This window comes from Austwickia chelonae (assembly GCF_003391095.1).
Classification (GTDB): Bacteria; Actinomycetota; Actinomycetes; order Actinomycetales; family Dermatophilaceae; genus Austwickia; species Austwickia chelonae_A.
Window position 1 is genome coordinate 1,324,241 of sequence record NZ_CP031447.1, and the last position, 230,686, is coordinate 1,554,926.

Consider the following 230,686-nt stretch of genomic DNA (forward strand, 5'->3'; position numbering starts at 1 on the left):
GAGGACGCTTTTCTGCCGTCGATCCTGTGGAACCTGGCGCAGGGAACGGGTTTCCTGCTCTCGGTATTGATCCGTTGGCCGGTGATGGGTTTCATGGTTGCCGCAGCCGATCCGCGGCTCACCGAGGACCCGGAGGACGTTGATCTGAGCGTTTTCACCAGGTGGCGCAAGCACGCTGGAATGGTCCGGGTCTGCTCCCGGATCACGTTGTTGCTCGCTGCGCTCATGCTGGGCCGGGCGGCCATCATGTTGCCCTTGTACGCGGCTGAGCAGGTGGCTCTGCTCGGAACAGCCAAGCTGATCCTGGGCTGGCCGACCTACCTACTGGTCGTCGGGGTGATCGCTGCGATGCTTCTACGTGGCAATACACCCTTGGACGACTCTGAGGTTGAAGCCTGGCCAGGCCCGGACGAGAGCAGTTCTCGTCGGGCCTGACCAGGAGGCCTGTTCAATCTTCGGGATGCTTGCTGACCCGAGGGTTGAGCAAGCATTCCAAGGCGATCTCCGACTCGGGGTTGGTGACGATCATCAGCTCGTCGCCGGCCTCGAGGAGATCGTCAGGGGAGGGCGCGATAGCGCGCTGCTCCCGCACGATGCAGGTCAGGACGGTGTTATCCGGCCAAAGGACGTCTCCGACGAGCCTGCCTGCCCAGGGTGAGTCCTCGGGGAGCGTGAGCTCGACGAGGGTCGATCCGCTCTGTTGGAACTCGAAGATCCTCACCAGGTTCCCGATGCTGACGGCTTCTTCGACCAGGGCGGTCATCAGCCGGGGCGTGGAGACGGCGACGTCGACTCCCCACCCTTCGTCGAAGAGCCACTCATTTTTGGGGTTGTTGACCCGAGCGACAGTACGCGGTACTCCGAACTCGGTCTTGGCCAGGAGCGAGACGACGAGATTGGCCTTGTCGTCCCCGGTGGCGGCCACGACGACCTCGCAGCTCTCCAGGCCGGCTTCGTGCAGGGCCGAGATCTCGCAGGCATCAGCGAGGAGCCATGAGGCGTCAACCACCCGGCTGGGCTGGACTTCGGCCGAATTGTGGTCGATGAGCAGGACCTCATGACCGTTGTTGATGAGTTCCTGGGCGATGGAGCGTCCGACGCTACCGGCACCGGCGATAACCACGCGCATGCTGTTTTCCTTCTTCTGTGGCTCAGTCGGTGGGCGGAACGCGATCGAGGATCTGCTCGACATCGGAGAGACGTTTCGCCTCACACAGGATGTTGAGCAGGTCGCCGTCCTGGAGTAGGGTTTCCGAGGTGGGGATGAGGCCCTCTCCCAGGCGCAACAGGTAGGCGATCCGAGTCCTGGTGATTTCTTCGATCCGGGTCAGCGGTTTTCCGATCCATCCCGGATTGGCGCGAACCTCAGCGATGACGACATTGCCGCTGGGATCGGTGAACTGAGGAACAGCCCCATCGGGAAGCAGCTGGCGCAGCATTCGGTCTGCGGTCCAGCGAACGGTGGCGACGGTGGGGATGCCGAGACGCTGGTAGATCTCGGCTCGCCCCGGATCGTAGATACGCGCGACGACGTTTTCCACGCCGTAGGTTTCGCGTGCTACTCGCGCTGCGAGGATGTTGGAGTTGTCGCCGCTACTGACGGCGGCGAAGGCGTAGGCATTCTCGATGCCAGCCTGTTCGAGGGTGTCCCGGTCGAAGCCCATCCCGGTGATCCGTCGTCCTTCGAAGTCCGGCCCTAACCGTCTGAAAGCAGTGGCATCCCGGTCGACGACGGCCACGTCGTGGCCTTGTTGTTCGAGGGCCAGCGCCAAAGCGGAACCGACGCGGCCGCAGCCCATGATCACGAAGTGCACGGCCTGACGGTACACCTCCGACCGGGGGATATCACCTGGGCATCGGGGCAGCGCGCTGGAAGGGCCGATTATCGGCCCAAAGTAGGGATTTTATCAGGGAGGGAGATCTCGGATAGGTGTCTGACGATGTGAGTCCTACAGTAAAGCCGTGTCGAAAGCCAGTCGTGCCCTCAAACGGGTTCTTGTCGGTCGCGCCATGCGCAGCGATCGTTTGGGAGAGACCCTGCTGCCGAAGCGGATCGCTCTCCCGGTCTTTGCCAGTGACGCCTTGTCCTCGGTGGCCTATGCCCCGGACGAGATTTTCCTGACTCTGGCCGCAGCTGGTGGTGCCTTCGCTGCCACCCATTCCTGGCAGATTGCCCTGACCGTGGCCTTCGTCATGGTCATCGTGGTCATGTCCTACCGACAGAATGTGCACGCCTACCCGTCCGGTGGCGGTGACTATGAGGTGGCCACGGTCAACATCGGTCCGCAGGCCGGGGTCGTGGTGGCCAGCGCCTTGCTGGTCGATTACGTACTGACCGTGGCGGTGTCCATCTCCTCGGGGGTGCAGAATGCGGCAGCGGCCTTGCCTCAGCTGCGTGGTAACGAGACGTTGGTCGGGGTGGGCCTGGTCGTCCTGCTGACTGCGATGAACCTGCGGGGGGTGCGTGAGTCGGGGTCACTGTTCGCCGTTCCTACGTACGCCTTCATGTTCGGCGTCATCGGTATGGCGCTCTACGGTTATTACCGGGCAGCGATGGGTGATCTGCCGCAAGCGGCTTCAGCCAAGTACGAGCTGGTCCCGGAGTCGGGTATGGAGTCCTTGGCCGGATTGGCTATGTTCTTCCTGCTGCTGCGAGCTTTCTCCTCGGGGTGTGCAGCGCTCACGGGTGTGGAGGCGATCAGCAATGGTGTGCCTGCTTTCAAAAAACCTAAGAGCCAGAACGCTGCGACGACTCTGTTGTTGATGGGGTCGATCTCGGTGGCCATGCTCATGTCGATCGTTCTCCTGGCGAACAAGGTGGGTCTGAAATTCGCAGAATTTCCGGCAGAACAGATTCTGTTGGACGGGAAACCTGTGGGGTCCTCCTATGTGCAGGAGACTGTGCTGGCTCAGCTCGCGGGTGCGGTCTTCAGCGATTTCCGGCCCGGTCTCTATTTCATTGCGACAGTCACCGGAATTTTGCTGGTGCTGGCCGCCAACACTGCATTCAATGGTTTCCCGGTCTTGGCATCTGTTCTGGCGAAGGACGGATACCTGCCGAGGCAGTTGCATACTCGCGGTGACCGGTTGGCGTTCAGCAATGGGATCATCATCCTGGCCGGCGCGGCTTGTGTGTTGATCGTCATCTACGAAGCGAAGGTCACCGAGCTCATTCAGCTCTACATCGTCGGTGTCTTCGTTTCCTTCACCTTGAGTCAGGTCGGCATGATCCGGCACTGGAACCGGCATCTGCTCACCGCAGTGGCTGAAGAACGTCGCCATATGCAGATCAGCAGGATCATCAACATCATCGGTGCCTCCATGTCGGGGCTTGTCCTGTTGATCGTCTTGGTGACGAAGTTCCAACGTGGCGCGAAGTGGGCGATCGCGGCAATGATCGTCACGTACTTCCTCATGCAGGCCATCAACCGTCATTACCGGTCGGTGAGCCGAGAGCTGGCGTTGGGTGATGACCCTCGGGAAGAGCGAGCACTGCCCAGCAGGGTGCATGCTGTCGTGTTGATCAGCAAGATCCACAAGCCGACCATGCGGGCACTGGCCTACGCCCGGGCCTCGAGGCCGTCTCAGCTCGATGCGATCACCGTGAATGTGGAGTCCGAAGCGACCAAGGAATTGTCTCGTGAATGGGACCGCCGCAATATACCGGTTCCGCTGACCATTCTGGACAGCCCTTATCGAGAGATCACCCGGCCTGTTCTCAACTATGTCAAGGACGTGCGGGCTCGTCATCCTGAAGACGTGGTGACGGTCTACATTCCCGAATATGTCGTCGGACATTGGTGGGAACAGGTCTTGCACAACCAGAGCGCCTTGCGCCTGAAGACAGCCCTTTTGTTCACGCCGGGTGTCATGATGGTGAGTGTGCCTTGGCAGCTTCAGTCTTCGGCGAATGCCGAAGCCCGTCTGGAGGCGGCGACGACCGCTCCGACGGCAGGCGCAGTTCGGAGGGGCGAGTGAGTACTAACCGGGTCTCGGCGGTGGGCGCCGAGTATGTGGTCGATGTGGGCCCGGTGGCACACGGCGGGCACTGCGTGGCCCGTCATGAAGGGCTGGTCCTCTTCGTGCGGCACAGCCTGCCCGGCGAACGGGTGCGGGCTCGGGTCATCGCGGGGCGCACCGGGGATCGTTTCCTGTTGGCCGAGGCCATTGAGGTCCTGGAGGCTTCGGCGAAGCGAGTGGACGCACCCTGTCGTTATGCAGGCCCGTCCGGGTGCGGCGGTTGCGACTTCCAGCATGTCGATCTGGCGTATCAGCGGGAGATGAAGGCCGCTGTGGTCCAGGAGCAGCTCTCGCGGTTGGCCGGTGTGGAGCGCTCGGTCACCGTGGAGCCGCTTCCTGGCCACGAGGACGGTCTTGGATGGCGTACCCGGGTGAATCTGGCGGTCGACCGTCGTGGCCGGACGGGCTTTCACCCGCATCGCAGTCGTGAGGTGTTGTCGATCGACGAGTGTCTGCTGGCTGCGCCTGGTATCGCAGACAGCGAGATCTTCTCGTCGGTGTATCCGCGCGCCAAGGCTGTGCACGCAGCGGTCTCCTCGACGGGGGAACGCGCCGTGGTCGCAGCACCCCAAGGGCTGAAACGCACCCCTTCCCTTCACGAACGGGTCCTGGTGGGGGGCGAGGAGTCGTTCTTCCGGCTGAACGCCTTGGGCTTCTGGCAGGTTCATCCGGCTGCGGCGCAGACCTTCGTGGACCGGGTGTTGACGGGATTGGCTCCTGAGCCGGGTGAGCGTTGTCTTGACCTGTACTCGGGGGTCGGGCTCTTCGCCCGAGGATTGGCGCAGGCCGTGGGCGGGTCCGGCGAGGTGGTGGCGGTGGAGTCCGATTCCCGGGCTGCCCATGCTGCGGCTGATCATTTCGCCGGAGACGGTCAGGTGTCGGTCTTGCACGGACGGGTGGATCATGCGCTGCCCGAGTTGGTGGAGCAGGGCGAGGGCTTCGATCTGGTGGTCTTGGATCCACCACGAACGGGCGCTGGCCGTGACGTGATCACGGGTGTGGCTGCTTTGCGTCCGCGGGCCGTGGCCTATGTGGCTTGCGACCCGGCGGCGCTGTCCAGAGATATCGCCTATGCGGCTGAGTTGGGTTATGTCCTGCGGGAGTTGTCCGCCTATGACGCCTTCCCGATGACTCATCACGTGGAGTGCATCGCGATCTTGTGTCCGGAGGCGACGACGGGGTGAGCAGGTGGCGGCGCGCTCGATCGGTTCCGGAGGGAGCCGATCGGGGCAGCCGTCTCTGCTCAGGGGGTTCTGCAGGTCTGAGCGCTGGCTCTGGGGGTTTCGACTGGGCAGGCATGGAGCGCTGCGGTTCTCGCGGGGCGTTCGGTGCACATGCCAGCAATGGACTGATCCCGCACTGTTGTTCTGGTTCGGGTATCAATATGGTTAGATATCTTGATATCGAGAGAACTTGTGAAGGAGCCCGACATGAGCTGTGACAGCTTCCAGGCCAAAGGCACCCTGCATGTGGGTGATGCCTCCTACGAGATCTTCCGGCTGGCCGCCGTCGACGGCAGCCAGACACTCCCGTACAGCCTGAAAGTGCTACTGGAGAACCTGCTGCGCACCGAGGACGGCGCGAATATCACCGAAGCACACATCCGTGCCCTCGGTGGCTGGGACGAGAATGCGCAGCCCGACACGGAGATCCAGTTCACCCCGGCTCGTGTCGTCATGCAGGACTTCACCGGTGTGCCCTGCGTCGTGGACCTGGCCACCATGCGGGAGGCCGTTGCTGAGCTCGGCGGTGATCCCAGCAGGATCAACCCCTTGGCTCCTGCCGAGATGGTCATCGACCACTCGGTGCAGATCGACGTCGCCGGAAGTCGTGACGCCTTCTCGATCAACCAGGACTTCGAGTACCAGCGCAACAAGGAGCGTTACCAGTTCCTCCGCTGGGGCCAGACCGCCTTCGACGAGTTCGCCGTCGTCCCCCCGGGCACTGGAATCGTCCACCAGGTCAACATCGAACGACTTGCCCGCGTGGTCATGTCCCGCGGTGGACAGGCCTACCCGGACACCTGCGTCGGCACCGACTCCCACACCACCATGGTCAACGGGTTGGGCGTGCTCGGCTGGGGTGTCGGCGGGATCGAGGCCGAAGCAGCCATGCTCGGACAGCCCGTCTCCATGCTCATCCCGCGGGTCGTCGGCTTCAAACTGACCGGGTCGATGAACGCCGGTGTCACTGCGACCGATGTGGTGCTCACCATCACCGAGATGCTGCGCAAGCACGGCGTGGTGGGCAAGTTCGTCGAGTTCTACGGTGCGGGTGTGGCAGCGCTGCCCCTGGCGAACCGGGCGACCATCGGCAACATGAGCCCTGAATTCGGTTCAACCTGCGCGATCTTCCCCATCGACGAGGTGACCGTCGACTACCTGCGGTTGACCGGACGCGACGATGCGCAGATCGCTCTCGTCGAGGCCTACGCGAAGGAACAGGGGCTCTGGCTCGATCCCGAAGCCGAAGCCCGCTACTCCGAGAAGCTCGAACTAGACCTGTCCACGGTGGTGCCCAGCATCGCGGGTCCGAAGCGCCCCCAGGACCGGATCGAGCTCACCAAAGCCCAGAAAGCTTTCCGCCAAGCTCTGCCCGCCTACGTGAAAGGCCGCGAGGGCGATGTGGAACTCGACGATGTCCATGAGGACATCGCCTCTGACGCGCCTGCCCAGATGAGCGACCTTCCCAGCAGCGAAGCCGGTGCGCTCCGGACCCGGCCGTTCGACGGGCTGCGTCGCACCTCTCGCAAGGTCTCGGTGACCACCGACAAGGGCACCTTCGAGGTCGACCACGGACATGTCGCAATTGCTTCCATCACCTCCTGCACCAACACTTCCAACCCCTCGGTGATGATGGCTGCCGGGCTACTCGCCCAGAAAGCCGTGGACAAAGGCCTGCAGGCCAAGCCATGGGTCAAGACTTCGATGGCGCCTGGCAGCCAGGTCGTCACCGGTTACTACGAGAGGGCCGGGCTGTGGCCTGCCCTGGAAGCACTCGGCTTTCACCTGGTCGGCTACGGCTGCGCGACCTGCATCGGCAACTCGGGCCCGCTGCACGAAGCGGTCAGCAAAGCCATCAATGACAACGACCTCGCCGTCACTGCGGTGCTCTCCGGTAACCGTAACTTCGAAGGCCGGATCAGCCCCGATGTCAAGATGAACTACCTGGCCTCCCCGCCGCTGGTCATCGCCTATGCCATCGCCGGGACGATGGACTTCGACTTCGACGCTCAGCCCCTGGGCCGGGACCGGGACGGTCATGACGTTTACCTCACCGACATCTGGCCGAGCGCGGCCGAGGTCGAGAATGCCATCGCTTCCGCCATATCCCGTGACATCTTCGTGGAGGACTACAAGGACGTCTTCGCGGGTGATTCCCGTTGGCAGGGGCTGAACACCCCTGAAGGCAAAACCTTCAGCTGGGACGGCGAGTCGACCTACGTCCGTAAACCCACGTACTTCGACGGCATGAGGATGGACCTCACTCCGGTGCAGGACATCACTGGGGCCAGGGTGCTCGCCAAGCTGGGTGACTCGGTCACCACCGACCACATCAGCCCTGCTGGCGCCATCAAACCGGACAGCCCGGCCGGCCGGTACCTCGCTGAGCACGGCGTCGAACGCAAGGACTTCAACAGCTACGGCTCCCGCCGCGGGAACCACGAAGTGATGGTGCGCGGCACCTTCGCCAACATCCGGTTGAAGAACCTGCTGCTGGACGGGGTCGAAGGCGGATACACCCGAAACTTCCTCAACGGTGGTGGACAGACCACCATCTACGAAGCCAGCGAGGCCTACCAGGCAGCCAAGATCCCCCTGATCGTCCTGGGCGGTAAGGAATACGGCTCGGGAAGCTCTCGCGACTGGGCGGCCAAAGGCACCCGACTGCTCGGCGTCAAAGCCGTGATCGCCGAAAGCTACGAACGTATCCATCGCTCCAACCTGATCGGGATGGGCGTTCTGCCACTGCAGTTCCCCGAGGGTCAGAACGCTGACAGCCTCGGTCTGGACGGCACCGAGACCTTCGACATCGCCGGGGTGAGCGAACTGAACGAAGGACGTACCCCTAAGACGGTGAAGGTCACCGCCACCGGATCCGATGGTACGAAGACCGAGTTCGACGCGGTCCTGCGGATCGACACTCCTGGAGAACGCGACTACTACCGCAATGACGGCATCCTGCAGTACGTCCTGCGGGGCCTGGTGAAGGCCTGACCTTCCCGACCTGTGATCGGTGGGGCGGAGGACGGAGAGACCTTTCCGTCTTCCGCCCCACCGACAGGGGCTCATCGCGCCAAGACCCTCTGCGAAACTGAATTCATGCTGGCGACAGTACTTTTCTGGCTGCTCCGGCGGGAGGGAGCGAAGACTGACCGGCTCAGGACCTTCGGGCCGCTTCTCCTGCAAGGCGAGAGTTCACCGTCCTTCAGCCCCGTTCGCCGACCCGGGGTGGCAGGCTGTCCACGAGGGCGCCCACCGGGGTGCTGGATCCGGGAGGGTGCACGTGGCTGAGGTGGTGATTTTCCACTCGGCGCTGGGAAGGCGTCCGGGTGTCTTCGATGCGGCCCGACGCCTACGTGACCAGGGGCATACCGTTCACACTCCGGACCTCTACGAAGGAGTCAGCTTCGGAGGGGGGGCCGAGGGATACGACGCCGGAGTCCTACGCATGGAGGAGATCGGCTGGACCACCATCGTGGACCGAGCCTGGGCCTGCGTAGAAGAGCTCCCTGGAGAACTCGTCTACCTGGGTTTCTCCATGGGTGCAGGGATCGCCCAAGAGCTGGCCATCCACCGACCCGGAGCACGCGGAGCCGTACTGATCGGCGGCGGCGGCGCCTACGACGACGAACCCTGGCCCTTGGGTGTCCCGGTCGATGCACATCACATGGTGGACGACCCCTGGGTGGACGAATTCGCCCCCGTCCGGCTGGCCCGCCTCGCAGCCCGTGCAGGCTCGTGCAGCAGCGTCTACCTTTACCCCGGGGACCAGCACCTGTTCACCGACCCCGAACTCGTAGAGGAATACGATCACGGTCTGACCGAATTGGTATGGCGACGCGTGATGCGTTTCTTGATTCGACTGGAAGCTGGGTACATCCCCAGCCGAGGCTAGGGCGAGAGGTATCCCGGTGACAGACCGGTTATTCGGTGGACGAGGAGTCCACCGCTGGTGGAAATCTGCACGGCAGGTGTCCCCCCGACGGATGTGGCGCAAGGCACGACAGGGAATCGACGGGTTCCACGAGGCGTTGAACGACATGAACGCGCCCACGGCGCGCGCAGACCGTGACGAGAGGAGGAGAATCCAAATGCGTGATCCTCGCGAGCTGTACCACTTCGAGACCGACACCGACATCAGCAGCTTGCATGCCACGGTGATGTTGGTGGCCTTCTCCGGATACCTGGACGCCGGCGGGACCCAGCGGATCCTGGTGAACCACCTGTTGTCGACCCTCGAACACCGGGTCGCTGCGACCTTCGACGTCGATCAGCTCTTCGACTACCGAGGACGTCGACCCTCGATGACTTTCGAGGAGAACCGGTGGACGGCCTATGACGACCCCACCCTGGTTCTCTACGAGGTCGTCGATGACGAAGGCACCCCTTTTCTGCTGCTGACCGGCCGGGAACCGGATTATCAGTGGGAAAGAATGGTCGAAGCCGTCCGCGGAATCATCGATCGATTCGGGGTCGAGCTGGTCACCACCGTCTACGGCATCCCGATGGCGGTGCCGCACTCCCGGCCGCTGTGGGTCACCGCGCACGCCACAGACGAGCATCTCGTTGCTGGAAAAGAATCGGTCTTCGGCAAGGTCAAAGTTCCTGCCGGGCTCTCCAGCCTCCTGGAGCTGAGGCTCGGGGAAGCGGGACGACAGGCCATGGGGTTCGCGGTCCATGTTCCCCACTACCTGGCACAGGCTGATTTTCCTTCGGCAGCGCTCGCCGGGCTGGAAAATCTGGTGTCCTCTACGGGCTTGAATCTGCCGGATGCTGCTCTGCAGATCGCCTCTGCGGACAATCAGCGGGCGATCGCGGCAGAGGTGGCGGGGACGGAGGACGCTCCTGCGGTGATCGATGCCTTGGAGGAGCAGTACGACACCTTCGTCTCCGGGCGGCAACGTAAGGCGTTGTTGGCCGGAGACGATTCCTTGATCCCGACTGCAGAGGAATTGGGGGAGGAGTTCGAGGCCTTCCTGCGTAGTCAGGACGAGGACCGGGGCGGAAGTTCCACCTCCTGACTGCAGTGGTCGGCCCGTGGACAGCAGGTTTGCTCAGGTGTTCGTGGGGCATGGAGCGCAGGAAGCGGTCTCGGAAGTCCCGAGATCTCAGGCTGGCTGACATTTCAGGAGGAGAAGCGTGGGCGTCTTCGACAAGCAGGGTGGCTCTCGTCCGACTCAGGACGTGGCGGCACCGGAGGGGGTCACGGGGTCGGCGGCCAAGCTCGTGGAGCGCCTTCTGACGATGGGGATCGAGGGCAAGGGACACTTCGAGTCGGCCGAGGCGGTGGCCCGGGCGGCCCAGGCGAAGAAAGGCTCCGCGGAGGCAGCTGTGGACGCGGTCGTGCGCGATCACCTCAAAATTTGTGCTGCCAGTGGTTTCGTCACCGGGCTCGGCGGTTTTATCACTCTGCCGGTGGCTCTGCCGGCGAATGTTCTGGGTTTCTACATCGTCGTGACCAGGATGTCGGCTGCCGTGGCCTATCTACGTGGCTACGATCTGGCTCGCCCTGAGGTGAGGTCGGCGGTCCTGCTTTCCTTGGTGGGCGCTGATGCAGATGATGTCTTGCGTAAAGCCGGATATGCCAGTTCCGGGAGGGTTGCCACAATGGCTGCCGAGCGGCTGCCTGGCCCGGTGCTGATGGCGGTGAACAAAGGCGTCGGATTCCGCTTGGTGACTCAGTTCGGGAAGAAGAGCCTGACCAAGTTGGGCCGCGGGGTTCCTTTGGCTGGAGGACTGTTGGGTGCTGGGCTCGACGGTTTCATGTGTAGGCGTATCGCAAGCCATGTTCGTACGGAGTTTCCTCGTCGTGATCGGCCGATGACTCCCTGACCTGGCATCCGGGTTCCGCTGCGATCCACAAGGACAGCGCGAGAGGGGCTCCGTCCACATGTTTTGTCCGGGGAGGGCATAGGGGAGCGTCGGCTGTCGAGGATGTCGTTCATGACATCTGTGGTGCACGTCAATCGGCCGGAGGAGCTCGCGGTCGCTCTGCCCTACCTTCTGGGCTATCGCCCTACCGATTCCGTGGTGGTGGTCGCCATGCGTGGTCACCGGGTCGGAGTGATCCAGCGGCTTGACCTGCTTCCGCCGGGGGAGTGCTATCCCGTTCAAGCCTTCGACGTGCTGTGCGCCGTGTTGTTGAGCGACGGCTGTGACGGCGCAGTGCTCGTGGAGTTCGCGGACGAAGGGCCGTCGGCGGATCACCTGTTGACGCAGGTGGCGGCGGCTTTGGAAGACGGAGGTATTCCGGTCAGGGAGAGCATCGTGGTCCGGCGGGGAATGTGGAGCGCGGGTGAGATGGTCGGAAAGGACAGGTCTTTCCGGCCGCTCCCCGCGGCGGAGGATGTTCCTGCGGTGGCCACGTGTGTGTTGTGGGGCGTCTCACCGTGGCCGAGCCGAGCAGCGATGGCGGATTCTTTGGAGCCAGCGCTGGACTCCCCACGTTATGCGCCGGTCGATTTCTCGGTCTTGGGTGAGATGGATGTCCGCGATGTCTACGAGGCCTGGGCCTGTCTGCTGGGCGTGGCAGGTGATCTGCAGCCGGAGCATCTTCCACTGGATAGCGTTTGGCGAATAGTGCTCTCCACACATCGCATTGCGATGCGGGACGAGCTGTTGGCCTGGTTGTGCCCGGAGTTCTTGGGCGGGGAAGAGGATGGATTGGGGCGGGATCCGCGCATGGCCGTCCTGGGCGCGCCGCCAGATCTGTCTACGGCTGAGGGGCAGGAAAATGCACGGGGAATGACGCATCGAATGATCCGTTTCGCTCGTTGTCTGCCGGAGCAGGACCGAGCCGGTCTGCTGGTGATGATGGCGGCTTACTCCTGGCAGCAGGGCCAGGGTGCCTTGGCTCGGATCTGTGTGGATCGAGCGCTGTCCATCGATGCGACCCATTCGCTGGCCAGGTTGCTCGGCGCGGTGATCGCCCACGGGGTGAAACCGTCGGAGTCGCACTGCTGAGGATGCTTGGACCGGTATGCGCTGCTCAACGAAATCAGTGACACACCAGAGTGTTTCAGGGGGAGCTGTTTTTCTCCCGTCTACAATCGGCTGATTGTTGCTCCTCCAGGTCGGTTCGGTCGGCCGGAGCCAGTAGAAGGAGGCCTGGTGACCGTCCTCGTCGGAGTGTCGAGTGCCCCTGAAGGGCTGGCTGCCTTACGGGCTGCCGTGGACGAGTGCCTGGCCCGTCGGTCGGGGCTGGACGTGCTGTCAACCACACCGCGGAGCCCGTCTGCTTCCTCGCAACAGCAGGCTGCGGCTGAAATCCGCCAGGATCCGGTGTGGGCCGAGGAGCTGGAGAAGGGCCGTCGGCGGTTGTCCGACGCCGGACTGGAGCTGATCGTTCACGAGGTCTCGGCCACGGATCGGACATCGGCGATGCTCGACTTAGCTGACCAGCTCGTCACAGACCTCGTCGTGATCGGTGTCAGACAGCGGACTCCAGTGGGGAAACTGCTGGTCGGATCCCATGCGCAGAGACTTCTCCTGGAAGCCTCTTGCCCGGTCCTGGTGGTCAAAGCACCCGGCCGGGATCGCCCCGAGTAGGCGGTATTGACATCTCGGCCTTTATAATGTTCAGCAGATGGTCGGCCGGAGACCTTTCGCCAGAGAGCGACCTATCCATAAACGCCGGCGACCGCCCCGATCCCAGCGACTACGAACACGTGCGTGTCCTTCATGATGCGCTCTGGACCTGCACGCTCAGGGGCGATACAGGTTCTGTGATGACGAAAGGTGTCGGTGTAAACACGTGCCGAACGGATCCGCCACGACGTCCCGGTCACGCTCCAGCAATCTAGGGGGTGCCGAGCCCGCCGTTGCCAAGGTAGTGAAAACAGCTGCCCGCAGCCGGGTGGTCTCGGCCGAAGTCCTCAACGAAGCGTTGGACGCAGACGGGGTCAAAGGGCCGCGACGACGTCAGATCGTCACCGCTCTCACCGGCAATGGGGTGACGATCGAAGGCGAGGTGCGACTGACTGCACCTCGTGCGCCGCGCGCCAGTGCTGCTAAGGCCAAGGCCGCCGTCGACAGTGAGGAAGCTGCGCCGAAGAAACGAGCGGCACGCAAGACCACGGCGAAGAAGACGACGGCGAAGAAAGCCACGGCCAAGAAGACAGCGGCGAAGAAAACCGCAGCCAAGAACGGCGAACCTTCCGAGGAGATCGACGTCGAGATCGGCGACGAGGTCGACCTCGAGAACGAGGCCCACGACATCGACGGTGTCGAGATCGGCGGGGAAGGCGCCGAGGACCAGGAAGAGGAGTCCGAGGACGAACCGTCGCGTCGTCGTACCGGTGCTCGGGGGGCTCGTGGACGTAACACTCAGGACTCCGAGGACGAGCCTGAGGAACGGGGCTTCGTCCTGCGTGATGGGGACGACGACGACGCCCCCGCGCAGCAGGTCGTCACCGCTGGAGCGACAGCTGACCCGGTCAAGGACTACCTGAAGCAGATCGGAAAGGTCGCCCTCCTCAACGCCGAGCAGGAGGTCGAGCTCGCCAAACGGATCGAAGCCGGTCTGTTCGCCGAGGAGAAGCTCAACTCCGGTGAGGAGTTCGACAACAAGTTCAAGCGTGAGCTGTGGTGGATCGCTCAGGACGGCCGTAACGCCAAGAACCACCTCCTCGAAGCCAACCTTCGTCTCGTGGTCTCCCTGGCCAAGCGGTACACCGGCCGGGGCATGCTCTTCCTGGACCTGATCCAGGAAGGAAACCTGGGACTCATCCGCGCTGTCGAGAAATTCGACTACACCAAAGGATTCAAGTTCTCGACGTATGCGACCTGGTGGATCCGTCAGGCCATCACCCGGGCCATGGCCGATCAGGCCCGCACCATCCGTATCCCGGTGCACATGGTCGAGGTCATCAACAAGCTGGCCCGTGTCCAGCGCCAGATGCTGCAGGACCTGGGCCGCGAGCCCACTCCGGAGGAGCTGGCCAAAGAGCTCGACATGACTCCTGAGAAGGTCGTCGAGGTCCAGAAGTACGGTCGCGAGCCGATCTCCTTGCACACCCCGCTGGGCGAGGACGGCGATTCCGAGTTCGGTGACCTCATCGAGGACTCCGAGGCCGTCGTGCCCGCCGACGCCGTGAGCTTCACCCTCCTGCAGGAGCAGCTGCACTCGGTGCTGGACACCTTGTCCGAGCGTGAAGCCGGAGTGGTGTCCATGCGTTTCGGACTCACCGACGGTCAGCCGAAGACCCTCGACGAGATCGGCAAGGTCTACGGTGTGACCCGCGAGCGGATTCGTCAGATCGAGTCGAAGACGATGAGCAAGCTGCGTCACCCGTCGCGCTCCCAGGTGCTGCGCGACTACCTGGACTGACCTTTCGGTCTACGACATGGTTCCGCCCGCGGCCTGAGACCGCGGGCGGAACCGGTTCCTCGTGCAGGGCTCTCGGGAACCACGGGGAGCGTCTTCTGTCACGGATTTTCCCGGTCTGAATGCGTTTCCCCAGGTGGGAAGCGAATTAACGTCGGCGCGACATCTCCGCGCAGACCTTGTCGAAACGTGCGCGATCGAGCTTGGCACCGATACGTCGTACGGAGGACGGCGCCAATCTGACCACCCGGTTCACCCTGACCTCGGAGGGTCTGCCCCGGGAGTCCCAGTCCCCGGTTCCGATGTCGGTCCAGTAGCGACCGACCGAAGCTTCCTGCCGGGCATCACGGTCATGATTTTTACTGGTCACCGGCAGAGCCAACAGCCAGTCCTTGTCCCGGCCGATGATCAAGGCAGGACGGTCCTTTCCCTGGGAATGGTCTTCCTCGTAGGGCACCCAGGCCCAGACGATCTCTCCGGGATCGGGCTGGTCGTCGTCGACCGGGGCGTAGCGGGGTCGTAAAGGGCCGGTGAAATCACCCGGGTAGATGCGCGGAATCCCGCTGTTGGCCTTCAAGCTGTCCGGACCAGCTGGTTCTCCCGATGGAGAGCCGACACGACCGGCACCGAGCAGAGTCCGTGCGAGGGAGCGGAGCACAGCTTTGATGTTCATCACGACCCAGTGTGCCCTGCCTGGTCCGTGCACGGCCCCTCCCGTCTTTCGGGGGCCATGGATGGGTGCGGGGAGAACCTGTCAGGCATGGGATGATGAAGAATGATCCGCCGGGATTCGTGACCTGATCTGGTCCGTCCTGGCCGCGCCGCACCCCTGACGCCCGAAGGGAACCCAACACGTGTCACCGATGGCCCGCACCGCGCTGCAGCCGCACGCGACGCCGCCCGAGCTGATCCGCAATTTCTGCATCATCGCTCATATCGACCACGGGAAATCCACCTTGGCCGATCGGATGCTGCAGATCACGGGCATCGTTGAGGAACGCGCTATGCGGGCGCAGTATCTCGACCGGATGGACATCGAACGTGAGCGCGGCATCACGATTAAGTCCCAGGCGGTGCGCATGCCCTGGGCCATGGACGAAGCGACCTACTGCCTCAACATGATCGATACCCCTGGTCACGTCGACTTCACCTACGAGGTCTCCCGGAGCCTGGCAGCCTGCGAGGGGGCCATCCTCCTGGTCGACGCGGCTCAGGGCATCGAGGCCCAGACCTTGGCCAATCTCTATCTGGCGATGGAGAACGACCTGGAGATCATCCCGGTTCTGAACAAGATCGACCTTCCTGCAGCGCAGCCCGAGAAATACGCCGAGGAGCTGGCAGGCCTGATCGGTTGCGACCCCGACGACGTACTCCACGTGTCAGGAAAGACCGGCCAGGGGGTCGAGGAGCTTCTCGACCGGATCGTGTCCCGGATCCCTGCACCGACAGGCGATCCGGATGCGCCGGCCCGGGCCATGATCTTCGACTCCGTCTACGACACCTACCGGGGTGTGGTGACTTACGTCCGGGTCGTGGACGGCAATCTCAACCCGCGCGAACGCATCCTGATGATGAGCACGAAGGCGACGCACGAGCTGCTGGAGATCGGAGTCTCCAGCCCCGAGCCCGAGCCGTGCAAAGGCCTGGGCGTCGGTGAGGTCGGCTATCTGATCACCGGTGTGAAAGACGTACGCCAGTCTCGGGTCGGTGACACCGTGACCAACCTGTCAGGGGCCTCTCTCCAGCCGCTGAGCGGATACCGGGATCCCAAGCCGATGGTGTTCTCCGGGCTGTACCCGATCGACGGTACCGACTATCCGTTGCTGCGGGACGCCCTGGACAAACTGAAACTCAACGATGCCGCGCTGGTCTACGAACCGGAGACCTCCGCCGCGCTCGGTTTCGGTTTCCGCGTGGGATTCCTGGGTCTGCTCCACCTGGAGATCGTCCGGGAACGTCTGGAGCGCGAATTCGGATTGGATCTGATCTCCACTCTCCCGAACGTGGAGTACGACGTGACGTTGGAGGACAAACACGTCGTCGAGGTCACCAACCCCAGCGAGTTTCCCGACGGCAAGATCGCGGAGGTGCGGGAACCTGTGGTTCGGGCCACGATCCTGGCCCCCAGCGAATACATCGGGGCGATCATGGAGCTGTGCCAGCAGCGCCGAGGCACCCTCCGTGGCATGGACTACCTCAGCCCGGAGCGGGTTGAGATGCGGTACACCCTGCCGTTGGCTGAGATCGTCTTCGACTTCTTCGACCAACTCAAGTCGCGTACTCGGGGCTATGCCAGCCTGGACTACGAACCCGACGGCGACCAGGTGGCCGACCTGGTGAAGGTCGACATCCTGCTGCAAGGCGAGCAGGTCGACGCCTTCTCCTCCATCGTGCACAAGGACAAGGCCTATGCCTACGGCGTCTCGATGGCGACCAAACTGCGCAAACTGATTCCGCGGCAGCAGTTCGAAGTGCCCATCCAGGCGGCCATCGGCAGCCGCATCATCGCCCGGGAGAACATCAGAGCGATCCGTAAGGACGTCCTCGCCAAGTGTTACGGCGGTGACATCTCCCGGAAGCGCAAACTGCTGGAGAAGCAGAAGGAGGGCAAGAAGCGTATGAAGATGGTGGGCCGTGTCGAGGTCCCCCAGGAAGCCTTCATCGCGGCGCTGTCTTCCGAAGAGGTGGAGACGAAGAAGTGAACGATGCCCTGTCACCCGGGGTGTCTTCCGGATCCGGCGGAGTGCCCGGTGAGTCCGTTCGGCTTCCCTACGGTCTCCGCCGTGAAGTGGTCTCTTTCGCGCGCCGCGACGGGCGGGTTCATCCGAAGATCGCCAAGGCCTGGAGCACAGAACACGAGGCATTGCTGGTCCCGGCGCCGCGGATGGACCGGGATGCTTCCTTGGACCCCGCATGGAAGCTGGACGCACCTTCCGTCTTCGGCAGGCAGGCCCCGCTCGTAGTGGAGATCGGTTCAGGTACCGGAGAGGCCATCCTGGCTGCGGCCGCCGCACACCCTGAACTGGACCATCTCGCTGTGGAGGTCTATCGGCCCGGCGCGGCCAAGACGGCGATCCGGGCTCACCGTCGTGGTCTGACGAATGTGCGGATCCTGCAGGCCGATGCGGCAGCTCTGCTGCGTACAGGCCTGGATGAAGCCGCAGTCTCCGAGATACGAATTTTCTTTCCCGACCCCTGGCGTAAGGTCAAACACCATAAACGTCGTCTGGTGAACGAGAGCACCATCGACGGTATCGTTCGGGTCCTGGTCGACGGCGGATGCCTACGTCTGGCCACCGATTGGGCCGAGTACGCCGACCAGATGTTCCAGGTCGTGTCCGGAAATGCCGAGCTGAACAATCCGTACGAGGGCTTCGCGCCACGATGGCCCGGTCGACCGGTCACCCGTTTCGAACGTAAGGGGACCGAAGCCGGACGTTCCGTATATGACTTGGAATTGATTCGTCGACAACGGGATTGACGAGAAAGGTTGGCATCTCTCACCAGTTTTGCCCATCGCCATATTGGTACATGATGGGCCCATGACTGTTGCTGGTGAGGCACCCACACCACACCCCGGTGCGGGCACCGTGAGCGGAAGCGTGCACGAGACACTCACCCTGCTGGCCCAGGCGCAGGAACTCGCGGACACCCTGCGAGCCGACGCCGAATCACAGGCCGCGCAGGTTCGTGAAGAAGCTCGACGCAGCCGACGAGCGATCAGCGCCGCCGCCGGCGAACTCCAGGAACTCCAGGAACGCATAGCCCAGGCGAGGGTCAACGAACACAGCATCATGGCGCGAGCACGTGAGGACGTCGACGCGCTGATCCGCGACGCCGTCGATCAGGCTGCGCTCGTCCAGACCAGAGCCGCTCGAGCTGCGGAGGACGCCATCCAAGCAGCACAGATCACCTCTCGTCGGCAGCGTGGCGAAGCCGAAGCCGAAGCCGAAGCGATGATCTCCCGGGCGCGACGTGAGGCTGAGGAACGCCACTCCCTGCTGATGGCGCTCGCCGCAGAACAGACCCGGGTTCTCACCGCAGGACGAGCCGCCACCGAGATAGACATCGCCGAGTCGCTCCACCAAGCCGAGAAGAGCAGCAAACAGATGCTCGACGAGGCCGCTGCCGAGTGTCTCCGGCTCACCACGTCGACCGAAGAAGAAACCAATCGGCGGCGGGAAGAAGCCGACCAATACAGCTCCCGGACGCGCGCCGAAATCGAAGAAACGCTCAGAGACGCTCAGAGCAAGGCTGATCGGATGATCGAAAAAACCCGGCGAGAATCAGCGGAATTGCTGGCTCAGGCAGAAGAACAACTGGTCTGGGCTACCCGGACCGCTCAAGCACTGGTCGAACGGACCGAGGAAGAGCTCGCCGCACGTACACGCAAAGAACACCGAAAACTGAGTACGCATGTACACGTGATCCGGGACGAAGTGACTTTACTGCTCACCAATGCGCGTACCCGATCTGCCGAGCGGATGGCCCAGGCGGAGTCCGAGGCCGTGCGGCGCCGGGCCGAGGCCGAAGACGCCCAGGGCGCGGCCCAGAGCGAAGCCGAGGAAACCATCGCTGCGGCACAACGACAGGCCGAGGAGATCCTTGCCGCAGCTCGTTCCAGAGGCGAGGAGATCGAACGACGAGCTCAACGACGTACCGACGAAGCTGAGCGTGCTGCTGCGGCAGTGCGTGAGCGCATCGGACGCGAAGCCGAACGTCTGCACCGTGAAGCGTACGAATATCATCGGACAGCCCGGTCGGACATCCTGCAGATGAGCAGAGAAGCCCAGGAGCGGTCCGAACGACTCCGTGAGGAAGCGGAGATGGCTGTCAAGCGGGCACGTGGCGAGGTCCAGTCCTTGGCCACGCAACGCGAGGACATCTCTCGTCAGCTCGGAGAGTTGTCTGCAGTGATCGAGGCCCTGAGTGTGCCCGAAAAAGGCGGGGGCGTAATGTCATCTGACCGGGTGGGTGATACGGAGGTTCCCAGCGACCACGTCCCCGACGGTCAGACCCCTTTGGACACTTCCCGGCGAAGTGGCCGGTGAAAGTGCCTCCCATACTTGATTCGACTACGTCCGACAAGGAGCTTCGATGAGCACCGATGGAGCAACCCAGCATTTTGCGACTGTCTTCCGCGGGTTCGATCCTGGGCAGGTCGAAGCCGCACTGACGGCAGCGCACGAGAACTTTGCAGCCGCACGCGAGGAATGCTCGCGGGTCCACCTGCAATTGACTTCCGTCCAGGGAGAACGTGACGACCTCAAGCGTCGGCTCACCGATGCTCAGGTCCGCCTGGACGCACGCGCCTCAGAAGCGGCCTCGGCCCATGACGATCTGCAGCGACAGATCGAAGAACTGCAGGCCAAGAACGAGAACCTGCAGAACATGCTCAGCGACCGCGACGAAAATGTCGCCAAGCAGAACAACTTCGAGCACCTCGGTAAGCGGGTCGGCCAGATCCTGACCTTGGCCGAGCTCGAGGCTGAATCACTGACCGCGAATGCCCACGCAGAAGCGGAGAAGCTGCGCGAGGATGCCGTCGCTGAAGCCGAACTGACCCGGCGGTCCGCCGAGCAGTACGGTACGGAGATCCGTGAGCGTGCCGAGACCGAGGCTGAGCAGGTAGTGCTCGAGGCACGGGAGAATGCTGCGGCCATCGTCGACGAGGCCGTGCGTGACGCCGCCGCCCGCCGTGAAGAAGCCGAGGCCTACTACGAGCGCCAGCGTGCAGTGGCCTCCGAAGCAGCCGCCGAGTTCGAGCGGACACTGAGTCAGCGTCGTGAGCGGGCGACCCACGAGTTCCAGGTGGAGATCTCAGCCCGGGAAGAAGAGCTGCGTCGGGTCGTCGAGCACACCGAGGCGCTCCGCGACGAAGCCGAGCAGGAGCGTCAGGAGGCCGCTGCCGAGGCGACACACCGACTCCAGGAAGCTCGCGAGCAGGCCCAGGAACTGCTCGACACCGCTCGTGCGCAGGCCGAACGCGTTCGCCGCGAGTCCGAGCGTGAACTGGCCGCAGCGATGGCACGTCGTGACTCGATCACTTCGCAGCTCAGCAACGTTCGTAGCATGCTGGCCACCTTCGGGCTGGGCGCAGGAATGGGCGAGGAACAGCTGGCTGCGATGACCCAGGCCACCGAGCAGAAGATAGCTGCGGAGGCGGGCGAGAACGGGGAGAAAGCCGAGCCGGAGAAGGATGCCGTGGCCGAGGGCGAGCAGGATGCTCAGGACGTCTCGGTTGAGGTCGAGAAGCCTGCTGAGCAGGCAGGTAAGCCGGAGGCGGTCAAGAATTGAGATCCTGGTCAGGTGACGGCGGCACGATCACGGAAGAAGCGTGACACGTGCCGTCGCCACCGTCGGGTGAACCCCTGCCCGCGAATGGCGCGCTCTCCGAGGAAGCCCTGGGCAGGGGGCAAGAAGGCCCCTTGGGGATCTATGTCCATGTGCCTTTCTGTCGAGTGCGCTGTGGTTACTGCGATTTCAACACGTACGTACCTGCTGATCTGGTCTCTGCGCCCGCAGATGGTGCCCTTGCAGAGCAACGTGACCACTCCGGTACGAACCCCGCCACATATGTCGATGTCCTGAGCAGGGAGATCGAACTCGCGGCCGGTGTTCTCGGGCAGACCACACGTTCGCTGTCGACGATCTTCGTCGGCGGTGGGACACCGACGTTGCTCCCGGCGCGTGATCTGGTGCGCGTCGTGGAGCTTCTCCGGTCGACCTTCGGGTTCGTGGACGGGATCGAGATCACCACGGAAGCGAACCCCGACACCGTGGACAGCGCCTACCTGGGCGCGCTTGCCGAAGGTGGGTTCACCAGAGTCAGCCTGGGTATGCAGTCCGCGGTCCCCCATGTGCTGCACACCTTGGAGCGGACCCACCGACCGGAGAATGTCGCCAAGGCAGTGAGTGCTGCTGCAGCGGTAGGTTTGGCGACCAGCGTCGATCTGATCTACGGCGCACCCGGTGAATCGCTGGACGACTGGCGACGGAGCCTGGAAGCGGCCATCTCCCTGGAACCCGACCATGTCTCGGCCTACGCGCTCGTCGTGGAAAAAGGGACCCGGATGGCGACACAGGTCCGCAGGGGAGAGCTTTCCGCGCCCGATGACGACGACGAAGCAGACAAGTACGAAATTGCTGATGACTTGCTCCGCGAAGCCGGATACGACTGGTACGAAGTGAGCAATTGGGCGCGGACCGCAGCCGGGGTCTGCCGCCACAATCTCGGCTACTGGCGGGGCGGGCACTGGTGGGGTTTCGGACCAGGTGCGCACAGTCACATCGGCGGGACGCGGTGGTGGAATGTCCGTCACCCGCGGAGCTATGCCCAGCGGGTGAATCGGGGGCTGTCGCCGGCGGAGGCCGGAGAGACCCTCACCGAGGAACAACGGTATGACGAGATGGTGCTCTTACGATCGCGGCTGGCCGAAGGACTGCCCGTGCGCATGCTTCGCCAGGATGAACGTAGCTCAGTCAGGGCTTTGGCTGAGGACGGTCTGATCGAGCACGCTCCGCTCTCAGAGCCGCAGGACGAACCTCGTGTGGTGTTGACCCGGCGGGGACGGCTGCTGGCGGACACCGTGGTACATCGGTTGTTGTGACTCCGAGGTGAGCGAATGCATCGGGGGTCGGACGGGTTTCGTACTCGTCCGACCCCCTGTGCATCCGGATCCGTGACGTGTTGCATCGTCGATGCCGACTTCGACGTGCGCCGACCGATCGGATACTGACCGACGGAGATGCTCTCCGTCGGTCACATTCATGATGGCCTGCTACAACAAGGGATGTTGACGGAGGCCTGACCGCTCTCAGTCCGCAGGAAAAATTGTTCTCACGGCCTTCTGAGCGAACATTCGATCTTTCAGTGAAGGTAGTCCAGTCCGATGTCGAGCACCGGCGCGCTGTGCGTCAGCCAGCCGACGGAGATCAGGTCGACGCCGGTCTCGGCGATATCGCGTACCGTCTGCGGAGTCACCCGACCGGAGGCCTCGGTGACGATCTGCCCGTCGACCAGTTCCACAGCTTGTCGCACCTGAGCGGGGGACATGTTGTCGAGCAGAACGGCATCGGCCCCGGCATCGAGTACTTCCTCGATCTGGTCGAGGCTGTCGACCTCCACCTCGATCTTGACCAGGTGGCCCACCCCCGACCGGGCATCGCGCACTGCGCGCGTGATCGACCCGGCGAAGGCCAGATGGTTGTCCTTGATCAGCACTGCATCGTCGAGCCCGTACCGATGATTTGCCCCTCCTCCGGCACGGACCGCCGCTTTTTCCAGGGCTCGCAGGCCAGGAGTGGTCTTACGGGTGCAGCAGATCTGCGTTCTGGTTCCTGCGACTGCCTCGACGAAAGAGGCCGTGGTGGTGGCGATCCCGGAGAGATGCCCGAGGAAGTTCAGGGCGACGCGTTCTCCGGTCAGCAGAGCGCGCACTGGGCCGGTGGCCACGCCGATCACCGAGCCAGGTTGTAAGCGAGCTGAATCCGGAAGATCCGCTTGGAAGTCGACCTGGGGGTCGACCAGTTGCCAGGCCAGCCGAGCACACGCGAGACCGGAGAGAATCCCCTGGTCGCGGGAGACGAGTGCGACGCTGCCGACCAGGTCGGCCGGGATGATCGAGTCGGTGGTCAGATCGCCGGCTCGGCCGAGGTCTTCCAGGAGTGCGGTACGTACGGTTGGTTCGAGCATGAGATCCAGCATCAAGCGCTCCTGTTCTGCGCAGCCGAAGAGTCGATCTGGGCCAGGGCCTCGGGGACGGTGAGAATGGTGTGGGTGGGGGTCTTCCCTCCAGGATGATCGGTGCGGCTGTGCCCACCCCGGGATTCGTTGCGTAGCAATGCTGACCAGGCAATCATCAGGGCAACCAGGTGTGTGTCATCGTGCTGTGCCTCTGGCCGCAAAGCAGCCAATACAGTACGGAGTCCTTGCTCGTCACGGAGCACCCCGCAGTGCTGTTCCATGAGTTGTCGTAGTTCCTTGGCCGGTGCCGCTCGTGCCCGGCGGAAGCTGTCCGGGAGTCTGTTCTCGCGGAGGTGGAGCCCCCACCCGGCGGACAAGACCGACGAGGACGCATCTTGGGGAGTCTTCTCCGCTCGGACGCGCAGGTCGTCAGCTGCTGCTTGAGCGGTGACCACGGCCTCGAGGAGCGAGTTGCTGGCCAGCCGGTTCGCGCCGTGCAGACCGGTGGAGGCGACCTCCCCGACAGCCCACAGGCCGGGGACTGTCGTTCGCCCGTTCGTATCCACGACGAGTCCGCCCATGTGGTAATGCGCGGCAGGACGAACCGGCAGCGGATCGACGGACGGGTCGAGCCCGACGTCGAGACACCGGGCCGCGACGGTGGGAAATCGTCGGCCGAAATGTCCCCCCTGCAAGGACTGGGTGTCCAGGTAGACCCGCCCGCCGTGGTCGATCCGGTCTGCGACGGCTCGAGAGACGACGTCCCGAGGAGCGAGGTCACTGCTCAACAGGTGTCGTCCCCGTTCATCGACCAGCCTGGCCCCTTCGCCGCGGACGGCCTCGCTGACCAGCGGCATCGGGTCTGTTCCGGCGACCAGCGCGGTGGGGTGGAACTGGACCATCTCCAGGTCACGGGCGAGAGCGCCGGCCCGTAACCCCAGCGCGAGGCCACTTCCCCAGGAACCGCGGGGATTGGTGGTGTGGGCGAAGAGCCCGCCGAGGCCTCCGGTGGCGAGGACGACGTATTCGGTGGGGATGACTCCCGTGGTGGCCCCGTCGACGACGATCCCTTCGACGGCGCCGCCAGAGTTCAGCAGGAGCTGACAGGCCCGGGTCTTTTCCACCACGGTGACCCAGGGGCTGTCGCGCACTGCTTCGGCGGCAGCCTTCGTGATGGCGTGCCCGGTGGAGTCACCATCTACGTGCACGATGCGACGGCGATGGTGGGCCCCTTCCAGCCCGAGCGTCAGAACGCCGTGTGCGCGGTCGAAGGGGACGCCCAGTCCCTGCAGGTACTCCACGACTCGGGGCCCGCGGGAAATGATGTGGCGTACCGCTTCCGGTTCGCACAACCCGGCCCCGGCTGCGATGGTGTCCTGGATGTGGAGTTCGATGTCGTCGTCGGGGCCGACCGCTGCTGCGAGGCCTCCCTGGGCGAGATCGCTGGAACAGTCCGCGGCGAATGGCCCTGCGGTGATGAGCAGGCAGGGGTGGCCGAGTTCGAGGGCGGTGACGAGTCCGGCCAGCCCGGAACCGATGATGACCGGTATCGGTGATGTCGAGGACATGGGTGGCTCTTCTCAGGAGAGGGCGAGCATTCGGGAGACAGCTCGGTAGGCGCCCTCGGAGACGTCGGGGTCCAGGTGGATCTCGTGGGTGTCGGTCTCCAACGCGCGGCGGATGGCGGTGAGGGTGTTGCGTTTCATGTGGGGGCACAGATTGCAGGGGCGGATGAGCTGGATGTCTGGGTTTGCTGCGGCGAGGTTGTCGCTCATGGAGCATTCGGTGATGAGGGCGACCAGCGAAGGACGCTGTTTCTCGACGTAGCTCTGCATCTGTGCGGTCGACCCGGCAAGGTCGGCCGCCGCGATCACGTCGGGAGGACATTCGGGGTGTGCGAGGATCCGGACCCCGGGGTGTTCTTCGCGAAGGCGGTGCAGGTCTGCGGGGGTGAAGCGTTCGTGGACTTCGCAGCTGCCTTCGTAGGTGAGGATCTCGATGCCGGTCTGAGTGGCGATATTGCGGGCGAGATAGCGGTCGGGGATCAGCAGCGCACGGGGGCGGGCCATTCCCGCAGTGACGGATTCGACGATACGAGCGGCATTTCCACTGGTACAGCAGATGTCGGAGGCGGCTTTGACCGCAGCTGAGGTGTTGACATAGGTGACGATCGGCGTGTCGGGGTGCTGCTCACGCAGTGCCTGGACGTCTTGGGCGGTGATCCCGTCGGCCAGTGAGCATCCGGCTGAGGGGTCGGGGATGAGGACAGTTGTGTTCGGGTTGAGCAGTTTGGCGGTCTCTGCCATGAAGTGGACCCCGGCAACAACGATGACGTCAGCGTCGACATGTTGCGCTTCTCGGGCCAGCGCCAGGGAGTCTCCGACGATGTCCGCGACGGTGTGGAAGATCTCCGGGGTCATGTAGTTGTGGGCCAGGACGGTGGCCTTTTTCTCTGCCTTGAGCTGCCAGATCGCTTGGACGTCGTCGATCATGGTGGCCCATTCGACGGGCGGTATCACGTGGCTGACTCGCGTGTACAGGTCGTCCGCACGGGGAATGGTGAGGCTGGCAGACATGGTCCCTCCCGGGGTGGGCCGTGGCAGCGATCGGGTTCGTTAATGCTGAATATGAGCATAAGCACTCGGCGCCTGCTGTCAAGGCCATATGTCCGTGGTGCCCGACGCCGTCAGGCTCTCAACGTTGGCGTACCTGCGGCAGGCGAAGCCCTACCCCAGGCCGCTCAGAAAGGACATCGGCACGGAAGCGCACCAGTTTCGCCGGCCGACCCCCAGTGGCAGCCATCCGTCCACCGGTCTCCTCCACCAACTCCTCGGACTCGACCAGGCGTCGGAAATTCTGCTTGTGCAGCAAAGTCCCCGAGAACGCCTCCACCACCGTCTGCAACTGCCCCAGGGTGAAAGTCGGCGGCATCACCTCGAAGACCACCGGTCGGTACTGGATCGTCGACCTCAGCCGACTCATCGCCGTCGCCACCATCCGGCGATGATCCGAACGCATCGACCGCCCGGTCATCTCCCTCGCCTTCGCGAGATCTGTCGAGCCGCTCTCCGAGGTGCCGGCGCGCGCGGCACCGAGGGACTCCGGTAAAAGTCCTGCTTCCCAGAGCAGTTCGTAGCGGGCAAGGCAGTCCTCCGCATGCCAGGCCCGCTCCCCGTCGCCGAAAGCAAGTCGTAGCCGGGTCGACCGGTCAGCCACCACCTCGGCACGAGCCGCTGATCGAGCCCAGGTGGACAATCGGCCCCGCAGCTCGGCCAGGATCGTCTCCGTGCGAGCTCTGCGCCGGTCCTCCCAGGGGAAGAGCTCGTACCAGGGACACCAGCGTGCCGCACCGTCGGTCGGCGCGGTCGGGCGGGACAGTCCGATGTAGGACACCGAGATGACTCGTTCGTGCGCACCGATACGTTCCCGGTCCGCGAAGGTGTAGAGCTGTTCCACGAACCCCAACCGAAGCCCGGTCTGTTGTTCCACCCACGTCCGCAGCCCCGCTTGCAAGGAGCGGTGATCGGCCAACAGCGGGCCACTGGGCAAGGCGAGGACCCCGTCAGAGGCGCCGACGGTGAGAACCTGGGGGACGCCGGAATCGACCGTGGCGATGACGGCGACGACTTCGGTGGTCAGTAACTGGAGAGCCACAGGGTCAGCTTGGCACTCCAGTGCCTCAGTCGGGAATCCCGGAGGGGTCGACCGTCACGAAGTCGATCAGCTCTTCCACCGGTGCCAGGAGCTCGGGTTCCAGGTCGGTGTAACCGCGGACGCAGCTCAGGATCCGTCGCCATCCCTGAGCCACATCGGCCTGGGTCTGGTGCTCCCACCCCAGATGCGCCAGTATGCCGTGCTTCCAAGGGATCTCTCGAGGGACCTGGGGCCATGAACTCAGGCCCAGACGGGAGGGGCGGACCGCCTGCCAGATGTCCACATAGGGGTGGCCCAGGATCTTGATGTGCGCTCCCTGCGGACGCATCTCCTCGACCGCGGCGACCAGCCGCGACTCCTTGCTGCCAGGAACGAGATGGTCGACCAGCACGCCAAGTCGGCGTCGTGAGGTGGGGGCGAACTCCTGCACGTAGTCCGCCAGATGGTCGACCCCCTCGATGTACTCCACAGCCACGCCCTCGATCCGTAGATCGTCGCCCCAGATCTTCTCCACCAGCTCGGCGTCGTGGCGGCCCTCGACGAGGATCCGAGAGGCTCGGGCCACTCGGGCCGGGGCATCAGCGACGGCTCTCGAGCCGCTGGCCGTTCGAGAGGCTGCGTGTCGGCGTTCGGCCAGTTCGGCTACTTGCGGGGAGGCCGGCGGAGTCAGAGTGACCGGGAGCCCGTCGAGCAGGAAACCAGGCCCCAAGGGGAAGGCCCGGACGTGTCCTCGCCGGTCTTCCAGGTGCACCACGTACATGCCACCGGCTTTCTCCACGGTGACCACTGCGCCGCACCAACCTGTGGTGGCTTCCTCGACGACCAACCCCGGCTCGGCCTGCTGGTCGGTGGATCGGCCTCTCTTCGGCGTTCGCCAGTCACCGGTGAGCGGATCGATGTCATATCGAGAGTTCACGATCGGCATCGTAGACTGGCACTCGGTCGGTGCGAGTGCCAACGGTTGCGGGGGAGGTCACCTCGGCGGGTCCCATTGCGGGGCTCCATGTCGGGCAGTTCGCCGGTCAGGCGCCGGACCAGGGACGGTGTCAGGAGACGGTGGAAAGGAGGCCGCCATGAGTGAGGAACGCCGGATGGCAGTGCTGCGAGCCATCGTGCAGGACTATGTGCGTACCTCTGAGCCGGTGGGCAGCAAAGCTCTTTTGGACCGGCATGCGCTCGGGGTCTCTGCCGCGACGGTGCGCAATGACATGGCCGCACTCGAGGAGGAAGGGTTGATCACTGCACCGCACACGAGTGCAGGACGGATCCCCACCGACGCCGGTTACCGTCTTTTCGTCGATCAGCTTTCCGAGGTCAAACCACTGTCGGTGGCCGAACGGGCAGCGATCGCCGACTTCCTCTCCGGAGCCATCGACCTCGATGACGTGGTGGAGCGGACGGTTCGACTGCTCGCCTCGCTCACCCATCAGGTCGCGGTCATGCAGTATCCGTCGCTGACTCGCAGCTCGGTGCGACACATCGAACTGGTCGCGATCGGGCACGACCGGCTGATGGTGGTCCTCATCCTCACCACTGGACGGGTGGAACAACGGATCATCGAGTCGGACTGCGACCTGCGGACCGTGGCAGGCGAGGAACAACTCGCTGATCTGCGCTCCAGGTTCAACACCGAAGCTTGCGGACGAACCCTGCCCGACGCAGCGACCCGGCTGTCCATGTTGCCCGACGACCTGCAACCTCAATACCGCGATTTGGCCAGAGCGGTCGTGCGAGCCCTGGACGACGCACTCGTCGAGGAACGGGAGGAACGCGTGGTGATGGCGGGCACGGCCAATCTGGCACGCTTCTCACCGGATTTCCCATTGACCATCGGCCCTGTGCTGGAGGCGCTGGAGGAACATGTCGTCCTCCTGAAGCTCTTCGGTACGCTCGCCGCCGACGGACCTTCGTCAGGCGTTGCGGTGAGCATCGGGCGGGAGAATGATCATCTGGGGTTGTTGGGCACCTCTGTGGTGACCACCGGGTACGGTACGGGACGCGATGTGGTTGCCGGATTGGGCGTTCTCGGACCGACCCGCATGGACTATCCCACGACGATGGCCTGTGTCCGGAGCGTGGCGACCTATGTCAGCAAGATCCTTGCGTCCTGAGCGGACGTCATCCATGAACGACATCTTCGATATCGGCTGTCGGTCCGGCCCCTTGCCCGGCCCGTCGCCACAAGCCTTCAGGAAGGCCCTTTCGTGAACGACTACTACGCCGATCTGGGCGTCGGGCGGGAAGCCAGCCCGGAGGAGATCAAGCGCGCCTATCGCCGTCTGGCTCGCAAGCTCCACCCCGATGTCAACCCCGGAGCCGAGGCAGAGGCGCAGTTCAAGAAGATCAGCCAGGCCTATGACGTCCTGGGTGATGCCGAGAAGAAGCGGGCCTACGACATGGGCTCAGACCCCTACGGCGGTGCTGCCGGTGGCTTCGGTCAGGGTTTCAGCTTCAGCGACATCATGGATGCCTTCTTCGGGGGCGCGGCTACCGCACAACGAGGGCCACGGCCACGCCGTCAGCGTGGACAGGACGCGCTGGTGCCCCTCGAGGTCGACCTACAGACCGCTGTCTTCGGCGGGGAGAAGGATCTCACGGTGGACACCGCCGTGGAGTGCAACACCTGTCATGGGGAAGGAACCCAGACCGGTACCTCTGTGCGTCAGTGTGATGTCTGCCAGGGCCGAGGTGAGGTCCAGCAGGTGCAGCGGAGCTTCCTGGGACAGGTCATGACCAGCAGGCCGTGTACCGCCTGCCAGGGGTACGGCACGGTCATCCCCAGTCCCTGTTTCGAATGCTCGGGTCACGGCAGGGTCCGCACCCGGCGCACGCTGACCCTGCGGGTTCCTGCAGGGGTCGACTCCGGCACCCGCATCCAGCTCTCCGGTGAGGGCGAGATCGGCCCCGGTGCCGGACCAGCCGGTGACCTGTACGTCGAGGTACGGGTCGCAGCCCATGACGTCTTCACCCGTCGGGGAGACGACCTGCACTGCACTGCCGAGCTGCCGATGACTGCTGCCGCATTGGGCACCACGGTCACCCTGGAGACCTTCGACGGTCCGCAGGAGATCAGCATCCAAGCGGGCGCGCAGCCGGCCGAGGTGTTGACCCTCAAGGGAAAGGGTGTCACACATCTGCGAGGGACCGGCCGCGGTGATCTGCTCATCCACCTGGACGTCCGTACCCCGACTCGTTTGAACGCCGAGCAGGAAGAGCTGCTGCGTCAGTTGGCCCGTTTGCGCGGCGAAGAGAAGCCGGAAGCGCGTCTAGGCGTGGTCAACAAGGACGACGGTGGATTCTTCGGGCGGGTCAGGGACGCCTTCCGGGGCAAATGACCGCCGCACTGTTCCGGGTGGCCGAGGGGTGTCTGAACGGCTCCTCAGTCGGCGGTGTCCTGTCCTTGGACGGCGCTGAAGCCCATCATGCTGCGGTACGCCGGATCCGGGTCGGTGAACAGATCCTGCTCGCCGACGGGTCCGGCCTCGTGGCCGAGTCCACTGTGGTCGAGGTCGGGCAGGGGCAGCTCAGCGCTCGGATCGACCTCATTCGGGACGACGGACCTCCGCCGCCGCGTCTGGTGCTGGTCCAGGCCTTGGCCAAGAACGACCGCGACGAAGCAGCGATCGAGGCGGCGACCGAGCTGGGCGTCGATGAGGTCCTGGCGTGGCAGGCCGGGCGCAGCGTCGTCGTCTGGCGGGGGGAACGCGGGCAACGTTCGCTGCGTAAATGGGGGTCGGTAGTGGCTGCTGCGGCGAAACAGTCACGTCGGTCGACCGTTCCTCAGGTCGACGGCCCACTCACCACGACTCGACTGGCCGAACGGATCGCTGCGGCCGATGCCGCCTTCGTCCTGCATGAACGGGCTGAACAGCGGATCGCCGCCACCGAGATCCCCCTTGAGGGCGAGGTGCTGCTCGTGGTCGGGCCGGAGGGCGGCATCAGCGATGAAGAACTGGAGATCTTCGTGAAGGCCGGTGCCCTCCCGGTCGTGCTGGGCGACACCGTGCTGAGGTCCTCCAGTGCAGGACCAGCCGGGTTGGCCGTCATCCTGGCGGCAACCCGGTGGCGTCGCACGTAGACTGGACATCCTCATGAGTGATCAGTTCAGTGCACCCGGTTCGTCCGGGGAGTCCTCTTTCGACCAGCCGTCCGCTGCCGCTGCAGCCCGGGTGATAGCGGTCCCGCCTGGCATCCCCATGGTGTCCTTGCTCGGGCCGCACGACCAGCTGCTGACCACGATGGAACGTCAGCTTCCCGCTCTGGAGATCTTCGTTCGGGGTAACGAGATCCACTTGCAGGGGCCGGAGCCCGAGCTGGACCTGGCACAGAGCCTCATCGACGAGTTGCTCGTGATCGCGAGCACCGGCCAACCGCTCAACCGGGACGCGGTCGAGCGGTCGCTGCGTATGTTGCGTGAACAGGTTCGAGAACGCCCTGCGGACGTTCTGACCGCGAACATCGTCTCCAGCCGTGGGCGCACCATCCGCCCGAAGACCTTGAACCAGAAACGGTATGTCGACGCCATCGACGAGCACACCGTCGTGTTCGGGATCGGCCCAGCAGGTACCGGTAAGACCTATCTGGCGATGGCCAAGGCGGTGGCTGCGCTCCAGTCCAAACAGGTCACCCGGATCATCTTGACCAGGCCTGCAGTCGAAGCCGGCGAACGGTTGGGCTTCCTGCCCGGCACCCTGAACGACAAGATCGACCCTTATCTGCGGCCGCTCTACGACGCGCTGCACGACATGATCGATCCTGAGTCGATTCCTCGTCTGATGGCAGCAGGCACCATTGAGGTCGCTCCGTTGGCCTACATGCGTGGACGAACCCTGAACGATGCTTTCATCATCCTCGACGAGGCGCAGAACACCTCGCCGGAGCAGATGAAGATGTTCCTCACCCGCCTTGGCTTCGGGTCGAAGATTGTGGTCACCGGGGACGTCACCCAGGTCGACCTTCCCGGTGGGACCCAATCCGGGCTACGGGTGGTCAGGGAGATCCTCGCAGGAGTCGAGGACATCCACTTCTCCGAGCTCACCCCGCTGGACGTGGTCCGGCACCGACTCGTCGGCGACATCGTCGATGCCTACGGACGTTGGGACGACAGCCAACGTGCCCCGAAGGAGCGCAGGTCGACGGCACGGGGCCGTCGCCCGGTGGCTGCCCGGCGGGCGCACGCCATCGGCGCCACCGAAACCGACAACGTCCGCGGGGAAGACTCCGCCCAGAAAGCACCGACACCGGGAGCCGAACGATGAGCATCGAGGTCCTCAACGAGACCGAACACCAGGTCGACGTCGACGAACTCGTCGAACTGGCCAAGTACGTTCTGGAGCAGATGCATGTTCACCCCCGGGCTGAGCTCTGCATCACCTGTGTGGACGTCGAAGCCATGACGAATCTGCATGTCCAGTGGATGGATCTTCCCGGTCCGACCGATGTGATGAGTTTCCCGATGGACGAGCTTCGTCCTGGGAGAGACGGAGAGGCCAGCCAAGAGGGTGTCCTCGGCGACATCGTCATCTGCCCGGAGGTCGCGGAGAAGCAGGCTGCCGAGGCGGGCCACACCCCTGCCGAGGAAGAGCTCCTGTTGGTGACCCATGGCATCCTGCACCTGCTTGGTTACGACCATGCCGAGCCGGACGAGGAGAAGGAGATGTTCGAGTTGCAGCGCACACTGCTGCTCACCTATCTGGCAGGACGTGGGAAGCGGTAGGCACCGACTGCCATGACGGCCCAGCTGTTGGCCGCCTGTCTCGGCTGTCTCGTACTGACTTTCGTGTTGGTCGCGGCGGAGGCGGCTTTGCAGCGGGTGAGCCGCCACAGCGCCGAGGAATTCGTCGCAGCGGGCCGGCGAGGGGCGCTTTCCTTGGCTGCGATCCTCTCCGACAGCGCCGGATTCCTCTCGACCTTGGCTTTCGTCCGGATCATGACCGAGACGACAGTTGCCGTCTTGGCGACCCTGGCCATGAGTGAACTGTTGGACGGGGTCTGGTCGATCATGCTGACTTCGATCCTGGTCATGAGCGTGGCTTCTTTCGTGATCGTCGGGGTCAGCCCGCGTACCTTGGGCAGGCAGCACGCCGATACGGTCTCCTTGGCGCTCGCGCCGATGGTGGTCTGGCTTCGCCGGTTGTTGGGGCCGCTCTCCCGGTTGTTGGTGACGGTGGGTAACGCGGTGACCCCGGGACGGGGATATCGGGATGGGCCGTTCGAGAGCGAGGCTGAACTGCGTGATCTGGTGGATCTGGCGGGGGATGCTCAGCTGATCGAGGCAGAGGAACGCCAGATGATCCACTCGGTCTTCGAATTGGGGGACACCCTGGTGCGTGAGGTGATGGTTCCCCGGACGGACATGATCACGATCGAGTCGTCCAAGAACCTGCGGCAGGCCACGTCGCTCTTCCTGCGTTCCGGGTTCAGCCGGGTTCCGGTGATCGGCGAGGACGCTGATGATCCGGTGGGTCTGCTCTATTTCAAGGATGTGGCCCGACGCACCTACGATGTGGCGGGGTCGACGACGCAGTTGGTCACCGAGGTGATGCGTCCGGCTTCGTACGTTCCGGAGAGCAAAGCGGCCGATGTGCTGCTCCGGGAGATGCAGGGCGACCAGATCCACATGGCGATCGTCGTCGACGAATACGGCGGAACAGCAGGTCTGGTCACCATCGAGGACATCTTGGAGGAGATCGTGGGGGAGATCGCCGACGAGTACGACCGGGAAAGTCCGTCCGTCGAGCAGCTCGAGGACGGCATGATGCGGGTCCCCGCGTCGATGCACATCGACGACGTGGCCGAGCTCTTCGACGTCGAACTCGATGACGACGACGTGGACACTGTCGCAGGACTGTTGGCGAAGGTGATCGGTCGGGTGCCGATCTTGGGATCGACTGGGCGAGTCGCCGGATTGGAACTGGTGGCGGACCGGATGTCGGGGCGACGGCATCGCATCGCCACCGTGGTGGTCCGCAAGTTGGCGCCCACCGAGCTGGAGGAGGAAACATGAATGAGGACGAGACGGACTACCGGGCCGGTTTCGCCTGCTTGGTAGGACGGCCCAATGCTGGCAAGTCGACGCTGACCAATGCTCTGGTGGGTCAGAAGGTGGCGATCACGTCGAGTAAACCGCAGACGACTCGGCACACGATCAGGGGGATCTCAACCACGGACGAGAGCCAACTCATCCTGGTCGACACGCCTGGCTTGCACCGGCCGCGCACTTTGCTGGGGGAGCGGTTGAACGATCTGGTGCGAGAGACCTTGCTGGATGTCGACGTCGTCGGTTTCTGCCTGCCGGCTGATTCCCGCCCTGGACCGGGCGACCAGTACATCGCTCGTGAACTGGCGGAGTTGCAGCGCGCCCGGCGTACTCCGGTGGTGGCGCTCGTCACGAAGGTCGATCTGGTCGACCGGGAACGCTTGGCGACCCATCTGATGGCCGTGGACCAGCTCGGTTCGTGGGATGCGATCGTGCCTTGTTCTGCCGTGCAGAGCACTCAGGTCGATGTGGCGCGTGGGGAGCTGGCAGCCCGGCTGCCTCGGAGCCCGAAGCTGTACCCGGACGATGTCCTGACCGATGAGCCCGAGGTCGTGATGATCGCCGAGCTGGTGCGTGAAGCTGCGCTGGAAGGTGTACGCGACGAATTGCCACATAGTTTGGCCGTGGTCGTCGAGGAGATCCTTCCGCGGGAGGGTCGTTCGGAGAAAGACCCGTTGACCGACGTCCGGGTGAATGTTTTCGTGGAACGGTCGAGCCAGAAAGCGATCATCATCGGACGGGGCGGATCCAGGTTGAAGCAGGTGGGGACGACGGCCCGGGCCGGTATCGAGGAGCTCCTCGGGCATCGTGTGCATCTGGACCTGCATGTGAAGGTCGCCAAGGATTGGCAGCGTGACCCTCGTCAGCTGCGTCGACTCGGTTTCTGACCGGACCGGTGGCCCTGCCCCGGGGTGAGGGAATCTGTTCTGTCGGGACAGGGCGGTCTCGGGGCCAGACCGGAATGGCCAAGGTCTGACCGGCGTAGATCATGTCGGGGTTGACGATCTGGTTGCTCTCGGCGATCCGCATGTACTGGTTGCCGTCGCCGTAGTAACGCTCAGCGATGTCCAGATCTGGCCTGCACGTGTCCACCGAGAAGCAGCTGCACGCCACTGCCCAAGGCAGTACATCTGAGTCTCCCTGAAGAATCAAGGGCCGAATTGTGCGGTCGAGGGGTAGATCTCGGCTGCAGTGCTGTGATGCGACACATGGCCCGGACGGAACTTAACACCCGTCCAGCCGCTGTGACGAGTTTGGGGCGAGCTTGATCGCAGGTTCGGTTCGGGATCGAGGAGTGCTCGAAATCGGCGGCCGAAGCGGCATGTGGCACAGGCCTTCTCCGATAGTGCCGGATGGCGAGACGAGTGACCGAACCGTGGACGCACAGCGGTTTCTCTGGTTACCCTGACGGACATGATCTTCCCCGACATGCCGGGTATCGCACCCGGTAGGCGTCTTCTTCCTCGCCGCGACGAGGCCTGACCGGCCAGGCCGCCCTCGTCGCGGAGATGCCGCTGCCCGCCAGCAGGCCTGGACATTTTCGACGAGGAAGAGAGCGTCATGCGTAACCAACAGCGTCCTTCGGGGATGCCGATCGCGAAATACCGTCCGTTCGACGACGTCATCGCGACGAAGCTCCCTGACCGGATCTGGCCGACCCGCACCATCACCCGGGCACCACGGTGGTGTGCTGTCGACTTGAGGGACGGCAACCAGGCGCTGATCGACCCGATGAATGCCGAACGCAAACTGCGGATGTTCCAGCTCCTGGTGCGCATGGGCTACAAGGAGATCGAGATCGGTTTCCCCAGTGCCAGCCAGACCGACTACGACTTCGCGCGCCTGCTCATCGAGGAAGGTCACGTCCCCGACGATGTCACCATCCAGGTTCTCACCCAAGCGCGTGACCACCTTGTCGAACGCACCTATGACGCCATCGCCGGTGCGCGCTCGGCCGTCGTCCACTTCTACAACTCGACCTCCATCCTGCAACGGCAGGTCGTCTTCCACGCCGATGTCGACGGAGTGACCGATATCGCCGTTCAGGCAGCGCGGTTGTGCCGCAAACTCGAACAGCAGATCCCCGACACGGCAATCACCTACGAGTACAGTCCGGAGTCCTTCACCGGAACTGAGCTCGACGCGGCGGTCCACGTCTGTAACGCCGTCATCGAAGAGATCGACCCCGGCCCGGAACGACCGATGATCATCAACCTGCCGGCCACCGTCGAAATGGCTACGCCGAATGTCTACGCCGATTCGATCGAGTACATGCACCGGAACCTGGCCCGTCGGGACAGCATCATCCTCTCGTTGCATCCGCACAACGACCGGGGCACAGGGGTCGCTGCTGCTGAGCTGGGTTACCTGGCCGGTGCCGACCGCATCGAGGGTTGCCTGTTCGGTAACGGCGAACGGACCGGGAACGTCTGCCTGGTCACTCTCGGACTGAACTTGTTCAGCCAGGGCATCGACCCCCAGATCGACTTCTCCGACATCGACGAGATCCGCCGGACCGTCGAGCACTGCAACCAGCTTCCCGTCCACGAACGCCACCCCTACGGTGGCGACCTCGTCTACACCGCTTTCTCCGGTTCGCACCAGGACGCCATCAAGAAAGGCTTCGAGGAGATGGCGCGGCAGGCCAAGGATGCGGGCAAGAGCATCGACGAGCTCGTGTGGGGAGTGCCGTACCTGCCGATCGATCCGCATGACGTCGGTCGTTCCTATGAGGCTGTCGTCCGGGTGAACAGTCAGTCCGGTAAGGGCGGAATCGCCTATCTGCTCAAGTCCGAATATGGTCTCGACCTGCCGCGACGGTTGCAGATCGAGATGAGTGCGGTCGTCCAGCGCAAGACGGACGTCGAGGGCGGCGAGGTCGGCGCGTCCCAGCTGTGGGAGATCTTCTCCGACGAGTATCTGCCCGGTACTGGTGAAGGAGAACGTGCCTGGGGACGTTTTGCGCCGGTGTCCTCCCGAACTGCTTCTGAGGAGGACGGGCGGGACTACGTCAAGGCCGTGGTCACGGACCAGGGCCGTAAAGTCACTCTCGACGGGCATGGCAACGGGCCCATCGCGGCGTTCATCGACGGCCTGCGCGGCTATGGCATCGACGTTCGTGTCCTGGACTATTCCGAGCATGCGCTGAGCTCTGGCGGGGACGCGCGGGCGGCGTCCTACGTCGAGTGCGCCGTCGGCGACCGGGTGCTCTGGGGGGTAGGACTGCACAACTCCATCGTCAATGCCTCCTTCATGGCGATCCTGTCTGCGGTGAACCGGGCGCAGCGGGAGATGAGCGACACCGGGCGTGACGGAGCCGGGGTCGGACAGGAAGGGACGGCGATCAGCCGCCCAGGTGGCGGCCCTTAACGGTTCGGCGGGGCAGGTGCAGCTGTGTCGTGGGCGTGTCGGAGCTCATGACGCAGCTGTATTCCCACAGGGTCCGAGACCTTGTGTGTCGGGCCGTGTACCACCCGGCGACGGACGGGGTGAAGGCGTATCCGGCGATGAAGACACCGCGGTGGGAGAAGTCATCGGTGGTCAAAGGGACCTCTGTGGTGGACAGGTCGTAGAAATGGTGCCGCTGCAGGTCGGGCCGTGCTTCCCCGGGCAGTCGGGAAAATAGGACGGTACGGTCGAAGACACCGGGTCGACCACCCGCGCGGTTCCTCCGCACCCGTCTGAAAGACGTTGGAGAACAGCTATGGCCGAGAAAGAGCATGCCACCACCGAAGCCCGCGACATCCCCACTTCGCAGCTGAGGACACGCGGCCGCACCGGTGGAGACCTCCTCGTGTCGATGATGCGGGACGCCGGTGTCGAAGTCGCCTTCGGAGTCATCAGCATCCACAACATCCCCCTCGTCGAAGCCGTCGACCGAGACCTGCGCTTCGTCCCGGTTCGCCACGAAGCAGCTGCGATCAATGCTGCGGACGGCTACGCCCGCGCCACCGGACGGATCGGAGTCGCTTTGACCTCCACCGGTACCGGCGCAGGCAATGCTGCTGGGGCCATGTTGGAAGCCTTGACCGCCCAGAGCCGGGTACTACACATCACCGGAAATGTCGCCTCCACCGTCCTGGGCGACGACCGCGGCATCTACCACGAAGTGCCTCGGCAACTCGAGATGCTCGACGCCGTCTCCGGAATGGCGCTGCGGATCGACCGCGCCGACCATGCCCGCAGGGTACTCGCCGAAGCGCTTCAACGGTTGTCCACGCCGCCACATCTTCCGGTCAGCATCGACTGGCCGATCGACCTGCAATACACCGCAGATCCCACCGATCAGGAAACGATCCAGCAGAGCCCCGCCCGCCCCGATCCGCCCACCGCGCAGGAGATCACTGCCGCCGCCGAACTTCTCCGCACCGCACAACGGCCACTGATCTGGGCCGGTGGGGGTGCACGACGGGTCGGTCCGGCGCTGACCGAGCTGGCCCGTGTCTGGGGCGCCGGCGTCCTGACCGGAGCCAACGGTCGAGGAAGCATCTCGGAGGACCACCCGTCGTATATCGGCAACTTCGCCGCCACTGAAGCCGTGCGACCGTTGGTCGAAGAGGCGGACTGTCTGCTCACCGTCGGCAGCCACCTACGCGGTCACGAGACCGACGACTTCGGTCTTCCCCTGCCGAGCACGCATGTCCAGATCGACCTCGACACCGACGCGATCGGCCGGAACTACCCGGTCATCCGGGGGATCGTCGCCGACGCGAACAGCGTGATCCCTTCTTTGCTGGATGACATGGGTCGTCCGAACACTCAGGAAAGCTGGATCGGGAAGATCCGTAACGCAGCCGAGGCCGCTCGGGCTGCCCACCGCGAGGACATCGGAGCCTACGCGGCGATCTGCGACGCGATGTCCTCCAAACTGCCTCGGGAATCACCCCGAGTGCGTGATGTCACCATCCCAGGAAGCACCTGGGGAAACCGGCTACTGCCGATCTACGACCCCACCACCAATGTCTTCGCTGCCGGCGGCGGCATCGGACAAGGGCTCGCCATGGCGATCGGCGCCGCCGTGGCCTGCCCGCAGCTTCCCGTCCTGGCGATGATCGGCGACGGAGGGCTCGCCGTCCACCTGGGTGAGCTGTGCACCCTCGCCGGAGAACGACCCCAGGTGATCCTGGTGCTCTTCAACGACTCCGGATACGGGGTCCTGCGCCATATGCAGACAGCGCAGGACGCGCCACCCCGCGGAGTAGATCTGTACACCCCGGACTTCGCGAAACTGTCCGCATCACTGGACCTTCCGCATGTCAGAGTCGGCGACCCCGCGGCCTTCGATGCGGCCCTGACCGTCGCCCTGGCCCGGACTGGACCGTCGATCATCGAGATCGACGTCCCGGCGCTACGCCCCAGGCCGAAACCCTTCGTTCCCCCGGTCGACGTGCCCTGAAGTGTGCGTCGGGTCTCGCCGACCAGAACACTCGACGCAAAGTCTGTTTCAGGAGGGCTGGCCGTCCCAGACCGTTCGGCCGTTCGCGTCTAGACGGGCGCCGGGTGCGAGGACGTGGGGGTACGGGTCCATGAGGCATAGGCGCGAAAGGCCGGGACCTGCCACCAGCTGTCAGGTGAGGTCGTGAGCTCGACCGCGGTGAGATGGCGACGCCCACCCAGACGTTCTTCCCAGAGATAGTCAATGTTGGCTCTGTCCAGGATCTGCGGGATCATTCCGCGTGCGGCGGCGCCGTTGACCCGGCTGCCGGGGAACCGACGGATGTCGAGGACAAGCCCTATCCCAGTTGTCTTCAGCAAGGACACCAGAGTTGTGGCGTCAAGGCGCCCGTGCCCGAAGGTCACCAGACTGGGGGGCCCGGTGTGATGGAGGCCTTGGAGGACGTTTTCCTCGACATGGACGGAGCCTAGAACGTCAGCCGGTTCGCCGCAGGTCGACAGGGTGAGTTCCGAGGAGCGGATGTCTGGGGCCGGAGACGGGGCACAATGACCGGGTGCCCTTGTACCGTGAAGCAGCCGTGGTGCTGCGGACGCAGAAACTGGGGGAGGCCGACCGCATCGTCACCCTCCTCACGCGGGAGCGTGGACAGGTCCGGGCCGTGGCCAAGGGGGTCCGGAAGACGAAGTCCCGGTTCGGTGCCCGCCTGGAGCCGGGGATGGTCGTCGATGTGCAGTGCCATGAAGGGCGCAGCCTGGACACGGTGACCCAGGTCGAGATGGTGGCTTCCTACGGTGAGGTCATCGCCCGGGATTACACGTCGTGGACGGCGGGGGCGGCGATCCTCGAGACTGCTCAGCGACTCACCGACGACCATGAGCCCAGCCCGCAACAGTTCCGTCTGTTGGCCGGTGCCTTGGCGAGCTTGGCGGGCAAGGAGCACGATCCGGGGCTGGTGCTGGACGCTTATCTGTTGCGGGCTGTGGCGGTGGCCGGGTGGGCACCGAGCTTCCGGGACTGTGTCCGGTGCGGGGCATCGGGCCCGCACCGGGCTTTCCATCTGGCCTCGGGGGGGTGCCTGTGCCCGAGTTGTCGCCTGCCGGGGTCGAGTGCTCCGGCGTTGGAGACCCTGGCCTTGTTGGGTGCCCTGTTGGAGGGCGATTGGGCCTGGGCCGATGCGAGCGCACCGGTGCATCGTCGTGAGGGCAGTGGGTTGGTCTCCGCTTTCCTGCAGTGGCACCTGGAACGGGGTGTGCGTTCGTTGCGCCTCGTGGAAAGATCCTGACGTCCGTTCGAGGGAGAGGCCTTGAGATGCCTGTAGTACCACCATTTCCGCATCCGACCGGTGCCCGGCCGCCGGTGATTCCGCCGGAGCTGGTTCCGAACCACGTGGCCATCGTCATGGACGGGAACGGTCGCTGGGCGAACCAACGTGGTTTGCCGCGGACCGAGGGGCATCGGGCTGGTGAAGCGGCGCTGATGGATGTGTTGGCGGGGTGCATCGAGATCGGGGTGAAGCACATCTCGGCGTATGCCTTCTCTACGGAGAACTGGAATCGGTCCACCGATGAGGTGCGTTTCCTGATGGGGTTCAACCGGGAGGTGATCCGTCGGCGGCGTGACGAGATGTCGGCGATGGGTGTTCGGGTGAAGTGGGTGGGGAGACGGCCGAGGCTGTGGCAGTCGGTGATCGACGAGTTGACGGCGGCGGAGGAGTTGAGCCATCGCAATACGACGTTGACCTTGCATTTCTGTGTGAACTACGGCGGCCGGGCGGAGATCGTCGATGCGGTGCGTCGGATCGCGGAGCAGTCCCGCAAGGGGCGTCTGCGGGGGCGCAAGATCGACGAGGCGGAGTTCGTGCGTCATCTGTACGACCCGGAGATGCCGGATGTGGATCTGTTCGTGCGGAGTTCGGGGGAGCAGCGCACCAGCAACTTCTTGTTGTGGCAGAGCGCGTATGCGGAGATGGTCTTTCTGGACACCTTGTGGCCGGATTTTGACCGTCGTCATCTGTGGGAGGCCGTCGAGATCTATGCGAAGCGTGACCGCCGTTACGGGGGAGCGGTGGACAAGATCGCTGAGGCCGATGGCGGGGAGGGGGAAGGCTGATGCGCAGGGTGGGGCGTGTGGTGGTGGCCTTCCTTGCTGCGGTTGGCGCTTTGTCGTTGGTGGTGGTGGTCGGCGGCCTGGTCTGGTTGCAGACGGTGGGTGTGCCGGTGCGTGCTGGTGAGCCGCGTAAGCCTGTAGCGGGCTCGACGAAGGTGGAGAAGGTGTCGGTGGACGCCTTGTTGTCCTTCGCGTCCTTGGAGGCCAGGGCCGGCCGGGAGCTGAAGTTGTCCCATGCCGGTGAGGGGCGGATAGCGGTGTCGACGCCGGTGGCGGTGTTGGGCCGGAAGATGGATGTGCGGGTGGTGGGGGAGTTGACGCCGGGTGGTTCGTCGGTGTCGGTGAAGCCGTCGTCGGTGGAGGTCCCGGGGTCGTCGTTCGTGAGTGGTCTGGTGTCGGCCGCGGCTCGGTCGGCTGCTTCGGTGCGGATTCCGTTGGAGGGACTTCCGCCGGGGGTGTCGTTGACCGGGGTGCGGGTGACCGATGAAGGTGTGCAGGTTCATCTGGAGGGGAGCGGGGTTTCGGTGTCGAGGTGAGCCGATACGGGGAGTTTTGGGCGGATAAAGAACCAATGGCTTGCATAGTCATGCAGGGGCCTGAATAATCATTAGCATGTCCAAGGTCCTCACCGCGCTCCCCGTCGGCGACAAGGTCGGCATCGCCTTCTCCGGCGGACTCGACACCTCCGTGGCCGTCGCCTGGATGCGGGAAAAGGGAGCCATCCCCTTCACCTACACCGCCGACATCGGCCAGTACGACGAACCCGATATCGCCTCCGTCCCAGGGAGGGCCCTCATCTACGGAGCCGAGGCCAGCCGCCTCGTCGACTGCCGACACGCCCTCGTCGAAGAAGGACTCGTCGCCCTGTCCTGCGGGGCTTTCCACATCCGATCCGGCGGACGAAGCTACTTCAACACCACGCCCCTCGGCCGAGCAGTCACCGGCACCCTGCTCATCCGCGCCATGATGGAGGACGACGTCCAGATCTGGGGCGACGGATCCACCTTCAAAGGCAACGACATCGAACGGTTCTACCGCTACGGACTGCTCGCCAACCCGCACCTGCGCATCTACAAACCCTGGCTCGACACCGACTTCGTCCACGAACTCGGCGGCCGCCACGAGATGAGCCAATGGCTCACCCAACGCGACCTGCCCTACCGCGACAGCCAGGAGAAGGCCTATTCCACCGACGCCAACATCTGGGGGGCCACCCACGAGGCCAAACGCCTCGAACACCTCGACATCAGCCTCGAAGACGTCGTCGAACCGATCATGGGCGTGCCCTTCTGGCGAGAAGACGTCCCCATCGCCACCGAAGAAGTCACCCTCGGTTTCGAACAAGGCCGACCCACCACCATCAACGGCATGCGATACGACGATCCCGTCGCCCTCGTCACCGAAGCCAATGCCATCGGCGGACGCCACGGACTGGGTATGTCCGATCAGATCGAGAACCGCATCATCGAAGCAAAATCCCGCGGCATCTACGAAGCACCCGGCATGGCACTCCTCTTCATCGCCTACGAACGCCTCGTCAACGCCATCCACAACGAGGACACCATCGCCACCTACCACGCCGAAGGACGCAGGCTCGGCCGCCTCATGTACGAAGGCCGCTGGCTCGATCCGCAATCCCTCATGCTGCGCGAATCCCTGCAACGCTGGGTCGGCTCAGCGATCACCGGAACCGTGACCCTACGGCTACGCCGCGGCGAGGACTACTCCATCGTCGACACCAGCGGCTCCACCTTCAGCTACCACCCCGACAAGCTCTCCATGGAACGCACCGAAGGCGCAGCCTTCGGCCCCACCGACCGCATCGGGCAACTCACCATGCGCAACCTGGACATCGCCGACAGCCGATCCCGCCTGGAACAGTACGTCGGTCTCGGACTGCTCGGCACCTCTGGCGTCGGCACGAAAGCCCTCGGCCTGGCCACCACCGACCTGGTCGGCCGACTGGAACCCGGCGGCGGCGAAGCCATCGCCGCCCCGGCGAACAGCGGGTCGCAGGAGGACGAGGCACTCGACGACGCCGCCATGGAATTCGGCGCCGACTGACCGAACCCTCCGGCGATCAACGAGGAAAGGCCCGCACCACAGCCAAGGCCGCCAACAAAGCCACGACAGCTATCCGGATCAACTTGTCGTTCAGGCCGATCCAACGCCACGAACGCACCAGATGAACCAGGAGCCCAGTGATGAAGAGCCCGACGACCACCGCGCCGGGCCAACCACCCACCACCAGACCGACCACCACCACCGCCAGACCGGACGCGCCCGCCACAGCGACCAGACGCTGTGCGCGGGCTCGCCGCCGGACACTCTCCGAAGGGTCACTGCAACAGGAAGCCTGCCCGGCACGGGACGAATCAGTCATGGTGACCTCAGCGTAGGTCCTCCGCGCCGCCGACAACGTCAGCGCGCACCACCGATCTTCCCGAAGCCGGAACAGGCCGGGCCCGTCTCCGGACGTCTGCCAGACTTGGAACACCATGACTCTTCCCACACCCATGCCTGCCCTTCGGATCGGCCCGCTGACCATCCCCACCCCGGTCGTCCTCGCGCCCATGGCCGGGATCACCAACCGGGCCTTCCGGAGACTGTGCCGGGAAGCCGTGTCCGCCGTCCCCGGCCTGGACGCGGCAGGCTGTCTTTACGTCAGCGAGATGATCACGTCGCGCGCGCTGGTCGAGCGGACCCCGATGTCCTTGCGGATGATCACCCATGACCCGGAGGAGTCACCCCGGTCGGTACAGCTCTACGGGGTCGACCCGGCGACGGTGCGTACTGCGGTGCGGATGTTGGTGGAAGAGAACCGTGCCGATCACGTCGATCTGAACTTCGGTTGCCCGGTGCCGAAGGTGACTCGTAAAGGTGGGGGTTCTGCTCTGCCGTGGAAGACGACGCTGTTTCGGCAGATCGTGTCGGCGGCGGTGGAAGAGGGTGCCAAGGGCGGGATCCCGGTGACGGTGAAGATGCGTAAGGGCATCGACGCCGACCATCTGACCTATCTGGAGGCGGCCAAGGTCGCGGAGGACGAAGGGGTCGCTGCGATCGCCCTGCACGGTCGGACGGCTGCGGAACTGTACTCGGGGCGTGCCGATTGGTCGGCGATCGCCAGGTTGAAGGAGACGGTGCAGAGCATCCCGGTGCTGGGAAACGGTGACATCTGGTCGGCCGAGGACGCCGTGGAGATGATCGCCGGCACGGGGTGCGACGGCGTGGTCGTGGGGCGTGGATGTCTGGGAAGGCCTTGGCTCTTCGCCGATCTGGCTGCGGCATTGTCCGGTTCCCCGGTGCGGACGCGGCCGACCCTGGGGCAGGTGGGGCAGACCCTTCGGCGGCATGCCCACTATCTGGTCGATTTCCACGAGGGCGATGAGCGGCGCGCCTGCCGGGATATTCGTAAGCACATCGCGTGGTATTTGAAGGGTTTTCCTGCAGGCCATGACGTCCGACACCGGTTGGCGCTGGTGGAGGACCTGGCGGCGCTGGACGACCTGCTCTCGACCTTGGATGCTGATCAGCCGTGGCCGGGGGCCGATGCGGAGGGGCAACGGGGCAGGGCCGGGTCGGCGAAGCAGGTGGCTCTGCCGGACGGTTGGCTGCTCAGTCAGGAGCTCTCGGAGGAGCATCGGGGCACTCTGGCACAGGCCGAGCTGTCCATCTCGGGAGGGTGACCCCGGGCGCGCTCATCCTGTCAACATCTGCGTGCTGACCATGTGTTGGTACAGAGGGCACCGCGAGAGCAGCTCGTCATGGGTGCCCTTGTCGACCACTTGTCCTGCTTCGAGGACGATCACCTGGTCGGCACGCCGTACCGTGGACAGCCGGTGGGCGACCAGGACGACCGACCGTGAGCGAGCGAGTTCGTCGACGGTGCGCAGGATCGACTCCTCGTTGAGGGCGTCGACCTGCGAGGTGACCTCGTCGAGCAGCAGGATGTCCGGTGCGCGGAGCAGCCCCCGAGCCAGAGCGACGCGCTGGCGCTGACCTCCTGACAGGTTCGCGCCCGATTCACCGATTGCCAGGTCGAGGAGCGACCCCGGGGAACGGGTCAGGTCTTCGAGTTCCACCAGATCCATGACCCGCAGGATCGTGGAGTCCTTCGGTGGCTCGGCGAGTCCGTAGGTGAGGTTCTCGCGGAGCGTGCCGGCCAGCACCGGTGATTCCTGCTCCACGTAGGCGATCCGTGAGCGCAGACTCTTCATGCTCAGCTCTCGGACGTCCTGGCCACCCACGCGCACGGTGCCCCCGGTGGCGGTGTACAGGCCTGCCACCAACGCCAGGACGGTGGACTTCCCACCGCCGGACGGCCCGACGACGGCGGTCACCCCTCGCTCCGCGCACTGGAAGTGGACCTCGTCCAGGACGCGGCGACCGTCGGGGTAGGAGAACGAGACCTCGTCGAACTCGACCGTTGCCGGACCCACGCAGGTGCGACCACCGATCGGTTCCACTTCCTCGGAAAGGATCTCCATCGAGCGGTGCAAGGAGGCGCGACCCGCCTGGATGTCCGTCACCGCCATGAAGACCGACGTGATCGGCACGGCGATGTAGAGCAGGTACAGGACGAAGGCAGTCAGGGTGCCCAGCGTCATCCGGCCGTCGGCGACACGAAGGCCTCCGAGGGTGATCACGGCTACCATCGCACCCTGGACGGCGATCGAGGTGACGGGCTGCAGCAAGGCCTCCAGCCGGGCCATGGCGTAGCCCCGCCTCCTGACCTCGTCGATCGCCGATGTTGCGATCGTTTCCTCGAAGTCCTCCGCCTGGTTCAGCTTGACGGTCCGAGGGTTGCGCAGTGCCCGCTCAAGACCCGCGTTGAGTTGCCCGAGGGTTCGCTGAGCTCCGTAGGAGGCCGCCATCACATGGATGGACAGCACCCCGACGACCAGCCCCGCTCCAGCGACACAGACCACGGTGACCAGGGTCAACAGAGGCGTCAAGCTCATCATCACGACCAGGGCTCCGATCAGCAGGATCGTGCCGGAGGACAGTTCGACCAAGGATGTCGACAGTGCGCTGCGTACCGCGGAGGTGTCTGCTGCTACCCGCGAGAGGAGGTCGCCAGTGCGATATCTGGCGTATCCGGACATGGGCAGACGGAAGATGCGCTGCACCATCCGGGTCCGCAGCCCCGAGACGAAATTCTCTCCGGCGCGGCCGAGTACCCAGCTCTGCCAGGCGCCGAGGAGTGCCTCGACGAGCATGGCCGCTACCAGGAGAAGCGTGGCGACCCTGGTGCTGTCCTGCGAGTTGCTGGCGGTGAAGCCGTCGACGAGCCGACGTACCAGCAACGGCTGCGCAAGGGCGATACCGGAGGAGACGAAGCCCAGAGCGATGGCCAGTGCCAGACCCCGCTGTTCGGGGCGCACCAGGGCAAGCAGGTCGCGGAGCGGTACTTTGGGCACGTCATCGGCTTGCCTCGCATCCGAACGATCAGGCGACGACGATGGTGATGCGTTTCCGGGACCCGTCATGGCCGTTCTCCCCGTTCCTTCCGATGTGCCCTGCTCGCAGCGGCACGAGCTCCTGCGGAGAGAACACACGAAATCACACAGAACGCAGTGACTCGGGCGCGGCCCCATTCCTTGCCTCGGACAGCTCAGAAGCCTTGGGGCAGGTCTGTCGCCGCATCGTCGGCCCCCCGACATCAGATCAGAAAGGTGACGATCTCCCCGGCCTGCGCCATCCCAGCGTGCTACGTCCTGGCACCTCGAGCATATTGAGTGAACGCCCATTATGAATGGTTAACCAGTGCTGATGCACCTCACGACACTCCGATTCCCTGCCCATGCTGCGCCGGGTGGAGAGAGGCTGCGTCTACTGTGACCGTATGGACCAAAGCCCGCTCATCTCGCCCGATGAGCTCGCCGAATTGATGCACGGCGGACCTGGATCGGCTCCACTGATCCTCGACGTCCGTTGGTCGGCCGATTCCGACAACGGGTGGGAGGAATATCTGCAAGGCCACCTGCCCGGAGCGATCTACGTCGACCTCGAGCACGATCTTGCCGGCGTCCCGGAAGAGAGTGGCCGCGGTGGGCGTCATCCGATGCCAGCCCCGGACGACTTCGAACTCGACCTGGCCGGATGCGGTGTGGACAACGGACGTCGCATCGTCGTCTACGACGACCAGTCCGGGTTGGCAGCTGCTCGTTGCTGGTGGTTGTTGAGGCACTTCGGCAAGGTCGACGTCTGTGTTCTCGATGGGGGGTTGCAGGCCTGGCGCGCCCATCGTCTCCCCGTGGAATCCGGGGAGAGAAACATCGAAGAGGGAGATTTCTCCTTGGGACGTGGAATCGGCCTGGTTCTGGAAGCGGACCAGGCCGCGCTCTACGCCTCGGAGGGAGTCCTGATCGATGCGCGTTCTCCTGAACGCTTCCGAGGTGAGAACGATCCGATGGACGCAGTCCTAGGACATATTCCGGGGGCGGTCAATGTTCCTGGGCGTTCCTTGATCACCAGTGAAGGCGTGCTGTTGCCGGTTGAGGACCTGCTCCAGATCTTCACCGAGGCCGGCGTCGACGGATCCTGCCCGGTGGCGGTCTACTGCGGTTCGGGGATCTCCAGCGGCCTGGTTGCTTTGGCCCTAGCAGTCGCCGACATCGATGACGAACCTGCTCTGTACGTTGGTAGCTGGTCCGATTGGATCAGTGACAGGCACCGGCCGGTCGCCGCCGGTGGGTGAGCCCCCGAACTCGATGGATGACGCGCTACGAAGTGCGAACTTGAACCATGTGTTGGTGCTCCAGAGGGCGATCCGGAGACGTCTTCGAGTGCATGATCCACCTTCTGCGCGTTCTGCTCACGGTGCTTATCGTGTTGTTACTGGGTTTCATCATTCCGTCGCCGACGATGCTGACCCACGGCCATGTGACCTGGCTCCAGACGTACTGATTCGGAAGGAGCGCGAAGACACGATGAAAAACCACGTACGCACTCTCGTGGGCCTTGGCCTCGCCGCGCTGACCTGCGTGATCGCCGGCTGTACCCGGGCCGAACAGTCGGCGTCCGATATCGCCGGCGGCGTCTCGCACGAGGGGGCGTACGTCGTACTCCAGGGAGAACCCGTCATCGCGCCCAGCAACGGGTCCGCGAAGGGGGCGGTCACCGATGTGCGGGCCGACGGATCGATGGTCACCGGCCAGCGGGCCCCGCTGGCCGGCATCGACCTGCGGGCGTTCTCCCCCGGACGCCTCGACATGGGGAACTCCCGCGGGACCGAGACATGGGCGTTGACCTCCTCGGGTGAGTTCACGACCCGCCCCAACGGTGACGGCGCGGCCTGTGCTCTGGCCCGCCTCGAGGACGGGACCCTCATGCGGATCGCGAACATCGGGGGCACCGACCGGGGATACCTCACGTTGTTGCAACAGCTCGACAGCGATGGGAAAGTCACCCGGACGTTGGAACTGCCGGGCTACATGACGTCGCTGGTCCAGTCGGGGCACACGCTGATCGCGTCAGGCTCGAGCACCGACACCACCGGGCAGGTCAACGCGATCAACCTCGACACCTGGGCCATCACCGCGACCCGCATCTACTCCGACGCTCAGAGCATCACCCGCTGTCGCGACCTCGGCGTTGCGGGCTCAATCATGTGCGTGGAGCAGCACCTCGACGGGCAACCGACCCGGTCCACCGAGGGCACCAACCGCTACATCTCGATCATCCGGACCGACACCTTGGAGCGCACGCCGGTCGCGACCTCGGACTACGAGGTGCACTCTCTCTTCTCCGACTCGGGGCGCACGCTGGCGCTGACCACCGAAGGCGTCGGCATCGTTACGGGGGGAAGGGTGGGTATCCGTCTGCGCGTGGGATCGGTCGAGCGCCAAGCCGTACAGATCGTGCGCAACGGCAAGATCGCGGACATCCTCATCACCCCGATCTCCTCGGGTAAACCGACGGGGGACACGATGGATGCCGGCGCGACGCGATCCGCGTCGACCTGGCGACTCTCACGGAGACCCGACGCACCCCCCTACGCGTACCGAACCGCCCCAGCGCCCGATCCATGATCCTGCCGACGGAATTCTTCGATGGAGCCCACATGGAAAGCTGAACGACTCCGCCTCAAGAAGGGGGAACTGGGGGAAAAGCACATCAGGTGAGGTTGGCCGTGACAGGTCAGATGGCGACGACTTCATCACTGTTCGGAGGTACGACTCCTCGGGCGCTGTCCCAGTCTGAGAAGCGTACGAATCCGGTTTGCATATCGAGGGCGATGAGCTGGTTCTTGCCATCTGCGGAGATGATGGCAATTCCTTTTCCACCCCCAGACGGATTGGTCACTTTCCAGACCTTTTTCCCCTCGTGGTCAGCTGACTCGATCTTGAATTTATCCCTCTGGGATGCATAGACGGGAAAGGCTTCGATCGCGTTGGTCAGGACAGCCTTCGTGCTCAATGTGCGGACGTGCCTGGTTGCGGCGGATGAAATTTTGATCCATTTCCCGATTTGCTCTGTGCGCACATCCATCGCAGAGGCTGCGGCCTGATTTTCGGGCTTGACCCAGGATGATCCCGAGACGCTGATGACGTGGAAATGTCCTTCAGATCTGCTCTTGATCATGCTGTCGAACTGACTGTCGTCGAGTTTGCCTCGACTGTCGACCTTGGAGTCGGAGAAGGCGCCGGGTTGATCGCCCTCGATGCGCACAGAAGTGGCTGATTTTGCTTTGGAAAATGCCGCCTCGACCAGCTCAGCTGCTTGAGGTGTTGGAGCTGTTGCGTGGGAGCTTCTTGCGTCGTTACCGGTTTTCGGTGGTACAAGGATGCTGGCCGGAACGCAGCCTGCGAGAGCGAAACCCGCCGTGATTGTTGCGACTGTCGAAGCCACTGAGCGACGCACGGCCGTCTCCTTTTTCTAAAAATCATCGAAGGGTTTTACTCTGGATCGGGACAGAATTCTATCCACATAGGCCATGGGCTGTGTATTCGACTGAAGAGAATCGTAATTCGATTGACTGGCCAAGGAGGCAGTGCGAACCCAAGCTGTGGCTGAGGCTGGAACTGACTACTTTTTCTGTCGGTACCCGATGAGTCCCTTGACTGTCCCGACAACTACCACATCATCGAAATGGGCTCCAATATGCGTGGGGATGGGGAGTTTAACCGGGGCCTCTTTGTCGTTGAGTGAGTAGGTGCGAGCTGGCGGGTTTCGTTTTTTCACAACTTCGCCATTGGCGTGCTTCCAGGTGAGTTCTGGCTCAAAAGGCACCCCTTCCCACTCCCATGATCCTTCTTTCTCGGTGTTTGTCTGCTTGTCTTCTGGAGTTGACCTTTTCCCGTCGGGCATGGATACGAAGATCTGGCCTTCTTGAGTTGTGAAGTGAACGCCTCGATCTCCTTCGAGGGAATGGCTGGGAAGGAGGATGTCATCCTTCGTCTTGCCTAACTTGACTCGCCACATATCTTTGCCGGTTTGTGGATCTATTCGAACAAAATCCGTCTCGATGTCCTTGTACGTGCTGTCTTTTCCTTGGAAGGAGGCGAGCCCGGAAGTGATCTCTATGGCGTAGATATCGGCATCTTTACGTCCCGTGCTCAAAGGGGGAGCGACTCCTGGTCGTTGCCATAGTACTGAGCCATCTTTTTCAGATAGTCCTACCAAGGTATGCATTTCTGAAGCGGGATAGATGGCGTTAAGCGGCTCCCACGTCCGGTCAAGTCTCAGGCCCTGATGCTTCCCGGACAGGATGACGACACCGTGCTCTTCAGGATCTCCATGAGCCTTGATGGAGTACGGGGCCGTACTCCGAGGGAACACCGCTGATTTCTCCACCTCCCAGAGGGGATTGTCACGAACATCCTTGACGCTTTGGCCTGGTGTCTTGATGATCGTTCCCCGGGTGTGCCAGATGCCCCTCCAAATCCAGTCAGCCCCTGGACGCGGTGACACATTGCTGACTTTTCCATCGGCCCCTAACCGCAAGACTCCTTGATCGTTGGCTAACTCGATGCAGGCTGCCTTGCCTCCGCCGCATTCCCAGGGCAGGGAGGCGAAGACCATCGGCTCGGACGCCGCCACCTCCGTCCCCGTTCCTCTCGGATCGAGGAGCACCAGCCTCCCCTGCCAACTCGACGAACCTGCGGACTCTCGGTCGACGAAGGCGACCAGTCGATCATCGATCGTGGTGACCTTGACGAGAAACTCGGATGGAGGTGAATAAGGGGGAGTGACCAGCCTCCGCCATTGACGCTTGCCTGTGGCCGGTTCGACCCCGTACAGCACAACTTCTTTGTTCTCTTTCCCCTGGACCACCGCGACTCCGGCAACCGCAGAAGCGTCATTGAGCGGCTCGATTCCCTGAGCTACCCAGGTCGCCCTCGCACCGCCATATGGTTGGTCGGGCCCTGGCGACTCGGCGTCCGCCCCCTCGTCTGACGGCGAATCGAGCATGCTGGGAAGAAAGCTCGTAGGAGTGCACGATGACAGGGTGAGTGCCAGGCAGACACACAGGGCAAAACGGCGCATCTGTTCACGATAAACGCCGTTTGGACGTTCGTCCCGCTCTGTGCTCGACCAGCGGCCGGATCGTTACCGACCTGCGCTTCTCCGCCATCTCGGCGGCGCCGCCGACATCCCCGACCGAAGACACCTAGAGTGCATGAGATGACCCTCCACGACGCCTACGACACCGCAGACCGCGAACGTTGGGTGGCTGAGGACCCCGCGCAGAAACGCTCCGACCGTGATGATTTCGCACGGGATCGAGCCCGCTTGGTGCACTCGGCCGCCTTGCGCAGACTCGGCGCGAAGACCCAGGTCATGCGCCCCGACGCCGACGACTTCATCCGCAACCGCCTGACCCACTCCCTGGAAGTCGCTCAGATCGGCAGAGAATTCGGCGCCGTGCTGGGATGCTCGGCCGACGTCGTCGACACCGCCTGCCTGGCCCACGACCTAGGACACCCACCCTTCGGCCACTACGGCGAACAGGTCCTCGACGAACTGTCCGCAGACATCGGCGGCTTCGAAGGGAATGCCCAGACGCTCCGCCTGCTCACCCGCCTCGAAGCCAAACGTTTCCACGCCGACGGAACCTCGGCCGGCCTCAACCTCACCCGGGCCAGCCTGGACGCTGCCACCAAATACCCTTGGCCGAGAGGGCAACATCCCACCGGAGGACGTAAGTACGGCGTCTACCAGGAAGACGAAGACGCCTTCACCTGGCTGCGACGAGACGCGCCCGTCGACGGGAAGTACACGCCCCGACGCTGTCTGGAAGCCCAGGTCATGGACTGGTCGGACGACGTGGCCTACTCGGTCCACGACGTCGAGGACGGCGTCGCCGCCGGGCTGATCGACCTGCGAGTGCTCACCTCGGCCGAAGAGATGACACCGGTCTACCAGGCAGCACGCTCCTGGTACGCCGCGGATCTCGACGAGGAGGAACTGGCCGCAGCCACTGCACGCATCCGCGACTCCGGAGCAGCCCCGACCCAGGCCTACGACGGCTCACGTCGCGCGCTGTCCGCCCTGAAAGACATGACCAGCAGGTTCATCGGTCACTTCGTCGCCGAGGTCGAACAGGCCACGCTCGACGTCCACGGACCAGGGCCACATGTTCGTTATGCCGCCGACCTCGTCATCCCCCGAGAGGTCCGCGCCGAATGCACCGTCCTGAAAGCATTGGCCGTGCACTTCATGATGCTCACCCCCGAAAGACACCGGACGATGGACGAACAGCGCACGATCATCGAAGAACTCCACGCCGCGTACACCAGCGCGCCGGAGGAACGACTGGACCCGGTCTTCCTGGCCGACTTCCACGCCGCTCCCGACGACACCCGACGTCGGCGGGTCGTGATCGACCAGATCGCCTCGTTGACCGACATGCGGGCGGTAGCCCTGGCCACCGGCTGGCGGCCTGCGCGGGCCTAGACTCGGCGCACATCGGCACGGGAGGTGGGAGAGAGATGGCTGGGCTCATCAAGGACGAGGACGTCCAAGCCGTCAAGGAGCGCGCGAACCTCGAAGAGATCGTCGGGGAACATGTCACCCTGCGTCGCGCCGGGATCGGCTCGCTGAAAGGGCTGTGCCCTTTCCACGACGAGAAGACCCCGTCGTTCACCGTTCGGCCCTCAGTCGGCTCCTGGCACTGCTTCGGGTGCGGTGAAGGCGGCGACGTCATCACCTTCGTGCAGAAGATCGACCATCTGTCCTTCGTGGAAGCAGTCGAACGACTCGCCGAGAAGAGCGGGATCGTGCTCCGTTACGAGGACGGTGAACGACCGCGGGAAGAGGCCCCCGGACGGCGAACCCGGCTGGTGGAAGCCCACCGGGTCGCTGAAGAGTTCTACGCCGCAACATTGATGAACAGCAAAGAGGCCCGTGCCGGGCGGGACTTCCTCCGAGGCCGGGATTTCGACTCCCAGGCGGCAGCTCGCTTCGGGGTCGGCTACGCGCCCAGACAAGGCGAAGCCCTGGTCGCACACCTGCGCGGCAAGGGCTTCGCCGAGGAAGAACTGGTCGTCTCCGGGCTGGTCGGGCGCGGCACACGCGGGCTGTACGACCGTTTCCGCGGGCGCCTGGTCTGGCCCATCCGGGAGATCACCGGCGACACTGTCGGCTTCGGCGCGCGAAGGTTGTTCGACGACGACCGTATTCAGGCGAAGTACCTGAACACCTCCGAGACGCCGATCTACAAGAAGACCTCTGTGTTGTACGGCTTGGACCTGGCGAAGAAAGCGATCTCCCGGGAGCGTACGGCGGTCATCGTCGAGGGGTACACCGATGTGATGGCCTGCCACCTGGCCGGGGTGGAAACAGCCGTGGCGACCTGTGGCACCTCTTTCGGGGTCGACCACATCAAGATGTTGCGGCGGATCATGCGTGACGAAGCCGGGGGAGTCCCCGCCCGGGCCGTGTTCACCTTCGACGGTGACGAAGCCGGACAGAAAGCCGCGATGCGGGCTTTCGACGAGGACCAACGCTGGACCAGCCAGTGCTACGTGGCTGTCGCCGACGCCGGCCAGGACCCGTGCGAATTGCGGATGCGTGGCGGAGAACTGGCGGTACGCGGCTTGATCGAGGACGCGGTGCCGATGTTCGAATTCGCGATCCGTACCGTCTTGGCCCGACATGATCTGAGCACTGTCGAGGGGCGGGTGGCCGGCATGCGGGCGGTGTCGCCGGTGATCGCCGGGATCCGTGACCGGTCGCTGCACCACGAGTACATCCGCACGGTCTCCGGCAGGATCGGAGTGGATATCGAACAGCTCGCGAGGGAAGTCGCCCGGGCTGATCGACATCGGTCTGCAGGAGGGCGGGGGCGCGCACATCCGGTCGTCGCAGCGCCCCAGGAGGCCTCTGCGGCGGCTGCCACGGGCTCTCCGGAGGGGGGAATGCTGCCATCGCCGGACATGAGCGTGCCGTCGGTCTTCCTGGCCGCGCAGTTCCTGCAGTTGCTCTTGCAGTATCCGCGGTTGCTGCCGGCCGAGGACGTCGCCCGGATCGAAGAGAGTTCGTTCGCGGCGTCGGCTCACCGGGTGATCTTCGAATCGGCTTCCCGGGCCGGTTTGGAGGTCGCGCATCGGCAGTCTGCCGCTGCCTGGGTGGAGCAACTCACCGCCGGTTGTCCTCCGGAAGTCCACCAGCTCGTGGTCGCGCTTTCGGTCGCAGAGATCCATGCCCGCCGAGACCCGGGATCGGGGGATCCCGATCAGCGCTACGTGGACGAGATCGTTTTCCGGATGCGTGAGCTGGGGCTGCGCCGAGCGATCGACGATGCGACGGTGGGGCTGCGTCGTCTGGAGAACGCCGACCCTGAGGGCGCTCGTGCGCAGGCGATCGAGTTGACTCGTCGACAACAGGAACTGGCTCGACTACGGGAGAGATATTCATGAGGTGGCCGGGGCGCGGACGTGAGGAACAGCTTCCGGAGGAGATCGCCGGACAGGTGGCTCTTCCCTCGGGGGACCGGCTGCTGGCGTGGTCGCGTGACGCAGCCTCCGGGGCCTACCTGGTGGCTTCCTTGTACGCGCTTCACCATGTGCCGGTCGCGGCGGGGGATGATCCGGTGGCGGCGATACGGCGAGGGGAGCCGTGGTCCCGTCCGTGGCGGGACATTGCCGCCGGGGCGTGGGATCCAGGGACGAAGACGCTCACGGTGACATGGTCGGACGGTGCACGGCCGGTCATGTGGACCTTGGCGGACGACAGCGTCCGTCTCCCCGCTGTCCTGCACGACCGGGTGCGGTCGAGCGTGTACGTGATGGCCCCGGTGCGGATGGGGGAGTCCGACCTGGGGCGGGTGGCTCTGCGTCGCGATTTCGAGAAGGGCACCTTGGTCGAGCAGGTGACCTTGAAGAGGGGACGGGCCTCGCAGGATCCGGAGGTCGCGGAATATGCCCAACTTCTCTTGCGTGACCTGCGGGAACAGGCTGGACTCCCAGTCGCTGAGTGATGTCAGCGCTGTGGCTGTCCACGTCCGGTTTCGCTCTGAGGGCATTCTTTTGCTAGAGTCCTGATCGCTGCGATCCCCCATAGCTCAACTGGCAGAGCATTCGACTGTTAATCGAAGGGTTATTGGTTCGAGTCCAATTGGGGGAGCCAGACCTTCGAAGGGGCGCCTCATCATCCGTGATGAGGCGCCCCTTCGCTATGTCCGTACTCCGTCGTGCATGAGCGGCCGCGCCGGGGCCCGATCCGCGGACAGAGGGTCGGTGTCGCCGCAGCGATCAGCTGAGTGGAGTTGTCGGGGCGAACTTCAGCCGCACTCAGGGGCAGCGGACAGACAAGCAGAGGCCCTGATGTATGACGAAGCCGTTACGCTCGTGTGGATGGACGCCCGGCCAAGGCAAGGGAAGTGGACCAGCAGCGAAAACCGCAGAGGTGGACGGTGTTCCTCTGTGAGCATCCCCACGGGATCACCATCTTCCGGTGGCTTCAGTGGAATCTGTAAATTGAGTTGAATGTCGGTATGTCATCAAGAGAAAATCCGGAGGGTACTCCCTCTTCGAATTCCTGTCTTGCTTTTCTGATACTTGCTTTTGGGTTGGCATGTGATATTCACGGTGAGCTCACCCTGGTGAGGGACGGAACGATTCTCCTGGCGGTTGGAATCTCTACATACTCCCTGCAATTGGGTCTTAAGAAAAGGGATCCAACTGGGGCTGTAATTTCTGCAGCTGTTTTGATTCTCTGTCTGGTTGTAGTGGCATCCCTGGTGTTAAGAATATTTTAGAGTTTTCTGCAGGGGTGGGGTGAGAGCCAGGATGGGGGAGTAACTTTCACCAGAACTTATGCAGGAATCTGCATGGCTAATCTGCTGGCTCACGGCAAGGTGCATGAGGCGCAGAAGGCTTAAATGCTGCAAAAAGTTCAATCTAGAAATGCGAAAGAGAGAGCCGATGTTCAGCCTTGTTGCTGTCGCGTATATCGCGAAGAGTGTCGCTAGTCGTTGATTCGTTGGCAGTAGCAGGCCGGGGTTTCGAGGATCTGCTCGGCGGTCTTGGTCCATGCGAAGGGCTTGGGGGCGTGATTTCTACCCCAGGTGTCATCCTGGTTGTTTCTGTGAGGAAAGCTGGGTTTGATTATTCAGCAAGTTCGCAGCAAGCGGCTTTCTTTCTTTCAGTGGTCGACTGAATGATAGCCCCGAGCAGGATCAGCTGAGGGGGCAGGATGGCATGTATCGACCCAGATGTGGCAGCGGCCACCTGCCAGTCCCACAGCATGAAAAACGCAAGGGACAGAGCTAATGCGACACTATTGAACCCTGTCGAAATTCTATCGGGCCAGCCATTCAAGGTAAAGGCCAGTCCTGCCGACGCCCACATGATCAAAGAAAAGCATCCAAGCGGGACCCAGCTTCCTGGGAATTCATTAACTCCCAGGAAGAAATCTGTCAAGCAGATTAAAAAAGTAGCAACTGGAATGATTTTCATTCGTATGCAATGGGGTTGACTAGCCATCTCTCGGGATGCCCATTTTTAGTCGTTGACTTCCTGGTGGAACGATACGGATTTCGTTGTCTCGACGAATACCTCCGGGCCGGGTTTAGTTGCTTGACCCACGCCCCAATCCTATGCGACAAGCGCAAAAATTAGCTGCATAAGTTCATGAAGACATGGACTTATGCGGCAGATGTGTCTGACGTGCGTGATGACGACAGCGGTGGCGACTATCTCAGGCAGAACCTGCACTCAGGGCAGCGTTGATGTCGCTCTTCAGCGCATCGGCCTGGGAGTTCGCAGCTTCTTTGCCCGTTGACGTCTGCTCGGTGCTCTTGCGTTCCTCATCGGCCTGCTGCCCATCCGCCAGCGGTGCTGATCATCCGACTCCCGACCCGGTGAACGCAGATCCCACCGTTGGGTGGTTGACGTCGACCACGGCGACGTCGCGCGGAGGGCGCTGTCGAACCGGTTGCTGCCCAACGCCGTGGTGGAGAATCGGGCACGCCCACGCCGCCCGCCGTGCCTCGACGCCGCTCCACGGGCCGTTACCGGCTCATCCCACGGTCTCGGGCTCGATTTGGATCGAGGTCGCGACGAGTTCGTTCCAGGTGGCTCAAGCTCTGCACGACGGCTCCCGGATCGATTCCCCAGGGGGCGCAAAAGGCTGCTGCCTTACTTGACTCTAAAATTTTTCAACTTACTTCTTAGAGCTATGCGATCCGAACAACGTAAACAACATCCCAATAATCGCCGGAGCAGCTGCTATAACCCAAGCGTCAACATCCGCCGCGAGAATCGCTAACGAGACCGCATATGCCACGGCTGCGGCAGCGAAGAACTTTCGACTCTTCGGGGAGTGGCGCTCCACAAAAGGATGATCGGGGTGAAACTCACCTGCCGCTCTCAATGCAGTCAAGTTCAGGACTATGCACGCAAGGAGGATCAGGGCAGGGAACCAGAGCTGACTCATCTTAAGAGGAGAGTCGAATGATCATGGCCAAGACAGCAGCAATGAACTTCGTCCTCATCCATTGCGATGTAAGGGCGCCGATCACAGGTCCACCCGCACAGCCGAAGATCGCGTTCGAAACCCACGTGGGAGGGGGGATATTCTGGTTCGCCCGGCTGGCAAGATCCTGGATGGCGGAGGCAGGCAAGGAGCTGAGTGCACCCTTGGCGCACCAAGCAACGGCAGCTACAGCAATGGCGGCGACGACAGGAAGTGCACGAGGCGCTGGCCCGATCAATTCATATTGAACCTCAACGCCATCCAGAGCTCTGATGATCTCATCAGAGAGATACCCCGAGTCGATAAGAGACTGGGCCTCCTGAATGTCTTGATAGGTCAACTGTGCAACAGGGGCGACAGGGCACTGGCGTCGTCGACCATGAGCCGGAGCATGCTCAGGCAGCCGCCTTTCCTTTACTGCGGCCTGCGCAGACCGTGAAGGAACAGATGCAATTGGTACGGTCAGGGCCACAATACCCAGGGTCAGGGCGTTGCGCCGTGGGAGATCCATCTCGTTTCCTCCCTGATGTCCAATATAATTGTTTTAGGTTATCAGGCCTGACCTGGGCGTGGGGTCGAAACGGTCCTCGATTTCACTGTTGCCGAGCCGTTCGTCAGCGCTGGCGGGTCAGGTCTCATGCTCACCCACATTCCGCCTGGTCAACGGTCCCGTTATCTAGCCGTGTTTAATCTTGGCTTCGGGGGAGCAACCATCCTTGGGCCCCCGCTGATCGGGGCTGCCGTAGCTCATATACAGGTGAGTGGCTATGCACTCGCAGGGGGATTCGTAGCCCTAGCCCGGATGTTTCATCAGGGCGCGGCGTCGGTGTAGTCGGCGCCGTTGCCGTTGTTGTGGGGTGAATTCTGGCAGGTGGGTACGACAGTGGCCGGGATGTCGCTGCCGGTGGGCGTCGTTTTCCACGAACGAGGGTGTCTCGGGGTTGGTAGGGGTTGGTTGAGTGCGCTGGTCAAGGCGGTGACAGTGCGCTCAGGTTGGTCCACGCGGTGGTGAACAGCCCGGCCCATGGGGCGGTGTTCTTGATGTGGAGGACCCGTTGCCGGGCGGTGCGCGCGAGGGTGGCGGCGATGGTGAACAGGCGGTGGCGCAGGGTCTTGGGTTCCCACCGGCGCGCGTCGTGCCCGGTCAGGGCGAGCATGGCCATCCACGCCAGGAGATCGTTCGCGAGCTGCACGATCAGGAGCCAGACGCGGTTCTGCGCGAAGCCTTGCAGGGGCAGGTTGGTCAAGCCGGTGTCTTTGGCGATCCGGATGCGGTCTTCGCAGCGGGCCCGGCGGCGGTGGCGCAGCTCCAGGTCAGCCAGTTGCCCGCGGGTGGTGTTGGTGACGAACGCGGTCAACCGGTAGCCGGCGACGTCATCGAAGCGCAGTTGCGCGCCGGGGTGGGGCCGTTCCCGGCGCACGATGATCCGCATCCCCGGTGGGTAGCCTTTCAGCTTGCCGGCGCCGGTGAGCAGGTCGGTGAACTCGGCTACGTCAGCACCCTCGCGTACGGCGCCGTCGGCGTTGTACGCGCCCTGCCACACCTGCTCGGGAATCAGGTTGTACAACTCGGGGGTGTTCGCGGGCAGGGTCCAGCCGATGGAGTACGACAGGCCGCGGCGGTGCAGGAACCCCAACAGCTTCCGAGTGCCCCCGGCGCCGTCAGTGCGGATCAACACCTTCCTGCCAGGCCGGGACGCATCGGTGTCGGGCAGTGCGGCCAGGACCGCCTTGATGACATGTTCATGGTCGGCGGCCGTGTTCGAGCCGGCGTTCCCCGGGCGCAGCAACATCGCCAACGCCTCCCCGCTCCCCTTGGGACCGTGGTCGACGAAGGCGCACAGTGGGTGGAACCCGTAGCCACGTTTAAAGGTTGGCGCGGCCTGCTCCTTCTCGGAGTGGGCCCTCACCAACGTGGCGTCCAGGTCGATGACCAGCGGATTCGCGGCGTCGATGCCGTGGTTCGGGGCGTGCCGCCCGGCCAGCGCCCACACATGGGCGCGAGCTACCGCCCGCGCACCTGCAACGGCCTTCTCGACCCTAGCCACGTCGGCGGCCAGCGCGGCGATGGTGCGGCAGATCGTGGCGTCTGAGGCGACCGGCCCGTACACCCCCGGTTCGGCCCGCAACAGGGCCGCGTCCCGGCAGGTGTCCCCACCCAACGCCAGTGACATCCCCAGATCCAGCAGGACCTTAGCCGGGTCGTGCCTGGCCAACGGCTTCCGCCACGGAAGCAGTGCCTGACTCAACGCCCGGTCCAGACCCGATACGCGCGCCGTCTTTGTCAACAGGACCCCACCGGCCTGAGCGACCGCTGGCACCGCCGCGGTGTCGACCCGGACATGGGGGTAGAGCCCGCTACGCTTACTCACCTGGGAAGTGCCCTTCTGATCCTGCGGATACTGACGTCGAAATCAACATCCTTGCAGGTCAAGGGCACTTCTCATGTCACGGCACGCTCAACACCACGAAATCTCCGGGCTAGCGCTCATGTCCGCCCGGCTGACCCCGGGGCCGTACTACCGGTTTTCACAGTGACCCCTCAAAGAGAAGCGAGGAAAACAAGCTATGAAACATGGATACGAAGTATTCCATCAGGATGTCCGGGTCCCTGCGAAGTTTTACGTAACCGTTTTGGGGTTTACTCTAAGCGAAGAGCCTTGTCCCGCGGATGCGGAGGATACGACCGTCCATCGTGGGGAACTGCGAGTCGGATGTAGCAGAGACCCTCAGGCCGACACACGTTCACGTAAACCGCCCGTGGGTAGCGAGATCGTACTGCAGATGGATGACGTCCACGCGGAATACGAGCGGGCCCAGTCCGCTGGATGGCCGATCGAGGATGCTCTACAAGACCGTCCCTGGGGTATGACAGATTTCCGAATCTTCGATCCCACGGGTCAGTACATCCGCATCACGAGCCCGTCGACGACCCAACCATCAGCATCACAGGCATCTAACTGAACGGTATTGGGGCTAGCGCTATGTGACAAGCACGAAAATTAGCTGCATAAGTTCATGAAGACATGAACTTATGCAGCAGACCCATGTGTCTGACGTGCGTGATGACGACAGCGGTGGCGACTATCTCAGGCAGAACCCGCACTCAGGGCAGCGTTGATATCGCTCTTCAGCGCATCGGCCTGGACCCCGAAAACAGCTTGGACGTTGTTGCCGACCTCGATGACCCCCGCCGCGCCCAGAACCTTCAGCCGGGCTTTGTCGACCTTCTTCTTGTCAACGACCTCGACCCGGAGCCGGGTGATGCAGGCATCGACATCGATCAGGTTCGACCGGCCGCCAAAGGCCGCGATCAGCTCCTCAGCCTGGGAGTTCGCGGTTTCTCCGCCCGCCGGCGCCTGCTCGGTGCCCTTGCGCTCCTCATCGGTCTGCTGCCCATCCGCCGGCGGCGCCTCTGCAGGCTGATCATCCGACTCCCGACCCGGTGAACGCAGATCCCACCGCTGGATCGCGAACCGGAAGATCCCGTAGTACAGGAAGAAGAAGACGACTCCCATGCCGATCAGCAAAGGGATGTTCTTCGCCGCGGGTGCCGTCCCGAAGAGCAACAGGTCGATGAGCCCCGCCGAGAAGGAGAAGCCCAGATGGATGTCCAGGGCATAGGCCACGGCCAAGGAGACACCGGTGAGGACGGCGTGGATGAGGTAGAGCGGGAAAGCGGCGAACATGAAGGCGAACTCCAGCGGTTCGGTCACACCGGTGAGGAAAGCGGTCGCGGCTGCCGCGGAGAGGATTCCGGTGGCGAGCTTCTTCTGCCCAGGCCTGGCCGCGTGGATCATGGCCAATGCGGCTCCGGCCAACCCGAACATCAGGATCGGGTAGAACCCGGCGGTGAGACGGCCGGCAGTGGGGTCATTGGCGGCGAAGCGAGTGAGTTCGCCGGTGACGACACCACCGGCAGCGGGGTACTCGCCGTAAATGAACCAGACATAGGTGTTCAGGATGTGGTGCAGGCCCAGGGGGATGAGTAACCGGTTGACCACTCCGTAGACGAAAGCCCCGATCACGCCGGTGCCGCCGATGAACTGCCCCGTCCCGGTCAGCGCTGAGTTGAACAGCGGGTAGCAGTAGCTCATCAGGAAACCGACGAACAAGGTCGTCAAGGAGACCACGATGGGGACGAAACGGCGCCCGCCGAAGAAGCCGAGATAGGCAGGCAGCTGAATGGTGTGATAGCGGTCGAAGAGCCGCGCAGTGATCAGGCCGACGACGATGCCCGCGAAGATGTGGTAGTTGATCAGCACGGGTTTGCCTGCGGCGTCGACCTGCCCGGCCAGTACGACCGGGGACATCGAGGTGAAGACGGCGTCGATGACCAGGTATCCGGCCACTGCGGACAAAGCGGTCGAACCGTCGGCCTTCTTGGAGAAACCGATGGCGACCCCGACAGCGAAAAGCAAGGGAAGGTTCTTGAAGACCGCGCCGCCGGCCGCGCTCATCGCGGCGAAGAAGGGTGCGACCACCGGGATGTCTATCGATCCCAGCACATCGGGCTGCCCCAGACGGAGCAGGATCCCCGCTGCCGGGAGCAAGGCGATGGGGAGCATCAGGCTCTTGCCGAGACGTTGCAGCTGGGCGAACCCAGGTGCGCGTAGTCGTGGACGGGGTGTGGCGATGGTAGACATGCGGGTCTTCCTGGGCGTGATCCTGCGCGAACGACGGTGTTCGACCAGTCGGTGGTGACCGACCAGGGATGTGACGCCTTGACAGTACAACTCAGAGTGGTGCTCAATCCGTCGACCCGTGGATCGACGCCGTGGTCCGGCTGAGGGGGAGCCCGCTGCCACCGCGGTGCAGGGCCACGATTTCCGCAGCGATGGACACCGCGGTCTCCTCAGGGGAGAGACCTCGCAGGTCCAACCCGATGGGGGAGCGTAACCGGGTGAGTTCCTGCTCGCTGAGCCCTTCGTGGCGGAGCCGGATGGCGCGGTCCTCGTGGGTGCGCCGACTGCCCAGGGCTCCGATGTACCGGGCGGGTCTGCGAAGCGCACGCACCAGGAGAGGGACATCGAACTTGGGGTCGTGGGTGAGTACGCAGATCACGGTGTGATCGTCGGTCTCGGTGCGGTCGAGATAGCGGTGGGGCCAGTCGACGACGATCTCGTCGGCCGCGGGGAAGCGTTCTGCCGTGGCGAAGGGGGCACGGGCGTCACAGACGGTGACGTGGTACCCGAGGAAGGTGCCCATACGGCTGAGTGCGACGGCGAAGTCGACTGCACCGAAGATCAGCATGCGGGGTGACGGACGGTGCGCCTCCACCAGGAAGGTCTTCTCGAGTGCACCGGAGAGCCGGACCAGTTCGGTGCCGCCGTCGGAGATGAGGGCCAGCGCCTGATCGCGCAGGTTCGCGTCGAGGAACGGACTTCCGGTGAGGGATCGATCGGTTGCGGCGGACGGGTCGATGAAGAGGTGGTGGGGGCCAGGCTCGTCGTCGGTGTCTGCGATGGGGATGCGGGTGGCCAAGGCGCAGGTGCGGTGACCTCGGACGGCGGCGTGCAGATCCTCCAGAAGTCCTCTCAGGTGGTCGTCGGCGCGGTGGACGACCACCTGGATGCTGCCGCCGCAGGCCAGGCCGACGGAGAAATCGGTCTCTTCCGTCCCGTATCGGGCGGTGCGGCTGCGTCCATCGGCGAGGACCTCTCGGCTGAGTTCGATCAGGGCTCCTTCGACGCAGCCGCCGGAGACACTGCCGATGATCGCTCCGGTCTCGGACAGCGCCATGCTGGAGCCGGCGGGGCGTGGCGAGGAGTCCCAGGTACGAGTGACGGTGGCGATGGTGAATTCGACACCGGTGGAACTCCATCGGTGGAGTTCGTCGATGATGTCCCGCACGTGGGCTCCTCCGTGAGAGGCGGGCGCCGCTGCTCGCCGTGGAAAAGTCAGGGCGATGGTCCTCCCACGTCCCTGACCGGTCCGAGAAACTTTAGCCAAAGTATAGGGATAGGTGTCCGGGTGAGGGGAGGGGTTCGCTGATGTTCCTCGGTGGTGATGAGAGGGGGCGGAACGTGGTCGGTCCGGTGGTCGGGGTACTGCTCGCTGCCGGCGGCGGCCGTCGTTTCGGGATGCCGAAGGTGATGGCGCAGGACGGTGGCTGGCTTCGGCTGGCCGTGGAAGCTCTGGCCGAGGGCGGATGCGACCACGTACTTGTGGTGCTCGGAGCGGCGGTGGTGGAGGTTCCTCCGCCGGGTGTCGCCGTGGTCAACCCGGACTGGGGCAGTGGTCTGTCCTCTTCGGTTCGAAGCGGTATCGCCGCAGCTCAGAGGCTAGGTGCGAGTCGGCTGGTGATTCATCTGGTGGATCTGCCAGGTGTCGGTCCAGAGGTGGTCCGTCGGGTGCTGGCGGCTTCGGTCGATGCGTCTGTGGTGCGGGCCGGGTACCACGGTGAGCCGGGGCATCCGGTGTCCTTGCCCGGTGACTGCCTGCCGGAGTTGTCGGCGGCTTTGGTCGGTGATCGGGGTGCGGGTGCGTGGCTGTCGAGTCGTCCGGAGATGCGGCTCGTTGCCTGCGAGGACCTGACGGATGGGGTGGATCAGGATACGCCGGGCATTTCGAAGTCAAAACCCTATCGGGAGTAGTGAACTGAATCACATTCGCGGATCCGTACGAACGTCCCGGTCGACTTCGGCGCAGAATGACTATGAGCAATGTCTAGCATCCATTGGCAAATGTTAGGTAGTCCTTAGTTTTAGTTTGGGCAGTCTCCGCGGAGGAACGTTCATGTCGATCAAGGCCACCGAAAGCCCCGACGAAACCACACCCCGCCCGCCCACGGACAGACCCGAAGACGAAACCATGAGCTGGGGAGGACTCCTCGGCTACGGCATGCAACACATCATGTCGATGTTCGGCGGCATCATCAGCGTGCCCATCCTCATCGGCGGCGCCGCAGGGCTCGACCACGCCGGAAAAGCCTTCCTGCTCTCCTGCGCGCTCTTCGTCAGCGGCATCGCCACCATCCTCCAGTCCTACGGACTGCCCTACCTCGGCTCCCGGCTCCCCCTCGTCCAAGGCATCTCCTTCGCCTCGGTCTCCACCCTGCTGACCATCATCAGCTCCCACCACGACAAGACCGACGGTCTACGCTCCGCCTTCGGCGCCTGCATCGTCGCCGGCCTCATCTCCTTCCTCGCCGTCCCCCTCTTCGCCCAGATCATCAGATTCTTCCCCCCGGTCGTCACCGGCTCCATCATCACCGTCATCGGCATCTCCCTCATGCCCGTCGGCGCCAAATGGATCACCGGACAACCCATGCTCAACGGGACACCCAACCCCCGATTCGCCAATACCGCCGACCTCGCACTCGGTCTGAGCGCGCTGGCGATCGTCCTCGTCCTCAGCCGCATCAAATGCGTTGCCCGGCTCTCCGTCCTCCTCGGGCTCCTCCTGGGCACCCTCGTGGCCATCCCCTTCGGAAAAGTAGCCGTTCCCGACCTGACCGCAGCGAAACCCCTCGCAGTTCCCACCCCGATGCATTTCGGCCTGCCGCTCTTCGAAAGCGCCGCCATCATCAGCATGCTGATCGTCTTCATCGTCGTCATGGTCGAGACCACCGCCGACATCGTCGCCGTCGCCGAAGTCGTCGGCACCGAATGCCCCAGCAAACGCGTCGCCGACGGACTCCGCGCCGACATGCTCAGCTCCACCCTCGCCCCCGTCTTCAACACCTTCCCCGCCACCGCCTTCGCCCAGAACGTCGGACTGGTCGCCCTCACCGGCGTCAAGAGCCGCTACGTCGTCACCGCCGGCGGCGTCATCCTCGCGCTCCTCGGACTCTCCCCCTGGCTCGCCGCAGTCATCGGCATGATCCCCCTACCCGTACTCGGCGGCGCCGGACTCGCCCTTTTCGGCTCCGTCGCCGCCTCCGGTATCCGCACCCTCTCCAAAGTCGACTTCGACGGCAACAACAACCTGCTCATCGTCGCCGTGTCCATCGCCTTCGGCGTCATCCCCAGCGTCGTCCCCGGCTTCTGGAACCAGCTCCCCTCCGGCATCCACCTCGTCCTCGAATCCGGGATCAGCGCCTGCGCGCTCGTCGCCTTCCTGTTGAACATCTTCTTCAACATGCTCGGCAAAGGCGCCGACTCACCCGTCGCCCACCTGCGCGCGCACGCACCGGCCCGCGCCGTCGACCACCACAGTCTTGCCGCGCTACCCGCCGGCCAGGCCAGGCCCCGTACGATCCGGAGAACTCCGGCCAAGAACCCCGAACACACATCCTGACCGTCACGAACACGCCGCCACCACAGCACAACCCCGGAGGACCATCGACATGGGTGACCTGATGCGACCACTCTCCTTCGACCACCTGATGAGGTGGGCCCAGGAGGAACTACGAACCGACCGGTCGATCTTCGGGGTGCGCCGCGACCACTTCTGGAAAGCCACCGAACCGAGGCTGATCACCAATGCCTTCGGGGACCGGCTCGCGCTCCCGCTGGGCCCCGCCGCTGGGCCGAACACCCAGATGGCCCACAACATCCTGGCCTCCTATCTCGCCGGGGCCCGCTTCATGGAGCTCAAGACCGTGCAGAAGATGGACGGCGAAGAGATCCGACAGGCCGTTCCCAAACCCTGCATCGACGTGCAGGACGAGGGATACAACTGCGAATGGTCCACCGAGCTGACCGTTCCCCAGGCCTTCGACGAGTACGTCCGCGCCTACTTCGCCATCGCAGTGTTCTCCCGCGAATGTGAACTGGGGAGCCTGGACGACGTCGCCTTCAACATCAGTGTCGGCTACGACCTCGAGGGCATCCGAGGCGAGAAGATCGACACCTATCTCGACCGGATCACCGATGCCTCGAACACCCCGGTGTGGCACGAATGCTTTTCCTGGGTCGAGGAGCACCTTTCCGAGTTCACCCATTTCACCCGCGAAGACCTCGATCGGATCGACCCCCGCCTCAGCAGATCCGTCACCTTGTCCACCCTGCACGGGTGCCCTGCCGACGAGATCGAACGGATCGCCGTCCACCTGTTGGTGGAGAAGGGGTTCAACACCTTCGTCAAAGGCAATCCGACGATGCTCGGATACGACTATGCGCGCAGCTCACTGGACCGGCTCGGATACGAATACCTCACCTTCGACGACCACCATTTCGTCGCCGACCTCCAGTTCGAGGATGCGGTCCCGATGTTCCACAGGCTGACTGCGGTCGCGCAGGAGAACGGTCTGCGTTTCGGGGTGAAGCTCACCAACACCTTCCCGGTCCAGGTCGCCGCGGACGAGCTTCCCTCCGAAGAGATGTACATGTCGGGGCGGAGCCTGTACGTCCTGTCCCTCTCTCTGGCGCAGAAACTTTCGCACGCCTTCGAAGGAAAGCTGCCGATCTCCTTCTCCGGAGGGATCGACGCCTTCAACATCGCCCAGGTCCTGCGCACCGGCATCCAACCGGTCACTGTGGCCACCACCATCCTGAAACCCGGTGGGGTCACCCGGTTCAACCAGCTCGCCGATGAGGCCGCCGGAGCCATGTCGGACTACAGCGGCATCGACGTCGACGCGCTCGACCAGGCGGTGGAAGACCTTTTCGCCGGTGAGCGGTACCACAAACGGTGGCGGGAGAAGATCCGCTCGCGGAAGACCTCGACGGCGCTCCCGCTCACCGACTGCTTCAAAGCGCCCTGCGAACACGGAGGATGCCCGGTCGAACAACAGATCCCCGAATACCTGGCGTTGACGGCAGCAGGCCGGTTCACCGAGGCCTTCTCCGTGATCGCCCTCGACAACACCTCACCGACCGTGACCGGGGTGCTCTGTTCCGAACAGTGCCGGGAACACTGCACCCGCCTCGACTACGACATCTCCATCGACATGCGCGGGGTCAAGCTGACCGCTGCCGACGGCGCCCAGGAGGAGTACATCGCGCGCACCGTGAGCCCGGACCTGCGCACCACGGCGAGAACGGCCGTCATCGGTGCCGGACCGGCCGGAATCGCAGCGGCGATCTTCCTGCGTCGCAACGGGATGGAGGTCGAGGTCTTCGAGAAACTCAGTCACCCGTACGGCATCGTCAGCCACATCATTCCCGGCTTCCGTATCGACCGGGAACAGATCGACCGCGACTACCGCCTAGCCACATCCCTGGGAGTGCAGTTCCATTTCGAGGCAGACCCCGACTTCGACGTCGTCGAGCTGAAGAAGGAGTACAGCCACGTCGTCGTGGCCATCGGCGCCTGGGGGAAGGGGCAGAGCCCCGTCCGAGAAGGACAAGAACATGTCCTGGACGCACTCGACTTCCTGTGGCAGACCCAGAACGAGGACGGACACGACTACGGCCGCAGGGTCGCCGTCATCGGCGCCGGTGATGTCGCCATGGACTGCGTACGCACGGCTGCTCGTTGGCCCGGAGTCGAGGCGGCCGAGCTGGTCTACCGGCGTACCGAACCTTTCATGCCGGCCACCCAGCACGAGGTCAACACGGTGCGCGCCGAAGGCCTCACCATGCACGAACTCATCGCTCCGGTCTCCTACGACGGCAACACCTTGCGCGTCGAGAAGATGACACTCGGGCCGGTCGACGCCAGCGGACGACGCTCGGCCACCGGCACCGGCGAACACCTCGACATGCCCTTCGACACCGTCATCGGTGCGACCGGCGCCACCGTTCGCAGCGGTGACTACACCCGCAACGGAATCGAACTCGACGCCCGCCGACACCCCGTCGTCGACGACCACCTCGCATGCACCGTGCCCGGGGTCCACGTGATCGGCGACGGACGACGTGGTCCGGCCACCATCGTGCAGGCCATCGCCGACGCGAAGGTCGCCTGCCGGGCCATCCTCGAATCAGAGGGCATCGTGCCCGACTACGCCCGTCCGCATCTCACCGTGCACCGCCCCGCCGCGGACGTCTACGCCCGCCGTGGGCTGATGATCGCCGAGATCAACGGACGCAAGGAAGGAGAACGCTGCCTGACCTGCCAGGACATCTGCGAGATCTGCACCGAGGTCTGCCCTAACCGGGCGAATGTCGCCATAGCCGTACCCGGTTTCGCGGACTCCCGCCAGATCGTCCACCTCGACGGGCTGTGCAACGAATGCCACACCTGCGGCACCTTCTGCCCGCACGCCGGACTGCCCTACAAGGACAAGCTCACCGTCTTCTGGAATCAGTCCGACTTCGAGGAATCCACCAACCCCGGCTTCCTGCACACCGGTGGACGCGCCTACCTGGTCAGGCTGCCCGGCGGCGACGTCACCCGGTACGACCGGGAACAGGACACCGGCACGGCAGACCCGTTGACCGTCGAGATGGCGGCTGTTCTCGACCAACTCGAGAGCCGCTACTCCTACCTGCTGGCCCCCACCGTGAAGGCGTGACGACATGATCATCGGAAATGGCCCGGTCATCACCCACGACCCGGACAACCCCTTCATCGAGAACGGCGCGATCCGCATCGAGGGCGACACCATCGTCGATGTCGCCCCGGACACCGAACTGCGAGCTGCTCACCCCGAGGAGAAATACGTCGACGTGGCCGGGCGAGTCATCATGCCCGGCCTGATCAATGCACACACCCACGCCTACAGCCATTACGCGCGAGGCATGGCGGCCAGCGAACAGGGCACCACCTTCACCGGGGTGCTCGAGAAACTCTGGTGGAAACTCGACCGACTGCTCGAACTCGAGGACGTCGAGCTCAACACGTCCACGACCTTCGTCGAATCGATCCGCAATGGCGTGACCACCGTCGTCGATCACCACTCCAGCCCGTACGCCGTCACCGGGTCGTTGACGACCCAAGCCGAAGCAGCCCGAGCGCTCGGCATCCGCGCCAGCCTCTGCTACGAAACCTCGGACCGGGACGGACCGGAGATCCTCGCCCGACAGATCGCGGAGAACATCTCCTTCATGAAGGAGGCCGCAGCATCCTCCGACGACCTGGTCAAAGGGCTTTTCGGTCTCCACGCCTCGTTCACCGTCTCCCCGGAGACCCTGGAACGTTGCGTGACCGCCGTCCGTGACGCGGGTGTCGACGGCTTCCACGTCCACACCGCCGAAGGCCCCGAGGACGAACCGGCCTGTGAAGGACTCACCGGACAGCGCATCGTCCGACGTTTCCACGACGCCGGGATCCTCGGCCCCCGGACGATCCTGGTGCACTGCGTCCACATCGACGAGTCCGAACGGGAACTCATCAAGGAGACCGACACCTCCGTCGTCACCAACCCCCACTCCAACATGGGCAATGCCGTCGGCGTGACCAAGGTCGTCGAACTGCTCCGGGCCGGTATCCGCTGCGGCCTGGGCACCGACGCCTACCTGTCCGACATGTTGGCCTCGGCCTCCGTGGCGAAGATCGCCCAGAGCCACCGACTCGGCGACCCGACCGTAGGCTTCATGGAAGCGGCCACCCTGCTCTTCCAGAACAACCCGGCCATCGCCGCCCAGTACTGGAAGAAACCTCTCGGAGTCTTCGCCCCGGGCGCCTATGCGGATGTCATCACCCAGGACTACCTGCCGCAAACGCCCCTGAACGGCGACAACGCCCTGGGACACCTGCTCTTCGGGATGGCCGGCGCGCTCACCCACGACACGATGGTCGCCGGGAAATGGATCATGCGGAACCGACAGATCCTCACCGTCGACGAGGCAGAACTTTTCGCCCGCTCCCGCGCTCGCGCCCCCAGGATCTGGGCCCGCATGTAACTCACGACGCCGGGGGTCTTTTCCAGAGCGACATCGGCCTGGAAAAGACCCCGGCGTTGATTCGCATGTTTGACTGAACCTCATGACTCAGGCCTTGGAACTTGCAGGATTAGGGAAGTCCTTCGGTAACAAGGCTGCTGTCGACCAGCTCTACTTGGCCGTCCCCAAGGGGGTGCTCTTCGGGCTGGTCGGTCCGAACGGCGCAGGCAAGACGACGACCTTGTCCATGGCGACCGGGCTGTTACGCCCGGATGTGGGGACCGCCCATGTCCTCGGGCACGACGTCTGGGCCGAACCGGCCAAGGCCAAGGCCTTGATGGGGGTGATGGCTGACGGGATGCGACTCTTCGACCGGCTTTCCGGGCGTGAACTCCTGCGCTACACGGGCCTGTTGCGGAGCATGGACCCTGCCGAGATCGACCGGCGCAGTGCCGATCTCCTGGACGCTCTGGGGCTGTCCGGTGATGCGGACACCGTCGTCGCGGACTATTCCGCCGGGATGACCAAGAAGATCTCTCTGGCCTGCGCACTCCTCCACGCCCCAGGTCTGCTCGTCCTGGACGAACCTTTCGAATCGGTCGACCCGGTCTCCGGGGAGGTGATCCGGACGATCCTGCGCAGCTACGTCCGTTCAGGAGGGACCGTGGTGCTCTCCAGTCATGTCATGGAGCTGGTCGAACATCTCTGTGACGGTGTCGGAGTCATCGCCAACGGGCAGGTACTGGCCGTCGGTGCCACTCAGGACGTCTGCCAAGGCGTGTCGTTGCAGGAGCGTTTCCTGGCCCTGGTCGGTGTTTCGTCCGGCGATGAAGAAAGCGGTCTGACATGGTTGCAGTCCTCGTCCGACTGAAACTGGCCCTGCTGGGCCGGTCGTTCCGGCGTAGCGGGTGGTCCGCCTTCGGGATGGTGCTGGCCTATCTGTGGGCCGGATCGATCGTGCTTCCGCTCGGTCTGCTTCTCGTCTTCGCTCGTGGCGTGGACAGCGCTGCACTGGGGACGGTGGTCGTCCCGGCGTTCGCTCTGGTCACTTTCGGCTGGCTTTTCCTTCCTCTGCTCTTCTTCGGTGTGGACGAGACCCTCGATCCGGCGCGGTTCGCGTTGTTCCCGTTGACTGCCCGCCGGTTGCTGCCGGGCCTGGTCGTCGCCTCCTTCATCGGTGCGCCTGGGGCTGCGCTGCTGGTGCTCTCGCTGTGCCTGGTCATGGTCTGGAGTACAAGCCTGGTGACCACGGTGGCTGCTGTGGTCGCGGTGCCTCTCGGCGCGGTGACCTGCATTCTGATGAGCCGAATGTTGACCACCGCGCTCTTCGGGTCGTTGAGTTCTCGGCGTACCAAGGAGAAAGCAGCGGCGGTGGTGGCTTTGGGTGCGATGTTCCTCGGGATAGGGATGCAGCTCGCGGTGAAAGCAGTGCCCTTGCTCTTCCAGGGAGGGCAGCCGTCGGATTCGGCGCGGGTGATCGTGGGATTCGCGTCGTGGTCGCCCTTCGGGTGGGCGTGGTCGGTGCCTTACGACCTGGCGACGGGCCGTCCTGTCCTCGCCCTGGTGCATCTGGGGTTGGCCTGTGCTTTGGCTTTCCTGCTGTTCCGATGGTGGGAGCATTCTTTGGACCGTGCGCTCCTGGCTCCAGGGGCCGGTGAGGGCCGGGCCGAGATCATCCGGGACAAGGGACGCCTGGAACAGCTTTTCGGGCTGACACCGCGGGGTGCCGTCGCAGCCCGGGTGGTACGTACTTTCCTGCGAGACACCAGGATGAAGGTGCAGCTGATCAGCACGGCGGCCTTGCCGCTGATCATGATGGCTCCCACGTGGGTGGCCGGGTCGTTCTCGGAGGGTGATGCTTCCTTCGCCGCGGCGATGTCGGGGCCCGTGGTGGCGGCGATGGCGGGGGTGCTGCTGCTCAGCAGCTTGGCGATGGATGGGACTGCGGCCCACATCCATGTCTTGTCCGCACTGCCCGGAAGCGACGACCGGTGGGGGCGGGTCTGGGCGCATCTGTTGTTGACCAGCCCGCTGGTCCTGCTCGCGCTAGTGGCCACGGTGTTCTTCGCGTCGGATATGGGGCAGTTCTTCGTCGTGACCGGTGTGACCTTCTGTGTGTTGTTCACCGGGTTGGGGGTGTCTGCTTGGGCGAGTTCGTTCGCACAATGGCAGGTGCCGCCTTCGGGTGGGAATGTTTTCCAGTCGGGCAGCGGGGAGAAGACCAGCTCGTTGGTGGTGACCTTGATGTATTTCCTCGGAGCCGTCGTGTGTTTGTTGCCGGTGATGCTTCTGGTGTTCGTTGTCCTGCAGGGTTCTTCAGGGGTAGGGCTGGTGTCACTGTTTGTCGGCCCGCTCTGGGGGACGGGGGTCCTTTGGGTCGGATGCCGTTGGGGTGGCGCGGTGCTGGACAGGCGGTGGCCAGAGGCTTTGGCGTCGATGCAATCCAGGTGAGCGGTCAGTCCTGTTCGTCAGGGGAGTCTTCCGGCTTGGTCAACGGCATTTCGGCGACGATCGTGGATCGTTTCATTGTGATGAGAAATGCCATCCTTGATGGCGAGGGTCAGCCAGGCGATGGATATCATGAAGGCAATAATGAAAGAGATTGCGTACTTACCAGTGCTTTTTATCTGCGTGACTTTTACGGGATTAGGTCTGTCCAACGGTTTCCGCCACAGCGACAATCCGTCCCTGAGCGGGGTCTCCAGGCCCGCGGACGCCTGGTGCGTGTCAACAGTATCTCGCCCTCATGGCCGGCCACAGGCGCGGCGGTGGCCTCGACTCGGACTTGGAGCAAGGGCCAGCACGCTGAACCACCTGAGAAGCACCCTTGAACTGAACTGATGCCGGTCATAGCTGCAATGGTAGGTGGCACCTGAGCGGGCCGGTCCACGATGACCTGGTGCAATGCATCTTCACCGCCGAGCGACTCAATGAGCTGTGGCTCACCGACATGACGGAACAATCCACCGCTGAGGACAAGCTTCATCTGTGTGCGGTCAAGGATGCCTGCTCAGGCTGGATCGTGGGCTACTCGGCGGAATCGCGGATGAATGCGCGGCTGGCGGGGAATGCGGTCGAGAAGGCTGTGGTCCATCACAGTGATGTGGCCGACTGCATCGTTCACTCGGACAGAGGATCGCGATTTCGGATGAGGAAGCTGGTCCACACCTTGAACCGGCACGGCCTGGCCGAGTCGATGGGGCACGTAGGCACTGCCGGGGGTAACGCCGGAAACCCTCCTACATGCGACGAGGACTGCTATGGCCATAATCTTTCGCAGTACGGTCAGCGCCAGCTGACCCCCGCTATACCAATCGCAGGGCCGGAGCTACGGACAGCCGCCGTACGGACAGTATGACCCCCGACCTGCAGGCGAGCCGCCGCCTCGGCTTGACCGCGACGCTCATCTGCGAGGACGGCTGCGAGTCCGAAGTCTTCTCCCTCATCGGGCAATATCTCGACCAGCTGCGCACCATGGCCGAGCAGCTCGGGGCTGGCCTCATCGCCGGGGAAACTCACGTCGTCCAGCGCCAGAAAACTCTTCGACTCCTTCAGCCACGGTGAGGTCGCCACTCTGGTCGTGTCCAAGGTGCGAACTTCTCCGTCGACCTGCCTGAAGCTTCCGCGGCGATCCAGGTCAGTGGGCGCCGAGTTCGCAGCTCACAGGCAGCGCTTCCTCGCGGAACAGGACTGCACCTACCGCATCGTCGACGTCGATGGCCTACCTCATCTCGACCCGGCGAGCGACTGACAGGCTCGACAACGACCGGATGTCACCGTCGTGTCGACGGCTCACGCTCAGTCAGAATTGCTCCGCTTTCACGGCGCCCTTGTCAGTGCCCCTCTTCCACTCAATTAACGCGCCCAGAGCGGCACCGAGGAGGGCGCCGCCCAACGGGCCGATGGAGAGCGTCGAACCGACGGCCACCCCGAAGATCAGACCCCAACCGACGAACATGGATCTGTTGTAACGCCTGAGGGTTTCCCGCGTACTCTTTTCCATGTCTACCTCTGAGACATCTGATGCGGTGGTGGATGGTCTTATCTGTCTGCTGCACAGACTGGGAACTCCCAGTTCAAGAAGCACTGATACCCCTTCGCCCCTCCCGGCGAGCTGCGCGGCGCAGCCCAATTGCCAGAAAAAGGACGGCGTAGGCGGCCAACCCGCTCCACCCTGCACCTGGCTACCCCCAGGTGCGTTCCAGGGCAGCGTTCGTCATGGCCCACACCTTGAGAAGCTCTGACTCGAGCTGAGTCCCCTATTGCATCAAGGACCTTGCCACCTGCAGGGAAATTTCGTGTCGACTTCTACGGCGCACCACCCAAAGGCAAATTATTCTATGCGAACTCGCATTATCTATTAGTGATCGTGGGCTACTTCATTGTGATAAGAAATGCCATCCTTGATGGCGAGGCCCAGCCAGGCGATGGATATCATGAAGGCAATAATGAAAGAGATTGCCCCCACTGTAGGATTGGATTTTCCAGCCACTTGAGAAATAGCCATCATCGCCGCCAGCGTGATTGCGAAAAAGATTGCGCACCTGCCTGTGCTTTTTATCTCCATGACTGTTTGGCTCCAGTTCCACTTCCAGTAGGTCCGGATCGCTGCCGTCGTGAGCCCGTGCGCCTCCGTGGCTTGCGGCTGACATGTAGAGTATACGCATGAAATGAATCAGATGGAAATTTACTTTTTTTACTATATAAAATTATAGAAGTATTAGATGTGGCGTATATTTCATGTTTAAACGATTTATGATGATATGCTTGATTCAGCATGATTTTTGCGGGATCAGGCCTGTCCAACGGTTTCCGCCACAGCGACAATGCGTCCCTGAGCGGGGTATCCAGGCCCGCGAACGCCCGGTGCGTGTCAGCAGCACCCCGCCCGAATGGGTGAGCAACAGGAGCGGCGACGGCCTCGACTCGGATGGGGCAAGGGTCGGCACGCTGAACCACCTGAGAAACGCCCGTCGAACTGTGACCCTAGCCGCCTCAATAACCGGTACCCGCGCAGCTCAAGAGCATTTCTCGCGGTGTCGTCTACATCGCGGATGAAATCTCTGGACTAGCGTCGAACCCCGGAGAAGACGACGACGACCCGCTCACCCGGTGTGATGCCGCTGCCCGCTCCCGCCCCGGGGAGGAGCGCCGCCAGACCTGCCGTCCCGGTCGGGGAGATCCGCTCGTCCAAGGCCTGGACCAGGGCGAAGGCCTCCTGTACCTGTTCCTCGGCGGCGACGATCGGCCGACCGCCTGAGGCGCGCATGACGTCGATATCGGCCTGCCAGTCGTAGGTCTCGTCGTCGAGGATGCCGTCGGCCAGTGATCCCGGGCTCTCCCAGGGCGTCATGAACTCCGGCCACCGGCTGCCGAGCAGCTCCGTGGGCACACCCTCGGCCAGCCGCCACGCCCGGTCCAGCGGGGCCCCGCCCTCGGTCTGTGCACAGTCGATGCGGTGCTGCGGGCCCAGGCCCCACGCAGCACAGGCAGCGAAAGCGCCTCCACCGACCTGGATCACGACACGGGCAGGGGCAGCCAAGGCTGCGCCCATCTCCCAGCCGATGGTCCGTCCACCATCCAGGCACAAACCGTTCTCCGGGCCCTGGACACTGAACGGAATCGCACCTTCGGCCACCGCGGCACGGAAAGCCGCCACTGCAGGATCACCGGGCACCCCAGGCATACGTGGGCAGGCGTTGACCACCGCGCCGAGGTCGGTGAGAGCCTGCATGACCGTCGACGAAGCGGCCTGCGGTACGTACACCTGGATCGGCCATCGGGCTGCCTTCGCCAAAGTGGCGGCAGCTATCGCCGCATTCCCGCAGGATGCGATCGCCAACGGTGGACGGGGCCCCTCTACCAACCCCAACTCTTCGGCTGCCCGCAGGTGCAACAGAATCCCGACCAGATGGCGAGCCTTGTGCGAGCCGCCCACATTCCCGGTCTCGTCCTTCACCCACAGCTCGACGCCGAGCCGCTCCGACAACACCGGGTGCGGGCCGAAAGGAGTCACACGAAAACCCGAGGCCACCTCCCTGGTCAGTGAGAGACAGGTCTCCTCGGACATGCCGCGGGCGCGGGCGAAAGCCCACCACGCCAGCGAACGGCCGTACCGGACGAAGGGGTTCGGATCGTCGATCTCCTCGGGGTCCGGCCCCGACACCACCGGATGCAGGACGTGGTGACAGTCTCCGGCCGCTGCAGACGGGCAGCGCCACGGATGGATCCGGTCGACGGCGACCGTCGCACCGCACGTGGCACACCGGTAACCGGCGACCACACCGCGACGTACCGTGCCATCGGTCGCCGTCGCCGACATCAGATCACGCCCCGGGGGTCGGCCTCGCCCCGCAGGCCTTCGACCAGTTCGTCGACAGCGGTGTCGAGAGCATGACCGCCCCAGGAGACGGGGATGCAGGACATGGCAGACGGTTCCTTCCGGTGGAGAGGCGTGTCGAAGGCAAGCAGGATGCCGGGGTCGGCCTTCCCCCGCCCGAAGCCGACCCCGACGGTGTGCTCTCAGAGCTGGGAGACGACCGTCTTCTCCTCGCCGGCCTGCTCGCAGTAGATCGTCGGCAGGATGCTGTACAAGGCGGCGCAGCGCACCAGGTCGTCCTTCCACTGCAGTTCGTTGGGGGCGTGGGCCTGGGCCTCCTTGCCGGGACCGAAGCCGATCGTGGGGATCTGGTGACGCCCGGCGGTCGCGACGCCATTGGTCGAGAAGGTCCACTTGTCGACGCGGGGCTCGCCGAACAGGCCGCGGTGGGCTTCGACGGCCGACTGGATCTCCGGGGAGTCCTCGGGGATGACCCAGGTCGGGAAGTAGCACTGCTGGCCGTACTCCTTGCCGGTCCACGCGGTGCTCTTGTAGTCGTAGCAGAAGACGCGAGCTTCCCACTTCTGCACGCTGGGTAGCGCTTTGATCTCCTCGATGGCGCCCTGCCAGGTCTCACCGTCGGTCAGGCGTCGGTCCAGGGAGATGGCGCAGGAGTCGGCCACCGCGCAGCGTGAGGGGCTGGTGAAGAAGATCTCCGAGGTGGTGACCGTGCCCTTGCCGAGGAAGTCGTCGACGTGAAGTTTGTCGTTCAGGTCGCGGACCTCTAGCAGGATCTCGGCCATCTTGTAGATGGCATTGTCACCGCGTTCAGGAGCAGAACCGTGACAGGAGACGCCGTCGACCTCGACGCGGATCTCCATGCGGCCGCGGTGTCCGCGGTAGATGCCGTGATCGGTGGGTTCGGTGGAGACGACCAGGTCAGGGCGTTCGTTCTCTTCCTCGATGAGGTAGAGCCAGCACATGCCGTCGCAGTCCTCTTCCTGCACGGTCCCGGTGACCATGTAGGTGTACTTGTCGGAGAGCAACCCGAGATCCTTGGCGATCTTGCCGCCGTAGACGGAGGCGACCACTCCGCCGAGCTGGTCGGTTCCGCCGCGCCCACCGACGAGTTCGTCGTCCTCGAAGCCGTCGAAGGGATCGAAGTCCCAGTTGTCGATATTGCCGACGCCGACAGTGTCGATGTGCCCGTCGAAGCAGACCACCTTCGGCCCGGAGCCCAGGTAGCCGACGGCGCTGCCCAGCCCGTCGATGCGGGTGCGGTCGTAGCCGAGCTTCTCCATCTCGGCGATGATCAGCCGTGCTTTGGCTTCTTCTTCGCAGCTGACGCCTTTGTTCTTGATCAGGGCGCGCAGGAAGGCCACCATGTCGGTGCGGTAGGACTCCGCGACCTCGTTGACCTTGTCGTAGTCGATCTGGGCCATGTCTTTCTCTCCTCGTCGGGTGGTGCGCCCGGTGTGCGCCCGGCGGTGGGCGTGGGACGTGCCGGGTCGTGGTCGTTGCGGGTGTACGTCGTCCGTCGGACGGTGCCGGGTACGGACGAGGTGGTGTCGGGGCGGGCGCCGGGCGGCGTCGGGGATCCTGCGCCCGCCCCGGGTCTCAGCGCTGCCAGCGCGGGGCTGCCTGGCCGGCGGCGAGGTCGTTGAGTTTGGCGATCGGGTCCTTGACCTTCTGCAGGAAGATCATTGCGGCGATGGCGTAGGGCTTGTTGCTGGCCTGCTGGTACATGGGGACGCGGTACTGGTCGAAGACCGAGGCGTCGACTTCTCCCTGGGTGCAGGACACTCCGCTGATGTCGGCCGGCAGCGGGTGCAGGTAGAGGCCCTGACCACCCTTGGTGCTCTTCATGAGCTCCTTGGTGGTGGTCCAGTCCTGGTGCTCGGCGTTCTGGGCCAGGAGGCGCTTCTCCAAGGTCTTGATGCCCTCGGTGTCACCGTCGCCGTACAGGTCGGTCCGCTCCTGCATGGCGGCAAAGGGTGCCCACGACTTCGGGCAGACGATGTCGGCTCCCTCGAAAGCATCGGCCATGTCGTGGGTGACGCGGAAGGAGCCGCCGGTCTTGCCGGCGTACTTGGTGGCGACGTCCATCGGCTCCTGCATGACGTCATAGCCCTCGGGGTGCGCCAGGACGATGTCCATACCGAAGCGGGACATCAGGCCGATCATGCCCTGGGGGACCGACAGCGGTTTGCCGTAGCTGGGGGAGTAGGCCCAGGTCATGGCAAGTTTTTTGCCCTTGAGGTTCTCCAGCCCACCGAAGGTGTGGACGAGGTGGAGGAGGTCGGCGGTCGACTGGGTGGGGTGGTCGATATCGCACTGGAGGGAGACCAGGGTCGGCCGTTGCTCGAGTACGCCCTGCTCATAACCCATCTGAACGTATTTAGAAAAGTCCTTCATGTAGGTGTGACCTTTGCCAATGTACATGTCATCGCGGATCCCGATGACATCGGCCATGAAGGAGATCATGTTCGCGGTCTCCATGACGGTTTCACCGTGTGCGACCTGCGACTTCCCCTCGTCGAAGACCTGCTCCTCCAAACCCAGGAAGTTGCAGGCCGAGGCATAGGAGAACCGGGTGCGGGTGGAGTTGTCCCGGAAGAGGGAGATGCCCAGGCCGGAGTCGAAGATCCGGCAGCTGGTGTTCTGCTCGCGCAGCGCGCGCAGGGCGTCGGCGACAGCGAGGACGGCACGGAGCTCGTCCTCGGTCTTGTCCCAGGTCAGAAGGAAGTCATCCTGGTGGAGGCCCGAGAAGTCGAGGCCGGAGAGCTTGTCGATCTGCTCGCGTACGTCCATGGGTGTCTGGTCAACTCCTTCGTGGCTGGCGCGGGGCGGGCGGCCAGCTGGTGGCGCCGGGTCCGACACTCGGGCGAGTGTGGCCACCAGGTTTCCCATACATAATCTGAGAATTAGCCAACTCAGTAAGGTGTCGGTATGACTATGGCAAGAGTCTAGTCTTCTTCTGGTGGCCCGGCAAGGAAGTAGCTAACATCGGCTCTATGGATTCCCCCCTCTCCCAGGCTCGTGAGGACGCAGCAGCGATCCTGGCCAGCGCACCATCGGTCCTGGCGAAAGCAGCCGCCTTCGTGACGGGAGAAGGCTCAGGCCGTCACATCGACTGGGCGAAGATCGCCTACCTTGCAGGTCAGAACGTCCTCTCCAGCGGAGACCGCGCCTTCCTCGGCATCTGCGCTGAAATCGCCGGGCACACCCCCGACGGCAAACATCCCGAACAGACCTTCGGGGCCCGCTGGGACTCCCTGGACGGACAACACCAGTCGGTGATCGCCAGCGTCCTCACCCAGTCCTCCCAGTCCAAACAAGCCCGGGAACGTGAAGTCCTCGAACAACTCGGAGTTCCCTCGGCCTACCCCTCCGTGCCCAGGCCGCAACTCGTCCGGGTACGGCTCGGGCCGGATCAGCCCGCCGTCACCAATGACGCGCTCGGCCGCGAACGCGTCGGCTATCGCGAGGGCTCGTCCCCCCACGAGACCTGGCTACGGGGCCGCGGCGTCTGGCGGATGCAGGCCGACCGGGTGATCGCCTCCCAATGGCTGATCGTCGCGCACGGAGGCATCGTGCAGATGGTGGGCACCATCGACGGCCTCACCATCCACGGTGACCGCATCGCGATCATCGGCCAGCCGCTGCCAGACCACCCCTTCATCGGCAAAGCGGACCCGCTCGACAACAACAGCCAGAACCCGGTCGCCTACGGCGACATGAGCGACGTCGACCTCTGACCCGACACCCACGCACACAAGCCGCCCCGGTCGACGGATTCCTCCGTCGACCGGGGCGACGTGCTTGTGGCTCAGCGGTCGGGGGTCCAGGTGGTGATGGCCTGGACGTACTGGGCGCGCTCGAACTCCCCCGGGTTGTCGACCGAGCTGCTGCTCATGGACCCGCAGAGCTGCTCGACCGAGGCGTAGTCACGCTCCACCATCCACGCGCGCAGACCGTCGACGAGCTGGGTCAGCACGTGCGGGCCCTGCTGGAGCAGCACCGACGCGACGCAGGCCACATTGGCGCCGACCAGGAGCGTCTTGAGGACGTCGGTCGGGCTGTGCACGCCACCGGTGGCCGCCAGGCTGAGCTCCGGCATCTGGCTGCGCAGGATCGCGATCCACCGCATCCGCAGCCGCAGCTCGGCCGAGCTGGACAGCGCCACCCGCGGCACGACCTTGAACTCCTCCAGGTCGATGTCCGGACCGAGGAACCGGTTGAACAGCACCAAGCCGTCGGCGCCGGCGTCCTTGGCCCGCTGGGCGAAGTTGGACAGCGACTGGTAGTTCTGCGACAGCTTGACCGCGAGCGGCACGTCGATCGCCGACTTCACCGACTCGATGATCGTCAGGTAGTTGTGCTCGACGGCGTTCGCGTCCAGGCGGGGGTCGGTGTTGACGCCGTAGAGGTTAAGTTCCATGGCGTCCGCGCCGGCGTCGGCGAGGATCTTGCCGTAGCGCGCCCACCCGCCGGGCTGGCTGCCGTTGACGCTGGCGATCACCGGGATCTTCAGTGCGGCCTTCGCCTCGGCGACCAGCCGGACGTGCCGGTCGGTGCCCAGGCCCGACGCGTCGACCTCGGCCAACGGCGCCGAGTCGAACTCGGCGAAACCGTCACCCACGTCCATGAGGCGCATGGCCTCGAGTTCCTCGGCCTCGACCTCCTCCTGGAAGAGGCTGGGCAGGACGACGGCGCCCGCCCCGGCCCGCTCGAGCTCCGCCAAGGAGTCGACGTGCTGGGTCAGCGGGTTGGCCGAGACCACGACGGGACTGGTGAGCTTCAGTCCGAGATAGGTGGTGCCAAGCTGGGGGTCGGCGACGGTGGTCGGGGTGCTCATGACTCATCCTTGGCGGTGTGTGCTGCGCCCGTGGTCGCCGGGACATTCTGTGCGGAGGATTCGGGTTCCTCTGAGTTCTCTGCGTGTTCGGAGGGCAGAGCCCGTTCGACTCCGGCGAGTTGGCTGTAGTAGCGCCACCGTTCGTCGACATCCTGCTGGGCAAGCGCGAAGAGCTCTTCGGCGCGTTCGGGATGGCTGCGGCGCAGCATCGCGAACCTGGCCTCCTGCCCCATGAAGTCGGACACCGGCGAACTGGGGGCCTTCGAGTCCAGCCGCAGGGGCTGGGCGTGGTCGTCCTCACTGGGGCGGAAGCGGTAGAGCGGCCAGTACCCGCTGGACACCGCCTCGGCCTGATGGCTCATGGAGGTCTCCATGTCGATGCCGTGGGCGATGCAGGTCGAGTAGGCGATGATCAGGCTCGGGCCGTTCCAGGCCTGGGCCTCCCGCAGCGCACGAATCGTTTGCGGCTGATTGGCACCCAAGCTCACCTGGGCGACGTAGACATCGCCGTAGGCCTGAGCGATCATGCCCAGATCCTTCTTGGCGGTGCCCTTTCCGGAGGCGGCGAACTTGGCGGCCGCGCCTCGCGGGGTCGCCTTGGAGGCCTGGCCGCCGGTGTTGGAGTACACCTGGGTGTCCAGGACGAGGACGTTGACATTGCGTCCAGAAGCCAGGACGTGGTCCAGGCCGCCGTACCCGATGTCGTAGGCCCAGCCGTCACCGCCGATGATCCACACCGACTTCTCGACGAGTTCGTCGGCCAAGGTCGACAGCGTGTGGGCGACAGGGCCGTCGATGGAGATCAAGGCTTCCTTGAGCGCCTCGACCCGCTCACGCTGCGCCTGGATGCCGGCCTCTTCGCTCTGATCGGCGCCGAGCAGACCCTCGACCAGGTCGGCGGGGAGCCGATCGCGTAGCTCTCCGACATGGCGTCGGGCTTCGGAGTGCTGATGTTCCCAGGCCAGACGCATGCCGAGACCGAATTCGGCGTTGTCCTCGAAGAGACTGTTGCTCCATGCGGGCCCGCGCCCGGCCGCATTCTTGCTGTACGGCGCAGTCGGCAGGTTCCCGCCGTAGATGGAGGAGCAACCGGTGGCATTGGCCACGACCATCCGGTCGCCGAACAGCTGGGTGAGGGTGCGGATGTATCCGGTCTCACCGCAGCCGGAACAGGCCAGGGAGTACTCGAAGAGCGGCTGGAGCTGAGCCACTCCTTTGACCTGGTCGTGTCGTACAGCGGTGCGGTCGATCTCGGGGATGCCGAGGAAGAAGTCGTAGTTGGCGCGTTCGGCGTCGAGATGCGCCCGCCGTTCACGCATGTTGATCGACTTGTGCTTGACCTCGGTCTTGCTGCGGGCCGGGCAGATGTCCACGCAGACCCCGCAGCCGGTGCAGTCGTCCGGGGCGACCTGGACGACCAGTTTGTGGTCCTTCAGCGTGCGATCACGGTAGTTCTTGGACTGCAGGCTGTCGGGGGCTTCGGCGAATTCCTGTTCGGGGGCGATCTTGATGCGGATAGCGGCGTGCGGGCAGACGATCGCGCACTTCCCGCAGTCGGTGCACAGACTGGGATCCCAGATCGGGATCTCCTCGGCGATGCCCCGTTTCTCGTACTTGCTGGTGCCCGTCGGCCAGGTGCCGTCGACCGGGAGCGCACTGACCGGGAGCAGGTCTCCCTCGCCGCGCAGCATGGTGGCGGTGACCGTCTTGACGAAATCGGGGGTCGAGTCGGGCATCGCCGGCATCCGGTGGAGGTCTCCGCAGGACGTCGCGGGCACGGGGAGTTCCTCGAGGGCATCGATGGCCATGTCGATGGCGGCCCAGTTGCGTTCGACGATCGTGCGGCCGCGTTTACCGTAGGTCTTCTCGACGGAGGTCTTGATCCGCGGCACCGCGTCCTGCTGGGCGACGACGCCCGAGAGGTAGAAGAAACAGGGCTGCATGACCGTGTTGATGCGCTTGCCGAGGCCGGCCTTCTGCGCCACCTCGAGGGCGTTGATCACGTACGGCTTGAGCTGCTTGTCGATGATGACCTGTTGCACTTCGACGGGCAGCTTCGCCCAGGTTCCTTCAGCTCCGTAGGGGGAGTTGATCAGGACCGGTGCACCGGCCTTGGCGATGTCGAGGGTGCGCATCTGACTCATCAGGTCGAACTGGTGCACGGCGACGAAGTCGGCTTCGTCCACCAGGTAGGCGGAGTCGATCGGGGCGTCACCGAAACGTAGATGGGAGACGGTGGTGGCGCCGGACTTGCGGGAGTCGTAGACGAAGTATCCCTGCGCGTAACGTCCCTCGTCTTCACCGATGATCTTGACGGAGTTCTTGGAGGCGCCCACGGTGCCGTCCGATCCGAGCCCGTAGAACACCGCGGACAGGGAATCCGTGCCGGGGCGGAAACCGGGGTCGACGTCCAGGGAGAGCAGGGTGACGTCGTCGTTGATGCCGACGGTGAACCGGGGTCGGGGCGTGTCCTGTGCCAGTTCGTCGAAGACGGCCTTGGCCATCGCCGGGGTGTATTCCTTGCTGGACAGGCCGTAGCGTCCGCCGATGATCAGCGGCATTCCGGCGGTGAAGTGGGTGTTGTTCTCCGCTGTGGCGACAAGGACGTCCTGGAAGAGTGGTTCTCCGGTCGCTCCGGGTTCCTTGGTCCGGTCCAGGACAGCGATACGTCGGGTGCTCGCCGGGAGCGCCTCGATGAATTCTGCGGTGGGGAAGGGGCGGTAGAGCCGGACGACGAGGACACCGACCTTTTCGCCGTTGTCGAGGAGGGCGTCGACGCACTGCTTGGTCGTGCCATGACCCGAGCCCATGATGACGACGACCTTGTCGGCGTCAGGCGCTCCGTGATAGTCGACGAGGTGGTAGCGACGCCCGGTGCGTTCGGCGAGTTCGTCGAAACATTCGGCAACGATCTGGGGTGCGGCGTCGTAGAAGGGATTGCAGGCTTCTCGGGCCTGGAAGAAGACGTCCGGGTTCTGGGCGGTGCCGCGGAGGACCGGGGCATCGGGGGTCAGCCCGCGGGCGCGGTGCAGGTGGACATCTTCTTCTCGGACGAGTGCGCGCAGATCCTCGTCGTCGAGCAGCTGGATCTTGTTGACCTCGTGGCTAGTACGGAAACCGTCGAAGAAGTGCACGGCCGGTACCCGGGAGCGCAGGGTGGCGGCGTGGGCGATCAGAGCCATGTCCTGGGCCTCTTGGACGGAGGCCGAGCAGAGCATGAGCCATCCGGTCATCCGGGCGCTCATGACGTCCTGATGGTCGCCGAAGATGCTCAAGGCATGGGTGGCCAGGGTGCGGGCGGCCACGTGGATGACGGCCGGGGTGAGTTCTCCGGCGATCTTGTACATATTGGGCAGCATGAGGAGCAGGCCCTGGGACGCGGTGAAGGTCGTGGCCAGGACGCCTTTGGTGACTGCGCCGTGCAGGGCGCCGGAGGCTCCGCCTTCGGACTGCATCTCGACGACGTCGGGGACCGCTCCCCAGATGTTGGTGCGTCCGGCTGCGCTCCAGGCGTCGGCGGATTCGCCCATGGCCGAGCTGGGGGTGATCGGGTAGACCGCGATGACTTCGCTGAGTGCGTGGGCGATGCGTGCGGCGGCGTCGTTGCCGTCCAGGGTCGCCCATCGCTGGGGTGATGTCTGCATGGGACCGTCTCCTCCTGTGAGCTGACGGCAGTATCCCATCGGCATTGTCTGCCTGTCACTCGTTTGTGTATATCTATCTTTCGGTAAAGTATCGCCGTTTTTGGGGGAGGCTCTCATCCGGGAGATTCGCTGCCCGCCGTCCGGTAGACCCCCACCACCACATCGCAGGTCACCTCAGTCACCGAAGGTAGACCAGCCACCCGATCAGCCATCTCCCCGGCCGAGACGTGGAAAGCCGAAGGGCCCATCAGCGCCAGATGCTCGACGTCCGCCCGCCCCAACGACATCTCGTAGGACACCGAGACCTGGTCGATCATCGACAGACCCGATAACGAAGAGGCCAGCCGGGTCTCCTTGTCCGGCGCGATGTCCAACAGGCCGAGCACGCCACGCACCTGGGCCAGATGCTCGGACGTCGGAGTCACGGTCAACAACACCCCGCCGGGAGCCAGCACCCGACAGATCTGTTCTCCCTGCCTCGGCGCGAAGACCGACAGCGCCACCGCCGTAGAACCGTCACCGACGGGGAAGGCCGACCAGCCGTCGGCCACCACCGATGCCAACCGGGGATGAGCCCGGGCCGCGCGTCGAGCTGCCGCAGTGGACGCATCAAAAGTCACCCCCCGACGGTCGGGAAGCTCTTCCAACAGGCGAGCCGAATACCACCCAGGTCCGCCCCCGATGTCCAGCACGATGCCGGGAACGGCAACTTCAGCGGCAGCCAGGGACAGCCGACGTGCGATCGGCAGATAATGTCCGGCCTCGAGGAAAGCCACCCGGTGACCCACCATGGTCGCGTCGTCGCCGGGATGACGGTGAGCACCGTGCAATAACGTCAGATGCCCCTGCCTGGCCAGGTCAAAACGATGCTCCGAAGGACAGCGGGCCGTGCGACCCGATGGATTCCCCTCGTCCTCACGCAGAGACGCAGAACACACCGGGCAGATCAGGAGAGAAACGAGACCGGCCAGCACAACGCCACTGTAATCCCCGGTCTACCGGCGGATTTTGTGAGCCGAACCTTCCTCGGGCCGGAGCCTAGGAGAAGACTCGTCCCACAGGCCCGGTCTTGGATCCGGAACATGGACGATGCTTCTCGGCTTCCAGCGCTGAAAGCCGTTCGAACACCGACGGGGAGCCCCGCTACTCTTGAGCGGTACGCCCATCCGGGCGCCGCATCCCACATGACCGAGGAGACCCGTCGTGTCCAGCCAGATCACCGTGAGAATCGCCGGAGCCGAGCGAGCGGTGGACCAGGGCACGACCGCCGCCGACCTCTTCGCCGCCGACCGCCGCATCGTCGTGGCCCGCGTCGGTGGCGAACTGAAAGACCTGGCCTACGAACTGCGCGACGGCGACGAGGTCGAAGGCGTGGACATCGCTTCCGAGGACGGCCTCTACGTCCTCCGGCACTCCTGCGCCCACGTCATGGCGCAGGCCGTGCAGGAGGTCAACCCGAAGGCCAAACTGGGCATCGGCCCACCCGTCCGGGACGGCTTCTACTACGACTTCGACGTCGAGGAGCCCTTCACCCCCGAAGACCTGAAAGCCCTCGAGAAGGTGATGCAGCGCATCATCAACGAAGGACAGACCTTCCAGCGCCGCGTCATCGACGACGGGGACGCCCTGGCCGAACTGGCTCACGAGCCCTACAAATGCGAACTCGTCGGCCTCAAGGGCGGTATGAGCCACGACGACGCCGAAGCCGGCGCCGGGGTCGAGGTCGGCTCCGGAGAGCTCACCATCTACGACAACATCCGCCGCGACGGCACCCGCGCCTGGGGCGACCTGTGCCGCGGACCGCACATCCCCCACACCAAGATCATCGGCAATGCCTTCAAACTGATGCGCTCCGCAGCGGCCTACTGGCGCGGCGACCAGAAGAACGCCCAGCTCCAGCGCGTCTACGGCACCGCCTGGCCCAGCAAGAACGAACTCAAGGCCTACCTCGACCGGCTCGCCGAAGCCGAGAAACGCGACCACCGCAAACTCGGCGTCGAACTCGACCTCTTCTCCTTCCCCGACGAGATCGGCTCCGGCCTGGCCGTCTTCCACCCCAACGGCGGCATCATCCGCATGGAGATGGAGGAGTACTCCCGCCGCCGGCACGTCGAAGAGGGCTACCAGTTCGTCAACACCCCCCACCTGACCAAGGGGCAGCTCTTCCAGACCTCCGGCCACCTCGACTGGTACGCCGACGGCATGTACCCGCCCATGCACATGGACGAGGAACGCGACGCCGAGGGCAACATCCGCAAACAGGGCCAGGACTACTACCTCAAGCCCATGAACTGCCCGATGCACAACCTGATCTTCGGGTCACGCGGACGCAGCTACCGCGAACTGCCCCTGCGGCTCTTCGAATTCGGCACCGTCTACCGCAACGAGAAGTCCGGCGTGGTGCACGGCCTGACCCGTGCCCGCGGGTTCACCCAGGACGACGCCCACATCTACTGCACCCGCGAACAGATGAAGGACGAGCTGACCTCGCTGCTCACCTTCGTGCTCGGTCTGCTCAAGGACTACGGCCTCGACGACTTCTACCTGGAGTTGTCCACCAAGAACCCGGAGAAATCCGTCGGCGACGACGCCATCTGGGAGGAAGCCACCGAGACGCTTCGTCAGGTGGCCGCCGACTCCGGGCTGGAGCTGGTCCCGGATCCGGGCGGTGCCGCTTTCTACGGTCCGAAGATCTCGGTGCAGGCCAAGGACGCCATCGGGCGCACCTGGCAGATGTCGACCATCCAGCTCGACTTCAACCTGCCTGAACGGTTCGACCTGGAGTACCAGGCATCCGATGGCACCCGTCAGCGACCGGTGATGATCCACCGTGCGCTCTTCGGCTCGATCGAACGCTTCTTCGGCGTCCTCGTCGAGCACTACGCGGGAGCTTTCCCGGTGTGGCTCTCCCCGGTGCAGGTCACCGCGATTCCGGTCGCCGACGAGTACCGGCCCTACTTGGAGGAGATCGCTGCGAAGCTGCGAGCGCAGGGGGTCCGTGTGGAGGTCGACGCCAGCGACGACCGCTTCCCCAAGAAGATCCGTAATGCCTCCAAGTCGAAGGTGCCCTACGTGCTGATCGCCGGCGAGGAGGACCGAGCCGCTGGCGCCGTGTCCTTCCGTTACCGCGACGGTTCGCAGGAGAACGGGGTTCCGGTGTACGCCGCGATCGCGAAGATCCTGGAAGCGATCCGGACCCGCGCACAGGTGTGATCCGGCGGGCGTCCGCTCGGCATCGACAGTTTTCCTGCTGTCCGATGCCGAGTGGACTCCTGAGTACTTCGATGCTCTGACCAGCTGAAATCTTGGGGATTTTGGCTGCTGCTCAGCTGTTTTCCGTCCCGAGGCAGGGGCGACAATGCCGTGACGTGCGCTTTTGTGCTTTCATGCAGGAATGAAGGCTGATCAGGCGCATTCGACGCATGTGGCGCAGGTGAGGCGAGCAGAGCCGTCCGATGCATTCGTGTTGGCCGCTCTGGAACTTCAGTCGAACCGGGAACAAGGGCGGGAGGGAGAGTCGGGCTTCCTCGAACGGTTCGCCGACGCATGGCTGGCCGAGCGGAACCGCCGTCCGGCCTGGGTGGCCATGACCGGCGGAGGGCAGCCGCTGGGAGCCATGACGCTCTACGTGGTCGACGACCTGCCGCGTCCAGGACGGCTCTCTCGTCCGTGGATGCACATTTCCAGCTTGTACGTCGCTCAGCGGGCCCGCCGAACCGGTGTGGGGGAGCGGCTGCTCTCCACCGGGGTGGCGTGGTGTCGCCAGAACGGGGCCGCGTGGATACAGCTCTCCTCCGACCCGACCCGGACCAGTCTTTTCCGTCGTGCAGGCTTCACCACCGCTGATCCAGACCTCTTTCGGCTCCGCCTGAAGTGAACAGCACGGACCCGGACCGGGATACCCCAGAGGACTCGATGCCGAGGCGGGTCTGCTGTTCTAGGATCGCCCCATGACCTCGGCACGTGACCTCCAGAGCGGACCTCCGTGCGAGCCGGAGGAAACCTTTCCCCGGGTGGACGACGGTTTCGAACGGTTGTGGACTCCTCACCGGATGGCCTACATCAAAGGGGAACGCCCTGGTGCGGAGGGTGGGCAGGACTGTCCGTTCTGCGCGGCACCGGGCAAGGAAGACGCCCAGGGCCTGCTGGTCCACCGAGGCACCTTCTGCTTCGTGGTGATGAACCTGTTCCCGTACAACCCGGGACATGTGCTGATCTGCCCTTATCGCCATGTGGCGTCCTATATCGACCTGATGGACGAGGAGATCGCTGAGTTCACCGAACTCACCCGCCGCGCGATCCGCACCCTCAAAGCGGTGTCCCGCCCGCAGGGGTTCAACATCGGGATGAACCAGGGCTCGGTCGCCGGAGCCGGAGTGGCAGCACACCTGCATCAGCACGTGGTGCCTCGGTGGGGTGGGGACGCCAATTTCCTGCCGATCATTGCGCAGACAAAAGCACTGCCGACGCTTCTGGAGGACGCCCGCGCAGCGCTGGTCGACGGATGGATCTGACCGAGATCCCCTGGAGCACAGAACCGGTGGGCCCCTCCTCAGAGAGGAGGGGCCCACCGATGGTCGGTTCTCCCCAAAGGTCAGGACGACGTGACCCGTTCCTTCACCAGATTGCCGGGCATCTGTTCGTAGCCGACCATCTGACGGGTGAACGTTCCCGCTCCGTGGGCAAGCGAACGTAGGTCGATCGCGTAGCGGCACAGCTCCACCTGGGGGACTTCCGCCTTGATGACCGAGGTGCCCTCCTGAGAGCCTGGTTCGCTGCCCTGCAGACGCCCACGCCGCCCTTGCAGGTCGGTCATCACCGCGCCGACGTAGTCGTCAGCGACGGTCACTGTCAGCAGGTCGATCGGCTCCAACAAGGTCGTCGCGCCTGATTGAGCGGCTGCTTCCTTCAGAGCCAGGGCTCCTGCCATTTGGAAAGCGGCATCGGAGGAGTCGACCGAATGGGCTTTACCGTCGAAAAGGGTCACTTTCACATCCACCATCGGATAGCCGGCGACGCAGCCCTTCTCCAATTGCGCGCGTACCCCTTTCTCCACCGACGGGATGAACTGACGAGGTACTGCGCCACCGACGACCTTGTCGATGAACTCGAAACCGGCGCCGCGTTCATTGGGCTCGACCTTGATGTTGCACACAGCGAACTGTCCGTGCCCGCCGGACTGCTTCACATGACGCCCGTGACCGCTCGATCCGGCGACGAAGGTCTCTCGCAGGGCGATCCGCAGCGGCTCGACGGTGACATCGACGTTGAGTTTGTTCTTCAACCGGTCCATCACCATGTCGGCATGTGTTTGCCCCATCGTCCACAGGACCACTTGCGAAGTCTCGGCGTTGTGCTCCACCCGCAACGAGGGATCGCCCGCCGAGAGTCGCTGTAGCGCTGCGGGGAGTTTGTCCTCGTCAGCCCGGGTAGCAGCCCGTACGGCGATGGGTAGCAAGGCATCGGGCATATCCCAGGGCTCCATGACCAGAGGCTGGTCCTTGTCGGAGATCGTGTCCGAGGTCTGTGCCGTCGGTAGTTTCGCCACGATGGCCAGATCGCCGGCGATGGCTGACTCCTTGGGGCGCAGCATCTCACCCAAGGGTGAACTCAACGGCCCGACCTTCACGTCCTCGTCGTGGTCGTGGTGCCCTTCGATCGACCGGCCGGACAGGGACTCCAAATGGCCGGAGACGTGCACCGAGGACTCCGGGTACAGAGTGCCGCTGAACACCCGGACCAGGGCGACCGCGCCGACATAGGCATCAGAGGTCGTCTTGACGACCTCGGCGACCAGCGGACCGTTCGGGTCTGCGGTCAAGACGGGGCCGTCTGCGCCCTGGGTGGTGAACACTCGGGGCAGCGGGTGCAGCGAAGGTGGCGGGAAAGCATGCTCGATCAGATGGAGGAGCACGTCGATGCCGGCGCCGGTGGCGACCGACAGGGGGAGCACCGGGAAGAAGGTTCCGTGGGCGACAGCCTTCAACAGGGCGGTTTCGACGATCTCGAAACCGATTTCTTCGCCTTCCAGATAACGGTCCAGGAGGGTGTCGTCCTCGGCTTCCTGGATGATGCCCTCCATCAAAGGCCCCTGATAGGTCTCGAACAGGTCGGCATGTTCGGGCCCGGTGGCGCGGACGACCCGATCGTCACCGGTGTAGTCGTGGACTTCACCCAGCACCAGGTCGATGGTGGCGTCCAGGGAGCCACCTGTACCCAGCTGGGGAATCGCCAGCGGGAGGACACCGTCGCCGAAGGCTTCCTGGCACTCGGCCAGCACCGATTCGAAGTCTCCACGGCCGGCGTCCAGTTTGGTGATGGCCACCGCACGGGGCATCCCCACATTCGCGCATTCGTGCCACAGCCGGCGGGTGCCGGCATCCACGCCGTCAGCTGCGGAGACGACGAAGAGTGCCGCATCCGCGGCTCGTAGCCCGGCTCGTAGGTCTCCGACGAAATCGCTGTAGCCGGGAGTATCGATCAGATTGATGATCACGTCTCCGGAGTCGACTGCGGCCACTGACAGCTGCGTCGACCGTTCGTCACCACGTGCCGCAGGACGGTATCCGGGGGTGGTGGTGGCGAGCAGATGGTCGAAAAGTCGTGTCTTCCCCGATCCACTGGGGCCGACGAGGACGACATTGCGCAGCGCGTCCGAGGACGAGGCGACGGGGGACGACGTGATGGTGGATTGTCTGCCGCTCATGCAGACACCCTGCTATGTGTCTCCAATCAGGACAAGCACTTTCGATAGAAAATCGATGACCGGTGAGCCAGAGCACGAAAGAATCGTCTTAGCGGCGGGTCTCTTTGTCACACAGTGGAACTTGTGTTCTTTTCGGGATGTGTGTGCGGAATCGGTCTCGAGCAACCTGCGTGGGTGTACGTGACGAACGGCCTTACGTCAGTACTCTGGGGGCACCATGTTGAACCGATTCGCACGTGCCTTCATCACCCGTCTGCTCACCCCCGTGGCGCGGGTAGCGCTACGGCTGGGACTGTCTCCGGACATGGTCACCGTCATCGGGACCATCGGGGTGTGCGTGGGTGCTTTGGCCTTCTACCCCCGTCACGAATTCCTCGTCGGAACGCTCGTCATCGTGGCTTTTGTCTTTTCCGACACCCTGGACGGCACGATGGCCCGGATCTCGGGGCGCACGAGTACCTGGGGGGCCTTCCTCGACTCGACGTTGGACCGCATCGGCGACGGAGCTGTCTTCGGCGGGCTCCTTCTGTGCTTCGCAAGTCGGCCGGGGGGCCAGCTCACTGCTTGGTTCGCGCTCGCTTGTCTGGTTTTTGGCTTCGTGACCAGCTATGCGCGGGCTCGAGCCGAAAGCTTGGGCGTGGAGGCTGCGAACGTCGGCATCGCCGAGCGTGCAGATCGGCTTGTGGTGGCGCTCGTAGCTACCGGGCTGACCGGTCTCTTCTCCTGGCCGGACATGGTACTGACGGTGACTTTGGGCATTTTGTCCGTAGCGAGTGCGATCACGGTGCTCCAGCGGATGATGGCCGTGCGTCGTCACATCCTCGCCAGTTCGTCGTGAACTGAGCTGACCGGTCTGCTGTGCTGCTGTCTCCAGTAGGCCGACCGGAATCTTCCTGACGGGAAACTGTGCCGCACTGGTTCGGCTCTCTCGGCGATCTGCTGGGGGTGGTTACGCCCGTGTGGCACTTGGCGTGCTCAGGGGGCTTGGTCTGACTCTGTCGATCGTCTGGACGGTTCAGTTCCCCTCTTCGTCGAAGACGATCTCGATCTCGCCGGTGGAGGCTGAGTTTTCTTCTGCTGCTAGCGGTCCCGTGTGGATCCAGGGGTGCTTCCCGGGCGGGACTAGGCTAAGCAACTGCCACACCTACTTGAACACCCGTTATGCTCGCGCACGACATCGACGAGATATGCCCATCCACGGGACAACGGGTGAGGCTCCCGCACAGCTGAGAAAGGCGACTCGACGTGAGCGATGCAATGACTTCCACCACCGGTACCTCGCGGGTGAAGCGCGGTATGGCCGAAATGCTCAAGGGCGGCGTGATCATGGACGTGGTCACCCCGGAGCAGGCCAAGATCGCCGAGGATGCCGGCGCCGTCGCCGTGATGGCTCTTGAGCGGGTCCCGGCCGACATCCGTGCCCAGGGCGGGGTCTCCCGCATGTCCGACCCGGACATGATCGCCGGCATCATCGAGGCCGTCTCCATCCCGGTGATGGCCAAGGCCCGCATCGGGCATTTCGTGGAAGCCCAAGTGCTGCAGAGCCTCGGCGTCGACTACATCGATGAGTCGGAGGTCCTGACTCCCGCCGACTACGAGAACCACATCGACAAATGGGCCTTCACGGTTCCTTTCGTCTGTGGCGCCACGAACCTCGGAGAAGCGCTGCGTCGGATCACCGAAGGTGCGGCCATGATCCGCTCCAAGGGCGAAGCCGGCACAGGCGATGTGTCCAATGCGACGACGCACATGCGGATGCTGCGCAAGGAGATCCGTCGGCTTCAGAACATGGCCGAGGACGAGTTGTACGTCGCGGCGAAAGAGCTGCAAGCTCCGTACGAGCTGGTCAAGGAAGTCGCCCAGGCCGGCAAGCTTCCGGTGGTCCTCTTCACCGCAGGTGGCATCGCCACCCCCGCCGACGCCGCGATGATGATGCAGCTCGGTGCCGAGGGTGTCTTCGTGGGCTCGGGCATCTTCAAGTCCGGGAACCCGGCGCAACGGGCTGCCGCCATCGTCAAGGCGACGACCTTCTACGACGACCCGTCGACGATCGCGGAGGTCTCCCGCGGTCTCGGCGAGGCGATGGTCGGCATCAATGTCGACGACATCCCTGTCCCGCACCGCCTTGCAGAACGGGGATGGTGAAAGTCCGAGCAGGGCAGACGACACATCGTGGTGTCGTCCAGGTCGCGGGGGCGATGACCCCCTCGACCGGAAAGCCCGCTCATGAGCAGGAGGGAAGCTCCTCACGATGAGCAGTCAAGAGAAGCCGTCCGGGGTGAAGAGCCCTGGAAGTACGGAGTTGACCGCCCCTGAGGGGGCAACGACTGCGGGGGCCGCGGCACCCGTTCATGACGCCGGCGATGTCGGTTACCACAAGACGTTGACCAGCCGTCAAGTACAGATGATCGCCATTGGTGGCGCGATCGGAGTGGGGCTCTTCCTCGGGGCAGGAGGCAGGCTGGCGAAAGCCGGCCCCTCGCTGATCCTCTCCTATGCGCTCTGTGGAATCGTCGCCTTCCTGCTGATGCGGGCGCTGGGTGAGCTGGTCATGTACCGCCGATCCAGCGGCTCCTTCGTCTCCTACAGCCGCGAGTTCTTCGGCGATCGTTGGGCCTATGCCTCCGGCTGGATGTACATGCTGAACTGGATGACTTCCGGCATTGCTGAGATCACCGCTGTAGCAACCTATTTCGCTAAATGGACGACGATGCCGCAGTGGATAGTCGCATTGTTGTCCCTCATCATCGTGCTCACGATCAACCTGCTCAGCGCGAAGGCCTTCGCCGAGCTGGAGTTCTGGGCTGCTCTGTTGAAGGTTGCCGCCTTGGTGACCTTCCTCATCGTGGGTACCTTCCTGGTCGTGACCCAAGCCCAGGTCGGGGGATACACGGCTGGACTGCACAACCTCAGCAGCCCGGACGGTTTCTTCCCCGACGGGAAGACGACGGCCTTCATCCTGGTCATGCAGGGCGTCATCTTCGCCTATGCCACCATCGAATTGGTCGGTACGGCGGCTGGGGAGACCCAGAATGCGGAGAAGGTCATCCCCAAGGCCGTCAAAGCCGTCATCTACCGGATCGCGCTCTTCTACGTCGGGTCGGTCTTCCTACTGGCCTGCCTGCTGCCGTACACCTCGTACAAGGCGGGGGAGAGTCCTTTCGTGACCGCCTTCGGTTCCATGGGCTACTCCTGGATGGGTGATCTGATGAATGTCATCGTCATCACCGCGGCACTGTCCTCCTGCAATTCGGGCCTGTACTCCACCGGCCGAATCCTTCGGTCGCTGTCCGCTGCGGGCGAAGCACCGAAGTTCACCAGCTACATGAACAAGCGCGGAGTACCTGCCGGCGGGATCCTGTTCACCGCTTCCGTGTACCTGTTGGGAGTTGCCCTGAACTACGTGGTACCCGCTCAGGCCTTCGAGATCGCCCTGGAGACAGCAGCGGTCGGCATCGTCTGGACGTGGATCACGATCTTCGCCTGTCAGCTCAGGCTGCGGAAGAAGATCAACGCGGGGGAGATCCCCGCCACCAATTTCCCGATGCCAGGGGCCCCGTACACCTCCTGGATCGGCATCATCGCGCTGATCGGCATCATCGGAATCATGGTCATCGACCCGGGGAAGGACTTCTACCAGTACAAGGTGCTGAGCGTCGCCGTGGTCTTCATCATCGGGATGTTCGCCGCCTGGCCCCTGGTCAGACGCAACAAGGAACGCAAACTGGTCGGGAAATCTGAGGAAGAACTCAGCTTCAACTGATGCTCGTGCTAGTAGGGAGCCTGGTCGTTCAGCGGCCGGGCTCCCTGCTGTCTCCGGACGGTGACCTCGACCGCTGTAGCAGGAGTGGACGACGAGATGTTGTGGGAAGCAGTAGTCTCACCGCTCGTGAACATTCCTACGATTGGCGTCCTGGCTGTCCAAGGCGATGTGCGGGAACACGCAGCTGCTCTGGAACGGTGCGGGAGCCGACCTGTTCTCGTACGCAGGACTTCAGAACTGGAGTCTTTGCACGGCCTGGTGATCCCCGGCGGTGAGTCCACGGTGATGGACAAGCTGGTCCGTGCCTTCGGTCTGCAGCAGCAGTTGAGGGAGTTGATCTCCCGGGGAACACCGGTCTACGGATCCTGCGCGGGCATGATCATGTTGGCCGACGAGGTGTTGGACGGACATCCTGAGCAGGAGACCCTGGGAGGTTTGGACGTGGTCGTACGTCGCAATGCCTTCGGTCGGCAGGTGGACAGTTTTGAAGAAGACCTGATCGTCAGAGGAATCGCCGACGCGGAGGCCCCCCTCAGGGCGGTGTTCATCCGGGCTCCCTGGGTCGAAGCGGTCGGGCCGCAGGTCGAAGTCCTGGCCGAGGTCGGCACCGAAGGCGCAGGGCGACGAGCAGTCGCCATCCGACAGGGGGGTCTGTTAGCCACCTCATTCCATCCGGAGATCGGTGGGGACGATCGGATCCACGCCGCATTCGTCGCGATGGTGCGTGACCGGTAAGATCGTCCAGGCCTTGTCGGATGTATTTTTTCCACACGGCCCGAGACCGGACCTGGTCCGCCGGCGGACCAGCGAGCCATGGCGTTGGCAGGCGCAGCTCAGCCTGCAGGTCAACGTGACGTCCAGCCGGCGCCAGCGATGAGAAAGAGCAGCAGCGATGAGTGGTCACTCCAAGTGGGCGACGACCAAGCACAAGAAGGCCGCGATCGACGCCAAGCGGGGCAAGCTCTTCGCGAAGCTGATCAAGAACATCGAGGTGGCCGCTCGTACCGGCGGTGGAGACCCCGCAGGCAACCCGACCCTTTACGACGCCGTCCAGAAGGCCAAGAAGGCGTCTGTCCCCAATGACAACATCGACCGCGCCGTCAAGCGCGGCTCGGGCGCTGAAGCAGGCGGCGCCGACTACCAGAACATCACCTACGAAGGCTACGCGCCTGGTGGAGTTGCTGTGCTCATCGAGTGCCTCACGGACAACCGCAACCGTGCGGCTTCAGAGGTACGCGTTGCGCTGACCCGTAACGGCGGGTCGTTGGCCGACCCCGGTTCGGTCTCCTACCTCTTCACCCGCAAGGGCGTCGTCATGGTGCCCAAGGCGCAGAAGGACGGCGAGACCACGGAGGACGCGCTGCTCGAGGTCGTGCTCGATGCAGGAGCCGAAGAGGTCGAGGACTACGGCGACAGCTTCCGGATCCTTTCCGAGGCCACGGACTTCGTCGGTGTGCGTACCGCTCTGCAGCAGGCCGGCATCGACTACGACTCGGCCGAGGCCGAGTTCGTCCCCAGCGTTGAGGTTCCTCTGGACGTCGACGGGGCACGCCGGATGATGCGTCTGGTCGATGCCCTCGAAGACAGCGACGACGTGCAGAACGTCTGGGTGAACGGTGACGTGTCCGATGAGGTCGCAGCTCAGCTCGACGACGAATGATCGGCCATTCAGGATGTGCCGCGCCGGAGGATTTCGGTGCGGCGCGCCCGATTCTGAGGAGTCAACGACCTGGGTAGGCTCCGATCAGGACGGATGTACGATCTGTACCTCGTGACTGCGGCGTCAGGGACCGGAGGAAAGGGTGATCCATGCGGGTGCTCGGCGTCGATCCCGGTCTGACTCGATGTGGGCTGGGTGTCGTCGAGGGCGGCGCAGGGAAGCCGTTACGCATGGTCGACGTCGGTGTGGTGCGTACTCCCAGCACTGACGACATCCCACAGCGGCTGCTCGCCGTGCAGATCGAGATCGAACGATGGATCGACCTGCACCGGCCCGACGCCATCGCGGTGGAACGGGTCTTCGCCCGCCATGACGTGTCGACCATCATGGGTACCGCTCAAGCCAGCGCGATCCCGATGCTGGCGGCTGCGCGCTTGCAGATACCGTTGGCATTGCACACTCCGAGCGAGATGAAGGCTGCGGTCACCGGGAACGGTCGGGCGGACAAGGCCCAGGTGACATCGATGATCACTCGTATTCTCCGGTTGAAGGAAGCACCACGTCCGGCCGACGCCGCCGATGCACTGGCCTTGGCTGTCTGTCATATCTGGCGAGGTGGGGCACATGATCGCATCGCAGAGGCCATGGCGAGACAACGTGCCACGATCAACCGGGTGCCCCGACGTGCCCCTCGGACAGGAAAGGTGACCTGATGATCGCTTCGGTGCAGGGAACGGTGTCCCACGTGGGGCTCGACCACGTCGTGGTCCAGGTCGGCGGGTTCGGGATGGTGACCCAGGTCACGCCGCGCACGGCGATGCAACTCCGACACGGTGAGGAAACCCTCCTGCACACGTCGATGATCGTGCGTGAAGACTCCATGACTCTTTACGGATTCGGGAACTACGAAGAAAGGGTGCTCTTCGACGTGGTGCAGACCGTTTCCGGTGTGGGGCCGCGTCTGGCTCTGGCCATGCTGTCGGTGCACTCCCCGGACGACCTGCGCCGCGCGATCTCCGGGGGAGAGATCACCACCCTGATGAAGGTCCCGGGCATAGGCAAGAAGGGCGCCGAGCGTCTGTTGTTGGAGCTTCGTGACAAGGTCACGGCTCTGCCGACCAAAGATGCACAGGAAGACGCCCCTGTTGAGCAGGACGACTCCTGGCGTGACCAGGTGAGAGAAGCCCTGACCGGGCTGGGCTGGTCGACGAAGCAGGCCGACACCGCACTGGAGAAGGTGTCAGCGGATCTGACCGGGACTCCTCGGGTTCCCGAAGTCCTCCGGGCTGCCTTGCGGGAGCTAGGCCGGTGACCGCCCCCGAGGCTGGAGGGCTCCACGAGGATCTGCGCTACGAAGATGGGTCTCACGACGTCACGGCGCGAGTGGTCGACCCCGTTCTCCGCCCGGAGGAGGACGAAGAGATTGTCGAAGCCGCCTTACGTCCTCGGCGGCTGGCCGAGTTCCCCGGGCAGACCAGGGTGTGCGATCAACTGGGGCTGGTTCTGGAAGCAGCTCGCAGACGTGGCACTCCGCCGGATCACGTGTTGCTCTCCGGCCCTCCCGGGCTCGGCAAGACCACCTTGGCGATGATCGTCGCAGCTGAGATGGGTGCCCAGATCCGGGTGACCAGCGGACCTGCGATCCAACATGCCGGAGACCTGGCGGCCATCCTGTCCAGCTTGGAAGAGGGCGAGGTGCTCTTCCTCGACGAGATCCACCGGATGTCCCGGCCAGCCGAGGAGATGCTCTACCTGGCGATGGAGGACTTCAGGGTCGACATCATCGTCGGTAAAGGAGCAGGAGCCACCGCCATTCCTCTGGAGCTACCGACCTTCACGGTGGTCGGTGCTACGACGAGAGCCGGGTTGCTGCCTGCTCCGCTGCGTGACCGTTTCGGTTTCACCGCACATCTCGACTACTACGACGAGGCGGACCTGCTCAAGATCGTCCGTCGTTCGGCCCGGTTGCTCGGCGTCGACTCCGATGATGCCGGAGTCGCTGAGATCGCCCGGCGTTCGAGGGGGACCCCCCGGATCGCGAACCGCTTGCTCCGACGGGTCCGGGACTGGGCGCAGGTGCACGGCGGTCATGTGGTGAACCATGAGGCGGCCACTGCGGCTCTTTCACTGTTCGATGTCGACCCTCGAGGACTGGACCGCCTGGATCGGGCTGTTCTTTCTGCCTTGTGTCTTCGCTTCGGCGGTGGACCGGTCGGTCTGACGACCTTGGCCGTCGCGGTCGGCGAGGAACCGGATACCGTCGAGACGGTCGCCGAACCGTACCTGGTGCGTGAAGGATTCATGATCCGGACGCCTCGCGGTCGGGCGGCATCGGGGCTCGCATGGTCCCACCTGGGGCTCACTCCGCCGCCCGAGACGGTGGGACGGATACCAGGCACCGCCACAGGGCAGGGGATGCCCGGGAAGCCAGGGGATACCGGGGGACGGCTGGGCAGTGGTCAGGAGGTCCTGTGACCCTATAGGTGGCGCGGCGTGTTGGCTTACTTGACAAGAACTCACCTAGACTCGCTCGGGTGCCGGCGGAGGCTTGACGAGCATGATGCCCGTCACCAAGCGCGGGCCCTGGCGTAATCGAGGACTCACACTGATGGCGAAGAATCCACATCGGCGCACGCCGATACGCACGCTTTTAGCGATGCTGTTGATCACGGTCGGGCTGGCCGGTTTCCTCGGCGCGGCACACATATGGGGAGGTGCGCAGCTCACCCCCAAACTGGGCCTCGACCTCGAGGGCGGAACCCAGATGATCCTGAAACCACAGGTTCGTCAGGGCGAGGACGTGAACACCGAGCAGCTCTCACGCGCCGTGGACATCATCCGCAAGCGTGTCGACGGGCAAGGTGTGGCCGAAGCAGAGGTCAGCACCCTGGGCACCAATATCGTGGTGACCGTTCCGGGCAAGATCTCCCAGGAGCAGCAACGGGCTTTGGAGCAATCCAGCCAGATGCGTTTCCGGCCGGTGCTGGCGGTGCTCCCCATAGGGAACCCAGGACAGGAACCGGGCGGCAACCCGACGAGCTTGCCTGGTGCTCCCTCGACCCTGCCCGGAGGTCCCTCGAGCAGCGCGCCGGCGACGTCGAGCGGCGCACCGAAGCCTTCCACCTCGGCTGCCCCAGGTGCATCACCGGCCGGGAAAGCCACCACCAGTGCTGCCCGTGGCGGTGTTCCCCAGGTGCTTCAGCGGCCTGACCTTTCTCAGCACGAAGCTCCCGTGGCCAAGGCCAGCACGACCCCGCCGCCGTCCGGCAGCGCCACCACGCCGCCCAAGACCCCGGCTGCGCCGCCGCCGGCGCCGTCGAAGACCGGAGGCAACCCCTTCACGAGCGCACCGCCGGCGCCCCCCGGCACCGGGACCCCTCCGAAGTGGTCCGACGCGGTGAAGGACGACCCCAAGCGACTGACCGAATACGCGACGCATGTCGGTTGGCTCACCCCTGAGCTCCAGCAGCAGGCGACCGCCTTGCAGTGCCCGCAGAAGGATCATGACCCGACCAAAGAAGACCTGACCAAACCCCTTGTGGTGTGCGGCAGCCCGAATGAGAAGGCCGGCGGCCAAGTCACCGAGAAGTACGTCCTGGGCCCGTCGGTGCTGACCGGCGACAGCCTTGCCGATGCAGCCAGTGGCATGCAGACCACCCAGCAGGGTGCGACGACCGGTCAGTGGATGGTCACCCTGCGTATGCAGAGCGGACATGCCACCGACGTGTACGCCGCGGTCAGCCAGGCGATGGTTCCTCTCCAGCAGCCTCGGAACCAGCTGGCCGTCGTGCTGGACAACAAGGTCATCTCCGCGCCGTACTTCCAGAATGCGATCAACAACGGGGAAGCCCAGATTTCGGGCAATTTCACCTCCGAGTCGGCCAAGCTGCTTGCCGACCAGTTGAAGTTCGGTGCGCTGCCCATTTCCTTCCAGGCACAGGAACTCCAGGACATCAGCCCGACGATCGGTGGTGACCAGCTCAGCAAAGGTCTGATCGCCGGTGGCATCGGTCTGCTCCTCGTGATCGTCTACTCGCTCTTCCAGTACCGGGCCCTGGGCCTGGTTACGGTGGCCTCGATCGTCGTGGTCGCCATCCTGACCTACCTGACCATCACCTTGTTCGGTTGGAGTCAGAACCTGCGACTGACCATGGCCGGTGTCACCGGTGCCATCGTGGCGATCGGTACGACAGCGGACAGCTTCATCGTCTACTTCGAACGTGTCCGTGACGAGATCCGGGAAGGCCGTGCGTTGCAGGCAGCGGTCCAGACCGGCTGGGCCCGGGCCAAGCGCACCATCCTGGTCTCCGACGGTGTGAACTTCCTCGCAGCGGCGGTGCTCTACGTCCTCGCCGCGAGCAACGTCCGAGGCTTCGCGTTCATGTTGATGTGGACGACGATCCTGGACATCCTGGTGACCTTCCTGTTCACTCACCCGCTGCTCGCCTGGCTGTCGACGACCCGCTTCTTCGGCGGAGGGCACCCGTGGTCGGGCCTGTCGCCTGATCGGCTGGGTGCGGTTCCTCGCTACCGTGGTCGTGGACGGGTGCGGACCACCCCGAGCAGCGGTCGGCGCACTACTGGAACCGAAGAGGTGACCGCGTGAATATCGCAGCTTTCGGTAATGACCTCTATACGGGTAAGCGTTCGATCGATTTCATCGGTCGGCGTCGGACCTGGTATCTGGTCTCCGTGATCCTCTTCGTGATTGCGATGCTGGGATTGGGCGTTCGCCAGCTGAATCTCGGTATCGAGTTCACCGGCGGTTCCGATTTCCGGATCACCAAGGTCAATAACTTCGACAGCTTTGAGCAACGGGCCCGTTCGGTCATCTCATCGACCGGTCAGGTCGAGGGAGCCAAGGTCACCAAGGTCGGTGGCTCCGACGTCCGGGTCGAGACCGAACGTTTCGACCCGGACAAGGCGAAGACTGTCTCGGACGCCCTGGCGAAGGAGTTCGGGGTCACTCCCGAGAATGTCACCACCAGTGTCATCGGCCCGTCCTGGGGAGCCTCGGTCAGCAAACAGGCTCTGCAGGCCTTGGCCTGGTTCCTCTTGCTGGTTTCCGTGGTGCTCGCGATCTACTTCCGGACCTGGAAGATGTCACTGGCCGCACTGGTCGCGCTCTTCCACGACATCTTCATCACCGTGGGTATCTATTCGTTGGCAGGCTTCGAAGTCACCCCAGCCTCCATGATCGGTTTCCTCACCATCCTCGGGTACTCGCTCTACGACACGGTCGTCGTGTTCGACAAGGTGCGGGAGAACACCGATGAGGCGATCAGCAGTGGTCGGAAGAACTTCACCGAAGCCGCGAACCTGGCCATCAACCAGACGCTGGTGCGCTCGATCAACACCACTGTGGTGGCGTTGCTCCCGGTGGGCGCGATCCTCGTGATGGGGCTTGCCGTGATCGGTCCGGGAACATTGACCGACCTGTCATTGGCACTCTTCGTCGGTATCGCCGTCGGTGCTTATTCCTCGATCTTCATCGCGACGCCGCTCTACGCCCACCTGCGGGACCACGAACCCGAGATGCAGAAGCTGGCTCATCAGGTGGAACGGCGTAAGGAGAAAGAAGCAGCTCGTGCGCTCAAAGCGGGTACTGCTGATGTCTCCGACGGCGACGAGTCGGCCGAAGAGCGATCTGCGCGTCGTAGGGCGTTGACGGAGACGGCAAGCCTCCCGGCCGTCGACGACGACTCCGATGGCGACCGGACAGCCACCGGGCGGGCCATCCACCCGTCCTTGCAGAACGGCCCGCGTAATCAGCCTCGACGCCTGCCGAGGTCGAAACGATGACCGCCTCTGCGCTCTCACTCGAAGAGATCGTGCTGGCCCGGTTGCGGGAGGTCCCCGATTTCCCGCAACCGGGGGTGCTTTTCCGGGACTTCACCCCCTTGCTGCGTGACGGGGCTGCGCTGCAGACCGTGGTCGACGATGTCGCCCGCAGGTATCGCGGACGGGTGGATGCAGTGGTCGGGTTGGAGGCCCGGGGCTTCATCATCGGCTCTGCCGTGGCCTATACCCTGGGAGTGGGTTTCGTTCCGGTGCGTAAAGAGGGAAAGCTCCCAGCTGCCAAGGTCAGCGCCGAATACGGTTTGGAGTACGGTCGTGCGACGGCTGAGATGCACTCCGACGCGCTGATCGGTGCCCGGCGGGTCCTCATCGTCGACGATGTGCTGGCCACCGGCGGGACAGCGGCTGCGGCCTGTTCGCTGGTGGAACAGGCCGGTGGTGAAGTGGTCGGCATCGACGTCCTGATCGAGCTCTCCAGTCTCAACGGTCGAGAGGTCTTGGAGAACTACGAGGTCCACACGATCGTCTCTCTCTGAGGGCAACTATCATCTGTGCATGGATGCAGCCGACGGCTCACAGGCACGTACAGGCTCTTCGGTGGCTGGCACGACGGTCGATCCCGATCGTGAACAGCCACCGAAGCCTGGTGCGTCGGCACCTGCTTCACCCCAGCCGGAAGCCCCTGGCCCGGTAGGAGTTCTTCCTCCGACGGCGCCGGTAGCTGCGTCGTCCTCCTCGAGGGTCCGAGCCAGGCTTGCTCGGTTCGGGGGGCCGCGGCACCACGCCCATCCTGCTCTGGAACCCATCCTCCGAGTGGTGAAGCAGACCCACCCGAAGGCTGACACCGGGGTGATCGAGCGGGCCTACGAAGTTGCTGAGCGGGCCCACGAAAGCCAGGTACGCAAGAGCGGCGACCCGTACATCACCCACCCGCTCGCGGTGACCCTGATCCTGGCCGAGCTGGGGATGACCCCGCCGACCTTGGCCGCTGCGCTTCTGCACGACACCGTTGAGGACACTTCCTATTCGCTGGACGAGCTCCGTCGTGACTTCGGTGACGAGATCGCCATGCTGGTCGACGGGGTCACCAAGCTCGACAAGGTCAGGTACGGGGAAGCCGCGCAGGCCGAGACCGTGCGGAAGATGGTCGTCGCGATGGCCCGGGACATCCGGGTTCTCATGATCAAACTGTCAGACCGATTGCACAATGCGCGCACCTGGAAGTACGTCCCGCCACGGTCGGCGGAGAAGAAGGCCAAGGAGACGCTGGAGATCTACGCTCCGCTGGCGCACCGGCTGGGCATGAACACGATCAAGTGGGAGCTCGAAGACCTGTCGTTCGCCACGTTGTACCCGCGGGTCTACGAGGAGATCGTGCGGATGGTCGCCGAGCGGGCACCAGCACGTGACGAATATCTGACGCAGGTCAAGCAGCAGGTGTCGGACGACCTGAAGACCTCGAGGATCACAGCCGTGGTCTCTGGGCGTCCGAAGCACTACTACTCGGTCTATCAGAAGATGATCGTGCGGGGGCGCGACTTCGAGGACATCTACGACCTGGTCGCGGTGCGGGTGTTGGTGGACTCGGTGCGAGACTGTTACGCCGCGTTGGGGGCGATGCACGCCCGGTGGAAGCCCATGCCGGGGCGTTTCAAGGACTACATCGCGATGCCGAAGTTCAACATGTACCAGTCGTTGCATACGACGGTACTGGGGCCGGAGGGTAAGCCGGTCGAGATCCAGATCCGGACACACACCATGCACCGGCGGGCCGAGTACGGTATCGCGGCGCACTGGAAGTACAAGGAGACCGGCTCGAAAGCGGCCGAAGCTCCTCAGGACGACACGACGGACATGGCCTGGCTGCGTCAGTTGCTGGATTGGCAGCGGGAGACGGCCGATCCCGGAGAATTCTTGGAATCCCTGAGATTCGAGATCAATACCCGTGAGGTGTATGTCTTCACGCCCAAGGGCGGGGTGGTGGCACTTCCGGCCGGGGCGACTCCGGTCGATTTCGCGTACTCGGTGCACACCGAGGTCGGACATCACTGCATCGGGGCCAGGGTGAACGGTCGCCTGGTCCCTTTGGAGAGCACCCTCGACAATGGCGACATCATCGAGGTGCTCACCAGCAAGGCCGATGGCGCGGGACCGTCACGAGACTGGCTGACTTTTGTGAAGAGCCCTCGGGCACGGAACAAGATCCGTCAGTGGTTCAGCAAGGAGCGCAGGGAAGAAGCCATCGAGTCCGGCCGGGACGCCATCGCCAAGGCGATGCGGAAACAGAATCTGCCGATGCAGCGGCTCATGGGCGGAGAAACCATGGCTGCAGTGGTGCAGCAGCTGCGCTACGTCGATATCGACAGTTTGTATGCGGCGGTCGGTGAGGGACACGTCTCTGCGCACAGCATCGTGGAGAAGGTGGTCTCAGCGCATGGTGGTGCCGAGGGCGCCACTGAAGACATGGCTGAGGCAACGGTTCCCGGTCGCGGGCGAAGCCGGAAACCCACCGACCCGGGGGTCGTGGTTGTCGGGGCGTCTGACGTGTGGGTCAAGTTGGCCAAGTGTTGTATGCCGGTGCCGGGGGACCAGATCATCGGTTTCGTCACCCGAGGCCACGGGGTATCGGTGCACCGGAAGGACTGCCCCAATGCCTCGACGTTGAACGACCAGCCGGATCGGTTGATCGATGTCGAGTGGGCGCCCTCCTCGGGGAGCATGTTCTTGGTGGCCATTCAGGTGGAGACCTTGGACCGGAGCGGGCTCTTGGCCGATGTCACCAGGGTTTTGGCCGACCACCATGTCAACATCCTGTCGGCGACCGCGCAGACGGCGCGCGATCGAGTGGCGAGCCTAAGGCTGACCTTCGAGATGGGGGACCCGAGCCATCTCGACCACGTGATTCGGGCCGTGCGCCGGATCGATGGAGTCTTCGACGTCTTCCGGATCAAGGGCGGACGGCCCGAACACCGAGGGTGACGCTCGATCGGGTGTCGGATTGTTCGGCGCTTTGACGAGGGCGGGCCCGGCGAAGAAGAACTTCTCCGCCGGGCCCGCCCCGGTGTCGTAGAGCGTCGACGTTTTCTCGTCAGCCGCCGAATTCGGCCAGGCCGCTGCGTGCCTGTTCCAGCCAGGCCTCGCGGGCCTCGAGGGCCTCCTTGGCCTTGCTGATCTTGCGAGCATCGCCGCTGGCTTCAGCTTTGGCGAGGTCGGCGCGCAGACCGTCGCAGGCTGCTTCGAGCTGGGTGACCAGGCTCTGGGCGCGTGCGGCGACCTCGGGGTTGGTGCGCTGCCACTTGCGATCTTCCGCTTCGCGGACAGCAGCTTCGACACGCCGCATGCCCTTCTCGATGCGGTCGAGATCCGCCCGGGGTACCTTCCCGGCAGCATCCCACTTCTCCTGCAGCTGGCGCAGGGAGGACTTGGTCGCGTCGAGGTCCTTGACCGGTAGCAGTGCCTGGGCCTGCTTGAGCAGCTCTTCCTTGACCTTGAGGTTCGCCGTGAATTCTTCGTTCTCGGCGGCGACGACCTGGTCCTTGGCGGCGAAGAAGCTGTCCTGAGCGGCTTTGAACCGGGCCCAGAGCGCATCGTCGTCGGTCCGGGAGGCGCGTCCGGCCTGGCGCCACCGGTCCATCAGACGTTTGAAGGCGCCTGCGGTCGATCCCCAGTCGGTGCTCTGAGCGAGTTTCTCGGCTTCGGTGACGAGTTCCTCTTTGGCCGTCTTCGCAGCAGCCTGGGCATTGCCCAGCTGCGCGAAGTGGACGCGACGGACCTTGTCGAAGCTGTTGCGGGCCCCGGAGAGCCGGTGCCACAGCGCCTGCTCGGTCTCCCGGTCGAGCTTGGGCCCCTCGCGTTGCGCGGTTTTCCAGTCGTCGAGCAGCTGACGCATCTGGGCGCTGCTGGCCTTCCACTGGATGCGTTCCTCGGGCTGAGCCGCGATCTTCTCGGCCGCCTCGACGATCTCGACACGGCGTGCCGTGGCGGCTTCACGGGCTTGGGCGCGTTCGGCGGCTTCCACCTGCTTGCGGGCTTCGACCGCGGTGGCGACATGTTCCACCTTGGCAGCCAGAGCGACGAGGTCGCCGACAGCGCGGAGGTCCTGGACGGTTTCGCGCAGTTTGGCCAAGCCGTCGGTCGCTTCTTTGGTGGACAGCTCGGTCTGGGTGACCCGCTGGAGGAGGAGATCGGCCTGGGCGTTGACCTCGTCGTACTTCCGGGTGAAGTACGCCAGTGCTTCCTCGGGTGTGGCGCCGGGGTAGGAGCCCACGTCCTTCTCGCCGTCAGGGGTGATCACGTAGACGGTGCCATCGTCGGCCACACGACCGAACTCGGAGGATCGCACTCCAGGGGTGGTGGGGTGCAGACGTCCGGCCACCTGCGCGGGGCTCGGAGGGGGAGTCTTCGCCAGGGATGCGGGCGAAGGGTTCGCGGTTTCGGCTGCGGGCGAGGTCTCGCCAGCGGCCGTGGACTCCACCGTCGGGGTGGAGTCGGGTGAGGCGTTCGGCGCGGTCGGCTCGGACACGGCAGGGGCCTTCCTGAGTGGACACCGACCGGCGCCGGGAGGCGTCCGTCGGTTCGAAAAAGTAACGTGCCTGACACGATAGCCGCATGTGGGGGAAGGAGGGAGGGTCGAGTCCATCAGTCGGTGACGGCGCGTCGCTCTGCGCCGGTAGGCTGGGCAGGTGTTGGTCATCGGTTTTCCTGCTGCGGCTTTCGGGACGAACTGTTTTGTCGTGGCCCAGGCCGCGCATGAGGAGTGCCTCGTCATCGACCCTGGTATCGGCGTTGTCGACCGTCTGGAGTCGGTGCTCAGCGAGCATGCGCTGAAACCTGCGGCGGTCCTGCTGACGCATGGACACATCGACCACACCTACTCGGTGACTCCGGTGTGTGATTCTCACGCAGTGGCCGCCCATGTCCACAGCGCGGACCGTTACCGGCTTCAGGACGCTCTGGCCCAGTTGGACCCGCAGCTGACGGCGATGTTGGGACCCCAGTGCAACAGGGTCGCGACCTGGCGTGATCCGGAGGAGATCGTCGAACTTGCCGACGGGGTCGAGCTCTCCTTGGCCGGTCTGACGGTGCGGGTGGTGCATGCGCCGGGTCATACGGAAGGGTCGGTCATGTTCGGGATCGACGGTCTTCCCGAGGGGGTGGACCCGGAGGCGGGTCTGTCCCGCACCTTGTTCTCCGGGGACGTGCTCTTCGCCGGGAGTGTCGGGCGGACCGACCTGCCCGGTGGGTCGGACCAGGTGATGCGCTCGACCCTGCGCGACGTGGTTCTTGCGCAACCGGACGACACCTTGGTGCTGCCCGGCCACGGCCCCGCGACCACGATCGGTCATGAACGGTCGGACAACCCTTTCCTTCAGTCTTTGTGAGATGCGGTGGCCATGCACGGTCACCATGATTTGAGGATCCCCAATACCTATGAACTCGCAGAAGATCACACCGTTGTCGGGCTTCCCGGAGTGGCTGCCGGAGCAGCGGATCGTCGAGCAGTACTTCCTGGACGTCATCCGGTCCACGTTCGAGAGCCACGGTTTCGTGGGGATCGAGACGCGTGCCGTGGAACCGGTGTCCCGTCTGTTGGGGAAAGGCGGTGACGCGGACAAGGAGATCTACGGTGTGAACCGGTTGGCGGCCAAGGAGGTCGACCAGTCACGTGAGGACTCGCTGGGGTTGCATTTCGATCTGACGGTGCCCTTCGCCCGGTACGTGTTGGAGAACTCCGGTCGTCTGGTCTTCCCCTTCCGTCGCTACCAGATCCAGAAGGTGTGGCGAGGGGAACGTCCTCAGGACGGGCGTTTCCGGGAGTTCACTCAGGCAGATATCGACATCGTCGACGCGGGCTCCTTGCCCTTCCACTACGAGGTGGAGCTTCCGCTGGTCATCGCGGATGCCTTCTCCAAGCTCCCGATCGGCCCCTTCCGGATCCAGGTCAACAACCGGCGTATCCCGGAGGGCTTCTACCTGGGCCTGGGGATTCCGGAGAGCGAGATCGTGACGGTCCTGCGGATCGTGGACAAATTGGACAAGGTCGGTCCGGAGGTGTGCTCCACGATGCTGGTGGAGGCCGGTCGTACCCCGGAGCAAGCGGCTCACTGTCTGGCGTTGGCAGCGATCTCTTCCTCGGATTCCTCGTTCGTGGATCGTGTGCGCGACTTGGGTGTCGTCCACCCGCTGCTGGAGGAGGGTCTCGAACAGCTGAGCACGGTGATGGAAGCTGCGGCCGAGCACGCGCCAGGGTTGTTGGTCGCCGACCTGAAGGTCGCTCGCGGTCTGGACTATTACACCGGAACGGTCTACGAGACTCAGCTGATCGGTCAGGAGTCTTACGGGTCGGTGTGTTCCGGTGGTCGTTATGACGCCTTGGCCGCCGACGGCCGGACGACCTATCCGGGTGTCGGGATCTCGATCGGGGTCTCCAGGTTGGTGGCGAAGTTGATGCCGACCCTGGTGGCTACCCGGCGTACTCCGTCGGCCGTTCTGGTCTCTTTGGCCACGGAGGAGGGGCGCGCACCCGCGATGCGGATTGCCGCGAGGCTGCGGGAGCGGGGGATCGCCTGCGAAGTGGCGCCGAGTGCGGCGAAGTTCGGGAAGCAGATCAAGTTCGCTGACCGCCGCGGTATCCCGTTCGTCTGGTTTCCCGAATGGACGGATGCTGAGGGCATCTGTCGTCCCGCTTCGGTGAAGGACATTCGTAGTGGCGAGCAGGTGGAGGCCGACCCGGAGACCTGGACGCCTCCGACGGAGGATCTTTTCCCTCAGGTGGTCTCGGTGATCTGAGTCGCTCGTCGGTTCTCGTCTCTGCGGGCGCTGGGCTCTTCCTCTGTTCGAAGCGAGGCACGCGCCCGCAGTGGCCGGATAATGACACGCCTTACCCCTCTATGTGATGGAGATCACAGGCTGGGGTCCTCGGATGTGGTCGTCAGTCGGCGTTGCGGGGCATCCCGGTCGGGAACCAGCTGTAAACCGCTGGGAATGCAACCTTTTCGGTCCTCGGAGGGCTCGTTCCGATCCTGCTTGCGAGCGGTCGTGATCAGGTAACTCGTCCTGAAATGGACGGATCTGGACAAGGCGGTGTCACTCTCCGGGAACTGACATGACATATTCAGGCGTGAGTAGGACGATCGACTCAGTAGCCGGGGGGCTGAACAACACAAGGGGGACTCGACCGTGACCACAGACCGAGCCACGGCCCTCGAGGCAAGCATGCGTACTTGGCTCGACCACCTGCGCGTGGAAAAAGGCGTCGCACGGAACACCATGCTCTCCTACGGTCGCGACTTGCGCCGATATCAGGAGTTCTTGACCCGCAGAGAGATCACCCAGATCGACAAGGTCACCCGGCGAGATGTCACCGACTTCCTGGTGGACCTCCGTGAAGGTGGACCCGGAAGGGTTCCGCTCTCTGCCGCGTCCGCCGCCCGCTCCTTGGTGGCCGTCCGGGGATTGCACCGCTTCCTCTACCTGGAAGGTGCCACCCCGACCAACCCCGGAGCCGATGTCACTCCGCCGCGACCGGCCCAACGCCTCCCCAAATCGATGTCCACCACAGACATCGAACGCCTCCTCGCCGCCGCCAGCCTTGGCGACACGCCGGTGTCCTTGCGCGATCGGGCGCTCCTGGAGCTTCTCTACGGATCGGGTGCGCGCATCAGCGAGGCCATCGGGCTCGATGTCGACGACATCGACATCGATGCCGGAACGGTCCGGTTGCGCGGCAAAGGCGGCAAGGAACGTGTCCTTCCCGTCGGGCAGTACGCACGTGACGCCGTCGGTGCCTATCTCGTCCGCGGACGACCGAGCCTGATCCGGGGAAAGATTCCTGGTCCGGCCGTTTTCCTCAACCAAAGAGGAGGGCGTCTCTCCCGGCAGAGCGCCTGGGCACTTCTTCAAGGAGCTGCAGAACGTGCAGGCCTGAAGAATGCGGTCAGTCCCCATACTCTCCGGCATTCGTTTGCCACCCATATGCTCGAAGGAGGTGCGGATGTGCGAGTAGTCCAAGAGTTGCTCGGACATGCCTCGGTAGCCACCACACAGATCTATACCTTGGTCACCGTGCAACATCTGCGTGAGGTTTATGCGCAGACGCATCCACGTGCTAGGTGATGGCGTTGATAGAGTCGTCAGACGATTGGCGTGACGCCGAACGCAAGCACGACTGGAGGGCATTCATGAGCTCGAAGGTGGGCAGTCGCACTACTGGTCATGAATCCGTGATTCTTCATGACCATTTACCGGGAAGCGACGCCGAAGACCTCGGACTCGTCGGACCTACAGGTCGCCCGATGCCGAGTTTCTCTGAACCGCAACCATTGTCAGCACATGGCCCGGCAAGGGTCATCGCCATGTGCAATCAAAAAGGCGGGGTCGGTAAAACCACGACCACGATTAATCTCGGGGCAGCGCTCGCCGAACTCGGCCGCAAGGTCCTGCTGATCGATTTCGACCCCCAAGGTGCCCTGTCGGTGGGTTTGGGAATTCGCGCCAATGAATTAGACCTGACCATTTACAATCTGCTGGTGGAGCGATCCCACGATATTCACGACGTGATCGTCCATACGCGAACATCAGGGCTCGATGTGGTCCCGGCGAATATCGACCTTTCCGCAGCGGAAGTACAACTCGTCGGCGAGGTCGCCCGCGAAATGGTGCTGGCCCGAGCCATCAGACCTGTCCTCGACGAATACGACGTCGTGCTGATCGACTGCCAACCGTCCTTGGGTTTACTCACGGTCAACGCCCTCACCGCCGCACACGGGGTGATGATCCCCCTCGAATGCGAATTCTTCGCCATGCGTGGTGTCGCATTGCTGGTGGAGACCATCGAGAAAGTCTGCGACCGCCTCAACCCCCGGCTGGAGATCGACGGCATCCTCGCCACCATGTACGACGGACGCACCCTGCACAGCCGCGAAGTGGTCCGCAGCGTCGTGGATCACTTCCAGGAACAGGTCTTCCACACGGTGATCACCCGGACGGTCAAATTCCCGGACGCCACCCTCGCCGCTGAGCCCATCACCAGCTATGCACCGGGAACCAGCGCGGCCGAGTCCTACCGGCAGCTCGCCTGGGAACTCATCGCACGAGGGGGTGCAGCCTGAGCTCTCAGGCCGCAGCAACACCGACCATCCCCTCCACGGAGGACATGAGGAGACCTTCCTCCTCAGCCCGGGAAGAGCTCGTCCCCGGAGGTGTGCTGACCAAACGTGGAACGAGTACGCCCTTCGAAGTACACCTGGACCAGTTCGACGGGCCCTTCGACCTGCTCCTGGGGCTGATCGGCAAGAGACGCCTGGATGTCACCGAGATCGCCCTGGCCGCAGTGACCGACGACTTCATCGCGCACCTGCGGGCCCAGCAGCAATGCGGTGACGACTGGGACCTGTCCGAGACCACGGAATTCCTCCTGGTCGCCTCGACCCTGCTCGATCTCAAAGCCGCCCGGCTGCTGCCGCGACTGAGCGACGAGGAAGAAGACCTGGAACTCATCGAAGCCAGGGACCTCCTCTTCGCCCGGCTGCTCCAATACCGGGCCTTCAAGGAGATCTCGGTGATCTTCGCCGATCGGATGGACACCGTGGGTCGTGCCATGCCTCGACAAGCCGGGTTGGAAGCACGCTTCGCGACGCTGCTCCCGGAACTGAGGCTAGGCGTGGATCCGGACCGGTTGGCGCGGATCGCTGCCGGAGCGATCACCCCGAAAGCGCCCCCGGCCGTCGCCGTGGAACATCTGCACGCCGCGAAGGTGAACGTGCGCGAACAGGCTCTCCTCGTGATGCAACGGCTCCGGGTCCACGGGCCGCTCTCCTTCGCCGATCTGGTCGCCGACGCGGAGACCGTCCTGGTCGTCGTCGCGCGTTTTCTGGTCCTGCTGGAACTCTTCCGGGACGCTGTGGTGACCTTCGACCAGTCGGACCCGCTCGGCCCGTTGACGGTGCACTGGAGCGGGCCTGCCGAGGGCGACGGCGAGCATGTCGTCCGCTGGGACGAAGACGAATATCCGGCTTCGGTCGAGGCGCCGGGCCGAGAACGACAAGGGGACGGCAGGCAGTGAGACAGGAACGTAACGGCAGCCTTGAGCAGGTCGGCGGGCAAGCGGCAGGAGTCGGCGCCACAGATGCCGACGTCCACAGCCTTCCTGGCGGTGCCCGCAGCGCCCTTGAAGCCGTGCTGATGGTGGTGGAAGAACCGGTCTGCGAGGAAGATCTGGCCAGAGCGCTCCGCCTGCCCGAAGCCGAGGTGCATGTTCTGGTCACCGGCCTGGCCCAGGAATACGACGACGAAGGGCGCGGCTTCGCGCTCCGTTATGTCAACGGGGGGTGGCGCTATTACGCTCGTCACGAGCACGCCTCGGTCGTGGAACGTTTCGTCCTGGACGGTCAACGAGCCCGGCTGTCCCAGGCAGCGCTGGAAACACTTGCGGTGATCGCCTATCGGCAACCGGTCTCCCGCGCCAGGATCAGCGCGGTCAGAGGGGTCAACGTCGACGGTGTCGTCCGCACACTGCAAACTCGAGGGTTGATCCATGAAGTCGGCACTGACCCCGAACGCGGTGCCGTGCTCTACGGGACGACCGAGTACTTCCTCGACAGGTTGGGCATCTCCTCCCTGGACGAGCTGCCCGCACTCGCACCGTATCTGCCTGAGGCCGACATGGTCGAGGACATCGCATTGGAAGGTGGCGCATGAACACACAGGGAAACAGGGGAGACCGCGCACGACGCGGTTCCGGCGGCGGACAGGGGGCCCGGCGGGGTTCTTCCGGGAAACCGGCCCACGGCTCGTCCGGCCAGGGCAAGAAGGCTCGTCAGTCTTCCGGCGGTGCCTCCGCAGGCCGAGGTAGGCCCGCTCGCGCCGGAGGCGGCCAGACCGGTGGCAAGGGGCGCCCGGTCAGCGGTCGTCGCCGTACCCCGATGAAGACCGCGCCGACGCCTCGCACCCCGGTCGTGGACGTCCACGACCCCGATGGCGTGCGCCTGCAGAAACTGCTCGCCGGAGCCGGGGTGGGCAGCCGCCGCACCTGCGAGCTCCTCATCGCTGCCGGACGTGTCGACGTCGACGGTCAGACCGTGACCGAACTGGGGGTGCGGGTCGACCCATTGCGGCAGGTGGTGCGCGTCGACGGCGAACGGATCCAACTCGACCCCTCCCGGGTCTACCTGGCGCTGAACAAGCCACTCGGCGTGGTCTCTACGATGAGCGACGAACTGGGCCGTCCCTGCGTCGGCGACCTCGTCCAAGGACGCAGCGAACGACTGTTCCACGTCGGCCGACTCGACTCGGACACTGACGGTCTGCTGCTGCTCACCAACGACGGCGAACTGGCCAACCGGTTGCAACACCCGTCCTACGGGGTGCCGAAGACCTATATCGCGACCGTTCCCGGCCCGGTCGGCCGCGACGTCGGCCGCACCCTGCGCGCCGGAGTGGAACTGGAGGACGGCGTGGTCGCCGTCGACAGCTTCCGACTCATCGACTCCCTGCCGGGGAAGGCCATCGTCGAGGTCGTCCTCCACGAGGGCAAGAAACACATCGTGCGGCGACTGCTGGAAGCCGTCGGCCACCCCGTGCTCACCCTGACCCGCACCAATGTCGGCCCGGTGCGGATCGGCGACCTGAAGACGGGCCGGATGCGTCCCCTGAACGGCAAGGAGATCGCCGCGCTGTACACGGCGGCCGGGCTGTGAACCACGCCGATCTCCGACACATCAGAGTCGTCGGAACCGGACTGATCGGCGCCAGCGTCGGTCTGGCCTTGCGCCGGGCCGGCGCCCAGGTCACCCTGGACGATCCGTCGCCCACTGCGGCAGCCCTGGCCCGTGATCTCGGCGCGGGCAGGCTCCCCGCCGCCGATGACCACGAGCCCGACCTCGTCGTCGTCGCCGCTCCGCCGGATGTCGTCGCCACCGTGGTCGTCCACGCCCTGCGGCAGTGGCCCCGAGCGGTGGTCACCGATGTGGCTTCGGTGAAGGCCACCGTCCTGCGGACGGCCTCCCGGCTGCTTCGTGACCAGGAAGCCGACCCTGGAGCGCTTTCCCGCTATGTCGGGGGGCACCCCATGGCCGGACGGGAACGCAGCGGAGCCGTCGCAGCCCGTGAAGACCTCTTCGAGGGGCGTCCTTGGGTGGTCTGTGCCCACCCCGGCGCCGCCCCGGAGGCCGTCGACGCCGTCGCTTGGATGGCCACCCGAGCCGGGGGCTCGGTCGTGCACATGTCGGCGGAGGACCATGACGCAGCCGTCGCTGCGGTCTCCCACACTCCGCAGCTGGCCGCCAGTCTCGTCGCCGCTCGGCTGCGCGACCTGCCCTCCGACGCGGTGGGACTCTCCGGCCAAGGGGTCCGCGATGTCACTCGTATCGCCGAGAGCGACCCTGCCCTGTGGACGCAGATCCTCGCCGGAAACGCCCGCCCAGTAGCCGATGTCGTCACCGCGCTCCGCGACGACCTGAACATCGTCCTCGACGCCTTGACTGCGCTCGCCGACGATCCAGATGAAGCTCCTGGCGCCCGGGCAGCGCTGGCCCGGGCGGTGGCTACCGGACAGTCTGGACGTGCCCGTATCCCTGGCAAGCATGGTGCGGCCTCGGCCCGCTACGGCGTGGTCACCGTCGTCGTCCCGGACACCCCGGGCACCATCGGTCGGCTGCTCACCGAGGTCGGCGACGCCGGCGTGAACCTGGAGGACCTGCGAATCGAACACGGAGTGGGGCGTCCCGTCGGCACCGTCGAGTTGGTCGTTCTACCGGCCGCTGTCGATCCGCTCGCCCGTGAGCTGACCGCGCTGGGATGGTCCGTCCACGTCTGAGCGGAACCGCCGGATAGGCTCGCTCCGTGAGCGACCTTCCTGCAGCAGACACCACCACTCCGACCGAGACATCAGGATCCGCGCTGGTCATCGCGATCGATGGACCTTCCGGTAGCGGAAAGTCCAGCGTCTCCCGGCAGGTGGCCCACCGGCTGGGTCTGGACTACCTGGACACCGGAGCCATGTACCGGGCCCTGGCCTGGTGGTGCCTCGACCGGAAGGTCGATGTCGCCGACCATGGTGCAGTCTGGTCGGTGGCCCGCACGCTGCCCCTCGTCATGGGGACCGACCCACAAGCCCCGACGGTGCTGGTCGATGGTCAGGACATCGGGGAGGCCATCCGGGAGAGTGTCATCTCCACGGTGGTCTCGCGGGTCGCGACCAACCTGGAAGTGCGCTCCCAGATGGTGGCGATGCAGCGGCAGTACGTGGCGCAGGGCCGCCTCGGCCGGGGGATCGTGGCGGAGGGCCGGGATATCACCACGGTGGTGGCTCCGGATGCCGACGTACGGGTGTTGCTGACCGCCAGTGAGGAGGCCCGGTTGCGTCGCCGTGCCCGGCAGCTGCACGGTGATGCCGGTGCCGCGGCTGTCGAGTCGACTCGCGACCAGGTGGTCCGCCGGGACCGGGACGACTCCGCGGTGGCGCGTTTCATGGAGGCCGCGCCAGGGGTCACCTTGTTGGACACCTCCGACCTGACTTTCGAGGAGTCGGTCGCGGCAGTTCTGGCCATGGTGCCGGGCCGGGCACAATAGAGGGTGTCGCCCGACCGTTCGGACCCGGGCGTACCCCGATGAGTGAGGACGTAGCGTGACCAGCGACACCACCCCAGCCCCTGACGACGCGACGGTGACTGCCGCACTGCTGGCCGGACTGGAGGAATTCGAACTCGAGGAGGACGACCGTACGCTGCTCGCCGGTGGTGAAGCCTCAGACGGCTCCGACGACGAGGACGGCTCCGTCCCCGTGGTGGCGATCATCGGGCGACCCAATGTCGGCAAGTCGACCTTGGTGAACCGGATCATCGGGCGACGGGAGGCCGTCGTGGAGGACGTCCCGGGGGTCACCCGGGACCGGGTCGCCTATGACGCGGAGTGGACGGGGCGGAAGTTCACCCTGGTCGACACCGGCGGTTGGGAGGTCGACGCGAGCGGCATCCACCTGCGGGTCGCCGAACAGGCCGAGGTGGCCATCGAACTGGCCGATGCGGTGCTTTTCGTGGTGGATGCCACGGTCGGCGCGACCGACACCGACGAGGCCGTGGTGCGGCTGCTGCGCATGTCGGGCAAGCCGGTGGTCCTCCTGGCGAACAAGGTCGACGACCAGCGTGGCGAAGCCGATGCGGCGATGCTGTGGAACCTGGGCCTGGGGGAGCCGTGGCCGGTGTCGGCCCTGCACGGGCGGGGTACCGGTGACGCCCTGGACGCGCTCTTGGAGGTGCTCCCGGAGAAGTCGGCGGTGGCCGGCGCCTACCAGCGGGGCGGGCCCCGCAGGGTCGCTCTGGTGGGACGGCCCAATGTCGGTAAGTCGAGCCTGTTGAACAAACTTGCCGACGAGGAGCGGGTCGTCGTCGACGACATGGCCGGCACGACCCGTGACCCGGTCGACGAGTACATCGAACTGGGTGGGAAGACCTGGCGCTTCGTGGACACCGCCGGTATCCGCAGGCGGGTGCACCAGACTCGCGGGGCTGATTTCTACGCCTCGTTGCGGACTCAGACCGCACTGGAGAAGGCGGAGGTCGCCGTCGTCCTCATCGATGCGGGGCAGTCCATCGCCGAGCAGGACGTCCGCGTCGTGCAGCAGGTCATCGACGCCGGCCGGGCGCTGGTCATCGCCTACAACAAGTGGGACAACCTCGACGAGGAACGCCGCTACTACTTGGAGCGCGAGATCGAACGAGATTTCGTGCAGGTGCCCTGGGCGCCCCGGGTGAACATCTCAGCGCGCACCGGGAGGCACACCGACAAGCTTGTCCCGGCCCTGGAGACGGCCTTGGAGTCCTGGGACACCCGGATCCCCACGGGGCGGCTGAACGCCTTCCTGGGGGAGATCGTGGCCGGGCACCCGCACCCGGTGCGGGGCGGGAAGCAGCCGCGGATCCTGTTCGCCACGCAGGCGTCCACCCGTCCGCCGCGCTTCGTGGTCTTCGCGAGCGGCTTCATCGAGGCGGGCTACCGGCGCTTCCTGGAGCGGCGCCTCCGGGAGGAGTTCGGATTCGAGGGCACCCCGATCGAGATCTCCGTGCGCGTGCGGGAGAAGCGCCGCCGCAAGTAGACATGGCAGGGCGCTCTGCCTGGTCAAACCACATCCGGCGGGGGGATTCGTCTCCGCGTGCTGTTGTGCGGTAGGCTCTCTCTCGCTCAAGCATGAGTAGACCGGGACGTGGCGCAGCTTGGTAGCGCACTTGACTGGGGGTCAAGGGGTCGCAGGTTCAAATCCTGTCGTCCCGACGGTCTGAAGCCCTGGCGAGGAGAAATCCTTGCCAGGGCTTTTTCGTTATCCTGTGTGACGCGTCCTATGCCATGGGAGATGGCCCATCAGATGTGGGGTATCTCTTTCGGTAAAGAGATCGTTGCTGTAAAGGGTAGCGACCTCCATCCGGTCGGGGCAGCGGACACCGGCGATCAGTGATCGCCTCGCTCGCGGCGACATATGCCGGGGTCACCGGTGATGGCCACGCGACGTATGGCATGTTCCGTAGGCCGTCGGTCATCCAGATGGGCTAGTTGGCGCAGATTCCGCTTTCTGTGGTTTTACAGTGTCATCTGACGCTGGGGTCTCGCTGGGTGAAATAGTCGCGTAGTGCGGCAGCCTGGGAGATGAGTTGTTTATCGTAGTAACTTCCCGCGAACACCCCCACCGCCTTGGAAAGTAAGCTGTCCATGCTGAGCGTGAAGGAGGCTGTTTGGGTGCCATCACCATTAGCGCTCAGCGTAATGGTTTGAGTCATGGCGCCGTCCGAGTTCTCTGCCTTCCAGGAAATGCAGTCGGGCGAGTGATGTTCAGTAATAGTGATGTTGTTGCTCGCAAAAATTCCAGCCTTCACGGCGTATTCGCTCCCGTAATCTGCGCGGGCACCACTCTTGTATTCGACGGAATCGACGTCAGGCATCCACTCGGTCCACCGCTCAGGGTCTGAGATCACTTCCCATGCTGTCATCCGATCAACGGAAATGGTGACTGAGGTGCTGTGAACCATGATGCCTCCAATTCAGTGGAACAGTGATCCCGCGCGACATTGACATGGAGATCTCACACAACCCTAGCTCAGATGTTTCATCGGATGGCCTTCTGGGCATAGGGGCTCTTCCCAATTGATGGTGTAGGTCGGGCGGCCATCATGCGGCAGTAGGGGGTGGGCGCGTCGGTGCCGGGGTAGGCGTCGAGGCCTTCCGAGGATGAAGGTTCCTACACCAGCCATCCAAGAAGACCTCGACGTGCGCGACGCTACCTTCACCTGCCCTGATCTGGCCATGTTCACCGGCGTGAGCGACCTCGGCCTGATCATCACCGGCCAACGCCTTCTGCCCGACAAAGCGGTCCTGGACGAGGGCCGCCGGGTCCTGATCAGCGACCCCGCGCGGTTCGACGGGGTGCGGGTGATCGGCGTCGATGAGCACGTGTGGCGCCACACCCGCCGCGGGGACAAGTACGTCACCGTCGTCATCGACCTGACCCCGGTGCGCGAGGGCACCGGCCCGGCCCGGTTGCTGGACATGATCGAGGGCCGCTCCAAAGCGGTCTTCAAGACCTGGCTGACCGGCCGCGACCAGACGTGGCGCGACGGACTCGAGGTCGTCGCGATGGACGGGTTCACCGGGTTCAAGGCCGCCGCCGAAGAGATCCCGCAGGTGGTCGCGGTGATGGACCCCTTCCACGTCGTCCGCCTGGCCAGGGACGCACTGGACCGGTGCCGCCGCCGAGTCCAGCTGGACCTGCACGGCCATCGCGGATTCAAGGGCGACCCGCTCTACCAGGCCCGACAGACCCTGCACACGGGCGCTGACCTGCTCACCGAGAAACAGCAGACCCGCCTGGTCGCCCTGTTCGACAGGCCCGAGCATGTCGAGGTCGAAGCGACCTGGGGCATCTACCAGCGGATGATCGCCGCCTACCGCGACCCCGACCGCGCCAACGGGAAGAAACAGATACGAGCCGTCATCGACGCCCTCGAGGGCGGCGTTCCCCGCGCGCTCACCGAGCTCATCACGCTCGGGCGGACACTGAAGAAACACGCCGACGACGTCCTGGCCTTCTTCGACCGCCCCGGCACCAGCAACGGCCCCACCGAGGCCATCAACGGCCGCCTCGAACACCTGCGCGGGTCCGCCCTCGGCTTCCGCAACCTCACCCACTACATCGCCCGCAGCCTCCTCGAAGCCGGCGGGTTCAGACCCCGACTACACCCTCAATTCGGATGAGCCGGCATAGGGAGTAGGGCATGCGAGCGGCTTGCCCCCATCTCGGTCTGCACGCCATCGATGTCGGCCGCCAGGCCAGCCGACCATGCGACATCTACCTGGAGGAGTCAGGTTGTGCGCATCTTCCGGTAATACCGGCTTCGAGATACCTTGATTCCCGTGCTCTCTTCCACTAGGCCGCAGGCCTGATCTACTGGAATCTTTTCGTTATTTACTAGCTCAATCACCTGTTGAAGTGCATCGTCGATGTCCATCGGCTGAGGCTCGATCTTCGTCGCAGGATCGATTGATTCCATATGCATTTCATCCGTATCTGTGGCGACTCCAGAGATCCATTGTCCGGCAGCAAAAGCTGCTACCAAAGAAGGGTGACCTTCTCGGGATTCTCCAGTGTGAACGAGTAGATAACCGTCATCTACTACAAGGCGCGACCCTTTCTTGATGTCAAGAGTGCGTCCGTCTTTTAAAGAAACTCTCGTAGGCATCTGATTCTTTTCCTTGAGAGGCCGCAGGCTCAAAGCCCGTTGTTCCGGAATGCTGAAGCCCTGGCGAGGGGAAATCCTTGCCAGGGCTTTTTCGTGGGGCGTGGGACAGTGGCTGCGGTGACGGAGCGCCACCGCAGCCACTGCTCACGCCCGGTTGGTCAGATATCCACCCATGGAGGTGAAGTACTCTGCTGCTGGCAGCTCCCGTCCGTCCTCGGTGCGGACCCGGGTCACTGCCAGGCCGTGGTTGCGGCCGGTGCGGGCGTCGGCTCCGGCGACGATCACCACGCCGTCGCCTTCGCGGTAGAAGATGCGGCCGGGGGTGCCGCCGTAACGTCCCTCGGAGACGACGGCGGAGACGATCTCCAGGCGGGCGCCCCGGTGGAAGGTGAAAGCCGACGGGTACGGGGCGGATTGCGCCCGGACGAGACGTTCCAGCGCGTCGGCGGGCCAGGCCCAGTCGATGCGGATGTCCTCCTCGGCGCGTTTGTGGAAGAAGGTCGCCTGGGAGCGGTCCTGCGGGGTGAACTCGGTCTGCCCGGCAGCGATGATCTCGAGCGCGTCGAGGGTGGTCGGGGCGATCAGGTCGACTGTCTTGTGGAACAGGTCGGTGGCGGTGTCGGTGGGGCCGACGGCGACGGCGTGCTGGCTGACGATGTCGCCGGCGTCGAGCCCTTCGTTCATCATGTGTGCGGTGACTCCGACTTCGGATTCTCCGTTGATCAGAGCCCAGATCAGCGGAGAGAACCCGGCGTACTTGGGGAGCAGGGAGTCGTGGATGTTCAGCGTGCCGTGCCGCGGGAGGGTGTAGATGCGTGGGGGGATCCAGGTGCGCCAGTTGTTGGCGACGATGATGTCAGGGGAGACCTCGGCGAGTTGGTGGAACAGTCCGTCGTCGTCGGGGCGTTGTCGGATGACGACCGGGACGCCGTGTTCGGTGGCGAGATCGGCGACGGAGTCGCTCCAGATCCTCTCGTAGGCGTGATCGCTCTGGGGGTGGGTCACGACCATGACGACGTCGTGCTCCGAATCCAGCAGGGCCTTCAGGGTGCGATGACCCCAGGTTTGATAGCCGAACATGACGACCCGCATCGGGTTCCTCCTCGGAAGGGCAGCATGGCCAGGCGCCAGTAAAGCAAGGCTTACCTAACTTGCGCAATGGTCCGGGTGCCCTCTCGCGGGTCGTGCCGGGATAGTCTGCCTCCCCATGGGCGCAACACATCTCGACCGCCCGACGCGTCCCACGGCACTGGCTGCCCGACGGCGTCGGATCGTCGGACTGATCCTTCTCGTCGTCGGCCTCCTGGCCGTCACCGTGCTGTCCGTCATCACCGGCGCGCGCGCCCTGACTCTCGACGAAGTCCGCCAAGGGCTCTTCGCGCCACCGGATCCCGACCAGCGGGCCACCGAGATCAGGCTCATCGTCCAGAACGTCCGCGTGCCCCGGACCGTGCTCGCGATCGTCGCGGGGATCGCGCTGGGCGTCGGTGGCGCCCTGGTCCAGGGCTATACCCGCAATCCGATCGCCGATACCGGCCTGCTCGGGCTGAACAGCGGAGCCTCCTTCGCCGTGGTGTCCGCGATCTCCTTCCTCGGCTTCGCCAATCCTTTCCAGTACGTCTGGTTCGCGCTCCTGGGGGCGGCTGTCACCGGAGCGCTCGTCTTCGGTCTGTCCAGCATCGGGCGAGGGGCGGGCGACCCGTTGACCCTTGCGCTCACCGGTCAGGGCGTCGCCGTTTTCTTCGCTGCGATGACGACCGTGATCGCCCTGTCCGACCGGGAAGCCCTCAACGCTCTCCGGTTCTGGAATGCCGGATCGGTGGCCGGGGTCCCGTTCGACGTCATCTGGCCCCTGTCGTTGTTCATCCTGGCCGGTCTGGTGTTGGCGCTGGTCACCCTACCGGCGGTGAACCTGCTCACCATGGGCGACGACGTGGCCCTCGCGCTGGGGGTGAATCTCGCCCTCGTCCGGGCCGTCGGGATCCTCGCGATCACCTTGCTGGCCGGGGCGGCCACCGCTGCCTGCGGGCCCATCGCCTTCCTCGGGCTGATGGTCGCCCATCTCGCCCGTTATCTCGCCGGCCCCGACTACCGGTGGCTGGTGCCCTACGCGGGGCTGCTCGGCGGGTTGATCCTGCTGGTCTGCGACATCGTCGGGCGGCTGGTGGTGCAACCCGCCGAATTGGAAGCAGGGGTGCTCGTCGCCCTGATCGGGGCGCCCTTCTTCGCCGTGCTGGTCCGACGTGGAAAGTTCACGAACGCATGAATCCGACAACGAGATCGGCCGTGATGCCCGGCGTACGACTCGGCCGGCTGTCCTTCGTGTGGCGACCCCGGATGGTCCTGGTCACGGCGCTCTTGGCCGCGGCGACCTTCCCGGTGTTCTGCCTGTCCATCACCCTGGGGGACTTCTCGCTGACCTTCTCCCAGGTGGTCTCCGTGCTCCTCGGTGAGGGCGAGCGGGTCGACCGTTTCGTGGTCATGGACCTGCGGATGCCTCGGGCGCTGGCCGGGCTCGTCGTCGGTGCTGCGCTCGGCCTCTCCGGCGCCTTGACCCAGTCACTCGCCCGTAACCCACTGGCCAGCCCGGACATCCTGGGGGTGACCGGCGGTGCCAGCATGGTCGCAGTCTTCCTGGTGACCGTCTCCGGGGGAGCCTCCACCGTGATCGCCGGGGCCATCGGCCTGTCGGCAGCGGCGCTCGTCGGCGGTCTGGGGACCGGTCTGCTGGTGTACCTCCTGGCTTGGCGGAAGGGTATCGACGGTTTTCGGCTCATCCTCATCGGGATCTCGGTGAGTGCGGTGACCCAGGCGATCACCACCTGGCTGCTGACCACCGCCGACATCCGGGATGTGGCGCGCGCCCAGGCCTGGCTGGTGGGGTCGCTGGACAACCGGTCCTGGGACGAGGTCTCGCTGGCCGCTTGGGGAGCCCTCGGGCTGACGGTCGTCGTCGCCGTGGTGTCCTTCGAGCTGAAGCCCTTGCACCTGGGTGATGACGTGGCGGCCGGGCTCGGGGTACGTCATGGGATGGTGCGGGCTGTTCTCCTGCTGTGTGCGGTGCTCTTGGCCGGTGTCGCGGTGAGTGCGGCCGGGCCGGTGCCCTTCGTGGCACTGGTCGCGCCGCATGTGGCGCGGCGTCTGACACGATCTCCGGTCCCGCCGCTCGTCGCCTCCTGCGCGGTGGGTTCGTTGTTGCTGATCGGGGCGGATCTGGTGGCTCGTACGGCTCTGCCGATCGTGCCCCCGGTGGGTGTGGTCACCGCCGCGGTCGGTGGCCCTTTCCTCGTATACCTGCTGGTGCGGGCGAACCGCCGATAGATGCTAAGTTTTAGGTAAGCCTAAGCATATTTCACTGTCGTTGCAGAGGGGTGGACGTGGTCGTTCAGTTCTCCGTCGGGACCCCGCCCCGGACAGGTGGTGACCCACGCCTGGCGGCCAGGGGGATCACCGTCGGTTACGGCGAACGGGCCGTCATCGACGACCTGGAGGTGTCGATCCCCTCGGGGGTGGTGACGACCATCATCGGGCCCAACGGGTGTGGCAAGTCCACCCTGTTGCGCACCTTGGCGCGGCTGCTGAAACCGACGAGTGGTTCGGTCGTGCTCGACGGGGAGGACATCGGCCGGCTCAAGACCAGGGATGTGGCGAAGAAGCTCGGGCTGCTTCCCCAGTCGCCGACCGCGCCGGAAGGCCTCACCGTGGCAGATCTCGTGGCGCGGGGCAGACACCCTCATCAGAGTTGGCTGCGGCAGTGGTCGGCGGATGATGCCGTCGTCGTGGAGCGGGCACTGGAGATGACCGGGATCTCCGACCTGGGGGGCCGGGCCGTGGACACGCTCTCCGGGGGGCAACGGCAGCGAGCCTGGATCTCGATGACCCTCGCGCAGGGCACCGACCTGTTGCTGCTCGACGAACCCACCACTTACCTGGACCTGGCGCACGCCGTCGATGTCCTCGATCTGGTCGACGACCTGCGTGCCTCGGGTCGGACTGTCGTCATGGTGCTGCACGACCTGAACCTGGCCGCCCGGTACAGCGACAACTTGATCGTGATGAAGGCGGGTTCGATTCTGGCCCAGGGCCACCCGGCGGATGTGGTGACTGTCGAGCTGCTCCGTGAGGCCTTCGGCCTGCACGCCGAGGTGATTGCCGACCCGGTGGGGGGGCGTCCGCTCGTCGTGCCGATCGGGCGAGCCCACGTAGGACTCCCGAAGGAGAACGCCCTTATTTAGGTGAGCCTAACCTTAGTTGAACAAGGTAGGATCGTCCTGCTCTTCCCACAGGGCACCATCGGCCAGCACGAAAGCAAGGTACTTCGGATGCGTCACGACAGCACGACACCCCGCAAGCCATGGCGCCGCCTAGCGGCGACCGCCTCCGCTCTGGCCCTCGGCATGGGCCTCCTCGTCGGATGCGGCACCGCAGCCAAGGACAAGAAGGACGACGGGGCGAAGTCCTCCGCCGCAGGCACCTTCCCCGTCACGGTGGAACACACCTTCGGCTCCACCACGGTCTCCAAAGCCCCCCAGCGCGTCGTCACCGTCGGCTACACCGACGACCAAGCCGTCCTCGCCCTGGGTATCAAACCGGTCGGCATGGTCGACCAGTACAAGAACCCGGCAGGCAAGAGCCCGGACATCAACACCCAATGGCCCTGGGTGAAAGACAAGTGGGGAGACACCAAACCCGAGGTCGTCATGACCAACGGAGACCCCGGCCCCAACTTCGAGAAGATCGCCTCCCTACGACCCGACCTGATCATCGCGGTTTACTCCGAGATCGACGACGCCGCCTACGGCAAGCTCTCCCAGATCGCCCCCACCGTCGGCCGGACCAAAGCCGAGAAGAAACCCTTCAGCGCGCCCTGGCAGGACAATGCCGTCCACATCGCCAAAGCGCTCGGTCAGGAGAACGAAGGCAAGAAACTGATCCAAGGCATCCAGGACAAACTCGACACAGCCAAGAAGAAGCACCCCGAGTTCGCCAACCAGACCGCGGTCGCCCTGTCCTGGTACAAGGGAGCAGCCGCACCCTTCACCACCACCGACGTCCGCAGCCAGCTCCTGACCGGGATGGGCTTCAAAGGACAGACCGAGATCGACAAGATCGCCGGAGAGAAATTCTTCACCCCGCTCTCCCCGGAACGGATGGACCTCATCGACGTCGACCGCGTCTTCGTCATCAACGACCAAGAGGACACCGACGCGCTGAAGAAGTACGACCTCTTCGCCAACCTCAAGGTCACCAAGAACAACAAGGTCGCCTACCTGCTCGACAGCGAAGGACCCGCCGTCGGCGCCGCGATGTCCCAATCCACGCTGCTCTCCCTGCCGTACGCCATCGACCAGGTCGTCGCAGCAGCAGCCAAGTAAGAAGCGAGTACCCCAGGACATGAGCGTCGCCCCGGACGTCCTACGCACGACCACCGGCCGGGAAGCGACCCGTTGGGTCCTCGACCACTGCCGCAGCAGACCGTGGCTGAGCACCGCGACCGTGCTCACCACAGTGACCGGGGCGACACTCCAGATCCTCCCGGTACTACTGCTCAGCAGAGTGATCGACATCGTGACCAGGGGCGAGCCGAGCTCGGCCCTGGTCACGGTCGGCATCGTGATGTTCTCCGCCGTCCTGCTCGGCGCGCTGGCCACAGCGGCCTCCACCTACCTGATCGGCAAACTCGGCGCCGACCTGCTCGCCGACCTCCGCGAAGGAGCCGTCCGGACCGTCCTGGGACTGCCCAGCTCCCGGATCGAACAAGCCGGGCACGGCGACGTCCTCTCCCGGGTCGGCGACGACGTCGCCATCCTCTCCAAAGGCATCCGCACCGCCGTCCCCACCGTGCTCTCCGCGGGTGTCCTGGTCACCGTCGCCACCATCGGCATGTTCGGGCTGGACTGGCGACTCGGCCTCGCCGGATCCTGTGCCCTGTTCGCCTACGCCTCGGCGCTGCGCTGGTACCTGCCCCGATCCGCACCCCTCTACCGGGAACAACGAATCGCGCAGGCCGACCGGGCCCAAACACTGATCAGCGCACTCAACGGCATCCACACCGTACGGGCCTACCAGCTGGAGAACACCTTCCAGGACAAGGTCGCCCACGACTCCTCCCGCGTGAAAGACCTCGGGATCGAAGTCTTCCGCTTCTTCGGACGATTCGTCGGCCGGGAGAACCGCGCAGAGTTCGTCGGACTGACCGCGATCCTCGTCACCGGACACCTCCTCGTGAGCGCCGAGGCAACCAGCATCGGCGCGGTCGCCGCCGCACTCCTGGCCTTCCACCGGCTCTTCACCCCGCTGGGATCGATCATGTTCACCTTCGACGAGGCCCAGAAATCGGGGGCAAGCCTGACCCGGCTCGTCGGAGTGCTTGCAGAATCTCGCGGGGAACGCCTGGTCGGCGCACCGGACGGTGACGCTGCGCAGCCGTCATCGTGCCCGGTCACCGTCGACGCAGTGAGCTTCACCTACCCCGGGACCGACCATCCGGTGCTCCACGAGATCACGTTGACGATCCCGGCCGGGGGGTCACTGGCACTGGTGGGAGCGACCGGAGCCGGTAAAACCACGCTGGCCGCACTCGTCGCCGGCATCGGCACCCCCGACACCGGAAGCGTGCACATCGGCTCCACCGACCTGTCCGAGGTGGACGAGGCCACCGCCAGATCCCTGGTGAGCGTCCTGACACAGGAGACGCATCTCTTCTCCGGGACCCTGGCCGACGACCTGCGCCTGGCGGCACCGGAAGCCGACGACTCGACCCTGCTCAGCGCTCTGCAACTCGTCGGAGCCGACGACTGGGTCGAGACACTGCCCGACGGGCTGTCCACCCTGATCGGCGAAGGCGGGGAACACCTGGACGGAACCAAGACGGCCCACATCGCCCTGGCCCGGCTGGTCCTGGCGCGCACCCCCGTCGTCGTGCTCGACGAATCCACCGCCGAGGCCGGCAGCGAAGGGGCCTCCGCCTTGGAGCGGGCCGCGCTCGCAGCCTGCGCCGGGCGGACCTCGCTGTTCGTGGCCCATCGGTTGACCCAGGCGGCTACCGCCGACCGGATCGCCGTCCTGGACGCGGGACGGATCGTCGAAGAGGGGACACATGACGAACTCGTCGCAGCGGGCGGACGTTACGCCGAGCTTTGGCAGGCCTGGCAAGGCCGAACTTAGGTAACCCTAAGTTAGGGTGGCTCTGAATTGACGCCGCGGAAGGATGTCGCCTTCATGATGGAACCGAGCATTCACCCCCTCGAGATCTCAGCCACCCACCTCAGCGCCGTCAGACGCCGCACCGGTGACTACGCGGATCGCACCATCGCCGAAGCCTGTCGCATCGGCCTGACCTACTGGGCGACCGGGCACAGCCCACAAGGACTCGAACTCACCCCCGCCACCCCGTTCACCGACCTCCTCGGCTGGACCGACACCAGGCCCGCGCAGAACGGGAACCTCAACGGCGATGCTTCGAACAGCTTCCAGATCGACGTCCCCCACGGCGTTCACCACCGCGACGCCCAACTCGCCCTCGACGACCTCGCCGACTTCCCGAACCGCCCCCTCGGCACCATCAGCCCCACCACCCCGGCCGAACGGCTCCACACCTTGGCCACCTGGAATGACACCACGACAGACCGGAAGCGACCGACCATCGTCGACATGTTCCGGGCCCAAGCGGAACGACGCCCCGAGGCCGTCGCCGTCACCGACGAACACCGCTCCCTGACCTACCGCGAAACCGCAGACCTGTCCGCCCAACTCGCCCACCACATCGTCGAACACGGACTCACTGCCGAAGACACCGTCGGGGTCTCACTCACCCGCTCCGCCGACATGGTCATCGGGCTGCTCGCCATCCTGCAAGCCGGCTGCGCCTTCGTCCCCCTCGACCCCCACTGGCCCGCCACCCGCCGAGCCGATGTCATCGCCGACGCAGGCATCACCCTGCAACTCAACGACACCGGCGAACATCACCCCGCCGAACCCTCCGCACTCGCCGTCGACCTCGACGACTGGCAGTACGGGCACCACCCCACCAGCCATGTCGACACCACCATCCACGGCAACTCCCTGGCCTACGTGATCTTCACCTCCGGATCCACCGGCCGCCCCAAAGGGGCGATGATCCGCCACGAAGCGATCAGCGAACGGCTGCTCTGGCAGATCGACGAGATCCTCGGCTTCGGCGACGACGACGCCTCCCTGTTCAAAGCACCGCTCTCCTTCGACATCTCCATCAACGAGATCTTCCTGCCCCTGGTGAGCGGCGGCCGACTCGTCGTCCTACGACCCGGCGGAGAACGCGACCCCCACCACCTGCTCGACGTCATCGACACACACCGGGTCACCTTCACCTACCTCGTCTCCTCCATGCTGGACATCCTCCTGGAGATCTGCGGAGACTCGACGAAACTCGACAGCCTCAGACACGTGTGGTGTGGCGGCGAAGTCCTCACCCCGGAGCTCTACGAACGCTTCCGCACCCGACTCGACATCCCCATGTACCACGGCTACGGACCCGCCGAAGCAACCATCGGTGTCTCCCACGTCATCTACCGCGGAACAGCTGAACGCCGCTCGACCTCCATCGGCCGGGCCAACCCCAACACCCAGCTGTACGTCCTCGACGACGAACTCCGCCCGGTCCCCACCGGCGTCTGCGGCGAACTGTACGCCGGAGGATTCCTCCTCGGCCGCGGGTACGTCGGCGCCCCCGCCCTGACCGCCACCCGATTCGTGGCCAACCCTTTCGCCGACGACGGAAGCCGCCTGTACCGCACCGGTGACCTCGCCCGCTACCGCGCAGACGGCTCCCTCGACTTCCTCGGCCGAGCCGACAACCAGGTCAAGATCCGCGGCATGCGACTCGAACTCGAAGACGTCGAAGCCGGTCTCGCCGCACACCCCGGAATACGACACACCTGCGTCGTCACCCGGCAGAACAGCGCCGGCGGTACCTACCTCGTCGGATACGTGATCCCCGCCGCAGGACACGAGCAGACGACCCCCGAGGAGATCAAGGCCTGGGCCGAACAACACCTGGTCGAATACATGGTGCCCGCTCACCTCGTCGTCCTCCCGGAGTTCCCCCTCACCGCCAACGGCAAGATCGACCGGAACGCGCTGCCCGACCCCGCCCCCACGACGCACACCCACATCAAGGCCGCCACCGACCACGAACGTGCCGTCTGCGCCGCTGCCGCAGCCGTCCTACGCCTCGAGGACACCGGCCCCGAACAGGACTTCTTCCGACTCGGCGGCGACAGCATCCTCGCCATCTCCCTGCTGAGCACCCTCCGCGAGGCCGGACTCCACACCACCGTCGGCCAGATCTTCGCCAGCCCCACCCTCGGCGCACTCGCCGCCACGGTCAGCAGCGAAGCCCGAACCCGGACAGACCCCGACGACATCGCCACCGGCACAGTCACCGGATCACCCATCCTGCGATGGCTCGGCCACACCACCGACGCGGTCGACGGCTTCGTGCAGTCGATCGTCCTCAACACCCCGGACGAACTGACTGCCGAAGGCCTCGACACCGTCCTGCGCGCCGTCCTCACCCGACACCACATGCTGCGTGCCCGACTCGTCCGCGGCAACCACTGGGCCTTCGAGATCCCCACCGACGACCAGGTGCTCACCTGCTGGGAGGAGAGCGACCGGCCCCTCGACGAATGCGTCAGCCTCGCCACCGCAGCGCTCGACCCCGACCACGGCGTGATGCTCCGCGCCGTCTGGCGGCGTGCCGCCCGCCAACTGGTCGTCGTCATCCATCACGTCGTGATCGACGGAGTGTCCTGGCGGATCCTCACCGACGACCTCGCCGCCGCCTGGCGGCAGTACCGCAACGACTCGACGATCGAACTGCCTGCCACCGGCACCTCGTTCAGACGCTGGACCCAACTCCTGGCGGCCGCCGACTTCGACGAAGACCGCGCCTACTACGAACGACCCCTGCCTCACCCCGACCAGCCCCTGGGGCGGCGCGCCCTGTCCGACACCGACACCGTGGCGAACGAAAAACAACGGGCCGTAGCCCTCGCCGCCGAGGCCACCACCACGCTGTTGACCCGGACCCCCGCCCTCTTCCACACCGGCGTCAATGACGTCCTGCTGACCGGGCTCGCCGTAGCCCTCGCCCGCTGGCGTCGTGACCGAGGCCAGGCGCAGACCTTCGCGCACATCGAGTTGGAAGGACATGGCCGGGAAGAACGCCATGTCGCCGGTGCCGGCGGTGTCGAGACCGACCTGTCACGTACGGTCGGTTGGTTCACGACGCTCTTCCCGGTGGTCGTGGATCCGGGCCGGGCAAGCGACTTCACCTCCGCCGGATATCTCGCCTCCGCACTGGTCGCCGTGAAGGAGGATCTCGCCGAGGTACCGAACAAGGGCTTGTCCTATGGCGCACTCCGCCACCTGTCCGGTCTGGACACCACCTCGTCCGCACCGCAGGTCCTGTTCAACTACCTGGGCCGTTTCGACGCCGGAACGTCCGACGCCTGGCAAGCCGCGCAGGCCACCGAACAGCTCGGAGAACGCCGCGACCCATGTATGCGCCTGCCCCGGGCCCTGGAGTTCAACGCCATCGTCGAACCAGGCTCCTCCGGTGACTACGAACTGGTCACCACTCTTTCCTGGCCCGACGGCCTGTTCACCGACGCTGACGTGGATGCTCTCAGCAGGTATTACCAGGAGGCGCTCCTCGGGCTCGCCGCACTCGAACAGGGCGCTCATTCGCCCAGCGACTTCCCTCTGGTCCGACTCAGCCAGCAGGATGTCGACGTCCTCGACAGCCCCACCCTGCGCAACATCCTGCCGTTGACTCCACTCCAGGAAGGTCTGTACTTCCACTCGGTCTTCGACGACGACTCCACCGACAGCTACGTCGAGCAGCAGGTCCTGAACCTGGCCGGGGAGATCGACGTCGAGCGGCTGGCAGCGGCAGCGAACCGCTTGTTCGACCGGTATCCGAACCTGGCTGCGCGCTTCGTCGCATTGGCGGACGGCCGGGTCGTTTCCGTCTGGGAGGAGGGCGTCGAGGTGCCCTTCGTCACGGTCTCCCGCCCCGGACTGACCGACGAAGAGATCCACGACTACGCCGAACGCGACCGCACCTCCGGTTTCGACCTGGCAGTAGGGCCGCCGATGCGATTCGTCCTGTTCCTCGACCCGGAGTCCTCCCGCAAGGTCCTGGTGCAGACCGTCCATCACATCGTCGCCGACGGCTGGTCGGTGCCGCCGATGCTCCGCACGCTGTTGGCCGAGTACCACGAGCCGGGAAGTACCCCCACGCGAGGAGGATTCGCCGACTACGTCGGTTGGCTCGCTAATCGGGACACCGCCGCGGCCGATCAGGTGTGGGCAGCCGAACTCGACGGGCTCCCCAGCCCTTCCCTGGTGGCCGAAGGGCATATCGCCTCCAGCGCCTTCGCCGACGTCTGTGTCGAGCTGACCGCTGACCTCGAGGCCGCCGCCCGGGTGGCCGGTGTGCCCCTCAGTGTTGCCGTGCACAGCGCCTGGGCACTGACCCTGGGCGGGATCCTGCACTCCGAGGATGTCGTCTTCGGTTCGACCGTCTCCGGACGTGACGCCGACGTCCCCGGCATTGAGGACATGGTCGGACTGTTCATCAACACCATCCCGTTGCGAGCGCGATGGGCAGGCGAGCACACTGTCGGGGAGCTGCTGTCCGCTGTCCGTGAGCAGCAGAGCAGGACCCTGCCGCATCAGCATGTGTCTCTGGCTCGGATCAGTCGCCGGGTCGGTGCCGGGTCGCTGTTCGACACTCTCGTCGTCTTCGACATGGCCACCGAGGTGAGTGAGCTCCGCCGTCCCGGTGACACTCTCGTCGTCACCGATGTCGTCAACGAGGGGGCACCGCACTATCCGTTGACCCTGGTCGTGGGGCGTGCCGCCGACGGTGGTCCGCTCCTCACCCTGATCTACGACAGCGTGCTCCTGCGGGAAGGCCACGCCGGGGCGCTCCTGCGCCGGTTCTCCCAGGTGCTCACTGCCGTGCTGGGCTGTCCCGACAGGTTGATCAGCGATCTGCCGGCGGCGCCGACGAGGCTGCCCTGTGCGATCGAACCGGTCACTCTCGGAGAGTTGTTCGATGCTGCCGCGACTCGAGACCCATTGGCGACCGCCGTCACCCAATGTTCTCTCGACGGGCGTACCCACTCCTTGACCTACGACGAGCTGGCCGACGCCAAGAACGAGCTGGCCGATCTTCTCCGTGCGTGCGGTGTCGGGCCCGGGCGCAGGGTGGCCGTCGCCTTGCCGCGGGCCGTCGAGCAGGTGGTGGCCCTGGTGGCCGTCGTCAGCGCGGGTGGCGCCTATGTTCCCTTGGACACGGCCTATCCGGACGACCGGCTGATCTATGTGCTCAGTGACTCCGCGCCTCAGGTGGTCCTGGTCGCCCCGGAGCACAAGGAACGCTTCGCGGGTCTGCTCGAGCGTTCCGGGGTCGAGGCGCGGCTCCTTGTCACCGGGGAGGAGACTCTCGACGCGGAGGATCTTGCCGTGCCGGGCAGGTCCGAGTCGGGCTGGCATGATCCTGCCTACGTGATCTACACCTCGGGCTCGACCGGTCGACCCAAAGGTGTGGTCGTCACCCACTCCAGCGTGGTGACCCTGTTGGCCAACACCCAACCGGACATGAACTTCGGACCCGACGACGTATGGGTCCAGTTCCATTCATACTCATTTGATTTCGCGGTCTGGGAGCTGTGGGGATCGCTGGTGTACGGCGGTGAGCTGCTCGTGCCGGACTACGGGCTCACCCGCTCCCCGATGGACTTCCACCGCCTCGTACGGGACCGCGCAGTGACCGTCCTCAACCAGACACCCTCAGCCTTCTACCGTTTCGTCGAAGCCGATCGGCACGCCGGGGAACCGCTGCCCGCGCTGCGCCGGGTCATCTTCGGAGGAGAAGCTCTCGACCTCGATCGACTGCGTGACTGGGTCGACCGCCATGGCACCACTTCACCAGAACTGGTCAACATGTACGGCATCACCGAGACCACCGTGCACGTGACCCACCGAGTGTTGACCGACGAGGACTTCGCTTCCGAGGAGACGACCAGCCCCATCGGTGGACCGATCCCCGGCCTGACCGTCCACCTGCTGGATGACCGACTGCGGCCGGTGCCCCCCGGCCGGGTCGGCGCGATCTACGTGGCCGGTGCCCAGGTGTCAGCGGGCTACCTGGGCCGGCCCGCCCTCACCTCGGGGCGCTTCGTCGCCGACCCCTTCGCCGGGGACGGCTCCCGGATGTACCACACCGGTGACCTGGCCCGCCGTACTCTCAGCGGCGAACTCGAATTCACCGGCCGCGCCGACGACCAGGTCCAGCTCAAGGGATTCCGCGTCGAACTCGGCGAGGTCGAATCGGTGATCAGAGCCGTCGACGGCGTCGTGGACGTGGCCGTCACCGTTGCAGACACCGGCGACCACCTGGTGGCGCACCTGGTGGGTCGAGCCGCACCGGACCTCGCCGAGCGGCTGGCCACCACACTGCCCACCCACATGATCCCCGGACGCTTCCTGACCGTGGACGCCCTGCCGTTGACCGTCAACGGGAAACTCGACCGCGAAGCCTTGACCAGGAATGCGGCGCAGGAACCTGCGCGGTCGGCCGCCACCGGATCCGTGCTCGGCACACTGATCGACATCTTCGCCCACACCCTGGGACACCCCGATACGGACGCGGACACCGATTTCTTCGCCGCCGGCGGCGACAGCATCGTCGCGATCACCGTGGTCAACCGGGCCAGAGCGAACGGACTGTCGATCACCCCCCGCGACCTGTTCCTGTTCAAAACACCTGCCGCGCTGGCCGATCAGCTCGCAGAACGCGGGACACCGGTCGAGGCCCCGGGGCCGGTCACCCTCTCGTCCTGCCGCGAGGACGGCCCGGTGCCGCTCACGCCGATCATCCTCCGGCAGCGCGAACTGGGCGGCGAGCTGCGTGCCTTCGCCCAAGCCCGAGTCGTCCCGGTGGAAGAAGGGACCAACCGCCTCGACGTGGAACGTGCCGCGCGGGCCGTGATCGCCGCACACCCCGCGCTGCGGATACGTCTGGACATCGACCACGGGGTGTGGTCCCTGCGCACCGCACCTCCCGGTGAACCCACCGTGATCGATACGGACGCCTGCGATGCCGCCACCGCGGCGAAGGAAGCCGCTCGACGACTTGACCCCCACGACGGCGACACCGTCGTCTTCAGCTGGTCGGCGACCACCCGGACCCTGGTGTTCGTCGTCCACCATCTCGCCGTCGATGCCGTGTCCTGGCTGATCCTGCTGGAGGACATCGCCGCAGCGCTCCGTGGCGAACCACTCGCCCCGACGACCACCCCCTACGCCGAGTACGCCGAGGCACTCACCGTCAGCGCGGCCACCGCAGCCGGTGACCTGGGACATTGGCGCGAGGTCCTCCAGGCACCCCCCTTGGTCGGCGAACTCGGTGAACTGCGTGAGATCACTGTCACGCTCGACCCGAAGGCCAGCGAACGAGTGCTCGGTCTCGCCCCCTCCTCGTACGGCATCGCACTGACCGAACTACTGTGCGGCGCACTACGAGTCGCGCTGACCCATGTGCAGACATCACCCGGCGACCTGGCGGTCGACCTGGAAAGGCACGGCCGGGTCGCCGTACTCGAAGGACACGACTACACCCGTACGGTCGGCTGGTTCACCGCCATCGCCCCGGTGCGGCTCACCGCCCACACCGACCCGGTGGCGGCCGCCCGTGAGGTGACCGAACGAGAACCCGACGAGACCGGCCACGTCACCTACGGGCAGCTGCGCTACCTGAACCCCCAGACAGCGCCCCTGCTGACCACACACGCCCAGGTGCTCTTCAACTATCTGGGGCGTGGCAGCGAGGCACAGGCTCTTCCCACCGGCGATCCGGTGGTCGGCAGCCCGTACGCCGTCGAGGTCAATGCCTGGATCGAAGCATCCACCGGCGCAGTGAAAGCGACCTTCACCCTCGCCGAGGAGATCCCCGACGAGATCACCGAACACTGGTTGCAAGCGCTGCAGTCCATCGCGGACGAGGCGACGACCGCTGAACGCATCGCACCGGTGGGTCCCCTCCAACGCGGCCTGTACTTCCAGGCCCAGATGGCCGGTACCACCGGAGGCTATGTCGCGCAGAACTACTTCGGTTTCGAACGACAGCTCGACCCCGCAGCCCTGTCCACGGCGATGTCTGCAGTGATCGCCAGACATCCCGCCATCGGCGCAGGTTTCGGCACCGACCGGGACGGCGAACCGGTACAGATCCTCAGCCCGGACCGTCAGGTCGACATCCGCACGGTCGAAGTCGCCGACGACGCAGAACTGGAGACCCTGCGCATCGCTGACCGGCGGACGGCCTTCGACCTGACCGACCCACCGTTGATCAGGCTGACCGTGGTGCATTTCCCGGACGGCCGGGACGGGCTGATCCTCAGCTACCACCTGCTGCTCTGGGACGGCTGGTCCCGGGAGATCGTGTTGCGGGACCTGTTTGCCGCGTACGAATCTGCTCTCACCGGAGAACAACCGGATCTCGGACCGGCCGCACCGGCTTTCGAGGAGTACGCGCGCGCCGCCGCAGCCGTGGACCGTACACCTTCGGAACGCTTCTGGGCGGAGCATCTTGCCGCGTTGTCCGGCCCCACCCTGCTGGCAGGCCCGGAGCCCGCGTTGTTGACCGATCTGCCGCCCGCGCTCGTGCGCACCCTGTCCGTCGAACAGACCACAGCTCTTCACGAGGCAGCCAGAGCCCATGGGGTCACGCTGAATTCCCTCCTGGCCGGGGCTTTCGGACTCTTCCTCGGTGCCTACACAGGTCGCCATGACGCCGTCTTCGGGGTGACCGTCTCCGGGCGGGATGGTGAAGGTCTCTCCGAGATGGTCGGTGTCCTGCTTAACACCGTGCCCATGTGGACCCGGGCCAGGCCCGAGTACACGGTCGGGGAGTACCTGTCGACGGTACAGGCGTCCCGGGTCGAGGCCATGGGTCACGAGGACCTGGGTCTGGGCGAGATCCAACGGGCGAGCGGCCACGACATCCTGTTCGACAACCTGTTCGTCTTGCAGAACTTCCTGGACGTGGACGCGCTGGAGGAGATGAACGCCCGGCACGGCATCGCCGAGGTCCGGGCCGACGATTCCACGCACTACCCGTTCACCTGGGTCGTGACGCCGGGCGACCGGATCACGATCAAGGTGGAGCCTCGAAGCCTCTGCGGATTCGAGGCCGACCGTCTCCTCGACGACTACGTCCGGACGCTCACCGAGCTGGCCGCTGCCACCGGTCAGCTCGGAGCCTTGCCGGGTCTGGCCCGCTCACCCGAGGGCGCGGTGCGCACGGAGGTCGGTACGGACACCGTCGTCGACCGGTTCGACCAGGCCGCTGACCGGAACCCTGAACGGATCGCGCTCGTCGCCGGCTCGCGACAGATGACCTTCGGCGAGCTTCGCGACCGTAGCCGGGCCCTGGCCGGGGTGCTCGTGGCGCGGGGGATCGGCGTCGAGGACACCGTGGGCATCGCGATCCCGCGATCGGTGGACTCGATCGTGGCCCTGTTCGCCGTGCTACGGACCGGTGCAGCCTATGTGCCGCTGGAACTGGACCATCCGGACGAGCGGATCGCCGTGATCGTCGACGACGCCCGACCGGACGTGGTGCTCACCGTCAGCGATGTCTCGTCACGGTTGACCGGCGATCTGATCGAGCTGGACCGTCCGCTGCCGCCGGCCGAGCCCTTCGTGACCTTCTCGCCGGACGACCCGCAGCGGCTACGTCATGCCGCGTACACGATCTACACCTCCGGCTCCACCGGTAGGCCCAAGGGCGTCGTGACCGAATACGCAGGGTTGACCAATATGTTGATCAACCATCAGCGTCGGATCTTCGAACCGGTGCTGGCCGAGCACGATCACCGGGTCTTCCGCGTCGCCCACACCGTCTCCTTCGCCTTCGACATGTCCTGGGAAGAACTGTTGTGGCTGGCAGACGGACACGAGGTGCACATCTGCGACGAGGACCTGCGACGTGACGCCCCCGGACTGGTCGCGTACTGCCGTGAACATCGGATCGACGTGGTCAATGTGACGCCGACCTATGCGCAGCAGCTGCTCTCCGAGGGGCTGCTCGACGAGCCTGCAGAACGACCGGCGCTGGTCCTCCTGGGTGGTGAAGCGGTCACCCCGGCCTTGTGGCGGAGGCTGGCCGAGACGGAAGGGACTGTCGGGTACAACCTGTACGGGCCCACCGAGTACACGATCAACACCCTCGGAGCGGGGACCTTCGAGTGCCTGGACCCGGTCGTCGGAGTGCCGATCGACAACACCGACGTGTACGTGCTCGACCACTGGCTGCGTCCGGCACCGGACGGCGTGCCCGGGGAGCTGTACGTCGCAGGGATCGGCATCGCCCGGGGGTATCTCGGTCAACCTGGCCAGAGCGCACACCGGTTCGTGGCCTCGCCCTTCGGTCGGCCCGGTGAACGCATGTACCGCACCGGTGACCTGGTGGTCCGTCGCCCTGACGGGAACCTGATGTACCTGGGGCGTACCGACCAACAGGTGAAGATCCGTGGGCATCGGGTCGAACTCGGCGAGGTCGAGGCAGCATTCTCGGTGCATCCCGCAGTGCGATTCGTCGCAGCAGTGGCTCAGCTCGACCCACAGGTCGACGGGGCTCACCGCTTGGCGGCCTATCTTGTCCTGGACGGTGCCGAGCTGTCCGCTGTGGCTGCGCAGGTCGGGGCCGGGTTGCCGGACTTCATGTGCCCGACGCACTACGCCCAGGTCGAGGAGATCCCGTTGACAGTGAACGGTAAGGCGGACACGGCTGCTCTCCCCGAGCCGAGGCCGCTGGGAGCGCTGTCCTCGGCGGGGGAGCGGGGCCCGAACACCGCGACGGAGACCGTCGTGTGCGAGTTCTTCGCAGAGACTCTCGACCTGGACGAGGAGGACGTGAGTGCGGTGGGTGACTTCCTGGCCCTCGGCGGGCACTCGATGTCGGCGATCCGACTGGTGGGCTTGCTCCGTCGGGAGTTCGGCGCGGTGATCACCATCCGGGATCTGCTGTACTTGCGCACCCCTGAAGCGATCGCCCGGCATATCGATGACCGTGGCTGAGGTCCAGGAGAGGCCACGGACCGGGTCAGCCGTCCTGGCGACGGCGATCCGTCGGAATATCGGCGCGGTCGCTGGGGGCACGGCTCTGATGTGTCTCTACCAGGCCGGTGAGACCTCCTTGCCGATCGTGCTCGGCCGGATCGTCGGGAATCTCGCCGGTGACCGGAGCCTGACTGCGCTCGCCTTGTCGGTGGTGGCCTTGGCGGTGACCATCTCGACGGTCTCCTTGTCATGGCGTTTCGGGATGCGCATCTTGCAGAAGGCGAATACGACCGAGGCGCACCGGTGGCGGGTGGAGGTTGCTGCGTGTGGGCTTCGGCCGGTGGCGGTGGACGCCGAGGTGAAGTCGGGGGAGATGTTGGTCATCGCCACCGAGGACGCGGATCAGGCGGCGGATATCGTCGAAGTGGTGCCGATGATGATCAGTGCTCTGGTCTCGTTGGCGATCGCGACGATCGCCTTGAGCGTGGCGAGTCTGTGGCTCGGGGGCCTGGTCATGGTGGGGACCTTCGTGATCCTCTCGGTGCTCAGCGTGCTGTCGACCCGGATCGGGGCGAGCACCAAGGAACAGCAGGTCAAGGTCGCCCGTGCCGGGGCGAAGGTGGCCGATCTGATCGCCGGTCTGCGTCCGTTGCACGGTTTCGGTGGCAATCATGCGGCTTTCCTGTCCTATCGCGGCGTGAGCACCGAGGCGAGGTGGCAGGCGATCACGGTGGCCCGGGTCAATGGTGTCTATGCCGGTACGGCTTTGGCGTTGAATGCTTCGTTGGCATCTGCGGTGACCTTGTCGGCGGGATGGATGGCTCTCGACGGGCGGATAGGTGTCGGGGAGCTGGTCATGGCGGTGGGCTTGGCGCAGTTCATCATGGAGCCGCTCCGGTTGTTCTCGGAGATGCCCAAGTACGTGATGGTGGCGAGGGCGTCGGCGGAGCGGATGGCGTCGGTGCTCTCGGGTCAGCCGGTGGAGGAGTCGCGGGCGGGGAGTCCGCTTCCGGGGGGTGGGCTCGAGGTCGACGGTGTGGGTCACCGGACGTTGCGTGGTGTGTGCTTGTCCGTTCCTCCTGGTGGTTTCGTCGCGATCGCGGCTGTTCGGCCGCAGATGGCCGCCGAGCTGATGTCGATCCTTTCCCTGCAGGTCGCTCCGGGCGGATACGAGGGTGTGGTGCGGGTCGGGGGTACGCCGTTGGCGGAGCTGCCGGTCTCGGTGACACGTCAGTATCTTCTGGTGAATCCGCACAGCGGGGAGATCTTCGCCGGGACGCTCCGTTCGAATATCGATCCGTCGGGGAGGAGCGGGTCGGTGTCGGAGGCGGTGTCGGCGTCGATGCTGACCGATGTCGTGGCCTCGCACCCTGAGGGGCTCGATTACGAGGTGCGTGATCGAGGGGCGAATCTGTCCGGAGGGCAGCGTCAGCGGCTGTCCTTGGCTCGGGCTCTGGCGGCTGAGGCAGAGATCTTGGTTCTGCACGATCCGACGACAGCGGTGGACGCGGTGACCGAGCAGCGTATTGCGCGTCAGGTGGCGCAGCTGCGCCGGGGCCGTACGACCATCGTCTTCACCACGAGCCCGGCGTTATTGGATGTCGCAGACCGGGTGTTCGTGCTCGATGAGGGGGTGTTGACGGCGGAAGGCACCCATCGTGAACTGCTGGCCGGCGACGAGTCCTATTCCTCGATGGTGACTCGGTGATCATGTGGTCGGCAGCAGCCAGGTGGCTGCTCAGGCCACTACCCAGGCGATGTCTCTGAGCAGCGCTTGGCGCCATCCTGCCCGGTCATGGTCACAGGCCGATCTGTTCACCTGTACGGTCGCGCCGGCTCGGCCGGTGAGTTCTTCGACCATGGCGCAGTGGGGGTGCATACGTTCTTCGTGCTCGCCCAGGTCGAAGGCGATCTTCAGGTGGCTGAGGTCGGGCTTTTCCCGTAGCCGGGCTGCGATGGCGCCGCCGATCGGCCCACCCAGGGGGTCCGGCAGGTCGGCGGCGTGGGGCGTCCACCAGAAGGCGCCGGACTGGCAGGTGACGCGGGAGATGAGTTCGGGGAAGTCCAGCGCGGCGTACAGTGCGCTCAGCCCGCCGAAGCTCTGACCGGCGACGGTGAGCCGGTCGAGGTCGGCCGGGATGTCGCTCTGCGCGATCATCGGGAGTAGTTCGTCGCGGACCGCTTTCCACAGTTCGGGGCGGCAGCAGAGTTCGATACCCCGGTCCTTCGCCGGGACGAAGACGAGGGTGACCGGGGGCATCTCTTCGGCAGCGACAGCGGAGTCGACGGCGGTCATGGCCGGGTGGAGGTGCAGCCAGTCGTCTCCGTCGAGGAGGAGGACTGCAGGCCCGCCACCACCGGCCGGGTGGACGCGGACGGTGCGGCGTCCGCCGAGGAGTGGACTGTTCCACCGGAGCCTGATGCTCGGCAGGGGCAGGATGTCGTCGGGGCCGATATTCGGCCAGTGGGGTTGGTCGGGGGTGTCGGGGGTGGCGACGATGGAGCTTTCTCCGCCGGCACCTACGGGGTTGAGCGGATCGGCGTGCTGGCCGGTGTCGGTGTGGATCCGGTAGGTGACGCGTAGCCGGGCGGGCATGGGCACGGCGGCGTACCAGCAGTCGGTGTCCTCCCACTGTTCGAGGGGGATCGGGGGTGACCAGCTCTCGAAGTCGAGGCTTGCGGGGCTGCCGCGCCAGCGGAAGAGCGCGGTCCAGCCGCCGTCGGGGGAGGGGATGAAACTGGGGGATGTCGAGGACCAGAATGCGTGGCTTCCTGGTTCGCCGGGGATCCCGAAGCGGGCGAAGGCAGGGGCATGGCCGGGGGACGGCCCCGGAGAGGTGTCGTCCTTGGCCTGGGGCGGTGTGAGCATCGGTGGTCCTCGTTGACGCAGGACAGGGCAGAAAAGCAGATCTTAGGTTAGCCTCACCTAACTCTAGGTGGTATTTCATTGTCCACCAGACGAGGCCGTGGCGGGACGAGAAGACCGCGTAGCATCAGCGACGGCCTCGACGAGCATCCCTCGCGCAGGCCGTGCACCTGACCACCTGCGCGAAGGAAGAGGCGCGATGCCTGATGCCATCGTCAGCCTGACGGCTGCACCCGAGATCGAGGACAGCACCGCCTGCCACCACCGGAGAGGAGCATGAACGGGATCTCGTCCGCAGAGCTGACCCGCCACGGCGAGAACCTCCTCGAACAAGGGAACGCACGGGGGGCAGCGCGGGTGGCACAGCGGGTGATCCTCAACGATCCGGAGCTCTCCCGGGCCCGGCTCCTCCTCGCCCGGGCGTTGATCGCGCAGGGATGCCCGGACCAGGCCTGGGAGCCCGCTGCTGAATCAGCTCGGCTCGATCCCCACGACCCGTGGTGCTTGATCACCCTCTCCGAGGTCTACCGGCTCCTGGAGGACCAGCCGCAGGCCGTCGCTGCCGCCGATGCGGCCATCCAGCTGGCACCAAGCCTCGGGGAAAGCCACTACACACGAGCCATTGCCTTCCTCACCGCAGGGCGACCGGATCCTGGTGCCGCACTCCCGAGCATCCTCGAAGCCAGCCAACTCGACCCGGGCAATGCCGACGTCCTCACCGTCCTGGGCTTCTGCCATGACGAACTCGGGGAGAAGAAGAAAGCCCGTCAGGCCTACAACCAGGCTCTGGCCCTTGACCCCGCCCATGCCTGCACCCTGAACAATCTCGCCGCACTGGAGATCTCACGAGGTCGTCTACGCAGTGCCGCGACCTATCTGACTGCCGTCCTGGCCCAGGCTCCTGACTTGACACTGCTGCACAAAAACTTCGATCTGGCCCTGCTGCGCATCCTGCAACGCTTCTGGTGGCTCATCTCCGTCGTAGCCGTCGTTGAAGGCATCCTCCTGGCGGCGAAGACATCCTGGACGATCCGCGCGTCCATCGGTCTTCTCGCCCTTGCTTTCACGTCTGCTCTGGCGAGATACGTCCTGAGGACACTCCCTCAAGGGGCGTCGACCGTCCTCCATGGCCTGTGGAAGCGGTCGATGGCGGGAATGCGCTGGTACCTGTTCCTATGGGTGGGCTCCTTGGCCGCCGCACTGGTCATGGCTTTGGCCCCGGTCACGGTGGCCGGCGAGGCCGGAGTCCTGATGCTCCTGCTCCTGAAGGTGAGTGGGCCCATCGCGCTGATCGTGCTGGCCCGCAGGGTGGGGCAACGGACCGGGAAGATGACCCGACACACCCGAAATCGGCTGGCCGGCCGTCTGCCTGGATTCTGAACACATGGCACCGGAGGAGCGCACCTCCTCAGGAGAGCAGGTCAGAACGGGGGGAACTTCCGGAAGACGTTAGTTCCGCAGTGCAGCTCTCCACCGGAAAGGTGGTAGCGGTAATAGGTGTCGACATGGCCGACCCGCTTGCCGTTCTGCGCATGGACTGCGGTGATCGCCTCGGCGAAGACGTCCTTCCCGTTCACCTTCGGCCCGAACTGTTCGGGAACGAGCATGTGCGCGCGACTCAAAGACAGTCCGTTCACCCCGGCGGGCAGCGCTGCACGCAGATTGCGGACCCCCAAGGGGGCCTCGCCGCCAGTACGTTCGGCCGGGCCGCCCTGTCTGAGATATTTCGCCAGGTCGGTATCGGAGCGGGTCGCCCTGTTGTCGTCCACGATGAAGGTGTCGCTCTCAGGGCCGTTCACCATCCCTCCGGTCGAGGGCGGCCCCGGCGGTCCGTCGATCCGCGACCTCTCGAAGAGCACCGGGATCCTCAGGAAGTCGTGATCGCTGAAGTCGAGTTCCTTCTTCAGGATCTCGACATTCGCCTCGATCCGCTGTTGGGCGATCTCGTTCGCCTTCAAGAAGTCCGCGCTCTGCAGCGCCTCGTTGACGGTGGGCGGTGTCGGGTAGGGGCTGTTGTCGGAGCTCTTCGGCGGGGCGGTCACCGGCTGCTCTCCCTGACCGGCGGCCTGCACCTTCTTCAACAGGTCGAGGCCCTCCCGTGGGCTGGCGGTGATGAAGGCCCAGCCCCGTTGATTCTTCGCCGGGACGACCTGGAGGATCTCGTCGACATGGCCGACCGAGAGGAATGAGGTGTCCAGGTAGATCGGCCGCTGCTCGGCATTCGCCTCGAAGAAGGACCGCTGGATCTGCGACATGGTTCCGTATCTGTGACGTTCGGTGTGGCCCATGATCAATCGTCCTGCTCGATGGGTTCGGCCGTCCTTCGTGTAGGCACCGATACCTTCGACATTTCCGGTGGACTCCAGGGACGTGTCTCCTTGAGGTCCGGTCAAGGCGATGACTCCGACGTCTTTGCCCCTGAAGGAGAACCACTCGTTCTTCCCCGGGATATTCCGATGTGACAGCGCCAGCACCCGGATGTCCTGTCTCCGACCGCCTTGGGTCATCGAGGCGTACATGCCTTCGAAATGGTCTTGGGCCCATTGGCTCACGAAACCCGTGACGACACGTCGCTGCACCGGAACCGTCGAACCGACCTCCCTGATCTGCTGGGCCGGCCAGTTGATGTTGTTCTCGTCGTCGCCGGTGCTCCGGACCACGACGACCTTCTCCACGTCCTCGATGGAGAAAGGGGTGAGTTTCGCGACCTGGAGGTCCACGGCGGCCCTGCTGACCCGGACTCCTTCACGAACCTCCAGGCTCAGGGCGAACCTGCCGTCGAAGGTCCTGGCATCCCGGATGACGTCGGTGGCCTCGACGCCGAAGGTCATCCCGGACCGCAGCTGCGCAGCCGTGATCCTTGCCGGCAGCGTCAATCCGGGCGACCAGGTGTTCCCGGTCTTGACGAAGACACGGACCTTCCCTTTCGCGCGAGCTGATACGGAGAGGGTGGCGGTCGCCTGGCCGGCGATGTCCTTGATCGCCGGGAGTCGCACCAGAGTGAGGTCCTTGGCGTCCTCGGGCCCGTTCACGACATTGTCGGCACCGTCGTGGCAGCTGCTCGCCTGGACGAATTTCACCGGTTTCCCTGCTGGGACTGCGCATCGTCCGGAGTCGTCGTCGATATTCGGCAGGACGACGCGGGTCTCCGAGGTCAGGCTGACACGTCGACCGTCGGAATCACCGTCTTGACCTGCAGGGTGCTCGGCAGAGTTCTCCTCTGCCGAGGGGCTGTGGTGGTAGGGCTGGGGGGTTGCGGCTGCGTTCAAGGGAAAAGCACCGAGCGAGCCGACTGCCAGGGCGGCGACCGACGCCAGATATGTGCACCGACGGGAAACCGTGACGGACATGTTCTTCTCCTCACCGGAAAAAGGCTGGGTTCAGAGTGCGTCTGTCCCGCTCGCCTCGGCCTGCACGACAAGATGTCGCCGGAAGTCGACATCGAAAAGTTATTTTTCTATCTTTTCGGGAGATAGGCACCTTTAAGGGCCTGATCGTGCACTTCGCGTTGGTGGGTACCCTCTCGGTTAAGGCGAACGCTCTGGATGAGTCGCAAAACTCAGGACGCCTTGACCTGACGTAAAGGAGAAGAGCGCGGATGTGCCAATACTGCGGATGCCAGGACATCGAGACGATCGGGCGGCTCATGGAGGAACACCTCCAGATCCAGAACTGCTGTGGCTCGGTGAAGACCTGTATCGAACGTGGTGACACCGCCCGTGCCTACGACACGGTGGTACATCTGGCCCAGATCCTCCGCGTCCATAATGCTGTCGAGGAGGGCGCCCTCTACCCCGCGATGAACCGCTTCGAGGAATACGCGGAGAAGACCGCAGTCCTCTACGACGAACACGACGACGTCGACGCGGTCATCGACGAGATCCTCGACCTTGGTAGGTCGGGTCGTGCCGATCAGATCGACTGGACATCGGCGCTGGCGACCTTCGACGTCCTGTACGAACACATCATCCATGAGGACAACGGACTCTTCCCTGCAGCGGCGGTAGCCTTGGACGCCCAGGACTGGGAACGGTGTGAGCGCGCTCGCAGTGACGAGGAGAACGCAGAACGTTGAGCCGCGAAGTCCATCTGCAGCGGGAAATACCCCCATCGACTTGGTCGAACTCGTTGCAGAGCATCCCCGCTGACCCTAGGCTCAGGGGCGAACCGGTGCCGCGTCCCCGCAGCACCGCGGAGCGTCACGGGAGAACCCGGCCATGGCCGGCTCCTGGCGTCGAAGTCCCAGCAGAAAGGCGAAGGAGCGTCATGAGCGAACTGGAGTACCCCGCAGACCTGCGGTACACCACAGAACACGAGTGGGTGCGGCGCGGAGAAGGGAATGTCGTTCGGGTCGGTATCACGAGTTTCGCGCAGGACGCGCTCGGGGATGTCGTCTACGTCAGCCTTCCTGAGGCGGGGGCTGCGGTCTCCTCCGGTGACTCCTGCGGGGAGATCGAGTCGACGAAGTCGGTGAGTGAGCTGTACAGCCCGTTGACCGGCGAAGTCAGCGCCGTCAACAGCGCCTTGGACGTTTCTCCGGAACTGGTCAACTCCGATCCGTACGGGGAAGGCTGGATGTTCGAGATGACGGTCACCGACCCCTCCGCCATCGACGATCTCCTCGACGTGGCGACCTATTCGGCGGAATTGTCCTGAGCCATCGGCATCGTCCTGCTCTGACCGGCGGGCGGTGTTCCTCCTGTGAGCTGCGAACTGGGTTATCCGATGGGATAACCTGGTTCTCTGCTCTGACCGCATGTGCCCTCGAAAGAAGGTGACCGACGGTGATCGACCGTCCCCGCGAGAACCAGTCTCGCCAGCAAGACCCGATGACCATGCGTCTCACGAGTCTTGGCGACCTTGAGGCGCATGTCGAGCACGACCGCGGGTTGTCGACGGACGATCTCGCGACTATCGATGCGTTACGGCCTGACACCGCTCTCCTGCTCGTGCTGCGAGGCCCCAACGCCGGGGCACGCTTCCTGCTCGACGCGCCATTGACGACCGTGGGACGTCACCCTGACAGTGACATCTTCCTGGACGATGTCACCGTGTCCCGTAAACATGCCCTCTTCGAGCAGGAGGGGGACGCCTTCGTGGTCCGGGACGTCGGTTCCTTGAACGGAACCTATGTCAACCGTGAACGGATCGAACGGATGTCCTTGCGCACCGGTGACGAGGTGCAGATCGGGAAGTTCCGTCTGATTTTCTACACCGCGCCGCGACACTACGCCTGATCGATGACGCCGCCCTCAGTGCGGGCGGCCACTCGTCCCCGATACGGGGTCGTCTTGGTGATCCCTGCAGGCAGACGTCAGGTCCTTCGATTCTCGGGCTTTCGCCGAGAACCGAAGGACCTGACCATGTCGGGCGCCCGTGCGGAAACTTGCTGCGTATCGGATCGCCCCGCGGCTCATATCGACCCGGGGAAGGGACGTATCGTAGAAGTTGTGAAGGACCTAGATGTCCTCGGCGTCCGCGTCGAGATGCCCACGAATCAGCCGATCGTGCTGTTGCGTGAACGCGAAGGGGACCGTTATCTCCCGATCTGGGTGGGCGCGGCTGAAGCCGCCGCCATCGCCTACGCCCAGCAAGGGGTGATCCCACCCCGTCCGCTGACCCATGACCTGTTGGTCGACGTCATCGCAGCGTTGGGGCATTCCTTGCAGGAGGTCCGCATCCTCGAACTCCGCGACGGGGTTTTTCACGCCGCGTTGGTGTTCGACGACGGAACCCAGGTCAGCTCACGGACATCGGACGGCATCGCCCTCGCTCTACGTACGGGTTCACCGATCCGAGCGGGTGAAGAGCTCATCGACGAGGCCGGGATCGCGGTGGCTGACGACGAGGACGACGAGGTCGAACGATTCCGCGCCTTTCTGGATCAGGTCTCCGCGGAGGATTTCGATCAACCGGGCGGACCGGTCGAACCGGATGTACCGCCGCACGGTGAGGGATGAGCCCCATGTTCTCCAGATGTCGGGACAAAGCCGCTGTAGGCCTGTGTACTGGGCTTTCGGCGTGTCGAATGGCTGGTCGTTGACGTGTCCGATGCAGGATCGTACGGTCGCAGTACCCCTTCGTGGGCGCGGGGTCGTGTGGATGGCAGGGACTTTCAGGAAGAAAAATGTGCCCGACTTCTCGGGTGTGGTGAGTAAGGGTCATGGATGACCGAAGTCTCGCCGGTCATCGACCGGGCGCGATCGTGAAGGAGTCGCAGTGAGCCCTACGAACGAGGCGAAAACCGGTTCACATTCCGGCAGCGCACAGGGTGTCCTCTTCGACGACGACCTGCCCACGTTCGACTCCGACGCCGGTTACCGCGGTTCCATGGCTCAGCGTGCCGCCGGGATCACCTACCGTCAGCTCGACTACTGGGCCCGGACAGGCCTGGTCGAACCCTCGATCCGTAGCGCCACCGGCTCCGGTTCCCAGCGGCTGTACAGCTTCCGGGACGTCCTCGTGCTCAAGGTCGTCAAACGTCTGCTGGACACCGGAGTGTCCCTGCAGCAGATCCGCGTGGCGGTCGAGCATCTGCGCGAACGTGGGGTCGACGACCTGGCCCAGATCACGCTCATGAGCGATGGCGCTTCTGTCTACGAATGCACCTCCACCGATGAGGTCGTCGATCTTGTCCAAGGTGGGCAAGGGGTTTTCGGGATCGCTGTCGGCCGTGTGTGGCGTGAGGTGGAAGGCGACCTGGCGCCGCTCCCGCGGGAGCGACTGGGCGAAGAGCCTACTGACGACGACTCCTCCGATGACCAGCTGGCGGTGCGTCGACGTAGCCGTCGCACCGGGTGAACTTGCCGGAAGTGAGCCTTGGTCCGCTCGTACCCCGTACCTCTGCGGAGGTCTCGGTGCTAGCCTGACGGCGCCGTCATGTCGCACGGGAGAGTCTCGACCGGCCTCAGTGTCGAGGTCGAGCGCCGAAGGGGCAAGCATCCCCGGAACCTCTCAGGCACCCGGACCGTGCGATCAGGCACCTTGAAGCCCTGGCCGGGTGACAAGCGGGGGAGCACGCGACGCCGCGTCTGCGGTGCCGGACTCTAGGAGCGCCCGTGACCACCGAGCCCTGTCCTCTGCCAGAATTCGTCGCCCGCCATATCGGCCCACGTGATGAAGATGTCGTCGACATGTTGCAGGTCGTCGGCCGGCCCGATCTGGCGTCCTTGGTCGATGCCACCCTGCCGTCGCGCCTGCGTGACCCCGAGCCCCTCGGCCTGGAAGCCGCGGACGGTGAACAGCAGGTGTTGGACGAGCTGCGGGAGATCGCCGCGCAGAACGTGGTGAAGACTTCGCTGATCGGGCTGGGCTACCACAACACGATCCTGCCGACTGTGATCCAGCGGAATGTGCTGGAGAATCCCGGCTGGTACACCGCCTATACCCCTTATCAGCCGGAGATCTCCCAGGGGCGGCTCGAAGCGCTGCTCTCTTATCAGACGATGATCGCCGACCTGACCGGGTTGGATGTCGCCAATGCCTCCCTGTTGGACGAGGCCACCGCAGCAGCGGAGGCCATGACCTTGATGCGGCGGGCGACGAAGGCTGCCAAGGAAGCCGTGCTCTTGGTCGATGAGCAGGTCTTCCCCCAGACGCTTGCGGTGATCCGGTCGAGGGCGCTTCCGCTGGACATTGATGTCCTCGTCGTGGATCTCGCTTGTGTCGACAGTGTCGAGGCCCTGGCCGGGCTTGCTGCGGGACGTCCTGTCTTCGGGGTGATCGTGCAGTACCCCGGGCTGGACGGAGCTATCCAGGACTGGCGGGCACTTACCGAGGCTGTTCACGCTCAAGGCGGCTTGGTGACTGTCGCGGCAGATCTGCTCGCATTGACCTTGCTGTCTGCGCCAGGGGACTGGGGCACCGATGTCGCGGTGGGAACTTCGCAACGTTTCGGTGTGCCGATGGCCTTCGGCGGACCCCATGCCGGATATCTCGCCGTGCGCGAGCCGTTGGCACGGACGATGCCCGGGCGCCTCGTCGGGGTCAGCATCGATGCTGCGGGGCATCCGGCCTACCGGTTGGCCTTGCAGACCCGCGAGCAGCACATCCGCCGCGAACGGGCGACCAGCAACATCTGTACGGCTCAGGTGCTGTTGGCCGTGCTCGCGGCCATGTACGCCGTCTACCACGGGCCTGACGGCCTGCGTCGGATCGCCGCCCGGGTGCACCGGCACGCCCGGACAGCGGAGCAAGCACTGCTCTCCGCAGGCTACGAGCTGGGCTCGTCGATCTTCTTCGACCGGATCACCGTACGGACACCGGGGCGAGCCGCTGAGATCCTGGCGGAGGCGGCCGAGCGTGGCTACAACCTGTGGCAGGTCGACGAGGACACCTTGGCTTTCAGCTTCGACGAGGTCACGACATCGGCTGATGTCACGGCCGTCCTGGGATGCTTCGGGCTCACCGAGGACGTCGAACCGGCCTCCGACGGGCAGCAATGGCCTGAGGCATTGCGACGGACCAGTGATTTCCTGACTGCGGACGTCTTCAACACGTACCACTCCGAGACACAGATGATGCGCTACCTGCGTCGTCTGGCAGACCGGGACTATGCGCTCGACCGCGGGATGATCCCGTTGGGTTCCTGCACCATGAAGCTCAATGCGGCCGCCGAGATGCAGGCCATCACCTGGCCCGAGTTCGCACAGATCCACCCCTTCGCCCCGGCAGACCAGACCCGGGGGAGTCGTCGTATCGTCTCCGACCTGCAGGAGTGGTTGGCCGTCATCACGGGATATGACGCAGTCACCATGCAGCCGAACTCCGGTGCGTCCGGTGAGTTGGCGGCCTTGATGGCGATCCGCGCCTACCACCGGGCCCAGGGCGATGAGCAGCGTGACATCTGTTTGATCCCGGCCAGCGCTCACGGCACGAATGCGGCGAGCGCAGCCATGGCTGGGATGAGGGTCGTGGTGATCAAGACGGCGTCCGACGGTTCTGTCGATCTGGCGGACCTGCGGGCCAAGGTCGACACCCATCGGGACGTTCTTGCGGCGGTGATGATCACCTACCCGTCCACTCACGGCGTCTACGAGGACACCGTCACTGAGCTGTGTGAGCTCGTCCACGCGGCCCGCGGTCAGGTCTATGTCGATGGCGCGAATATGAATGCGCTTGTTGGACAAGCAAAACCGGGTCATTTCGGCGGGGACGCCAGCCACTTGAACCTGCACAAGACCTTCGCGATCCCACACGGCGGTGGCGGGCCGGGGGTCGGGCCGGTCGGAGTGCGAGCACACCTGGCCCCTTACCTGCCGAACCATCCCTTGGACCCGGCAGCCGGGCCGGAGAGCAGCCCTGGCGCGGCAGCGGCGGCCCCGTTCGGGTCGATGGGGGTCATGCCGATCAGCTGGGCGTACATCAGGTTGATGGGAGGTGCCGGGCTGTCGAAGGCCACCCAGGTCGCTGTCCTCAACGCCAACTATGTGGCGGCCCGGCTGCGCGAGCACTACCCGGTGCTCTATTCCGGTCCCGGTGGGCTGGTGGCTCACGAGTGCATCCTCGATCTGCGGGAGATCACCAAGAAGACCTCGGTGACGGTCGACGACGTCGCCAAACGGTTGATCGACTACGGCTTCCACGCTCCGACGATGAGCTTCCCCGTGGCAGGCACCTTGATGGTGGAGCCCACCGAGAGCGAGGACAAGATCGAACTCGACCGTTTCTGCGACGCGATGGTGTCCATCCGGGGCGAGATCGCTCAGATCGAACGAGGCGAGATCTCCGTGGCCGACTCCGCGTTGAGGGGTGCCCCGCACACCGCTGAGTCAGTGGTCGGCGAGTGGGCCGCCAGTTACGACCGGGCTACTGCGGTGTACCCCGGCGGGCAGGAACCCGCGGACAAGTACTGGCCGCCGGTCCGCCGGATCGACGGCGCTTACGGTGATCGGAATCTGATCTGCTCCTGCCCGGCGCCACGGGACACGATCGACTGAATCTCCAATGTCTCCGCAGGGCGCGAACAGCCTGCTGAGGTGATTTGAGGGCGGATCTTGCGCCGGCCCGCGGGCCGGCGCAAGATCCGCCCTCAAATATCACCGGAGGAATGTTCCAGGTGCGCATTCTGCGGCAGATGTGTTTTCCTCGAAAAGCCAAGGCGGTCATGGGCCGTTGCCGGATTTTCCAGGAAGGTCGTGGACGATGGGAGCTGAGGTCGCCGGAGCGGAATGGAGCAACCAGGAACGTCAGCGGTACCGGGAGAAGGTCAGCCAGGATCTCGATGTCTTCGAGAGAATGCTTGCCACGCACAGTTTTGATATCGACACTCCGACCACGGGTTTCGAGATCGAGATGAGCCTGGTCGACGACAACCTGCGTCCCAGTCGCACCAATGCTGAACTCCTTCGTTTGCTGAATGACCCGGAAACAGTTCCTGAGCTGGGTAAATTCAATATCGAAATGAACATTGCCCCCCGGATCATGGTCGGTGACGATGCCTTCGGCCTGGAGGGCGAACTCCGTGAACGACTGCAGGGTGTTCGCGAGACCGGACGGCAAGTGGCTTGCCGTCCGGTGCCCATCGGTGTGCTCCCCACCCTGATGCCGGAGGATCTCGGGGAGGGATGGATGACCTCGAACAACCGTTATGCGGCGCTCAACGACGCGATCATGCGCGCCCGGGGCGAGGACATCCTGATCGACATCGAAGGTCCTTCCGGAGAGCATGTCGCCTTCTACAGCAGCTCAATAGCTCCTGAATCCGCTTGTACTTCATTGCAATTACATCTCCAGGTGGCGCCGCAGAAGTTCGCCAAGGTGTGGAATGCTGCGCAGGCCCTCGCCGGGCCCCAGGTCGCCATCGGAGCGAACTCGCCCTTCTTCTGCGGGAAAGCGCTCTGGCACGAGAGCCGCATCGAACTCTTCCGTCAAGCCGCTGACACCCGATCGGTGGAACTGGTCAACCAAGGGGTCCGCCCCAGGGTCCCTTTCGGTGACCGGTGGATCACTTCCATCTTCGATCTCTTCGAGGACAACGTCCGCTATTACCCGGCGCTGCTGGCTGAGATATCGGACGAGGACCCGGTGAGTACCGTCGAAAAAGGAACGGCGCCCCAACTCGCTGAATTGATGCTCCACAATGGCACCGTCTATCGCTGGAACAGGCCTATCTACGACACCATGGACGGGCGCCCCCATCTGCGTGTGGAGAATCGGGTTCTCCCTTCCGGGCCCACCGTCGTGGACATGATGGCCAATGCTGTCTTCTATTACGGGCTGCTCGCGGTACTGGCCAATGACGAACGTCCGGTATGGACGCAGATGAGTTTCTCCGCCGCCGAATCGAATTTCGTGAGTTGTGCCCGCGAAGGAATGATGGGGCGTATGTATTGGCCGGGATTCTCCACGGTCACCGCGGATGAACTGGCCTTACGGCATCTCCTCCCCATGGCCCATGACGGTCTTGCCGGCGCCGGGGTCTCCTCCAAGGTCGCCAACCGCTACCTAAGGGTCATCGAAGGACGCTGCCTTTCCCGGCAGAATGGAGCCATGTGGCAGCTGGACTGCGTGCGCAGATTGGAGGGTCGCGGCGCGGACCGGCTTCGGGCGCTACAGGAGATGCTGCGCCTGTATCTCGAAGGTGTTGACGCCGACGAACCGGTGCACACCTGGCCCTTGCCCTTCGAGCAGGACTAGCTGAGGTCTCGTCGACGGCGCACTTCGACCTACCACGGGAAGCCCCCGCGGTGTCCCTGCAGCGGTATGCCAACCTTGGGCCCATGACCGAGAACACCCAGGACCGGACCGCTCACGCCCCCACCACATCCGGGGACCGTCGTGAAGTCACCGTCGAACGACTCGGCGCTGGATTCGTCGCCCGTAACGCCGAAGGCAACAGCCTCGAGTTCGGGGACACCGCAGCCGGCCAGCTCAACCCGATCGAGATGCTCCTGGCCGCTATCGGCGGCTGCGCGGCGATCGACGTCGTCACCCTGACCGACCGTCGGGCCGAGACGACGACCTTCCAGGTCACCATCGGTGCCGACAAGCTCCGGGACGAACTCCACAACCACCTCGGACCCGTCGACGTGCGCTTCGACGTGCGCTTCGACGGACCGGGCAAGGAGGACGCCGAGTCAGTGCTGCCCAATGCCGTACGCATGGCACAGGACCGACTGTGTACTGTGAGCCGCACTGTCAGCCTCGGAACTCCCGTCGACATGGGATTGGTGTCGGACACCACGGAGTGAGGAGAGCGCAGGGGCCCGCCCGGCGACGGAGAACGGGCCCCTCGGCGCAGACGTCACGGGCGGTGTGGCCCGTAAGGACTAGGCTGACCTCCAGTCGACCTGTTGCTTTGGGAGTTGATGCACCATGACCGTTCGCCGCGTAGCACTGCTGACCGCGGGCGGATTCGCCCCGTGCCTGTCCTCCGCCGTCGGCGGTCTCATCGAGCGTTACACCGAGATCGCGCCGGACGTGGAGATCATCGCGTACAAGCACGGCTACCAGGGCCTGCTCACCGGTGACTACCTGACGGTGACCGACGAGGTGCGTCAGAACGCCGCACTGCTGCACCAGTACGGTGGATCCCCGATGGGGAATTCCCGGGTGAAGCTGACCAACACCGCTGACCTCGTCAAGCGTGGGCTGATCCCCGACGACGGAACCGATCCGCTGGCTTTCGCCGCGGAGCGACTCACCGCGGACGGCGTCGACGTGCTGCACACCATCGGTGGGGACGACACCAACACCACTGCGGCCGACCTGGCGGCGCACCTGGAGAAGACCGGCCACCACCTCGTGGTCGTCGGCCTGCCGAAGACCATCGACAACGACATCGTGCCGATCCGTCAGTCCCTCGGCGCGATGACCGCCGCCGAACAGGGCGCCCGGTTCGCGGAGAATGTCGTCGCCGAACACAACTCCGGTTCGCGGATGCTCATCATCCACGAGGTCATGGGCCGTAACTGTGGATGGCTGACCGCCGCCACCGCCCGCGACTACCGTCGTTGGCTCGACGGTCGTGAGTGGCTGCCCGAGTTCGGCCTCTCCCGGGAGGCCTGGGAGATCCACGGGGTCTATGTCCCCGAGGTCGACCTCGACATCGATGCCGAAGCCGTCCGGCTCAAGCAGGTCATGGACAGCGTGGGCAATGTCAACATCTTCCTCTCCGAGGGAGCCGGGGTCTCCGACATCGTCGCGCTCATGGAGAAGAACGGCGAAGAGGTTCCCCGCGACGCCTTCGGGCACGTCCGCCTGAACGAGATCAACCCCGGGGCCTGGTTCGGGAAGCAGTTCGCCGAGAAGCTCGGCGCGGAGAAGGTTCTCGTGCAGAAGTCCGGCTACTTCTCCCGCTCGGCAGCAGCCAATGACGCAGATCTGGCACTCATCAAGCAGATGACCGACCTCGCGGTCGAGGCGGCTCTCGCCGGTACCCCTGGGGTCATCGGAAATGACGAGGAGCGGGGTGATGAGCTGCGTCCGATCGAGTTCGAGCGGATCGCGGGACACAAGCCCTTCGACCACACCCAGGAGTGGTTCACCACGATGCTGTCCGAGATCGGGCAGACGCGAGCATCCTGACCCGGAGCTGTCGCCCAGCGGGGTGACAACGTTCTCAGCCACCTGATGGTGGACATGACGGACGACCGAAGATGGGACGAGGGCCCGGCGGCATCAGCCGCCGGGCCCTCGTTGCGTCACGGTCGTCGGACGGAGGGACCGTCCGACGCCACGCTGGGCTGCCCTTGCCCTGGGCTGAGGGGCGCGCTGACGAAAAGCTTTTAAATTGCTCATATCCGGTGCTGTGTTGCCGATCACCCTCAGAGGCCCTTTCGGGCGTTCGTGTGCCCGAGGCCCGTGTTCGTGTACGGCCGGATCCTGCACCTGCAGGCGTCCGGTGATGCCGACGTAGTCGAGGCAAGGAGTACATCTAGTGTGGTTGCGACGTCTGACCCCTTTGATCGGAGGCGTGCTGTGCGCGCCTCTGTTCGTCGTCCTTCCCATGGAACTCAGCGTGGCCACGCCGAGCCCGCACCCTGTTCAGGGCACGGAGTCCGAATCGGCGATGGTCGACCCCACCCCGGACGTGTCCTCATCGCCGCGGGTCTCTTCCCAGGAACTCGGTGAGGCGCGCAAACAGCTGTCCACTGATTCAGCAGGCGCCAAGGATCTCCCTGCGACGGGGGTGTCTGTTTTGAAGACCACCGGGTCGGCGACGGCCAACCCGCAGCTCGCTGCGGTGGCGGTGACCTGGGACCGGGGGACAGCGGGCCAGTCGGTGCCGCAGATCCGGACGAAGAAGAGCGGATCCTGGGGCGCCTGGGAGACCATGACGGTTGACGACGGATCAGGTCCGGATGCGGACCGGGCCAGCTTGAAGGCCAAGAGCAGACAGGGCAGTGAGCTCTACATGGTCTCCGGCGCCAGCGAGGTGCAGGCTCGGATCATCGGTGCGCCGGGGAAAGCGCCGAGCGATCCCAGGCTGACCGTGATCGACCCCGGTCGCTCAGCAGCTGATGAGACCGTGGGCACGGCCCAGGTGGGTGCGGCCAATGCGGTGGCTCCACGGCCGAATATCTACACCCGGGCACAGTGGGGCGCGGACGAGTCCTGGCGTACCGGGACCCCGCAGAGCAACAACCCCCGGGGCATCGTCATCCACCACACGGCGGACACCAACAACTACTCCGCTGCGATGGTGCCGGGCATGTTGCGGTCGATGTACCGCTATGCCACGAAGACCCTCGGTTGGGATGACATCGCCTACAACTTCATCATCGACCGTTGGGGCCGGATCTGGCAGGGACGTGCCTGGCTCTACCCGGACCAGCCGGTCTTCCCCGCAGCACAGCTGAGCAACAACGACCGTGCCGTCGGGGTCTCGATGTTGGGCAACTATGAGAGTGAAGTGCTCTCCTCAGCGGCCCGGAACTCCTTGGTGAGCCTGTTGGCCTGGAAGTCGAGCTTGCACGGCATCAATCCCAGCGGGTCACTGATGATGTACAACAACAAGACCGGGCGAAACGAGTGGATGTCGGCGATCAACAGTCACCGGGACCACTACTACACGGCATGTCCAGGTGCGAATCTCTACCCGTTGGTGCCGGCGATACGACGTGAGGTGATCGCACGGGTCGCAGCCTCCTCCGGCGGTGGTGGCGGTGGCGGGGCGAGCCAACCGGTGAAGCCGGCGACCTCGGTCTTCCGTGATTTCGACGGGATGTCCGATTCGGACATCCTCGGCCGGGATGCCCAGAGCAGGTTGACGCTGTCCAGCCCGGACGGCAAGGGCAATATGACGGCGATGGAGCTCATCGGCGGGCCCGGCTGGGGCTCCTTCGACATGGTGTCCATCGTGGGCGACTGGGATGGTGACGGCGCCCTGGACGTGGTGGCGCGGCACCCACGTACCGCCGATCTGTGGTTGTACCCCGGGAATGGTCAGGGTGGTTTCCTGACGGCGCGGGTGATCGGGCGAGGGTGGAACGACATGCAGACCATCGTCGCGCCGGGGGACTGGGACGGGGACGGAAAACCGGACCTGATCGGGGTCAACCGGGTCAACGGAAAGATGTATTTCTACGGGGGCAATGGCAAAGGCGGATTCGCCAAGGCCAGTGTCGCTATCGGTCAGGGCTGGGGAGGGATCAAATCCTTCGCCGGTGTCGGTGATTGGAAAGGTGATGGCAAGCCTGCCTTGGCCGGGGTGACCTTCGATGGCCTGGGAGTAATGTATTACGGCTCAGGCAAGGGCACTTTCGCTGGTCAGGAGAATCAGCCAGGATCCTGGGGTGCATTCTCCGCTCTCGTGGGTATCAGCAATGCTTATGGCGACAAGAAGGCCGGAATTCTCGGGGTGACACCTGAGGGGAAGGCCTCCTTCGGGACAAGGTCGGAGAATGGCACGGTGAGCTGGAAGGGCATCGGCCGCTCCTACGCCGGATACCACGTCTACGCAGGCTGATCCAGGATAGTGGCGAGCAACAGGTCTGTGGCTGGTGAGGGTCGACTCACTAGCCACAGACCTGTTCTCTGCCAATACTGAGGTAGTGGAAAAAGCGAGCCAGGGTGCCCCCGCAGTAGACAGAGCTCATCTGACAAGATTTGCATGGCTGGCCATCTTCATCGCCTTAGCCACGATTGGCCTGAAAACCGGAGCCTATGTGGTGACAGGCTCAGTGGGTCTTCTTTCTGACGCTGCAGAATCTGTGGTCAATCTGGTCGCTGCCATCGTGGCGCTGGTCGCGTTGAAAGTATCGTCCAGGCCGGCCGATGAAAGTCATCATTTCGGCCATGCGAAGGCTGAATATTTCTCGGCCGCCGTTGAGGGCGGAATGATCGTGGTGGCGGCGTGCTTCATCGTCGTCACCGCGGTACGTCGTTTCCTGGACCCTCAGCCTCTGGAGAACGTGGGGGTCGGGCTGGCGGTGAGCGTCCTCGCTTCGGTCCTGAACGGGGCCACCGCGATGGTCCTCATCCGAGCCGGGCGGAAGTACCGCTCGCTGACCTTGATCGCCGACGGCAAGCATCTGATGACCGATGTGTGGACCTCGGTCGGTGTCGTCGGTGGTGTCTTGCTCGTGGGACTGACCGGATGGGAGCGCCTCGACCCGATCGTCGCGATGGCGGTGGGGATCAACATCATCGTCACCGGGTACCAGCTGCTGCACTCCTCCGTGGACGGGCTGATGGACCGGTCCTGGCCTGCCGAGGAAAACACCCGTTTTGCCTCGGTCTTCGCCGAGTTCACCAGCGATCAGGTGAAATTCCACGCACTACGTACTCGGGAGGCCGGACATCAACGTTTCGCCGAGGTCCACGTCCTGGTTCCGGGGGAGTGGACGGTCCAGCGCGGACACAACCTGGTGGAAGAGGTCGAGTCCCGGGTCCACCGAGATTTCCCGGACGTACAGATCATCTGCCATCTCGAGCCCTTGGAAGATCCTCGGTCGTACGGCGACTATCCGACCGAGGTAGCCATCGTCGAACGCAGCAGAGGGTCAGGCACCCACTGCCCCACCGCTGGTTGATGCCGACGGAGGGGTCGTCGCCGCCGAGGTCCCCTCCGTGCCGGTCTCGTCGACGAGCTCGGGCTGGGCCCGTCCGTCCTCACGTACCCACACCCGGTAGGCCACGAGCAGGAAGAGCATCCAGACGAGTCCGACGACCAAAGCGACCCGGGTGTCGGGGAACCAGCCGAGCATCACGATGACGAAAGCCATGAAAGCAACTGCTGCGTAGGAAGCCACCGGCCAGAACGGAACCGGGAACTCCGAGGCGGCGCGCCCCTGCGCGGCGATCTCCCGCCGCATCGCGATGTGCGACAGCAAAATCATGATCCACACCCAGACGGTGGCGAAGGTCGCGATGGAAGCGATCGTCCGGAAAACGTCCTCGGGCATGAGCGCGTTCAACACGGCCGCGAGAAGCAGCGCGACACACATCACGATCACGGTCAGCCAGGGAACTCCGTGACGGGAGACCGAGGCGAAAGCCTTGGGTGCCTGTCCTTGCTGTGCGAGCCCGTACAACATGCGGCCGGCTGCGAAGGTATCGGAGTTGATCGCAGACAGCGCAGCCGAGATGACCACGACGTTGAGGACGCTGGCGGCTGCGGGAACCCCCAATGCGCTGAAGATCTGTACGAACGGGCTGGCCTTGTTGTTGATCTGGTTCCAGGGGACCAGCGACATGATGACGACCATCGTGCACACGTAGAAGAGCAGGATGCGCACCGGCACCGAGTTCACGGCCTTGGGAATAGCACGTTTGGGGTCATCGGCCTCACCCGCGGTGATGCCGACGCTCTCGACTCCACCGAAGGCGAACATGACAATGGTCAGCGCAGCGAGGACACCTCCGATGCCATGGGGTGCGAACCCGCCGTGGGAAGTCAGGTTCTCCGGGCCCACGTCGACGCCGGGCGCGAAACTCACCCCTTTGACCATCAGCGCGATACCGCCCAGAATCATCGCGATGATCGCGCCGACCTTCACGATCGTCAGCCAGAACTCGAGTTCGCCGAAGACCTTGATCTTCCGGGTGTTCACCGCGCCGATGAACAGGATCACGGAGCACACCCAGATCCACTGAGGGGTGTGGGGGAACCAGAAACTCATGTACATGCCGAAGGCGGTGACATCGGCGACGGCGACCACGATCATTTCGAAGGCGAAGGACCATCCGGTGACGAATCCGGCGAACGGCCCGAGGTAGCGGGCCGCGTACTGGCCGAAAGAACCGGGCACCGGGTGACGTACAGCCATCTCGCCCAGCGCTCGCATCACCATGAAGACGGCGGCGCCGCCGATGAGATAGGTGATGATCACTGCGGGACCGGCTTTGGCGATCGCTTCGGCCGAACCGTAGAACAAGCCGGTGCCGATGGCTGATCCGAGGGCGATGAACTGGATATGGCGCAGGGACAGCCCGCGGACGAGGCCCCTTTCGGGTGTGGAACTGCTGACCTCGTTCTGATCGCCCATGATGCTTCCTCACTGTGGAGGGGGGTGTGCGCAGATCGCGCCGACCTCCCTTGCACAAACATCGTGACGCTACGCCCGCCATGCACGGATATCAGGGCATGTCTGTGATTCGAGACAGTGATTCCCGTCACATGGCGATTCGGCATCCGCCGCGACGAGGGTCGACGACGGTGAGCAGCACGGTTCCCCCTGGTCGGAGGCTATTGCTGATCCCTTCGGCGATGCCGCGGTGCAGAAGACAGATGGTCTCGGGGGAGAGTTCGGCCTCCACGGCGAAGGGGCATCGTCGGAGGACGATGTCGATGCCGTTCGCCGTGGCTTCTCCGGTGGGGTCGAATCCCATACGGCGGGCTGCGGTCTCCAGGGCCGCAGTGAGTTCCTCGCGGGTAGCGGTGGTGTCGGTCGTCGATGTGGCGGATCGCAGCTCGGCGGCGATCCGTTGCCCGGCTTCTCGGCCGACGGTGAGCGGGTCCTGCCCGGTGGTGATCATGCGCAGGAGCATCCGGGCGAGTTCGGCATGGGCTCCGGCGGAGGAGAGCCCTTCGGGGTTGGGTGCGGTGGTGTAGAGCAGCCCAGGGCGTCCTCGCCCGCTGGGGGGCTCCCTGCTCTCCAGTACGAGCCCGGCATCACGCAGTTTGCCGAGGTGGCGGCGGATCCCGTTGTGATTGAGCCTGAGTCGTTCGGTGATCTCCGCGATGGTCACCGGATGAGGGGCGTCCCGGATGAAGTCGTGGATGGCGGCGCGGGTGGGATCGCCCAGGGCGCGGGCGACGGCGGTGTTCGGCGTCGGCGAAGCGGGACCGGCGGTACCTGTCATGCCGTTCATGGTCTCCTCTCTGCCGCGCTTTCCCTGAATCGACGTCCGGGAAGGGGGTTGGGGACGGGGGAGGGCTGCTTCCTTATTTTTACACAGTTTGGTATAAAAAAAGAATGGATGCCGCCACTCCGCTTCAGGGAGAACCCGACTCGATCCCCGACCCCTCCGGACGCCGATGGCGAAACTCTCGCCTCAAGAACCAGGACCTCCGCTGGTGGGCCGCACTCGTCCTGGTCGTCCTCGGATCCTTCGCCGTGTTGTTGTGGATGGGCACCCAGATCAACGCTGCCAAGCCGCCACTGCCCACCAAGGTCGTCTCCCAGGACGGCCGGACCCTCCTCGAACACGAGGACATCGTCAAAGGTCAGCAGGTCTGGCAATCCCTGGGCGGACAACAGATCGGCTCCGTCTGGGGGCACGGCGCCTATGTAGCCCCTGACTGGACCGCCGACTGGTTGCACCGCGAAGCCACCGGCATTCTCGACACGTGGGCCAAGGACGCCGGCGCCGACACCTACGCTGATCTGCCCGCCACGAAACAGGGTGAGCTCAAGGCCAGGCTCAAGGAAACAATCCGCACCAACACCTATCAGGCGGACACCGGCGTCATCACCCTGTCGCCCGAACGCATCGCCGCTCTCGAGGCCAACACCCGTTACTACTCGTCCATCTTCGCCGACGGGCACGAGCGCTACGCCATCCCCAAGGGCACCCTGAACGATGCCGAGAGCGCCCGCAAGATGAGCGCCTTCTTCTGGTGGACCAGTTGGTCCGCCTCCACGAATGCTCCCGAGAAGACCGCCACGTACACCCAGAACTGGCCGCACGAACCCCTCATCGACAATGTGCCGCCCGCCGACAACATCATGTGGAGCCTGCTGTCCATCGTGCTCCTGCTGATCGGCATTTCCGGGATGGTCTACTACCACGGCGCCAACTTCCACGAGGACGAAGAGGACGTCGTCGACCGGGTTCCCGACAGTGATCCCCTCCTCGGCTACCAGCCCACCCCTTCCCAACGGGCCACCCTGAAATACTTCTTCGCCGTCGGGCTGCTCTTCATGCTGCAGATCGGCTGCGGCATCATCAGCGCCCACTACGGCGTCGAAGGCGGGGCGCTCTTCGGGATCCCGATCGACCAGATCCTGCCCTATGCGGTCGTCCGCACCTGGCACACCCAACTCGGTATCTTGTGGATCGCCACCGCCTGGCTCGCCACCGGTCTCTACATCGCCCCCGCTGTCGGTGGCAAGGAACCGGCGTATCAGAAGCTCGGGGTGAATATCCTCTTCGTCGCTCTCCTCCTGGTCACCTTCGGCTCCATGATCGGCGAATGGCTTTCCATCATGGGCAAACTGGGCTACGGCAGTGAGCTGAGCTTCTGGGTCGGCACCCAAGGCTACGAGTACGTCGACCTGGGCCGGGCCTTCCAGATCGGACTGTTCATCGGGCTCTTCCTCTGGTTCGCCCTCATGTGCCGCGCCATCTACCCGGCGCTGCGCCGCAGCTCCGACGAAGGCACCCTGCACGCCACCGAGGAAGCCCCTCTCGCCGCCGGTAACCAGCGCTCCCTGGTGATCATGCTGCTGGTCAGCTGCTTCGCCATCGCCAGCTTCTACGGTGCCGCCTTCGGAATGCAACGCTCCAGCCATTTGTCCATCGCCGAGTACTGGCGTTGGTGGGTCGTCCACCTGTGGGTCGAAGGCTTCTTCGAGGTCTTCGCCACTGCCGTCATCGCTTTCCTGTTCGTCCGACTCGGGTTGTTGAGGTCCGCGGCAGCCACGACCGCGACCCTGGCCTCCACGGTGATCTTCCTGCTCGGCGGGATCATCGGCACCGCCCACCACCTCTACTTCAGCGGTAGTCCCACCGTCGTCCTCGCTCTCGGCGCCTGCTTCAGCGCGTTGGAGGTGGTGCCGCTGGCGCTGGTCGGTTTCGAAGCCATCCGGCACATGGCCCTGTTGAAGGTCCGCGAATGGGTGGCCGGCTACAAATGGGCGATCTACTTCTTCGTATCGGTGTCCTTCTGGAACATGCTCGGCGCCGGGGTCTTCGGCTTCCTCATCAACCCGCCGATCTCCCTGTTCTACGTCCAGGGGCTCAACCTGACTCCGCTGCACGGGCACACTGCGCTCTTTGGCGTCTACGGGATGCTCGGCATCGGGCTGATGCTCTTCTGCGTCCGCTCACTCATGCCCGGTAGGGAATGGAACGAACGCTGGATCAAGATCGGCTTCTGGTGTCTCAACGGCGGCCTGCTTGCCATGGCCTTGGTCTCGCTGTTGCCCCTGGGGCTCGCCCAGGCCTGGGCTTCCATCGAGCACGGGCTCTGGTACGCCCGCAGCGACACCTTCCTCTACACCCCGGTACTGACCTTCATCCGTTGGCTCCGGGTCCCCGGCGACGTCATCTTCTCGATCGGCGCTGCCGCCATCGGTGTCTTCATGGTGGGCCTGATCACCGGCCACTCCTTGAAGGACGGTCGAGAGCGAGTCGTCCCCGGATCGAGCGTCGCCCAGTCAGAAGAGACCGGAACGGGTCGATGACGTCGACAGCGATCATGCAGGAGGAATGCCTGAAGGGCTGAGCAGAAGAGCTGGCTCCCGTTCAGAGCGTCGTGGCGTGTCACACGCCGCACCACTGTCGACCGAGGGAACCCTTGCCTGCGAAGCCTTCGACGGGAAACCGCCGCGGAAGATCACGGAGACAGCCACGGTGACCGCCCACAGCGTCCACCAGTACCCGGTCGTCCACGGCGAACCCATCAGATCGGCGTCGATCCACAGGTCGAAAGGAACCATGAGGAGACATACCGGGAAGACCCACCGTCCGATCAGGTCCTGGATCTCCTTGAACGACCGGTGCCGGACGGCGGTGATGACCGCGATCGTCGAGACGACGGCCAAGGCCACGATCATCACGACCAAGGTCAACGGAAGGCCCATCAAGGTGTCCACCACGTTCAGCCACAGCATCTCAGGATCTTCCTGGGTGTAGCCGGCGATCGTGGCCAGCACGCAGACCGTCAAGGCGATCAGCGAACCAGCGCCGAAAGCTCTCCGGGCCTGCACCGAATCCCCGGCGAACAGGCGCTCCAATGCCGGGATCTTCGCAGCGAAGAGCATCTCGAAGAGCATCAGGTCCGTCGACCAGAAGCTGGCCAGGTCTCCCACGGCGAACGACAGGTCCTCGAGATCGCCGATCGAAGTGAGCCAGCCGTCGACGGCACAGAGAACGGTGACGACGGCCAAGCTTCCCCAAGAAGCAGCCAGGACGAGCCTGCGGGCCCATGCCGTCCTGGCTGCTTCCTCCGATGTGGTCGTCGTCATGGCTTCACCATCGACCATCGACCCGTTCTGCTGATGTCCGGCAGCTGTGCGTGGACTATGAGATCTCCGGGGAGGTCGACCCCACCTCGAGGCCTCGACCACACCTTGACCGCAGAGCAGCGCTTCTCAGGCCGCTAAGTAGTACGAGACACCGGACAGTAATTTGTTCATGTTGTCGAGCGAAGGAATGTAGCCGCAGACGGCAAGACGCCCGTCCCCGATCGCGGCATAGGTGTCCAAGGATCCCTCGAGGATCGCGCCGACCGTCGCCACCGAATCGAAGGTCATCCGGGCCCGCGGCGTCGAGGAGAGCCCCCGGTGCACCTCAAGCACACCGGAGCGCGCATGGACGGTGAGCGCAGGACCGTCGACCACCTCGACCGAGATGTCGCCGTCGACCATCCGGGCCGCATTGGCGCGTCCGCGCTCATCGAGATTCGCCACCGGGGCGATCGAGTAAAAAGCGATATACGCCGACAGGATCCACGAGATCCGCCTCTCCTCAGCGGAGAGCATCGACCGGTCGAGCGGACGCAACAAAGCCTCCAACCTCCCGGTCAACAGGGGGAGATCCTTCCGCAGGAAAGCCATCCGAGAAAAACCTCGGACCGGCAAGGGAAAACCCTCCCCGGCAATCACCCGATTGAAATGACGCGCAGACACGAAAGTCAAGGTCACATCGTCGTGCCCCGCTGGACACCTCCCCGACCGGGGGCCGGTCGACGCCCGACCATCGGTGAAGGTCAACGACAAAGGAGTGATCCCCGGCACCCGGAAAGTGACCCTCGTGTGCGCGCCACGCACCATCTCCGCAGCTCGAGCATCCAAGGACACCAGGTCCTCCAACGCCCGGAGAACTGCATGAAGGTTCACTGCGGCCTGCACCCGACTGTCGATCATCGGTCCCCTCCTCGGCGAGACCACGGATTTGTCACCGCGGACACAGCCGACGCTAGTCATCGCGTGAGCCAATACTGCGACGACACGAATCAATTACTTGTACAGATTTCGCCGATTCCTCACCCGGTGCGCTCGAAATAGCTACCGTGTGATTCATAAGAGGGAGGGCTCTTCTCACAGCCCGCCGCATCATCACCGGATGCGGCGGTTTCGCGTGCGCCGTCGCACTACAGGAGCGGGCGTCACTGCGTCCGCCGCGCACCAGAGAAGGAGCGATACACGATGTCCACCATTCGCGTCGTGCAGTGGGGCCTCGGAGCCATGGGTAGCGGGATGGCCCGTCTGATCCTCGACAAAGAAGGGCTCGAACTCGTCGGGGGAATCGACACCCGGCCCGCATACGTCGGACGTGACCTCGGCGAGGTTCTCGGCGCAGACCGCGAACTCGGCATCAAGGTTACCGACGACCCCGGCAGCGTGCTGCACCGTGGCTCGGTCGACTGCGTCGTCATCGCCACCACATCCTGGGTGTCCGAGCAGATGGACGACCTGCGGACCATATTGCGCTCAGGGATCAACTGCGTCTCCATCGCCGAAGAAATGGCCTCGCCAGAGGCACAGAACCCCGAACTCGCCGCTGAGCTGGACGATCTCGCCAAAGCTCACGGAGTGACCCTGCTGGGCACCGGAGTGAACCCCGGCCTCTCCATGGACCTACTGGTCGTCGCGCTGACCGCAGGATGCCACCAGGTCACCTCGGTCGAAGCTCGTAGGGTCAACGACCTCTCCCCGTACGGGCCCACCGTGATGCGCACCCAAGGCGTCGGACTCACCCCCGAAGAATTCGCCGAAGGCGTCGAGAACGGCAGCGTCGACGGACACATCGGCTTCCCCGAATCGGCCCGGATGATCTCCGACGCCCTTGGCCTGGGGATCGACCGGATCGAACAACGCCGAGAAGCCATCGTGTCCACCGTCCGTCGTGAAACGCCCCATGTCGTCGTGGAACCAGGCATGGTCGCCGGCTGTAAACAAACCCTCCTGGGCTACCGCGGCGCCGAACTCGTCCTCACCCTCGTCCACCCCCAACAGGTGCTCCCCGAACTCGAAGGGCAAGGCACCGGCGACTACATCACCATCAAAGGCGTCCCGGAGATCAACATGCAGATCACCCCCGAATATGCCGGGGGAACCGCCACCAAGGGCATCGCCGTCAACTCCATCCCGCGTGTCGTCGAGGCCGCACCGGGTCTGAAGAACATGCTCGACCTACCGGTCCCCGCCGCACTCATGGGTGCCACGGCCTACCGACGTCGCGTCTGACCACGCACCACGGCACCCGCCCGCCAACCCTTCCCGAGAAGAGGTGTCCCTGTGACCGACATGACTGCCCGGATGGCTGCCTACGAGGCACGTCGTGCCGAGTTCTCCGGCCTGAGCGATGACGAACTCAAAGAACGTTTCTGGCAACTTGCCGGTGAACTCGTCACTCCCATGGTCGAACTGGCCCGGACGCACACCAGCCCGTCGATCGAACGTTCCGTGCTCCTACGGATGGGGATCGACAGCGTCAGCAGCCACGCCGTCATCGACCGGATCGCCGACGCCGGACTCCTCGGGAAGGGCGCAGGCCACGTGCTGGTACGCCTCGCCCACCGCGAAAACATCGACCTGCGCACCGCCGCCCGGCTCATCACCGAGGACGGAAGCTGCCTGAACGGCCTGTTCCCCACCGCAGGAGGCACCCGATGAGCACCACCTTCGGGCCATTGGAGCCCAACACCAAACTCGACGTCGACAGCCTGATGGAAGGCCTGGCGAGCTACCGTCCCCGCCGCAAGGGATGGACCTGGCGACGGGTACCAGCCAAAGGTGTCGCCATGGGGCCCTTCCACTTCCGCGACGCAGCCCAGCCGCTGAAGAACTCCCTCGGGCTGCCCGCCAGCAAGTACTTCGACGGCATCGACCCTCAGCCGAAGTGCGTGGTCACCACCGAGATCGCCTCCGGACGTTTCGAGGACGACGTCCGCAGGATGCGGATGGCGGCTTGGCACGGTGCCGACCACCTCATGGTCATCCGCACCACCGGCCAGTCCCATATCGACGGTCTCCTCGAAGGAACCCCCGAGGGCATCGGCGGAGTACCCATCACCCGTAAGCAGATCCGGGCCTCCCGCAAAGCCTGTGACGCCATCGAGGACGAAGTCGGCCGCCCCATCAACTTCCACTCCTATGTCTCCGGAGTCGCCGGTCCCGAGGTGGCGGTCCTCTTCGCCGAGGAAGGCGTCAACGGCGCCCACCAGGACCCGCAGTACAACGTGCTCTACCGCAATGTGAACATGTACCGCAGCTTCGTTGACGCCGCCGAAGCCAAACGGGTGATGTGCGGAGCCGGCATCCTCCAGATCGACGGCGCCCACAACGCCAATGCCACCGCCAAGGCCGGCTGGCTCGTCATGCCCGAGCTGATGGTGCAACACGGCCTGAACACCGCGTTCTCCGTAGCGGTCGGTATGGACAAAGGCCTCATCGGGCTGTCCACCGTCCCACCGAACTCGCCTCCGGCACCGAAACTCTGGTTCGACCTGCCCTACGCCATCGCCCTGCGCGACGTCTTCTCCGAGTACAAGATGCGGGCCCAACAGAACACCCGCTACATCGAGGCCGATATCGAAGAAGCCGTCCGTACTCACACCGTCGACACCCTCATATCGATGTTGACCAGTGCGGATATCCAGTCCACCATCACCCCGGACGAGGGGCGAAATGTCCCCTGGCACTACAACAACATCCGCGGCCTACAGACCGTCAAACAAACCTGGTCAGCACTCGACGGAATCAACGACCTGGTCTCCCTGCGCGCCGAAGGCCCGCTCCCGGAAATGGTGCGAGACATCAAGGAACGCGCGCTCGCCTTCCTCGCCGAGGTCGTCGCCGACGGTGGCTACTTCGCCGCCGTCGAAAAGGGTTTCTTCGTCGACTCCGCCAAATATCCCGAACGTCACGGTGACGGCATCGCTCGGGCGGCCGACGGCGGAGTGGGCGCCGGATCCATCATCGAACGTGATGACGACTACTGGGCTCCGGTCTGTGACCATTTCGGGAACAGCCGCCCGCCGCTCGACCTGCTCGTCGAAAGGGGAGTACCCACCGGAGCGGACGCCGCGCCCTGCGTCGCCATCGACGGCTGCACCTTGTGCGATCCAGACAAGATCGTCTTCATCGACGAACTCGACGAGCAGGACAACGCCGATACCCGGTTGGCGGCCACCGCACCGTACCGGTCCGGTGAGCTGATCCGCCCAGAGGCCGAGTGGTCCGGCGACGGGACGGTACTGGTCCAGTTCTTCGTGGCCCAGCCCGAGGAGGTCGCCGAGGTCTACGCCGTGGAGATGGCCAAACGGATGGGACTCGACGACCCCGTCGTGGTCAACATCCAGGTGATGCAGGCGTCCGAAGGCTGCTTCGTGGAGGTCAAGGGGAAGGTCCTGTTCGACATCCGCCGGGATTCGCTGACCATCCCGGTCAAGGAGATCCGTCTGCCCGAGGACGAATTGCGGGAGGAGGTCTCCGCCCGACAGCTGACCGTCGTCGCGGCCACCGTCGGTGAGGACGAGCACAGCGTGGGCCTGCGGGAGATCCTCGACATCAAACATGGCGGCATCGAGAAGTACGGGGTGGCCTACCACTACTTGGGGACGTCGGTGCCTCTGGCGAAACTGGTCGATGCGGCCATCGAGACCGGATCCGATGCCATCCTCATCTCCACGATCATCAGCCACAACGACATCCACCGGCAGATGATGCGCAAGCTCGCCGAACTGTGCGTGGAGAAAGGCGTCCGCGACCGTTTCGTCCTGGTCGCCGGCGGCACTCAGGTCAACCGGGAGATGGCTGCCGAGACTGGGCTCGATGCCACCTTCGGGCGGGGCACCAAGGGCATCGACGTGGTCGACGCCATGGTGAAGGCCCTCCGGCTGCGTGGAACAGGCTCCGTGAACGGCTCGATCCCGGTGAGCGCGAGCGCCGACGGAGCCCTATGAACGCCGGTCGGGCCGATGTGGTCACCGTCGAGGTGGGCAGCACGATCACGAAGGTGAATGCTTTCGCCCACCGCGACGGGGCTCTGGAGCAGGTCGGCCAGGGTTTTGCGCCGACGAGCGTGGCCGAGGGCGATGTCGGGGTCGGGGTCTCTGCGGCTCGGGAGGATCTGCGTCGTCGTCATGACGTCGATGTCGTTGGGGTGGAGACTCACGTGAATTCGTCCGCTGCCGGTGGGCTGCGGATGAGCGTGCACGGCTTGACCGCGAGTATGACGACCCGTGCCGCCCGGGAGGCTTCCCTGGGTGCGGGGGCCATCGTCGGCCAGGTGACCGCAGGCCGATTGACCTCGTATGATTTAGCCGATCTGCATGCTTTGAAGCCCAATATCGTTCTGCTCGCCGGCGGGGTGGATTACGGGGAGCGGGACATCGTGATCGCCAATGCCCGGGATCTGGCGGCTGCCTTGGGGGAGTCGTCGGAACATCCGCCGGTGGTCTACGCCGGGAATGTGGCTGCGCGTCCGGCGGTGACGGAGACCTTCGCCGAGCACAGCGTCCGGGTCCTGATCGCGGACAATGTCTTCCCGGATGTCGACGTATTGCATGTGGATCCGCTGCGCGTGCTGATCCATGACGTCTTCAGCGAGCACATCGTGCATGCGCCGGGGATGGGTGCCTTGGCCGAACTCACCGAGGCGGAGGTCCTGCCTACTCCGGGGGCGGTCCTGATGGCGGCGGAGAGATTCGCCGAAGCCGTCGGGGACGTCCTGGTGGTCGATGTGGGGGGTGCCACCACGGATGTGCACTCGGTGACCGACGGTTCGCCGGAATTGGCCGGTGCCGTGGTGGAGCCCGAGCCACGAGCGAAGCGGACCGTCGAGGGTGATCTCGGGGTGTACGTGAACGCGAGGACGGTCGCTCAGGCCTCCGGCGAAGCCGATTGGGCTGAACGTCTGGAGGCGCTGACCGCGATGCCGGGCACCGATCGGGAGCGGGCATTGACCCGTTGGCTGGCCGAACGGGCGGTGGAGACCGGGATCCGTCGGCATGCGGGCACCTTGACCGATATCTACACGCCGACCGGGAAACGCCAGGTCGTCCGGGGGAAGGATCTGACAGCGGTGCGGTGGGTGGTGGCCACCGGGGGTGCCTTGACGAAGGTTCCTGGTGCTGCGGGCATCCTGCGTGCGGTGTGTGCCGGGCCGGGACGTCACCTGCTGCCGCCGGTGGAGGCCCATCTGCTGGTGGACGACCGCTACCGTTTCTCCGCCCTGGGGACCTTGGCCCGGGCTTATCCCGACGAGGTGAGCAGGACACTGCGCAGGTGGGCGGACTCCTTCGACGAAGGCCGGTGAATTCACATGTACCTGCGGACGCCCCGTCTGGAGATCCATCCGGATCGCATCACGGAGAATGCCCGCGCCGTGGTGGGTCTGTGCCGGGCTCACGGGGCCCGGGTGGCCGGGGTCGCGAAGGTGACCTGTGCGCACCCTGCGGTGGTCCGGGCCTTGGTGGACGGTGGCGTCGACGAGTTGGCCGACAGCCGGATCCTGAATCTGATGGGGTTGGCCGGATTGGGCACTGGCCTGCCTCAGATGTTGCTACGGATCCCGTCGCCGTCGTCGGTTCCGGATGTGGTCCGGTGCGCGGACATCACGTTGAACTCCAGCCTGTCGACCTTGCGGATCCTGTCCGAGGCGGCCGGTCAGGCGGGAACCCGGCATGGGGTCGTCGTGATGGTCGACATCGGCGACCTGCGGGAGGGGGTATGGCCTGATCGTGCGGTCGAACTGGTCACCGAGGCGGCTCGGCTGCCCCACGTGGATCTGTTGGGTCTGGGGGCGAACCTGGCCTGTTACGGCGGGGTGATTCCCAGCGTGGAGAACATGCTCGGGCTGATCTCGGTGCGAGATGCCTGCCGTGCGGCGACCGGGTTGGAGCTGGGCACGCTCTCGGGCGGTAATTCCTCGAGTCTTCCGTTGCTGGCCAGCGGGAAGATGCCGAAGGAGATCAACCATTTCCGGATCGGTGAGTCGATCGTGCTGGGGCGGAATGTCCTCGACCGCAGCCCGTGGCCTTCGACCCGGCAGGACACGGTGCGGCTCGTCGGGGAGATCGTCGAGTTGGAGCGGAAGCCGAGCGTGCCGATCGGCGATCGGGGACAGAATGCCTTCGGGGAGTGCCCGGAGTTCCCGGACCGGGGGACCCGGCTGCGCGCGATCGTGAACATCGGCCGCCAGGACGCTGCGATCGACGGGTTGACTCCGCAGGACGAGGGCATTCTGATCGTCGGGGCCAGCAGCGACCATCTCATCCTCGACGTGGAGGACGCCGTCGGTGAGATCCGGTTGGGCGGGCCGGTGGGTTTCTGGCCGTCTTATGCCGCATTGCTGGCGTTGTCGACGTCCCATTACGTCCAGAAGGTGGCCCTACGCGGCTGAAACTGACATCTAGGGTGGTCATCATGCTTTATCAGACATGTGCCCGGGTGCACGTGGACGCTGTTCTGGCGAATCTGGCCGCGGTACGCAACCGGGTCGGTCCGGATCGGCAGATCCTCATGGCGATCAAGGCGGATGGCTACGGGCACGGGGCCGTGCCGATCGCGATGGCGGTGCAGGAGACGTCCGCGGCGGATTTCTTCGGTGTGGCAACGGTCCCGGAGGGGGTCGAGCTGCGAGAGGCCGGGGTGTCCTTGCCGATCCTGAAGCTGTCGCCGGTTTTCCCCGAAGAGGCTCGGGCTGCGGTGGCTCATCGGTTGACGTCGACGGTGTGTGATGCGGAGACGGTCGATGTCGTCGAGCGGGCGGCCGCCGATCTGGGTGTGTCGGCTGCTGTTCATCTGAAGGTCGACACGGGCATGGGTCGGATCGGTTGCCTGCCGGAGGAAGCCACCGCCTTGGCCCGGAGGATCGCCGAGGAGTGTCCGCATTTGTACCTGGAGGGGATGTTCACCCATCTGCCGGTGAGCGACACCCCTGGCCAGGATGAGTTCACCGCAGCGCAGGTCATGGTCTTCGCTGACTGTCACCGTTCGGTGGAGGAAGACCTGGGCCGCCGGGTGATCGCCCATGCTGCGAACTCGGGTGGGGTTCTAGCACACCCTGATTCGTGGATGGACATGGTGCGTCCGGGGGTGATGCTCTACGGAAGTTATCCCGATCCCGAGGCGCCGCGGACCGTTCCGCTGCGTCCGGCGTTGACCTGGGAGTCCCGGGTCTCCTTCGTCAAGGAGGTGCTGCAGGGGCGCACCGTCGGATACGGACGTACCTGGACGGCGGAGGCCGATACCCGGGTGGCGACGGTACCGGTGGGTTACGGCGACGGTTACGACCGACATCTGTCGAACCGGGGCGAGGTGCTCGTAGGCGGGCGGCGGCTGCCGATCGTGGGACGGGTGTGTATGGACCAGTTGATGGTGGACGTAGGCGCAGATGGGGAGATCGCGGTGGGTGACCGGGTGGTGCTGCTCGGTCGGGACGGGACCGAGGAGATCTCCGCCGCCGACCTGGCCGTCTCCTTGGACACCATCCCGTACGAGGTGACCTGCCGGATCGCAGCGCGGGTGGGCCGGATCCACGAAACAACCGGCGGAGAGTGACTTCGGCGGAGGTTCAACGCTCCGGGGTTCCGAAGAAGGGTTCTCACACCGGTCGTCATGGTGTGCGGCAGACGGCCAAGCCGTGGAGCACGGGGGCGATTCAGACGTGGGTGGGTAGCGGCCCGCCATGCCAGGCCAAAGCGTCCTTGAAGGCTCCCAGCAGATCGAACGGTGTCCCCGCCAGATCGGTATAGGCACGGTGCAGGTTCAGGACGAGTCGTTCGGCGTCCGGACGATCCGCGTATTCGCCGAGTTCGGTCTCGACAGCGACCTCCAAAGGCGTGGCACCTGCGGTGAGACCGGCCCGCGCCCTGTCCAGGACGAACTCGAGATAACGACGGGTGTCTTCCAGGCAGGAGGAGATCTGCGCGGTACCCCGCAGCACCGGACCGTGCCCGGGGACCATCACCTCGGCCTCGAAACCGCCCAACCAGTCGAGGGTGTCCAAGGCCCCGGCCACCGACCCCATCGCGACCATCGGTGTCACCTGGTTGAAGACCAGGTCCCCGGTGACCAGTACGTGGTGTTCAGGCAGGTGCACCACCAGATCACCGTCGGTATGAGCCACCCGACCCGGATGGGTCAAGACGACCTGCTGCCCGCCGACGTACAGCTGAGTGTCTCCGGACACGGTCAGATCGGGCAGCCGCCGTTGCCCGTCGACTCCCCAGTCCAAAGGACGTTCCCACAACGGAGGACAACCGCACACGAAGGGATCCGCAGCGAGCCCGGCCCGCATCCGTTCGTGACCGATGAGCACGGTCTGTTCGGGAAGGAGGACATTGCCGTACGTGTGGTCACCGTGGAGGTGGGTGTTCACGGCATAGCGCAGAGTGCGGCCGGCGGAGAACCCCTCGACGGCATCCAGAAGTGCGCGGGTACGGTCGGCGGTTGCGCAGGTGTCGACCAGCAGCATGGAGTCGTCGCCGATGACGAAGGCGCAGTTGTTCACCCACCAGGAACCGTCGGGTTGGACGTAGGCGTAGACCCCTGGCGCGACCTCGTCGACCTCCGGGGTCAGCGGAGCGGGAGCAGGGGAGCAAACAGGCGCGGGGTTCGTCATGGCGCGGAATGCTAACAACGCAGTCCGGGCATTCACCGCAGAACGCCTGATGATTTCCGGGGTGAGGGTTGTCAAGGACGGGGTGCTGGTGCCGACGCACAGCACCGCTTTCCCGCCATGGTCGCGATCCTGCTTGGCAGGAAAAGAAACTCGACCCTGAACGAGTTTCACGAAAGCTGTGCAGCACGCTCACCTCCGCACAAGGATGAGAACTCCTGACCCCGGCACTGGAGGAAGAAGATGGCAGGCATGATCGCGTGCACCGACGTGGGAGTCCGCACCCCCGGCCACTCGGGATCCTGGATCCTCAGCGATATCTCGATGAGCGTGCGCGCCGGAGAATTCGTCTCCATCGTCGGGCCCTCAGGGGCTGGGAAATCGACCCTGCTGCGCTGCCTGTCCGGCATGGTCGTCCCCGATCGAGGGCGGGTCGACCTCCTGGGCACGTCCGTACGGGACCCGTACGGACGCAAGACCTCCCGCATCCGAGCGGGTCGGACCGGATTCATCTTCCAGGACTACCGGCTGTTTGAGTTCATGAACGTCCTCGACAACGTCCTGGTCCCTCGCCGACTCACCCGGAGTCGCGGTGGACGAGAACGTGCCCTGACCCTCTTGACCCATCTCGGCCTGGCAGACAAAGCCCACCAGCAGGTCTCTGAGCTGTCCGGTGGGGAGAAACAGCGGGTCGCCGTCGCCCGTTGCCTGATCAACGACCCCGACATCGTCTTCGCCGATGAGCCCACCGGGGCGCTGGACGAACACAGCGCACACCAGGTCCTGTCCGCCGTGGAGGACCTGGTGACCGAACGCCGGGCTGTGGTCATGGTCACCCACGACCTCGCCGTCGCCGCCCGCGCCCATCGGGTGATCGTCCTCCGGAACGGACAGACCTGGCAGGAACTCTCCCGACCCACCGCGGACGAGGTCTTCACCGCCGTCCAGTCGGCCGCAGTGCGTTGACATGTGGCGCTTCTCCCTGGTGCTCTTCCGCCGACATCTGCCCTCGTGGTCCTCGGTGATTCTGCTCACCGCGCTCGCGATGCTGTGCTGCGGTCTTCCCCTGCAGCTCGATGCGATCTATCCGGAGGTCGCCGAGAGCTACGGTCGACCTGACCGGTCCACCCCGTTCGCCAACAATGTTCTGTTTGCTTGGTTCGCGCTCCTGGCGGCGCTCTCCCCGGTCTTCGGGCTGTGTACGACAGCTCAACGCAAGGACCTGCGTCTGCTGGTGGAGCTGGGGGCGAGCCGTTCCCAAACAGTGCTGACCATCGCCGGTCAGGCGATGATGTCCTGTGCAGCTGGGGCATTGATCGGGCTCGGTCTGCTGCGCATCGTCTGGCAGCCCATCGCAGCGCTGGTCTATCGCCACTACTTCCCCGGCTGGGAGATCGGGGACCGTGTTTTTTCCTGGTCGGCTCAGACGAGCACCCTGCTCTGGGTGTGCGGGGGAGCCATGGTGCCGATGTTCTGGCAGGCCAGGAAGTCCATGGCTCGCCTGCATCGTCTCGACAGCGGGGACGGAACGGGTGCTCGACTGGGCCGGCTCCGGGTGGCAGCGGCGGTCGTCGTCGGCGCGCTGACCTGCCTTTCACTGTATTTCACCGGTTTTCACCAAGGTCAGGTCGCCGATCCGGCGGCGAGGGGCAGAAGCATCAGTTTTCTGCTCGGGATGAGTGTCTTCGCCTCCTTGGGGCTCACCTCGTTGTGTCTGCTGACCGGCCCGCGGGTCTACCCCCGCTGTATTCATCTGGTGAATGTCCTTTCCCTCGGTGACCGGAGAGGCAGCGCGGGTCTGGGGGCCCGCCAAGCTGCCTTCTACGCGCGGCGCTATCCCTCGATCCTGGCCCCGGTGATCGTCTCTTGCGGAGTGGTCGGCGCCTTCATCAATACGGCGCTGGCCGTCAACGCTGCTTTTGCGCAGACAGGTCAGTCCCTGTCCGGCGGCGGCCAGATCGGGTATTTCAACCTGGCGGTGCTTTTCGTGCCGGTGTACGCGATCTCCCTCGCCGGGGGGATCTGCGCGATCGTCCTGACCGGGCGGGAACGTACCCGGAACTATCGGACCGGTCTGTGCTCCGGTGTCAGCAGGGTTGGCCTCTATCAACAGGTTCTCAGCGAGGCCTGCGCATACCTGGCCGGTGGATTCCTGATGATCGCTGTCGTGCTGAGTCTGCTGTCGGCGGTCGTCTCCCGGGGGATCGGACAGATCATGTCGGTCGACATCGGGTGGCAGTTTCCCGGCCTGTTCGTCGCTCTCAACCTGGGGCTCTTCTTCGTGGTGATCCTCCTGCCACTGGGGTACTCCTGTCGATCGGCCTTACGTCTCGACCTGGGGCAGGGGTCGCGGGCGGCGGAAGCTGCAGCGGCGTGAGCACAGCTGTGATGCAGCTTCGCCGGATACGGTGGTTCGATGCCTCGTCCTCTGATCGCGCTGGCCAGCTGGAGTCGGCGACGGTGGGTCACCGCTGTCGTGGCCGCGCTGGCGACCGTGCTGGTCGTCGGTATTCCTTCGGTGATGATCCCGACGCCTTTCTTCAGCCGTTCTGTGCCGGTGACGTCCTGGTCCTGGCCGGTGCTGGCCGTCACCAGCGTGCTCAGTGGTCTGCTCACCGCCACCTATGTTCGTGATCCTTCCGCTCCGAAGGAGCCGGATCCGATGTCTCGGCGGGGCGCGGTCGGAGGATTGCTGGCCTTCTTCGCCGTGGGGTGCCCGGTCTGCAACAAGGTGGTCCTGCTGGCGCTGGGCTCGGCGGGCGCGATGCAATGGTTCGCGCCCGTCCAGCCGTTCATGGCCGTGCTGGGGGTCGTCCTGCTGTCCTGGGCCTTGGTGATTCGCCTGCGAGGTCAGATGGCGTGCCCCGCGCGGACCTCAAAGGAGCCTGCTTCCCTCGGCGCCGCTGGCTGAGTCCTTTCGAGGACACCAGCATTCCGAATGTCACCGGGGTCGCGCGTCGACACTCGCGGGAGACTTCTGTCCACTAATGTCGGCCGTGCGGCCGAGTCTGTTTCACGGGCTCGACCGTCCTTGTGGGAAAACACGATCCGGTTCGTCCTCGACGAATCTGGTCATGGTCGGGTCGGCCGTGCAGGGCTTGCGCCAGGGACGGCCCGTCGAGGGCCGCATCGGGCAATGCGTGCCACGACGGTGCCTGTGGCGTGCACGGCCTGCTCGACCGTCGGCTCGTCGCCGATGGACAGCTCAGCCGAGCAGTTGAAGGCTCACCGCCATCACGAACATCCCGGCCATCACCCCGGCCAGCGCCACATGGTGCTCACCGTAGGCGTGCGCGCTGGGCAGTAGCTCGTCCAAGCAGATGTACACCATGATCCCGGCGACTCCCGCGAGAACGACGCCGGTTACCGCCGGGGTGAGATACGGGGCCAACACCAGGTAGGCGAGGAGTGCCCCTGCAGGTTCGGCCAGGCCCGAGGCGAAGGAGTAGCCGAAAGCCTTCGTACGGGAGCCGGTGGCGACGAAGACGGGAACGGCCACCGCGATGCCCTCCGGGATGTTGTGCACGGCCACTGCGACCGCCACCGGAAGACCCAGCTCGGGGGAGGAGATCGCCGTCATGAAGGTGGCGAAGCCCTCGGGGAAGTTATGGATCGCCAGCGCCGCCGCGGTGAACAATCCCATCCTCATCAACTGGGCCTGGCGCACCGACTCCGGGTCGGTATGGGTTTCGTGCGGATTGACCGCAGACGGGACCAGGGCATCGATGACCCCGATGAGCAGGACCCCGCCGAAGAAGGCTGCGATGGCCACCCAGCCGCCGTGATCACCCAGCGACTTACGCAGCGACTCATGCGCCTCGGGGACGAGCTCGACCAAGGAGATGTACAGCATGACACCTGCCGACAGGCCCAGGCTGGCAGCCAGGAGGCGGGGAGAAGCTCGCCGGGCCGTGATCCCCAGCAGACTGCCGATCCCCGTGGACAGGCCGGCGAAGAGGGACAACGCCAGGGCGTAACCCACCGGGCTCACAATGTCGTGGCCTTCAAAGTGTTGCAGGTGGCGACATTCTGGCTGTTGTACCCGGCCATGAACCAGCGCATTCGCTGCTCTGCGCTGCCATGGGTGAAGTTCTCCGGGGAGACCCGGCCCTGCGTGCGCTGCTGGATGGTGTCATCACCGACGGCGCTGGCCGCCGAGAGGGCGCTCTGGATGTCCTGCTGGGTCAACGGTTTCAACAGTGTCTTGCCGTTCTTGTCCTTCGTGGTGGAAGCGTCCTTCGCCCACATCCCGGCGAAGCAGTCGGCCATCAGCTCGACCTTGACCCCGCCGCTGGCCGGCCCCTTCGGATCCTTCTGTGCCTCACCGAGCACGCCGAGCTGGTCCTGGGCGGCGTGACCGTACTCATGGGCCACGACGTACATCTTCGCGAAATTGCCTTTGTCACTGCCGAAGCGCTGGTTGAGCTGTTTGAAGAAGCTCGCATCGATGTACACCTGACGGTCGGCCGGACAGTAGAAGGGGCCGACCTGGTTGGAGGCCATGCCGCACTTGGACTGGGTCTGCCCGGAGTACAGATTCGTCTTGGTCAACCGCCATGCGGTGTTGTTCTTGGTGGACTCGGGGAATTTCTTCTTCCAGTAACCCTGAACGCTGTTGACCGTGCCGACCACCAGACAGACGTCGTCCTTGTTGGCATCGGCTCCCGTTTTGCAGTGGTCGTAGATCTTCTGGGTGTACTGGCCACCGGCACCCAACTGGGACAGGTCCATGCCATGGCCACCCGACCCCAGGACCTGTGAGCCGCCACCGCCACCGAAGAGGGTGTAGACGACCAGAGCGATCAGTCCGAGGATGCCGCCACCGCCACCGATGATCGCCCCGGTGTGACCGAAGGTGCCCTCTCCGCCACCGGTGATATCCGAAGTGTCCAGCTCAGCATCGTCATTGAACGTCATCCCCGCGTCCTCTCCTGGCCACCTCGTGCCACTCACAAGGGCTGACCAGTAGAGTAATGAGTCCAGCTGTGTACCGCACCGTGCATCGGCGCTGCCAGGGCGTACGCGGCTCATCCCGTGAGATGCCATGCTGGGGCGATCCACACCGACCGGAACGAAGGGGACAGCTGTGATCACAGCCACCGGTATCGAGCTGCGCGCAGGTAGTCGGCTCCTGCTGGGTGACGCCACGTTCCGGGTAGGGTCGGGCGACCGGGTCGGCCTGGTCGGCCGTAACGGCGCGGGCAAGACGACCCTGACTAAGGTGCTTGCCGGCTGGAACCAGCCCGCCTCTGGCACCGTCACCCGTAGCGGCGAGGTCGGTTACCTGCCGCAGGATCCCCGCGACGGCGACCTCAACATGGTGGCCATGCACCGCATCCTCTCCGCCCGTCAGCTCGACGACATCGTCCGACGGATGCGGGAGACCGAAGGTGCCATGGCCAGCGCAGATGCCGAGACCCACGAGCGCGCCATGGCCCGGTACCCCCGGCTTCAGGCACAGTTCGACGCCGCCGGCGGCTACGCAGCCGAATCCGAAGCGGCCACCATCGCAGCCGCGCTGGGATTGGAGGACCGGGTCCTCGCCCAGAAACTCGAAACTCTCTCCGGTGGTCAACGACGCCGGGTCGAGCTGGCCCGCATCCTGTTCTCCGGGGTGGACACCCTGCTGCTGGACGAACCGACCAACCACCTCGACGCCGACTCCATCGCCTGGCTACGTGACCACCTGAAGGTGTACAAAGGCGGGCTGCTCGTGATCAGCCACGACGTCGCACTCCTCGACGAAGTGGTCAACAAGGTCTACCACCTGGACGCCAACCGGATGGAGATGGACCAGTACAACGTCGGCTGGAAGGCCTATCTGCAACAGCGGGAGACCGACGAGAAGAGGCGGAAACGCGAGCGTCTCAACGCCGAGAAGAAAGCCTCCGCGCTCTTGGCACAGGCGGACAAGATGCGGGCCAAGGCCACGAAGGCCACGGCCGCCCAGAACATGGCGCGGCGGGCCGAGAAGATGCTCGCCGGAATCGAAGGCGAACGCCAGCAGGACAAGGTCGCCAAACTACGTTTCCCCGACCCGGCGCCCTGCGGGAAGACGCCGCTGCGCGCATCCGGTCTGTCTCGCAGCTACGGCTCCCTGGAAGTGTTCACCGATGTCGACCTGGCCATCGACCGGGGGAGCAAGGTCGTCGTCCTGGGCCTGAACGGTGCAGGCAAGACCACCCTGCTGCGGATCCTCGCCGGGCTGGACACCGCGGACACCGGTCAGGTCGAACCAGGCCACGGGCTGAAGATCGGCTACTACGCCCAGGAACACGAGAACCTCGACGTGACGCGGACCGTCCTGGAGAACATGAAAACGGCCGCCCCCGACCTTGGGGAGACCGACGTCCGCAAGATCCTCGGCAGCTTCCTCTTCTCCGGTGACGACGTCGACAAACCTGCCGGTGTGCTCTCCGGAGGTGAGAAGACCCGCCTCTCCCTGGCGACCCTGGTGGTCAGCAGCGCCAACGTCCTGCTGCTCGACGAACCGACCAACAACCTCGACCCGGCCAGCCGGGAGGAGATCCTTGCTGCATTACGCACCTTCGCCGGTGCCGTGGTGCTGGTGAGCCACGACGAAGGTGCCGTGGCCGCATTGGAACCCGAACGAGTCCTCCTCCTGCCCGACGGCGCCGAGGACCTCTGGAGCACAGACTATCTCGACCTGATCTCCTTGGCCTGAAAAGTTCACCGAAGTCACTTTTCTCCCCAGGCCGGGTCGCCGACGCTCGCCTAGAGTCGGAAAGGTGATCGATGAAGCCCACCCCCATCCGCGCCTGAGCGTGCACCGCACCGGAGCCGTGCTGTACGTCACCCTCGACAACCCGCAACGACGTAACGCCCAGACCCCCACGATGTGGTCGGCATTGGCCGAGATCGCCCACACCCTCCCCGACGATGTCCGGGTCGTCGTCCTGCGCGGCGCAGGCCCATCCTTCTCCGCAGGCATGGACCGCGGAATGCTCAGCCCCACCGGGCTGGACGGTGAACCGGACGTGGTGTCCCTCTGCCTGGAACATCCCGACCAGGCCGACCGGTACATCGCCCGTTTCCAGGACGCCTTCACCAGCTGGCGTAGCCTCGATGCCGTCGTGGTAGCCGCAGTGCAGGGCCACGCCGTCGGAGCGGGATTCCAACTGGCTCTCGGAGCCGACCTGCGGATCGTCGCCGACGACGTCCAGTTCAAGATGGCAGAGACCTCCCTGGGGCTCGTCCCTGATCTCGGCGGCACCTCGGTCCTCGTGGAGCTCATCGGCTATCCCCGAGCCCTCGAACTATGTCTGACCGGTCGGGTGTTGGGTGCACAAGAATCCGTGGAGATAGGCCTCGCGACGATGGCCGTCCCCATCGCCGAGCTGGAGGCTACGACCGACGACCTGGTCGCAGCGCTGACCGCAGCACCCGCTAGCTCGGCGAAAGCCACGAAACGGCTTCTGGCGCAGGCGGTGCGCTCGCCCAGGGAGAGCCAGTTCTCCGCCGAACGACAGACTCAGGTGAAGCTCATCGCTGATCTGGCCAGGCTCTTCAGCGGACAAAACAGGTGACGACCAACCCGTTCGCCACCATGCGGTCGCTCTCCCAGGACCGCCTGAGCGGACGGTCGCTACTTCCGGGGACGGCTCGCCGGGTGTTCTCCTACACGAGGATCTTCCCCTGGCAGATCGCCCTCTTCCTCGTGACGGTCGTACTCGCCTCGGCCATGGTGGCGATACCACCACTGTTGCTTCGGGCCATCGTCGACCGGGGTGTCCTCCGCGGAGACGAGTGATCGGTGGTTCTCCTGTCGGCGCTGGTCGTCCTCGTCGCCCTGATCGAAGCGATGCTGACCGTGGCCCAACGCTGGCAGTCCTCGCGGATCGGTGAGGGTCTCATCTTCCGGCTGCGGACCGAGGTCTTCGACCATGTGTGCGCTCAGCCGTTGGCCTTCTTCACCCGCACCCGGACCGGCGCACTCGCCTCCAGACTCAATACGGACGTGATCGGCGCGCAGCAGGCCTTCACGTCGACCTTGTCCGCAGTGGTGAGTAATACGGTCACCCTCGTCGCGATCGTCGGGACGATGACCGTGCTCTCCTGGCCGTTGACCCTGGCAGCGCTCATGCTTTTCCCGCTCTTCCTTCTCCCCGCACGCGGAATGGGCATCCGACTGTCCGCGCTGACCAGGGAGTCGATGAACCTGAATGCGGACATGGCGACCCGGACGACCGAACCGGTCTTCGAGCAAGTCTGTTTCCGCTACCCGGTCGCGGAGGAGGTCTCCGTGCCCTCGTTGGGAGGCGGGGAAAGTCTCGGCCGACGTGAGGGCGGGCCCGTACTCGAGAACGTCGACTTGCGGGAGGTCTCCACCGCGAGTCTGCGTGATGCCGTCGGTGTCGTGACCCAGGACGCGCATCTCTTCCACGACACGATCAGGTCGAACCTGCTCTACGCGCGGCCGGAGGTGACCGAGGAAGACCTGGAAGAGGTTCTCCGCTCTGCTCCAGAGCTGGGAGCTGGTCGAGCAGTTACCGGAGGGCCTGGGCACTGTCGTGGGCGATCGGGGTCACCGTCTTTCCGGCGGGGAGAAACAACGTCTGGCGATCGCGAGACTGCTCTTGAACGAGCCCGGACTGCTGGTGCTGGACGAAGCGACCGCCCATCTGGACAGCGGCTCGGAAGCTGCTGTCCAACAGGCCTTGGACGTGGCATTGGCGGGCCGTTCGGCTTTGGTGATCGCGCACCGTCTTTCCACGGTGCGCCATGCCGATCTGATCCTGGTCGTCGAGGAGGGACGGATCGTCCAGCGCGGAACCCATGACGACCTGCTCGTGGAGGGCAGGTTGTACGCGCAGTTGTACGAGACCCAGTTCTCCGGGTGAACAAGGTCGGGGAGGTGCATTGTCCGTCGCTGCACGTAGCCTTGCGCGCATGCATTGGAGCGAAGGACCGCTGGCCTTGTTCGACCTGGAGACGACCGGCACCGATCCACAGAGTGATCGGATCGTCACAGCCGCTGTGGTCATGGATGAGCCAGGATGTCTGCCACAGATCCAGGACTGGCTGGTCGACCCGGGGGTGGAGATCCCTGAGGGTGCCAGCAAGATCCACGGGGTGACCACCGAGCAGGCCAGGAGCGAGGGGGTGGCGGCCTCGATCGGTGTGGCTCAGATCGTGGAGGCCTTGTTGTCCGCGGTACGTTCCGGGGTGCCGGTGGTGGGACACAACGTCGTGTACGACCTGACGATGCTGCGTGCGGAGTGCGCTCGCCACGGGCTGGCCGAGCAGGCTGAGGCCGTAGCGGGGGTGCGGCCGGTGATCGACACGATCGTGCTCGACCGGGTGGTCGACCCTTACCGGCCGAAGAATCCGACTTCTCGGCGTCCTGATCCGGCACGTTGTGGGTCGCGCACCTTGGTGGACACCTGTCGGATCTGGGGGGTCGAGCTGTCGGCGGAGGATGCTCATGGTGCAGCTGCCGATGCGCAGGCTGCGGGGATGCTGGCGCGGGTCCTGGCGGGGAGCCGCCCAGAACTGTTGGTGCCCAATGCCCAGGAGCTGCATGATCGCCAGGTGGGCTGGAAGCGTGCTCAGGCCGAGGACTTCGGCCGGTGGCTGGTTTCCAAGGGAAAGGTGGACGACGTCTCTCGGGAGTGGCCGGTCGCTTAGTCGGCGGTAGGCCGTGTGGTGGGCGTTTTTGCCGGGGTTTGCCTTTACCACAGCGGGAGATCGGCCGGGTGCTCGTGCAAGGCCCCGGAGGTGAGAACGGACGTGCCTGGCCCCGTTGTCGAATGTTCCTATGTGGACCGTACAATGGGAACATTGGTTCAGTTGCAATAGAACATCTGTTCCCCAGGTGGGTAGAGACCGACCACCCGGACCGACACCCGTGCGCCGACCGTGTCCCGGACGGCACAACGAAAGGAGCGGCCACCATGGCCGAAAGGTTCGACGCCATCGACATCATCCGCGCCAAGCGCGACCGCGGACGGCTCACCGACGAACAGATCGACTGGGTGATCGACGCCTATACCCGCGGTGTCGTGGCCGATGAGCAGATGTCCGCCCTCGCCATGGCGATCTTCCTCAATGGAATGGACCGCAGCGAGATCGCCCGGTGGACCCAGGCCATGATCGCGTCCGGCGAACGCATGAGCTTCGACTCGCTGTCGAAGAAGACCACCGACAAGCACTCCACCGGAGGCGTCGGGGACAAGATCACCCTGCCCCTGGCGCCACTGGTCGCCTCCTACGGCGTCGCCGTCCCCCAGCTGTCCGGGCGCGGGCTTGGCCACACCGGGGGCACCCTCGACAAGCTCGAGGCCATCCCCGGCTGGCAGGCCGCACTCAGTAACGAGCGGATGATGGAGATCCTCGAGGACAGCGGCGCGGTCATCTGCGCGGCCGGATCGGGCCTCGCCCCGGCCGACAAGAAGCTCTACGCGCTGCGTGACATCACCAGCACCGTCGACTGCATCCCGTTGATCGCCAGCTCCATCATGAGCAAGAAGATCGCCGAAGGGACCGGCGCGCTCGTCCTCGATGTGAAGGTCGGCTCCGGCGCCTTCATGAAGGAGCTCGACGCTGCCCGTGAGCTGGCCCGCACCATGGTCGATCTCGGGACCGACGCGGGGGTGGCCACCACCGCGTTGCTGACCGATATGTCTCGTCCGTTGGGCCGCAAGATCGGCAACTCTCTCGAGGTCGAAGAATCCGTCGAAGTGCTCGCGGGCGGCGGACCCCGAGACATCATCGACCTGACCTGCGCCCTGGCTCGAGAGATGCTCTCCCTCGCAGGGATCGATGCCGATGACGTCGAGGAACGCCTGAACGACGGTCGCGCGATGGACGCCTGGAAGACGATGATCCGGGCCCAGGGCGGAGACCCGGAGGCTGCCCTTCCACGTGCAGCACACACCCAGGACTTCGTCGCAGACCGAGCCGGAGTGCTCACCGAACTGGACGCCCTCGCCCTGGGCGTCGCATCCTGGCGTCTGGGCGCCGGACGCGCACGCAAGGAGGACCCGGTGCAATTCGGCGCCGGCATCGAGATCCACGTCGAGCCCGGTGACCGGGTCACCGCCGGGCAGAAACTGCTCACCCTGCACACCGACACCCCCGAGCGATTCCCCCGCGCCGAGGAACTTCTCGTCGACGGGATCACCATCGACGCCGATGCCTCGCCGGAGGACTTCCGCCGGGAGAACATCGTGCTCGAGCGCATCAGCTGACCAGAAACCGCCGACCCCACCCAGACATCTCGAGGAGTCCATCGTGCCTAGCCGCACCGACGTCGCACACATGATCGACCACACCCTGCTCAAGCCCGAAGCCACCCCCGATCAGGTCGCCGCACTTGCCGCGGAGGCCGGGGACCTGGGCGCCTTCTCCATCTGCGTCTCACCGAACATGCTTCCGGTCGAGGTCCCCGGTGAGGTGAAGGTCGCCACCGTCTGTGGATTCCCCTCAGGGGCACACAAGACCGAGGTCAAGGCCGCCGAAGCTGCCCGCAGCGTGGCCGACGGTGTCGACGAGGTCGACATGGTGGTCAACCTCTCGCTGGTCAAGGAAGGTCGTTTCGAGGAGACCGAAGCAGAGATCCGCGCGGTCCGCGAGGCCTGCCCCGCACCGGTCCTCCTCAAGGTCATCATCGAGTCCGCTGCCCTGACCGATGAGGAGATCGTGGCCTGCTGCGAGGCCTCCGAACGGGCTGGCGCCGACTTCGTGAAGACCTCCACCGGCTTCCACCCGGCAGGCGGCGCATCCGTCCACGCCGTGGAACTGATGGCCAAGACGGTTGGCGGTCGGCTCGGCGTCAAGGCTTCCGGTGGCATCCGTACGACGGAAGCCGCACTGGCCATGATCGAGGCCGGGGCCACCCGTCTGGGGCTCTCCGGATCCCGTGCCATCCTCGAAGGACTCGACTCCTGAAGGAGAGGAACTCCCGATGACTGATTCCGATCTCGCCGGTGTGATCCGTGCCGCCCAGGAATGGATCGCTCACGATGTCGACGAGCGGTGCCGAGCAGAGCTGACCACACTGCTGTCCGCCGCGCAGGACGGTGACGCCTCCGCGGCGGCTGAACTCACCTCCCGGTTCTCCGGCCCGCTGACCTTCGGCACCGCCGGGTTGCGCGGCGAGGTCGGGGCGGGGGAGACCCGGATGAACCGTTCCGTGGTGATCCGAGCCACGTACGGTCTGGTGAAGTACCTCCAGGAGACCCTCGGGGAGTCTCCCCGGATCGTGGTCGGGTGCGATGCACGGCACGGCTCGGCAGATTTCTCTCGCGATGTCGCCGAGGTGATCGCCGCAACCGGAGGCCTCGCCCTGGTGCTTCCTGCTCAGCTGCCGACTCCGGTCACCGCCTTCGCCGTGCGTTCCTTGAATGCTGACGCCGGTGTCATGGTGACGGCTTCGCATAATCCGCCGGCCGACAACGGTTACAAGGTCTATCTCGGCGGCCGGGCGGCTACCGACGAAGGCTGCGGAGTGCAGATCGTGCCGCCGGCCGACGCCGGGATCGCCGCGCAGATCGAGGCAGCACCGCTGGCCGACGAGATCGCACGCAGCGCTGAGGGCATCGAGCACGTGGGCCCTGAGCTGCTGGAGTCCTATCTCACCCGGGCAGCATCTTTGTCCGGGGGACGAGGAGCGCGCGATCTGCGGATCGTGCTGACCCCGATGCACGGCGTCGGGGGAACGACTGCGGTCGAGGCGCTGAAGCGTGCTGGGTTCTCAGACGTCCACGTCGTGGCCGAGCAGATGGACCCCGACCCCGATTTCCCGACCGTCTCCTTCCCGAACCCGGAGGAGCCTGGCGCGATCGACCTGGCGTTGGCGCTGGCCGACAAGGTCGACGCCGATGTGGTCATCGCTCTGGACCCCGACGCCGACCGATGCTCGGTCGGTACCCGAGGCCCGGGAGGGTGGCGTCAACTCACCGGAGACGAGATCGGTGCACTCCTCGGCGAGCAGGCGGCTGCTGATGACAGCAGGCAGGGAGGAACCTTGGCCTGCTCGGTCGTCTCGGGGCGTCTGCTCGGGGAGATCGCTCGGGCGCACGGGCTCACCCACGCTGTCACACTGACCGGTTTCAAGTGGATCGCCCGCACCGCTGATCTGCGTTTCGGCTACGAGGAGGCCATCGGGTACTGCACTGACCCGGCCGGTGTCCGGGACAAGGACGGCATCACCGCTGCGGTCCGGATGGCCTGCCTGGTGGCTGACCTGAAAGAGGACGGCCGGGATCTGGGGTCGGCGTTGGACGAGCTCGCACGGGCGCACGGTCTGCATGCGACGGCACCACTTTCCTTCCGAGTCGCAGACCTGTCGCTGATCGCCGATGCGATGCGTCGATTCCGGCAGAGCCCGCCGGCCGAACTGGCCGGTTCTCCGGTCGTGCGAGTGGCAGACCTGGCAGAAGGCTATGACGGCCTTCCGCCGACCGACGGTCTGCTCTTCCTGACGGAGGCGAACGACCGGGTGATCGTGCGTCCTTCCGGGACGGAGCCGAAGCTGAAGTGTTACCTGGAGGTCGTGCTGCCCTGCGTGGACGGCGAACCGGTTCCGTACGAGGCGGCCTCGCGTCGCCTGGAGTCGGTCAAGGACGATCTGCGTTCAGCCATCGGTTTGTGAGCTGACCGCTGCGCTCCCAGAGGTGGCCGCTGACCGGGAACCTGGTCAGCGGCCACCTCCGTGGGTTCACTCGTCCTCTTCGTCCCAGATCCTCTTCTTACGTGGCACCGGAACTGGCCGGGTGTATTTGCCTTCGGCGACGAGACGGTCGAGATGCTCTCTGCGGATGTAGACACCCACGATCACGAAACCGACGATCGAGCCACCCCACCATTGCAGTGAGTAGGCGAAGTGGGGCCCGATGCCGGTGTCCGGTGGGAGGAGTGGACTGGGACGGGCCGGCTGGTGACCGCTGCCGTCGTCTTCGGAATCCAGCACCAGATAGGCGGCTTTGCGGATCGGGTGCCGGGTACGTTCGGCAGCTTCTTGAAGGTTGACCGAGGCCAATTGCCCTGCGGGAAGGTCTCGTCCCAGGCTTTCTTCTCCGTGTCGCAGCCATCCGGTCACGGTGACCTCACCGGCGGGCGGGGGAGGTACCTGGGGGAGCACATCGGCTCGTTCGGCGTTCTTCACCCAGCCTCGGTCGACGATCAGAGCGGTGCCGTCCGGCAAGGACAAAGGCACGAGGATCTCGTACCCATAGGTCACTTTCTGTGGACGGTTACGGACGAACAGCTGTCCGTTGTGATCGTAGGTGCCACGCATCTGCACTTTCGTCCACAGTCGTTCGTCCGGCAGCTCGGCGCCCTGGGGGAGAACCTCGTCCAGCGGGACAGCCGTGGTTGCGTAATTGCGTTCCACGGCGTCGGCGATCGAGGACCGTTGGACATGTCGTCCCCATTGCCAACGTCCCAGGAAGAGGCACAGCACGAAGAATGCAGTGGCCACTGCGATGGCTGTCAGCCACCGCCGGGTCAACACCGTCCGCATCACGGGCTCGACGCTACCCGGCTTACCCTTGATTTATGCCTGGAGCCCCAGCCGGAGCCCCGAAAAATACCCCGCTCACGCCGGGTGATCGTTCCCGGCCAACCGAAAACGCTGCCCGACTTGAGGATTCGTTCGGGCGTATTGCCACCGACCTGCGAGTGTCGCTGACGGACCACTGCAACCTGCGGTGCACCTATTGCATGCCCGCAGAAGGGCTGCCCTGGATGGCTCGCCCGCAGATGCTGACTGATGACGAAGTCGTTCGGCTGGCGCGGATCTTCGTGGAGTCAGGCGTCACCAAGGTTCGGTTGACCGGCGGTGAACCGTTGTTGCGCAGAGGGGTGGTCGATCTGATCTCCCGTTTGGCGGAGTTGGAACCTCGGCCTGTGCTGGCGATGACGACGAACGGAGTGGGGCTCTCGACGGTGGCCGAGGGGCTGGCGGCTGCAGGTCTCGACCGGGTGAATGTCAGCTTGGACACCGTCGACCCGGAAGTTTTCCGCAAACTGACTCGACGCGATCGGTTGGCCGCGGTCATGAGCGGGCTCGAAGCGGCGCAGGAAGCCGGGCTGACACCGGTGAAGGTCAACGCGGTGGCCATGCGAGGAGTCAACGACGCCGGGGTGGCAGACCTGCTCGACTGGTGTCTCGACCGAGGCTACGAGCTACGGTTCATCGAGCAGATGCCCCTGGACGCCCAGCACAGCTGGCAGCGTGGCGAGATGATCTCGGCGGAGGAACTACGTGCGGCGCTGGGGGAGCGCCACGAGCTGACTGCTCTGCCCGACGAGACCCGGGGGTCGGCTCCCGCCGAGCTCTTCCTGGTCGATGGCGGGCCGGCCACGGTGGGGATCATCGCCTCGGTGACCGCGCCGTTCTGTGGAGCCTGCGACCGCGTCAGGCTGACTGCCGACGGCATGGTACGCAACTGCCTGTTCGCTCGAGGAGAGGTCGACCTGCGCGGGCCGATGCGAGACGGTGCTGACGACCACGAACTACGTCGGCTGATTCGCGGCGAGATGTGGCGAAAGGCTCGGGGGCATGGGATCGGCGCACCTGATTTCACCCAGCCGGCACGCCCTATGTCGGCGATCGGCGGCTGAGGGCAGAAGGTGCTCGGTCGGCCTGGTGAGCTCTCTCGTTCGCCGGTCAGACGGTGCCGTGCTCCGGCTTCCGGCCTGCTTCTGTGTCGTCCTCACCAGGTGCCGACGCGCTGCTGAGCTGCCGGGTCGGTGATACCGCCTGGACGGTGTGAGCTTGCCGGGTGGTGGCATTGTTGGCCAAGACGACCGCTGGATAGGGCAGGATCACGGCGGCGATCGACAAGAGGATCCCGGCGACCACCGAGCCCGTCGCGGCGTAGACCACGACAGCGAGGACGAAGGAGATCGTCCGGATCACCATGCAGGTCACATAGGTCTGCATCCGGGCACGCTGATCGTCCGCGGCGGAGGTGGGCACCGTTGAGATGGAGTGCACGGGAGCTGCATCGGGCCGAGAGCGAGGGATCACCCCACCAGCGTAGGGCGAGACAGGGGTGCGTCGGCTGGGCTACCACCGGGTAGTTCGCTAGGTTCACCTGGCGACCGGAAAAGCCCCGGTCATCAGGACGGCAGGGGAGGATCCGCCGATGCCTGAACCTGCTTGGACCGATCGGGCGATGGACGCATCCGCGTTCCGAGCGACGACGGTCCCGACGAACGGAGAATGATGAACAGTTCACCCACCAAGGTGCGGACCGCGCTGGTCACCGGGGGAAATCGAGGCATCGGCCTCGGTGCGGCGCGGGCCTTGGCAGCTGACGGGGTGCACGTCGTCGTGGGATCGCGTTCGGGAGAAGGTCCTGAAGGTTTCGATGTCGTCCGGATGGATGTTGCGGACACCGCATCGGTGAACGACGGGTTCTCCGCTGCTGAAGAGATTCTGGGCAGCCCGGTGGAGATCTTGGTGGCCAATGCCGGGATCACCCGGGACCAGCTGTTGCTGCGGTTGAGCGACGAGGAGGTCGAGGACGTGATCCAGACCAATCTCGTCGGCGCGATTCGGTGCGCACGCCGTGCGAGCAGGGGAATGATCCGCCTGAAACGGGGCCGGATGATCTTCGTCTCCAGCGTGGTCGGGCTTAACGGTTCTCCAGGGCAGGTGAACTACGCGGCGTCGAAGGCCGGCCTGGTCGGGGCGGCCCGGTCGATCACGCGTGAATTGGGTGGGCGGGGGATCACCGCGAATGTCGTCTCGCCGGGGTTCATCGACACCGATATGACTGCGGCACTGCCACAAGATCTACGCGCCACCTACACGGCGTCGGTGCCTGCCGGTCGGATGGGCACGGTGGACGATGTCGCTGCGGCTTGTGTCTTCCTGGCTTCGGACGCGGCCGCCTATGTCTCGGGAGCGGTTCTCCCGGTCGACGGCGGTCTGGGCATGGGTCACTGATCCGGTTCGTCATCAGCGCAGGAAGGAAGAACCATGGCTCTGCTCGAGGGCAAGAACATCCTCGTCACCGGCGTGCTCACCGAGTCGTCGATCGCTTTTCACGTTGCACGACTGGCTCAGGAAGAAGGGGCCCAGGTCGTGCTGACCTCCTTCGGTCGGGCGATGAAGATCACCACTGCCATCGCTCGACGTCTCCCCCGGCCTGCGCCGGTCGTCGAGCTGGATGTCTCGGAACAATCCCATTTCGATGCGCTGGTCGAGCGGGTCGGTGAACATGTCGATGGCCTGGACGGCGTACTTCATTCCATCGGATTCGCCCCACAGGCAGCTTTCGATTTCACCGCGGCTTCCTGGGAGGACGTCGCTCCAGCACTTCAGATCTCGGCGTTCTCACTGAAATCCTTGGTCGCCGCCTGCGCCCCGGCGATGTCCTCCGGTGGTTCCGTGGTCGGGCTGACCTTGGACGCGAGCGTGGCCTGGCCGGGATACGACTGGATGGGTGTGGCGAAGGCGGCCTTCGAGGCGACGAACCGTTACTGCGCCGCTTCGTACGGCTCTCAGGGAATTCGCTGCAACCTGGTGGCTGCGGGGCCGATCCGGACGACAGCGGCGAAGTCGATCCCGGCCTTTGCGAGATTCGCCGAGTGGGGGGAGCATGCACCTCTCGGGTGGGATATGACCGACCCCACCCCGACGGCGAAGAGCTGTGTGGCTCTGCTCTCCGACTGGTTCCCCGCGACCACCGGGGAGATCGTGCACGTCGATGGCGGGTACCACGCCACCGGGGACTGACGGTCCTCTCCGGGCGCACAACAGGCGTCGGCAGCTCGCCAACTTGGGGTACGCCGCGCTCTTTAGCTGAATTAGCTATAAGGGCACGGCGTGTCGCCGATGAGGGAGTCGATATGAGTCGAACCTGGAGACAGGGAGACCGTATCCACACTCCACCATCGAACTGACCGGCGCATCCGCGAGGAGCCCTATGTCCGTCACCCCTGCCGAGGCCTGGACCACGGCACGCCATCCGTTGGCACGCTTACTCAGATCCGTAGCTGCAGGTCAGAAGCCTGAACCTGACGGTAAATGGACCAGGGTCTCCCCATGGATCCCGACCATCCAGGCGATGGTCGTCTTCCCGGAACACACCATCATGGCGGTCTCCTACGACATCTCCGACGAAGCACTCGTCGACCTGGGTGTCGACGGGCACGGCCAGGCATTCACCGCCCGTACGGTGACCGCACTGGCCGGACCGACCGGATGGGTGGGCGTCCCCCAGGTCCTGTTCTGCGCCTTGGGCACCGGATCAGGACAAGGAGGCGCGCTGACCGCGCGGAGCGACCTGTCGAAGCATCCGGCGGTAGAACTGGCCAGGCGTACCCTGCAAGATGTGCAGGTTCTCAGCTCAGGGGATCCGGCGGATCCCGACGTCGTGGTCCTGGGGCGAGGAGTCGCCGGTATCCGTGAGTTCGTGGTCCACCGACCACACCCGTACGCGCCCAGCGGCGCCCAACTCGTCCAAGCCGCCTTGGGCTGCGTACCGGAGAACGAGGTCGTCCTCCGATGCATCCCGACCTACGATGCACCCCGCATCTCTGCCGCGGTCGAAGGCGGGATGATTCCGATCGGAGGCGTGCAACTGTTCAGCACCCGCCCCGAACACAAACTGTGAGGCTCACCCCGGAGAAGCTTCCGAGGTCACAGGCCGGGCAGGGTGCCTGCCCCGAACATCGATGTCGCGATCTCTTCCTCGGTGAAGCCCAGGAAGGGCAGCACCATGTCCAACCGGGGCACGGAGATCGTCGCATCGGCGATGGCCCGTAGCGCAGGCTTGGCGCAGAACGCGATACCGACCTCGGCAGCGGCCACCATGTCCAGGTCGTTGGCCCCGTCACCGACCGCCACGGTGCCGGACATCTCGACGTGCTCCTGGAGCGCCCATTCCCGCAGTGCGGACGCCTTCGCGGCCCGGTCCACGACGGCTCCGCTCACCCGACCGGTCAGCCGGCCGTTGACGACCTCCAAGGCATTCGCCCGGGCGTGATCGACGCCCAGCGACCGAGCCAGCGGCCCGACGACCTCGATGAAACCGCCGCTGACTATCCCGATCCGGTGGCCGCGTGCGCGAAGGACCTCGATCGCGGTGCGTGCTCCGGAGGTCGGCGTGATCTGACGGAGCACCTCGGTCAGGGCCCTGGCCTCGATTCCACGTAGGGTGGCGACTCGCCGGTGAAGGCTCTCCGCAAAGTCGAGTTCACCGCGCATGGCGGCTTCGGTGACCGCGGTGACCTCGTCACGGCTCCCGGCATGTTCGGCGATCAGCTCGATGACTTCCTGGCGGATCAGCGTGGAATCCACGTCGAAGAGCACCAGCATGCGGGCATCCGGGTGGCGTGGAGCGCAGAAGCAGAAGTCGGCTGCGGCGTCGAGGAGCATTGGTCGGACGGCTCGCCGAAGGTCCTCCGGCGAGATCCGGTCGAAGACCATTTCGTCGACGACCAGATCTTTCCGGGCCAGAGGGCGTTCGGATACCAGATGCGCTCCGGCATGGGCGGTTACCCGGCGGGTCTCCTGCAGGACGTCGGGGGCCTCGGCGCATCCGGCGATTCGGAGCACCGCCGTACCGGTATAGCCCATGTCGTCCGTCCGTTCAGTCTCAGTCCGCGGTCAGATGCATACCCTTCGGGACCACCACGATGCCGCTGTCACTGACGTAGAGGCCACGTGCCCGGTCTGCGTCGTGGTCGACACCGATCTCCACACCATCCCCGACGACGACATGTTTGTCGAGGATGGCGTGGTGGACGACAGCTTTGCGTCCGACCCGGACATTCCCCAGGAGGACCGAGTCGGTGACCTGGGCGTAGCTGTGGATGAAACAGCGTGGGGAAACCACGGAACCTTCGACCTGGGCGCCGGAGACGACGGTGCCGGCAGAGACCATCGAGTTCACGGCCGTACCGAGGCGCCCGGTCTCGTTGTGCACGAACTTGGCCGGCGGTTGGGCTCCTTCGGAGCTGATGTAGATCGGCCAGTCCTCGTTGTACAGGTTGAAGACCGGGTGAATGGCCACGAGATCCATGTGCGCCTCGTAGTAGGCGTCGATGGTGCCGACGTCACGCCAGTAGGCGCGGTCACGTTCGGTGGCACCGGGAATCTCGTTGTTGCTGAAGTCGTAGACGTATCCTTCGCCGCGGTTCACGAACCAGGGCACGATGTCGCCGCCCATGTCGTGTTCGCTGTTTTCGTCGGCGGCATCGGCGGTGACGACTTCACGCAGGATGTCTGCGTCGAAGACGTAGTTCCCCATGGAGGCGAGAACTTCGTCGGGGGAGTCCGGCAATCCGACGGCGTCGGTGGGTTTCTCCCGCCAACGGTCGATCTTGCGGACGTCGTTCCCGTCCACCTCGATCACTCCGAACTGGTCGGCGAGTTCGATCGGCTGGCGGATGGCGGCGACGGTGATGCCGGCGCCGGTCTCGACATGCTGCTGAACCATCTGGGAGAAGTCCATCCGGTACACGTGATCGGCGCCGACGACGACCACGTAGTCGGGGCGTTCGTCCTCCATCGCGTTGAGGCTCTGATAGATGGCGTCCGCGCTGCCCTGGTACCACTGTTTGCCACGTCGTTGCTGGGCAGGGACGGGGGCGACGTAGTTGCCCAGCAGGGTCGACATACGCCAGGTCCGGGAGATGTGGCGGTCGAGGCTGTGTGATTTGTACTGCGTCAGGACGATGACTTTCAGGTACCCGGAGTTGACGACATTGCTCAAGGCGAAGTCGACCAGGCGGTAGGTTCCACCGAAGGGCACCGCCGGTTTGGCGCGGTCAGCCGTCAAGGGCATGAGTCTTTTGCCTTCACCCCCCGCGAGGACAATCGCAAGGACCTTGGAGGAGCGAGGAAAACGCGGCATAAGCGCAAGGTACCCGGGTGTCGTGCTCAGCAACACCCGTGGGGGTGTCGATATCGAGAATTGGGACTCTCGTCCTCTCTCGGGCAGAGCGGACGGACGCTCGGGGAAGGCCGTCACGAACTGCTTGCACCGGATAGATTCACTTCGTGCGAGTCGACATCCTGAGCAAGGAATATCCCCCCAATGTGTACGGCGGCGCAGGCGTCCACGTCGCCGAGCTGGTCAAAGCTCTGCGCGCGCGGGAAGCTCTCGACGTCCGGGTACGGGCTTTCGGTGTCCCCGCTGTGGAGGAGGGGACTTACGGCCATCCTGATCTGGAGGAGTTGGCGTCGGCGAATGCAGCGCTGCGGACTCTTGGTGTGGATCTGACGATCGCGGACGGGTGCGCAGGAACTGATCTGGTGCATTCGCACACCTGGTATGCGAACATGGCCGGTCACCTGGCAGGTCTGTTGCACGGTGTGCCCCACGTGATATCCGCGCACAGCCTGGAACCGTTGCGGCCGTGGAAGGCCGAGCAGCTCGGCGGTGGCTATCGGGTGAGCAGTTGGGTGGAACGTACGGCGTACGAGGCTGCGGCGGGGGTCATCGCGGTCAGCCACGGGATGCGGGCCGATGTCCTGTCCTGCTACCCCTCGATCGACCCTGACAAGGTCAAGGTCGTTCATAACGGCATCGATTCGCAGCTCTGGCAGGCGGACCGCAGTGAGGCCGCACGCCGTGCCTGTACGGAACTCGGGGTGGATCCGGACCGTCCGGCGGTGCTCTTCGTGGGTCGGATCACCCGGCAGAAGGGCCTTCCTTATCTCCTGCGGGCGGTGGCGCAGCTCTCGCCGGAGGTCCAGGTCGTGTTGTGTGCGGGCGCACCGGACACCCCCGAGATCAAGGCTGAGGTCGAGAGACTGATCGAGGAGCTCAGGACGACGCGCACCGGAGTGGTCTGGATCGCCCAGATGCTTCCGCGTGCGAAGGTGATCGCCTTGCTGTCCCATGCCACGGTCTTCGTGTGCCCGTCGGTCTACGAACCTCTGGGCATCGTGAATCTGGAGGCGATGGCCTGTGGAGCTGCGGTGGTGGCCACCCGGACGGGCGGTATCCCGGAAGTGGTGGTGCCGGGGGAGACCGGTTGGCTGGTCGATATCGAACAGGTCAGTGATGGCACGGGCACCCCTCTGAATGAGAAACGGTGGGTCGACGATCTCGCGGCGGCTCTGATCGCGGCGGTCTCCGATCCTGAGCGGGCAAGGGCCCTGGGACAGGCCGGTCGGGTTCGGGCGGTCGAGCATTTCTCCTGGGAGACGATCGGGGAGAAGACCTCGGCGGTGTACGAGCAGATCCTGTCGCGATGAACTACGTCGGGGGTGTCCTCGGCGGGTGGTGTCTTTCATCCTGATCCGGGCTTGTTGATTTCTGGGCTCCTGGGCATCGGACGCCGGGCCCATCCCACCGTGTGCCTCGGCTGTGCCCTAGGGTCTTGGGCATGAGTGACGTCTTGGATTTCGCCGGGGTGGGTGTGGTGCGCGGAGGTTCCACGCTGCTCGACGGCATCGACTGGGAGATCGAGGAAGGCGAGCGTTGGGTCGTGTTAGGCCCCAACGGGGCAGGCAAGACCACTCTGTTACAGCTGGCTGCCGCGCGGATGCATCCGACACGGGGGCGGGCTGCGGTGCTCTCCGAGACCCTCGGGCAGGTCGATGTCTTCGAGCTGCGGCCACGAATCGGATTGGCCAGCAGCTCCCTGGCCGAGCGGATCCCCGGTGGCGAGCTCGTCCGTGACGTCGTGCTGACCGCCTCCTACGGGGTGGTCGGACGGTGGCGTGAAGAGTACGAACGGATGGATGTCTCCCGGGCCCGTCGACTGCTGCAAGCCTTGGGGGCAGAGCATCTGGGTGAGCGGACGTACGGCACTCTCTCCGAAGGGGAGCGGAAACGTGTCCTGATCGCACGGGCGTTGATGGCAGATCCGGAGCTGATGCTGCTGGACGAGCCTGCGGCGGGGCTCGACCTGGCCGGCCGGGAGGACCTCGTGCAGCGTCTCGGCGAGATCGCAGTGGACACCGAGTCACCCACGTTGGTTCTGGTCACCCACCATGTGGAGGAGATCCCGGCGGGAATGACCGATGTCCTGCTGCTCAGAGGCGGGAAGGTCGTCGCCGCAGGGCCGGTGGAGAGCACCTTGACCCAGGAGAACTTGGAGAAGACCTTCCGGATTCCGCTGACCTTGGAGAGACACGACGAACGGTGGGCGGCTCGTGCCCGTCTTCCCGAGCCGGGGGAGACCGGGGCCTGGAACAGCATTGAGGAAGAAGGGCTGCCACCGGCAGTGATCTTCTGAAAATATCCCCTCTGGGAGGGAACCGTCTTCCTCGGGGCTGCGTCTCACTGGGTGAGTCGTCCGAAGCCGGGGATCACCTGATCGCACCGGTCGTCGGCCCCGAGGAAGGAACGGGCAGGGTATGGACTGGTTGGATCAGAACGCCTGGGCTGCCTGGCTGGCACTGGCACTGGTGTTGGGCGCCATCGAGGCTGCCACTGTCGACTTCGTGTTCATCATGTTGGCCGGTGGCGCAGGAGCGGGTGCAGTAGCAGCCCTGGCAGGCGCCTCCTTCCCGGTCCAGGTGTTGTCCTCAGTGGCTGTGGCCTGCGCTTTGTTGGTTCTGGTGCGGCCTGAGGTGAAGAAACGGTTGTTCTCCGGCAGCACACCGATCGTTCTCGGTGCGGCAGCCTATGTCGGCCGTCGGGCCGAGGTCACTCAGGAGGTCACGGTGACCGGCGGGCGGATCTTGCTGGGCGGTGAGGAGTGGTCGGCTCGGCTGGAGAAAAACGTCTTGGCTGTTCCAGCCGGCGCCCTGGTCAATGTCATTGCCATCGACGGCGCGGTCGCGGTGGTCACCCCGGACGATTCACCCCCTGCATCCCCTCTTATCACCCATGAATGAGGCTCACCTATGCCAATAACTTTGGTCCTACTCGCTGTTCTCGTCCTGTTCATCGTGATCCTGATCGGCCGTGCGGTCCGGATCGTTCCTCAGCAGACGGCACTGATCATCGAGCGTCTGGGAAGCTACCACGGCACCCTCAATGCAGGTATCCACCTTCTGGTGCCTTTTGTCGACCGTGTCCGGGCCAATATCGACCTGCGTGAACAGGTCGTCAGCTTCCCGCCGCAGCCGGTGATCACGTCGGACAACTTGGTGGTCAACATCGACACCGTCATCTACTACGGGGTGACCGACGCCAAGTCGGCGGTCTACGAGATCGCCAACTTCATCCAGGGCATTGAACAGCTGACGGTGACGACCTTGCGGAATGTCATCGGCTCGATGGACCTCGAGCAGACCCTCACCAGTCGTGACCAGATCAACGGTCAGCTGCGTGGCGTACTGGACGAGGCGACCGGACGTTGGGGCATCCGGGTGTCCCGAGTCGAGCTGAAGGCCATCGACCCGCCGCACAGCGTCCAGGACTCCATGGAGAAGCAGATGCGGGCCGAGCGTGATCGTCGCGCCACGATCCTCACCGCCGAGGGCGTCAAGCAGTCCGCGATCCTGACCGCCGAGGGCGAGAAGCAGTCCGCGATCCTGAAGGCGGAGGGTGCCGCTCAGGCCAAGATCCTGGAGGCCCAGGGCCAGGCTCGCGCGATCACTCAGGTGTTCGACGCGATCCACCGTGGGAAGCCCGACCAGAAGCTGCTCGCCTACCAGTACTTGCAGGTGCTTCCTCAGCTTGCGCAGGGAGACGCCAACAAGATGTGGATCGTCCCCAGCGAATTGACCGACGCCCTGCGCGGGATCAGTTCCGCACTGGGTGGAGAACGCGGCGCTCCGGCCGATGAGGCCACCCCGTGGACGCCCTCGGACCTGGCCGATGCCATGGCCTTCCCGGAGGCGTCCTTGCAGGATCCGCAGGAAGCTCTCGACGAGGCGAAGAAAGAGGCAGAGCGTTCTGTCTCCGAGGCCCATGAGGTGACTCGTCCGGCTGCTCGTCCCAGCAATGGTGAGCCGTCGGCTGCACCGCAGGTCTGATCATCGTCGGTGCTCTCCTGACAGGAGTGTCTGAGGCGCCCGCAACCCCGTTAGGGTGTTGCGGGCGCCTTTGGTGCCATCGCCGTTCCCGCCGCTTCCGGGCTGTCGTCCCGGTCGGCTGCTTCCTGGGAGGACACCGTGACCATCGAGGTGACCGATGCCGCAGATGACCGGCTCGCCGACTATTTCCGGCTGACCGATGTCGCTCTGCGTCGCAAGCTCGACACCGAGCGGGGGTTGTATCTCGCGGAGAGCGACAAGGTCATTCGGCGGGCCCTTGCTGCAGGGCATCGGCCGCGTTCCTACCTGATGGGGGCTCGGTGGGCTGAAGAACTGTCCGATCTGGTCGGTCAGGCCGAGTCCGAGGGCATCCCGGTCTATGTCGGTTCGGACGAGGTCATTACGGAGATGACCGGTTTCCATCTGCACCGGGGTGCGATCGCCTCGATGCACCGTCCTGAGTCGATTCCGGTGGAGAAGATCCTTGCTCAGGCTCGGCGGGTGATGGTGCTGGAGGACATCGTCGACCATACGAATGTCGGTGCTGTCTTCCGCAGCGCTGCTGCTTTGGGGGTGGACGCCGTCCTGGTGACGCCACGATGTGCCGATCCGTTGTACCGGCGCAGTATCCGGGTGTCGATGGGCACGGTCTTCCAGATCCCCTGGGCAAGGATCGATCCCTGGCCAGGAGGGATAGATCTGCTGCATGGGCTGGGTTTCACCGTTGCGGCTTTCGCGCTGGAGCTCGGCGCGGTGACTCTGGACGAGATTGCGGCCGATCCGCCGGAGCGGTTGGCCGTGGTCCTGGGAACGGAGGGGGACGGACTGCGGGCCCGCACCATCGCGTCGTGCGACCTGGCTGTGCGTATTCCGATGGCGGGGCAGGTCGATTCGTTGAACGTGGCGGCAGCGGCAGCGGTCGCGATGTGGGCACTGCGTGCGCCTGCGCTGCCTGCCGGTCCGCTTCCGGGCTGATCGGGAGCCGGTTCAGCCCGGAAGCGGTGGAAAGCCCCGGTCCGGGAAGGCCGGTCAGGCGGTGTACATCCCGGTGAGGACGGCGCGCCCGATGACATGCTGCAGCATCATGAAACTGGCTTTGGCCGGGGTGTCCTCCGATTCGATGTCGAGATGGGCCACGTCGAGGGCGGTCACCGCGAAGATGTAACGGTGAGCCCGGTCGCCTGCAGGCGGGGCTGCGCCACCGAAGTCGCGCGTGCCGTAGTCATTCCGCAGGTGGATGGCCCCGGAGGGGAGACGTCCAGCGTGCTCTTCCCCGGCGCCGACCGCCAACTCGTGGATCTCACCGGGCACGTTGACGACGAACCAGTGCCAGAATCCAGACGGGGTGGGGGCATCGGGGTCGAAACAGGTCACGGCGTAGCTCTTGGTGCCTGCTGGAGCCCCTGACCAGACCAGGCGGGGTGAGGTGTTGCCGAAGGCGTAGGCCTGATCCTGGGGGAGGTCGCTGCGGTCCACGAAATCGGATTCCAGGGTGAACGAAGGAACCTGGGGCAGGAGGGTGTACGGATCCGGAGATGTGGGTCGGTCGAGGTTCATGACACTGAGCCTAATGAGACGGAGGAGACGGGCCCAGCTCAGTTCGGTTGCGGCGCGCCTGCTCTCAGCGGACCAGCAGATCGACAAGCCGGTCGAGTTCCTGCTGAGGGTCGGCGCACAGCCCGCCGTGTACCGGCCCTGGCTGCAGGACGGTGCTGCGCGGTGCGCGTAGCCAGCCGAACCTGGCCCCGAGCCGTCCCAGGTCAGGTCGGCCGTGACCGGTGCGTCCGGCGCACACGTCCCGGACGATCTCCAGGGAGGAGTTCAGGGTGGCCACATCGAGTCCCGGGCACAAGGCGAGTGCTCGTTCGGTGTTCACGGCCCAAGCACATTCGAGGAAGCCTTCCTCCTGGCAGAAGAGGATGACGGCGACATTGATGAATTCCTCGCGTTCGACGCGGGGCAGACAACGCAGGACGACGTACTGGTAGGGCACCTGCCGTGAGCTTTTCGGCGGGGAGGAGGGTGCATTCATCAGGACGCGTCTCCGGGGAGCCAGATCTCGGGGGTGGCCAGCCGCGCGGTCAGATGTTCTACATAGGTTCGTCGTAGCGCCGACGGGTCGAGGAGGTCCGTCGTGGGCTCGCACCATTCCTCGGGGACCTCGCCCAGTACGTCGGCGAGGGCGTCCGGAGTCAACCGGGCAGCGAATTCCTCGTGATGTGTGCGGAGGCTGTCGGCGATATCGGCGAGTACATGGGAGGATGCGTCGAAGGGCTGTCCTGCGAAACGTGCAGGGTCGGCCGGGCGCCGCGGCCAGGAGTGGTGGAAGTAGAGGGCAGCGCCGTGATCGATGGCCCAGGTTCGTCCTCCCCAGACGAGAAGGTTCGGATTGGCCCAGGTGCGGTCGATATTGGCGGTGAAGGCGTCCAACCACATGATGGCCGAGGCCTGCCGTGCCGAGGGCGGGCGCGATCCGTCGTAGCCGAAGGCTCCGGGTAGGTAGTCGACGCCCAGGTTCGTGCCGGGGGAGGCGTTCAACAGGTCCTGGACCTCTTCGTCGGCCTCGTAGCGGGCGATGGGTGGTGGCATGGTGATCGACACCAGGTCTGGGGTGGGGATGTCGAGCAGACGCGCCAAGCCGGTGCAGATCACCTCGGCCACCAGAACTTTCAGCCCTTGACCTGCTCCGCTGAACTTCACGACGTACATGCCCAGGTCGTCCGCTTCGACCAGGCCCGGCAAGGATCCGCCTTCGCGGAAGGGCATGATGTACCGGGTCGCCGTCACGATGGGAAGCACCGGTCCAGGTTAGCGGCAGTCGTGCGCGGGCGAGGTCCGTCCTCGGTTACGTTGTCCGCATGGAACCGGTTTACACGCCTGTCATCGCGCTTACCCGTGCTGTCTTCGCCGCCCAGGGGCTGCGTTTCCGGATCACGGGGGCGGAGAACATTCCTCAGGACGGGCCTGCGGTCATGGTCATCAATCACACCGGATACATGGACTTCACCTATGCCGGTCTCGCCGCTTATCAGACCGGTCGGGTGGTGCGTTTCATGTGTAAGGATTCGATCTTCCGTAGCCCGGTGTCTGGTCCGTTGATGCGGGGGATGAAACATATCCCCGTCGACCGTGAAGCTGGTGCCGCCTCTTTCAAGCGTGCGTTGCAGATGTTACGTCAGGGCGAGATCGTGGGGGTCTTCCCGGAGGCCACCATCAGCCGCAGTTTCGAGTTGAAGGAGTTCAAGTCGGGTGCGGTGCGGATGGCGCAGGCCTCCGGCGCGCCGGTCCTTCCGGTGGTGCTGTGGGGGAGCCAGCGGGTCTGGACGAAGGGGAAGCCCAAGCGGATGGGACGTACCGGTACACCGATCGCGGTTCGTGTCGGGGAGCCTTTTGTCGTGGCCAAGACCGAGGACGCGGTGACGGTCACCGCCGATCTGAAGCGGCGGATGCAGGCTCTGCTGGACGTGGAACAGCGGGAGTACCCGGTGCTCACCGGCGAGGATCTGCAGTTCGTCCCTCAGCGTCTGGGGGGCACCGCGCCGAGCCTGGCAGAGGCGACTGCCCTGGACGATGCCGAGATCGCCGCACGTCGGGCGGCACGCGCCAGCCAGAACTGACTGGACAGGCATGATCAGCGCCGGGTGGGGTGAGGACGCCGAGCAGATCACGACGCAGGTTCTGACGGCCTTGGCCGGGCCGCAGGCGCATTTGCGGCCCGACCAGCGGGCGGCGGTGGCCGGCCTGCTCCGTCCGTCCGCCCGGGTGCTGGTCGTCCAGGCCACCGGGTGGGGCAAATCGGCGGTCTACTGGGCTGCGTCGGCGGTGCTCCGGGTGCGCGGCGCAGGGCCGACGCTGGTGGTTTCTCCATTGTTGTCCTTGATGCGCGATCAGGTCGCGGCAGCTGAGCGGGCCGGACTGCGTGCGTCCACGGTGAACTCTTCGAATCAAGCGGAGTGGCTACAGATCGAGGAGGATCTGCTCTCCGACCGGATCGATGTGCTTCTGGTGTCTCCGGAACGGTTGGCCAATCCGAGCTTCGGGGCCCGGGTGTTGGACCGGTTGGGTGATCGGCTGGGTCTTCTGGTCATCGATGAAGCTCATTCGGTGTCCGATTGGGGTCATGATTTCCGCCCGGACTATCGGCGGGTCGCCGATCTGTTGCAGCGGATGAACCCGCAGGCGCCGGTGCTGGCGACCACGGCCACCGCGAACGAGCGGGTCACTGCCGATGTGGCGGCGCAATTGGGTGAGTCGACCTTGGTGCAGCGGGGTCCGCTGGCCCGGGACAGCCTGGATCTGACGGTGATCGCCGGTTTGGACCCGCTGGAACGTTACGCCTGGCTGGTGGATCACCTTCCGGTGCTGCCTGGCTCGGGGATCGTGTACACCTTGACGGTCGCCGATGCCCACAGCTTGGCCGGGGTGCTCACCCGTCACTACGGGGAGGGTTGTCCGGTGGCGGCCTACACCGGACAGCTGCCGGCCCAGGAACGGGCTGGGCTGGAAGACGCTCTACGGGAGAACCGGGTCAAGGCCCTGGTGGCCACCTCTGCGCTGGGCATGGGATACGACAAACCGGATCTGGGGTTCGTCGTCCATGTCGGGGCACCGCCGTCACCGGTGAGCTATTACCAGCAGGTCGGACGAGCCGGCCGGGCGATAAAACGCGCAACGGTGGTCTGTCTGCCCTCCGCTCAGGACCGCTATGTCTGGGATTATTTCGCATCGGCGAGTCTTCCTGCCCCGAAGGAGGTGGAGAGGCTACTCGCCGTGCTGCCACCTCCGACGGCGGAACCGATCAGTGTCCCCCGGCTGGAGGCTGAGTCGGGGCTGCGTCGTTCCAAGGTCGAGTTATTGCTGAAGCAGCTGGCCGTGGACGAGGTCGCTGAGCGCACCCCTGCAGGGTGGCGAGCGACGGGCCGTGTCTGGCAGGACGATCCGCAACGCCGGGAGGGGATCCTGGCGGTCCGTCGACGTGAAGCGGACATCATGCGTTCCTTCTTGTCCGGACACACCTGTTTGATGTCTTTGTTGCAGGAGGCGTTGGACGACCCGTCCGCCCGTTCCTGCGGCCGGTGTTCGACGTGTACCGGAGAGCTTCCCGCGGGCTGGTCGTCTCGTCCCCGCCCGGAGACCGTAGAGGCCTTACGGCGTGATCTGCAGGGACAGTCCCAGATCTGGGAACCGCGCAAGATGTGGCCCGGGGGTGTCTTCAGGAGGTCGGGGCGTATTCCGCAGAGTGAGTCGGTCGATCCCGGGCGGGTCTTGGTGCACATGTCGGCCCCGGAGTGGTCGCAGGTTCTGGCCGGAAGCCTGTCGGGGCAGGGAGCCGCGGAACCGGAGCTGTTGGATGCTGCGGTATCGGCATTGGTGCGATGGCGGACGTCCTGGGCGGACCGGCCCGATCTGATCGTGTCCTTCGCTGCTGCCGGGCTTCTGGAGGTTTCTTCCGGGGTCGCCGACCGTCTGGGGCACGTGGGCAGGATCCCGGTCCTGTCGTGGGACCTCGCGGGAAAACCGCCTGCGGAGGCGTCGTCTTCTGCGGTGCGGGCGTCGGCCTGGCATGAGATCTGTGCAAAATCGCCGCGACCTGATGTGCAGGGACGAACGATTCTTCTCGTCGTTGACGCGTCGGCGACCGGCTGGTCGGTCACTGTCGCGGGCAGTTTCCTTCGTCGGGAAGGCGCCTCGTCGGTCTTGCCGTTGGTCGTGCACCGTAGGCAGGCCGAATAGCCAAATCGGGCCTTTTGTCCTGATTGTATGCTGTGTGCCGAAAAATGCTTAGGTGTGGCTTACCTATGGATTTACGATCATTCCATGCCCTGCAGCAAGACCTTGCTCTCCTTGGCCGAGATGCCCCTCGGCGTCAGCCACACTCTTGAATCCGTCGCCGCCATCGACGGAGCTCGCCGACGACTGTCTGAACTGGGCCTGCGCCCCGGCGCCCGGCTCACCGTACTTCGTCGCACTGCCGGCGGCGGACGCATCATCTCCGTTGCCGGCTCCCGGATAGCCCTCGATGCGCAGACCACCCGTCAACTCACCGGATACGCCCGGGAGGCGACGGCATGAACTCGAAAGACCACCACATCAGATCGCCACGGAACCTGATCGCGCCCGCTCGACCACTGACCGAACCAGCCTGTTGCGCCGATGGCAGCGGGGACACGGCTGCTTCCGGCAGCCCGGTGATCGCTTTGGTCGGATCGCCCAATGTCGGGAAATCGACCCTGTTCAACGCCCTGACTGGCGCCCGCCGCACCGTGGGGAACTGGCCCGGCACCACCGTCGAGGTCGGCAGCGGGATCTGGCATACCCGGGCTGGTCTGCGTCATGACGCCACGGTCCTCGACCTACCCGGCGCCTACAGCCTCGACCCGCTCTCGCCGGACGAAGCTCTCACCCGCTCGCTCCTGGTCGACAGCCCGGTAGCTGAACGCCCCGGCCTGGTGGTCGTGATCGTCGACGCCGCGCATCTCGCCCGCAGCCTGCACATGGTCGCCCAGCTGCGTGAGTACCCCTACCGGATCGTGGTTGCGTTGACCATGGGCGATGTCGCTCTCCGCCGCGGCATCGAGATCGATCATGGTGCGCTCGCAGACGCCCTGGGCTGCTCGGTCGTGCCGGTGGATCCCCGCCGCCGACAGGGTCAGGAATCTCTTTCCGAGGCCGTTGACGAGGTCCTTCACCAAGAGGTGCCTGCACCCCGGGAGATCGCCGCTCTCACGAGCGACGAATTCGCTGCTGAGGACGAACGCTTCGGATGGATCGACGCGGCAGTCACCGCGGCCACTCAGCATGATGGTGACGATCGACTCACCCGTTCGGACAAGATCGACGCCGTGGTGACCCATCCGGTGGCCGGGCCGCTGATTTTTCTGGCGGCGATGTGGACGGTCTTCCAGATCACCACCACGGTGGCGAAGCCCCTTCAGGACGCCTTGGACAGTTTCTTCTCCGGGCCGGTGTCGGATGCCGCTCGCGCGGTGATTCCTGAGGGACCCTTGCGAGGGTTGGTGGTCGAGGGGATCATCGCCGGTGTCGGAATGGTGCTGACCTTCGTTCCGCTGATGGCCTTGATGTTCCTCCTTCTGGCGATCATGGAGGATTCGGGGTACATGGCGCGTGCTGCCGTGGTCGCAGACCGGATGATGCGTCGTCTGGGTCTCCCGGGGAGGGCTTTCCTCCCGCTGATCGTCGGCTTCGGATGCAATGTCCCGGCGATCAGTGCCACGAGAATCCTGGGGCAGGTCCGTCAGCGGATCCTGGTGGCTTTGTTGGTTCCTTTCACCTCGTGCAGCGCCCGCCTGACCGTGTACGTCATGTTGGCGGGGATCTTCTTCCCGACGCAGGCGGGCAACGTGGTCTTCGCGATGTATGTGCTTTCGATCGTCCTGGTGCTCCTCGTAGGCCTGGTTTTGCGGCGGACCCTGTGGCGCACGATGGGCTCGGAGCCGTTGATCCTCGATCTGCCGCCGTACCAGCGGCCGACAGCGCGGTTGTCGCTGGCGGTGACCTGGACCAGGGTTCAAGGATTCCTACGGACGGCGGGTGGGGTCATCGTGGCGACGGTGATCGTGGTCTGGGCGTTACAGTCCACCCCGGTGCGGGGGGATGGCACCTTCGGCGCGGTCGAGATCGAGGACAGCGCCTACGGAGTGAGCGCCCAAGCGATCGCTCCGGCCTTCGCCCCGGCCGGTTTCGGTCAATGGCAGACGGCAAGTGCCTTGGTGGTCGGTTTCGTGGCGAAGGAAGCCGTGATCTCCTCCTGGGCGCAGACCTACGCCGTAGAGGATCCGGAGGACGCGGGCGCGGAGAGCCTGGCCGGCCACGTGCGGGAGGCCTTCGAGGCATCTTCAGGCGGACATGCCTTGCCCGCTGTACTGGCTTTCCTGGTCTTCCTGCTCTCCTATACGCCATGTGTAGCGACTTTGGCTGCACAGCGGCGTGAAGTGGGCATCAGGTGGACGCTTTTCGGGTTGGTCTTGCAACTGGCGCTGGCGTGGGTATTGGCGGTCGCGGTCTTCCAGACCGGCAGGTTATGGGCATGAGTGGCCCACTGCGGCAGGTGCTGGACGCGGTCGAGGGTGGCGCGGTGACGGTGGGGGAGATCGCCTCGCGTACCGGGATCGACCGGGATGTCGTGGCAGCTTCGGTGGCTCATCTGGCTCGGGTCGGTCGGGTGGATTCCCGGATGCTTTCCTCGGGGTGCTCCGATGCAGGTTGTGGTGGGTGCTCGACGGCAGGACCTGATGATTCTCCGGGATGTGGGGGTGCTGGTGAGCGCGCTCAGCGGGCTCCGGTACTCCTGAGGCTCTTCTCCAGGGGGCCGGCCGCGAGATGCTCGAAGGACGGCGGGGAGCATTGAGCTGAAGTCCCCGGCTTCCTGCTTCGGGATCGAGGCCTATCGTTGGCGGCGTGCCTGCTCCCTGGCCAGTCGCGCCGCTTCGCGTAATTCGGGGTCACTCATCACGAGGTAGACCAGTCCGCAGTCAGCGGGGCCTTTGACACTCTGCTGGCACAGGCTGCACGGGTCGGTCGGGCGGACCGGGCACCGGGGGACGGGCACATAGCGGCGGACCGGTTCAAGTTGTTCCGATCCCATGGATCTCCCTTCCCACTGCCCCTGGTTCCTCCACTACCCATTATCGGTGGGTTCCGGGGGAGCGCGACGACGGGGGCGCGTCAGGATGTCAGTCGCGACCGATACCGGGAACTGCGCTCAACCACAGGCGATTGCTGCCGATGAGGGCTGCCGAGGAGGTGGGCACATGAGTAGACGCCGTGCGAGGGGCCTGTCCAATCGCGACCGGGCCGTGATCGACCTGGAACGGGAGTGGGGCCAGGCCCCCCAGGTGCAGGACTACAAGAGCGAGGCGGCCCGCACATTGGGTTTGTCGCCGTCCGGTTACGCGTTGGTCTTGAGCGCTCTCATCGATGACCCGGCAGCCTTGGAGTACGACCCGGAGACGATCAGCCGTCTTCGCCAGGTGCGGCAGATGCGTCGCCCCGATTTTTGATTCTCCGGTGCCGGTTTGTCGGCACCTCTGTCCCGAGCGGCCGGTAGGCCGTTTCTGTCTTTTCGCCCGGCCACCAGGAGAACACCATGACCATGATGCAGGTCCGCCTCATCACCATCGACGGTACGGAGTGGTTGACCAGAGCCTTCGACGGTGACCCGAACGACCATCTACAGCGTCTGATCCACGACGAACACATCGACAGCCACGAGATCGTCGTCACGGGCACCACGACGCGGACCTTCGCCGAACCGGCGACAGTGAGTTTCACCCGGGATCACATCGTCGCGTTGTGGGTGGAAACAGTCATGGCCTAGCTGGTGCTCGCCTGGCCGGAAGCGATTTCGGTCAGGCGAGCTCACATGCTAGTGTTTCGTGCTGTTGCAGCGAGCGTGAGCGACTTACTCGTAGCAAAGCAGGAACACCTGTCCGGGTGGCGGAATGGCAGACGCGCTAGCTTGAGGTGCTAGTGCCCTTTATCGGGCGTGGGGGTTCAAGTCCCCCTCCGGACACCAATCATGACGACTGAGGGCCGATCACTTTTCAGTGAGTGATCGGCCCTCAGTCGTGTACTGGACGTGTTTGTCCATTCCGGTGGAGAGTGTGGGCTTCACGCACCATCCGTTCTCAGGGGTCTGCTCCCTTGCTGATTCCGAATCTCCGGGTGGCTGATGCGCCCAAGCAACGGATCCGCGAGGTCGACGCATATTTCGTGAAGGGGGCAAATCTCAGTGAGCAACTGTTAAATTAATGCTCTCCGGGCCTACGAACAGGGACGATATTGCTTATGTCTCTTGAGGACTCGGTTGCACCGAAGGCAGACTTGGACGTGCGTCACGTTCTGGCGGCGGGGTCATTGGGGATCCTGCCGCAGGCGATCTGCCCAGGAGGCATCGTGAAGCAGCGGCTCCTGCTCCTCACTGTTGGATCCCTTGTCCTGACACTCAGCGCCTGCAGCGGTGGAACCGGCGCAGGCACAGCGTCTGGCTCCGGGGCGGGAGAGAGAACCACCAAAATAAAACTCGTCGCCGCCGAGTACAGCAAGGACAACACCAAAGCCTTCTGGGACTCTTTCGCCACGACGTACAAGAACAAGTACGGCTACGAACTCGAGGTCCAGGTCGTGCCTTGGGAAGACATCGACCAGCAATCCTCGACGATGATCCAGAACCAGCAGATGCCGGACATCCTCAACCTCAACGCCTATGCCGGTTACGCCAAGGACGGACTCCTCTACCACGGTGAAGAAGTTCTCCCACCTGCTGCGCGATCGGACCTGATCGACGCCTTTGTCGCCTCGGGTACTTATCAGGGCAAGCTGTACGGCTTCCCTGACCTGTCCAGCACCCGGGCGCTCTTCTACAACAAGACTCTCTTCGCTCAGGCCGGGATCACCGACCCCCCGAAGAACTGGGACGACTTCGTTTCCGCTGCCAAGAAGATCACGGCGCTGGGTAACGGGCAGGTCGGTTACGCCATGCCCTTGGGCCCGGAAGAGTCCCAAGCCGAAATGTCCATCTGGATGTTCAACAACGGCGGCGACTGGAAATCCGGCGGCACCTGGACGATCAACTCCGACAAGAATGTCGAGACGCTGACCTTCCTCAAGAACCTGGCCGTTGTCGAGAAGGTCACCCAGAACAATCCCGGAAAGACCAACCGGGCCGATGCCTTCGACCTGTTCAAGTCCGACAAAGCCGGAATGGTCGTCGGTTTCAGCCCGCTTGCGGCAGCACTCGACAAGGATGCCCAGGTGCAGTACGGCATCGCCCCGATGCCGACCAAAGGAGCAGGACCGGCGCGAACCTTCGGTGTCACCGACTATCTGATGGCATTCAAGAAGAAGGGTAACCAGGACGCTGTCAAGAAGTTCTACGAGCTCTACTACGCCAAGGAGCAGGTCAACACCTTCATCAAGAAGGAAGGTTTTCTCCCGGTGACGAAATCAGGTATTGAAGAATTCAAAGGTGACCCGAAACTCACGGTCTATCTGGACACCCTTCCCCAGGCTCGTTTGACCCCGACCGACGACCCGACCTGGGACAAGGTCAAGTTGGCGGTCCAGCAGAACCTCGGCCGTGCTTCCGCAGAGAACGGCGACCCCAAAGCCGTGCTCGACAGACTGCAAGGACAGGCCGAGGCCGCCAAATGACGCTCTCGCGGCAGAGCGCGAGCGGGGTGACGAACCAGCGACCGTGGCATACCACCTTGCTGTGGCTGGGGCCTGCGCTTGCCTTGATCCTGGGCGTGGTGCTCTTCCCGGTCGTCAAACTTGTCGATGCCTCGCTGGGTCGTTATTCGATCACCGGGTTGAGGCTCGGTGACGCAGGCGGCGCCAACTACACGAATTTGTTCCGGCATCCGGACCTGTCCACGGTCCTGACCAACACCGTCGTGTGGGTGGTCTCCGTCGTCGCCATTACCGTCGTGATCTCGTTGGGGCTGGCACAGTTCCTCGTCAAGGACTTTCGGGGACGTTCCTTGGTGCGGTGGGCGATGATCGTGCCTTGGGCGGCTTCCTTGGTGGTCACCTCGCAGCTCTTCGTGCTGCTCTACGACTACCACCACGGGATGATCAATCAGCTCCTGCAGTCTCTCCACCTTGTGGAGGCGCCGATCGATTTCCTCGGCGACGACCGGTTCACGATGGCATCCATGGTGGCGGTCGGCGTTTTCGTGTCGCTCCCGTTCACGACATACACCTTCATCGCCGGTCTCGACGCCATCCCCGAGGACGTCTTCGAAGCTGCCCGGCTGGACGGCGCATCCCGGTGGCAGACCTGGCGGCAGGTCACTCTTCCTCTGCTGCGTCCGTCGCTCATGATCGCTTGCGTCCTGAACATCATCTATGTCTTCAACAGCTTCCCGCTCGTCTACACGCTCAATGACCGCAACCCGGGGTATCTGCATGACACGACCATCACCTTCATGTACAAACTGGCTTTCAAATCGCAGGAGAAAGACGTCGGGATGTCTGCGGCTGCAGGCATCGTCAACATGTTGTTGATCCTGCTCGTTGTGGCCGCATATCTGAAAGTCATCGACTGGAGAAAGGCCACACGGTCATGAGCGTCATTTCGCTTTCCTCCGACCAGATGTCCGGGGAGGGCCGACAATGCAGAAACGGGCAAGAAAGCCTGTCTCCGCTCGGTTCTCGCTCCCCTAAGGGTTATTCTTCAGTCCGCCCTTATCTGCTGACTACTGTCGGCGGATTAGTTGCAGCGGTCTTTCTCTCACCCTATGCGGTCATGTTTCTGAACACTTTCCGCAGCAGTACCGACGTCAAGCGAACTCCGCCGAGTTTGTTTCCACGGCAATGGCAGTGGGATACCTACCTGCAGGTGCTCGGTGACGGTCGCTTTCTCAGCTGGTTGGGGACGAGCCTGATCGTCGCCTTGCTTTCGACAGCGCTGGTGGTGGCGGTGTCTGTGCCTGCGGCGTATTACACGGCACGGTTTCGTTTCGTAGGCCGAGGAACTTTCCTCATGGTGGTGTTGATGACCCAGATGTTCTCCCCGACTGCCCTCGTGGTCGGGATCTACCGTCAGTTCTTCGAACTAAACCTGATCAATACGTATGCAGCGTTGATTTTCACGAATGCTGCCTTCAATTTAGCTTTCGCGATATGGATCCTGCACGGATTCTTCAGTGCGGTCCCTGACGAGGTGGCCGAGGCTGCTCGACTCGACGGGTGCGGAGAATTAGCGATCCTGGGGCGGATCATGCTCCCGATCACCTTGCCCGGGATGGTGGCCGCCACGATCTTCACCTTCATCGCAGCGTGGAACGAGTACGTCGTGGCGCTGACCTTGATGGTCGATGACACCAGGAAACCCCTGACCGTCGGAATGCGCTCCTATGTGACGGGTTATGTGCAGCACTGGGATCAGTTCTTCGCAGCGGCCGTGATCGCCGTCGTGCCGGTGATCGTGCTTTTCGCCGTGATCGAAAGACACCTGGTGTCGGGGATGACGGCAGGTGCGGTGAAGTGACGGCCGGGCTCTGCTTATCGGCTTCGGCCTGACCGACGGTGTGTGCGGGAAACGAAACGAGGTCCGGCCCAGTCAAGTTTTTGACTGGGCCGGACCTCGTTCACCTGGGGTGAGTGACGGGACTTGAACCCGCGACCACCTGGACCACAACCAGGTGCTCTACCAGCTGAGCTACACCCACCATGCGCCGTTGTCTGCGTTATTCGCAGCAGCGGCGACTATCGTACCCCGAGTTGAGGGGTGCTCATGACCATCTTCCGCCGGGTGAGCGTGAAGCTGATCGATGGTTCTTCCTTCGGTTGCTGGGTATCCCTGATTAAGAAGGGTTTTTGGAAGTTTCAGCAGGGGCGATCTCGAAGCGGGAGCCCAGCTGGCGGCACCGTTCACTGTCCGGACCCGGTTGTGGGACGAAGACCGCCTCGCGGTAGTACCGCAACTCCGCGATGCTCTCCCGGATGTCGGCCAGCGCCCGATGCCCGCCGTGCTTCGCCGGAGTATTGAAGTAGGCCCGCGGATACCACCTGCGCGACAGCTCCTTGATCGAGGAGACGTCGATGATCCGGTAGTGGAGCCACTGCTCCAGCTCTGGCATGTCCCGGGCGAGGAAGCCGCGGTCGGTGGCGACGGTGTTGCCACCGAGCGGAGACTTACCCGCTTCGGGTGCCCACCGGCGGACGTACTCCAACACCCGCTCCTGGGCTTCCTGCAGACTGACGCCTTCTTCGAGCTCATCCAGAAGGCCGCTGGAGGTGTGCATATTGCGGACGAAATCGTTCATCTGGGCCAGTGCGGCTTTCTCTGGACGGATCACCACATCGACCCCGTCGCCCAACTGATTGAGGTCGAAATCGGTGACCAGGGCCGCTACTTCGATCAGTGCGTCGTCGGTCAAGGACAAACCGGTCATCTCACAGTCGATCCAGACGATGCGATCGACACGGGACTTGTCTTGGGGAGAACTGCTCACCCCTTCACCTTAGGCGTCCGGCCGACCGGTACCCCCGACGTCCGGGCGGTCGGTACCGTGGATGGCGACCAGCGGCAACGGACAGGAGGGATGACGTCCATGCCCTCGACCCCGGAGAATCGGAGCCACCCTGAAGTGACCGCCAGGCTCGACGCGATACCACCGACACGCAACTGGAGCAGACGTCAGCGACGAAGGCGACGCTCGTTGCCGCGATGGCGGGACGAAGCTGCTCGCGTCATGAGCGCTCGCCCCGTACTTCGTCGTTGGCTCTGGTTCGGGGCGCTCTGCTCTCTCTTCCTCGTCGGCTCGCTGGTCTTTATGGCCGGCCTGGACATGCAGGTCGGGCGGGCAGGCTCACTGATCGGTCTGGTCGCTGCGCTGGTGCCCTTGGCCATCGTGGTCCCGGCCGTGCTCTGGCTCGACCGTTTCGAAGCCGAACCGACCCGCTATCTGGTGACCGCTTTCCTCTGGGGTGCTTGCGTGGCCACTGCCGGCGCTCTGGTGCTCAACACCTCGTCCATGGTCTTCCTCACCCACGTCGCCGAGATCGACGGTGTCCACGAGGTCGCCGCAGTGATGGTGGCTCCCGTCGTCGAGGAGGTGCTCAAAGGCCTCGGTGTCCTGCTCATCATGGTGCTGCGTCGGAACGAGTTCGACGGGATCGTGGACGGTATCGTCTACGCGGCCATCTGCGCCGCCGGTTTCGCCTTTGCGGAGAACATCCTCTACTTCGGTCGAGGGTTCGACAGCTCAGGGACGACCGGGCTGTTCGTCGTCCTGCTGAGCCGGGGGATCTTCGGTCCTTTCGCACACCCGATGTTCACGGTCTGTACCGGCATCGGCCTGGGGATCGCCGCCGGATATACCGCGGGTAAGGGCGGGCGGCTACGGGCACCCTTGCTGGGCCTGGTCGCTGCGATCGTTCTCCACGCAGCCTGGAACCTGACTGCGCTCTTGGGCGCTGCGGTCAGCCTGACGGTGTACGTGCTTCTTCAAGTACCCATCTTCCTGGTGATCTCAGGGTTCGCGGCCTGGGCACGACGTCGGGAAGGGCGGATCATCGCCGAGGAGCTTTCCGGCTTCGTGCCGGTAGGGCTCTTCCAACCGCCAGAGGTCACGATGCTCAGCAGTCTGCCGGCCCGGCGACGCGCCCGAGAATGGGCTAGAAGTCGAGGAGGATCTGCCGCTGCAACGGACATGCAACATTTCCAGGACGATGCGACCGAGCTCGCCTTCCTGAGACATCGCGTCCGTCACGGTACTGCTCCAGCTGACTTTCTTGACCAGGAAGGAGCACTCCTGCAAGAGATCTCACGACTCCGAGAGCGGCTCTATCTCTGAACCCGAACCCCACCTCGCTCACCGGTTCCCCGAAGATTCAGGATGTTCCCGGCAAACCGAGATCAAACCTGAAGGATCGGTATGGCATCGTGTCGTGCGTCGGTGTCAGATCGGGGCTTCTTCTCCCAGTAGACTCGACGCGCACCGGAGTATCCTTCGATGCTTGCCCTCGTAGCTCAGCTGGATAGAGCAAGAGCCTTCTAATCTCTAGGTCGTAGGTTCGAGTCCTACCGGGGGCGCGATGAACTGTCGCCAGCGACAGGTCGGCGGGGAAGCCAACCTGGAGCTGCTTCAGTTCGCGAGTGGTAGAAGACCTGCACGGTAGAGCATCTGCTCCGCCCAAGGGTCGCAGGAGCCTTCACGCATATAACGGGCACGTTCTGCGAACAGCCATTGTTGCGGGTCGCTCCGGGCAATGGCAGCAGCGGTCCAGGCCGACTGCTGCTCCACTATCTGGAACATGCGCTCATCCGCCTCGGCGGTGGTGGAGAAGGGGGTGTGGGTGTCGCTCGCCATACTTGGGTCGACCAGTCCTCGCGTGGTCATGTGGACCTCCGTGTCCGTATCGTCCCCGTCCTTGGGGGAAGTGCTGACTCCTGACGCATCGGCACGGGGGGTGACATCGTGAGGCTTCCGACACGCCCCGCATGGTGGTCACGCCGACCTCAGCCGACAGCAACCACATCCGCAGCGACCCGGCTTCCGCATCGATCTGCACCGGCGCGGCACTTTGGAATCCATGAAGGCGCGAGACACGATGAGCCAGTGGCGAAAACGGTGTCATCGGAGAGCCTTTCCCGGGCAATGCGAATCCTGCGCAAAGAGCTGGGTTCCGTAGCTCTACCCCTGGACATCGATGGCGCATCCCAAGCCCGTAAGGACCGTTCAGAGCTGGTCGATCAGCTCGACGACTACATCCTCCCGCGACTGGCCGATCTAGAAGCGCCCATGCTGGCCGTCGTCGGCGGATCCACCGGCGCAGGAAAGTCCACCCTGGTCAACAGTCTCTCCCAGAAGACCGTCACCCGTACGGGAATACTGCGACCCACCACACGGGCCTGTGTCCTGGCTCATCATGCCGACGACGAAAACTGGTTCGAAGGCCCCCGCGTCCTGCCCGGCCTCGACCGGGTCGAAGGATCCGAGGACCACCACGACCCCGGCACGCTCCGACTGGCCCACGCGCCTGGCCTACCACGGGGCGTCGCGCTCCTGGACGCACCGGACATCGACTCAGTGGTCGAAGCCAATCGCGACCTCTCCCGTCAGATGCTGGCCGCAGCAGATCTGTGGATCTTCGTCACCACCGCCACCCGATACGCCGATGCTGTTCCGTGGGAGTTACTCCGGCAAGCAGCCGATCACGGACCGTCCGTCGCGATCGTGCTGAACCGCGTGCCGCCCGAGTCTGCGGTATCCGTCGGTGACCACCTCAGCGGACTGCTCGCACGAGAAGGCCTCAGATCCGCTCCGGTGTTCACCTTGACCGAATCCTGCCTCGACGAAGAAGGCATGCTCCCGGAGAAACAACTGGTGCCACTTCGGGAATGGATCAGCCGGATCGGCGGAAGCAGCAAAGCCCGCGGCGTGGTCATCCGCAAGAGCCTCAACTCGGCTCTGGACGCCCTGGACGGGCAGGCCGCAGAGATCGCCGAAGCCAGCTCCGCTCAGATCCAGACGGTGCAACAGCTCGAAGCCGTCGCCCACTCCAGTTACGGAGAAGCCTGCAGGGCCGTCGACGCCAGTCTTGCCGATGGCTCCCTGCTGGGCGGCGCCGTCCTCGCGCATTGGCAGGACTACACCCACAGCGGTGAACTGAACCGGTCCTTCGAGGCCGCCGTAGGACGCTTCCGCACTCGGGTCAGTTCTGCACTGGGGAATCGCCCAGCACCCACCGCAGAACTGAACGGCGCGCTCAGGGTCGGTGTCCGCGAGTTGATCCTCTCCCAGGCCGAAAAGGCCGCCCAAGCGATCTCCCGCCGATGGTCACTCATACCCGGCGGAGCTCAGGTCGTCCAGAGTTTCCCTGAACTGGAGATCATTCCTGCGGACCTCTCGGCGCGCGCCGAAGCCGCGGTAGCTGAATGGCAGGAGGAGATCCTGCTCTTCGCTCGTTCGGAAGGCAAGGACCGGCGCACCACAGCGAGGCTGCTCTCCTTCGGGGTCGACGCCGTGGGCACTGTCTTGATGGTGGCTGCGTTCAGCCCTGTGGGCGACACGGCAGAACTTCCCCACAAGGACAGCGCGATGGCTGACCGATCTGCTGCGCTCGCCCGGAAATTGATTGCAACGCTCTACGGAGAACAAGCGGTCGAACATCTGGTCATGCAGGCTCGAGAGAGCCTGGCGGAGCGCGTGGACGCGCTCTACGCCCTCGAGGAGGAACGGGTTCTGAGCGCGCTCGCTGATTTGCAGCTGGATACAGGACAGCCGGAACGGGTGCTGCGGGCCGTCGCAGCGGTGAAGGCGAACCGATGAGGCGGCGGCAACGTCATCCGGCACCGTCGTCCTCGGACCCGGCGATCGGGTTGAAGTCGGCTGTCGAGGGCCTGACCGGTGCCATCGACGCCGGAGGGCGATATCTTCCTCCGCAGGAGGTCGCCAGCGCAGAAGCGGTCCTCAAGAAGGCCTCGGAGCGCCTGGCGCTGTCGGGTAAGCACACTGTGGTGGCCTTCACCGGAGCGACCGGTACGGGCAAATCCTCTCTGTTCAATGCCATGGTGGGCCGAGAGGTCTCCCGGGTGGGTGCCCTGCGTCCGACGACGAGCAGGGTCAGCGCTGCGATCTGGGGCGATGAAAGCCCCAAGGCCCTGCTCGACTGGATCGGCGCCGATGTGCGTCATCGAGTCAGCGCGGAGGACAACGCTCGCAGCGGGTGGGCTTCGCACTTGGACGGCGAGGTGCCTTCCGGCCTGGTACTTCTGGATCTGCCGGATATCGACTCCCTCCGTCCGGAGCATCGGGCCGAGGCCGATCGGGTACTCGATCTGGTCGATGTCTTCGTGTGGATCACCGACCCGCAGAAGTACGCCGACGCGGTGCTCCACGACGAATACCTGCGCAAGGCCTCTCAACACCAGACGGTGACCCTGGTCGTGCTGAACCAGGCCGACCGGATGGCCACCGACCAGGCCGAAGCCTGTCGGGAGGACCTCCGCAAACTCCTCGCCGACGACGGGCTGAACGCGGCCGAGGTCCTGCTCCTCTCAGCACGTACCGGAGAAGGCGTCGGTGAATTACGGGACGCCTTGTCCGGGGCGACCAAAGCGGCCACTGCGGCACGCTCCCGTTTGCTGGCCGATGTCAAACGTGAGGCGGATGCTCTCATTCCCCACATCGGTACGGCCGAAGCCTCCGTGGAGGTGTCGCAGGACGACGAGGTCGTCGAATCGCTGTCCCGTGCGACCGGGATCCCGACGGTCCTGGACTCCGTGGCCGCCGACTATCGTAGCCAGGCTTATCGGATGGTGTCCTGGCCGTTGTGGCGCTGGGTGCGCAAGGTACGACCGGACGCGATCCGTATGGTGCCTGCAGGCGAGCGGGACGGTGCCAGCGCAGACGTGGCCGACTTGCTGGGGCGCACGAGCCTGCCGGAACCGACTCCTGCCGCCCGCGCCGAGGTGGAACGCATCATGCGTTCGGTAGGGAACCAGGCCAGCAGGGGGTTACCGCCACGCTGGGCTCGCGCAGTGCAGGACGCCTCGTCCTTGGACAACCGGGAGCTCCTGGAATCTCTGGACTCGGCGGTGCTCACCACTCCGTTGCGTGACCGTGCTCCGATGTGGTGGTACGTCGTCTCCGTTGTCCAATGGATCCTGATGGTGACCATGGTGGGCGCCACCTTGTGGTTGTTGGCGTTGACCGGTTGGTCCTTCCTGTCGGATGTCTCCGATGTCGTTCCGCAGGTAGCGGGGATACCCCTGCCGACGGTGTTGATCGTCTTGTCGTTCACCGGTGGTGTGCTGTTGGCCTTGGGTTCGCGTCCTTTCGTGAACATGGGCGCTGCCCGCCGCCGATCCGACATGGAGATACGTCTGTCGGACGAGATCGGGGTCGTGGCGGTGAACCACCTGTTGTCGCCGGTCCAGGAGATCCTCGAGCAGCATCGGCGTACTCGGGAGCATCTGGGGCGGGTGCGTTCCGCTTAGCTCGTGCACAACCGGCCCCGTGCTCCTGGGGTTGTCCACAGGTGCTTCGACAGGGTCTCTCCGAGGTTTTCCACCGCTGGAAGCTGAAGGCGGTGCATCGCGGTGATGCACCGCCGGGCGGGTCTTCCCTCCGGCTGTCGGAAAAGAGGTCCTGTTGTGAACGAGACGCTGATCACCATGTCGGGCAACGCTGTTGAGGATCCGGTGCGCCGGGTCACCCGCAATGGAGATGCCTATGTCACCCTGCGGTTGGCGTCGACGGTGCGTCGTCGTGACCAGGACAGTGGACGCTATGTCGATGCCGAGACGAATTTCGTCACCGTGGTGGCTTTCCGCCAGCTCGCGTTGAATACGGCTGAGTCTGTACGTAAGGGGCAGCCACTGATCGTCACTGGCCGTTTGCGGGTCAACCAGTGGCGTACTGAGGAGAAGAGCGGGGTGCGTGTCGAGATCGACGCGACAGGCATCGGCCATGACCTGTCTCGCGGGGTCTCCCAGTTCACCCGGGTGCGGCCGGACGGAGAGGACGGCCCGGTCACCCGGTTGGTCACCGGGGAGAACGACGCGGAGGCTGCGCCCTGGCAGACGGGTGGCGAGCCCGCGGAGGACGCCGAGCACAACGGGGCGGCTTTCTTCACCGAGCCTGCGGAGGGCCATGGCGATCCTGCGGTGGGTAAGGCCTGAGCTCCGATTCGGGTTAGGGCCGCTCGAACGATAGCCTGAACAGCATGGCGGAGTTCATCTACACCATGACCAAGGCGCGTAAGGCGGTCGGCGAGAAGCTGATCCTCGACGACGTCACGATGGCTTTCTATCCCGGCGCGAAGATTGGCATGGTCGGCCCCAATGGGGCGGGTAAGTCGACGATCCTGAAGATCATGGCCGGGCTCGACCAGCCCAGCAACGGGGAAGCGCGGCTGAGCCCGGAGTACTCCGTGGGCATCCTGCTGCAGGAGCCCCCGTTGAACGAGGAGAAGGACGTCCTCGGCAACGTCAAGGAGGGCATGGGCGAGATCCTGGAGAAGGTCGAGCGGTACAACCAGATCTCCGTGGAGATGGGGGAACCCGACGCCGACTTCGACGCCCTGATGGCCGAGATGGGCAAGCTCCAGGAGGAGATCGACCACGCCGACGCATGGGACCTGGACTCCCAGCTGGAGCAGGCGATGGACGCCTTGCAGTGCCCACCGCCGGATGCGGACGTGAGTGTCCTGTCCGGTGGTGAGCGCCGCCGGGTCGCCTTGTGCAAACTGCTGTTGTCCAAGCCTGACCTGCTGCTGCTCGACGAGCCGACCAACCACCTCGACGCCGAGAGCGTGCAGTGGTTGGAGCAGCACCTGGCCGCCTATCACGGTGCGGTCATCGCGGTCACCCACGACCGGTACTTCCTCGACAACGTGGCCCAGTGGATCGCCGAGGTCGACCGCGGGCGGCTCTACGCCTACGAGGGCAACTACTCGATCTACCTGGAGAAGAAACAGGAGCGGCTGCAGGTCCAGGGCAAGAAGGACGCCAAGCTCGCCAAACGGCTCAAGAGCGAGCTGGAGTGGGTGCGTTCCAATGCCAAGGGGCGTCAGGCCAAGAGCAAGGCGCGTCTGGCCCGGTACGAGGAAATGGCTGCCGAGGCCGAGCGGACCCGCAAACTCGACTTCGAGGAGATCCAGATCCCGCCGGGGCCCCGTCTGGGCTCCACGGTGATCGAGGTCGCCAAGCTCACCAAGGGCTTCGGTGACCGGGTCCTCATCAAGGACCTGAGCTTCTCCCTGCCGCGCAATGGCATCGTCGGGGTCATCGGCCCGAACGGTGTCGGCAAGACCACGCTCTTCAAGACGATCGTGGGCCTGGAGGACGCCGACTCGGGCACCGTCCGGGTCGGGGAGACCGTCGACATCAGCTACGTCGACCAGACCCGTTCTGGGCTCGACCCGGCCAAGACGCTGTGGGAGGTCGTTTCCGACGGCCTGGACTACATCCAGGTCGGCAAGGTCGAGATCCCCAGCCGGGCCTATGTCAGCCAGTTCGGGTTCAAGGGGCCGGACCAGCAGAAGCCCGCCGGGGTGCTCTCCGGCGGTGAGCGCAACCGGCTCAACCTGGCGTTGACCCTGAAGCAGGGCGGCAACCTGCTGCTCCTCGACGAGCCCACCAACGACCTCGACGTGGAGACTCTCGGTTCCTTGGAGAACGCCTTGCTGGAGTTCCCCGGGTGCGCCGTGGTCATCAGCCACGACCGGTGGTTCCTCGACCGGGTGGCCACCCACATCCTCGCCTACGAGGGCACCGAGGAAGAGCCCTGGAAGTGGTACTGGTTCGAGGGCAACTTCGAGTCCTACGAGAAGAACAAGGTCGAGCGGCTCGGTGTCGAAGCGGCCCGGCCGCACCGGGTTACCTACCGTAAGCTGACTCGCGACTGATCACGACGACGACATCGTCGAGTGTGCCCACCGGCCAGCGGGTGGGCACACTCGACCGGTCCGGGTGTCAGATCAGCTTCTTTTCAGGCGGAGCATGCCTTCTTGCGCGACGGAGGCGACCAGGGTCCCTTCAGTTGTGAAGAGATTCCCGATGCCCAGGCCGCGGCCACCGGAGGCGGACGGCGACTCCTCGGCGTAGAGAAGCCATTCATCGACGCGGAAGTCGCGGTGGAACCACATCGAGTGGTCGAGGCTGGCGCCACGTAGTCGGTCGTCGGCCCAGGCGAGACCGTGTTTGCGCAGCGCCGGCTCCAAGATCGTGTAATCGGAGGCATAGGCCAGGACAGCGGCGTGGGTCAAGGAGTCGTCCGGCAGCTTGCCGGTGGTTCTGATCCAGACATGTTGTTCGGCGACCTGGTGGGGGCAGGGCGCGATGTAGATCGGTCCTTCGCAGTGCCTCATGTCGATCGAACGTCGAACAGCCCAGTCCTTGGCGAGACCTTCGGGGACATGCGCCAACCGTTCGCTGAGGGTGGCGAGGTCTTCTGGCACGGGAACCGGTGGCATCTCTGCCTGGTGGTCCAGCCCCTCGGCGGGGGTCTGGAAGGAGAAGATCATCGACAGGATGGGCCGACCGTATTGCACGGCATGTACGCGTCTGGCGGAGAAGGAGCGGCCATCGCGGAGCCTTTCGACCTCGAAGCGGATTGGTTCGTTGGCATCTCCGGGGCGGAGAAAATAACCATGCAGTGAGTGGATCTTGCGCAGCGGTCCGTCAATGCTCTGTACGGTGCGGCCGGCTGCGATCAACGACTGGGCGACGACCTGTCCGCCGAAGACCCTTCCATGTGGCATCGGCTGGCTCGCTCCGAGGAAAACATCGGTGGAGTCGCTGGGCAAGGACGCCGGATCGGCGGCAGCTCCGGCGTGTTCTGGTGCGATTTGGGATGCCGGGACCAGGTCGAGGACGCGGAGCAGATCTGCCAAGGGGTCATATCCGGGGTCACGCGGCGTCAAGTACTGCTCATGGATTGTCACGACGCAACGATACGGAAGGAAACTGTGACCTGACAGATCCACAAGGCATGCCGCCGACTCCAGGACGGAGCCAGCATCATGACGTCCGGAGACTTTCAGGAAGCGGGCGTGGCGACAGCCGTTGCGCACACAGCAGGGCAGGCAAGGCGACGAGAGCGTTGACCGCCCAGACCAAGGGGAAGACATCCGCGATCGCCATGTCCATCGACGTGGTGACCGCGTAGACGCCGCTGCTGGTCGCGATCCCGAGGACACTGCCGAGGACATCGGCGATCTGCAGGGAGGAACTGGCTGCGGCGTGACCCCCGCGAGGAGCCAGTTCTAGGGCGAGCACGGAGGTAGCGGTGACGCCGATCCCCATCGCCAGTCCGACCGTGGTGATACTCACGGCGAAGGCCCACATCGGTCCGTCCACCAGATCCAGGGCCAGGATCCCGAAGGTGGCGAAGGACAACATCGCTGCTCCTGTGGTGATGAGTAACTTCCCGTGGTGCGACATGCGTGGACGGCTTTGCAAGAAAGAACCTGCGGCCCATCCCAAGGATGCCAAGGCCAGCAGTGCCCCTGCTGCAGCCAGCTCGATATCTCGCAGGGTGATGAACATCAACGGGATGAAAGCAATGGTTCCGTCGAAGGAGGCCATGAAGAGGAAACGCGCCAGGACGACACTGGGCTGCCCGTGCCTGCTGCGGAGAGTTCCTGGAGGCAGGAGAGGAGGAACCGCCAGCCCGAGAAGGACGAGACCGAGCACCGCGCACATGATGGCGACGCTCCGGGAGAGATGGGGTAGGGAGGTGCCGGCTTGGAAGAGACCGGAGCCGATGGTCATCGTCACCCCGAAGACCATGGTCCGGAACGTGCTGAGCCGTGGGGCTACGGTATCCGCAGCGATTCCATCGAGATACTCGGGCTCGGGAGCCGAGTCGAGGAGCCGATGTGCGTGCCTGATTCCGAGGGAGCCGATCGCCGTCAGGGGCGCGACCATCAGGAAGACCGAACGCCACCCCCAGTTCTCGGCCAGCAGGGCGGCCAGCAACGGGCTCACCACAGAAGGAACGACCCATGCTGCTGAGAGCCAGCCGAAGATCACTGGCCTGGCGGTCATCGGATAGATCGCTCCGATGACGACGTAATTGGCCACGATGGTCAGTCCGGCACCCAGCCCGGCTATGAGCCGACCGGCCAGAAGGACGGTGAATTCAGGTGCGCTGCCTGCCAGGACCGAGCCCAAGGCGAACAAACTGATGCCCGTCCAGAGGGTCAGCATCGGGCTGGAGGCCCGAGTGCTGGCTCCCGCGATGACATTGCCGAGCAGCTGGCCGGTGAACATCAACGAGAAGGCCAGGCCGTAAGCGCCGCCGACGGCGAGATCCTCGGTGACCTTGGGCATGGCTGTCGCAATCGCCATCGTCTCGAAAGCGATGACCGTGGTCAGCCCGAGGACTGACAAGGTGACGGCACGATAGCCCGGCCCCAGGACTCGGATACGAGAGGCATCCTGGGTCCGTTCGGGGGGAGAAGCCATCTCCTCCGGACGGTCCGGTGTGCTCACAGAGCCCAGCGTAGTTATTTGCGCAAGGATGTGGCTCCCGCTGAGCGGACAAGTCGACCGTCGGTCGCGCCACCCCGCACAAGGTGCAACGACCGACGGCCGAGTCAGGAAAGTCCGCCCTGATACGGCGGAATGATCGCCGGGCCTCTGATCCCCTCACGCGCACACGCTGTCAACCCACGCTCCCGGATCTCACGCTGCACACCCCAATGTTCGTTCGGTGCACACTTCGCCAAGATCCGGATACTCATCGTCCCCCCGGACACCGCTTCGACCCCCACCACCCGAGGCTGCTCCAACAGGATGGCCTCCCATTCGGGATCGCCCTCCAACTCCTGCATCGCTGTGGTGAGCACGGAGATCACCCGTTCCGGAGATTCGTCGTAAGCCACCGGGATGTCCACGATCGCCGTCGACCACCCCTGCGACTTGTTCGCCACCCGTACGATCTCGCCATTACGGATGTACCAGATGACTCCCTGGGCATCCCGGAGACGGGTCACCCGCAAGGTGACCTCTTCCACAGTCCCGGCCGCCGTGCCGGTGTCGATGAAGTCGCCCACCCCGTACTGGTCCTCGGCCAGCATGAAAATTCCTGTCAGGTAGTCCTTCACCAGGCTCTGCGCGCCGAAACCCAAAGCCACACCACCGAAACCGGCAGAAGCGATCACCGGCGCCATGTTCAGCCCCAGCTGGTCACCGACCATGAAGATCGCCGTGATCAGGATGCCTACCGTGGCGATACTGCGCAGCACAGAACCCAAGGTCTCCACCCGTTGCCGCTGCCGCTCCGGGTTGAGGAAACGCCCCTCCAAGGCGCGTGCCCGCAACCAGGTATGCCGTCGACGCGCTGTTGACGGCGTCTTCGATGGCACCGCGGAGGGATCCGTCGAGGGAGCGTCCTGCACCACGACCTCGGTGACGTCGGCACCGGTCTCACGGTGATCGGAACGGGCACGTTTCTCCTTCACCAAGGAAGAAACCGCACGATCGATCAGACGGTGCAGGAACCAGCGCAGGACCGTCGCACCGATCACTATCGCCACGATCGTCAACCCGCGTCCCAGGATCCAGTCCACAACGATCTCCCAGGACATTTCGTACCCCAGGACGTTGGTCGGCAGAATGTAGGGGATGTCGGCCATGGGCCCATTCTTCAGGCTTCCCGAGTGCGAATGCACATGCCCCTGTCATCGCGTCAATCTGGGTGAGGCCCACTAGTATCAGGTCAATCCCATGACGAAAGGCCTGACGTGACCACCATCGTGCCCTCGGCCCCTCTCGCTGATCTGGCGCGCGCCTACGGTGTAGCCACCGAGTACTGGGACTGGCAAGGCCACCATGTCGTCGTCGGCGCGGAGACCATCACTGCCGTTCTACGCGCACTGTCCATCCCCTGCGAGTCCCCTGAAGAGGTCTCCGCCTCTCTCCTCGAGGTCGGGCTCCGTGGATGGCGATCCCTGATCCCTCCCTTCACCCTCACCAAACAGAGCGAAAATGCTCAAGTACGGGTCCACGTACCGCATGGCTCCCCGGTATCGGTGTGGGCGGAACTCGAAGACCGCAGTGGGCGACGCGAACTCCGACAGCTGGAACACAATGTGCCCCCTCGGGAAGTCGACGGGACCCTCATCGGCGAAGCATTGTTCGAGCTGCCCTCAGGCAGTCCACTGGGATGGCACGTCCTGTACGCCCAGATCCCCGGAGGGCCAGTACACCACTCATCCATCGTGGTGGTCCCGGACAAGCTCGAACTCCCGGCCGCGGTCGAATCACGAGGCGCGTCCGGCTTGATGACCCAGCTGTATGCGATGCGCTCGCGGTCGTCGTGGGGTGTGGGGGATTTGGCTGATCTCGCAGACCTGGCTGTCTGGGGTGCACGAGAGCTGGGTAGCGATTTCGTCCTGTTGAACCCGGTGCATGCAGCTGAGCCGATGAGTCCTATGGAGCCTTCGCCGTATCTTCCGACGTCTCGGCGCTTCGTGAACCCGATGTACATCCGGGTCGAGGAGATCCCCGAGACGGCCTACTTGTCGCCTGAGGACCGGGCGAAGGTCGACGGTTTTGCCGGAAGCGCGCGTCTGCTGAACGGTGAGGACGCCATCGACCGGGATGCTTCTTGGGAGTTGAAACGGCAGGCGCTGCACATTGTCCACTCTGTGCCTCGCCCGGTGCGTAGGCAGCTGGCTTTTGAGGCTTTCTGCGAGAGGGAAGGGCAGGGGCTGATCGACTTCGCCACGTGGTGCGCACTGGTCGGTGAGTATGGGGTCGACGGGTGGCCGGAGGGTTTGGCGGACCGTTCCTCGGAAGCGGTGGCAGCCGAGCGAATCCGGTTGTCGGATCAAGTCGATTTCCACATGTGGTTGCAGTGGGTGGTTGACGGCCAGCTGGCTGGGGTCCAGCGGCAGGCGCGTGAAGCTGGCATGGGTGTCGGTGTCATGCAGGATCTTGCGGTGGGTGTGCACCCCGAGGGCGCTGATGCCTGGGGCCTGGGGGAGGCTCTGGCTCGCGGGGTGACGGTTGGTGCGCCTCCGGACCCGTACAACCAATTGGGCCAGGATTGGAGTCAGCCGCCTTGGCGTCCGGACAAATTGGCAGAGTTGGGGTATGCGCCCTTCCGTGACATGATCCGGGCGGCGCTTCGCCATTCGGGCGCCCTTCGCATCGATCATGTGCTGGGTCTCTTCCGGCTGTGGTGGGTTCCGTCCGGTCGTAGTCCGCGAGAGGGAACCTACGTGCGTTTCGATTTCGAGGCGCTGGTCGGGATCCTTGTCTTGGAGGCACACCGTTCCGGAGCAGTCATCGTCGGTGAGGATCTAGGCACGGTTGAGCCTTGGGTGCGTGAATATCTCCGTGAGCGAGGGATTCTCGGCACCTCGATCTTGTGGTTCGAACGGGACGCCGATGGAGCGCCGCTAGCTCCGGAGCAGTACCGGCGGTTGTGCTTGGCCTCGGTGACTACTCACGATCTGCCGCCTACTGCTGGTTACCTCAGCGGTGAGCACATGGATCTGCGGGAACGTCTAGGGCTGTTTACCAGACCGGTGGACGTTGAACGGGCCGAGGACGAGGCTGATCGACAGAAGGTCGTGGAAGCTCTGCGCGAACGGGGCCTGATCGATAGTGACGAGTCGGTGGAGAAGATCGTCGAGGCACTCCACCGGTATGTGTCGTGGACTCCGGCTCTCCTGGTGGGCATCAGCGTGTCCGATCTGGTGGGTGACCGGCGCACGATCAACCAGCCGGGAACCGACGAGGAATACCCCAACTGGCGAGTGCCCCTGGCGGGCCCGGACCGTAGACCGGTCCTGCTAGAAGACGTGATGGCACACGCTGGGGCCCGTCGGATCACCGAGGCTGTTCACCGGGGATGAACCGGTGGGATACAGCGGGGGGACCGCTCGCACAACGGTCCCCCCGCTGTATTTCTTCTGCACAGTTCAGGATGTGGAAGGACTTTCCTTGGCACCCCAAGCGTTTTCCGGGAGGACCTCACGGCGGTCTTTTACGGGGAGCAGGGCCAAGAGACCAACCAACAGCACAGCAGTGATGCCGAGGATGCCCCAGTACTGGGTACTGGTTTCCTGCGGTCGAAGCCAACGTCCGAACATGATGGCACCGGTGAAACCTGCCGGTGCGATGAAGCTCAGCGCACGTCCGGTAGTGGCATAGAGACCGAAGATCTCGCCTTCACGCCCGTGCGGGATGAGCCTGATGAGCAGGGTCCGGGATGCCGACTGCGCCGGGCCGACGAAGATGCACAGCGTCAGACCGAGAATCCAGAAGGCGATCGGCCCGCTGTCGTGGAAAGCGAAGATGCCGGTGCCGACGCAGATAATGCAGACCAAGGAGACGAGGATGAGTCGCTTGGGGCCCAGCTTGTCATCGAAGATTCCGGAGCTGACCGTGGCTACTCCTGCCGTCAGGTTGGCGACGACGGCGAAGGTCACCACCTCGCCGGAGGAGAAACCGAAGGTTCCTGCGGCGATGACTCCGGCGAAGGCGAAGACTCCGACCAGTCCGTCGCGGAAGATCGCTGACGAGATGAGGAAGTACAGCGTGTTGGGGCTCTCCTTGGCGAGGCTGCGCAAGGTGCGGCCTAGCGCGATGTAGGAGCCCACGATGGACTCCTTCGGCAGGGGGGTGTCAGGAGTCGCCGAGGCAGCGGTGTCCGGCTGCGGAGAATTTTTGTGGGGGCGCTTTCGTTTCCCGAGGACGACCAGTACCGGGATCATGCCCATCGTGTACCAGGCTGCGGTGAAGAGCATGGAGGCGCGGATGTGCATGCCGTCGTCATGGGTGACTCCGAACAGTCCTTGCTCTGGCTGGATGAACGCCAGCAACAGGAAGACCAGGACGGCGATGCTTCCCAGATAACCGGACCCCCATCCGAAGGCGGAGATCCTACCGACGGTCTGCGGGCTGGATACCCGCTTCAGTAGGGAGTTGTGGTTGACCGAGGCGAATTCAGCGAAGACTGTGGCGACGACCAGAAGGACGATGCCCGGCCACAGGTAGCTGGGATCGGGACGCACGAAGAACAGCGACAGGATCATGCACAGGACCACGAAACTGTTGGCACCCAGCCAGAACACGGGGCGGTTGGCGCGGTCTGCGCGTTGCCCCAGCACCGGAGCGAGCAGCGCGACGAAGATCGCGGCGATGCTCATCCCGGTGCCGAGGGCTTCGCTGTTGGCATCGGTGGGCCCGAAAGAGCTGCTGGTGAGGTAGACCGAGAACACGAAGGTGACGACCACGGAGTGGAACGAGTTCGTACCTAGGTCGTAGCCGATCCAGGCGAGTGACTCACGGTTGAACAATCGTCTGGTCGGCATCTCAGTACTTTCCGGTGCAGGGTCGTCGGAACACTCTTCGGAGGAACCGGGGATCTTGACGTGGGAGGTTGCCGGGGTTGAAGGGTTCATCAGTATTGGACTGCATCCCGTTCTTGAGCGTGCATGGCCCGAACGACGGCATCTCGGTTCTCGGTGACGAGACGGATCAGACCGTCAGGAGCATCCGAGTGATGATCAAGCCATGTCTGGGTGGCCTGGAGAAGGTCGCTGCTGGCCAGGCGGATCGGATAGGCACCGAGCGCGACCTGCTCGGCGATGGCGTGGGTCCGCCCTTCCCACAGGGTGCGGATCTCCTCGTGATAGCGGGAGATATAGGGGTTCAGCAAGGCGGGGTCGTGGGTGATGGCCATCCCGGCCAGGACTGACCCGACCATCTGGTTGGACAGCTCAGGGCTGTCGAAGACACGCGCCCAGGACTCGGCCTTCGCCTCGGCGGTGGGTCGAGCGGCTCGAGCCCGCGCTGCGCGCTCCCGCCCGGTAGAGGTGGGGTCCCTTCCTTCCTCGGCGCGGATCTCTGCCTCGCCTGCGCGACCTCCCGCGACCAATGCGGTCAGCAGGGTCCAGCGCATCTCGGTGTCGATCATCAGCCCGCTGAGTTCCTGGGTACCGGTGAAGAGCCCCTCGATCCAGTCCAACTGCGGGGTCGTATGCGCATGCCCTGCTGCGATGCTGACCAGTTGGAGCTGGGCATCGGATCCAGCTGGCGCTTTCTGGGCTGATCGGATGAGTTCTGCGGCAGCCTCGGCAACGGTCTGTTCGCGGGTCGAGGTGGACAGGTAGAGCTGCATTGTCGTGGTGAGCTGGCTGAGCAGCATCCGGAGAAGGGTGGAGTCGGTCTCGCCGGGGATGGCGTCGAGAACCAGGCGGATGAAGTCGCTGCCGGCCATTTCGCCGTCCCGAGTCATGTCCCAGGCTGCACCGAGGAGAAGTGCACGGGGGAGCGGCTCTGCGGTCGGGGCGTGGGAGACGAGAGTTCGGAGGGAGTCTTCCTCGAACCGGATCTTGGCGTAGGTGAGGTCATCGTCGTTGAGCAGCAACAATGCAGGGCGGGGGAGCCCCACCAGCTGGGGGACGGCGGTCTCCTCGCCGAGGATGTCGATCTCCAATCGATCATGACGAACCAACCGGTCGTCCCGTAGGTCGTAAAGGCCGATGGCCAGGCGATGCGGGCGTAGGGTCGGATAGCTCTCCGGTGCGCTTTGGCGGATGAGCGCACCGGTGATGATGCCCTTGTCGTCGACGTCGAGATCGGCGTGGAGAGTATTGGGTCCGGCGGTCTCCAGCCAGGCGTGGGACCAGGCCGAGAGATCACGTCCGGAGGTGGTTTCCATATGTCTCAGGAGATCGCTCAGCGTGGTGTTCTGGTAAGCGAATTCAGTGAAGTAGGCGCGGAGCCCCTCGATGAAGGGTTCTCGCCCGACGTAGGCGACGAGTTGTTTGAGCGCTGCTGCACCTTTGGCGTAGGTGATGCCGTCGAAATTGACTTCGACATCAGCGAGGTGTCGGATGTCGGCGGCCACGGGGTGGGTGGAGGAGAGCTGGTCCTGGCGTAGCGCCCAGGATTTGCCGACTGCGGCAAAGGTGGCCCAGGCATGGCTCCACTCGGTGGCTTCGGCCTGACAGGTCATGGAGGCCCATTCGGCGAAGGACTCGTTCAGCCACAGGTCGTCCCACCACCGCATGGTCACGAGGTTGCCGAACCACATGTGTGCGAGTTCGTGGAGGATCGTCAAGGCACGTCGTTCGACGACGGCGTCGGCAACCTTGGCGCGGAAGACGTAGATCTCGTTGTAGGTCACGGCGCCGACGTTCTCCATGGCCCCCGCGTTGTACTCG

At 64.6% G+C, this 230,686-nt stretch carries 185 protein-coding genes, 5 tRNA genes, 3 pseudogenes and 1 riboswitch (2 of these 194 cut by a window edge); of the genes and pseudogenes, 137 read left to right on the forward strand and 56 right to left on the reverse strand.

Features of this window, described 5'->3' with window-relative positions:
• On the forward strand, positions 1–435 hold the 3' portion of the coding sequence (locus tag DX923_RS05875; RefSeq protein WP_116113370.1) for a DUF3159 domain-containing protein. 303 nt of this gene lie to the left of the window's left edge; 435 of the gene's 738 nt are visible here — the last part of the coding sequence; its start codon lies beyond the left edge, outside the window; its stop codon occupies positions 433–435.
• Positions 436–448: 13 nt separating this feature from the next.
• Here the strand turns inward: DX923_RS05875 and DX923_RS05880 are convergent, their stop codons facing one another.
• A complete protein-coding gene (locus tag DX923_RS05880; protein WP_116113372.1) occupies positions 449–1,129 on the reverse strand; it encodes a potassium channel family protein in 681 nt (226 codons plus the stop codon).
• Between the two features lie 22 nt (positions 1,130–1,151).
• Positions 1,152–1,814 (reverse strand): potassium channel family protein, encoded by a 663-nt coding sequence (locus DX923_RS05885; RefSeq protein WP_116116185.1) that lies wholly within the window; start codon positions 1,812–1,814, stop codon positions 1,152–1,154.
• Positions 1,815–1,962: 148 nt separating this feature from the next.
• Here DX923_RS05885 and DX923_RS05890 point away from each other — a divergent pair, with 148 nt between their 5' ends.
• The 9 genes from DX923_RS05890 to DX923_RS05930 all read left to right on the forward strand — a co-directional run bounded on the left by DX923_RS05890 (position 1,963) and on the right by DX923_RS05930 (position 14,571).
• Entirely contained in the window at positions 1,963–3,978 is a 2,016-nt protein-coding gene (locus tag DX923_RS05890; RefSeq protein ID WP_116113374.1) for an APC family permease, read from the forward strand.
• Positions 3,975–5,204: a class I SAM-dependent RNA methyltransferase gene (locus DX923_RS05895; RefSeq protein ID WP_116113375.1), complete on the forward strand. Its 1,230-nt coding sequence runs from the start codon at positions 3,975–3,977 to the stop codon at positions 5,202–5,204. The genes DX923_RS05890 and DX923_RS05895 overlap by 4 nt, the downstream gene beginning before the upstream one ends.
• A 246-nt stretch (positions 5,205–5,450) precedes the next feature.
• Positions 5,451–8,237, forward strand: a complete 2,787-nt coding sequence (gene acnA, locus DX923_RS05900) for an aconitate hydratase AcnA (RefSeq protein ID WP_116113377.1) — start codon at positions 5,451–5,453, stop codon at positions 8,235–8,237.
• Positions 8,238–8,526: 289 nt separating this feature from the next.
• Positions 8,527–9,138, forward strand: coding sequence for a dienelactone hydrolase family protein (locus DX923_RS05905; RefSeq protein ID WP_162872808.1), 612 nt, complete (start codon positions 8,527–8,529; stop codon positions 9,136–9,138).
• A 196-nt stretch (positions 9,139–9,334) separates the two neighbouring features.
• On the forward strand, positions 9,335–10,264 hold the full coding sequence (locus DX923_RS05910; protein ID WP_116113380.1) for a PAC2 family protein: 930 nt from the start codon (positions 9,335–9,337) through the stop codon (positions 10,262–10,264).
• 118 nt (positions 10,265–10,382) lie between these two features.
• On the forward strand, positions 10,383–11,075 hold the full coding sequence (locus tag DX923_RS05915) for an EcsC family protein (RefSeq protein ID WP_116113381.1): 693 nt from the start codon (positions 10,383–10,385) through the stop codon (positions 11,073–11,075).
• 111 nt (positions 11,076–11,186) lie between these two features.
• The gene (locus DX923_RS05920; RefSeq protein WP_162872809.1) at positions 11,187–12,206 is read left to right on the forward strand and encodes a DUF4192 domain-containing protein; all 1,020 of its coding nucleotides are present in this window, start codon (positions 11,187–11,189) and stop codon (positions 12,204–12,206) included.
• Between the two features lie 147 nt (positions 12,207–12,353).
• Complete coding sequence (locus DX923_RS05925; protein ID WP_162872810.1) at positions 12,354–12,791, forward strand: universal stress protein; 438 nt, start codon at positions 12,354–12,356, stop codon at positions 12,789–12,791.
• A gap of 205 nt (positions 12,792–12,996) precedes the next feature.
• Positions 12,997–14,571, forward strand: coding sequence for an RNA polymerase sigma factor (locus tag DX923_RS05930; protein WP_240322771.1), 1,575 nt, complete (start codon positions 12,997–12,999; stop codon positions 14,569–14,571).
• Positions 14,572–14,716: 145 nt separating this feature from the next.
• On the opposite strand, the gene DX923_RS05935 is transcribed toward DX923_RS05930, so the two are convergent.
• Positions 14,717–15,241, reverse strand: a complete 525-nt coding sequence (locus DX923_RS05935) for a type II toxin-antitoxin system PemK/MazF family toxin (protein ID WP_116116186.1) — start codon at positions 15,239–15,241, stop codon at positions 14,717–14,719.
• 190 nt (positions 15,242–15,431) lie between these two features.
• Here DX923_RS05935 and lepA point away from each other — a divergent pair, with 190 nt between their 5' ends.
• From lepA to hemW, 5 genes are all read left to right on the forward strand, one after another.
• On the forward strand, positions 15,432–17,270 hold the full coding sequence (gene lepA / locus DX923_RS05940) for a translation elongation factor 4 (protein ID WP_116113388.1): 1,839 nt from the start codon (positions 15,432–15,434) through the stop codon (positions 17,268–17,270).
• Positions 17,267–18,049: a tRNA (guanosine(46)-N7)-methyltransferase TrmB gene (trmB, locus tag DX923_RS05945; RefSeq protein WP_116113390.1), complete on the forward strand. Its 783-nt coding sequence runs from the start codon at positions 17,267–17,269 to the stop codon at positions 18,047–18,049. The genes lepA and trmB overlap by 4 nt, the downstream gene beginning before the upstream one ends.
• Before the next feature lie 61 nt (positions 18,050–18,110).
• A complete protein-coding gene (locus DX923_RS05950) occupies positions 18,111–19,619 on the forward strand; it encodes a hypothetical protein (protein WP_116113391.1) in 1,509 nt (502 codons plus the stop codon).
• 46 nt (positions 19,620–19,665) lie between these two features.
• Positions 19,666–20,865, forward strand: a complete 1,200-nt coding sequence (locus DX923_RS05955; protein WP_116113393.1) for a hypothetical protein — start codon at positions 19,666–19,668, stop codon at positions 20,863–20,865.
• Between the two features lie 47 nt (positions 20,866–20,912).
• On the forward strand, positions 20,913–22,178 hold the full coding sequence (gene hemW / locus DX923_RS05960) for a radical SAM family heme chaperone HemW (RefSeq protein WP_116113395.1): 1,266 nt from the start codon (positions 20,913–20,915) through the stop codon (positions 22,176–22,178).
• 260 nt (positions 22,179–22,438) lie between these two features.
• Here the strand turns inward: hemW and nadC are convergent, their stop codons facing one another.
• The 5 genes from nadC to DX923_RS05985 form a co-directional block, all read right to left on the reverse strand.
• Positions 22,439–23,263 (reverse strand): carboxylating nicotinate-nucleotide diphosphorylase, encoded by an 825-nt coding sequence (gene nadC, locus DX923_RS05965; RefSeq protein WP_240322772.1) that lies wholly within the window; start codon positions 23,261–23,263, stop codon positions 22,439–22,441.
• An 11-nt stretch (positions 23,264–23,274) separates the two neighbouring features.
• A complete protein-coding gene (locus DX923_RS05970) occupies positions 23,275–24,822 on the reverse strand; it encodes an L-aspartate oxidase (RefSeq protein WP_116113398.1) in 1,548 nt (515 codons plus the stop codon).
• Between the two features lie 12 nt (positions 24,823–24,834).
• On the reverse strand, positions 24,835–25,830 hold the full coding sequence (nadA, locus tag DX923_RS05975) for a quinolinate synthase NadA (RefSeq protein ID WP_116113400.1): 996 nt from the start codon (positions 25,828–25,830) through the stop codon (positions 24,835–24,837).
• A gap of 118 nt (positions 25,831–25,948) precedes the next feature.
• Positions 25,949–26,908 carry an NUDIX hydrolase gene (locus DX923_RS05980; protein ID WP_116113401.1) on the reverse strand — a complete coding sequence of 320 codons (960 nt, stop codon included), beginning with the start codon at positions 26,906–26,908 and terminating at the stop codon, positions 25,949–25,951.
• Positions 26,909–26,933: 25 nt separating this feature from the next.
• The gene (locus DX923_RS05985) at positions 26,934–27,824 is read right to left on the reverse strand and encodes a DUF3097 domain-containing protein (protein WP_116116187.1); all 891 of its coding nucleotides are present in this window, start codon (positions 27,822–27,824) and stop codon (positions 26,934–26,936) included.
• Between the two features lie 157 nt (positions 27,825–27,981).
• Between DX923_RS05985 and hrcA the strand changes: the two genes are divergently transcribed.
• The 9 genes from hrcA (at position 27,982) to DX923_RS06035 (ending at position 39,342) form a co-directional block, all read left to right on the forward strand.
• Positions 27,982–29,019, forward strand: a complete 1,038-nt coding sequence (gene hrcA, locus DX923_RS05990; RefSeq protein WP_116113403.1) for a heat-inducible transcriptional repressor HrcA — start codon at positions 27,982–27,984, stop codon at positions 29,017–29,019.
• Positions 29,020–29,112: 93 nt separating this feature from the next.
• Positions 29,113–30,243, forward strand: a complete 1,131-nt coding sequence (dnaJ, locus tag DX923_RS05995) for a molecular chaperone DnaJ (RefSeq protein ID WP_116113405.1) — start codon at positions 29,113–29,115, stop codon at positions 30,241–30,243.
• On the forward strand, positions 30,240–30,986 hold the full coding sequence (locus tag DX923_RS06000; protein WP_116113407.1) for a 16S rRNA (uracil(1498)-N(3))-methyltransferase: 747 nt from the start codon (positions 30,240–30,242) through the stop codon (positions 30,984–30,986). Before dnaJ ends, DX923_RS06000 begins: the two co-directional genes overlap by 4 nt.
• A gap of 13 nt (positions 30,987–30,999) precedes the next feature.
• A complete protein-coding gene (locus tag DX923_RS06005) occupies positions 31,000–32,166 on the forward strand; it encodes a PhoH family protein (RefSeq protein ID WP_116113408.1) in 1,167 nt (388 codons plus the stop codon).
• Positions 32,163–32,624 (forward strand): rRNA maturation RNase YbeY, encoded by a 462-nt coding sequence (gene ybeY, locus DX923_RS06010; RefSeq protein WP_116113410.1) that lies wholly within the window; start codon positions 32,163–32,165, stop codon positions 32,622–32,624. Before DX923_RS06005 ends, ybeY begins: the two co-directional genes overlap by 4 nt.
• 12 nt (positions 32,625–32,636) lie before the next feature.
• Entirely contained in the window at positions 32,637–33,914 is a 1,278-nt protein-coding gene (locus DX923_RS06015; RefSeq protein ID WP_116113412.1) for a hemolysin family protein, read from the forward strand.
• Positions 33,911–34,834, forward strand: a complete 924-nt coding sequence (gene era / locus DX923_RS06020; RefSeq protein ID WP_116113413.1) for a GTPase Era — start codon at positions 33,911–33,913, stop codon at positions 34,832–34,834. Before DX923_RS06015 ends, era begins: the two co-directional genes overlap by 4 nt.
• A gap of 673 nt (positions 34,835–35,507) precedes the next feature.
• Positions 35,508–37,316 (forward strand): 2-isopropylmalate synthase, encoded by a 1,809-nt coding sequence (leuA, locus tag DX923_RS06030; protein ID WP_116113415.1) that lies wholly within the window; start codon positions 35,508–35,510, stop codon positions 37,314–37,316.
• Between the two features lie 334 nt (positions 37,317–37,650).
• Positions 37,651–39,342, forward strand: coding sequence for a thiamine pyrophosphate-binding protein (locus tag DX923_RS06035; RefSeq protein ID WP_116113416.1), 1,692 nt, complete (start codon positions 37,651–37,653; stop codon positions 39,340–39,342).
• Positions 39,343–39,431: 89 nt separating this feature from the next.
• Here DX923_RS06035 and DX923_RS06040 read toward each other — a convergent pair whose 3' ends face one another.
• Positions 39,432–39,701: a DUF488 family protein gene (locus tag DX923_RS06040; protein ID WP_240322773.1), complete on the reverse strand. Its 270-nt coding sequence runs from the start codon at positions 39,699–39,701 to the stop codon at positions 39,432–39,434.
• Between the two features lie 194 nt (positions 39,702–39,895).
• On the opposite strand from DX923_RS06040, the gene recO reads away from it, so the two are divergent.
• From recO to argG, 4 genes are all read left to right on the forward strand, one after another.
• On the forward strand, positions 39,896–40,624 hold the full coding sequence (recO, locus tag DX923_RS06045) for a DNA repair protein RecO (protein ID WP_116113419.1): 729 nt from the start codon (positions 39,896–39,898) through the stop codon (positions 40,622–40,624).
• Between the two features lie 26 nt (positions 40,625–40,650).
• Entirely contained in the window at positions 40,651–41,451 is an 801-nt protein-coding gene (locus DX923_RS06050; protein ID WP_116113421.1) for an isoprenyl transferase, read from the forward strand.
• Positions 41,451–41,984 (forward strand): LmeA family phospholipid-binding protein, encoded by a 534-nt coding sequence (locus DX923_RS06055; protein WP_116113422.1) that lies wholly within the window; start codon positions 41,451–41,453, stop codon positions 41,982–41,984. Before DX923_RS06050 ends, DX923_RS06055 begins: the two co-directional genes overlap by 1 nt.
• A gap of 76 nt (positions 41,985–42,060) precedes the next feature.
• Entirely contained in the window at positions 42,061–43,512 is a 1,452-nt protein-coding gene (argG, locus tag DX923_RS06060) for an argininosuccinate synthase (RefSeq protein WP_116113424.1), read from the forward strand.
• A gap of 16 nt (positions 43,513–43,528) precedes the next feature.
• Here argG and DX923_RS06065 read toward each other — a convergent pair whose 3' ends face one another.
• Complete coding sequence (locus tag DX923_RS06065; RefSeq protein WP_162872812.1) at positions 43,529–43,831, reverse strand: hypothetical protein; 303 nt, start codon at positions 43,829–43,831, stop codon at positions 43,529–43,531.
• Positions 43,832–43,946: 115 nt separating this feature from the next.
• Between DX923_RS06065 and dusB the strand changes: the two genes are divergently transcribed.
• The gene (dusB, locus tag DX923_RS06070) at positions 43,947–45,134 is read left to right on the forward strand and encodes a tRNA dihydrouridine synthase DusB (protein ID WP_116113427.1); all 1,188 of its coding nucleotides are present in this window, start codon (positions 43,947–43,949) and stop codon (positions 45,132–45,134) included.
• Between the two features lie 12 nt (positions 45,135–45,146).
• Here the strand turns inward: dusB and DX923_RS06075 are convergent, their stop codons facing one another.
• On the reverse strand, positions 45,147–46,868 hold the full coding sequence (locus tag DX923_RS06075) for an ABC transporter ATP-binding protein (RefSeq protein WP_162872813.1): 1,722 nt from the start codon (positions 46,866–46,868) through the stop codon (positions 45,147–45,149).
• Between the two features lie 425 nt (positions 46,869–47,293).
• Here DX923_RS06075 and DX923_RS06080 point away from each other — a divergent pair, with 425 nt between their 5' ends.
• Together DX923_RS06080 and DX923_RS06085 are read left to right on the forward strand one after the other, a co-directional pair.
• The gene (locus tag DX923_RS06080) at positions 47,294–48,148 is read left to right on the forward strand and encodes a sulfurtransferase (protein WP_116113431.1); all 855 of its coding nucleotides are present in this window, start codon (positions 47,294–47,296) and stop codon (positions 48,146–48,148) included.
• A gap of 232 nt (positions 48,149–48,380) precedes the next feature.
• Positions 48,381–49,481, forward strand: coding sequence for a hypothetical protein (locus DX923_RS06085; protein WP_116113433.1), 1,101 nt, complete (start codon positions 48,381–48,383; stop codon positions 49,479–49,481).
• 109 nt (positions 49,482–49,590) lie between these two features.
• Here DX923_RS06085 and DX923_RS06090 read toward each other — a convergent pair whose 3' ends face one another.
• Both DX923_RS06090 and DX923_RS06095 read right to left on the reverse strand, forming a co-directional pair.
• Positions 49,591–50,313, reverse strand: a complete 723-nt coding sequence (locus DX923_RS06090) for a hypothetical protein (protein WP_162872814.1) — start codon at positions 50,311–50,313, stop codon at positions 49,591–49,593.
• A 165-nt stretch (positions 50,314–50,478) separates the two neighbouring features.
• Entirely contained in the window at positions 50,479–51,939 is a 1,461-nt protein-coding gene (locus DX923_RS06095; RefSeq protein WP_116113435.1) for a hypothetical protein, read from the reverse strand.
• Between the two features lie 138 nt (positions 51,940–52,077).
• Here DX923_RS06095 and DX923_RS06100 point away from each other — a divergent pair, with 138 nt between their 5' ends.
• The 5 genes from DX923_RS06100 to DX923_RS16125 all read left to right on the forward strand — a co-directional run bounded on the left by DX923_RS06100 (position 52,078) and on the right by DX923_RS16125 (position 57,372).
• Positions 52,078–53,349: a deoxyguanosinetriphosphate triphosphohydrolase gene (locus tag DX923_RS06100; protein WP_162872815.1), complete on the forward strand. Its 1,272-nt coding sequence runs from the start codon at positions 52,078–52,080 to the stop codon at positions 53,347–53,349.
• A 35-nt stretch (positions 53,350–53,384) separates the two neighbouring features.
• On the forward strand, positions 53,385–55,313 hold the full coding sequence (gene dnaG, locus DX923_RS06105) for a DNA primase (RefSeq protein ID WP_116113439.1): 1,929 nt from the start codon (positions 53,385–53,387) through the stop codon (positions 55,311–55,313).
• The gene (locus DX923_RS06110) at positions 55,310–55,873 is read left to right on the forward strand and encodes a hypothetical protein (RefSeq protein ID WP_116113440.1); all 564 of its coding nucleotides are present in this window, start codon (positions 55,310–55,312) and stop codon (positions 55,871–55,873) included. Before dnaG ends, DX923_RS06110 begins: the two co-directional genes overlap by 4 nt.
• A 73-nt stretch (positions 55,874–55,946) precedes the next feature.
• Positions 55,947–56,022: transfer RNA gene (locus tag DX923_RS06115), tRNA-Asn, on the forward strand.
• 1,068 nt (positions 56,023–57,090) lie between these two features.
• On the forward strand, positions 57,091–57,372 hold the full coding sequence (locus DX923_RS16125; protein ID WP_162872816.1) for a hypothetical protein: 282 nt from the start codon (positions 57,091–57,093) through the stop codon (positions 57,370–57,372).
• Positions 57,373–58,333: 961 nt separating this feature from the next.
• Here DX923_RS16125 and DX923_RS06130 read toward each other — a convergent pair.
• From DX923_RS06130 to DX923_RS06135, 3 genes are all read right to left on the reverse strand, one after another.
• Positions 58,334–58,882 carry a hypothetical protein gene (locus DX923_RS06130; protein WP_205413109.1) on the reverse strand — a complete coding sequence of 183 codons (549 nt, stop codon included), beginning with the start codon at positions 58,880–58,882 and terminating at the stop codon, positions 58,334–58,336.
• Between the two features lie 299 nt (positions 58,883–59,181).
• Complete coding sequence (locus DX923_RS16130) at positions 59,182–59,343, reverse strand: hypothetical protein (RefSeq protein WP_162872817.1); 162 nt, start codon at positions 59,341–59,343, stop codon at positions 59,182–59,184.
• A complete protein-coding gene (locus DX923_RS06135) occupies positions 59,340–60,743 on the reverse strand; it encodes an IS1380 family transposase (RefSeq protein WP_116113446.1) in 1,404 nt (467 codons plus the stop codon). Before DX923_RS06135 ends, DX923_RS16130 begins: the two co-directional genes overlap by 4 nt.
• 196 nt (positions 60,744–60,939) lie before the next feature.
• Between DX923_RS06135 and DX923_RS17120 the strand changes: the two genes are divergently transcribed.
• Complete coding sequence (locus tag DX923_RS17120) at positions 60,940–61,335, forward strand: VOC family protein (protein ID WP_116113448.1); 396 nt, start codon at positions 60,940–60,942, stop codon at positions 61,333–61,335.
• Between the two features lie 125 nt (positions 61,336–61,460).
• On the opposite strand, the gene DX923_RS06145 is transcribed toward DX923_RS17120, so the two are convergent.
• Positions 61,461–63,017, reverse strand: a complete 1,557-nt coding sequence (locus tag DX923_RS06145) for a PTS transporter subunit EIIC (RefSeq protein WP_116113449.1) — start codon at positions 63,015–63,017, stop codon at positions 61,461–61,463.
• Positions 63,018–63,120: 103 nt separating this feature from the next.
• Complete coding sequence (locus DX923_RS06150) at positions 63,121–64,224, reverse strand: XdhC family protein (RefSeq protein WP_116113451.1); 1,104 nt, start codon at positions 64,222–64,224, stop codon at positions 63,121–63,123.
• Between the two features lie 140 nt (positions 64,225–64,364).
• Here DX923_RS06150 and DX923_RS06155 point away from each other — a divergent pair, with 140 nt between their 5' ends.
• From DX923_RS06155 to DX923_RS06190, 8 genes and pseudogenes are all read left to right on the forward strand, one after another.
• The gene (locus tag DX923_RS06155; RefSeq protein WP_116113453.1) at positions 64,365–64,967 is read left to right on the forward strand and encodes a nucleotidyltransferase family protein; all 603 of its coding nucleotides are present in this window, start codon (positions 64,365–64,367) and stop codon (positions 64,965–64,967) included.
• A 142-nt stretch (positions 64,968–65,109) separates the two neighbouring features.
• Positions 65,110–66,612: a nucleobase:cation symporter-2 family protein gene (locus DX923_RS06160; RefSeq protein ID WP_116113454.1), complete on the forward strand. Its 1,503-nt coding sequence runs from the start codon at positions 65,110–65,112 to the stop codon at positions 66,610–66,612.
• Between the two features lie 49 nt (positions 66,613–66,661).
• Positions 66,662–69,715, forward strand: coding sequence for a putative selenate reductase subunit YgfK (gene ygfK / locus DX923_RS06165; protein ID WP_116113456.1), 3,054 nt, complete (start codon positions 66,662–66,664; stop codon positions 69,713–69,715).
• A 4-nt stretch (positions 69,716–69,719) separates the two neighbouring features.
• On the forward strand, positions 69,720–71,045 hold the full coding sequence (gene ssnA, locus DX923_RS06170; RefSeq protein WP_116113458.1) for a putative aminohydrolase SsnA: 1,326 nt from the start codon (positions 69,720–69,722) through the stop codon (positions 71,043–71,045).
• A gap of 82 nt (positions 71,046–71,127) precedes the next feature.
• Positions 71,128–71,895 (forward strand): ABC transporter ATP-binding protein, encoded by a 768-nt coding sequence (locus tag DX923_RS06175; protein ID WP_116113460.1) that lies wholly within the window; start codon positions 71,128–71,130, stop codon positions 71,893–71,895.
• A complete protein-coding gene (locus DX923_RS06180) occupies positions 71,871–73,475 on the forward strand; it encodes a hypothetical protein (RefSeq protein ID WP_116113461.1) in 1,605 nt (534 codons plus the stop codon). The genes DX923_RS06175 and DX923_RS06180 overlap by 25 nt, the downstream gene beginning before the upstream one ends.
• A 499-nt stretch (positions 73,476–73,974) precedes the next feature.
• Positions 73,975–74,382, forward strand: a complete 408-nt coding sequence (locus DX923_RS06185; protein WP_430732299.1) for a DDE-type integrase/transposase/recombinase — start codon at positions 73,975–73,977, stop codon at positions 74,380–74,382.
• A pseudogene (locus DX923_RS06190) lies at positions 74,379–74,775 on the forward strand (helicase-related protein); the annotation flags it as partial. The gene DX923_RS06185 and the pseudogene DX923_RS06190, both read left to right, overlap by 4 nt.
• Before the next feature lie 51 nt (positions 74,776–74,826).
• Here DX923_RS06190 and DX923_RS06195 read toward each other — a convergent pair.
• The 5 genes from DX923_RS06195 to ygeW all read right to left on the reverse strand — a co-directional run bounded on the left by DX923_RS06195 (position 74,827) and on the right by ygeW (position 80,154).
• On the reverse strand, positions 74,827–75,027 hold the full coding sequence (locus DX923_RS06195) for a hypothetical protein (protein ID WP_116113465.1): 201 nt from the start codon (positions 75,025–75,027) through the stop codon (positions 74,827–74,829).
• 357 nt (positions 75,028–75,384) lie between these two features.
• A complete protein-coding gene (locus DX923_RS06200) occupies positions 75,385–75,591 on the reverse strand; it encodes a hypothetical protein (RefSeq protein ID WP_116113467.1) in 207 nt (68 codons plus the stop codon).
• Between the two features lie 501 nt (positions 75,592–76,092).
• On the reverse strand, positions 76,093–77,346 hold the full coding sequence (locus DX923_RS06205; RefSeq protein ID WP_116113468.1) for a pyridoxal-phosphate dependent enzyme: 1,254 nt from the start codon (positions 77,344–77,346) through the stop codon (positions 76,093–76,095).
• A 200-nt stretch (positions 77,347–77,546) separates the two neighbouring features.
• Positions 77,547–78,785, reverse strand: a complete 1,239-nt coding sequence (locus tag DX923_RS06210) for a YgeY family selenium metabolism-linked hydrolase (protein ID WP_205413110.1) — start codon at positions 78,783–78,785, stop codon at positions 77,547–77,549.
• A gap of 175 nt (positions 78,786–78,960) precedes the next feature.
• Positions 78,961–80,154: a knotted carbamoyltransferase YgeW gene (gene ygeW, locus DX923_RS06215; RefSeq protein WP_116113470.1), complete on the reverse strand. Its 1,194-nt coding sequence runs from the start codon at positions 80,152–80,154 to the stop codon at positions 78,961–78,963.
• Between the two features lie 203 nt (positions 80,155–80,357).
• Here ygeW and DX923_RS06220 point away from each other — a divergent pair, with 203 nt between their 5' ends.
• The gene (locus tag DX923_RS06220; RefSeq protein WP_116113471.1) at positions 80,358–81,101 is read left to right on the forward strand and encodes a hypothetical protein; all 744 of its coding nucleotides are present in this window, start codon (positions 80,358–80,360) and stop codon (positions 81,099–81,101) included.
• Between the two features lie 71 nt (positions 81,102–81,172).
• Here the strand turns inward: DX923_RS06220 and DX923_RS06225 are convergent, their stop codons facing one another.
• The 3 genes from DX923_RS06225 to DX923_RS06235 all read right to left on the reverse strand — a co-directional run bounded on the left by DX923_RS06225 (position 81,173) and on the right by DX923_RS06235 (position 86,819).
• Complete coding sequence (locus tag DX923_RS06225; protein ID WP_116113473.1) at positions 81,173–82,201, reverse strand: dihydroorotate dehydrogenase-like protein; 1,029 nt, start codon at positions 82,199–82,201, stop codon at positions 81,173–81,175.
• Entirely contained in the window at positions 82,198–85,845 is a 3,648-nt protein-coding gene (gene nifJ / locus DX923_RS06230) for a pyruvate:ferredoxin (flavodoxin) oxidoreductase (RefSeq protein ID WP_116113474.1), read from the reverse strand. Before nifJ ends, DX923_RS06225 begins: the two co-directional genes overlap by 4 nt.
• Positions 85,846–85,958: 113 nt before the next feature.
• Entirely contained in the window at positions 85,959–86,819 is an 861-nt protein-coding gene (locus DX923_RS06235) for a putative RNA methyltransferase (protein WP_162872818.1), read from the reverse strand.
• 229 nt (positions 86,820–87,048) lie between these two features.
• Between DX923_RS06235 and thrS the strand changes: the two genes are divergently transcribed.
• The 3 genes from thrS (at position 87,049) to DX923_RS06250 (ending at position 90,359) form a co-directional block, all read left to right on the forward strand.
• A complete protein-coding gene (gene thrS, locus DX923_RS06240; RefSeq protein WP_116113477.1) occupies positions 87,049–89,058 on the forward strand; it encodes a threonine--tRNA ligase in 2,010 nt (669 codons plus the stop codon).
• A 181-nt stretch (positions 89,059–89,239) separates the two neighbouring features.
• Entirely contained in the window at positions 89,240–89,722 is a 483-nt protein-coding gene (locus DX923_RS06245; protein WP_116113479.1) for a GNAT family N-acetyltransferase, read from the forward strand.
• A 73-nt stretch (positions 89,723–89,795) separates the two neighbouring features.
• The gene (locus DX923_RS06250) at positions 89,796–90,359 is read left to right on the forward strand and encodes an HIT family protein (protein ID WP_116113480.1); all 564 of its coding nucleotides are present in this window, start codon (positions 89,796–89,798) and stop codon (positions 90,357–90,359) included.
• 80 nt (positions 90,360–90,439) lie between these two features.
• Here DX923_RS06250 and DX923_RS06255 read toward each other — a convergent pair whose 3' ends face one another.
• The gene (locus DX923_RS06255) at positions 90,440–92,551 is read right to left on the reverse strand and encodes an elongation factor G-like protein EF-G2 (RefSeq protein WP_116113482.1); all 2,112 of its coding nucleotides are present in this window, start codon (positions 92,549–92,551) and stop codon (positions 90,440–90,442) included.
• Positions 92,552–92,768: 217 nt separating this feature from the next.
• Here DX923_RS06255 and pgsA point away from each other — a divergent pair, with 217 nt between their 5' ends.
• The 12 genes from pgsA to DX923_RS06315 all read left to right on the forward strand — a co-directional run bounded on the left by pgsA (position 92,769) and on the right by DX923_RS06315 (position 106,752).
• Complete coding sequence (gene pgsA, locus DX923_RS06260) at positions 92,769–93,389, forward strand: phosphatidylinositol phosphate synthase (RefSeq protein WP_116113483.1); 621 nt, start codon at positions 92,769–92,771, stop codon at positions 93,387–93,389.
• Positions 93,390–93,808: 419 nt separating this feature from the next.
• A complete protein-coding gene (pdxS, locus tag DX923_RS06265) occupies positions 93,809–94,696 on the forward strand; it encodes a pyridoxal 5'-phosphate synthase lyase subunit PdxS (RefSeq protein WP_116113485.1) in 888 nt (295 codons plus the stop codon).
• A gap of 106 nt (positions 94,697–94,802) precedes the next feature.
• On the forward strand, positions 94,803–96,314 hold the full coding sequence (locus DX923_RS06270) for an amino acid permease (RefSeq protein ID WP_116113487.1): 1,512 nt from the start codon (positions 94,803–94,805) through the stop codon (positions 96,312–96,314).
• 126 nt (positions 96,315–96,440) lie between these two features.
• Positions 96,441–97,049: a pyridoxal 5'-phosphate synthase glutaminase subunit PdxT gene (pdxT, locus tag DX923_RS06275; protein WP_240322815.1), complete on the forward strand. Its 609-nt coding sequence runs from the start codon at positions 96,441–96,443 to the stop codon at positions 97,047–97,049.
• A gap of 157 nt (positions 97,050–97,206) precedes the next feature.
• On the forward strand, positions 97,207–97,974 hold the full coding sequence (locus tag DX923_RS06280; RefSeq protein ID WP_116113490.1) for a YebC/PmpR family DNA-binding transcriptional regulator: 768 nt from the start codon (positions 97,207–97,209) through the stop codon (positions 97,972–97,974).
• A gap of 149 nt (positions 97,975–98,123) precedes the next feature.
• Positions 98,124–98,687: a crossover junction endodeoxyribonuclease RuvC gene (ruvC, locus tag DX923_RS06285; RefSeq protein ID WP_116113492.1), complete on the forward strand. Its 564-nt coding sequence runs from the start codon at positions 98,124–98,126 to the stop codon at positions 98,685–98,687.
• Positions 98,687–99,286: a Holliday junction branch migration protein RuvA gene (gene ruvA, locus DX923_RS06290; RefSeq protein ID WP_116113494.1), complete on the forward strand. Its 600-nt coding sequence runs from the start codon at positions 98,687–98,689 to the stop codon at positions 99,284–99,286. The genes ruvC and ruvA overlap by 1 nt, the downstream gene beginning before the upstream one ends.
• On the forward strand, positions 99,283–100,449 hold the full coding sequence (ruvB, locus tag DX923_RS06295; protein ID WP_430732293.1) for a Holliday junction branch migration DNA helicase RuvB: 1,167 nt from the start codon (positions 99,283–99,285) through the stop codon (positions 100,447–100,449). The genes ruvA and ruvB overlap by 4 nt, the downstream gene beginning before the upstream one ends.
• A gap of 133 nt (positions 100,450–100,582) precedes the next feature.
• Positions 100,583–102,580, forward strand: a complete 1,998-nt coding sequence (gene secD / locus DX923_RS06300) for a protein translocase subunit SecD (protein WP_240322774.1) — start codon at positions 100,583–100,585, stop codon at positions 102,578–102,580.
• Positions 102,577–103,776: a protein translocase subunit SecF gene (secF, locus tag DX923_RS06305; RefSeq protein ID WP_116113496.1), complete on the forward strand. Its 1,200-nt coding sequence runs from the start codon at positions 102,577–102,579 to the stop codon at positions 103,774–103,776. The genes secD and secF overlap by 4 nt, the downstream gene beginning before the upstream one ends.
• Positions 103,773–104,309: an adenine phosphoribosyltransferase gene (locus DX923_RS06310; RefSeq protein WP_116113497.1), complete on the forward strand. Its 537-nt coding sequence runs from the start codon at positions 103,773–103,775 to the stop codon at positions 104,307–104,309. The genes secF and DX923_RS06310 overlap by 4 nt, the downstream gene beginning before the upstream one ends.
• A gap of 19 nt (positions 104,310–104,328) precedes the next feature.
• Complete coding sequence (locus DX923_RS06315) at positions 104,329–106,752, forward strand: RelA/SpoT family protein (RefSeq protein ID WP_240322775.1); 2,424 nt, start codon at positions 104,329–104,331, stop codon at positions 106,750–106,752.
• A 109-nt stretch (positions 106,753–106,861) separates the two neighbouring features.
• On the opposite strand, the gene DX923_RS06320 is transcribed toward DX923_RS06315, so the two are convergent.
• Positions 106,862–108,295 (reverse strand): DUF349 domain-containing protein, encoded by a 1,434-nt coding sequence (locus DX923_RS06320; RefSeq protein ID WP_116113501.1) that lies wholly within the window; start codon positions 108,293–108,295, stop codon positions 106,862–106,864.
• Between the two features lie 160 nt (positions 108,296–108,455).
• On the opposite strand from DX923_RS06320, the gene DX923_RS06325 reads away from it, so the two are divergent.
• The 11 genes from DX923_RS06325 (at position 108,456) to DX923_RS06375 (ending at position 119,040) form a co-directional block, all read left to right on the forward strand.
• Positions 108,456–109,154 (forward strand): MBL fold metallo-hydrolase, encoded by a 699-nt coding sequence (locus DX923_RS06325; protein WP_116113502.1) that lies wholly within the window; start codon positions 108,456–108,458, stop codon positions 109,152–109,154.
• Between the two features lie 49 nt (positions 109,155–109,203).
• Positions 109,204–110,562 carry a histidine--tRNA ligase gene (gene hisS / locus DX923_RS06330; RefSeq protein ID WP_116113504.1) on the forward strand — a complete coding sequence of 453 codons (1,359 nt, stop codon included), beginning with the start codon at positions 109,204–109,206 and terminating at the stop codon, positions 110,560–110,562.
• 390 nt (positions 110,563–110,952) lie between these two features.
• The gene (gene xerD, locus DX923_RS06335; RefSeq protein ID WP_116113506.1) at positions 110,953–111,888 is read left to right on the forward strand and encodes a site-specific tyrosine recombinase XerD; all 936 of its coding nucleotides are present in this window, start codon (positions 110,953–110,955) and stop codon (positions 111,886–111,888) included.
• Between the two features lie 65 nt (positions 111,889–111,953).
• A complete protein-coding gene (locus DX923_RS06340) occupies positions 111,954–112,883 on the forward strand; it encodes a ParA family protein (protein WP_116113508.1) in 930 nt (309 codons plus the stop codon).
• Positions 112,884–112,927: 44 nt separating this feature from the next.
• Positions 112,928–113,836: a segregation and condensation protein A gene (locus DX923_RS06345; protein ID WP_162872819.1), complete on the forward strand. Its 909-nt coding sequence runs from the start codon at positions 112,928–112,930 to the stop codon at positions 113,834–113,836.
• Positions 113,833–114,471 (forward strand): SMC-Scp complex subunit ScpB, encoded by a 639-nt coding sequence (gene scpB, locus DX923_RS06350; protein WP_240322776.1) that lies wholly within the window; start codon positions 113,833–113,835, stop codon positions 114,469–114,471. Before DX923_RS06345 ends, scpB begins: the two co-directional genes overlap by 4 nt.
• Positions 114,468–115,469, forward strand: a complete 1,002-nt coding sequence (locus DX923_RS06355) for a pseudouridine synthase (protein WP_116113510.1) — start codon at positions 114,468–114,470, stop codon at positions 115,467–115,469. The genes scpB and DX923_RS06355 overlap by 4 nt, the downstream gene beginning before the upstream one ends.
• Positions 115,466–116,587 carry a prephenate dehydrogenase gene (locus DX923_RS06360; protein WP_116113511.1) on the forward strand — a complete coding sequence of 374 codons (1,122 nt, stop codon included), beginning with the start codon at positions 115,466–115,468 and terminating at the stop codon, positions 116,585–116,587. Before DX923_RS06355 ends, DX923_RS06360 begins: the two co-directional genes overlap by 4 nt.
• A 26-nt stretch (positions 116,588–116,613) precedes the next feature.
• Positions 116,614–117,342, forward strand: a complete 729-nt coding sequence (gene cmk, locus DX923_RS06365) for a (d)CMP kinase (protein ID WP_116113513.1) — start codon at positions 116,614–116,616, stop codon at positions 117,340–117,342.
• 55 nt (positions 117,343–117,397) lie between these two features.
• The gene (der, locus tag DX923_RS06370) at positions 117,398–118,864 is read left to right on the forward strand and encodes a ribosome biogenesis GTPase Der (protein ID WP_116113514.1); all 1,467 of its coding nucleotides are present in this window, start codon (positions 117,398–117,400) and stop codon (positions 118,862–118,864) included.
• A 102-nt stretch (positions 118,865–118,966) separates the two neighbouring features.
• Positions 118,967–119,040, forward strand: a tRNA-Pro gene (locus tag DX923_RS06375).
• 311 nt (positions 119,041–119,351) lie between these two features.
• On the opposite strand, the gene DX923_RS06380 is transcribed toward DX923_RS06375, so the two are convergent.
• Positions 119,352–119,789, reverse strand: a complete 438-nt coding sequence (locus DX923_RS06380; protein ID WP_116113516.1) for an SRPBCC family protein — start codon at positions 119,787–119,789, stop codon at positions 119,352–119,354.
• Between the two features lie 337 nt (positions 119,790–120,126).
• Here DX923_RS06380 and DX923_RS06385 point away from each other — a divergent pair.
• Positions 120,127–121,011 (forward strand): annotated as a pseudogene (locus DX923_RS06385) (ISL3 family transposase); the annotation flags it as partial.
• A 107-nt stretch (positions 121,012–121,118) separates the two neighbouring features.
• Here DX923_RS06385 and DX923_RS16135 read toward each other — a convergent pair.
• Positions 121,119–121,637, reverse strand: a complete 519-nt coding sequence (locus tag DX923_RS16135) for a hypothetical protein (RefSeq protein ID WP_162872820.1) — start codon at positions 121,635–121,637, stop codon at positions 121,119–121,121.
• A 3-nt stretch (positions 121,638–121,640) separates the two neighbouring features.
• On the reverse strand, positions 121,641–122,588 hold the full coding sequence (locus tag DX923_RS06395; protein WP_116113519.1) for a methionyl-tRNA formyltransferase: 948 nt from the start codon (positions 122,586–122,588) through the stop codon (positions 121,641–121,643).
• A 115-nt stretch (positions 122,589–122,703) separates the two neighbouring features.
• Here DX923_RS06395 and DX923_RS06400 point away from each other — a divergent pair, with 115 nt between their 5' ends.
• From DX923_RS06400 to DX923_RS06430, 7 genes are all read left to right on the forward strand, one after another.
• A complete protein-coding gene (locus tag DX923_RS06400) occupies positions 122,704–123,762 on the forward strand; it encodes a FecCD family ABC transporter permease (protein WP_116113521.1) in 1,059 nt (352 codons plus the stop codon).
• The gene (locus DX923_RS06405) at positions 123,759–124,817 is read left to right on the forward strand and encodes a FecCD family ABC transporter permease (RefSeq protein ID WP_116113522.1); all 1,059 of its coding nucleotides are present in this window, start codon (positions 123,759–123,761) and stop codon (positions 124,815–124,817) included. The genes DX923_RS06400 and DX923_RS06405 overlap by 4 nt, the downstream gene beginning before the upstream one ends.
• A gap of 56 nt (positions 124,818–124,873) precedes the next feature.
• Positions 124,874–125,731, forward strand: coding sequence for an ABC transporter ATP-binding protein (locus DX923_RS06410; protein ID WP_116113524.1), 858 nt, complete (start codon positions 124,874–124,876; stop codon positions 125,729–125,731).
• An 87-nt stretch (positions 125,732–125,818) separates the two neighbouring features.
• On the forward strand, positions 125,819–126,871 hold the full coding sequence (locus DX923_RS16920; RefSeq protein WP_116113526.1) for an iron-siderophore ABC transporter substrate-binding protein: 1,053 nt from the start codon (positions 125,819–125,821) through the stop codon (positions 126,869–126,871).
• 19 nt (positions 126,872–126,890) lie between these two features.
• Entirely contained in the window at positions 126,891–128,663 is a 1,773-nt protein-coding gene (locus DX923_RS06420; protein WP_116113527.1) for an ABC transporter ATP-binding protein, read from the forward strand.
• Positions 128,664–128,717: 54 nt separating this feature from the next.
• Positions 128,718–139,631, forward strand: a complete 10,914-nt coding sequence (locus tag DX923_RS06425) for a non-ribosomal peptide synthetase (protein ID WP_116113529.1) — start codon at positions 128,718–128,720, stop codon at positions 139,629–139,631.
• Entirely contained in the window at positions 139,618–141,321 is a 1,704-nt protein-coding gene (locus DX923_RS06430; protein WP_116113530.1) for an ABC transporter transmembrane domain-containing protein, read from the forward strand. The genes DX923_RS06425 and DX923_RS06430 overlap by 14 nt, the downstream gene beginning before the upstream one ends.
• Positions 141,322–141,351: 30 nt before the next feature.
• On the opposite strand, the gene DX923_RS06435 is transcribed toward DX923_RS06430, so the two are convergent.
• Entirely contained in the window at positions 141,352–142,482 is a 1,131-nt protein-coding gene (locus DX923_RS06435) for an alpha/beta hydrolase-fold protein (RefSeq protein WP_116113532.1), read from the reverse strand.
• Positions 142,483–142,755: 273 nt separating this feature from the next.
• On the opposite strand from DX923_RS06435, the gene DX923_RS06440 reads away from it, so the two are divergent.
• Positions 142,756–143,859, forward strand: a complete 1,104-nt coding sequence (locus DX923_RS06440; protein WP_116113534.1) for a tetratricopeptide repeat protein — start codon at positions 142,756–142,758, stop codon at positions 143,857–143,859.
• Between the two features lie 41 nt (positions 143,860–143,900).
• Here DX923_RS06440 and DX923_RS06445 read toward each other — a convergent pair whose 3' ends face one another.
• The gene (locus DX923_RS06445; RefSeq protein ID WP_116113535.1) at positions 143,901–145,829 is read right to left on the reverse strand and encodes a protein-arginine deiminase family protein; all 1,929 of its coding nucleotides are present in this window, start codon (positions 145,827–145,829) and stop codon (positions 143,901–143,903) included.
• A 248-nt stretch (positions 145,830–146,077) separates the two neighbouring features.
• On the opposite strand from DX923_RS06445, the gene DX923_RS06450 reads away from it, so the two are divergent.
• The 11 genes from DX923_RS06450 (at position 146,078) to DX923_RS06500 (ending at position 159,455) form a co-directional block, all read left to right on the forward strand.
• Positions 146,078–146,554, forward strand: a complete 477-nt coding sequence (locus DX923_RS06450) for a hemerythrin domain-containing protein (RefSeq protein WP_116113537.1) — start codon at positions 146,078–146,080, stop codon at positions 146,552–146,554.
• A 191-nt stretch (positions 146,555–146,745) separates the two neighbouring features.
• Positions 146,746–147,135 (forward strand): glycine cleavage system protein GcvH, encoded by a 390-nt coding sequence (gene gcvH / locus DX923_RS06455; protein ID WP_116113539.1) that lies wholly within the window; start codon positions 146,746–146,748, stop codon positions 147,133–147,135.
• Between the two features lie 128 nt (positions 147,136–147,263).
• Positions 147,264–147,716: an FHA domain-containing protein gene (locus tag DX923_RS06460; protein WP_116113540.1), complete on the forward strand. Its 453-nt coding sequence runs from the start codon at positions 147,264–147,266 to the stop codon at positions 147,714–147,716.
• 213 nt (positions 147,717–147,929) lie between these two features.
• Positions 147,930–148,439: a bifunctional nuclease family protein gene (locus DX923_RS06465; RefSeq protein ID WP_116116193.1), complete on the forward strand. Its 510-nt coding sequence runs from the start codon at positions 147,930–147,932 to the stop codon at positions 148,437–148,439.
• Positions 148,440–148,698: 259 nt separating this feature from the next.
• Entirely contained in the window at positions 148,699–149,280 is a 582-nt protein-coding gene (locus DX923_RS06470) for a MerR family transcriptional regulator (protein ID WP_116113542.1), read from the forward strand.
• A gap of 76 nt (positions 149,281–149,356) precedes the next feature.
• Positions 149,357–149,459: riboswitch (glycine riboswitch) on the forward strand.
• A 78-nt stretch (positions 149,460–149,537) separates the two neighbouring features.
• Positions 149,538–152,417: an aminomethyl-transferring glycine dehydrogenase gene (gene gcvP, locus DX923_RS06475; RefSeq protein WP_116113544.1), complete on the forward strand. Its 2,880-nt coding sequence runs from the start codon at positions 149,538–149,540 to the stop codon at positions 152,415–152,417.
• Positions 152,418–152,622: 205 nt separating this feature from the next.
• Positions 152,623–154,116: a glutamate--cysteine ligase gene (locus tag DX923_RS06480; RefSeq protein ID WP_116113545.1), complete on the forward strand. Its 1,494-nt coding sequence runs from the start codon at positions 152,623–152,625 to the stop codon at positions 154,114–154,116.
• 83 nt (positions 154,117–154,199) lie between these two features.
• Positions 154,200–154,670 (forward strand): OsmC family protein, encoded by a 471-nt coding sequence (locus tag DX923_RS06485; protein WP_116116194.1) that lies wholly within the window; start codon positions 154,200–154,202, stop codon positions 154,668–154,670.
• Positions 154,671–154,794: 124 nt separating this feature from the next.
• Positions 154,795–156,006 carry a pyrophosphate--fructose-6-phosphate 1-phosphotransferase gene (locus DX923_RS06490; RefSeq protein WP_116113547.1) on the forward strand — a complete coding sequence of 404 codons (1,212 nt, stop codon included), beginning with the start codon at positions 154,795–154,797 and terminating at the stop codon, positions 156,004–156,006.
• Positions 156,007–156,358: 352 nt separating this feature from the next.
• Positions 156,359–158,389 (forward strand): FG-GAP-like repeat-containing protein, encoded by a 2,031-nt coding sequence (locus DX923_RS06495; protein WP_116113549.1) that lies wholly within the window; start codon positions 156,359–156,361, stop codon positions 158,387–158,389.
• Positions 158,390–158,537: 148 nt separating this feature from the next.
• A complete protein-coding gene (locus DX923_RS06500; RefSeq protein ID WP_116116195.1) occupies positions 158,538–159,455 on the forward strand; it encodes a cation diffusion facilitator family transporter in 918 nt (305 codons plus the stop codon).
• Here DX923_RS06500 and DX923_RS06505 read toward each other — a convergent pair.
• Positions 159,426–160,910, reverse strand: coding sequence for an amino acid permease (locus DX923_RS06505; RefSeq protein WP_116113551.1), 1,485 nt, complete (start codon positions 160,908–160,910; stop codon positions 159,426–159,428). The two genes, DX923_RS06500 and DX923_RS06505, sit on opposite strands and share 30 nt — an antisense overlap.
• A 127-nt stretch (positions 160,911–161,037) precedes the next feature.
• Positions 161,038–161,736 carry a helix-turn-helix transcriptional regulator gene (locus DX923_RS06510; RefSeq protein WP_116113552.1) on the reverse strand — a complete coding sequence of 233 codons (699 nt, stop codon included), beginning with the start codon at positions 161,734–161,736 and terminating at the stop codon, positions 161,038–161,040.
• Positions 161,737–161,840: 104 nt separating this feature from the next.
• Here DX923_RS06510 and DX923_RS06515 point away from each other — a divergent pair, with 104 nt between their 5' ends.
• Positions 161,841–164,273, forward strand: coding sequence for a nitric-oxide reductase large subunit (locus tag DX923_RS06515; RefSeq protein WP_240322777.1), 2,433 nt, complete (start codon positions 161,841–161,843; stop codon positions 164,271–164,273).
• A gap of 12 nt (positions 164,274–164,285) precedes the next feature.
• Here DX923_RS06515 and DX923_RS06520 read toward each other — a convergent pair whose 3' ends face one another.
• Positions 164,286–165,056 (reverse strand): hypothetical protein, encoded by a 771-nt coding sequence (locus DX923_RS06520; protein ID WP_162872821.1) that lies wholly within the window; start codon positions 165,054–165,056, stop codon positions 164,286–164,288.
• A 126-nt stretch (positions 165,057–165,182) separates the two neighbouring features.
• Positions 165,183–165,956 (reverse strand): hypothetical protein, encoded by a 774-nt coding sequence (locus tag DX923_RS06525; protein ID WP_116113556.1) that lies wholly within the window; start codon positions 165,954–165,956, stop codon positions 165,183–165,185.
• 282 nt (positions 165,957–166,238) lie between these two features.
• Here DX923_RS06525 and ord point away from each other — a divergent pair, with 282 nt between their 5' ends.
• From ord to alr, 6 genes are read left to right on the forward strand one after another with little or no spacing between them, the layout of a single operon-like run.
• Positions 166,239–167,279, forward strand: a complete 1,041-nt coding sequence (gene ord / locus DX923_RS06530; protein WP_116113557.1) for a 2,4-diaminopentanoate dehydrogenase — start codon at positions 166,239–166,241, stop codon at positions 167,277–167,279.
• A 60-nt stretch (positions 167,280–167,339) separates the two neighbouring features.
• Positions 167,340–167,708 carry a D-ornithine 4,5-aminomutase subunit OraS gene (gene oraS / locus DX923_RS06535; protein WP_116116197.1) on the forward strand — a complete coding sequence of 123 codons (369 nt, stop codon included), beginning with the start codon at positions 167,340–167,342 and terminating at the stop codon, positions 167,706–167,708.
• Positions 167,705–169,999 (forward strand): D-ornithine 4,5-aminomutase subunit OraE, encoded by a 2,295-nt coding sequence (gene oraE / locus DX923_RS06540; protein ID WP_116113559.1) that lies wholly within the window; start codon positions 167,705–167,707, stop codon positions 169,997–169,999. The genes oraS and oraE overlap by 4 nt, the downstream gene beginning before the upstream one ends.
• Positions 169,996–171,354 (forward strand): glutamate mutase L, encoded by a 1,359-nt coding sequence (locus tag DX923_RS06545; RefSeq protein ID WP_116113561.1) that lies wholly within the window; start codon positions 169,996–169,998, stop codon positions 171,352–171,354. The genes oraE and DX923_RS06545 overlap by 4 nt, the downstream gene beginning before the upstream one ends.
• 6 nt (positions 171,355–171,360) lie before the next feature.
• The gene (locus DX923_RS06550) at positions 171,361–172,440 is read left to right on the forward strand and encodes an alanine racemase (protein WP_116113563.1); all 1,080 of its coding nucleotides are present in this window, start codon (positions 171,361–171,363) and stop codon (positions 172,438–172,440) included.
• Positions 172,441–172,463: 23 nt separating this feature from the next.
• Positions 172,464–173,600: an alanine racemase gene (alr, locus tag DX923_RS06555; protein ID WP_162872822.1), complete on the forward strand. Its 1,137-nt coding sequence runs from the start codon at positions 172,464–172,466 to the stop codon at positions 173,598–173,600.
• 100 nt (positions 173,601–173,700) lie between these two features.
• Here the strand turns inward: alr and DX923_RS06560 are convergent, their stop codons facing one another.
• Positions 173,701–174,663 (reverse strand): MBL fold metallo-hydrolase, encoded by a 963-nt coding sequence (locus tag DX923_RS06560; RefSeq protein WP_116116198.1) that lies wholly within the window; start codon positions 174,661–174,663, stop codon positions 173,701–173,703.
• 240 nt (positions 174,664–174,903) lie between these two features.
• On the opposite strand from DX923_RS06560, the gene DX923_RS06565 reads away from it, so the two are divergent.
• From DX923_RS06565 to DX923_RS06575, 3 genes are read left to right on the forward strand one after another with little or no spacing between them, the layout of a single operon-like run.
• On the forward strand, positions 174,904–175,626 hold the full coding sequence (locus DX923_RS06565) for an ABC transporter ATP-binding protein (protein WP_116113566.1): 723 nt from the start codon (positions 174,904–174,906) through the stop codon (positions 175,624–175,626).
• Position 175,627: 1 nt separating this feature from the next.
• Positions 175,628–177,037, forward strand: coding sequence for a hypothetical protein (locus DX923_RS06570; protein WP_116113568.1), 1,410 nt, complete (start codon positions 175,628–175,630; stop codon positions 177,035–177,037).
• A 39-nt stretch (positions 177,038–177,076) separates the two neighbouring features.
• On the forward strand, positions 177,077–177,571 hold the full coding sequence (locus DX923_RS06575; protein ID WP_116113569.1) for a hypothetical protein: 495 nt from the start codon (positions 177,077–177,079) through the stop codon (positions 177,569–177,571).
• 294 nt (positions 177,572–177,865) lie between these two features.
• Here the strand turns inward: DX923_RS06575 and zupT are convergent, their stop codons facing one another.
• Positions 177,866–178,651 carry a zinc transporter ZupT gene (zupT, locus tag DX923_RS06580; protein ID WP_116113571.1) on the reverse strand — a complete coding sequence of 262 codons (786 nt, stop codon included), beginning with the start codon at positions 178,649–178,651 and terminating at the stop codon, positions 177,866–177,868.
• Positions 178,648–179,577, reverse strand: a complete 930-nt coding sequence (gene ypfJ / locus DX923_RS06585; protein ID WP_116113572.1) for a KPN_02809 family neutral zinc metallopeptidase — start codon at positions 179,575–179,577, stop codon at positions 178,648–178,650. The genes zupT and ypfJ overlap by 4 nt, the downstream gene beginning before the upstream one ends.
• A 169-nt stretch (positions 179,578–179,746) precedes the next feature.
• Between ypfJ and DX923_RS06590 the strand changes: the two genes are divergently transcribed.
• The 8 genes and pseudogenes from DX923_RS06590 (at position 179,747) to DX923_RS06620 (ending at position 188,275) form a co-directional block, all read left to right on the forward strand.
• The gene (locus DX923_RS06590) at positions 179,747–181,345 is read left to right on the forward strand and encodes an ABC-F family ATP-binding cassette domain-containing protein (RefSeq protein ID WP_116113574.1); all 1,599 of its coding nucleotides are present in this window, start codon (positions 179,747–179,749) and stop codon (positions 181,343–181,345) included.
• Between the two features lie 64 nt (positions 181,346–181,409).
• Positions 181,410–182,207 carry an enoyl-CoA hydratase/isomerase family protein gene (locus DX923_RS06595; protein ID WP_116113575.1) on the forward strand — a complete coding sequence of 266 codons (798 nt, stop codon included), beginning with the start codon at positions 181,410–181,412 and terminating at the stop codon, positions 182,205–182,207.
• Positions 182,204–182,431 (forward strand): hypothetical protein, encoded by a 228-nt coding sequence (locus DX923_RS16655; RefSeq protein ID WP_240322778.1) that lies wholly within the window; start codon positions 182,204–182,206, stop codon positions 182,429–182,431. The genes DX923_RS06595 and DX923_RS16655 overlap by 4 nt, the downstream gene beginning before the upstream one ends.
• Before the next feature lie 57 nt (positions 182,432–182,488).
• Positions 182,489–183,521 (forward strand): annotated as a pseudogene (locus tag DX923_RS17125) (ABC transporter ATP-binding protein); the annotation flags it as partial.
• Between the two features lie 49 nt (positions 183,522–183,570).
• On the forward strand, positions 183,571–184,308 hold the full coding sequence (locus tag DX923_RS06605) for an exonuclease domain-containing protein (RefSeq protein ID WP_116113577.1): 738 nt from the start codon (positions 183,571–183,573) through the stop codon (positions 184,306–184,308).
• Positions 184,309–184,574: 266 nt separating this feature from the next.
• The gene (locus tag DX923_RS06610; RefSeq protein WP_116113578.1) at positions 184,575–185,870 is read left to right on the forward strand and encodes a thymidine phosphorylase; all 1,296 of its coding nucleotides are present in this window, start codon (positions 184,575–184,577) and stop codon (positions 185,868–185,870) included.
• A gap of 70 nt (positions 185,871–185,940) precedes the next feature.
• On the forward strand, positions 185,941–186,570 hold the full coding sequence (gene deoC / locus DX923_RS06615; protein WP_430732300.1) for a deoxyribose-phosphate aldolase: 630 nt from the start codon (positions 185,941–185,943) through the stop codon (positions 186,568–186,570).
• 16 nt (positions 186,571–186,586) lie between these two features.
• Positions 186,587–188,275, forward strand: coding sequence for a phospho-sugar mutase (locus DX923_RS06620; protein ID WP_116113582.1), 1,689 nt, complete (start codon positions 186,587–186,589; stop codon positions 188,273–188,275).
• A gap of 66 nt (positions 188,276–188,341) precedes the next feature.
• Here the strand turns inward: DX923_RS06620 and DX923_RS06625 are convergent, their stop codons facing one another.
• Positions 188,342–189,145 carry an SURF1 family cytochrome oxidase biogenesis protein gene (locus tag DX923_RS06625; protein WP_240322819.1) on the reverse strand — a complete coding sequence of 268 codons (804 nt, stop codon included), beginning with the start codon at positions 189,143–189,145 and terminating at the stop codon, positions 188,342–188,344.
• A 35-nt stretch (positions 189,146–189,180) separates the two neighbouring features.
• Here DX923_RS06625 and moaA point away from each other — a divergent pair, with 35 nt between their 5' ends.
• Positions 189,181–190,248, forward strand: coding sequence for a GTP 3',8-cyclase MoaA (gene moaA / locus DX923_RS06630; protein ID WP_116113585.1), 1,068 nt, complete (start codon positions 189,181–189,183; stop codon positions 190,246–190,248).
• A 46-nt stretch (positions 190,249–190,294) separates the two neighbouring features.
• Here the strand turns inward: moaA and DX923_RS06635 are convergent, their stop codons facing one another.
• Positions 190,295–190,624, reverse strand: coding sequence for a DUF3099 domain-containing protein (locus DX923_RS06635; protein WP_162872823.1), 330 nt, complete (start codon positions 190,622–190,624; stop codon positions 190,295–190,297).
• Positions 190,625–190,852: 228 nt separating this feature from the next.
• On the opposite strand from DX923_RS06635, the gene DX923_RS06640 reads away from it, so the two are divergent.
• The 3 genes from DX923_RS06640 (at position 190,853) to DX923_RS06650 (ending at position 193,253) form a co-directional block, all read left to right on the forward strand.
• Positions 190,853–191,581, forward strand: a complete 729-nt coding sequence (locus DX923_RS06640; protein WP_116113588.1) for an SDR family oxidoreductase — start codon at positions 190,853–190,855, stop codon at positions 191,579–191,581.
• A gap of 33 nt (positions 191,582–191,614) precedes the next feature.
• Positions 191,615–192,373: an enoyl-ACP reductase FabI gene (gene fabI / locus DX923_RS06645; RefSeq protein WP_116113590.1), complete on the forward strand. Its 759-nt coding sequence runs from the start codon at positions 191,615–191,617 to the stop codon at positions 192,371–192,373.
• Between the two features lie 190 nt (positions 192,374–192,563).
• Positions 192,564–193,253: an N-acetyltransferase gene (locus DX923_RS06650; RefSeq protein ID WP_116113591.1), complete on the forward strand. Its 690-nt coding sequence runs from the start codon at positions 192,564–192,566 to the stop codon at positions 193,251–193,253.
• Between the two features lie 26 nt (positions 193,254–193,279).
• Here DX923_RS06650 and serB read toward each other — a convergent pair whose 3' ends face one another.
• Together serB and glgC are read right to left on the reverse strand one after the other, a co-directional pair.
• Positions 193,280–194,218, reverse strand: coding sequence for a phosphoserine phosphatase SerB (gene serB, locus DX923_RS06655; protein WP_116113593.1), 939 nt, complete (start codon positions 194,216–194,218; stop codon positions 193,280–193,282).
• Positions 194,219–194,237: 19 nt separating this feature from the next.
• Entirely contained in the window at positions 194,238–195,497 is a 1,260-nt protein-coding gene (glgC, locus tag DX923_RS06660) for a glucose-1-phosphate adenylyltransferase (RefSeq protein ID WP_116113594.1), read from the reverse strand.
• Positions 195,498–195,643: 146 nt separating this feature from the next.
• Between glgC and glgA the strand changes: the two genes are divergently transcribed.
• The 5 genes from glgA (at position 195,644) to DX923_RS06685 (ending at position 200,497) form a co-directional block, all read left to right on the forward strand.
• The gene (glgA, locus tag DX923_RS06665) at positions 195,644–196,846 is read left to right on the forward strand and encodes a glycogen synthase (protein WP_116113596.1); all 1,203 of its coding nucleotides are present in this window, start codon (positions 195,644–195,646) and stop codon (positions 196,844–196,846) included.
• Between the two features lie 131 nt (positions 196,847–196,977).
• Complete coding sequence (locus tag DX923_RS06670) at positions 196,978–197,832, forward strand: ABC transporter ATP-binding protein (protein WP_116113598.1); 855 nt, start codon at positions 196,978–196,980, stop codon at positions 197,830–197,832.
• A gap of 121 nt (positions 197,833–197,953) precedes the next feature.
• Positions 197,954–198,436: an NfeD family protein gene (locus DX923_RS06675; protein WP_116113599.1), complete on the forward strand. Its 483-nt coding sequence runs from the start codon at positions 197,954–197,956 to the stop codon at positions 198,434–198,436.
• A gap of 9 nt (positions 198,437–198,445) precedes the next feature.
• Positions 198,446–199,522 carry an SPFH domain-containing protein gene (locus DX923_RS06680; RefSeq protein WP_116113601.1) on the forward strand — a complete coding sequence of 359 codons (1,077 nt, stop codon included), beginning with the start codon at positions 198,446–198,448 and terminating at the stop codon, positions 199,520–199,522.
• 138 nt (positions 199,523–199,660) lie between these two features.
• On the forward strand, positions 199,661–200,497 hold the full coding sequence (locus DX923_RS06685) for a TrmH family RNA methyltransferase (protein ID WP_116113603.1): 837 nt from the start codon (positions 199,661–199,663) through the stop codon (positions 200,495–200,497).
• A 54-nt stretch (positions 200,498–200,551) separates the two neighbouring features.
• On the opposite strand, the gene DX923_RS06690 is transcribed toward DX923_RS06685, so the two are convergent.
• The 3 genes from DX923_RS06690 to DX923_RS06700 form a co-directional block, all read right to left on the reverse strand.
• On the reverse strand, positions 200,552–201,079 hold the full coding sequence (locus DX923_RS06690; RefSeq protein WP_116116199.1) for a YbhB/YbcL family Raf kinase inhibitor-like protein: 528 nt from the start codon (positions 201,077–201,079) through the stop codon (positions 200,552–200,554).
• A 64-nt stretch (positions 201,080–201,143) separates the two neighbouring features.
• On the reverse strand, positions 201,144–201,554 hold the full coding sequence (locus DX923_RS06695) for a DUF3037 domain-containing protein (RefSeq protein WP_116113605.1): 411 nt from the start codon (positions 201,552–201,554) through the stop codon (positions 201,144–201,146).
• A complete protein-coding gene (locus DX923_RS06700) occupies positions 201,554–202,321 on the reverse strand; it encodes a HipA family kinase (RefSeq protein WP_116113606.1) in 768 nt (255 codons plus the stop codon). The genes DX923_RS06695 and DX923_RS06700 overlap by 1 nt, the downstream gene beginning before the upstream one ends.
• Before the next feature lie 59 nt (positions 202,322–202,380).
• Between DX923_RS06700 and DX923_RS06705 the strand changes: the two genes are divergently transcribed.
• The 5 genes from DX923_RS06705 (at position 202,381) to DX923_RS16140 (ending at position 207,890) form a co-directional block, all read left to right on the forward strand.
• Positions 202,381–203,139: a lysophospholipid acyltransferase family protein gene (locus tag DX923_RS06705; protein WP_116113608.1), complete on the forward strand. Its 759-nt coding sequence runs from the start codon at positions 202,381–202,383 to the stop codon at positions 203,137–203,139.
• A 10-nt stretch (positions 203,140–203,149) separates the two neighbouring features.
• Complete coding sequence (locus tag DX923_RS06710) at positions 203,150–205,255, forward strand: RecQ family ATP-dependent DNA helicase (RefSeq protein ID WP_116113610.1); 2,106 nt, start codon at positions 203,150–203,152, stop codon at positions 205,253–205,255.
• Positions 205,256–205,339: 84 nt separating this feature from the next.
• Positions 205,340–205,594 carry a FeoA family protein gene (locus DX923_RS06715; protein WP_162872824.1) on the forward strand — a complete coding sequence of 85 codons (255 nt, stop codon included), beginning with the start codon at positions 205,340–205,342 and terminating at the stop codon, positions 205,592–205,594.
• Positions 205,591–207,573 carry a ferrous iron transport protein B gene (gene feoB / locus DX923_RS06720; protein ID WP_116113614.1) on the forward strand — a complete coding sequence of 661 codons (1,983 nt, stop codon included), beginning with the start codon at positions 205,591–205,593 and terminating at the stop codon, positions 207,571–207,573. Before DX923_RS06715 ends, feoB begins: the two co-directional genes overlap by 4 nt.
• Positions 207,570–207,890: a FeoC-like transcriptional regulator gene (locus tag DX923_RS16140; protein ID WP_162872825.1), complete on the forward strand. Its 321-nt coding sequence runs from the start codon at positions 207,570–207,572 to the stop codon at positions 207,888–207,890. The genes feoB and DX923_RS16140 overlap by 4 nt, the downstream gene beginning before the upstream one ends.
• Before the next feature lie 36 nt (positions 207,891–207,926).
• Here the strand turns inward: DX923_RS16140 and DX923_RS17010 are convergent, their stop codons facing one another.
• Positions 207,927–208,127 carry a DUF6767 domain-containing protein gene (locus DX923_RS17010; protein ID WP_116113615.1) on the reverse strand — a complete coding sequence of 67 codons (201 nt, stop codon included), beginning with the start codon at positions 208,125–208,127 and terminating at the stop codon, positions 207,927–207,929.
• 166 nt (positions 208,128–208,293) lie between these two features.
• On the opposite strand from DX923_RS17010, the gene DX923_RS06730 reads away from it, so the two are divergent.
• From DX923_RS06730 to DX923_RS06755, 6 genes are all read left to right on the forward strand, one after another.
• A complete protein-coding gene (locus tag DX923_RS06730; RefSeq protein WP_116113617.1) occupies positions 208,294–208,542 on the forward strand; it encodes a DUF3263 domain-containing protein in 249 nt (82 codons plus the stop codon).
• 86 nt (positions 208,543–208,628) lie between these two features.
• The gene (locus DX923_RS06735; RefSeq protein ID WP_116113619.1) at positions 208,629–208,859 is read left to right on the forward strand and encodes a hypothetical protein; all 231 of its coding nucleotides are present in this window, start codon (positions 208,629–208,631) and stop codon (positions 208,857–208,859) included.
• 110 nt (positions 208,860–208,969) lie between these two features.
• Positions 208,970–209,057 (forward strand) — tRNA-Leu (locus DX923_RS06740).
• Positions 209,058–209,329: 272 nt separating this feature from the next.
• Positions 209,330–210,694, forward strand: coding sequence for an extracellular solute-binding protein (locus DX923_RS06745; RefSeq protein WP_240322780.1), 1,365 nt, complete (start codon positions 209,330–209,332; stop codon positions 210,692–210,694).
• Complete coding sequence (locus tag DX923_RS06750; RefSeq protein ID WP_116113620.1) at positions 210,691–211,611, forward strand: carbohydrate ABC transporter permease; 921 nt, start codon at positions 210,691–210,693, stop codon at positions 211,609–211,611. Before DX923_RS06745 ends, DX923_RS06750 begins: the two co-directional genes overlap by 4 nt.
• 179 nt (positions 211,612–211,790) lie before the next feature.
• Positions 211,791–212,534: a carbohydrate ABC transporter permease gene (locus DX923_RS06755; RefSeq protein WP_240322781.1), complete on the forward strand. Its 744-nt coding sequence runs from the start codon at positions 211,791–211,793 to the stop codon at positions 212,532–212,534.
• A gap of 105 nt (positions 212,535–212,639) precedes the next feature.
• Here DX923_RS06755 and DX923_RS06760 read toward each other — a convergent pair.
• Positions 212,640–212,715 (reverse strand) — tRNA-His (locus DX923_RS06760).
• A gap of 135 nt (positions 212,716–212,850) precedes the next feature.
• The gene (gene orn, locus DX923_RS06765) at positions 212,851–213,441 is read right to left on the reverse strand and encodes an oligoribonuclease (RefSeq protein WP_240322820.1); all 591 of its coding nucleotides are present in this window, start codon (positions 213,439–213,441) and stop codon (positions 212,851–212,853) included.
• Between the two features lie 300 nt (positions 213,442–213,741).
• On the opposite strand from orn, the gene DX923_RS06770 reads away from it, so the two are divergent.
• Positions 213,742–214,845, forward strand: coding sequence for a PrsW family intramembrane metalloprotease (locus DX923_RS06770; protein WP_205413112.1), 1,104 nt, complete (start codon positions 213,742–213,744; stop codon positions 214,843–214,845).
• 165 nt (positions 214,846–215,010) lie between these two features.
• A tRNA-Arg gene (locus DX923_RS06775) sits at positions 215,011–215,084 on the forward strand.
• Between the two features lie 52 nt (positions 215,085–215,136).
• On the opposite strand, the gene DX923_RS06780 is transcribed toward DX923_RS06775, so the two are convergent.
• Positions 215,137–215,391, reverse strand: a complete 255-nt coding sequence (locus DX923_RS06780) for a hypothetical protein (protein WP_162872826.1) — start codon at positions 215,389–215,391, stop codon at positions 215,137–215,139.
• Between the two features lie 258 nt (positions 215,392–215,649).
• On the opposite strand from DX923_RS06780, the gene DX923_RS06785 reads away from it, so the two are divergent.
• From DX923_RS06785 to ettA, 4 genes are all read left to right on the forward strand, one after another.
• On the forward strand, positions 215,650–217,323 hold the full coding sequence (locus tag DX923_RS06785) for an ABC transporter (protein WP_240322782.1): 1,674 nt from the start codon (positions 215,650–215,652) through the stop codon (positions 217,321–217,323).
• Entirely contained in the window at positions 217,320–218,993 is a 1,674-nt protein-coding gene (locus DX923_RS06790; RefSeq protein WP_116113630.1) for a GTPase, read from the forward strand. The genes DX923_RS06785 and DX923_RS06790 overlap by 4 nt, the downstream gene beginning before the upstream one ends.
• A gap of 156 nt (positions 218,994–219,149) precedes the next feature.
• Positions 219,150–219,677, forward strand: a complete 528-nt coding sequence (locus DX923_RS06795) for a single-stranded DNA-binding protein (RefSeq protein ID WP_162872827.1) — start codon at positions 219,150–219,152, stop codon at positions 219,675–219,677.
• A 44-nt stretch (positions 219,678–219,721) separates the two neighbouring features.
• Positions 219,722–221,404 carry an energy-dependent translational throttle protein EttA gene (gene ettA, locus DX923_RS06800; RefSeq protein WP_116113633.1) on the forward strand — a complete coding sequence of 561 codons (1,683 nt, stop codon included), beginning with the start codon at positions 219,722–219,724 and terminating at the stop codon, positions 221,402–221,404.
• Between the two features lie 72 nt (positions 221,405–221,476).
• On the opposite strand, the gene DX923_RS06805 is transcribed toward ettA, so the two are convergent.
• The 3 genes from DX923_RS06805 to DX923_RS06815 form a co-directional block, all read right to left on the reverse strand.
• On the reverse strand, positions 221,477–222,442 hold the full coding sequence (locus tag DX923_RS06805; protein ID WP_240322783.1) for an acyl-CoA thioesterase: 966 nt from the start codon (positions 222,440–222,442) through the stop codon (positions 221,477–221,479).
• Positions 222,443–222,518: 76 nt separating this feature from the next.
• Positions 222,519–223,994 (reverse strand): MFS transporter, encoded by a 1,476-nt coding sequence (locus tag DX923_RS06810; RefSeq protein WP_162872828.1) that lies wholly within the window; start codon positions 223,992–223,994, stop codon positions 222,519–222,521.
• Between the two features lie 104 nt (positions 223,995–224,098).
• On the reverse strand, positions 224,099–225,139 hold the full coding sequence (locus DX923_RS06815; protein WP_240322784.1) for a mechanosensitive ion channel family protein: 1,041 nt from the start codon (positions 225,137–225,139) through the stop codon (positions 224,099–224,101).
• A 108-nt stretch (positions 225,140–225,247) separates the two neighbouring features.
• Here DX923_RS06815 and malQ point away from each other — a divergent pair, with 108 nt between their 5' ends.
• Positions 225,248–227,368 (forward strand): 4-alpha-glucanotransferase, encoded by a 2,121-nt coding sequence (gene malQ / locus DX923_RS06820; RefSeq protein WP_116113639.1) that lies wholly within the window; start codon positions 225,248–225,250, stop codon positions 227,366–227,368.
• Between the two features lie 66 nt (positions 227,369–227,434).
• On the opposite strand, the gene DX923_RS06825 is transcribed toward malQ, so the two are convergent.
• Positions 227,435–228,829, reverse strand: coding sequence for an MFS transporter (locus DX923_RS06825; RefSeq protein ID WP_116116201.1), 1,395 nt, complete (start codon positions 228,827–228,829; stop codon positions 227,435–227,437).
• A gap of 89 nt (positions 228,830–228,918) precedes the next feature.
• Positions 228,919–230,686, reverse strand: partial view of an aminopeptidase N gene (pepN, locus tag DX923_RS06830; protein ID WP_116113641.1) — the 3' portion only. 809 nt of this gene lie beyond the right edge of the window; the window shows 1,768 of its 2,577 coding nt (coding positions 810–2,577); its start codon lies beyond the right edge, outside the window; it ends in the stop codon at positions 228,919–228,921.

Excerpts from the sequence above, each read along its gene's own strand:
- DX923_RS05880 (WP_116113372.1), bottom strand. The coding sequence starts at position 1,129 with ATGCGCGTGGTTATCGCCGGTGCCGGTAGCGTCGGACGCTCCATCGCC.
- acnA (WP_116113377.1), top strand. The coding sequence starts at position 5,451 with ATGAGCTGTGACAGCTTCCAGGCCAAAGGCACCCTGCATGTGGGTGAT.
- DX923_RS05910 (WP_116113380.1), top strand. The coding sequence starts at position 9,335 with ATGCGTGATCCTCGCGAGCTGTACCACTTCGAGACCGACACCGACATC.
- DX923_RS05920 (WP_162872809.1), top strand. The coding sequence starts at position 11,187 with ATGACATCTGTGGTGCACGTCAATCGGCCGGAGGAGCTCGCGGTCGCT.
- DX923_RS05935 (WP_116116186.1), bottom strand. The coding sequence starts at position 15,241 with ATGAACATCAAAGCTGTGCTCCGCTCCCTCGCACGGACTCTGCTCGGT.
- lepA (WP_116113388.1), top strand. The coding sequence starts at position 15,432 with ATGGCCCGCACCGCGCTGCAGCCGCACGCGACGCCGCCCGAGCTGATC.
- DX923_RS05950 (WP_116113391.1), top strand. The coding sequence starts at position 18,111 with ATGACTGTTGCTGGTGAGGCACCCACACCACACCCCGGTGCGGGCACC.
- DX923_RS05955 (WP_116113393.1), top strand. The coding sequence starts at position 19,666 with ATGAGCACCGATGGAGCAACCCAGCATTTTGCGACTGTCTTCCGCGGG.
- nadC (WP_240322772.1), bottom strand. The coding sequence starts at position 23,263 with ATGCTCGAACCAACCGTACGTACCGCACTCCTGGAAGACCTCGGCCGA.
- DX923_RS05970 (WP_116113398.1), bottom strand. The coding sequence starts at position 24,822 with ATGTCCTCGACATCACCGATACCGGTCATCATCGGTTCCGGGCTGGCC.
- nadA (WP_116113400.1), bottom strand. The coding sequence starts at position 25,830 with ATGTCTGCCAGCCTCACCATTCCCCGTGCGGACGACCTGTACACGCGA.
- hrcA (WP_116113403.1), top strand. The coding sequence starts at position 27,982 with ATGAGTGAGGAACGCCGGATGGCAGTGCTGCGAGCCATCGTGCAGGAC.
- DX923_RS06000 (WP_116113407.1), top strand. The coding sequence starts at position 30,240 with ATGACCGCCGCACTGTTCCGGGTGGCCGAGGGGTGTCTGAACGGCTCC.
- DX923_RS06005 (WP_116113408.1), top strand. The coding sequence starts at position 31,000 with ATGAGTGATCAGTTCAGTGCACCCGGTTCGTCCGGGGAGTCCTCTTTC.
- ybeY (WP_116113410.1), top strand. The coding sequence starts at position 32,163 with ATGAGCATCGAGGTCCTCAACGAGACCGAACACCAGGTCGACGTCGAC.
- DX923_RS06015 (WP_116113412.1), top strand. The coding sequence starts at position 32,637 with ATGACGGCCCAGCTGTTGGCCGCCTGTCTCGGCTGTCTCGTACTGACT.
- era (WP_116113413.1), top strand. The coding sequence starts at position 33,911 with ATGAATGAGGACGAGACGGACTACCGGGCCGGTTTCGCCTGCTTGGTA.
- leuA (WP_116113415.1), top strand. The coding sequence starts at position 35,508 with ATGCGTAACCAACAGCGTCCTTCGGGGATGCCGATCGCGAAATACCGT.
- DX923_RS06035 (WP_116113416.1), top strand. The coding sequence starts at position 37,651 with ATGGCCGAGAAAGAGCATGCCACCACCGAAGCCCGCGACATCCCCACT.
- DX923_RS06050 (WP_116113421.1), top strand. The coding sequence starts at position 40,651 with ATGCCTGTAGTACCACCATTTCCGCATCCGACCGGTGCCCGGCCGCCG.
- DX923_RS06055 (WP_116113422.1), top strand. The coding sequence starts at position 41,451 with ATGCGCAGGGTGGGGCGTGTGGTGGTGGCCTTCCTTGCTGCGGTTGGC.
- argG (WP_116113424.1), top strand. The coding sequence starts at position 42,061 with ATGTCCAAGGTCCTCACCGCGCTCCCCGTCGGCGACAAGGTCGGCATC.
- DX923_RS06065 (WP_162872812.1), bottom strand. The coding sequence starts at position 43,831 with ATGACTGATTCGTCCCGTGCCGGGCAGGCTTCCTGTTGCAGTGACCCT.
- dusB (WP_116113427.1), top strand. The coding sequence starts at position 43,947 with ATGACTCTTCCCACACCCATGCCTGCCCTTCGGATCGGCCCGCTGACC.
- DX923_RS06080 (WP_116113431.1), top strand. The coding sequence starts at position 47,294 with ATGGACCAAAGCCCGCTCATCTCGCCCGATGAGCTCGCCGAATTGATG.
- DX923_RS06085 (WP_116113433.1), top strand. The coding sequence starts at position 48,381 with ATGAAAAACCACGTACGCACTCTCGTGGGCCTTGGCCTCGCCGCGCTG.
- DX923_RS06095 (WP_116113435.1), bottom strand. The coding sequence starts at position 51,939 with ATGCGCCGTTTTGCCCTGTGTGTCTGCCTGGCACTCACCCTGTCATCG.
- DX923_RS06100 (WP_162872815.1), top strand. The coding sequence starts at position 52,078 with ATGACCCTCCACGACGCCTACGACACCGCAGACCGCGAACGTTGGGTG.
- dnaG (WP_116113439.1), top strand. The coding sequence starts at position 53,385 with ATGGCTGGGCTCATCAAGGACGAGGACGTCCAAGCCGTCAAGGAGCGC.
- DX923_RS06110 (WP_116113440.1), top strand. The coding sequence starts at position 55,310 with ATGAGGTGGCCGGGGCGCGGACGTGAGGAACAGCTTCCGGAGGAGATC.
- DX923_RS16125 (WP_162872816.1), top strand. The coding sequence starts at position 57,091 with ATGGCATGTATCGACCCAGATGTGGCAGCGGCCACCTGCCAGTCCCAC.
- DX923_RS06130 (WP_205413109.1), bottom strand. The coding sequence starts at position 58,882 with ATGGATCTCCCACGGCGCAACGCCCTGACCCTGGGTATTGTGGCCCTG.
- DX923_RS17120 (WP_116113448.1), top strand. The coding sequence starts at position 60,940 with ATGAAACATGGATACGAAGTATTCCATCAGGATGTCCGGGTCCCTGCG.
- DX923_RS06145 (WP_116113449.1), bottom strand. The coding sequence starts at position 63,017 with ATGTCTACCATCGCCACACCCCGTCCACGACTACGCGCACCTGGGTTC.
- DX923_RS06155 (WP_116113453.1), top strand. The coding sequence starts at position 64,365 with ATGTTCCTCGGTGGTGATGAGAGGGGGCGGAACGTGGTCGGTCCGGTG.
- DX923_RS06160 (WP_116113454.1), top strand. The coding sequence starts at position 65,110 with ATGTCGATCAAGGCCACCGAAAGCCCCGACGAAACCACACCCCGCCCG.
- ygfK (WP_116113456.1), top strand. The coding sequence starts at position 66,662 with ATGGGTGACCTGATGCGACCACTCTCCTTCGACCACCTGATGAGGTGG.
- ssnA (WP_116113458.1), top strand. The coding sequence starts at position 69,720 with ATGATCATCGGAAATGGCCCGGTCATCACCCACGACCCGGACAACCCC.
- DX923_RS06175 (WP_116113460.1), top strand. The coding sequence starts at position 71,128 with ATGACTCAGGCCTTGGAACTTGCAGGATTAGGGAAGTCCTTCGGTAAC.
- DX923_RS06180 (WP_116113461.1), top strand. The coding sequence starts at position 71,871 with ATGGTTGCAGTCCTCGTCCGACTGAAACTGGCCCTGCTGGGCCGGTCG.
- DX923_RS06185 (WP_430732299.1), top strand. The coding sequence starts at position 73,975 with ATGACGGAACAATCCACCGCTGAGGACAAGCTTCATCTGTGTGCGGTC.
- DX923_RS06195 (WP_116113465.1), bottom strand. The coding sequence starts at position 75,027 with ATGGAAAAGAGTACGCGGGAAACCCTCAGGCGTTACAACAGATCCATG.
- DX923_RS06200 (WP_116113467.1), bottom strand. The coding sequence starts at position 75,591 with ATGGAGATAAAAAGCACAGGCAGGTGCGCAATCTTTTTCGCAATCACG.
- DX923_RS06205 (WP_116113468.1), bottom strand. The coding sequence starts at position 77,346 with ATGTCGGCGACGGCGACCGATGGCACGGTACGTCGCGGTGTGGTCGCC.
- DX923_RS06210 (WP_205413110.1), bottom strand. The coding sequence starts at position 78,785 with ATGGCCCAGATCGACTACGACAAGGTCAACGAGGTCGCGGAGTCCTAC.
- ygeW (WP_116113470.1), bottom strand. The coding sequence starts at position 80,154 with ATGGACGTACGCGAGCAGATCGACAAGCTCTCCGGCCTCGACTTCTCG.
- DX923_RS06220 (WP_116113471.1), top strand. The coding sequence starts at position 80,358 with ATGGATTCCCCCCTCTCCCAGGCTCGTGAGGACGCAGCAGCGATCCTG.
- DX923_RS06225 (WP_116113473.1), bottom strand. The coding sequence starts at position 82,201 with ATGAGCACCCCGACCACCGTCGCCGACCCCCAGCTTGGCACCACCTAT.
- nifJ (WP_116113474.1), bottom strand. The coding sequence starts at position 85,845 with ATGCAGACATCACCCCAGCGATGGGCGACCCTGGACGGCAACGACGCC.
- DX923_RS06245 (WP_116113479.1), top strand. The coding sequence starts at position 89,240 with ATGAAGGCTGATCAGGCGCATTCGACGCATGTGGCGCAGGTGAGGCGA.
- DX923_RS06250 (WP_116113480.1), top strand. The coding sequence starts at position 89,796 with ATGACCTCGGCACGTGACCTCCAGAGCGGACCTCCGTGCGAGCCGGAG.
- DX923_RS06255 (WP_116113482.1), bottom strand. The coding sequence starts at position 92,551 with ATGAGCGGCAGACAATCCACCATCACGTCGTCCCCCGTCGCCTCGTCC.
- pgsA (WP_116113483.1), top strand. The coding sequence starts at position 92,769 with ATGTTGAACCGATTCGCACGTGCCTTCATCACCCGTCTGCTCACCCCC.
- pdxS (WP_116113485.1), top strand. The coding sequence starts at position 93,809 with ATGACTTCCACCACCGGTACCTCGCGGGTGAAGCGCGGTATGGCCGAA.
- DX923_RS06270 (WP_116113487.1), top strand. The coding sequence starts at position 94,803 with ATGAGCAGTCAAGAGAAGCCGTCCGGGGTGAAGAGCCCTGGAAGTACG.
- DX923_RS06280 (WP_116113490.1), top strand. The coding sequence starts at position 97,207 with ATGAGTGGTCACTCCAAGTGGGCGACGACCAAGCACAAGAAGGCCGCG.
- ruvC (WP_116113492.1), top strand. The coding sequence starts at position 98,124 with ATGCGGGTGCTCGGCGTCGATCCCGGTCTGACTCGATGTGGGCTGGGT.
- ruvA (WP_116113494.1), top strand. The coding sequence starts at position 98,687 with ATGATCGCTTCGGTGCAGGGAACGGTGTCCCACGTGGGGCTCGACCAC.
- secD (WP_240322774.1), top strand. The coding sequence starts at position 100,583 with ATGGCGAAGAATCCACATCGGCGCACGCCGATACGCACGCTTTTAGCG.
- DX923_RS06310 (WP_116113497.1), top strand. The coding sequence starts at position 103,773 with ATGACCGCCTCTGCGCTCTCACTCGAAGAGATCGTGCTGGCCCGGTTG.
- DX923_RS06315 (WP_240322775.1), top strand. The coding sequence starts at position 104,329 with ATGGATGCAGCCGACGGCTCACAGGCACGTACAGGCTCTTCGGTGGCT.
- hisS (WP_116113504.1), top strand. The coding sequence starts at position 109,204 with ATGAACTCGCAGAAGATCACACCGTTGTCGGGCTTCCCGGAGTGGCTG.
- DX923_RS06340 (WP_116113508.1), top strand. The coding sequence starts at position 111,954 with ATGAGCTCGAAGGTGGGCAGTCGCACTACTGGTCATGAATCCGTGATT.
- DX923_RS06345 (WP_162872819.1), top strand. The coding sequence starts at position 112,928 with ATGAGGAGACCTTCCTCCTCAGCCCGGGAAGAGCTCGTCCCCGGAGGT.
- DX923_RS06355 (WP_116113510.1), top strand. The coding sequence starts at position 114,468 with ATGAACACACAGGGAAACAGGGGAGACCGCGCACGACGCGGTTCCGGC.
- DX923_RS06380 (WP_116113516.1), bottom strand. The coding sequence starts at position 119,789 with ATGGTTCACAGCACCTCAGTCACCATTTCCGTTGATCGGATGACAGCA.
- DX923_RS06395 (WP_116113519.1), bottom strand. The coding sequence starts at position 122,588 with ATGCGGGTCGTCATGTTCGGCTATCAAACCTGGGGTCATCGCACCCTG.
- DX923_RS06400 (WP_116113521.1), top strand. The coding sequence starts at position 122,704 with ATGGGCGCAACACATCTCGACCGCCCGACGCGTCCCACGGCACTGGCT.
- DX923_RS06405 (WP_116113522.1), top strand. The coding sequence starts at position 123,759 with ATGAATCCGACAACGAGATCGGCCGTGATGCCCGGCGTACGACTCGGC.
- DX923_RS16920 (WP_116113526.1), top strand. The coding sequence starts at position 125,819 with ATGCGTCACGACAGCACGACACCCCGCAAGCCATGGCGCCGCCTAGCG.
- DX923_RS06420 (WP_116113527.1), top strand. The coding sequence starts at position 126,891 with ATGAGCGTCGCCCCGGACGTCCTACGCACGACCACCGGCCGGGAAGCG.
- DX923_RS06425 (WP_116113529.1), top strand. The coding sequence starts at position 128,718 with ATGATGGAACCGAGCATTCACCCCCTCGAGATCTCAGCCACCCACCTC.
- DX923_RS06430 (WP_116113530.1), top strand. The coding sequence starts at position 139,618 with ATGACCGTGGCTGAGGTCCAGGAGAGGCCACGGACCGGGTCAGCCGTC.
- DX923_RS06435 (WP_116113532.1), bottom strand. The coding sequence starts at position 142,482 with ATGCTCACACCGCCCCAGGCCAAGGACGACACCTCTCCGGGGCCGTCC.
- DX923_RS06440 (WP_116113534.1), top strand. The coding sequence starts at position 142,756 with ATGAACGGGATCTCGTCCGCAGAGCTGACCCGCCACGGCGAGAACCTC.
- DX923_RS06445 (WP_116113535.1), bottom strand. The coding sequence starts at position 145,829 with ATGTCCGTCACGGTTTCCCGTCGGTGCACATATCTGGCGTCGGTCGCC.
- DX923_RS06450 (WP_116113537.1), top strand. The coding sequence starts at position 146,078 with ATGTGCCAATACTGCGGATGCCAGGACATCGAGACGATCGGGCGGCTC.
- gcvH (WP_116113539.1), top strand. The coding sequence starts at position 146,746 with ATGAGCGAACTGGAGTACCCCGCAGACCTGCGGTACACCACAGAACAC.
- DX923_RS06480 (WP_116113545.1), top strand. The coding sequence starts at position 152,623 with ATGGGAGCTGAGGTCGCCGGAGCGGAATGGAGCAACCAGGAACGTCAG.
- DX923_RS06485 (WP_116116194.1), top strand. The coding sequence starts at position 154,200 with ATGACCGAGAACACCCAGGACCGGACCGCTCACGCCCCCACCACATCC.
- DX923_RS06490 (WP_116113547.1), top strand. The coding sequence starts at position 154,795 with ATGACCGTTCGCCGCGTAGCACTGCTGACCGCGGGCGGATTCGCCCCG.
- DX923_RS06505 (WP_116113551.1), bottom strand. The coding sequence starts at position 160,910 with ATGGGCGATCAGAACGAGGTCAGCAGTTCCACACCCGAAAGGGGCCTC.
- DX923_RS06510 (WP_116113552.1), bottom strand. The coding sequence starts at position 161,736 with ATGAACGGCATGACAGGTACCGCCGGTCCCGCTTCGCCGACGCCGAAC.
- DX923_RS06515 (WP_240322777.1), top strand. The coding sequence starts at position 161,841 with ATGGATGCCGCCACTCCGCTTCAGGGAGAACCCGACTCGATCCCCGAC.
- DX923_RS06520 (WP_162872821.1), bottom strand. The coding sequence starts at position 165,056 with ATGACGACGACCACATCGGAGGAAGCAGCCAGGACGGCATGGGCCCGC.
- DX923_RS06525 (WP_116113556.1), bottom strand. The coding sequence starts at position 165,956 with ATGATCGACAGTCGGGTGCAGGCCGCAGTGAACCTTCATGCAGTTCTC.
- ord (WP_116113557.1), top strand. The coding sequence starts at position 166,239 with ATGTCCACCATTCGCGTCGTGCAGTGGGGCCTCGGAGCCATGGGTAGC.
- oraS (WP_116116197.1), top strand. The coding sequence starts at position 167,340 with ATGACTGCCCGGATGGCTGCCTACGAGGCACGTCGTGCCGAGTTCTCC.
- oraE (WP_116113559.1), top strand. The coding sequence starts at position 167,705 with ATGAGCACCACCTTCGGGCCATTGGAGCCCAACACCAAACTCGACGTC.
- DX923_RS06545 (WP_116113561.1), top strand. The coding sequence starts at position 169,996 with ATGAACGCCGGTCGGGCCGATGTGGTCACCGTCGAGGTGGGCAGCACG.
- DX923_RS06550 (WP_116113563.1), top strand. The coding sequence starts at position 171,361 with ATGTACCTGCGGACGCCCCGTCTGGAGATCCATCCGGATCGCATCACG.
- alr (WP_162872822.1), top strand. The coding sequence starts at position 172,464 with ATGCTTTATCAGACATGTGCCCGGGTGCACGTGGACGCTGTTCTGGCG.
- DX923_RS06560 (WP_116116198.1), bottom strand. The coding sequence starts at position 174,663 with ATGACGAACCCCGCGCCTGTTTGCTCCCCTGCTCCCGCTCCGCTGACC.
- DX923_RS06565 (WP_116113566.1), top strand. The coding sequence starts at position 174,904 with ATGGCAGGCATGATCGCGTGCACCGACGTGGGAGTCCGCACCCCCGGC.
- DX923_RS06570 (WP_116113568.1), top strand. The coding sequence starts at position 175,628 with ATGTGGCGCTTCTCCCTGGTGCTCTTCCGCCGACATCTGCCCTCGTGG.
- DX923_RS06575 (WP_116113569.1), top strand. The coding sequence starts at position 177,077 with ATGCCTCGTCCTCTGATCGCGCTGGCCAGCTGGAGTCGGCGACGGTGG.
- ypfJ (WP_116113572.1), bottom strand. The coding sequence starts at position 179,577 with ATGACGTTCAATGACGATGCTGAGCTGGACACTTCGGATATCACCGGT.
- DX923_RS06605 (WP_116113577.1), top strand. The coding sequence starts at position 183,571 with ATGCATTGGAGCGAAGGACCGCTGGCCTTGTTCGACCTGGAGACGACC.
- DX923_RS06610 (WP_116113578.1), top strand. The coding sequence starts at position 184,575 with ATGGCCGAAAGGTTCGACGCCATCGACATCATCCGCGCCAAGCGCGAC.
- deoC (WP_430732300.1), top strand. The coding sequence starts at position 185,941 with ATGATCGACCACACCCTGCTCAAGCCCGAAGCCACCCCCGATCAGGTC.
- DX923_RS06620 (WP_116113582.1), top strand. The coding sequence starts at position 186,587 with ATGACTGATTCCGATCTCGCCGGTGTGATCCGTGCCGCCCAGGAATGG.
- DX923_RS06625 (WP_240322819.1), bottom strand. The coding sequence starts at position 189,145 with ATGCGGACGGTGTTGACCCGGCGGTGGCTGACAGCCATCGCAGTGGCC.
- moaA (WP_116113585.1), top strand. The coding sequence starts at position 189,181 with ATGCCTGGAGCCCCAGCCGGAGCCCCGAAAAATACCCCGCTCACGCCG.
- DX923_RS06640 (WP_116113588.1), top strand. The coding sequence starts at position 190,853 with ATGATGAACAGTTCACCCACCAAGGTGCGGACCGCGCTGGTCACCGGG.
- fabI (WP_116113590.1), top strand. The coding sequence starts at position 191,615 with ATGGCTCTGCTCGAGGGCAAGAACATCCTCGTCACCGGCGTGCTCACC.
- DX923_RS06650 (WP_116113591.1), top strand. The coding sequence starts at position 192,564 with ATGTCCGTCACCCCTGCCGAGGCCTGGACCACGGCACGCCATCCGTTG.
- serB (WP_116113593.1), bottom strand. The coding sequence starts at position 194,218 with ATGGGCTATACCGGTACGGCGGTGCTCCGAATCGCCGGATGCGCCGAG.
- glgC (WP_116113594.1), bottom strand. The coding sequence starts at position 195,497 with ATGCCGCGTTTTCCTCGCTCCTCCAAGGTCCTTGCGATTGTCCTCGCG.
- DX923_RS06670 (WP_116113598.1), top strand. The coding sequence starts at position 196,978 with ATGAGTGACGTCTTGGATTTCGCCGGGGTGGGTGTGGTGCGCGGAGGT.
- DX923_RS06675 (WP_116113599.1), top strand. The coding sequence starts at position 197,954 with ATGGACTGGTTGGATCAGAACGCCTGGGCTGCCTGGCTGGCACTGGCA.
- DX923_RS06680 (WP_116113601.1), top strand. The coding sequence starts at position 198,446 with ATGCCAATAACTTTGGTCCTACTCGCTGTTCTCGTCCTGTTCATCGTG.
- DX923_RS06690 (WP_116116199.1), bottom strand. The coding sequence starts at position 201,079 with ATGAACCTCGACCGACCCACATCTCCGGATCCGTACACCCTCCTGCCC.
- DX923_RS06695 (WP_116113605.1), bottom strand. The coding sequence starts at position 201,554 with ATGAATGCACCCTCCTCCCCGCCGAAAAGCTCACGGCAGGTGCCCTAC.
- DX923_RS06705 (WP_116113608.1), top strand. The coding sequence starts at position 202,381 with ATGGAACCGGTTTACACGCCTGTCATCGCGCTTACCCGTGCTGTCTTC.
- DX923_RS06710 (WP_116113610.1), top strand. The coding sequence starts at position 203,150 with ATGATCAGCGCCGGGTGGGGTGAGGACGCCGAGCAGATCACGACGCAG.
- DX923_RS06715 (WP_162872824.1), top strand. The coding sequence starts at position 205,340 with ATGCCCTGCAGCAAGACCTTGCTCTCCTTGGCCGAGATGCCCCTCGGC.
- feoB (WP_116113614.1), top strand. The coding sequence starts at position 205,591 with ATGAACTCGAAAGACCACCACATCAGATCGCCACGGAACCTGATCGCG.
- DX923_RS16140 (WP_162872825.1), top strand. The coding sequence starts at position 207,570 with ATGAGTGGCCCACTGCGGCAGGTGCTGGACGCGGTCGAGGGTGGCGCG.
- DX923_RS17010 (WP_116113615.1), bottom strand. The coding sequence starts at position 208,127 with ATGGGATCGGAACAACTTGAACCGGTCCGCCGCTATGTGCCCGTCCCC.
- DX923_RS06730 (WP_116113617.1), top strand. The coding sequence starts at position 208,294 with ATGAGTAGACGCCGTGCGAGGGGCCTGTCCAATCGCGACCGGGCCGTG.
- DX923_RS06735 (WP_116113619.1), top strand. The coding sequence starts at position 208,629 with ATGACCATGATGCAGGTCCGCCTCATCACCATCGACGGTACGGAGTGG.
- DX923_RS06745 (WP_240322780.1), top strand. The coding sequence starts at position 209,330 with ATGTCTCTTGAGGACTCGGTTGCACCGAAGGCAGACTTGGACGTGCGT.
- DX923_RS06750 (WP_116113620.1), top strand. The coding sequence starts at position 210,691 with ATGACGCTCTCGCGGCAGAGCGCGAGCGGGGTGACGAACCAGCGACCG.
- DX923_RS06755 (WP_240322781.1), top strand. The coding sequence starts at position 211,791 with ATGTTTCTGAACACTTTCCGCAGCAGTACCGACGTCAAGCGAACTCCG.
- orn (WP_240322820.1), bottom strand. The coding sequence starts at position 213,441 with ATGACCGGTTTGTCCTTGACCGACGACGCACTGATCGAAGTAGCGGCC.
- DX923_RS06770 (WP_205413112.1), top strand. The coding sequence starts at position 213,742 with ATGAGCGCTCGCCCCGTACTTCGTCGTTGGCTCTGGTTCGGGGCGCTC.
- DX923_RS06780 (WP_162872826.1), bottom strand. The coding sequence starts at position 215,391 with ATGACCACGCGAGGACTGGTCGACCCAAGTATGGCGAGCGACACCCAC.
- DX923_RS06785 (WP_240322782.1), top strand. The coding sequence starts at position 215,650 with ATGCGAATCCTGCGCAAAGAGCTGGGTTCCGTAGCTCTACCCCTGGAC.
- DX923_RS06790 (WP_116113630.1), top strand. The coding sequence starts at position 217,320 with ATGAGGCGGCGGCAACGTCATCCGGCACCGTCGTCCTCGGACCCGGCG.
- ettA (WP_116113633.1), top strand. The coding sequence starts at position 219,722 with ATGGCGGAGTTCATCTACACCATGACCAAGGCGCGTAAGGCGGTCGGC.
- DX923_RS06815 (WP_240322784.1), bottom strand. The coding sequence starts at position 225,139 with ATGGCCGACATCCCCTACATTCTGCCGACCAACGTCCTGGGGTACGAA.
- DX923_RS06825 (WP_116116201.1), bottom strand. The coding sequence starts at position 228,829 with ATGCCGACCAGACGATTGTTCAACCGTGAGTCACTCGCCTGGATCGGC.